The organism is Subdoligranulum sp. DSM 23681 (assembly GCF_057005535.1).
Genome location: NZ_CM168050.1, coordinates 115,343 through 345,551 on the forward strand (window position 1 = coordinate 115,343; position 230,209 = coordinate 345,551).

The window sequence follows — 230,209 nt, forward strand, 5'->3', positions numbered from 1 at the left end:
GCCTTGTGGTACACTAACTTTATATAATAAAACGAATATAAATCTGCGGGGCATTACGATTCCCTGCGTGAAACGAGGAAGTTTATTTTGCAGAAATTCGCTAAAACCCGCGGCGTAAAGGGAGCTGCCTCCTGGTGCGCTCTCGCCGCTGTTGGATATCTGGCCATACGCTCTTTTCTGGAAGCTTTGGTTTCCCTTTTCATGAGCCTGCGTGTACCGGGGGCAACGCTGACCAGCCCCACCGGCTTCTCCCAGACGGAAGCCGGGATTCTTTCTATGGTGGTGGCCATCGGCGGGATTTTGCTGCCCGTGTTTTTACTTTTGCGCCTGACGCGTCTGCGCGCAGACGATCTGCGTATATTGATCCCTGCTCCATGGAGTCCTGCTTTCTGTTTACCGGTATTTTTGGGTGTTGCCAATGCCGCCAATCTGTTTGGCGGCCTGCTGGGTCACCTGCTTGGCACAGAGGGGAGCGCCACTTCCCTGCCCGCGGGCGGCAGTGCTTTGGTTGTTAACTTTCTGGGGCTGTGCGTAATTCCTGCCATTCTGGAAGAGCTGTTTTTCCGCGGTGCCTTGCAGGGACTTATGCGTCCCTGCGGAAGTGCCGCTGCCATCTTTGCCCCGGCGCTGCTTTTTGCTTTGCTGCACATGGATCTGGCACAGGGCATCACAGCTTTCGTGTGCGGTGTCTTTCTGGGCTGGCTGACAGAACGCACCGGCAGCATACTGCCCGGTATGCTGCTGCATTTCGTTAACAATACTCTGGCTTTTGTGGTGGCTTATCTGCAGTTGTACGCAGCCGATTCCACCGCTCTGTGTGCCGAACTGTTTGTTCTCCTCTTCTTCCCTCCGGTGGCTTTGTGGCTGATCTGGCACGCGATGCGGCAGGGCTTCCGCTTTTCCGCCGGACTGCGGCCCGGTGTGGATGCCTGGGACGTGTTTTCCAGTCCGGCCTATACAGTGGCTGTGCTTTTCCTCGCATTTTACAGTGTATATCTGAATCAGGTCGGGTGATGCAACTATGACAGATCAGGAATTGATGCAAGCCGCCCTGGAAGAGGCGCAGCTTGCCTTTGAAGCCGGTGAAGTTCCGGTGGGAGCCGTTATCGCCAAAGACGGTGAGATCGTTGCCAAAGCCCACAATCTGCGGGAAACCGGCAAGAACGCCCTGTATCATGCCGAGCTGATGGCCATCGATCAGGCCTGCCAGGTATTGGGCGGCTGGCGCTTGTGGCAGTGCGAACTGTTCGTCACCCTGGAACCCTGCCCCATGTGCAGCGGCGCCATCATCAACAGCCGCCTGCGCCGCATTGTATATGCAGCATCCGATCCAAAGGCCGGTTGCTGCGGTTCGCTTACCAACCTGTTTTCCCTTCCATTCAACCACCACCCTGTGATTGAACACGGCCTGATGGAAGCCGAATCACAACAATTGCTGCAGCAATTTTTTGCCTCTTTGCGGCAAAAGCGTTTGGCCGCAAAAGCCATGAAAAAACAAAAGGAGCCCATGGATGAAACCCGATCTTAACCAGCAGACCGTCCTGATTACCGGCGGCAGCCGCGGCATTGGCGCCGCGGCCGTACTGGCCTTTGCAAAAGCCGGATACAGAGTCGCTTTTACCTGGCATCAGCACCCGGATGCCGCCCGCCATGTGGTCGACATGGTGCGTGAGGCAGTACCGGATGCTCCGTGTCTTGCCATCATGGCCGACGCCGCTGATTCTCAGGCCGTCCGGAGCGCTGTGGAGCAAACCGCACGGGTCCTTGGCGGGCCTCAGGTCCTTGTGTGCAATGCGGGCATCGCGCAGCAAAAACTTTTTACCGACCTGACCGATGAGGACTGGCGGCGGATGATGAGCGTGGACCTGGACGGCGTCTTCTACGCATGCCGCGCAGTTCTGCCTGGGATGATCCATCAAAAATACGGACGCATCCTGTGCATCAGCAGCATGTGGGGCCAAACCGGCGGCAGCTGTGAAGTCCATTACTCTGCCGCCAAGGCCGGTGTTATCGGTTTGTGCCGCGCGCTGGCCAAAGAAGAAGGGCCTTCCGGCATCACCGTCAACTGCGTGGCCCCCGGTGTCATTGATACCGATATGATGGCTTCTTTTTCCGAGGATGACCGTGCGGCACTGGCTGAAGAAACGCCTGTGGGGCGGCTTGGTACTCCTGAAGAAATTGCCCGCACCCTGGTATTCCTGGCTTCACCGGAAGCAGGCTACATTACCGGACAGGTCATTGGTCAGAACGGCGGCCTTGTCATCTGAAACACCACTCTCCCCTTCCCTGCATATCATAAAGCAGGAAGGGGGATTTTTTATGGAACTCTTTCAAAATGGCATAGATGTATCCCGCTATCAGGGCAGCATAAACTGGAACAGTGTTGCCGCCGCCGGGAAGCAATTTGCCATTGTACGGTTGGGCTCCAGCAACAACAGTGGTTTATATGTAGACCCTTATTTTTTGCAGAACGTAAACGGTGCTCATGCCGCCGGATTACGTGTCGGCGCCTATTACTATACCTACGCTACCAGCCAGAGCGGTGTGATAAACGAGCTGAGTCTTTTTCTGAACGTCCTGGAAGGGTTACAGCTGGAATATCCTGTTTTTGTGGACGTGGAGGACAGCAAACTGGCAGCGCTGGGACGGTCTCAGCTGACGGGGTTGGTTCAATACGCCATGGATATTCTGTACCAGCGCAACTGGTATGCCGGATGGTATAGCTATACCAATTTCATCAACAATTATCTGAATCCTTCTCAGCTGGCCGGATACCCGCTTTGGCTGGCCGATTACCGCAGCCAGCCGGGGTATACCGGCAAGTATAATATGTGGCAGTTTTCCTCCACCGGCAGCGTGGGCGGAATTACCGGCGCCTGCGACCTCAATTACAGTTATACCGATTTTTTGCCTACCCTGAAAGCCGGAAACTACAATGGATATGGAACATCCGGGCCTGATATGGAAACGGTTGACGGCGTGCAGCTGGTTGTATTTGGTGCCCAGACCGAATACTTTTATACGGCGAACTTCAACGATGTAGTGGGATATCTGCCTGTGGGCACCTATCCTGTGGTACAAAAGAGCAAAGAAAAATATGACGGATATGAGTGGGTTATTTTCCGATATAGGGACGGCGAATACTGGACGGCCATTCTCGGAGACCGCAACCGCCTGGAAACCTTGAATTCCTGCGAAGTGCAGCTTTCTGAAGCCAAGGCCAAAATCGATGCGGCCAAAGCTGCTCTGGAATGATTCGTCTTGCTTTTATGGAAAGAAATCTGTATAATAAGTAATATCGTCGGGCCATCCGATAGAGATGGCCCGATCTCTTTGACTCTTCCTCATTTTCCTACCACCTCAAGTTTCAGATTCTGCCCCTCTTAAAATTGAATATTGCTTTATATGCCTCCGTAGTTAAATGGATATAACAAACCCCTCCTAAAAATCGAATCGTTCGAATCCTGGAGCCCTGCAAAATTGAATATTTTCTGTATAAGCCCCCGTAGCTCAGTTGGATAGAGCGGTCGCCTCCTAAGAACCTGCTTATCAGGGGCGAAGCGGCGGTTTTAAATCTGAACTCTGGTTCGAATGCAATCAACATTTTTACGGCTTTCTAACGCCGGAGAGATGCAACGATTTCGAGCACACGCCACAAAATTTACCGAAAAAGTCATTAGAGCAATCACCCGTTTTCTAAGAAATCATTTTTCCAAATCAAGACCGCCACCTTGAGCGAAGCTCAAAAAAGAGCGTCAAATCAGGGAATTTCATATACGTCTCCGTAGCTCAGTTGGATAGAGCGCGAGCCTCCTAAGCCCGAGGCCCCCGGTTCGAGCCCGGGCGGGGACATTACCTTACAATCGCGGAAGATTTTTCATCGAATCTTCCGCGATTTTTCTAAAGATTTTTTGCCCTCATTGACGATTTGTCAAAATAACCGGCATTTTCTCTAACGCTGAAAACCGGCCTCCGGAGGCTAAACCGCTAAAAACGGCGAGTGCACCCTTAATCCCTGGTGTAATTGGGTGTAAATCTGTAATCAGTCGGTCTCCCCCGCCCGGAAATTTTGAATCAGCCGGCTTTCTTCCTGGCCGATGAGAGCAAAAAATTCTAAGTCGCATTAGAACCTCTGGCCCTGATTCTTCAGATTTCCAAAAACAAGCGCCGGGATTAGAGAGGAGTTATCCTAAGATGGAAGATATTGAAAAAGCCCTAATAGAAGCCCGCAAAATCGCAGAACAGTTACTGAAGTCGGCCCCGCTATATTTCCGTGATTTGACACCATCCGATCTGCCGGAAAACACCCCTGGTGTGTATGCGATTTTCGATGAGGATCACAACGAGGTTTTGTATGTGGGTCGCACAAAGAACTTAAGACGACGGCTGTATACCAACCATCTGCATGGTCCTAAGGCAAATGCCCGATTGAAGAAATACCTGGTGGAGGATGAGTTAAAGACATCCATCAAAGATATGGCGGATGCAAAGCAATATCTGAAAGATCATTGTTATGCGAAGTATCTCATAGAAGAGGATACCCTTCGGCGCGGGAGAATTGAGGGCCTTTTGAGTTATTTGCTCAATGTCCGATATATCCACGAAGAGCATTGATTCTCTACGCTCCACTATAACTAAATATCGATATCTTACATAGCCCTGTGGTGATTATCCTTCACCGCAGGGCTTTTTTGTTTCCAGTCTCCACCCGTAACAGATCAACAAAGGAGGATATCGATATGAGCAAGAAATCGAAGCATAAGATCATTCTGATTGGCGGCATCCGGTATTACGCTGACAAGCCGGACTCCTGCCGCAAGTGTTTCTTCTGGAAGAACCGCAAGGTCGGCTGCATCCTTGGCCGGCAGAACTGCTACTACCTGGCTGAACCTGTCATGACGGCGCAGGAGAAAAAGTGCAGCGGCTGTTGCTATGCCAAAGGTCAGCCCTGCGTCAGCGCCGCCTGCTACAAGGATCTGGATGCCTGGCTGCGGATGGTCAGAGCAAGTCGGATGAGAAAGGACGGGTCGGGAAATGCGTAAGCAAGAGGAGCTCTTCCGGCATTACGAAAAGCTTTCCAAGGCGGACAAGCCCGAGAAAGCGAAGAACAAGCCCGGCTGCTGCAAGCGCTGCATCTACTACCGCCCGGACTTCAAATACCGCCGGTGCCAGTTCTCCAGATGCATGTACGGCGACCCAAAGGCTGTCTTTCGCAAGAATCCCCTGAAGCAGGATAAATTCACCTGAAGGCAGGTGGTGACAATGCGTGTTTGACTATTTCTATGGAGCCCAGGCAGAGCAGTTTGCCTTCTACCGGATACCCAAAATTCTTTTCACCGACAGTGAGTTTCGCACGCTCTCTGCGGAGTCGAAAATCCTGTACGGCATCTTATTGGACAGGGTTTCTTTATCTGCAAAAAATGGCTGGATTGACTCGCAGGGCCGTGTATATATCATCTACACCATTGAGGACATCATGGGCGATCTGAACTGCGGGAACAAGAAAGCTATCCAGCTTCTGTCGGAACTGGAAGAAAAAGCCGGGCTCATTGAGAGGAAGCGTCAGGGACTCGGAAAGCCAAACCTGATTTATGTGAAGAACTTCATCTCGGCGGAAAAGGAAGCAGAAAGACATTTCTTGAAATGTCAAAATCACACTTCTGGAAATGGCGAAACCACACATCCGAAAGTGTCAAAAGGACACGCAACTAATACTGAACAGAACGATACTGAGTATAGCGATATCGATTCTTTCCCTTCCGACAAAAATGTCGGGAAAGGAAGCGAAGCGATGCGAATTCGTACGCAGTATGAATCGTATTTCAGAGAATCCCTTGAGATGGATATTCTTTCCCAGGATACTTCCCTGGATCAGGAAGCGCTTTCCGCCATGGTGGATCTCCTAGTCGATGTCTGCTGCTCCAGGAAAAAGACCATCCGCATCAACCGGGAAGACATGCCGCTGGAAGTCGTAAAGAGCCGGTTCATGAAGCTGAAAGCCGAACACATCAAATATGCCCTGGTGACACTGGAGAACAACACAACCCGTGTCCGGGATATGAAGCAGTACATGCTGGCGGTTCTCTATAACGCCCCGACGACCATGAGTGCTTACTATCAGAACTGGGTCCAGCACGATCTGGCCAATGGGTCAATTTAGTTGTTCCCCACTGGGAACGTCCGTGACGGGAGGTGAAATTATCTATGGCAAAAGCCACAACGATGGCTGTTGTAAATCAGAAAGGCGGTACCGGTAAAACCACCACCTGTGAAAACCTGGGGATTGGCCTTGCAAATGAGGGGAAACGAGTATTGCTTGTGGACACCGATCCGCAGGCTTCCCTGACCATCGCCCTTGGCCATCCCCGGCCAGATGAAATTCCGGTTACCCTGACGGATCTGATGGCCAAAGTCATTCAGGATCAACCCTTAGAACCGAAGGAAGGCATCCTGACGCACGAAGAAGGCATCGACCTGATTCCGGCAAACATCACGCTATCCGGCATGGAGGTATCTCTGGTCAATGCCATGAGCCGTGAGACCGTGCTGCGGCAGGTTCTGGAGCCGCTCAAAGACCGGTACGATTATATCCTGCTGGACTGTATGCCGTCCCTCGGCATGCTTACAGTCAATGCCCTGGCCGCTTCTGACCAAGTGCTCATTCCCGTGCAAGCGAACTATCTGTCGGCCAAAGGTTTGGAGCAGCTTTTGCAGACCGTCAACAAGGTGAAACGGCAGATCAATCCAAAGCTCAAGATTGAGGGGATTCTGCTGACCATGGTGGACTTCCGAACCAACTTTGCAAAGGAAATCAGCACCCTGATTCGGGACACCTACGGCAGCAAACTGAAGGTATTCGAAGCAGATATCCCCCGCTCTGTCCGCGCGGCGGAAATCAGTGCCGAAGGCGTGAGTATTTTCAAGCATGATCCCGGTGGCAAGGTCGCTGATGCCTACCGCAGTCTGACAAAGGAGGTGCTGGCAAATGCCGAAAAGAAGCGGAAACATCAGCTTGACCAGCTACGATGACATTTTCGAAACGGATGAAAGCCGTGCCGAGAAGCAGCTGGAACATGTGCAGAAGATCAGCATCAGCGAGCTGGTCCCCTTCAAGAATCATCCTTTCAAAGTGGTTGACGACGAAGCCATGCTGCGAACGACGGAAAGCATCGCACAGTACGGAGTGTTGACTCCCCTGATTGCCCGGCCGTTGGAGGGCGGCGGTTATGAGATCATCTCCGGGCACCGCCGGGCACATGCCGCCGAGCTGGCCGGACTGACGGAAGTCCCAGTTCTGGTCCGTCAGATGGATGATGATGCGGCCACGGTGCTCATGGTGGATTCCAATCTTCAGCGCGAAAATATCCTGCCCAGTGAGAGAGCCTTTGCGTACAAGATGAAGTTGGAAGCGATGAAACACCAAGGAAAACGGACAGATTTAACCTATACGCAAGTTGCGCAGAAGTTGTCTGTAGAGAAAGTCGGGGAGGAGTCAGGCGTTAGCAAAGATACCGTACGAAGATTTATCCGTCTCACCAACCTAATTCCCGAACTTCTGGAAATGGTGGATCAGAAGCAGATTTCTTTCAATCCGGCGGTAGAACTATCCTACCTTGCACCGGAAGAGCAACAAATCTTCATGACCGCTATGGAAGAGATTCAGGCCGCCCCATCCCTGTCCCAGGCCCAGCGCCTGAAAAAGCTGGCACAGGAAGGAAATTTTACCATGGATGCCGCCCGGGAGATCATGAGCGAAATAAAGAAAGGCGACCTGGAGCGGGTAACCTTCCGCAATGAGCAACTTCGAAAATATTTCCCGCGTTCCTACACAACCCAGCAGATGCAGGATACCATTCTCAAGCTTTTGGATCAGTGGCAGAAAAAGAAAGCCCGGAACCAGGAGCGATAAATTTCATACCGAACCGTAAGCACCGCCAAAAGCCTTCGCTTTTGTGGGTGCTTTTTTACTATCCGAACTTTGAAAGGAGCAGGAACTGATGATGGAAAAAGAAATGACGCAGCATCCGAGGCTCCCGGTCAGGAGCATAGAGAATTTTTCCGAAGGAGATCCGGCCGCCAAGCTTGGCGCTTTCCTAGATGAGCTGGCAGATCTGTTCAGCGACGGCGCCGGCATGCTTTCCCAACTTGCCGACTGTCTCCAGGAAGACAGCGATCTCCGGGATGTGGAAGATATCGGGCATATGGATGCGACCGTGCTTTATGCCGTTCCCGGTGTTCCCGCGCAGCTGATGGCCGAGGCGGAAGCCCTGTCGAAGTTTCCCGGCTTTGAGGAGGAGCAGACCTTCAATTGCTTTAAAATTCAGGAGCACCTGTATCTCTACTATATGGAGTGCGCCTGGGAAAGTGAAGAAGAGGTTACCATTACAGCACCGGTGTTTGTCTCCCAGGTCAGTGACGACGAGATGGAAAGCGTGGAGCTGCCCGCCCGTGATTTTATCGCTGCAATCGCCTTCCTGAATGATCACACAACTACACTTGCGGACGAAACCGGCACCGCCGGGTTCGGCTTCTGGCTGCCCAAGGAGGACTGAGCTATGGAATATGAAGAGTTTATGGCGCGGGCCATCGACGAGATGCGTGACCGTTTCCCGGAAGCAGAGATCAGCGTGCAGGAAGTGTCCAAGCTGCAGGGCCTGTCCTACACGGGTATGTCTGTCCGACCGGAAAGCAGTGCGATCGGAGCCACCCTGAACCTGAAAGAATTCTATGAGGCGTTTGATTCCGGACTGCCCATCGAAGAGGTCATGAATCGGATTGAGAGCACTGTTGACATGGCAATCCGGCATATGCCGAATTATGATGCCCGCATGCTGGCCGACTACGACCAGATCAAGGATACCCTCACCATTGAGCTTGTCCCTGTCGACGGAAACGAGGAAAAGCTTTCTCAGATTCCGCACAGGAATATGGCAGACCTGGCCGCTGTCTATCGTTTCAAGTTGGAAAGCAACGCGCAAGGTACTGCCAGCGTTCTCATCACCAACAACATGCTGTCCGGCTATAAGATCACCCCGGATCAGCTTCACGCGGATGCCCTGGAAGCTTCCATGAAAAGTCGTCCGGCCAATCTTCTGAACATGAGCGAAGCCGTGCACGAGATGATCGGCAGTATTGGGGATCCTCTGTTCACGGATGAGTTTCCCTCTCTTTGGGTAGCCACTGCGGGCGACGGACAATATGGCGCCGGGGTGATTCAATATCCCGGTTTTCTAGATCAGGCGGCAGAAATGCTGGGCGGCGATTTCTATGTACTCCCCTCCTCGGTTCATGAAGTTCTGCTCGTTCCCGATAACGGCACCATGGAGCTTGAATACCTGGAAGGGCTGGTGCGAACCGTCAATGCGGAAGATGTTGTCCCTGCAGAGCGGCTGTCTGACAGTGTATACCACTATGACAGCGAGGATCATATCTTCGAAAACGCCAGGACATTCGAAGAACGCCAGGCAGCTAAAGACGCCGCCATTCTCCAGGACGAGCCCTTTGACAAGGCTGCGGATGATGCACCCGCCAAGGACACCATCCGGGTTCTCCTGGTGGAGCCGAATGAGCACCCGAAAGTGGTCGAGATCGGCACAGGGCTGAAGCCCCTTCAGAAAGCCGTCGGCGGCGATATTGAAGTCGTTTATCCCTATGCAGATCCGGTGGGGTTGATCGTCAACGAAGAAGGCAAGATCAACGGGTTGCCGCTGAACCGGGCACTGCGTGACGAAGACAACGAGATCTATGACATTGTGGCCGGGCCTTTCCTGGTCGCCGGGCTTACCGAGGATAGTTTCGGGTCGCTCACCGAGGAACAGATCAGTAAATTCGAAGCGCTTTTTCATCAGCCTGAGGCCTTTGTGAGGATGGGCCACAGCATTCTGGCGATCCCGATCCCTGAAGAGGCGCTTCAGACGCATGATGCCGACAAAGCGAAAGAAGACCACACAGAGAAGCCAAAGCGCAAAACGCCCGACCGTGACAGCCTCTGAGCGCGCACCGTCCATGAACCCGACTGAAGAAGGTGGTAAACCATGCAGGAAGAAGTCGAAAACAGAACCGTCAATTTGGCCATCAGCGTGTCCAAACTCACCGCACGGAGCATTCTCCGGCTTGCGCTGAAGGGGCTTGCGTATCTCAGGCGGAAGTCCAAGGAATCGGCCATGAAAAAGCCGATCGGCAAGCAGACAATCCAGCAGCTTATCGGGCAGGACCAGGGCGTTACCAACATCGACATCTCCAAAACAGACCTGAAAGGATTTGAGAAATACGCCCGGAAATATCGTGTCGACTATGCGATCACCAAGGATAAATCCGTGATCCCTCCCAAGTATCTGGTCTTCTTCAAGGCAAGGGATGCAGATGCCATGACGGCTGCTTTCAATGCCTATTCTGCGGAGATTCTGGCCAAGAACAAGCGCCCCAGTGTTCTCAAGACGCTGCACAAGCTGATCAACGCAGTGCGCGACATCCCGGCCAAGGCGGTCAACCGGGACAAGCAGAGGGAGCAGTCACGATGAAGCTGGATACTCGCAAGCTGAAAAAAGGCTTTATTCTGGCGCTTCCCTATCTCACGGTTGGTCTCATCTGCACCAACCTGGGTGAAGCCTGGCGTATGGCGGAAGGTGCCGATGCATCCGAAAGATTGCTGTCCTTCTTTGCAGCCATCGGCATCGCCTTCGGCACTCCCCTGCCAAGCCTTCACCCCTTTGACTTGTTGGTGGGTCTTGTCTGCGGCGCGGCCTTAAAAGCTGCCGTCTATCTCCGGGGCAAAAACGCCAAACACTATAAGCACAACATCGAGTACGGCAGCGCCCGCTGGAGTGCATAATTTTAAGTGTAAAGGACACCTACATGGACGCACAGGAGGTTATGCACATGACTGATTATAGCAAAATTACCGCCCTTTACTCCCGCCTTTCCGTGGGCGACGAGGACAGGGACGGCGGTGAGAGCAACAGCATACAGAACCAAAAAATCTTTTTGGAGAACTATGCCAGAGGACAGCACTTAACCAATATCCGGCACTACATTGACGATGACGAAAGCGGCAGATTTTTTGACCGTTCTGCCTATTCCCGCATGATGGACGATGTAGAAAACGGAAAAATCGGTGTCTGCATTATGAAAGACCTGACGCGCTGGGGGCGCGACTATCTCCAAGTTGGCAACGCTATGGAGATATTCAGACGGAACAATGTGCGCTTTATCGCGGTCAACAACGGGATAGACAGCGAGAAGCCCGACACATTGGAGTTTGCGCCCTTTATCAACATCATGTCGGAGTGGTACGCAAAGGACATCAGCAAGAAAGTAAAGACCGGCATTAAAACGAAGGGCATGAGCGGAAAGCCGATTGCCACCGAAGCCCCCTACGGCTATATGAAAGACCCGGACAACAAGGATTTTTGGATAATCGACGAGGAAGCCGCCGAGGTTGTGCGCCTTATTTTCCGTCTGTTTATCGGCGGGAAGAACCGCAACCAAATCGCCGTATATCTGACGCAGGAGCAAATCCCTACCCCTACTTTCTACATGAAAGACCGGGGACGGGGAACGTGTAAAAACAAGGCGCTCAATGAGGATAACCGCTACAAGTGGAACAAAGTCACCTTGACCCATATCCTCACGCGGCAGGAGTATTGCGGCGATGTAGTCAACTTCAAGACTACAAAGCATTTCCGGGACAAGCGGAACCACTATGTAGACCGGAGCCAATGGCAGATAACCGAAAATGTGCATGAGCCGATTATTGACCGCGCCGACTTTGAAACCGCACAGCGGATTTTGGAAAACGCGCCCGTCAGACGCCCCAACGGGGACGGGGAAATCCACCCTTTGTCGGGCTTGCTTTTCTGTAAGGATTGCGGCGCAAAAATGCACATCCGCATAGATTACAGGAACGGCGGCAAGCGGCATGTTGCCTATTGCAGCGAGTATCACAAGGGGAAAGCCAAAAACCCCAAGTGCCATTCCCCACACATCATCGACGCGGACTTGCTCATGCAGACCGTCGCGGAAGTGCTGAAGAAAATCGAGGACTACTCTATCAGCAACCGGGCGGAGTTTGAAGCCTTAGTGAAAAAGAACCTTGCCATGCAGCAGACCGACCAGACCAAGAAGCAGCAGAAACGTATCCCGCAAATCACGACACGCCTTGAACAGATTGACAAGGTGCTGAATAAGCTCTATGAGGACAACGCCCTCGGCACTATCCCGCAAGACCGCTATGAGCAAATGTCGCAAAAATATTCGGAAGAATACTACACACTGAAAACGGAGCTTGCCACACTCCAAGAGCAGCTATCCGCTTATGAGAACGCGGGAGGGCGGGCGCAGAAGTTTTTGAAGCTGACGGAACGCTATGCCGCCTTTACTGACCTGACCCCCGCCATTCTCAACGAGTTTATCAGCCGGATTGAAGTGCATGAGCGCGACAAGAAAAGGGCAAAACAGGCTGTTCAGCACATCGGGATATATTTTAACTATATCGGCAGATTTGAGAACGAAGTGACGCAGCTTGCAGAGCCTACGGAGCAGGAAGTCCGGCAAATGCGGGAGGAAATCGAAGAAGCCCAAAAGGAAAAGAGCCGCGCCTACCACCGGCAGTATTCAAGGGAGTACCGGGCGCGAAACCTTGAAAAGCAACGGGAATATGACCGCATGAAAGCGCGGGAATACCGGGCAAGGAGAAAGGCGCAGGCCGCCGCCGCAGCACCCGCACAGTAAAACAGAATACCGACAACTAAGAGGGATTTTCCGGGCTACGGGAAATCCCTTTTTCGCGCCCGGAGAAAGGAGCCGCCTATGGCAGAACAGACCCCCGACAGTATCATCACGACACAGAAGAACGGACAGACCATCGTTGCGGAATTGTTTTTCAATCACAGCGGCACAGAAACATTCCGCGACAAGCTGCTCAAAGTGATACTTGCCGACAGCTTGCAGGACGGTCAAGAGCCGGAAAAATCGGAAATTTTGCGATAACAGCCGCCCCGACGATACATTCCCCGTCCGGGCGGTTTTTATCGTCAAAAACGCCGTTTTCTCCAAGTCAAGAGCCGGAGAAAACACCCGAAAAATGCCCCTATTGCGTAACAGGGGCGCAGAAAGGAGAGTTTATGCGAACAGGGCTTCCCAAGCAAAAAAAGACCACAGACATCTGGTTTGATGAGAAAGACCCGTTGATCCATATCCGTACCCACAATACCGACTTGAAGAAGCGGCTTGCCGCCTATGCCGAGCAGCACCCCGATGTGTGCCGCCAGACCGACGCAGACCCGGAAACGGGCTGCATGGAGTTTGACATTGAGAAAGGCCGCTTCTCTTTCCGTCTGACCGCCCCATACAGCGAGGAACGTCGGGAAGCGGCGCGGCGGTACGCCAGAGAGAGCAACGCCGCCGACAGGCTGAAATAGAGTGGAAATGTTCATAGTTTTGTGCTATACTTTTTCTAAAAGCAGAGTAATACTGCGGAATTGATTGGAGGACAACACAATGGTTACATTTATGAGATTAAGATAAAACCGCGAGTTATGTTGCGGTTATCCGTATTGCATAACTCGCTTATTGAAGCAGAGATGTAATTACAGAGGAAAAACAAATGAATAATAATTTATCACGCTTTGCAGACAGCAAGGTTTATTTTCAATGCCCAATTTGCACAAAATCAATGGATATACAAGGCAATAGCCTAATTTGTAGACATGGACATTGCTTTGATATTTCAAGATATGGGTATGTAAATTTGTTGTTAAAATCATCGCCCAAAACCAACTACAGCAAGCGGTCTTTTGACAACCGGCACCAAATTTTGGAGTATGGCATGTATGATGTTGTGTTGGAGAAAATCATACAGTTTATTTCTGATACGCCATCTATAAGAAACATTTTAGATGTTGGTTGCGGCGAGGGTTTCTATGCAAGGCAGATACAGCAAAGAACAGAACGAAACATCTTTGCCTTTGACTTGTCAAGGGAGGCAATACAGATTGCATCAAAAAAAGACAAGCGCAAAGCAGTGAAGTGGTTTGTTACTGACTTATCAAAAATCCCTTTGAAAGACGGAAGTATGGATTGTATTTTAGACATATTTTCGCCTGCACACTACAAAGAATTTCAGCGATTGCTATCTCCTAACGGATATGTTGTGAAAGTAATTCCTACGAAAAATCATTTGAGGGAAATCAGGACTAAAGTGCAAGCACACTTGAAAAATCCAGATTATTCAAATGAGTCTGTCGTTGAATATTTTGAGAAATATCTTAAAACCATTTCAAGAGAAACGGTTTCAGCCACCGTACAGTTGTCATCAGAACAAAGAATGTCGTTTATTGAAATGACGCCGCTTCTCTTTTGCGTTGAAAAAGATTGCGTTGATTGGCGTACTCTCACACATTTGACAATCGAAGCTGATGTTTTAATAGGAATGTATTAAAGGGCGTATTGATATTTAATATTCCCATTTATTGAGCAGAACGGAGTAAACCAAACACCCTAATCAAAAGGACAGCCGAGGAAATCGACTGTCCTTTTTCTATGCCGACAGGTAGAAAGGAGTGACCACCCATGACGAAACCGAGAGAAAAAAACCGCGAGGAATTGCAAGCCGAGATTGAGGACGGGAAGAAGAAAATCCGGCAGCTTGAAAACCGGGAAAAGGTGTTGCGGCAAAAGTTATCCCAAGAGGAACGCAGGACGCGCAGCCATCGGCTGATCGTCCGGGGTGCGGTCTTTGAGAGCATTGTGCCGGAAGCCAAGACCATGACCGACGAGGAAGCCGCCGCCTTTCTCCGGCTTGCCTTGACGAGCGAGGAAGCGCGGGCTTATCTGAAAAAACGCACCAAGGGCGGGAAAAGCGAATAATCCCTTTGGCACAAAGGGCACAAAGGGCGCACTTATACACCCTTACGGGTGCGTGCGCTCTGCCGAGGGCTTGTCGGCACAGAGAGAAAGCCGCTTGCTTCCCTCTCTGACCGACATTGGCGGCTTTGCCGCAACAAGGGGCTGCACCCCTTGCGCCGCTTACGCGGCTATCCCTGCACACCCACAAAAACAGTACACCCGCCGTTGGCGTCTGTACCATTTTTGCGGGTTTTATTATCCTATCCGGGAGGTGATACCCATAGCCATCTACCATTGTAATATCAGCATTGTCAGCCGGGGCAAGGGCAAATCAGCCGTTGCCGCAGCCGCCTACCGAAGCGGCGAAAAGTTGACAAATGAGTGGGACGGAATGACCCACGACTACACCCGCAAAGGCGGTGTTGTCCATACGGAAATCCTACTGCCGCCCAATGCCCCGCCCTCTTTCTCTGACCGTTCAACCTTGTGGAACAGCGTGGAGCTTTACGAGAAAGCCGGGAACGCCCAGCTTGCCAGAGAGATTGACGCGGCGCTTCCCATAGAGTTATCCAGAGAGGAACAGATCCGGCTTGTCCGGGAATACTGTTCCTCTCAATTTGTTTCCAGAGGAATGTGCGTTGATTACGCCATTCACGACACCGGCAAGGGCAATCCCCATTGTCACATCATGCTTACCATGCGCCCCCTTGACGAGCGCGGCGCATGGGCGGCGAAGTCCAAAAAGGAATATGACCTTGATGAAAACGGCGAGCGTATTCGCTTGCCAAGCGGCAAATACAATAGCCACTGAGAAAGGCGAGCTGAACCGGAATATCCAAAAGGCAAACCGCCTTATCCGGGAAATCCGGGCGCAGATTGGAAAGCTCAAAGAATGGATTGGCGAACTGTTCAAAGCGCGGGAAACCGCCCCGGAGCAGACCCCGCAATCCCCCGGCCTTGCAAATCTGCTGATGAAATATTTAAGCGTTCAGAGAGAAAAGAGCCGGAAGTATTCGCAGAGTTGGCAAAGGCAGCACGCCGCCGATGAATTGAAAACCATAGCGGCGGCGGTCAACTATCTTTCCGAGCATGGTATCTCTAATCTTGACGAGCTGGACGCTTCTCTTTCCTCTGTCAGCGATAAAGCCTATTCAATCCGGGAGGGAATGAAAACCGCCGAGCAGCGCATGAAAGAGCTGCAAAAACTCATGGAGTACGGCAGAAATTATCAAACCTACAAGCCCATACAGGACGAGTATCGGCAAATCCGCTGGAAAGGAAAACAGGAGAAGTTTGCGGAAGCCCGCCGCGCCGAGCTTACCCTATGGGACGCGGCAAACCGCTATCTCCATGCCCATTTGCCGGAGGGCGTGAAAACCCTGCCGATCTCCGCGTGGGAGAAAGAATATACCGCCCTCAAAGCACAGCGGGAAGCGGAATATGAAACGCTGAAAGATACCCGCGCCGAAGTTGCCGAGCTTCAAAAAATCCGCAAATGCGTGGATATTGCACTCCGCGCCGACCAACCGGCACAGACGCAGAGCCGCACCAAGCGGCAGGAACAGGAGCGATAAAGGAAAGGACGGGCAAGCTGTTCGGCTTGTCCGCCCTCTGTACTATTGGATGGATAAAAGGCGACTCATTTCTTTTTGAATTTTGTTACAATCTTATTTACCCATATATCTACAATTATATCACCTATGGTTGCAAGGAAATCAACTATTAAATCAATCATAAGATCACCTCTTAAATCCAACTTGCTAACCCCATTATATTTGAAATCTGTGAACAATTCAACCACAGAAAGAGAGGTATCAACCATGTATTACACCCAAGAACAGATAGACCGGGCGAACCAAGCCGACCTTGTTTCTTTCCTACAATCACAGGGCGAGCAGCTTACCCGCGCCGGAAATGAATACCGCTGGAAACGGCACGACAGCTTGACCGTCCGGGGAAACAAATGGTACAGGCACAGCCAGAGCAAGGGCGGCGGCCCCGTCGATTTTGTCATGGAGTTTTTCGGCAAGAGCTTCACCGAAGCCGTGGAACTTCTCACAGGAGAAAAGGGAGCCGTACCGCCGCCGGACAGACCTTGCCCCGCGTCCCTATCCGACTTCCGGCTACCGCCCCCAAACAGCGACAATCGAACAGCGAGGAACTACCTCACAGCAGCCCGCCGCATTGATGAAGATGTGACGGGCTTTTTCTTTGCCCGCGGCGATATTTACGAGGACGCAGCCCACCACAACGCCGTATTTGTGGGGCGGGACGAGGACGGAATACCGCGTTACGCCCACAGCAAGGGGACGGCGGGAAACTTCCGGCTTGATGTGAAAGGCAGCGACAAAGCCTTTAATTTCTGCTACCGGGGCGAGAGCGACAGGCTTTTTGTCTTTGAAGCCCCCGTTGACCTGCTCTCTTTCCTCTGCCTGTTCAAAAAGGCATGGCAGAAACAGAGCTATTTGTCATTGGGCGGCGTGGGAGAAAAAGCCCTGTTGCGTTTCCTCTCTGACCGCCCAAACATCAAGACCGTTTACCTCTGCCTTGACAGCGACCAAGCGGGAAACGACGCTTGCAGCCGCCTTGCGGAGCTTGTGCCGGAGGGATATACCGTCCACCGCCTTGTGCCGCTGTTTAAGGACTGGAACGAGGTATTGCAGCACCGGGCAGAAATCACAGACGGGAAGTATATCCGGGAAGCGGTTTACGGCTTGAAAGAGCCGCCGCAGGAAGAAACCGTCGAGATTATTCGCATGAGCGAGGTTGACACACAGACCGTTGAATGGCTATGGGAGCCGTATATCCCGTTTGGAAAAGTAACCATTGTGCAAGGCAATCCCGGCGAGGGCAAGACCACCTTTGCCCTACGCCTTGCCGCCGCCTGCACCACCGGGGGAACGCTGCCGGGAATGAAGCCCTTGCCGCCATTCCAAGTGATTTACCAGACCGCCGAGGACGGGCTGGGCGATACCGTCAAGCCCCGCTTGATAGAAGCCGAAGCCGACCTTGACCGCGTGCTTGTGATTGATGAAGCCAAGCGGGAGCTTACTCTCTCCGACGAGCGCATAGAAAAGGCAATCACGCAGAACGAGGCGCGGTTGATTATCCTTGACCCCATACAGGCGTACATGGGCGAGAAAACCGACATGAACAGGGCAAACGAAGTGCGCCCCATGTTCCGCCGCCTTGCCGATGTTGCCGAGCGTACCGGGTGCGCCGTTATCCTTATCGGACACTTGAACAAAGCTGCCGGAGGGCAGAGCGCATACCGGGGCTTAGGTTCTATCGACTTCCGCGCCGCAGCAAGGAGCGTCCTGCTGATCGGGCGCGTGAAGCGGGAGCCGAATGTGCGTGTTATCGTCCATGACAAATCTTCCCTTGCGCCGGAGGGCAAGCCCGTTGCCTTTTGCCTTGACCCGGAAACAGGCTTTTCATGGATAGGCGAATACGACATCACCGCCGACGAGCTGCTATCCGGCGCGGGCGGGAACACCGCCACCAAGACCGAGCAAGCCGAGAAGCTGATACTTGACCTGCTTGCAGACGGGAAAGAGCTTGCCAGCGAGGACATTGTAAAGGCCGCAGCCGAAGCCGGAATATCCGAGAGAACAGTTAAAAATGCCCGCCGCAACCTTGATACCCAGATAGAAGTCATACGCCGGGGAAATCAATGGTACTACCGCAGGAACGAAGCCAAGAGTGCAAAGTAAGAATGCAATCCGCAGATACCTTTGCATTGTTGCATCCTTGCACCCTTACCCGATATGACCGCCTCATGTGCCGACCACATGGGGCTTTATCTTTGAAAGGAGAGCCTATGAACAATGAAACCAGCAAGACCAGCACCCCCGCAGCCGCTTCCCCTCTGACCGCCAAACCCGACCTTGTGAAGAACATCGGCGGCACGACCTTTGACATTCATATCCATTTCAGCGAAACCAGCCGGGAAACCTTTACGGACAAGGTTGTGCGCCTTATCAAGAACGACAGCGGCGATGAAACCGCTTAAAAGCAAGATACTTTTTTCTTGTTCCTTATTGACAAAACCCGAAAGGCACCACGCTCCTTGAGGTCGGTAACGCCTTTGTCCATGCCAAATACCGCATCAAGATTTTCAATACGATCAACTTCCACAAATCCATGCACTACAACCCTTTCGCCTATATCCACAGCGAGAAGGACATTCTGAAGCTGACAACCACACTTATGGCCAACACCAAGGGCGAAGGCAAGGGCGGAGACCCTTTCTGGGACAAGGCCGAGACACTTCTTTACTGTGCCCTCATCGGATATATCCACTATGAAGCACCAAAAGAAGAGCAGAACTTTGCCACACTGATCGAGTTCATCAACGCTATGGAGGTTCGCGAGGACGACGAGGATTTCCAGAACCCGGTCGATCTGATGTTTGAGGAACTCAAGAAGAAAAAGCCGAATCACTTTGCCATCCGGCAGTATGCAAAATTCAAGTTGGCGGCCGGCAAGACTCTGAAAAGCATTCTGGTATCCGCCGGGGCCCGCCTTGCCCCCTTCGACATCCAGGAAGTCCGCGAAATCACCATGTATGATGAGCTGGAACTGGACACTTTAGGCGATGAAAAGACGGCCTTGTTCCTGATGATGTCTGATACCGACGGGAGCTTCAATTTCCTGATCAGCATGATCTACACCCAGCTGTTCAATCTGCTGTGCGAAAGAGCCGATGATGTGTACGGCGGCAGGCTCCCTGTGCATGTGCGATGCCTGATTGATGAGGCGGCCAACATCGGCCAGATTCCAAACCTGGAAAAGCTGGTAGCCACCATCCGTTCCCGTGAGATCAGCGCCTGTCTGGTATTGCAGGCCCGCTCCCAGCTGAAAGTCATCTACAAGGACAATGCTGATACCATCATCGGCAACATGGACTCTCAGGTTTTTTTGGGCGGCTCCGAACCCACCACGCTGAAGGAGCTTGCAGAAGCCTTGGGCAAAGAAACGATCGATACGTTCAATACCTCGGATACACGCGGCAACAGCCCGAGCTATGGAACCAACTATCAGAAGCTGGGCAAGGAACTGATGAGCCGGGATGAACTGGCCGTTCTGGACGGCAGCAAATGCATCCTACAGTTGCGCGGCGTCCGGCCTTTCCTGTCCGACAAATACGACCTGACCCAGCACCCGAACTACAAGTACACAGCCGACTATGATAAAAAACTCACCTTCGACATCGAGAAGTACCTGGATACCAGAGCAAAGCTTCACCCGAAGGATGAGTTTTTTGTTTTTGGAGAGGATCTGTAAGCCGACAGATACGTAGTCCATGAAATCTTCCCTGTCAACGCGCAGGCAGCCTCTGCTGCCTGTTTACATATCCGGAGCCGACCAATCATCAGCCCCGGATATTTTTATGTCTTTCGAACCGGCAGGTGCACATGCCGGTGAAGAAGACAACATCAACCAACCAACTCCGCCGCAACAGGCGGGCAAAACAAGGAGGAAAAACTTATGGCATTCTTTAACAGCGCAATCAGTGTTCTGCAGACCCTCGTCGTGGCTCTCGGTGCCGGTCTTGGCATCTGGGGTGCAATCAACCTGCTGGAAGGCTACGGCAACGACAACCCCGGTGCAAATGCTCATGTGCCATAAAGTAACACATAAGAATTGATAGACAGCAGCCCACTATTCCGCAGCAACAGCGAGTTGCTTGTTAAAACCCCATTTTGAAGTTATAATGAGTAAAAACAACCTTTAGGAGGGACGGGCATGGAAATACAAGGTATTCTTAAAAATTTACGCGAGAAAAACAACCTTACGCAAGAACAACTGGCTGAACGTGTGCAAGTTACCCGACAGGCGGTTAGTCGCTGGGAAACAGGCGAAACGCAGCCAAATACAGATACCTTAAAACTGTTATCACGAGTTTTTGATGTGTCAATCAATACGCTTCTGGGTTCTCCACGGCAACTTGTTTGTCAGTGTTGCGGAATGCCATTGAATGAAGATGGTCTGATTAGCCGAGAACCAGACGGAAGCTATAACGAGGACTATTGTAAATGGTGCTATGCTAATGGGAAATTTGCATATCAATCCAAGGAATCTTTATTGGATTATCTGGTTGCGAATATGCCAAATCCCGATAACGCAGATGAAGAAACCAGACGTAATCAGTTTGATTTGTACCTTTCGCAATTAAAGCACTGGAAATAACTATATTGTCATAGCAAAGCCAGCCGAGCCAGTCAACGGTCAAGATGAACGGCGCGTACCGCGCCGCCGTTGACAGCCCCGCCCGCCTTTGCTGGTAGGCAATCAAGGGGCGACAGCAAGGAGTGCTGCCGCCCCGCACTATTATCAGAGAGGGGGAATTTCCATGACCGAAGATGAAGCCTACAAAGTGCATATCCAGTACACCTTTAACGCCTTTTGCAAGGTTGTCATTCGTCACGCCGCCATAGATATAATTTTGAAGCTGCGCCGGAGGTGGGAACGGGAAGTTTCCCTTGACTATCTGATGAATGAGAAGTTTGTCCAGCTTGCCGAGCCGGAGCAGCTTGAAGAATATCTTTTTACCGCCTGCGGCCAGACCGCCGTTCTGTACCATGCGGAACTCGCCGCCGCCCTTGCCCTTTTGCCAGAGCAGACATAGGAAGAAATTTTCCGTTACTATTTCCTGCGCCAGCCGCAGCGGGTGATCGGCGTACATATCGGACGGACACGCAGCACAGCAGGGCGGCATATCCAGCTTGCCTTGAAGCGGCTCCGGCGGCTCATGGAGGGAAAACGCTATGAGTAAACTTCTCCCCTATGAAACAATCGTCAAGGCGCATGAGGGCGACCCGGACGCAATCGACACCGTTCTTTCCCACTACGTCGGATATATCCGATACTGTTCCAAAGTACACGGGAAAGTCAGCGCCGAGGTTGAGGAACATATAAAACAGAAGCTAATCGCCGCGCTGTTCAAATTTCGCTTTGACCGATAAGCAAAGAACGAACACCGACTGTCATTAGCGATTTTCACCAGCAAGTTTACAATTCATCTATTCCCATAAGTAAGCGGTCATAGTATAATAAAGCCATCGACAAATAGTAATTATATTTTTTGAAAGAATTCTATAGAGTAAAAATATTTTGTCTTCTATGTTTTAGAAAATGTGCAACAGTCGTTCCGTGAGACTGGTATGTGCCCAAAAAAAATGGTCTATGCAAGAAAATAGATACAACAATAGTGAGCAAATGATTCAGGTAAAGATCAGATATATAATATTTTAAAGTAATTGTACATTTTTTAAGAAATTACAATGGTCATTCATCGTGTTTGAAAGAATAGGTTATTGGCGCACTTTACTTATATATCGTTTTACAGGGGCTGTTTTTTATGCAACGTTAGGGCTTACTCGTATATAGTTATGAAAATAAATAGAGAATGAGGTGCGATTAGATGAAAAATCTTGGATATTCACAAAATTTTTTGGTTAATAAAAAGTTGGTAGAACGTTTAATAAGCAAGTCAAATATTGATGTAACAGATTATGTTATTGAAATTGGTCCTGGAAAAGGGATAATAACAGATGTACTTTCTCAGCATGCTGGAGAGGTTGTTGCAGTTGAATATGATCAAGAATTATATAATAATTTAGTAAGATATCACAGTCATGATAATGTTACATATATATTTGGTGATTTTTTAAAATATAAGTTGCCTTTAAATCGCAGATATAAAATATTCTCCAATATTCCTTTTCAGATAACAGCGGATATTATTAGGAAATTAACAGACGATGTAAATCCACCATCAGATATAAATATCATAATTCAAAGAGAGGCAGCTAAAAAGAATTGCGGTATTCCATTACAAAAATATGAAGGTTTTCGTGCTGCTATAATAAAGGCACAATATAAGGTAGAAATTACACATAGTTTTAAAAGGAGCGATTTTTTTCCTTCGCCTAATGTTGATACAGTTATGCTTCATATGCAGTTATGGGATGATAGATTGAGTGGTGATGATCTTCAAAATTATAAAGATTTAGTGGCTTTTTTTTACACTAATATTAAAGGAGAGACTGCTAAAGAGAGACTTTCTATTTTATTTTCTAATGAGCAAATCAAAAGATTGGGAAAAGCCAATAGAATTAGTCTTTCAAATTCATATACGTTAATCACGGCCGAGCAGTGGATGAATATTTATTATTACTCCAAAATTGGATTGACAGATGAAAAGAAAAAAAAGTTTCAAGATGCATATAAAAAACTTCAAAAAATGAATAAAAAATTGAAAAAGCAAAACAGAACATCTTTACGAAAGTCTAGTAGCAATAAGAAATGTAGAACAAGGATTGATACTTCTAATGGTACAAAAAATAGATAGTATTGATAATTTCTATAAAAATGTGCATGGTAGTGCGAAAATCTGAGAAGAGAATTTAATGCTGGATTTTGTTGATAGTAGATTTCAATGAGTTAACCATAAAAGTATATTAGAAAGTAAAAACAACAGGGGTAGTAGAATATATTTGTTAGATACAAGAAGGAGAGATTGAATTTAAGGTCATCTAATACTCGCGGAATAGTGATAATAATGGTAAGCTGTATTGAAAAAAAACAAAATAACTAACATTATGGGATTATTTCGGTATGAATTGATGTTTTATCATCTTACATAGAATCAGAAATTTGAAAAATTAAAAGAGGACTAAGTTTATGAGAACCCTGTTCTTAACTTCAAGTGGCTTAAACGAAAAGACTATGGTATTATTTTGGAAATGTATCGGAAAAGAACCGATTAACACAAAAGCGATTTTGGTTCCATCCGCCGCAGTTGGAAATGATGGTGCGCGAGAAGGAATCATTGTATGTATGGAGCGCCTTATGAATATGGGAATACCTATGAATAATATTCTTATATATAATCTTGCGTTTTTACTTTCCGATGGATATAAAAGAACATATTCAAGTTATATTAGTGACATACCTGTACCGTTTCGCTTAATGAGTGTTCAAGAACTCACTCAATATGACATGATTGCTTTTTGTGGAGGAAATGCCCATACGCTTCTTAGCGAAATAAACAGAACAGGATTTTCGAAGCCCCTAAAGCAAGCAATAGAGAATGGATTGGTGTATCTGGGAATTAGCGCAGGTAGTATGATTGCTGCCGGAAATTTTTCCGATGGATTAGGATATTTAGCAAATCCGTTGATACCACACGCTGAAAAAGAGAGCCCTTTTGGAGATATATCGAAGAACGATTTGATTGAATTGGCTGACGGTCAAACTGTATTGATTAAAGGGAATCGACAGGAAATTATTTAATAAATTGAATACTGTTGTTTTTTTATCTTCGGGGCACCCTGACCCGAACTTTCAAAACTGAATATCAGCCGCCCACCAGCGGCCAGCGAAAGCAGTAAGTCTGAAAAAGATTTGCTGCTTTTTTTGTGTCCATTTGGCAAAATCGAAAATCACCCGTAGTAGGTAGGTGAAGCCAGAAAAAACTGCCTGCTCCGTTTGGCAAATTTCTAAGAGCGGTGGTGTGGGGAGTGAAAGGAAAAATTCTCTGCCCCGCCGGTTGCCAAAATCCTGTTGCCCGGATTACTAAGGCAAAAGAAATTTTGAAAAATCCCCGTCCAGCGGGTAGCTGGCGGCCTTTGAAATGTATCTTTAGCGGAAAGGGAAAAAGCCGCAGCCAGCGGGCAGCAAAGCCCCGTTCCGGCGTCATATTGGCGAAAGGAAAAAAGGCCGCCCACAGCGGGCCGCAAGCCCTGTCCTGTCCGTTCTATGTACGGAAAAACCAGACAGGGGCAGTCTGCGGCAGTCTTAGAGCAAGTTTCTACCACGGTGCCAAAATCCGCAATTCTGCGGTTTTGTCCCTCGCGGGAAACTTGTTGGGGAGTGCCTTCCCCAAACCCTGCTATGGCGGCTTGCGCCGCAAAAAGATTTCCGTTCGGCAGGCCGTTTTTTTGCGAGAACTGCCCCGGAAATACCTAACAGACCAGCCTATTTTTTGTGATAAGTGAAAGGAGGTTTACAGCCCATGCCGAAGCGATACAACACGCCCCACCGCAGCCGCGTTGTGAAAACCCGGCTGTCCGAAGATGAATACGCCGACTTCACAGCGCGGCTTGCGCCCTATGGTATCAGCCAGTCCGAATTTCTCCGGCAGGCGATACGGCGCACCGCCATACGCCCAATTATCCATGTGTCGGCGGTCAATGACGAGCTGCTTTCCGCTGTCGGGAAACTCACAGCCGAGTACGGCAGGATCGGCGGCAACCTCAACCAGATTGCCCGGTATCTGAACGAGTACGGCGTACCCTACAATGCGCTGTCCGGCGAGGTACGCGCCGCCATAGCCGACCTTGCCGCCCTCAAGTATGAAATCTTACAGAAAGTAGGTGACGCGGTTGGCAACACTCAAGCATATCAACTCTAAAAACGCCGACTACGGAGCCGCCGAACAATACCTGCTTTTTGAGCATGACGAGTTTACCATGAAGCCCGTCCTTGATGAAACCGGCAGGCTTATCCCCCGCGAGGACTACCGGCTGTCCACGCTGAACTGCGGCGGGGAGGATTTTGCCGTTGCCTGTATGCGGGCAAATCTCCGCTATGAGAAAAACCAACGGCGGGAAGATGTGAAAAGTCACCACTATATCATCAGCTTTGACCCACGGGACGGCCCGGACAACGGCCTGACCGTAGACCGGGCGCAGGAATTGGGCGAGAAGTTTTGCGCCGAGCATTTCCCCGGCCACCAAGCCCTTGTATGCACCCACCCGGACGGGCATAACCACAGCGGCAATATCCATGTGCATATCGTTATCAATTCGCTGCGGATAGAGGAAGTCCCGTTCCTGCCCTACATGGACAGGCCAGCCGACACGAAAGCCGGGTGCAAGCACCGCTGTACCGACGCGGCCTTGCGCTACTTCAAGTCCGAAGTCATGGAGATGTGCCACCGGGAGGGGCTTTACCAAATCGACCTCTTGAACGGCAGCAAGAACCGCGTCACAGACCGGGAGTATTGGGCGCAGAAAAAGGGACAGGCCGCGCTGGACAAGCAGAACGCCCCCATGATTGCAGGCGGTATCACGCCCCGGCAGACCAAGTTTGAAACGAACAAAGAGAAGCTGCGGCAGACCATACGCGCCGCGCTGTCTGCGGCGGCCTCATTCGAGGATTTTTCCTCTCTGCTGCTGCGGGAGGGCGTGACCGTCAAGGAGAGCCGGGGGCGGCTTAGTTACCTCACGCCGGACAGGACAAAGCCCATTTCCGCCCGCAAGCTGGGCGACGATTTTGACCGCGCCGCTGTCCTTGCCGTTTTGGAGCAGAACGCCGCCAGAGCCGCAGAAAAGGCCGCGGCTATATCCAGCACCCCGCCCTCTATCCAAGACCAACTGCGGGCAGACAGAGCCGCCCGAACCGCCCCGAATGTGCAGCGGCTTGTGGACATTGAGCAGAAGAAAGCCGAGGGGAAAGGCCGGGGCTATGAACGCTGGGCGACCATGCACAACCTCAAACAGATGGCCGCGACGCTGAATGTGTATCAGGAATACGGCTTCACTTCCCCGGAGCAGTTAGAAGCCGCCGTTGATACCGCCTATCAGGAAATGCGCCAGACCAGCGGCGAACTGAAAGCACTGGAAACGAAGCTGCAAGGGAAAAAGGAATTGCAGCGACAGGTGCTGGCCTACGCCAAGACCAAACCCGTCCGCGACGGCCTGAAAGCGCAGAAATCCCCCAAAGCCCGCGAAGCATACCGGCAGGCGCATGAGAGCGATTTTATCATAGCCGACGCAGCCGCCCGGTATTTCAAGGCACATGGCATTACCAGGCTGCCCGCCCGGAAAGCGTTGCAGGACGAGATCGAGCAGCTTGTTTCCAAGAAATCCGGCCTGTATAACACCTATCACGCACAGAAACAGCGGTTTAAGGAGTTGCAGACCGTCAAGCGGAACATCGACCAGATTTTGCGCCGGGAGGAACCCCGCCGCAGAAAGGAGCAGAGCCATGAGCGATAACCTGCCCCGCATGGACTACCGCCAGCACCGGCGGGCGCGGCGGCTGGTGCATGAGTGCTGTAACTACGACGAGGGGAACTGCCTGCTGTTGGACGACGGGGAGCCTTGCGTATGCGTCCAGAGCATTTCCTTTTCCCTCATGTGCCGCTGGTTCCGTGTGGCTGTCCTGCCCCTTGACGGGGAGCTGGCCGCAGCCCTCTTGTACCGGGGGAGCCGGAAACGGTGCGCCGTCTGCGGCGCGGCCTTTGTCCCCAAATCCAACCGGGGAAAATACTGCCCCGGCTGCGCCGGACGCATGAAGAAAATCAAAGCCGCCGAGCGAAAGCAGAAACAAAGGCAGAAATGTCACGCTTTAGAGCCTTTCAAACCCGCATAAATCAAGGCTTTTTTCGTGGGTGTCAAAGGGTACGCGATACATTTATCCTTTTCCCCCGGAAACAGCGTTCTAAATGCGTACAAACCGTCAAAATCAACCCGAACACAGGGAGGTGATCCTATCGCTGATTATATCATGGCAGACACGAAGCTGCCCGCCTATCTGCCCTATCCCCGTTTCCTGCTGAAAATGGAGATTTCCCAGACCGCCAAGCTGCTCTATGCGCTGCTGTTAGACCGCTCCACCCTCTCCCAGAAGAACAAGTGGCAGGACGGCGAGGGCAGGATTTATATTATCTATCCCATCGCGGAGATAGCCGAAATACTGGATAAAGGCAGCACCACCATAAAGGGGGCGCTGAATGAACTGGACATGGCGGGGCTGCTGGAACGGGAACGGGGCGGCTTCTCCGCACCGAACCGACTGTATGTGAAAGTGCCGCGTGTGCCACAGGTACAGTTTTCCGACCAACTGATGGCCGGAAAACCGACCCTCATAGAGCCGGAAAACCGACCAACTGATGGTCAGAAAACCGACCTTATGATGGTCGGAAAACCGTCCCCTAACCAAACTACTATAAACAACCTTACAGAGAACCAAACAAAGGGAGTGAGTGGGGAGCCGCCCGCGCCCTATGGCCGATACCAGAATATTTTTCTGTCACAGACCGAATACGACGAGTTGCAGGCAGAGTACCCCGACAGGCTGGAACGGTTCATCGAGGAAATGAGCCGCTACCTTGCCGCCAGCGGGAAAAGCTACCAGAACTATGCCGCCGCCCTTCGGATATGGGCGGGGAACGACAAAAAGGGCGCCCCGAAAAAGGGCATCCCTGACTACTCATGCAAGGAGGGCGAGAGTTTATGAAGAACGAAATCAACGCTGTTTTGGAGAATATGACGACTGCCACCCCGGAGCCGGAGGACTACACCGGCGAGGACGGTTTACTGTACTGCGGCAGGTGCCGCAAGCCGAAAGAAGCCTATTTTGCGCCGGATAAGGCCGCTATCTTTGGCCGCGACCGCCACCCGGCAGAGTGCGACTGCCAGAGAGCCGCCCGCGAGGAACGGGAGGCCGCCGAGAAGCGGCGCAGGCACTTTGACACCGTGGAGGAACTGAAACGCCGGGGCTTTACCGACCCCACCATGCGGGACTGGACTTTTGAGAACGACAACGGCAGGAACCCGCAGGCCGGGATTGCCCGCCGGTATGTGGAACACTGGGAGGATATGCGAGCCGACAATATCGGCTGCCTGTTCTGGGGCGGCGTGGGAACCGGGAAAAGCTACCTTGCGGGCTGTATCGCAAACGCCCTTATGGAGAAAGAAATCCCCGTCCACATGACGAATTTTGCCCTTATCCTCAACGACCTTGCCGCCAGCTTTGAGAACCGCAACGAGTACATTTCCCGCCTTTGCCGCTATCCGCTGCTTATCATTGACGACTTCGGCATGGAGCGCGGCACCGAGTACGGGCTGGAACAGGTTTTCAATGTGATTGACAGCCGTTACCGCAGCGGCAAGCCGCTGATCGTCACGACCAACCTCACGCTGGACGACCTGCGGAACCCGGAGGACACCGCCCATTCCCGGATTTATGACCGCCTGCTTTCCATGTGCGTCCCGGTACGCTTTACCGGCGACAACTTCCGGCAGGAAGCCGCGCAGCGGAAAATGGAGAGCATGAAGAAACTGATTACCGACTGAAAGGAGTATTGCCTATGACAGATAACAAGCAGCACGACACCCGCACCGCCCGCCGCCCCGACTGCGTGACGGAAATCCGCATGGGCAATTCCGTCCTTGTCGTGTCCGGCTATTTCAAGAAAGACACTACCACCACCGCCGCCGACAAAATGGCGCGGGTACTGGAAGCGGAAGCCGCTGCTACACAAAAACCGGCAATTTGACAAACCATAAAGAAGCAGATTTTACACTTTTGCCGCTATACAGCCCCCGCTATTCCGTGGTACAATAAAGCTACGGAATAGTGGGGCTGGCTGTCGGAAACGGAGGATTTTATGTTAAGACAAGCCACCCAAAACCTCATTACCGCCCTTTATCCGAGATTGTCCCATGAGGACGAATTGCAAGGTGAGAGTAATTCCATATCGAACCAAAAAAGGATACTCGAAGCCTTTGCAAAACAGAATGGCTTTACCAACCTGCGCTGGTACACCGACGACGGCTTTTCCGGCGCGAACTTCCAGCGCCCCGGTTTTCAAGCCATGCTTGCAGACATTGAAGCCGGGAAAGTGGGTACGGTCATCGTCAAGGACATGAGCCGGTTAGGGCGAAACTACTTGCAGGTAGGGTTTTACACGGAAATGCTGTTCCCTCAAAAGGGAGTGCGTTTTATCGCTGTCAACGACAATGTGGACAGCGCAAACGGCGGCATGGACAACGATTTTACCCCTCTGCGAAATCTGTTCAACGAATGGCTGGTGAGAGATACGAGCAAGAAAATCAAAGCAGTAAAACGAGCAAAAGGCATGAGCGGCAAGCCCGTTACCAGCAAGCCGGTCTATGGCTATCTCATGGACGAGGACGAGAACTATCTCGTTGACGAGGAAACCGCGCCGGTTGTCCAGCAGATATACCAGCTTTGCCTTGCCGGGAATGGCCCGACCAAGATTGCCCGTATGCTTACGGAGCAGCAAATCCCTACGCCGGGAACGCTGGAATACCGCAGGACGGGCAGCACCCGCCGCTACCACCCCGGCTATGAGTGCAAATGGGCGACGAACACCGTTGTTCATATCCTCGAAAACCGGGAGTACACCGGCTGTCTGGTAAACTTCAAGACGGAGAAGCCCTCTTACAAGGTCAAGCACAGTGTAGAGAACCCCGTAGAGAAGCAGGCCATTTTTGAGAACCACCATGAGCCTATCATAGACCGGGAAACATGGGAGCGCGTGCAGGAGTTACGCAAGCAGCGCAAACGCCCGAACCGCTATGATGAAGTGGGGCTGTTCTCCGGTATGCTGTTCTGCGCCGACTGCGGTCATGTGATGTACCAGCAGCGGTATCAGAACAAGAACCGCAAGCAGGACTGTTACATCTGCGGCAGCTACAAGAAGCGCACCCGCGACTGTACGGCGCACTTTATCCGCACCGACCTGTTGACCGCCGGTGTCCTCTCCAATCTCCGGCAAGTGACCGAATACGCCGCCAAGCACGAGAGCCGCTTTGTGAAGCTGCTTATCCAGCAGAACGAGATCGGCGGCAAGAGAAAGACCGCCGCAGCCACCAAGCAGCTTGAACAGGCGCAGGAGCGCATTGCCGAAGTGAGCCGCATTATCAAGCGGCTGTATGAGGACAATGTGAACGGCAAAATCAGCGACGAGCGTTTCATGGAACTGTCGGCAGACTATGAGCAGGAACAGCGGGAACTGAAAGACCGCGCCGCCGCTTTGCAGGCCGAACTGGACAAGTCGCAGGCCGCCACCGTCAACGCGGAAAAGTTTATGGGTATCGTCCGAAAGCACCTTGCCTTTGAGGAACTTACCCCCACCCTCTTGCGGGAAATGATTGAGAAAATCGTCGTGCATGAGTGTAGCTATGACGAGAACGGCACCCGCAGGCAGGACATTGAGATTTATTACAGCTTTGTCGGCAAGATTGACTTGCCCGAAGCCTAACGCCCGACCTATCCGACACAATGGCCAAGTGCCGGATAGGAACGGCAAAATTTTTTACACTTCTATTACTTCTTTATCACACATAAGCAAAGAGCCAGGGCATGAAGCAGCTGATGGCCGGCGGCGGTGTGGCCCTGATCGGCATGACCCTGGTGCCTCTGCTGTCCGGTCTTTTCAGCTAAGGAAGGAGTGTTGATCGTTGGACAGCGTACTCGATCAGATTGGAGAATGGTTCAAGGAAATCCTTATTTCCGCCATCATGAACCAGCTGACGGGACTGTTTGATTCGGTAAACACGCAAGTCGGCGATATTGCAACGCAAGTGGGAACGACCCCGGCGAACTTCTCGCCGGGGATCTTCTCCATGATCCGGACTGTTTCCGAATCCGTAATTATCCCGATTGCAGGTCTGATTCTGACATTTATCGCCTGCTATGAGCTGATTCAGATGATCATTGAACACAACAACCTTGCCAACTTCGAAACCTGGATTTTCTTCAAATGGGTCTTCAAGACCTTCGTTGCCGTCGTTCTGATCACCAACACCTTCAACATCGTGATGGCCGTCTTTGACGTGACACAAAACGTGATCAATAATGCAGGCGGGCTTATTACAGGCGACACGGCAATCAATGCCACCGCCCTGGAATCCCTGCAGGACACACTGGACTCCATGGAGATCGGCAACCTCTTGGCCCTCTTCCTGAATTGTCTGGTAGTCCAGCTGACCATCAAGGCTCTTAGCGTCGTGATTTTCGTGATCGTCTACGGCCGCATGATTGAGATCTACCTGATGACCAGTCTGGCGCCGATTCCGTTTTCTACCTTCGGGAACCGTGAGCAGAGCATGATGGGACAAAATTATCTGCGTTCCCTCTTTGCCCTGGGATTTCAGGGTTTCCTCATTATGATCTGCGTCGGCATCTATGCGGTGATGATTCAGAGCGTATCGGTTTCGGATGACATCATTGGATCCATCTGGGGGATTCTCGGGTACACGGTGCTGCTCTGCTTCACCCTGTTCAAGACCGGCACCCTCGCGAAGAGCGTATTTTCGGCTCACTAAGGAAGGAGGGTTCCATCTCAGTGGCAGCTTATATTCCGGTCCCTCGCGATCTTACGAGGGTCAAATCCAAGATCCTGTTCAACCTGACAAAACGTCAGCTTCTCTGCTTTGGGGCGGGTGCACTGATCGGTGTCCCGTCTTTCTTTTTGATCAAAGCCGGGGGCAATACCAGCACGGCTTCCATCTGCATGATCCTCATCATGCTGCCCTTCTTTTTTCTTGGAATGTATGAGCGGGACGGACAGCCGTTGGAAAAGATTGCAAAGCAGTTTATCCAGGCAAAATTTGTGAGGCCGAAGGTCAGGCCCTACCAGACAAACAACTATTACGCCGTCCTGATTCGTCAGGAACAGGCAGAAATGGAGGTAAGAGACATTGTTTTCGGTGAAAAATCTGTTTCGAAAAACAGAGACCCGGAACCTGAAGATGCCGAAGAATCTGACTAAGGCACAGACAAGACAGATTCAAGGAATCATCGACCGTGCAAGGCGGGATGACGGCATCCCGCGCACTGCACAGCAGTCCATCCCCTTTCAGCGGATGTTCCCGGATGGCATCTGCCGGGTCAGCAACAGGTATTACACCAAGACCGTCCAGTACCAGGACATCAACTATCAGCTGGCCCAGCAGGAGGACAAAACCGCCATCTTCGAAGAGTGGTGTTCCTTCCTGAACTTCTTCGACAGCTCGATTCACTTCGAACTGTCCTTCATGAATATGGCAACGGATGCGGAGGTCTTTGAAAAGAACCTCCGCATTCCCTACCGCAACGACCACTTCAACAATGTCCGCAGAGAGTACAGCCAGATGCTGAAAGCGCAGCTTGCCCAGGGCAACAACGGCCTGACGAAGACCAAATATATCACGTTTGGCATTGAGGCCGATTCCATGCGGGAAGCAAAGCCCCGGCTGGAACATGTGCAGACCGACCTTCTGAACAATTTCAAGCGCCTGGGCGTTGTCGCCCGTGTGCTCAACGGCAAGGACCGCCTGCAGCTCATGCACGCCATGTTTCACATGGGGGATACCAATGACCGCTTTTTCTTTGACTGGAACTGGCTAGCAAGCTCCGGCCTTTCCGTGAAGGACTTCATTGCCCCCACATCCTTTTCCTTTCCCGGAAGCAGAACCTTCACCATGGGCAGTCTGTACGGAGCGATGAGTTACCTGCAGATTACGGCATCGGATCTTTCCGACCAGCTGCTGAAGGATTTTCTGGATATGGAGTCCAGCGAGATCATTACCATGCACATTCAGTCAGTGGATCAGACCGCTGCCATCAAGCAGATCAAGCACACCATCACCGAACTGGACAGGAGCAAGATTGAGGAGCAGAAAAAGGCCGTCCGTTCCGGCTACGACATGGACATCATCCCTTCTGACCTGGCCACCTACGGCAAGGACGCCAAGGCACTGCTGAAGGAGCTCCAGTCCCAGAACGAACGGATGTTCCTGGTCACTTTTCTGATCATGAACACCGGCAAGACGCAGCAGGAACTGGAGAACAATGTGTTCCAGGCATCCTCCATTGCCCAGAAGCACAACTGCAACCTGCGGCGGCTGGATTTTCAGCAGGAACAGGGTCTGATGAGTTGCCTGCCCCTTGCCAACAACCTGATTGAGATTCAGCGGGCGCTGACCACCAGTTCCACCGCCATCTTCATCCCGTTTACCACGCAGGAACTCTTTCAGAACGGCGGCGAGGCCCTCTATTACGGCCTGAACGCCTTGTCCAACAACCTGATCATGGTAGACCGGAAGAAGCTGAAAAATCCGAACGGGCTGATTCTCGGCACCCCGGGTTCCGGCAAATCCTTTTCCGCCAAGCGTGAGATCACCAACGCCTTTCTGGTTACGGATGATGACATCATCATCTGCGATCCGGAAGCGGAGTACACGGCACTGGTCAACTGTCTGGAAGGACAGGTCATCAAGATCAGCCCAACCAGCACCGACTATATCAACCCCATGGACATCAACGAGTCCTACTCGGAAGATGATAATCCGCTGGCACTGAAAGCTGACTTTATCCTCTCCCTCTGCGAACTGATTGTCGGCGGCAAGGAGGGCCTGCAGCCCATCGAGAAGACGGTTATCGACCGCTGTGTGCATCAGGTCTACATGGGCTACTTTGAGGACCCGAAGCCGGAAAACATGCCGCTGTTGGAGGACCTCTACAATGCCCTTTTGCAGCAGGAGGAGAAGGAAGCCCGCCGCGTGGCAACAGCCCTTGAAATCTATGTGAAAGGCTCGCTGAACCTGTTCAACCACAGAACCAATGTGGATATCAAGAACCGCCTGGTCTGCTACGACATCAAGGAACTTGGCAAGCAGCTCAAAAAGCTCGGCATGCTGATTGTGCAGGATCAGGTCTGGGGCCGCGTGACAGCAAACCGCAGCGCCGGCAAGACCACCCGCTACTATATGGACGAGTTCCATCTTCTTCTGAAAGAAGAGCAGACCGCCTCCTACTCCGTGGAGATCTGGAAGCGATTCCGCAAATGGGGCGGCATTCCCACTGGGATTACGCAGAACGTAAAAGATCTGTTGTCCAGCCGTGAAGTCGAAAATATCTTCGAGAACTCCGACTTTGTCTATATGCTGAACCAGGCTGCCGGTGATCGTCAGATTCTGGCCCAGCAGCTCAACATCTCCCCTCACCAGCTTTCCTATGTGACGCATTCCGGTGAGGGCGAAGGTCTGCTCTTCTATGGCAATGTGATTCTGCCCTTCGTGGATCACTTCCCGACGGATTTGGAGCTCTACCGTATCATGACCACTAAACTCTCCGAGGTTACAGGCACAAAGGCGGTGTGAGATGGCTAAGAAATCAACACGACTCCATTTCACCGACGATGAGCTGGCCAATTCCAAGATCAAAAAAGCGGCGGACAAGGCTGAGAAAGCTGCAGACAAAGCAGACCGCGCCGCTGCAAAGGTACCCAAGCGGAGAAAGCTCAAGCTGGAAGCCGATAAGACCGCCGAGCGGACGGTACGCCTCACCTTCCAAAAAGAGGAGATTCCTGCAGGCAAACTCACCGGCAAAAAGACCGGCTTTCCGAAGGCGGTCGTTTCCGGTTCCATTCATGGACAGATCTCTGCAAACAACCAGGATGAGAACACAGCGGTGCAGGCTGTCGATGCCTCTGTGGAAGCTGCCGAAACCGGTGCCCACGCTGTTGAACATGCGGTTTACAGCAAGAAGCTGAAATCAAGCCAAAAGGCAGCCCGCCTCCTGTCCAAATCAGACGCCGCCAATGTGAATGCACTTTATCAGCAGCGCATGGCGGAGCATCCGGAAGAATTTACCAACCCGCTTTCCCGCTGGCAGCAGAAAAGGAAGATCCGCAAAGAGTATATGGCGGCAAGACACGCCGAGGCTGCAGCAGCAAATGCAGGAACCGCAGCAAAAAGCGGCGCTACAGGAATAAAAAGCCTTGGACAAAAGCTGGCGGATATCAAAGACAAAGCCTTTGAGTATGCGGCATCTCATCCACATGTGATTCTGATGATTGCGGCATTGGCACTTCTCGTCATGGTCATTTCTTCTGCACTATCCTCCTGTTCCGTTTTTCTGCCGGGAAGCTCCGGTGCTGTAGTGGCAACCACCTTCACCGCCGATGATGACGATATCATTGGGGCGAACGATGACTACAAGGCCCTGGAAGCCGAACTGCAGCGAGAAGTGGATGCCATAGAGACCAACCATCCCGGTTACGATGAGTACAACTATTTTCTGGATGAGATCGGCCACGATCCGTATCAGTTGGCGGCTTACCTGACTGTAAAGTTTGGGGACTATACAAGAAGCGAGGTGCAGACCACGCTGCATACCCTCTTCGACCTTCAGTACGAGCTTCAGCTGGAAGAAGAGGTAGAGACCCGCTACCGGACAGAAACCAGAACAGGTACCACCACTTCCACCGACCCCGAAACCGGTGAACTCATAGAAGAGGAATACGAGTATGAGGTTGAAGTTCCCTATGAGTACCACATCCTCAACATTACCTTGCGCAACAAGAATCTGGGCCATGTGATCACAAAATCCGGCGGCATGGATGAGGACCAGGCCGAACGCTATGCCATCCTGCTTCAGACCAAGGGCAACAAGGACTATCTCTTTGCGGATGACCCTTACGTTGCAACCAGTGATGAATATCTGGATTATCAGGTTCCGGGGGAAGCACTGACCAATGAACGCTTTGCCAATATGATCCGGGAAGCAGAAAAATATCTGGGGTATCCGTATGTTTGGGGCGGGTCCTCCCCTTCCACCAGCTTTGACTGCTCCGGCTTTGTGAGCTACGTCATCAACCACTGCGGGAACGGATGGAATGTAGGACGTCTGACCGCAAACGGCCTGAAAAACTATTGTACGATCATCCGTCCGGAGGAAGCACAACCCGGAGACCTGATTTTCTTCCAGGGTACCTACAACACATCGGGGGCCAGCCATGTAGGCATCTATGTCGGCAACGGCATGATGATCCACTGTGGCAACCCGATATCCTATGCATCTATCAACACGTCCTATTGGCAGCAGCACTTCTACTGCTTCGGACGCATTCCAGGGTAAAGGAGAAAACACCATGACGAAGCTGGAACGAATCGGCGCGGATCTGGAACGCGCCCGTGTCAAACAGGCGGAATGGACCCGCCGGGTCAAAGATCTGGAGGCCCGTTATCAGGAGGAAGAAAACAGCAGAATTCATTCCATGGTGCATGCTGCAAATCTGACCCCGGAGCAGTTGGCCCGGATCATTGAGATGGCCACAAAAGGCACTGTCGGCGTCTATCCCGCGCAGGATGAGGCGCCTGTAAATTCTGATAAGGAGGATGATGGCAATGAAGATTAAGCAACTGGCAGCAGGTTTTCTGGCCGGGTTCCTGATGCTTGGGACCTGTGCTACAACCTGCTTTGCATCTGGTCCGGACGTTGAAACCACAGAAGAGACCCCGCCGGTTCAGGTCGAGGAGGACTCTGCTTCCGACAGCACGCTTCCCCTCACGCCGGACGGCAATCTGACCCTGGTGGATGACATCGGTGCTCCTTCTGAGGCCGGGCAGCAGTTCATCACCCTGGTCACCAAATCCGGCAACTACTTCTACCTGATCATCGACCGCAACGATAAAGGCGAAGAAACCGTTCACTTCCTCAACCAGGTAGATGAGGCCGATCTCTTTGCCCTTATGGACGAAGATCAGACCAACACATTCCTGGAATCCGAAAATGCCGAAAGTGTGGAACCAACTCCGACTCCACCCGCACCTGCGGAGACCGCAGAGCCGGAAACGCAGGAGCCTCTCGAAACCGAGAAGAAGTCCTTGAATATGCTCCCTGTCGCGGCTGTGATTCTGATGTTGCTTGCCGGCGGTGCCGGCTACTTTGTTCTGCAGCTGAAAAAGAAAAAGGCCTCTGAACAGAAGCCTGATCCGGATGCAGATTATGCCGACGATGAGGACGAAGAAGAATGTGTGATTCCCGAGGAGGATGAATCCGAGCCCCTTGAGGATGAAACCGGCTACGACACGGAGTCGGAAGACGGCAAGGAATAAGTGAAAGCGCTTGTTCCAGGGCGGCGTGAGCCGCCCTTTTACATAAAAAGTCATATAGGATTTGAAGTTGCAATGATAAAATAATGCGTAATATAATATTGGTAAATTGAATGTTACCTATCAACGAGAAAGAAGCAAATGATGAATAATAATGATACCAGAGATGGTGAAAGTTCCAATAATGAAATCCACGAAAATTCAAGTTCAAATCTATCTGGTCTATTGCTTTCAAACATTTCAGACGCACTAGTTAGCTTGAGTGAGATGACCAAAGCAATTCTGGACTCCTTCCGACCAATCTTTGCTGCTATGGAAGGCATAAGAAATGTCTTTGCTAACACTATTCCAAAAGAATATTTTCGTGGTCTGGCCGAATTCATTCAGGAACTATACAATAACCCCGACAGTCTTATTAACTACAGGAATTATAATAAGAAGCTGGATAATTTTCACTGGGCTTGGCCATATAATTTTACGGCTAGTGAACTAAAATCGCTCATAGAAACTGTTGAAGATGAAAAGGGATTCGATACCTATATGTACGAGTACTTTGGCGGTGTCGCCAGGATTCTCGTGCCGGACAACTGCCGCACTGCGGTGGATCACAATAAGGGTTGGAACGATCAGCGAATTAATGCTGTCTATCAGGAGATGGCCGAACACTATGGCACTGCGATCATTCCGGCCCGCGTCCGGGCTCCGAAGGACAAACCCAATGCCGAAGGCAGTGTGGGGAATATTTCCACCTGGATCACCGCAGCCCTGCGTAATGAGCAGTTCTTCTCCCTCGGTGAGTTAAACCGGGCAATCCGACAGAAACTGGAAGATTTCAGCCATCGCCCTTTCCAAAAGAAAGAGGGCAGCCGGTATGAGATCTTCCGCGACGAAGAACAGCCACTCCTGGCACCTTTACCTGCCGCCCCATATGAACTGGCGGAATGGAAACAAGCCACCGTTCAGTTCAATTATCACATATCCTTTGCCGGAATGCTATACTCAGTTCCTTATGAATATATAAAACGCAAAGTTGATGTGAGGGTTACCGATAAAACCATTGAGATTTTTTACAACCATAACCGGATTGCATCCCACCGCCGTCTTTATGGCCGCAAGGGACAATACAGTACAGTTACAGAGCATATGCCGGAGTCCCACCAGCAGTATCTGGAATGGAATGGTGACCGTTTCCGCAAATGGGCGGAGCGGATCGGTTCCAGTACCTGTCAGGTAGTAGACGCAATCCTTACCTCCAAGCGTGTAGAACAACAGTCCTACCGCAGTTGTATGGGGCTTTTGAAGCTGGCCGACAAGTATTCCTCCCATCGATTGGAAGCCGCCTGTCGGAAAGCACTCTCCTTTACGGCTACTCCCAGTTATAAGAGTATCAAGAACATCCTTGATACCGGAAACGACCAGATGGAGATGCCAGATAAAAGGAAGGCAACAGGCAGCCATACAGAGCCAACAAAAAACAGCCACGCGCTTACAAGAGGCGCGGATTACTACAGGAGGTAAGGAACCATGACCACACAAAGCACGATAGATAAACTGATTGAAATGCGCCTGACTTCCATGTCAGATGCATTCCGCACCCAGATGGAGGACCCCAGGATGAAAGGGATTCCTTTTGAGGATCGTTTCGGGATGCTGGTGGACATCGAATACAGCAACCGTAAAAGCAACAGCCTGAAACGCCTGATCCGCAATGCCGGGTTTGACCAGCCGGAGGCATACATTGGAGATATCAACTATACTTCCGGGCGCAAGCTGAACCGGTCTTTGATTGAGCGGCTTGCAACCTGTGAATATATCACAGAGCATAGGAATCTCTTTATTACCGGCGCTACCGGAAGCGGGAAAACCTATCTGGCCTGTGCGTTTGGGATGGAAGCCTGCAAGCAGCGCTACAAAACGAAATATGTCCGGCTTCCGGATCTGCTTCTTGAACTGGAGCTGGCACGTAATGACGGTACATACAAAAAAGTTCAGGCGAAATATGCCAACCCAATCCTGCTGATCATTGATGAATGGCTCCTGCTGAAACCCACGGAATCGGAACAGCATGATATACTGGAACTTCTCCACAGGAGACGCAGGAAGTCATCTACCATCTTCTGCTCTCAGTATGATTCCAATGGCTGGTATGATCAGCTGGGTGGTGATGACAGTCCTCTGTCGGAAGCAATCCTGGACCGCATCAAGCATGACGCATATAAGATCAACATCGTTCCAACCGATCCTGCGAATTATCGATCTATGCGGGAGGTATATGGATTAGATCCAGCCTTAAGCGAGTGAACTCGCAGGTAACAATCAATTAAGTGCGGTATCTCTGTTCCGGAACAGCGGTTTCCTGCCGCTGGATTGGCGGTATCCGTTCCTCCGGAACAGCGGTACTCCCGCACAAGAATATCCAAGAAATCGAAATCCACAAAGCAGCCAAGGCCGCTTTTGATGAATTGGGTGTAAGGAAGCTGCCAAAAGTGAAAGAACTCAGCAAAGAATATGCCAAGATTTTTTCGTCCAAGAAACAGACCTACAGAGAATACTACCATCTGAAGAAGGAAGTAAACGAACTGGTGATTGCCCAGCGAAACATCAATTCACTGTACGATGCCGAACGCAAAGAGAAAGAACAAGTTCGGCAGAAAGACGAACAAATCCGCTGAACCACAGAAACAGATACGGCCCGGGTAGCAGTCACTGTACTGCCACCCGGGCCTTGTTTTTTTAGTGTTTCGAAGAAACGCGCAGCCATCACGAAGTGATGATCCGTAAGGGTTTGGGACTATCCCAACAAGCGCGTTGTCCCCTTCCGGGAGAACGCTGTTTTTGCAGGACTTGTCCAAGAAAACATTGCTTGCAGGTTAGTGAGGGAAGTTATTTTTTGGGTCGTTAAGTATGAGTACTCCGTCTTAGTTATTTTGCTTGTGCATCATTTTCTATCAAAAGATTGCTCTTTTTGTCCAATTGAACCGAACAAATCAATTGCATCAAATACTTGTGACGTTCTGGAGCATCTAGCAATTTTCTTGCTTTCACACGTGATTACTACGCCCCTTAATTTTCATATCGTCAGTTTATGTGTAGTTGGATCCGCCGGCTTTTGGTAATTGCAAGAAAAGTCATATTCGCCCAAGTGTACTGGATGTTGACTGCCACACGAAAAAATTTCAACTCCTCCGTGCTCACAGTCAACTGATAAATAATACTTTCTCTGAGCATGTACATAAACATTATATTGCGGGTTTTTTCTGGATATTTCAGGATGTTTTCTGTAATTGTTTCTACTGGCGACTTCGTTTCCATACCTTTTATATAATCCTCTTTTTTCCGGAAGACCTAGCCGCGAAGAAGAAACGTCCCTTAGAAACGCCTGATTGAGTCCTGTACAAGCGAACTGTTGTGGGAACATATCATTTGAATTGGCACATGCTTTAAGGAATTCGACAACAATCCCATTACAGTCGGTCGCCGGATCACTAATGGCCATAATATCAAATGAAGTGTTTTCAGCTTGAAAATGTACTGTTGGTGCGCAGGAAGCATTTCTGGGGGATAATAGAAGCAAACAGTACCCCTTCTGTTGATCACTGAAAGCCAAGAAATAGATATACGCTAAAAATGGAGCTGTTGTTATAGACTCAGAATCGAGAAACAATGAATCGCAAACTGCAATTTCATCGGGAAGCGTCACACATTGACCATCACGTATCATCCTTTGAATATCTTTCCTCAATTCGGGAAACCTATTCTTTACTATTAGAGATTTTGTTATGGGAGGAGCTTGGTATTCAGATAAAGGAGCATAGAAATAGTAATATGGTGCGCCGTTGTATGTGTCAATGCAGACATCAAGATAATTGGCAGCAAAGGTAATAGATCGTCTCAAAATAGAAAAGCACTCTATCTGCTCTTCTCGTGATAGGTTTCCAGGTATTTCAAACAGTCCAGGATCTATAATCAGTTTTTTCATTGTTGAGTACTCCGTTTAGCACGCATATTAAGATAGCCTGCGTCTAAAATTTTTTCCGTTTCAGCTGCATACTGATCAAAAAAGCCCTGGGGAGCCTCATCGATTCCCAAATCCTCATCAATTCGCACTCTCGTTAGTTGTGACTCTCCACTATTGTCTTTTGCGACAAAGTATATTCCTATAATATCTCTTAACTTTTCATTCTCTACGGCACGCCGTACAATTCTGTTAATGATGTGATCGCTATGAGTCTCAATAATCAAATGTTTTCCCTGCTGTGCTAACATGATAAGAAAATCTGCAATATCCATTTGCATTTTTGGATGAAGATGTATCTCAGGCTGTTCCAAAATCAATGTACTTCCTTGATGCATCGTTAATCCTTCAACCAAAATGGGAAGGACTTGACTTATACCAAAACCGACATCAACAATATTCTGATTACCAATCATAATCTGAGTAACATTTACGCCCGGTATGTTGCTAGTGCAGACAGATACTTTTTCTATGCCTAAAAAATCAGCCCACTGAGCTACTGCATCATTCAATTTGACATTTTTGGGATTTTTATTGTCTGGTAAAGGTGTTTTTATTAGCAAATCACCAAACTGACCCAGGTAATTCGCCGTGTTTTCTCCTTTTACACCGATCTCAGAATCAATATTTTGCCAAAAATACTGACGTAGGGGCGTTTCACGTAGCGGTCCAATATATTCTATTTTATCCAATTCGGAAGATACGCAGCGGAAAATCGTATATAGTACTGGCAAAGCACTTGTTGCTTTTTTCGATAAGTTTTCGCTATATAAGCTTACAAGTTGCATCCCTCTAAAATAGCAGATACTATTATTTATCGTGTGATCCATATACACGAAAGGATAGTCTGTTTTCGAATATAATGGCGTAGGGAAATTATTTAATTCAATTGTATAGAGATCCCCACATTTTACCATATGAATTTTGGAATAAATATGATCATTTATGTAATTGGTTGCTTCTTCACTGTAAAAAGACACTACTGTTATAGTAGATTCTTCTATTTCTCCTATTTGCTGAAATTTTGGATTTTCAACAAATTCAAAATCTGCTCGGATTTCAAATCTGTTATAATGCCCCTTCTTTCTGGACATACCTATGCTTTTACATATGTCTTTAAAAAGTGGAGTTTCTTTCTCTAGTGTAAAGGATAGTGAAATGCCAATTTTGGAATCAGCCGCTGATCGATCGCATCGAACATTTGAAAATAGTCCATTGTTGGTGTAGGGCCCATTTATAAGCAAATAGTTATTTCCAGTAGCTTCAAACGATTGCTTCATCATTAAAATACTTTTTATTATTGATGTTTTCCCCGAGCTATTTCCCCCACAAAGTATAGTTATCGGATGAAGCTCAATATTAGAATTACTATATGATTTATAGTTTTTTAAATCTATTTTACTAAGCATAGCGTTCCCTCCTAATTCATGAAAATTCAACCATTTTATTTAAACGTATGTTTTACCATAGCTCCAGGATGAATGAGAGGCCCATTCGTAGCATCCGCCTTCTTTGGGCTTGTGCAAACTTCCACCGCTTTTTCATCAACAACATAACTGATGTATTGTTTCCACCCCGGTGCATCCAGAATGTCTCGCTTTGTTTCGCACTTCAAAATCAGCTCTCGCAAATGCTCCGGTGCAACTTTTTTACTTTCAAACATTGCAACAAAGTATTTCCGAAATTGTTCCAACGTAAATGGGACAATATCTAAACGTTGTTTTATATCACCTTTTGCATACCAAATTCCTTGGCGGAAAGTTTCTGCCGTGTTTGTATCAATTCTAATTGCAATAAACATACCATAAACAGGTTTTTCATATTTTAAAACCGCGTCAGATACATGACGCCTAACCGGCTCGCCCTCCATAGCTTCTTGGCGCGAGGAAGTAGACATTGTTACCTCTGTTAGAATGGTAAAGTCCTTAAATTCACAATACAAATCACCTTTTCCGCCTCCGGCTGTAGAGACAGGCATGAAATCAGAATCCAATTTGAAACCGCGAACTTCATATGGTTTATTTTCCATATGGTCAATCGCCAGTGCGGCTCGCCAAAGCGTCCATTCAAGGTATACTGGCGTTTCATCTTTGGGTACCTCAATCGCATTGTCCTCATCATAAACGTGCTTCCCACCGCCTTGGATAAGGAGAGTCATATAATCAGCAATTTCTTTCCACTGATTGCACTGATCATTTGCATACTGAATCTCGTCGGTCTTAGCAAGAATATCCTCAAGTCTTTGTCTTGCGAGATTAATATCCGAAGTGGTGTTCAGAGGCAGGTCGGATATGTCAAAGGCGACATGACGCGCCTTCATCTGCTTAATCAAATCATTCAATAGAGATCTTGCCACATTAGCATCGTCAGTGGGCAAAGGTGCGCCAGAACAGAGGAGTTTATACTGCTCTAGAAGTGGTTTCTCATTGGAAGTAGTCTTAGCAAGCTTTTCAGCAAGAATATGCTTAGAAGAAACAATAATCAAGCCTCTGCCTTTGCGCTGGAGTACTCCAGAAATTCGCAAATATCGCATATTCATATCACTGTAATCCAGGAAATTGTCTGCTTTTTTATTATAGTGCTTAGCCCGTTCTGCGATTTCCTTCTTATCAAAAGAGCGTTTTGCTGGCGCAGCTGCTCGGCGCTTTCTTAGATCAAGAATATGGTCAACAACGTCAGATAGATTGTAACTGGGATTAGTCGTATGTCCCCAAAGCGCAAATTCTATGCGGCTAAGCTCTGATGTTCCTGTCCGCTTTTCGAGCTCTAGCATAATTGCTAAAATCCACCGTAACGGCGAGAAGTATGTAATACCATCTGGCATTGCGAATTGTTCTACGCTCATTGCTCGCAAATAGCATTCCTGAACAGCAGAATAAGTGTCAGCCTTCAAAAAAGATCGACCAAACGGGGTAATATCATCCACTGGTCCCAGATCCTCTTGTCGGCCGTCTTTTTTCTTGAGTTGCGGGTAGATAAATCCATTTTTGGCAAACATAAGCCTCCACTTTCTGGCGTGACTACCAGATTTATCTTTCCCGTCTTCATTTTGAATAATGCCTTTTTCATTTAGCAAATTCATAAAACCAATTTCATTGTCTGGTCCATGAAGATTGCCAACAAATGGAGAACCAGCAAATAGTTTGAAGCCATCTTGAATTCGATTAGGGTTACGCAACCCCGTATTACCAACCAGCCATATATCTATTTGTTCATTCATAAGATATCCTCCGATCAATATCCAACAAACAAATATTCCTGAACTGAATTTCTATGCGTTTTTGCCTCATTCTGATTTCCAAAAGAGTATTTATAATCAATGGGAATGACTTCTACATGTTCCTTATATTTAGCCATAATTGCTACCATCTCGTCTTGCGTGGGGAGACTATTGGAAGAATAAGAAACAATTAGAATGCTATTTGCAAATTTTTTAAAAAGTCTATCAAAAGCGCCCGAAGCGCCTTTACGTGTAGAGAACGGCGTAGGATATGATTTAAACTTTTTGGTCTGTGTATGCTCTTGAATTTCAACGCCCTTCCAATCGCGAGCCAATCCCTCTACAAAATGATATCTCCGTACATACTCATTGTCTGATAGAGGAGAATAATATGGCGGATCTATATAAATCAAATCAGCATGTTCAACTCGCAAATCCATTGCATCGCCACACTTAGAAAGATTTTCTTGGCCGTTATCAAATACCGCGTTATTTACTGCTTCTACTGCCTCTAAAAATTGCTCTGCCAAGGATTTTTGCAAGTCCTTACGTCCATCATCATAGCGATGTCCGGTATAGGTAAAAATTCCCCTCGGACGTTTCTTTGTGCAAGCACGAATAAGTGCAGTCATGGCAATTGCATGTTTATAGGGATCGTGAATTGCAGCAATATTGGTGCGCAACGTATCAATCAGAGCATTCTCTTCGTCCGTATAATATAATCCCTTAAACTCGGTAGAGACAAAATGATCGGATTCTTTACATTCAACAAGTAGCTGTTTGGCTTCTAATATAGGCAAGGTCACTGTATTATTTTCAACCATGGCCTTTGTAAATGTTGCGGACATAGCCATATAATCATTACTAATGACAGATTTTCCTTGTGCCTTAAACATATATCCTACGATTCCGGAACCTGAAAATAAATCCACGACGGTCTTCACATTGAATTGGGATGCGACAGACCAAATTTGAGTGAGCAGCTTGCTCTTCGACCCCATAAACCTAGTCGGAGGATATGCTGATACCTGATTAGACAATGGTTTTGGCACCAATTTGATAGTTTCGCGTTGCTTTGGTGGAATTGTAACTATAACGTCTTCTCCCTTACGCGTTTTACTTTTGCAAGAAATATATCTTTTGGTCTGGATTACGTCGATGGTAAATGGTGAATACAATTCGTGCACAAGCGGATGATTGGAATTTGTCAATACAATATAGCAACCACGTTCATGCAAATCCATAACCATTTTAGCTAGTTCCACATGATCTTCTTCGTAGAATTGTTCTTTTGTATACCTTTTAAAGTCCGAATATTCAGAAATGGGTAAATAAGGTGGGTCAAGGAAAACAAAATCACCTGGTTGTGCATAGTGTTCCAGAACAAGAAGATAATCTCCACATATAATTTCCGCTTTCTTCAAAGCATTAGATGCGGCTTTTAGGCCTTCTTCATCACAAATTTTAGGATTTTTATATTTTCCAAAAGGAACATTAAATTGCCCTTTTTTGTTAACTCGATACAAACCATTATAACATGTTTTATTTAAGAAAATTGTTCGCGCTGCTGCTTCAGATTGAGGTAAGGTCGTCCAATCTTGCCCTCGAACTTCATAAAACATTTCTGGAGTATTTTCATATTTTTTTAAATAGCCTATAACGTCCTCTACATTGGAAGAGACTTGCCGATACAAGTTTATGAGCTCCGGATTACTGTCTGCAATAACTGCCTGTTCAGGTTGAAGTGCAAAAAACATTGCACCTCCTCCGAAAAATGGCTCTATATATTTTCCATAGGAGGAAGGAACCTTGGGAAGTAAATCTCCCAACATCTGTGTTTTTCCTCCGGCCCATTTCAAAATAGGCTTTATCGGAACTTTTACGCGCTCTTTCTGCGTTTGTTCAACCAATCCTCGCACCCTCCTTTATTTTGTATTATCTGGCACTAATTCCATGATATCTCCAATATCGCAGTTAAGGGCCGTACATATTTTTACCAGCACATCTGTCGTTACATTTTCATTTTTTCCCAATTTTGCCATAGAAGCATGACTTACACCAGCTGCGGCACATAGATCTTTTTTCTTCATATCTCGATCAATTAATATTTTCCATAATTTTTTATAGCTGACAGCCATTTTTTACACCTCGGCTATTAGACCCGATTTAAGCCAACAATTCTGCATTTGATGATGTAGGATCAGCGAACGCTGAATTAATTTTAGTATATCATACCTAGTTGCTTTTCTCAAGTTGAAACAATAATACATCGTCTACGCCAGCACTATTGCATTCCGGCTTAGGTCTTTTTGGGCTTCTTAATCATATACAAAAACGAGAGCCCCCTACTTGTCACTACTAGGAATGCTCTCGTTTTCTTTTCTTATGAACTTAATCATCTTCCAGCAATTTAGCAGGAGGAATGTTTAGAACCTGGGCAATCTTAAAAAGTGTTTCAAGAGATACACCGCGAACTGTGCCGATGCCTTCTACTTGGCTGACAAAGTTTACGCTTTTGCCAATCTGCTCCGCGAGAACCTCTTAGGAAAATCCTTCTTTCCTCATTGTAGTATGAAACTCACTTACCGAAATATAGTTTTGCTGGTTTTACCAGCCAATAAATGTAAAACAATACCATATTGATAGGCAATCGGCTTGAAAGATCTTCAGCGTTTATGCACCTCAAGTTGCTTAATCTTAATTAATCATTGCGATTGAAAATAACTGTGCCAATAAATGTGCGTCTTTTTTTGAATTTTTAATTTCAAAGTGTTCAAGAATGGCTTTCTCTGTCTCCGGACTCCAATATATTTTCAGCTTATTCTTTGCGCGGGTTATCGCTGTATAAAATATATTATGTGTGATTCGCTCTTCTACCTCGCGTGTAAGGACTATTTTTACTGAGTCATATTCCAAACCTTGCGCTTTGTGGATAGAAATTGCATACGCAATTTGGAATGGTACAATTGTCGAATTACTATTATCATCATCTTCATCGGTGCTTCGAAATTTATTGACGCTAAATGAAATAATAGAATTCCCCACTTTAGATTGTCCAATTAGTTTAAAGTCATACCCAGATGCATCTATTTCATTTATTGATTCCTCAAGCTCAATATCGAATCGGATTTGCCGATCTTCTGGGGATATTCCGACAATTCTTCCCTTGGTGTTATTATGGATCAATGGAGAAAAGACGTTTGATTCGTTGAAAAGAATTGGATCTCCGATCTTATAGGTGGTAATTCCCCATACGACGCTTTTATTGGGATTGCTATTCTGTAAAAAGCGATTGATATTGTTAATTCCATAGAGTCCATCATAATTCAGACAGAGAACTATTTCATCTTCGGTGGTGTGTTGGAAAATCGTCTCATCAAGCCTTGCAACATATTCGTTTTTCACTAATGGTTCCAAAATTGCATCATCAAGTTTTCGCACACGATCCCAAACGGTTAGTAAGTCCTGGTTTGTGGTTCTGTATGGATACGTTAATTCAAACACAGAAGTTTGAGGTAAAAACTTTTGCGCAATACTGAACCAATTTCCAAAGTAAATGGACTCTATCTGATACACATCACCTACCAAAACCAAAAGCTTAAAGTTTGCCTTTTCTAGTATATGTCGCATGTCATTATTGCTTACGGTACTACACTCATCGATAAATAGTACATCGCACTCGGTATGAAGATTTCTGCTCGATAAGAACTTTGCAATAGTATTATATTCACTATTCCTTGCAGTTACTTTTCTGCGCATATTATCTACTGCAGGATGAGTGTTTGCCAAAAATATCTTGTTCTGGCCTCCCCAAAAATTTGCTATATGGTTAATTAGGGTAGATTTGCCTGTGCCTGCAGAACCATATACCAATGCAACATGTGACTTTTGAAACATTTTGCGAAGGGCATCTTTTTTACTTTTGTCATCAATAATATAAGAGTTTCGAGCAAGCCATGAATCAACAGACGCAGTATATTGTGTGACGCCAGTAGAAGAAAGTTGCTGGAGCTTTTTAATAATTATAGCGCTATCTTCAGCATATTCCCTAATGTAAATATGACCTTTAAATTCTTCTAGCCTACGGCCTTTATGCTTATAATATAGCGAAGCGTTATACTTCTGAATTAACTCATCAATTTTCTCACTGCCCTTAATGTCGGCTCTGGGGGTGAAAAGTTTTCCTTCAATCTCCGTATTATTCTTAATATATCTAGCAAATAATTCATGCTCATGACCTGAGACGGAAATTGAGTTTAACAGATCATATATTTTCGGATTATGTTGTCGAAGAGAGGTGCAATACGGCATACAGTCAAAAGGTATACAGCCATAATTTAAATAAAGATTTGATAAATTACCGCATTGCTCTCTTCCTAGCTGCCATTTGATAACGCGATTGTTCATCTTATACAACAAATAGCGCAATACATTTGAGCCAGCAAAATCACCTAAAATTACCATCCTGCATTGATCCAGGAGATTATATATTGGAGTGGACTTAGCTTGTGACGTGATTTGGGCTTTTATATACTCATAATAATTTTGATCACTACTTACAAGCTCTGTTAAAGGCATTTTTACGGTTGAAAGAAATCGCATTAGCTCCCTATATTCAATAGAGGACGCACTATGTTCCACCCGCGGCCCAAAAATTTTGGAAAAGTTATCCCATTCGCAGGGGCGAATCGATACTTCATACGCATCGATTACTAAGATAGACATACTTTTATTTAGAATACTAATTACATCGCTATGAATGGAAAACTTTACAGCATAGTTGTCCATAATTTCATAACGAGTGAAGGCAATGACTCTATCAAATTTACTTGCGTTAGATATCGCGGCAGTAAATGTAACTTCGTAGTATATCTTTTGATTTATAAAGAAAGGTTTTATCTTCTGAACATAATAACGATCATTGTACGTGACAGCTCTACTCGATTTACTTGGCGCCTCAATTCTCTGCGCGATCTTTTTGTAATAATCAGATAACTCAGTATCAGTGTCTAGAGGGAAATCTGCAATATTAGTTAGCGTGTCCAAATTGTATATCTGTTTAAGATAGAGTTTTATTTTTAGCAAATACTCATAATATTTAAGCATGAGACGCTCAGAACCATCTTTGTCTACTGTATAGTGTGACACAGATTTTTGGAGTAGCTCGTGAAATCTATATAGAAAACGCAAATTTCCATGTCTCTGCATATCTTTTAGCGCAGCAACATTGAGTTTATAGTCATTCGGACTGACATCAGCGCCATTCGAGTAGGCTTTGATAGCTATGTATTCCACAAAATTTCGAAGCTGTGCTAGTATGTTTTGGCTTAAAAGTCCACGTTCTGTTGAGCCAAACCGTGCAATATTACTACAAATCACATCATTTGTATCTAGAATTGCTTTGTCAATCCTTAACAATATTATCATCTCCTAAGCCATATTTTAGCTATTATTCTATACTTCTATATTGGAATCGTAAATGCCAAAAATCTGAGAACCATTGTCAGGAGAAAACGTCAACGACAATTAAAAAGATCTGACGCGGCATTTCATTGCGAAATGGTGCGCCGGTCACGGTCTGTTAAGTTAGTATCTTTCTAGCCTTTTCTGGTTCTTAGCAACTAAGTGGCTGATTTTTGTGGTATGCAATTCAATCATCCTCCAGCAATTTAGCGGGAGGAATGTTTAGAACCTGGGCAATCTTAAAAAGTGTTTCAAGAGATACTCCACGAACTGTACCGGTACCTTCCACCTGGCCGACAAAGTTTACACTCTTACCGATTCGTTCTGCGAGGGCTTCCTGTGTTAATCCTGCTTTCTTTCGGTAGTATGCAATCTTCAAGCCCAAAGTGATATAGCGCTCTGTAAACTCTGTCTGCATAATATCTCCTCCTGGATATTATGCTACCAATAAACCTTGAGAATTATAATTGAGTACAATTATATAATTATTTACTTTAAGTAAATAAACATATATAATGAGAAAAAGATTATTTACTTTTAATGGACTCTTGAGGTTTGGCTGGAAGATGCATATCTATACTGTAAGTTTTTTTGGCCATCGCGTTATACAGGATTATTCTAATGCGGAAATACAAGCTGAATTATTGATTCACCATTTGCTTCTGCAAAAAGAGTACATTGAATTTTTGGTGGGTCGTGACGGAGATTTTGACCAGATGATATCATCTATAGTCAGACGGCTCAAACGACTTGTTCGGGACGATAATAGTTCTCTGACATGGATACCGCCATACTCTACAGCAGAGCTCCGTGACAATCTGAAAAACTTCGAGGAATACTACGATGCAATAGAGGTCTGTGATTCAGCCGCCAAAAGTCATCCCAAAAGAGCTTTTCAGGTCCGGAATCGTTGGATTGTCGATCGTAGTGATATGGTTGTCTTTTATGTGAATCACAAAGGCGGCGGAGCATACCAAACATTGCGTTACGCCCAAAAGAAGGACAAGTTCTATATAAACCTGGAATCCCATGTAGATCTCTAAGGGAATTTTGTTTCCTGTCGGCATCATCACTTTCTCGGCTCACAAAACACGAACACAAGATTACAGTTATCTCGGCTTTTCAAACGTGAATAGCATAGATAGTATGGTTTGGAACAGGTATTTGTGATATACTGTCCCATAAAAGCAAACCATCAGAAGCTATAGAGGATACTATTATGGATAAAGTAGTTGTTTATATACATGGAAAAGGTGGCAATGCCGAAGAAGCAGAGCATTACAAGCCACTTTTCCGTAACTGTGATGTAGTAGGATTGGATTATACCGCACGATTCCCATGGGAAGCAAAAGAGGAATTTCCGTTGCTGTTTGACCAGATTTGCAAAGGCCACCAATCCGTTCAAATCATTGCCAACAGCATCGGCGCCTATTTTGCCATGAGCTCCTTATCGGATTTTCAAATAGAAAAAGCGTATTTTATTTCTCCTGTGGTAAACATGGAGAAATTGATTACCGATATGATGACCTGGGCAAGCATTACAGAGGCTGAGCTCCAAGACAAGAAAGAAATACAAACACCTTTTGGCGAAACGCTTTCCTGGAAGTATCTCTGTTACACGAGGGAGAATCCTATCGTCTGGAACATTCCAACAAACATTTTATATGGGGAGAATGACAATCTCACTTCCTATACAACGATAACCGAATTTGCAAAGCAATGGAACGCAACACTCACTGTGATGAAAAATGGAGAGCATTGGTTCCACACGGAAGAACAGATGAAGTTGCTGGATGATTGGATTAAACGCTTTTCGGCAATGTAATCATTAGAATTCAAAAAGGACGACAGAATATCGCCCGTGCCTTCAAGCCTAGGCAATGTCTATTCCGTGGAGAATAGTGGAACGTTTCCAAATAGAGAATTGCCGCCTTTTCACCTTTTCATGAACCAAACTAAAAAGGCCACCATCGGATTTATGTCCGATAGTGGCCTTTTCTCATAGCTTTACGAAATATCTATCTGGGGAAAAATTGGGCTTTCCATCTTCAAAATATCATCCACGGGGATTATGGTTCCATCCTGAAGCAAAATCTCCCGCTCATAGAGTTTGATTTTTCTGACAACGCCAGACACGGTCAGATAGGCGCCGCCCGCTTTCCGCTCATCCGGCTTAAAATAGGTAAACCGCACTTCCGGCTGCTCACACAAATGTTCCTGCAGGATTTGAAATCGTTCATCCAGTTTTTCCAGAGTTTCCTCGTCCAGCTCAATCTTCTGTTCGGTCAGGCGGCCAGTCTCCTGGATTGCATCATCATATCCAGTGAGAGCCGCAAAAGGCGAAAACTGTGCCGCACGGTCTGACATTGACATCTGAGGCCGCTTGGATGACACGTGGTGCGGCAGATATATGATGTCCTCATACTCCCCTGTCATGCCTTATGTCCTCCGATCTGCGAATTCCGATCCCGTGCGGTAGCGCCTTCTTCCAGGTTCATGCCCCGGAGGATTGCATTTTTTCCAAACTTCTTCTTGATGGCCAGCACCGCTTCCTGTCGCTTGCGCTCCCGGGCAAGCGCGGTATCTTCTTTTTCTTGCTTTGCCTGCTCGGCCGCATAATCCGTGAAAAGATCCAGCTGTTCAAAGCCCGGCTCTTTCTTCGGTGCCTCGCTCTCCGGAATCACATGAGTCGCTACAATATTCAGTCGGCGAACCAGAAGATTTTTGTCTGCGATGCGATCAAACAGCTCTGTTGCTGCGCCGACAATCAGTTTTGTCGAGGAGGTGTACCGTTCCAGGTTCTGTGTCCCATGGGAATGCTTGGGAATCTCACGACCATAGTAGTCTTTTGTCACTTCCCCATGATAGTGCTTTTTCTGATCCGGCGTTGACAGGTTCTCCTTGTCATACCCGATTGTCACTACCAGCTGATTAGTTACAAGCCTCTTGCTCACCAGATCCAGGGAAAGCAAGTCTGCCATCTCACGCAGCACAAGACGTGCCTTTTCCGCCGTATACGGTTGATGGAGCACCTGCCCGGAGCCAAGGCTGTTATTCTCGGGCCGATAGGCTTTTACCGCTGCAACCGTGCACGGTTCCCATCCCCATGCATGGTCGATCAGCAATTCCGCGTTTTTCCCAAACAACTTATATAGTAAATCTTCATTATAGACGGAGCACCGGGCTACATCCCCCATCGTGAACATCCCGTTGGCTTCGAGCTTCTTCGCATAGCCTCTGCCCACACGCCAGAAATCCGTCAGCGGCTGGTGTGACCACAGCTTGCGACGAAATCCCATCTCATCCAGCTCTGCAATCCGCACACCGTTTTTATCGGTCGGAATATGCTTGGCCACAATGTCCATAGCCACCTTGCAGAGAAAAAGGTTCGTACCGATTCCAGCCGTAGCCGTGATACCCGTTGTATTCAGGACATCCTGGATCATCTTCCTGGCCAGATCCTTCGCCGAGAGCTTGTATGTATTGAGATAATCCGTCACATCCATGAACACTTCATCGATGGAATATACGATGATGTCTTCGGGCGCAATGTACTTGAGGTAAATGTCATAAATGCGCGTACTGTATTGCATGTAGTACGCCATCCGAGGCGGCGCAATAAGGTAATCAATCGCCAAAGCCGGGTTTGACTTAAGCTCTGACAGGAAGCAGGATTGCCCAACCAACTTATGTCCTGGTGCGCTGTACATTCGTCCCACATTGGCTTCTTTGACCTGTTGGACAACCTCAAACAGACGCGGACGGCCCGGAATGCCGTAGCTCTTCAGGGATGGGCTTACTGCCAGGCAGATGGTCTTATCTGTACGGCTCTCATCCGCAACCACAAGGTTTGTATCCAGAGGATTCAGGCCACGCTCCCGGCACTCTACCGACGCATAAAAGCTTTTGAGATCAATCGCCACATATATGCGCTGTTTCACCGTGTGCCTGCCTCCTCCCCTTCTGTATTGCGCGCTTTTCGGCTTTCGGGCTTTACATCTTTGAAAAAGTCCGCATGAGGTATGTAAGGCAACCGGTAATTACGCCCCATACGGTTCATTTCATTCAGTTTGATCAACATCAGGTTGATATTGGTATTCATAGCCGATGCCAGTTGGGCCACATCATATCCTTGCTGCAAATACGAGTTCAGTTCATCATCATCGATCAGCAGATGCGCAGCAAATGCGTTTGCCTCATACTCCATCGCGGTGCGCATGTCAAAGAGAACAAACTCCGACAAAACGCTTTTCCCTTTTGCCTGTTCTCTGTGCAGCGCATCATGCCCTATTTCGTGCGCACAGACCATCTGCATCAGGATATCATCCATGTTGGCGTTCAACAGAATATGTCGTTCCTTCTGCTGGTAGGTGTACATCCCCAACAGGTCCTTGAAATCATCAATGAAATGCAGATAAATACCCAAATCCTGGGCAATCTGCAAAGAATCTCGGGTTCCGCAGCGATGAAGGATCTTTTTAGCCTTTTGATAAATTTCTTCTGAATGAATCGTCATCCGTTCTCTCCCCTTCCTGCCGCAGATTCACGGCTGCATGCCTATTTTCACGCAGGCAGGTTCATTGTTCGGAAGAATCCGGCTTCTCTTGCTTGGACTTCGCTGCATATTTTTTGGCATTGCGTGCTTTGGACTCCCAGTAGATGTCCTGCAAAGCCTTCATGACCGCATCCTTGTCCTGCTCGGACAGAGTTCCGCCGGCAAACAGTCCGGACATGCCGTCAATCAGCTCCTGTGCTTGCTTCATGCCTCTTTTGCCATATTGTTCGGATGCATGAAGGACAAAGGAATCATCTTCTGTGAGCAGATAATTGACATCCACTCCAAAAAAATCAGCGATCTTACGATACGCCTCACGGGTTCTCGGATAAGAAACACCATTTTCATAGCGCGTGATCATGCGGGCATTGAGTTCCAGGGCCGCTGCCACATCTTTCTGTGTCAGCCCCTTTTCTTCTCTCAGTGCTTTGAATTTCTCGCTGAACGTCATATCAAATCATCACTCCTGTTTTGCAAGAAGTAGACACCAAATTGCTATTTTATGGTTGACAATAGCAATTCATTTGCGTACAATGTAGGTGGACATTTAACTGCTATCATTCTACCTTGAATTACCATTTATGTCAAGCTGCAGGATTGCTTGCTGCGCAAAGGAGCGTGATTTTCTATGGCGGAGCAATGTCGGAAAGCATATGTTTCGGTGAATCTGGACGTGGATGAGGACGGCGTCATCTATCCCCGCTGCATTCGCTGGTCGAATGGTCGTCTTTTCCAAATAGATCAGCTCTTGTACAAATGCCGGGCTGCCTCTTCGAAAGTATCTGGCGGAGGAATTCGCTACACAGTTCTGGTTCAGGGACGTCAGACTTACCTGTACCACGAAGGAAACAAGTGGTTTGTGGAAGCAAGGATGTGACGGCACCATTTAGTAAAACAGCCGATTATCCAAGCGTGTGGTCAAATATGTAATTATGGTATTGTAAAACAGTTCACATCGGAGGTGACAAAGGGTTATGAATACATATGATGTTGTTTGCCCGATATGCGGCACAGTGAATTACAACCTATTTCTGGAAGAAACAGATGGCTTGATGGAATGCGAAAGCTGTGGGAACTTGATACAATCTCATTGGATGGAGCAGAATCAAAAGCCAATCCCAGTATTTGTGACCCCAAAATTTCAGGTACAGAACGTACCTGCCGAGTGAGATATGCGTTTGGAGAGGGGGCTATATCATGCAACCCAAACAGCAGGCTTCATGGCACTCGAAGCATTTTTACTGCCCCAACTGCCGCCACTTAATAGATGGCTTTGAAGGCAAAGATGGTGTAACACGGATGATCTGCGATAATTGCAGGTCCGTTATAATTTGCAAAGCGATGGGCCGCAGACATGACCGCATTGACGTCTATGCACCACGTGATCAAGAAAAAGCACCTAACAATTGAATATAGTTGGCATACCGACGGATTGGTCGAGATGAAACAGGCTATGTAAGTCCATTTCCAGGTCATATGCTACAAGTATCGGTCAGTTAAACCAGACATACATGAGAGGCTGCCGACAAGACGAGATTACCCATAGATATGGGTTTTCTGCCTTGCCGGCAGTCTTTTTTTATTCCGGCAAGGCTTTCGAAAAACAAAATATCGAAAGCCTGACATGCATTAAGGGCTAAGGATACATATATTGCTAGCTTTCTGATTTTCAGAAAAGGCAGTATCGGTACCCTTCCTTTAGTGCTCCCATTTTGGGAAGATCAGGTCCAGGAACGTACTGCGGAGCAATGGTATCCTTTGCTCTTCCGCTGCAGGCGGAAAGGAAAACAGTATGTCCTATTTTGATACAGCCGAATTTGCTGCGCGTTTAAGTGCTCTTCGCAAGGCCCGGGGAATGACCCAGGAGGAAATGGCCGAAGCCTTGAACATCAGTCTGGAGCATCTCAGCAAAATGGAGCGCGGTAAGAGAAATCCATCCATCGATTTGCTCGTTGCTATAGCCTGCTACTTTCATGTGAGCACAGATTACCTGCTCATGGGAAAGAGCCATGACATGGCTAATTGCAGGGCCAAGATTCTGGATGTGGTAACACAGTTGACGGAGATTGCGAAAAGTATGTAAGTATGAACTTGTATCTCCAGAAACGAATCGTCAAGGATTTTTTAATCAAAAAATAAGCAACAGTATTATCTGTTGCACCATGCTTGTTGTGTATGTCATTTGGCTGTATAATTAATAATATAAATTTTACTGACGGGGTCGGAGGTCATTGCAAGTGGATGATACCGTTTTATTTTTAAGCGCATATAATTCGACACAGTATAAAGTGACAAACTGGTTTTTACGAAAACTCCGTAATGTTGTCCCGCACAAAAAGAAGCAGATGCAATCCTTACTGGAAAAGCATCATCTTTCTTTCGTGGCAACAGATGAGATTATCGCTTCTGTTGATGGGAAAATGGAGGTAAAGGCCCAATATGATTATGTACATCAAGCGACCACATTTTCCTTTAAACCAAAAGATTCAGCTGAAAAAGAAAACGATGCAAGTGACTCTTTGAAAGATTCCGGTTTCTATATCAATCTTAGACACGCACAATCTGTCTTAGTTGATGAACGATATTTCAAAATCAAATTTACTTTCTGGATAGAGCCATTTTTAGTTTGGATAAATGGCCAGATGTATCAAATTGATGCCGGTGCCTTTATGATGAACAGTGTTTTGTTTGTCGTTTTTGAAGTCATTAATTATAAAACCGGAGAACCACTTACCAAGGATGAGGTTGAGGGCAAAGCGGGAAACTATAACCTGCTGCCTGTGGAGAAATATCAATTTTTTAATGAAGAGAAACCCGTCGAGGCAGGAATCAAAATTTCCGAAATAATATATGAAAATATTTCCGAGTTTTTCCGGGAATTAACAAATAAGAGTTATCGTTCGCAAGAATCTTCATTTGTCCATGACACATTAGTCTTTTCAAATAATATCGAGAGCATTGCTGATTACTTCTGCAAACTTATTAGCACGAAAGCACCCGTTGAACCAATTAAAGACATTAGTACAGTGGAAATATACAAATATTATCCACAAGCTGGTTGTAGTGTAATCTGTGACTTTGATTATAATAATTTCAATACGGTGCTATATCCAGCCATTATTTTGGAAGCGCTAAAACTCTATATTCATGTTTTTCAAAACTCCAATCTTGAACATGAAACAGATCTTCGGCGGTCGGTACGAAATGATATTTACTTGCAGAATCTTTTTTGCTCTCCTAATCTTCCAATCGAAACTCATAATTTATTGAACTATATTAAGGAAAGCGAGCCTTACAAAAAACACGCAGAAGCTCTTCACCTAAAAATATCCTATTTGACTGCACAAAATGAACTAAAGAAAAGCAGAAACTCTACGATTTTGAATGTTCTGCTATACATTATTTCTTTACTCAGTGCTATCGGAACTCTTGATGTCATAGAAGAACATTTTGGCGTACCATTCAAATACAGTTTTATTATTGTGGTCGCGCTGTTTATTCTCGGACTGTTTTGGGGAATAATAGAGTATCGAAACCATAGAAAGCTCTAAAATTCGTGACAAAGTGCCAGAAGCATTTTATTGCTTCTGGCATTTTTGCATGTGAATTATTTGCGTCCACTTAGTAAATCGTCGCAGATATACGCATATGCCGGCAGTTGGTCGATATAGAGTTTCCAGCGCCGCTTAATCTCGGCCAGTTCCAGCGGATCGGCGTCCTCAATGTCGTGATCGTTTCCTGTCATCTCCATAACATCCATCGCAACATCATTCAGGCATTCCCAGCAGAGATCTGCCGCAGACTCTATCCTGTTGCCGGTGTCAACATAGAACGGGTCAAGGGAAATAGCCAGCCAAACATAGCCAACTTTGTCTGACCAAACCAAATCATAAGCGGTCATTTGTCGGATGTGTTCCTTAAACACCTCACTGATGCGTTCAATCTCGTTTTTGAGCATACGCTTGATCTTGTCGCTCATAGTTTCGGTGCCGGTCTGGCTGAAATGGACGCGCACCTTGTAGGTGGTATTGCCGATTTTCTTGACCAGCGCGGGAGCGTCCTCCGGCGCTCTGGCCGAAGTGGTGTCTGCGGTCTGCATGGTACGGGTTTTTTCGTTCATGGCGCTCATTTCTCCGGGCGGGGCTGCGCCGTCCGGCAAAAAATTACTCGTGCTTACGGTTCGCAAGGTCTTTCGCCGCCAGTCTTGGCATCACTCCTTCCAGGACAAAAACAAAAGCTGCCTGGTTCTTTGTGACAAGGCAGCTTTTGTTAGTTGTTCTTGAAGTAGTCGCGGGAGAGTCTAGTGCGGAGCACTCATGTACCACAAAGTCAAACGCATGAATCTGAAAGGCAGCTGTCCGCTGTTACAAAATGCACAAAAGACAAACGATTATAGAAGAAATTTATGGGCACTATTTCTGATTGGTGATATAATCCAAGAAAAGAGAGAGCTTCCGATAAATGCTTGAAAAGAGCACTTAACTATGATAATAACCTGTTTTTCGCTTTAACAGCAGGAGGTCTTTATAATGAAAAGATCCCGAAAAATTTGGGGCGTTGTTTTATCCCTTATGCTTTTATTAAGTGCTTGTTCGGATAGTTCTCAATCTGATCATTCTCAAGCGGATAGTTCTCAAACTGTTAGTTCTCAATCGGATAGCTCTCAAACAGATAGCTCTTCAGAGAAGGTAGACTCTAAGATTGGTTCTGCTGAAGAACGAAGTGAAAAATTTATTGAAAACTTTAATGGAGTGATTAAAAAGCTATTCTGTCTCAACACAGGCAAGCGTCGGTGTACAAGGGGTACAAACGAGATAAAATAGAAATGAGGGGCGATAGAGCGGAAATGTCAGATTTTCCACTCTATCTGAACACGGTCGCTGGTGGCCTTGATTGTAGAAATCAAGCCATCGGCGGCTTTTCTTTTGTCGTCAAAATCTATGCTCTCCCAGTTGTCGAGATAATAGGACAGTTTCTTTATCTGCTGGGGCGATATGGTTTCGACGCTCAAATCGGCTATTGCTTTTGAAATGGTCTGACGGCGGGTGTCCAGTTCTTCGATTTTCTTGTTGGCGTAAGCAAGCAAGGTCGCATTGGCTCCGGTCAGCGTGTCCAGCAGTTTTTCAATTTCTACCTCCACCTGTGCCAGCTCTACTTGATAGGCTGTCAGCTTCGGATTGACCTTTTCATCTTTGCCGTGGAGTATCTGAAAATCCTTGAACTTCTCCTGCATGGCCGAGAAAATGAATTGCTCAAATTCTTCTTTGCGGATTTTCCCGCAGCCCGGACAACCTTTGTTTTCCGTCCGTTTGGTACAGCGAAAATAGCCTGTGCTGTTTGGTACATGAGTGGCTTTCAGCGCATACCCACAATGCCCGCATTTGATTTTCCCGGCCAGCCAAGTGTTTTTCGGTTTTCGCCCCTGCTGGAAGGTGGTGTTTGCCATGAGCTTTTTCCGGCATTTCAGCCATGTGTCAGAGGGGATCAATGCTTCATGGGGAGCAATAACAAGTATCTGGTCTTTTAGGCACCTGTCCTTGTCCTCCTTCACATCCCGCCCCTGATAGAGATAACAGCCGTTTGTTCCGGCAAAATCGGAAGCGTCATTGACAATCGCCGCGCCCTGGCTCTTGAAAAACTCGTACAGTTCCAAGTCGGCCTGTGCGTAAACAGGGTTCCGTAAAAGCTGGGAAAGGAAACTCCGAACCATTGACTTTTCGTAAATCTTGATACCCTGTTCCTCAAAATAGCGGGTAATGTCTCCGAAAGAAATTTCCGGCTCGGCGTACATCTCAAACATCAGCCGTACATGGTCGGCGGCTACGGGGTCGGCAACCATCTTTTTTGTACGGATACCCTCTACCACGGTGGGCTCCAACTGATAGCCGTATGGAGCCTGCCCGCTCATGTGAAAGCCTTTCAGGCACCGGGAATAGTAGGCGTCCGTGACGCGCTTCTGGATTGTTTCACGTTCAAGCTGGGCGAATACAATGCAGATATTCAGCATAGCCCGTCCCATCGGGGTCGAGGTATCAAACTTTTCTGTGGATGATACAAACTCTACATCGTACTCTTGAAACAGCTCCATCATATTTGCGAAGTCCAGTATAGAGCGGCTTATCCGGTCCAGCTTGTACACGATGACCCGCCGAACCTTTCCCTTGCGGATCTCGCCCAGCAGCTTTTGAAACTCCGGCCTGTCGGTATTTTTGCCGGAATAGCCTTTGTCCTTAAATACCCGGCAGCTCCCACCTTTCAATTCATACTTGCAGAAGTCAATCTGACTTTCAATGCTGATACTGTCCTTGCGGTCTACTGACTGTCTCGCATAGATGCAATCTTCTCTGATAAATTCCATATTGGGCTCCTTTCCTTGTTGGAATGGAGCTACCAACCTTACAACTATATTATACTATCAGCAGCCCCGGACAACAATGTTGCGAATGGTTAGTGAAATCTGTCCCCGTACTTACTGAACACATCGTAAAGACGGCGTTCAATTTCTTTTTTGCGCTGTTCCTTCTCCTTCGGGGAAAGTACCGGCGTGAGGCTTTCCAGCACAATAGTTTTCCCTTGAAAGGGTACAGACTTTGTTTCTCGTTGATATGTGACGGCCTGTGTCATTGAAAACCTCCTTTTCAGAATGGGTGTACTTGCCAGCGTTTCCCTCTTGTCCTGTGGGGAAATGTCAAAAGGCGGCACCCGCTGGTGCCGCCCTTTGAGCTTTCTCCACTTCGGGCCGATGTGGCCCGAGGTCAGTACGGACTGGAGTGGAACTTCTGTTTGGCGTCCTCCACGCTGTTGAGATCAAAGACTTCATAAAGCTGTCCCACAACACGACGAATATCCTTCTTTGAAAAGCCGCAGTCCTCCATTGCCATGATGACATAGCCGCGGCAGGCATCGTTGCTCCATTCATCCGGCTCAAAACCGGGAAACATCCCAAACGCATTTTCCATAAGAAACTCCTTTGAGAAAAAAGATGGGGAGCCCCGCCGGATTGGTTGGCCTATCATCAGACAGCATTGCCGGAGGGCTCCCCACAGGTTTTTACTACATTACAGACACACCGGACGGGCATAGGCTTTCTGCCCCATAGTATTTCAACTCTCCCCATTCTGATGGCAAGGCGTTCTCATTGCCTGCGACGGCTCACGGCTTGCAAGGCCGCTTCAACGCTCGGACTGTGACTAAACGCAAGTATCCGGGTTATGTACCTGTTCCGGTGGAGCCAGCCTTGCCCCACCTATGGCATGAGCCTGATCGCTCGCCCTGTTTTATAGAGACTGTATTCTCCAAAAGCAGAGGTCGTGGCGGGCCTGTCACACAGCGCATTTCCCTTCGTATCCGGGTGCCTTTTTATTCAGTTTTCGATTTGCATGAGGGCTTGTCCGAACCTCGGGCCACCTTGACCCGAAGTGTTTTGCCTCTCATAAGCCATTTCATTTTTTGGCCTAAATCGGTACACCTCACAAAGATTTTTTCAAAATTTTTTCCAAGTGCCGCAGCCCTCGCTCGATTGCCACACGGACTACTTTCTCATTGACACCTTCTGCCCGGGCAATATCCTGTTTCGTCATGCCAAGAATGAAGTGGGCGTAAATCCGTTTTGCCTGTTTGTCCGGCAGGCTGGCAATAGCAGCGTGAAGCTCTTGCATGGTGACTTTCCGCTCGTACAGCTCATGGGGCGAAAGTGCGACAAAGACAGCCTCATGCTCCAGCCCATCATCCCGATCAAGGGAATAGTAGGCTTTATGGCGGTATGTACGCAGCCGGTAAGCAGCCTCCTTGCGGTCAAATTCTTTGAACATTTCAGCAACTTCGTCCGATACTTCCATGAAGCAATCCGATGTATAAAACGGGTAATAGTCCCGCAGATTGATAATAGCCATATTGGCCTCCGTTTCGGTTGGTGGTTGACGAGTGACCGAAACGAAGGCGGCGGGGAGCGGCACCGGGGAATGACTTCGGGCCAACATGGCCCGAAGCAGTCCCATAAGAACGCAAAAGCGCCCGGGCGGCACAAGGCCACTCGGACGCATGAAATGACATAACAGTTAAGGTTCCAAAAAATTTCACACACATAGCCGGAATGACCCGGAGGCGGGGCTATGCTTTTTTTAGCTGGATTAGGTCAACTGACCCGCAAAAGAATAAAATAGACATGGCGGCTCCCTCCCAGGGCCGCCAATCTTACACACTCCTTTAGATAAAATAAGAGCGGCGGCCTTGAGTGTTCAAAGTCGCCGCTGGGATATGTAGAATGAGCGCACAATATCAGCCTGCCCCGCAGCGTTTTTTTCTTTCCCCGTTGGGCGGGGCAGGCTTTTTGATATATCAATATATGAAATAAAGAAAGCCGACAACAGACAAGGCTACTTTGTCTGTTATCGGCTCTGCGTCTGTGCGTCTGGCTCTTTGATAACTGTTATGTTCATGTGATATGCAGTAATAAGTGTTTCTTGCTTACATTTGGGGCAATACAGGGGGAAATTTATTAGCACCGTATCCCCGCGGATCTTTAGCCGTGTTTTATTATGGCACATAGGGCATAGTACCCATTGAATTTCATGCAATGTATCACCATCTTATCTACTTTTTCTTATTATTCTTCCATGCTCTGTATATTGCATTTGCGATAGGAAGCAAAATACATATTGCTACAAACCAGCCCGGAAAATGTGGCATAGTTACTCCCTCCTCCTTACATAAAATTAGACATTGCCAACGCAGCACAGACAACAGCAATTAAAAATGACACAACTATCCTTGACACGGAAAAGCTGTACAATTTTTCTGGATGATTGATGTCATAACGAACAGAAATTGTAGTTCCAACTTGTGATGCCATAGGTACTTGTATTCTGTTTTGCGATTGATAGGTTTTTCCTTTTACCTTGTATGAAAAAGTTGCCCATTTTGAATTGCGGAATTTTGAGTTCTGAGGGTTTGGTGTTTTAATTGAAATAATTGTTCCAACTACCCGCGCTGTTTGGTTCCTTTTCAGCAAATACTGAATGAAATTTATAAAACCAAAGACAAATGCCAAAATAGCAATGATATAGAGAAAAATAGTATCTCTCATAGTCCCACCTTTCTTTATGCTAAATCAGTTTCGTTGTAGATTTTTATAGACAACATAGACGACAGCACCAAAATTATAAAGCCACCCACTAAAACGCCGCTATAAACAAAATAAGCGGGGATTGAAGCAAGAAAATCCAAGTTGGCGGTATCCATTCGCATAAGCATAGGGAGAATGAACGGTGAAGCAACAATAATAACGGCAAATGCAAATTTTGTTTTCTCGTACCCCAGCTTATATTGAATTGGCAAGTAAATCCCAATGAAAACAGATGTTACAAAGAACATAAGGATAAACAATGCTATGCCAGATGTACCCAGCCCCGGAATAAGAAGTGTTTCAATTCCAAAAATGATGCAGCACGCAACATATATTGCAATACAGAAAATGTATTTTGATAATACCATCATGCTCCTTGAGAACGGCGTGGCACATAGTAATGTTGTAGCTTTAGGAAATTGATACTCTTTCAGAGATACATATTGAAGCAGCATAAAAACCGAAAAAATCACGGAAAGGATAAAACCAAAAGTTCCAGCAAACTCTGGTGTCCGCCAGCGCATGACCGGCGGAATAAGAATAGCAGCTACCAACACAATCAGAACATACTTCTTAACAATCAAAAAATCTTTTTTTATCAAATGAAATAACATTATTCTTTTCCTCCTTCAATATTGCCGAGCATAATATCCTCGATTGTCGGACGCTCAATAATAATGTCTGGAATATACTGCTGAACCTCAGACACCCTTTGGGTAATTCCAGTAAACCCATAAGCTGTTTCAGAAATTCGTAAGAAGAGCTTGCGGATATTTTCGTCCATCTTACGCATATCACCTTTAACGATACGGTAACTATCCAGCAAGGTATCTTTTTCCTCTTGAAACACAATGCGTCCATTGTCAATCAGAATAAGCATATCGGCAATCTTATCCAGATCGGATGTAATATGCGTTGAGAAAAAAACACCTTTTCCGCCATTGCTCATGTAGTCTGTCAGTATGGTTAAAAGTTGTCCGCGGATAAGCGGATCAAGGCCACTGGTCGGCTCGTCCATAATCAGCAATTCGGCATTATGTGAAAGCGCCAGTGCAAGAGCATATTTCATTTTCATGCCTTTAGAAAGTGTATTGATTTTCTGCTTTGGACTGAGTTCAAACCGCTCCATATATTCCTTGAAATCCCGTTCACTCCACGCAGAGTATGCCGAGGCAATTACATCTTTCATTTCAGCTAATGATAATTCGTCATAAAAGCAGCCATCATCCAAGACAACGCCAATACGATCTTTGATTTTACGAGCATCTTTTTCAATGTCCATACCAAAAAAATTGATATGACCAGAAATGCGACTGGTAAGCCCTAATATAGATCGTAGAGTAGTTGTTTTGCCTGCGCCGTTAACGCCAATAAATCCCGTGATACATCCTTCCGGCAGGGTAAAGGAAACATCCTTCAAACTGAAATTGTCATACGATTTATTTAGGCCAGTTACTTTCAAAATATCGTCCATTTCAATCCTCCTCGTACAGAATATCCATCATAGCATTTAATTCATCTTTGGTAATTCCCATTGTTTTCGCCGTCTGTATCATATCTTGCATTTTCTGTTCCACAAGGCGGCGCTTAGAATCTCGCAATAGTTCAATATTGCTGGTTGATACAAAAGTACCCTTTCCTACTTGACTTGTGACAAAACCTTCTTTTTCCAGTTCCTCATAAACCCGCCGTATGGTTAAGACGCTAACAGACAAATCGTTTGCGAAGGCTCGAATAGATGGAAGTGGATCACCCTCGACTAATTCCTCTTTTAAGATAGCATCTTTAATTTGGTCTTTGATTTGCTGGTATAGAGGATTTTCCGAAGTATTAGAAATCAATATCTTCACAAAGTATTTTCCTCCTGTGTTTTAATGTGATGTTCCTACATACACACTATACACTACAAACACAATAAAGTCAAGAATAGCTTACCTGAGCAACTTAAGAAGCAGGAGGCGAAATAAAATAGCCTTTTATATAAAATTTCATTACATTCTCATAATCAAACCCGAAATGTACAATGATATAGGGTGATATGAGAATGAACCAAGATGAAAGAAGGTTTGACTTTCACGGGCTCGGGCTCGCTTTGAAACAAGCCAGAGAGGAAAAGGGCTGGACGCAAGCCTATGTGGCGGAGCTGGTCGGCAAGACTGACCGCACCATTATGAACATTGAGAACAAAGGCCAGCACCCCAGCTTCAACCTGTTTTTCAAACTCGTCACTCTGTTCGACATTTCCGTAGATCAGTTTTTCTATACAGAAGGTCAGCGTGGAGAGAACAGTTGCAGAAAGCATATTGATGTGCTTTTAAGCTCGATGAATGAGAAAGAGCTTGTTGTCATGGAGGCCACAGCCGAAGGGCTCAAGAAAGCCAGAGAAACGGAGGTTCAGGAGTAAGAGCCTCCGTTTTTTCATGCCATTTTGGGGGCTGCCGCTAAGTGGCAAGCAATGCCTCCGTGGCCACAAAGGCTCGGACGCTGCTTGTTGGGGCTCGCCCCAAACCCGTATCTTCGGGCCAACATGGCCCGAAGTATTTGCGTCGCTTTGCTCCTTGTTTTCATAACCTCAACGCTCCTTTTCCTGCTTTCTGCCCGGCTCGGTGTAGCCCAGCAGAGTATCAATATTTGCCTTGATGGTGACGATCTCCTGCATATCCCGGCGCGCTTTCTGATACTCTCCATAAAGGCGCTTTTTCTTTGCCGTGAGCTTACGGCCTTCCTCCTTCAGCACATCCATTTTCGGGAGCTTCGCTCCGCCCAGCAGACGGCGCATTTCCGCCTGTGCCGCCCGGTACAGCTCAATATCCGCCTCATGCTCCGCAAGGAATTTCCGGCTGTACTTCGTAGCCTTGTACTGCTCAAAGACCGGGCGCGTTTTGGCATACTGAACCGTTGCGGCTTTTAGTCCGGCATTGGTTTTCATGGCCTGCTCCGTCTGCTTGATCTGCTCGGAAAGTACATGGAAATGGTCGGTTGCCTCGGTGGCTTTCTGCACCAACTGCTCATAATCAGTCAGGCCGTTGTCCTGTATATAGGCGAGGGCAGCGGCCATCTGCTTGATGTTGAACACCTTCGCCCACCGCTCGTAGCCCGGCCCCTTACCGGCAGCCAGCTTTGCTTGAATATCCACCGCCAGACTGATTTTTTGCTCCGGGCGTCCGGGGCGTTTTTCTTTGCTCTCAATGGCGGCAAGAATATCTTTCAGATCGTAGCCGTCCCCCAGCGTAGAGGCCCGCAGACGGGTAAAGCGTTCCTGTCCCTGGCCGGTCAGCCGGAAGCTGATACCACCGCCCCGAACCTTCTTGACTTCATATCCGGCTCGCTTCATCAGGCCGAGAAATTCGCCCAGATCGGCGGGGCGCTCCGCCAGCGCGGTATCAATGGCAAGGCGCAGCCGGTCCTGATACGAAAGCGGGGCTTTCCGTTCTTTCTGCCACTCCCCATAGTTCCGATACTTGCCCTTGCTCCGGGGCTTCGGGTTCTCCACGATGGACAGCCCGTTTTCAAGGCACAGCCGGTCAGAGAGCCGCCGGAGGGCGAAGCTGGAGCCCCAGAAGTTTCGGAATTTCCGGGTGCAGTCAAGGGTGGTGGAGTTGTAATAGATGTGACAATGGATGTGCTGGCGGTCTGTGTGCGTGGTAACGATAAAAGCGTGCCGCCCCTTCGTCCAGCGCATAGCCAGCTCATAGCCGATACGGTTCGCCTCCTTCGGTGTGATCTCCCCCGGATAGAAGGACTGTCGTATCTGATAGCACAGCACATCATTGGCCTTTTTCTGTTCCCGGCCCGTCATGGCGGCATAGCTGGCCTTTGCCAAAAGAAACTCGTCCGCCACGGTAGCGGGGTCGCACTCATAAGCGGAGATATACTTTCCGCTTTCTGTTTTCTCTGGGTTTTTGCCATAGTCCAGACAATCCCGGATGGCCTCGGCAATCGTTTCGCCTTCGCCCGCATGGCGCTGCAACAAAGTTGTGGTAGCCAGAAATCATCCCTCCCTTCGATGAAAAGAGGCGGCCCGTCCAGACCGCCCCGACTTCGGGCCATTATGGCCCGAGGCTGTTCAACTTGCCAGAAACCGATACAGAGCGGACTTGCCTCCGTCCAGAGCCCAAAGCAGAGAGCCAGCCGCCGCTTGCAGCCCATACGGCGAAAGGAGGAAGGCGAGGAACAGAAATACAATCCCGCCGATGGGTGTCGGCGTGAAAAAAAGGGCGATACCCAGCACCGCTAGGATCACTGAGGCAATCGTCAGCAGGAAGGCGCAAATATCAAACAAAAACACCAGCAGAGCCGCCAGAAGGGACAGCACCAGAGCGAAGGGCGCAACTAATATTTTTAGCAGTATCTTCATCATCAAAACCTCCTTTAGTCTTTCTATCTCTATTTTATCATGCCTGCCCGGGGACATAAATGTTGCGAAAGATTAGAGAATCCTGTCCTAAATCTATTTTCAAATAAAAACGGATGGTCTAATGAAACCATCCGTTTTTAAACATATTCTATTTGTCCGGCTTGATAGTTTGTTTAACCAGTTCGGCTTTTTGTTTCTCAATGAGATTTGAGTAGACTGCATAAGCAACATTTTGAAAATAATCGATATACAAACTCTGGTCACTTGCAGGCAAGGGGGCCAAACGTTCTATACCGTCATCTTCAAGCTGGTATGTTTTTACAATATTGATTTTCAAGTCGGTTTGCTTAAAATTCACATCGATTACTATTGTTATCGGGAGTGTCTTGTGCGAGAACTTGTAACTCATACTTGAAAAAATAAAACCTTGAGACATACATTCCTTTACAAAATCATTATTTCTTAACCCGTCACCTTTTAAAATCGCACTACTAATTCCCGAAAGGCGTCCGCTGGGTTCAGAAGCATCAATTTCGCCTGATGTAGTCTCGTCATTTTCATCATCAATGCTTTTTTCATCTTTGTTTACAGTAACATTAATAATGTCTGTTAGTTTCCATTCTTTGTGAGTGTACGCGCCAAAATCATCAAAGAAATCTACCTTGTGTGCCTTTAAAAGACTTGCTAAAGTTATTCTTTTAAGACCAAATACAGCCTGTTCACTATCTTCTTGAATCATTTCATCCAGAAGTGTGACAAACTGTTTTGATTCCGACATTCCTTCGTGCCGTATGCTAACTTTAAACTTCTGCGAATCATCTTCTAACGGGGAAATGGTAACATCTAAAGTCACTGTTCGCGTTTCAGCAATTTTAATACGGCCTCTTTGGGGTTTTTTATATATGTACTGCAATGTTACGCTGGTTTGATTTCTTGCAATGTTTTTTAATGTATACTTAGTATTCGAACTACGACCTTTATTGACAAATTCATCTGCTATACTCGTCAGAAAATCTTCTTGGGACTGTTCGCTTTTAGGAGAGATTATGACAACAGTAGACTTCAAGTTGTTTTGCTCAAAATTCATAACCTCTTGCATCTGAGTCATAGTTGCAGAGCCAAAAAAATGATGGTGTATCAAGTCAGAAAGAGCCTCTGAATTAGTACATACGGGAAGGATACCTTTTTGCCGTAAAACATATTTGACACTTTGAGCGTTAATTAGTTTATCGTCTATTAATTTTTTAAGGTCATCCCCCTTAACAAAGGATTGAACTGCCATTATTCTCGCCTCCCTTATGACTCATAATAGATTCTTGATAAACGACGATTGTCCATCAGATAATATTTAAAAGTATCTTTTTCTGCGAACATTTTTGAAAAAGATTCTTTAATGTGATCTATGTCTTTTTCTGTTTCAGGATAAAAATAGAAATGAACTTCTTGATAACGATCACTTCTCGATTCTAATTGTAATTCATTAATCATATCCTGCAAATACTTTAAAGAATCATCTGTAACGTGCTCAAAACAAAACAGGGCCTTTATATCAACCTTTGTTGTAACGCCTTGGTTGGTTGCACTTTTAATATAGGATGCCAAGATGTAGTCGGAAAATAAATATGTTGGCGTGACTACAGGTGAACGATCCCAGGTAGAACCACCAATGGATGGATATATAATGCCAAAGCTATTTTCAATACTGTTTTGCTTAATTTTCGCAATTTCAGCATTAAAAGAATACCATTTTTCAAGCCTACTATTATCTGCAAGATAAATCATTAGAGGATGGCGACGTCTTGGAACCTTAATTTGGGAAATGCTTTTTAACGCACGTTCCATCTCGTATATGTTATCACTTGAATTATATAATAAAATCCCACCGATTAAAGTATATTCTTCTAAATATGTAGTTAAGGCAGGAGATGTTGAAGCACACTCAATAGTATTACACAATTCCTCAACCCATAATGACAAATTACTCGGAATAAAGTTAGACCATTCGCGATGTTTGCATTCTATAATAAAGGCCTCTTGGCGTTTAGTGAAAGGATTATAATACCCTGCTAATATATCTACACCATGCGTTTTTTTGTCAGAAGATTTTGCGTTTTTATGTGCAGCTCTTATGCAGTCAATTTGAACATCTTGAGCTAAAATCTTCCATTCCAAATGCTCAAAAATAGAATTTCCATAGTGCTCTAATTTTTTCCCAATTTTTTGACTAAGTTCGCCCATCAATGTTCACCTCCATTCAGCAAAATTTGATGGAGAAACAATATTTCTTCATCGTCCATCGAGGAACGAGACTTATAAACGGTAACTCGCCCCTTTGCAGTAATTCGGAGTTTAATTGAGCTATTATCACAGTAAAGAATAATAGTCATGCTTGAAATTTTATCATTATATTTCTGTAGGATAGAAAAAGCATCTCCATACGATGAGAGATCCACAGTAAAGTTGCCAACAATATCCTCCGTAAAGAGAAAATCTTGAAAGCACACTTTAGAGACTTTTAACTTATAACCTTTCAATTTTTCTAATAGAGTGTCAATCGTAACTTCGATACTATTAATGGAAATAGGCGCTAACAAATTCGATAGCTCAAATACTAATTTGTTTGCCGAAGTTTTGTTTCCCCAAATTTCCAAAAAACCATCCGTAATGCTGAAAGAAATAACATTTGCTTTAGGAACAATACGATATTCAAAAACTCTCTGCTCAGGGTTATAATAAGATTCTTGAGCATTTTGGACAATGACATATTCGCCCAGTAGTTCATTGGCGCTAATCATTTCCAAATTAAAATAGGTATTTTCATCTTCTGGATAACCTTTCAAGCGTGAATATATTGATTCTACATTGATTTCTACTGGTGAACGCAATTCATATATAAAAATACTGCTGGAAGCCATCGAGTTACCTCCTTTAAAAATGTTGTCAGAATCTACAATTAATACAATTATACGACTATATAGAAAAGTTATCAATGTCATGGCAGGCAAAAGTTATCATCAAAATAAAAAAGGAAGGGCGACAGGAAAAACCTGCCGCCCTCATCTTATTTTGCCACCAGCTCGGAGAGCTCCCGCAGCACCTTTGACACCTCGCTCCACAGCTTTTCATAGTCCCGCTTCAATCCGTCGATTTCCTCCGGGTACACGCCGTAGGTGTGCGCGTGTACGGTGACCTGATTGAGATTGTTGGAACAGCGCCTTTGCAGAGAGATCAATTCTTTTATGGGCGCAAGGTCAACATGCAGGATATACCCGTTCAGAGCCATCTTCCGCACATAAGCCCCGGCATTGGAAATGCCCGCTTCGGCCATCCGCTCATGGATGGCCGCCAGCTCGTCAGGCGTCACCATGACGTGCAGATGGACATTCCGCTTTCGGTTCTCCATCAGCGTTCCAGCTCCCGGCCCTTTCTGCGCTCTTTGGGCTCCTTCACTTTGTCCAGCGGCTTTGCGTCCAGCTCCGGGGGCGCAGGCGGGATGGGCGTGTTATTGGGTACGCCGTCGATCATGTTGCGGTTCTGCTCCGTGGAGAGCTCGGCGGTTTTCAGATAGTTGTCTTTTTCGTGCATAGCGATCCTCCTTCTGTTCTGAACCTCGGGTCAACATGGCCCGAAGTGAGGTATGTTACGAAATAAGGGAGCAAACCGGGGCGGGATGGGTTGCAGTATTCCCGCCCCGGAAACGCCCTCAAAAAAGCCCGGAATATCAAGCCTTTCGGGGCGGTAAATCGTAACCGCCGCCCGGCCTTTTCTCCCGCATTTTCCTCATGCGTTCCCGGCTTTTCCAGCGGTTCCCTTCGGCTTTGCAGGCGTCGGAACAGTAGGCTTGACGGCCTTCGGGTAAAAATGCCCGCCCGCAGACCGCACAGGCCCGAAGCTCCGGGGAGCTGCCTTCCACGGTCAGCGCCGCAAGAAGCTCCGGGTCAAGGGGCAGGACGGCCTCCCGGAAATAGCGGCAGTACGCCCCTGTCCAGCATTTGTGCAGCATATAGCAGCCACAGTCCAGCGGCAGGCACAGGCCCGTTTCCCGGTCATAGTTGGCGCACATTCCCGTGACAAGGGAACGGATTTTTTTCTTCTCGTCACGGGTCAGCTCCCGGGCGTCCATTCAGGACTTCGGGCCACGATGGCCCGAAGGGCGGGGCTCCACGATCAGCGCCCGGAATTTCTTCCGACACTGTTTTTTCCTGCCTTTGCACTCCTTGTAGTAGCGGCATCCGGTACAAGGGTCATCGCTGCCCCGGCCCGGCCACGGCACTTCCTTCATCATTCGTTCAAAGGGGCTGTTGGTAAAATTCACTGGCGGGCCTCCTGTTCTTCCGTGTCCTCGTCCCACGGAGGGGTATCCTCGTCCTCGGGTTCCTCTGCGATTTCCTCCGGCCCTTCGTCCTCATATTCGCAGTAGTCGTCCTCCAAGTCCGGCGCTTCGTGCTTCGGCTTGTAAATCTTGAAGTAATAACCGGCACCGCCGCCGATCAGCACCACCGCCCCGATCAGGAGCAGCGAAAGAAGTGGGCTGTCTGTTTTTTCGGCCTCGGGTTCGGGTTCCGGCTCGGTCACTTCCTCCACGGGTTCGGTGGGCTCCGGCTCCGGTTCGGGGGCCACTTCCTCGGCTGGTTCCTCGCCCTGTTCGGCAAGAGGCAGAAGGTCATCCACGGTTACAGCGTTGAGGAAATAGACGTTTTCGCTGGTTTTCTGCTTGTCGATCACCAGATAGAAAACACTCTCGTCTGCGGTGGTAATGGTGTAGAACTCTTTGCCGTCCTCGTCGGTGGCGTTGTCCACCACCGTTCCCGTTCCATCCGGGGTAAAGGGGTTCTGGGTTTCCGGCTCCGCCTCGGTTTCCACCGGGGCGGGAGTGGCCTCAGGCTGCGGCTCATTGCTCTGGGCGTAAGCCGGGACCGTAAAGATCAGGCAACACAAAAGGCTGGCAGTCATCACCGCCAGCCTGCGAAATTTAGTTTTCTTCATGGGCCGTGTCCTCCTTTTCGGGTGCCTCCGGCTTCGGGCCATTATGGCCCGAAGCGGCAAGGCTGTTTTTGGGGTCGTTCAGAAATGCCATCAGCTCGGCGGGGGTCAGTTTGAGAGAGCGCACCGCCTGCACGATCTGGCTGTTTTCTTCCTCCTGTTTCTGCTTTTCCAGTTCCCGGATTTTGGCCTGCCACTCGGCGGCCTTCTCCCGGGCCTTTTCCAGCTCCTTATCGAGCTTGTCGATCTTGTTCATGCAAGGGCTCCTTTCTTCTGGCTCACAATCGCCCGAAGGCGTAGAAATGTGTCTGCCAGTAGCTTGAATTGATATTTGCGTATTGGATGGGAGAACCACAATGGAGCATCATCCCGTCGCCCACATAAATCCCCACATGGGACACAGGGCCGGGGCTGTCATAGGTTCCCGTGAAAAAGATAATGTCGCCCGGCTTTGCCTCGGAGGGGGAAATGATGGCACACTGGTTGTAAATGCCCTGCGCCGTGGTACGGGGCAGGTTGTGGACGCCGCTGGCCGTGTACACCCAGCAGACAAAGCCCGAACAGTCAAAGGAGGTGGACGGGCTGGAGCCGCCCCACACATAAGGCCAGCCGATGTACTTTGTCGCCTCTGCCATGAGCGCCGCAAAAGCCGGGTCATCCAGCGCCTCGCCGGGTATCTCATAGCTGGGGCCGGTGTCCTCGCCGCCGGTATAAATTCCTTCCCACAAATAGGGCTTGTTGCCTTTGAGCTGCTGCATAACGGTGTAGATTTCCCGCTGCTGTTCATCCAGCCTCGGCAGGATCACGGCAGGCAGCGTTTTGTTTGTGAGGGTCACATTGAGGATGTAATACTCATAGGGGACTTCCTCGGTGGTGGTTTCTCCGGTTTCCGGGTCGGTGCTGGTTTCGGTGCGGTAGCGTATCTCGATTTCCTCCGTCAAGGTCAGCTCATACTGCGCCTCGAAGATCTCCCGCAGCTCGTCCTGCACCTGCTCCCGGAAATAAACATGGTACTTTGCCGAGAGATAGGACGCCAACTCATAGGGGTTGTGGCCGATCTCGTCCACGGAATAGCGGTACTCGTCATAGCCGGGATGGGTGCTTTCGATGTTCGCTACCGTCTGCGCCAGTTCATTTTCCAGCGCCGTGTAGTCCTCATCCACGCCAAGCAGGTCGGCGTCCTCCGAAGCATAGGAAGTGCCGGACACCGCATTGGCAAGGCCGCTGCCAAGCGTGGGAAAGATGGAGCTTACCGCCGACAGGATATAGCAGACCAGCAGCAACAGCACCAAAACCAAAACCGCCACAGGATGACGGGTCACAAACTGCGCCGCCCGCCGGGTCACATTCCCCGAAGCGGCAGCGGCTTTCTTTGCGGCCTTTGCGCTCTGTTTTGCCGCCGTCTTTGCCTCTTTGGAATACCGGCGTTTCAGTTTCCACTTCTGCTGTATCCGGGACAGCGGATTGCTTGCAAGCTCCGGGTGTTCGGCGGCCATCTTCTGAAACTCCACATTGGCCCGGGCTTTTATGTCCTTCCGTTCCCACTTTGCTACCTTCCGGGCCGGGTGTTCCCGCCAGCGCCGTTTGGCATACCGGGTCAGTTTCCGGGTCCCGGCCTCGGCGGTCAGCTCGGATTTATGCGCTCCTTCCACGCCCACATTTTCATGCTCGACTTCGTGGATTTTGTTGTGGAGATAAAACCATGCCTCGGTGCGGGCTCCCCGGACGGCTTTCTTTGCAAGCCCCGGCGGCTTCTGCGCCGCCCCTTTCGCCTCGACCTTATCCAGCTTCTCCCGGGCCTTTCCCAGCTTTTCCCCGGCGCGCTCCGCTTTGGCCTGCGCCTTCTGGTACTTGTCCTTTTTACTCCCGGCTTTCTCGGCGGAGCCCTCCGGCTCCTGCGCCTTGCCGGTATCCTGCGGACCGCCTCTGTCATCCTCCTGCCTCATGCGGTCAGAAAGGCGGGCTTTCCGGCTGTCCTCTTGAAACTTGCCGCTTTTGGACTTCGGGCCATCATGGCCCAAAGCGCCGGTCTGCCCGGTATCCTCGTCCTCAAACCACAGGCGTCGGGACGGTGCGGGGGAAGGCCCTTCCCGGTCAGCCGGTCCGGGGCGAGTGCTCCCGGTATCCTCCGGCGGCCCCGGCCTTTGAAAATTCCGTTTATCCGGTTTCTTTCCGATGGCGTATCCCTCCTTTCCGAACCTCGGGCCATCATGGCCCGAAGTGTGTTACGCCCGCTTCATTTCCTGTTTCTTGTCTTCCGGGCGGGTGGTCATAATGGCGTACAGCTCGGTATTCTGCGGGAAGCGGTCAACAAACGGGATGGTGGTGTTCCCGAAGAACAACAGTCCTTCGCCGGAATTGGTGTGGGTTACATAGGAAAGCTGGTGGGGGCTGATACCGAGCTGTTTGGCTAAAATCTGCCTGTCGCCCTGCGCCTGCGAGAGCAGCACAAGGAAGTCCGAGTTTTCAAAGATGTTCTCGATCTCCGGGCTGGCAAGGAAGTCCTTCACATTCTGCGTTAAGGCGCTGGGTACGCAGCCCTTCTTACGGAGCATTTTCCAGATCGCCACACAGTAGCTTGCCGTCAGCCGGTCACGAAGCAGCACATGGAACTCGTCGAAGTAGCACCATGTAGCGATACCGCGCAGAAAATTCATGGACACCTGCGAATTGACAAGGTCCTGCATAATGAGCATGGCAATCGTCCGAAGCCCGGCCCCCAGCTTTTTCAGGTCGAGGCACACAAGGCGGCGGTTCAGGTCCACATTGGTTTCATGGTTGAACACGTTGAGAGAGCCCGACACATAGATTTCAAGGGCCGTCGCCAGCCGTACCGCCTCGCCCTCGGGCTGGGAACAGAGCAGGTCATACAGAGTTTGGAGGGTCGGCATTTTCGTCGTCTCCGGGTTCTGCAAATGCTCCCGGTACATCTGGCGCACACAGCGGTCAATGACGGTCCGTTCTACCGGTTGCAAGCCGTCCTTGCCGCCGACGATCAGCTCCATCAGCGACAGGATAAAATCGGCTTTCAGCGCCATCGGGTTTTCCTCGTCGAAGCTCAAATCAATGTCCATCGGGTTAATGTGGTGCGGGCTGTCCGGGGCGATCTCGATGACCTGTCCGCCCAGCCGCTTGATAAGGGGCGAATATTCACCCATCGGGTCCACCACGATAATCCGGTCACGGGTAGCAAGGAACACGTTCACAAGCTCCCGCTTTGCGGCAAAGGATTTGCCGGAGCCCGGCACGCCGAGGAACAGGCCATTGGGGTTTTTGAGCTTCTTCCGGTTTGCCATGATAACGTTATGGGAAAGAGCGTTGAGCCCGTAATAGACGGCCTCGCCGTCCATGCGGAGCTCCTGCGTCATAAAGGGAACGAAAATAGCCGTGGAGCTGGTGGTCATGCCGCGCTTGATCTCAATGCCGTTATGGCCCAGCGGCAGGCTGGAAAGAAAACCGTCCTCCTGCTGGAAGTCCAGCCGCTTCAAGGTGCAGTTGTATTTCTGAACGATACCCGACACCGTGAACAGGTCGTTGTCCAGCTCCCGACGGGTCGGAGCCATGTTCACCACAAGGAAGGTCAGCAGGAACATTCGCTCGTTCCGGCTCTGCAAATCTTCCAAGAGGGTCTTTGCGTCGTTGCTGTACGTCACAAGGTCGGGCGGGAGTATGTCCATGTCATATCCGGCCCGGGCGGCTTTCTTCTGTTCCTCCACCTTCATCTTGTCAATGTCGGAGACTTTGGCCTTGATGGATTTCACGGCGGCAGCCTGATCGACGGTCTGGATATGGAGCGTGATCGTCATTTCTGCGTCCATTTCCAAAAGCTCCGCCAGCAGCTTGTCCGAGAGTTCCGAGGCCAAAATCTGCAAATAGGAGGCCGCGCCCCAGGTCGTCCCTACCCGGAACAGGCGGCTGAAACGGAAGTCGAAGCTGTCCGGTGCGATAAAGTCCTTTGTGGAAAGGCCGGTCTGGGGTATCATATCCCACGAAAACCGGAAGGGGTCGGTGCCGCCGGGGTGGAGCTGCCCGTGAAGGAGTTCCAACCGTTCCAGCCCCGAGAGGGAGCGGCACTTGACGCCCAGCTTTTTGAAGTTGCCGCAAATGTCCGCCTCCACACGTTCCAGCCTCGCCCTTGCGGTGGAGAGGTCGTCCACATTCACACCGAAGGTCAGGAGCTTTGTGCGGACAATGCCGTTGTTGCTTTTTGCAATCTGGTTTTCCAGCATTTCCACATACTCACGCCGGACGCTGTTGTAGTCGTCCTCCTGCATGGGGATGTTGACGCTGTACCGGCTGCCCGGGCGGCTCCGGTGGTTGAGAAAAGAAAGCTGAAACGGCAAGGAGCTGTCAAAGTAGTTCAGACAGGCGCTCCACCCGTCAAAGATGGCCGCCTGATCTTCGGTCTGGGCGAGCTGGTAGTTGATGTCCTCGTATTCAATGGTTTTGGTGTAATAGCGGTCCTCCACCCGGCACACCCCATCCCGGTACATTTCCCGGTAAGGGAGTGTCTGCTGGGCGGTGGTGGGAATGTCCTTTCCCTTTGTGAACAGGCCGAGAAGGCCCGTCTTGTCAGGCTTTTTGCCTGCGGGCTTTCCGGCCCTTCTGTTGTTTTGCAATCGGCTGCGCCTCCTTTCTGGCGCCAAGCAGCGCATAGAAGTTTTCGGTTTTGTAAGGCCGCACCCGGGGATAGAGGAACCGGGTGCGGATGATGTTTTTCAGCACCTTTTCCAGCGGCAGGCCGTCCCGCTCATACATGGCGAAAAAGAAGAACGGGAGCATGAGGCCGATCATCAGGAACATGGCGGCGCTGTTTCCGATACTGCCACGGGAAAACAGGTAGGCCGGAAGGCCCACCGCCGCCGCGCCGGAAAAACAAATAAGCTGGCGCTTCGTGAGATTGAAGGCCAGCTTTGTCTTGATTTTGGACAGGTCTTTGGGTACTGGCACATAGGCCATTTCGTTACACCTCCTTTGCCGCTTCGGGCCAACATGGCCCGAAGCTACCTTGCGGCCTCTTTGGCCGGGGCTGTGCTGCGGGCGGCTTCGGCGGCCTCCCGTCCGCTCTGCCTTGCCCGCCAGTATTCGGGATTGTATTGCCGGATGGACTGATTGAGGTTTTCTTCAAACCGCTCTTTGTCCTTGATGCGGTCGGGGATCTTCCAGAGCTTTTTGTCCAGCAGCTCCCGGAGCACCACGCTCTCCTGTGCGTCCTCCTCATAGCAGATATAGCCCTTATCCTTGAAGCCGCATTTTTTCGCCGCCGGAGAGAGGACGGCGGCCACCTCGTTTGCTACCATCGTTCCGCCGTGGCTGGCGGTGGATACCAAAAACACACCCGGACAAAGAACTTCACAGCTCTGCACCTCTCCCCATGGGGAGCTCCGGGGAGCATGGAACATCCCGCCCGTCCGGTTTCGGTCCGCCTGCATGAGCGCCGCCTTTTCCAAGATGGCCTTCAGCTCCGGGGAAAAGTAGGCGTATTCCCGCAGGACACGGGCGGCGTCCCCGCCGCAGGCGTTCATCAACAGGGTATAGGCGTCGCTGTCCGCTTTGGTACAGCGGCCCAGCAGCTTGCCGTCATAGTAGCAGGCCGCGTCATAGCCCGTCCGTTTGCGTGGCATGGGTTTCGCCTCCTTTCCGCTTCGGGCCAGCATGGCCCGAGGTCAACGCTCCGCACCACGGCTGGGCTTTTCCTTCGGGGACCGTTCCGCTTTTGCCTGTTCGGCAGCCGCTTTCCCGGCCTTGAGCTGTTCACTGATGGACGCACGCCCGGCAGAGCCGCGCTCCGCCATCTGTTCCAGCTTTACTTCATAGGCTTGCAGAACAGCAGTGTTGAGCTGTTCCCGGAACTCCTTCGTGACAGGATAGGCCATATCCCGGTAGCCGCCCTTGCCGTCCGGCTGGCTGGGCATCCCCACGAAAAGGCCCTTGCTGCCCTGCACGATTTTCAGATTTTCCACCACAAAGCAGTCGTTGAATTTCACGCTGGCAAAGCCCATCAGGTTTTTCACAGGTTCGATGACCCGCACGCTTACATCCAGCTTCAACGGTGCGGCGGGGGTGGCGTCCGCAACCTTTTCCTGCATGGTTTCCTCCTTTCCGGCGGGAACAAGATTCCCGTCCTTGTAGTCATAGCCTTCCGCCCGGAGTGCCGCCAGCGTGTCCGCCGATACGCACCCGGACAGTTTCAGATCGGTTTCCACCATAAAGCGCATGGTGTCTGTTTTAGAAAATTCCTCGGGGAGCTTTCCGTAGAAAGCCGGGTGCGGCTGTCCGTCCGCGCCCTGTTTGTAACGCCGGGGCATACCGCCTCCTTTCCGCTTCGGGTCAGCATGGCCCGAAGTCTCTTAATGGCAGCCGAAGATGGATTTTGCAAGGCTGCCCGTTTTGAACAGGGTAAAACACAGCAGCACCGTATAGCCCACACAGCCCCAGATCGCCCCGATGGGGTCGCCGTCGGTGGCGATACTCTGGATAAGCACCGCGTAGATGGCGACACAGACCAAAATGAGCAAGCCTTGAAAGCCCACCGCAAAGAGGGAGCGGAAATAGTTCTGCCCCATGTGTCCGGTTTCCCGGTTGGGGACGGTGGCAAACGGGATGGGTGCCAAACTTGTGAGTAAGTAAATTTCAATCATACGGCCATATACGATAACGAAGATCACGATGTTTAAGGCAATCATGGTAAGCTGGATCAGGAATGACTGGAGCCAGAGGCCAAACAGGGGGCCTAACTCCATTGCCTCCAGCTCGGTCCGCAGACTGTCCATTACATCCGTTGTGATCTCTGTCCCGTTCTGGATAATGCCCGCCGATTGCTGGATGACGTGCTGGCTCACGTCAAAGACGGCCAGCACGATATTGAAGGTATTCGTCAGGATCATTACCGCCACAAAGGTTTTGAACACCCACTTGAAAAACATCCATGTGTCAACATCATGGAGGTTGTTGCGGTCAATGAGCATTTGTATCAGCTCATAGGTCATTACAAAAGTGAGGATGACCCCGGCGATTGGCAGGATGGCGGTTTCAGAGATTTGCCGTATCATGGAAAAGACCCCGGCGTTCCAGTCCGCCGGGGTCGTGCCTACCTGTGTGGCGATCTCGCCAACGCTCTGATTGACGTTATTGAAAAGGCCATCCAGATTTCCCATGATACCATCGACAAGCAAACCTTTGAGCCATTCAACGATTGCGTCGATGATAAAGTCCATACATCAGCTCCTTTTCTGGAAAAAGGGACAACGGGTAAGGGTTAGCTGAACAGGCCGGACAGCAGAGGGATAAGCTGCATACCGATCAGGACGACACCGCCGCCCGCCATGAGCTGCTTAATGCCCTGGCTCTTTGCCGCGGGGTTGTCGGACCCGTAACCTTCCAGCAGATTGATGACGCCCCACACCGCCAGACCAGCGCCCAGAGCCATGACCAGAATCTTGAGAATGTCGATAGCAGAGTTGAAAAATTCCATATACGTTCCTCCATTTTGTTTGTTGGTTTTGGGTACAAAAAAAGCCGCCCACATTGGCGGCGCTTCGGGCCATCATGGCCCGAAGTTACACAAACTCGTCGCTGTCCAGATCGTCGAAATTCAACAGGTCAGCTTCTTCGTCTGTGTCGGAGCCGTCCACCTCGTACACCGTGTATTCGTCATCCGGCTTTAGTCTCAATGGCCGGTGGCGGAACAGGCTTTCCAAGTGGAAGGCGTTTTTCTTTTTGTCAAACTCGGCTGTGTACTTGTAATTGGGGTGCTTTTTCAAATCATATTTGGGAGAAAAGAAGGGCGGAAGCCCTCGAAGCTGCAAGATACACTTGTCTCCCGGCATGGTGGTGATCTCGCTGGTCGTCATCAGCTCCCGGCCAAGCCGCTGCATATTCTGGCTGTAACTCTCGGACTGACCCCGGCTGCGGCCTTCGGTCTGCATGGAGATAGTGGCCTTGCCCAGCCAGTTTTCCGAAATATCCTTTAGGGTAGAAGCCTCCCGGCCTCCGAGGAACACGATACTGTCCATGTTTCCCATGATGGTTTCGGAATGGTCCTTGTACAGCGCCTTGCATTGGCTCATGGCCTGATAAAAGAGCGTCAGGCTGATCTCCCGGGAACGGATAACGGCAACGATTTTTTCCAGCCCCGGCACCTGTCCCGTGTTGGCCGCCTCGTCCCACAGCACCCGTACATGATGGGGCAGGCGTCCGCCGTAGGTGTTGTCGGCCCGTTCACACAGAAGGTTGAACATCTGCGAGAAAGCGAGTGCCACAAGAAAGTTATAGGTAGTGTCCGTATCGCTGATAAGGAAAAACAGCGCCGATTTTTCATCCCCCAGCCGGTCAAGCTCCAGCTCGTCATAGGACATGATCTCCCGAAGCTGGGGAATGTCAAAGGGAGCGAGGCGGGCTCCGCAGCTAATCAGTATGCTCTTAGCTGTCTTGCCGCTTGCCAGTTTGTACTTCTTATACTGCCTCACGGCAAAGTGCTGGGGACTCCGGCGCTCCAGCCCGTCAAACATATAGTCCACCGCATTTTTGAAGGTTTCGTCATCCTCCCGGACTTCCATGCTGTTTATCATTTCCACCAGCGTATTCATGTTGCGTTCTTCCTCCGGCCCCTCAAACACGATGTAGGCCACAAGGGCGCAGTACAAAAGGGTTTCGGCTTTGGTCCAGAACTCGTCGCCCTCCTTGCCGTCGCCTTTGGTGTTGGCGATCAGGGCGGTGACGAATTTCAGCACGTCGCTTTCCGTTTTGATGTAGGCCAGCGGATTGTAGTGCATGGATTTGGAGAAGTCAATACTATTGAACACCCGCACCTTATATTTCTCCCGTTGCAGGAACCGCCCACACTGGTCGAGGGTGCCGCCCTTCGGGTCCACCACCACATACGAGGAATGGGCTTGAAGGAGCTGCGGGGTCAGCCAGAACCTTGTCTTACCCGAGCCGGACGAGCCGATGACGCAGGCGTTCAGGTTGCGGGCGTTGGCGGGTATCTTCGGGCGGGTATTTATGGTAAGGAACTCCGTCCCGGTCAGAATAACATTGTTCTGAAATTTGGGATCTACAAACGGCTTTATATCCTCCTTTGTTCCCCAGCGGGCGGTGCCGTACTCCGCATCCCGCCGGAATTTCTTTGCCTGCTTGATTTTGGACTGTATCAGCAGATACACCCCAGCCGCACCGGCGAGGCCCACCAGCAGGTCAATGCCACCCAGCCCCGGCCAGTAAGTTTCAAATGCTTTGGGGAAGGTGTCGAGCATCCCCATGAGCTTTGTCCCGAAGTCTGCGCCGGGGGCGATACGGTAGGCCGTCCCGATTTTGGAGAAAAACCAGAACACAAAGAGGTACGGCAGGTTGGGGAGCACATATTTTCTGATCTTGTCACTCAACGCCCGTCCTTCACCGCCTCTCTGGTCCGCTGCTTCTCCTTCGGCTTTGTCCTGATCTGCTCCGTGAGCTTGCGGAGCTGGCCGAGGATAGAAGTCTTGTCCTGGTCTTTGTTCAGCACCTTCGTACTGTATTTCTGGAAGGCCGCCGTGATGGCGTCCGCCTGATTGGCTTTGAAGAACAGCAGGTAATGGCCGGGGCTCACTTTATGGAAAGCGTAGTCCACATGGAACTCCTTCGCTATCCGGTCAAAATCCTTCGGCGCACCCACATACTGCATGGCGTTTTTGCCGCCGTAGTGGTTCATCAGCTTTTTCACGCTCTGGCGGCCCTGCGGGGTCAGCGCCTTCCGGTGGTGCTTTTGCAGCGCCCGAACCACCTTGCCAAGAGCGGCGGCCAGCACTTTTCCCGTCAGCTTTGCCGTCTTGATCGAAAGGGCAACTGTTTTTTGGTTTACTTCTTCCTGCATAAAACCTCCTTTCCGTCAGGGCTCCCGGTAAACGGGAGGCCCCCGTACACTCCGGGGCGACAGAAAACCTCGGGCCAATGTGGCCCGAGGCTTACCGCTCGGCATCCCTGCCGGACGGAGCTTTCTTTTCCGGCTCCGCCTGGACTTTTTCGCCCTGTTCCCGCATGGTCTGCAAGATAGAGGGCTTCTTTTGAAGCTGGGACGGCTTTTCGCCGGACAGCGGCTTGATACATTCCAGACGGTCAGCTGCCCGGATGGCATTGTCTGTGAGCTGTCGCTGCCATGCGCCCACACTGGGAGCCCAGCGAAAGCCGTTGCTTTTCAGCTCGGCCCGGGTGTCTGCGTCAGGCTTTCCGTCAAAGAACACCTGCAAGCGGTTGTCCTCCCGGTTCATTTCCACACGGCCCCCGTCAAACTCCCAGCCGGAAAACTCCCGCTGCGCCTGTTTGGAAAGCTGTTCGATACGGGCCTTTACCCGGCGGATCTCCGCGTTGTTGTTGGTAAGCTGGTAGCTTTCAAAGGGTCTCGGGTCGCTCCGCCAGCTTGATGCCATGCTGGCTTTCAGCTTTTCGATCTGGTCAGGCGACAGCAGCGCACAGCCGTCCAGCTTGCCATGCTTGCGGTAATAGGCGTTGACCTCCTTCATAATGAGCTGGGAGCGTTCCAGCCCGTCCAGCTTTTTCTGGAGCTTTTCAATGGCCGCCGGGTCATCGGCGCTGATACCGCCCATGCCGGTGCTGCGTATCTTATCCAGCAGCCCTTGAATATGTCGCCATTCCTCTATGTTGCTGTCCCGCGCCCGGTTCTGTTTTTCTTTCTTTCCCACCGGAAAATTGGAAGGTCCGGCGATCAGCACAGAGGGAACTCTTGCGTCAATGGCAAAGCCCTGGTTCATGTTTTCGGCCAGCTTGCGGGCGTAGGTGTCTAACAGATGGTCGATCTTCTCATGGTACATGGGGTCCACCCGGGATTTTTGCTGTTCGGCTATGGCTGCGGCCTTGTCCACCATTGCCCGGTATTCCGCCGTTGCGCTCCCTTCCTTATAGTCGGAAAAGCTGTTCATTTCCTTTGCCCGGCGGGCGGCCCCTTCATTGATGGGGTAATAGTTGATGGTATGCACCTCCTTCATGCTTCGGGCCAACATGGCCCGAAGTCTTACCGTTCCTCATGGGAAGGCCCCGCCTTGTCCTTTTGCGGAGCGGGCGGGGCCTCTTGAAACCGTTTGAGCGCGCCGAGAATGGAATGGACAGGCTCGGCCTTTTCGGGATAGGCAAATACCCGGTGTTCCGGCGGTATGTCCTGCGTCCCGTGGTAATGCTCCTTGAAGCCCACCGGGTCCGCCGCCACATATCCGCCGGGAGCGAATACGCCGCCCTCGTTGATACGCATATCCCGCCCGTATGCCTCATAATCGAAGTAGCCTTGAATGTGCTCCGGTATGTCGATGGTCCCCAGCTCGTCGGCGTACAGATGGCCCAGCCCTTCATCATCGGAAATATCCGGGTAAAAGCGGTAGAGGTCAAGGTTCTGCGTCAGGTTGATTAGGTCCTTCACGCTGCCCGTGTGTTTTCCCAAGACAAGAGCGGCCTCAAAGGTTTCCAATCCGCCCTTGTCCCGTACTTCCAGCAGGGCATGGCCCAGCTCGTTCAGCTCGTCGATGTTCTCGTACTCGTCCAGATAGTCATACAGCCCCAGCACATCGCTGTCAAAGCTGGTAATAAACACTTCGCTGTACCGCTTTCCGTCTATCCCGATTTTGGCAAGGGCGGCCTGTACCTCCTGTGTGGTCGTGGGAAAATGCACCGTCGTTCCCACTTCAATCCCCATCATGGGGTACAGGGCCGTGTTGGTTATATAGGCTTCAAACATGGGTTCAATCCTCCTTTCCGGCCCTGTCTGCCAGCACTTCATAAATCCCGGCCATGATGTAATCGGCGCAAGGGAGGGCAATCGCATTTCCCAGCGCCTTGTAGCGTTGCAGGGGCCGGATTTCCTCGCCGTCCGCCCCGTACTTTGTCCAGCCCTCCGGCAGCCCCATCAGCCGCTCGCTTTCCGTTTCCGTCAAGAAGCGGATACAGCCGCCGTCCGGGTCGCCCTCATACCAAAAGGCGAAGGGCGTCACGTCGCTGGCTAAAAGAGTGGGAAAAGGGTCAGTTGGTAATCCGAAGCTGTTTCGGAAGGCGGTTTCTTCCTGCCTTTTTGCCGCTCCCCGCATACGGAAGCACTGAAAGGGGTGGATGACTGGTATTTGCCGCCCTGTTTCAAAAGAAGATGTTCGATCTCCTTCGGCGGCGGTCCGCCCGCCCTCTCGGCAAGGCGGAGGAAGTGGGAGCATTGGACGGGGCTTAAATAGTATGTCGGCGGCACGTCTGCCTCTAAAATCCGCCACGATGAAAATTCGCTGCCTTCGTGCCAGCCTTCGGGAGCCTGCCCAATACTGGGCGTCCATGAGCCGCCAGCACACATCAGGCGTTCCCCCTCGCACCATTCCGGCGTTTCCCCATCTTCCAGAAGGAGGCATTGGAACTTCGGTGTCCGAGAAGGCGGATAGGACGGCTCTAAAATCCATCCGGTCATTTGTAGAAAACGCTCCCATGACGTTTTCCCAAACAGCGATAGCTGGATATAGGTTATCAGTGGCATCCCTCATTTCCTGTATGATACGAAACGCCTGATAAAACAGGCTGGACTTTGCCCCGGCAAGGCCGGAGCGGTTGCCGATTAGAGAAAGGTTCTGACAGGGAGAGCCGAAGGTTATCACATGGACAGGCGGGATTTTCCCGCCGTCCACCTTCGTAATGTCCCCCAAGTGCGCCATATCGGGAAAGTGCCTTTTGGTTATGGAGATCGGCGCTTTTTCAATCTCGCTGGCCCACACCGGACGGATACCGCAGCGGGAGGCCGCCAGAGGGAAAACGCCTATCCCGTCAAAAAGGCTCCCCAGCTTAATGTCCGGCATGGCCCGGGCCGCCGTGTCCCTTCACGGCAAGAACCCCGTCCAGCGTAGTAGCCGCGATACCCAGCCGCCCGGCAACCGCAATGTCGTTTTTCACATCCTCGTCCACCGCACCGCCGCAGACGATCAGGGTATGGGAGCGCCGCAGCATATCCCGGCGCATATCAATCCCGGCCTTATGTTCCTCGGGAACGCTGTCATTCAAGAACAGCGGAAGATACAAAAGCGGGCAGATGGGGGAAAAGCCCGCCTCATAGGCAAGGCGGCAGTAGTGGGCCGCCAGCTCCATATCAACATCCGGCTCACCGCTCCATGCGGCGGTCAGATAGGCCAAAGGTCGTTTCATTGGTTCAACCTCCATTTCTTTCTGATTTGCGGGAAGCAAGGTTTCGCCCAACCCCTCCGCCCCTTCCCCCCGGGAAGGGGGAGGGCTCTGGAGAATTTATATCCCCGTCGCTTGTCCGGGAAAAAGCATAACCGGGAGAAATCCGTCAAGGGTGCCTCTGGCACCGCCTGCGGCGGCGTTGCCCTTGACTGATTTTCCCGGCTATGCTATGGAATAACTGGCGACGGGGAATAATTTATATCTCCAGAGCTGCGGGGCGCGGGGCAGCGCCCCGCAATCCTCGGGCCATCTTGACCCGAAGTTTCGGCTTACTTTTCCGGCTCGGCTTTCTTCTCCGGCTTTTCGTGTTCCTTTTGCTGGCCCTTCCAGTCGTCCAGCAGCTTGATGATCTGGTCCTTCATTTCCCTTGGCGTGGTTTCCTTGCCGAAGTATTTGCTCAGTTCCGCACCCGTCAGAATCACTTTGTCTACCTCCTTTTTGTCCTCCATCATAATGCCGTCGATCACATCCCCGTTGAGCAGCTTCTTTTCGTCCAGCTCCCGCATACGCTTTGCCTGCGCCTGCGAAGGCGAGGACTGCTGGCTGTCGATGGCGACGGCGATATAGTTCTGGTTCTTCTTGCCGATGTAGGAAAGCTCCACCGCCGTAGTGAAGCCCAGCTTTTTCTCGTCCATCAGCTTCATCAGGTCGGGGACCAGCTCATTCAGCCGGATATACCGCTGCACCTGCTTGACGGCCATCTTGTTCCGCTCGGCCACGATCTCGTTGGAGCGTTTGCCTGCGTCCTTCGGGTCAATCTGGCCCGAAGTTCGGGAGCCCTGGTGCTTGATGGCCTCAAGCTGCATTTTCAGAGCTTTGGCCCGCTCGCTGGGGAGGATTTCTTCACGCTGGTTCAGATTGTCCTCCACCATCTGCGTGATGGCTTCATCGTCCGTCAGGTTACGGACGATACAGGGCATATCCGCATATCCGGCAAGCTCGCTGGCCTTCTGGCGGCGGTGGCCGGACACGATTTCATAGCCGCCATCCTCACGGGGACGGACGATAGCAGGCTGGGTAACGCCCTTGTCCTTGACGCTGGACACCATAGCCCGCATTTCTTCATCGTCCCGGACCTCAAAGGGATGGTTCTTGAAGGCGTGGAGCTCGTTCAGCTTGATATATACGATCTGTTCCTCGCCACGGCGGGGAGCCTCCTTCGGCCCCTCGGGTTCCTTCGGAGCGGGAGCGGCCTGCACCGTGGGAGCCGCTTTTTTCTCCGGTTTCTCTTTGGGTGCCTTTTCCTGCTTTTTCTGTGCAGGGGCTTTGGGCTTCGGAGCGGTGGCCTTGTCCTTATCCTCTTTCGGAGGACGGCCCCGGCGCTTCGGCTGCTCGGGCTCTTTGGGCTTTTCCTGTTTTCCCTCGGCCTTTTTCGGAGCCTCCGGCTGCTTTTCCGGTTTCTCCGTTTTTGCCGGGGCAGGCTTTTCCCCGCCCGAAGCTGCCGCCCGTTCCTCGGCTTTCTTTCCTTTCATAATTTCAGCGAAGTCATAGACGGACACCTGCGGGCTCTTTGCCTGCTGTTCCGTCTTTTTTTCGGCCTCCGAGGGAGTAGGCGTTTTCTCCGGCTCGGGCGGAGTTTCCTTGCCCGGCCCGGTATCTGTTACCGGCTGCTCCGGCATTTTCGTGGTTTTATCATCTGCCATAAGCATTTACCTCCTGTTTTTGGGCGTAAAAAAAGGGGCTCAACTTTTCAGTCAAGCCCCGTGGGAAGTTCCTCCTTTCTCCGCCAAGATACAAAAATACCGCCCGTAGTCTCGTTTGGGCGGTACTTTGTGTAAGATTGGCAGTCCATTATTAAGTTTTTTATTATGTTCCCTTTGTACACCGTTGCAATCATCTTTTCAATATATTTGCGTTCAATTGTTCTTCCAAGAAGTTCTTTGACCGCTTCTTCCGCGTCTGCCTTGGAGCCAACGAAAGATTCATTTTGAGCGCTTTCTTCCCATTTGGTAACAGTCACATAGAGCATTGATACCCAATGAGGATTCATGTATTCATAAGTAGAATATGCTGTTATGCTCATGCTCTCCAACAACCTACTAAAATTTTTACTATAGGTTTGACCGTTTAATCTACATTCCGCTTTAAGATATTTTGTATTTACTGGTTGAAGAGCCTGCATAACTTGTAAAATGTGTGATTCGTAATAATTATATGTTTTCTTTCCTCTTATACTTTTGAGCCAAAAGTATAATTGTCTAGACATATAAACCGTACGTTTCATGAACACTTTTGAGTAAAAGATTTCTTTTCGATCTATTAACTCCATTACTGCATTCAGCGAGATTCCCATGTCTGAAATAGAATTAATATATCGACAGCTGTTGCATCCAACCATTCCAAACTGATTTATATACGCCAATAATGTGCTCGACTCGTTATTCATTGGACATAGGCCCTTTCTCACCGGAAGGTATGATTCTTTTCTAGTTTTCCATCATGATATGGATTGGTTATTCCAACAATAAAACTATGGTTTTGGGTTATTTATTGAGGTTGGGCCGAATCTGACTATTTGCTACTACGCAGCCGCCTTGAAAGGAATAAAACGATAAGAAGCACTAATGCGATAATCCCGAGAAGAATATAGTTTTCACTCGCTTTCAGCCCCAAAACGCTGAAAACAAACAGCAACACAGAGCCAAACAGGTTGGTAACAAGGGAAATAACAGAAAACACGGTATCGCGAGACTCATCTGCCTGAATCCGTGTATTCACCAAAAAGGCAAACATAGGAGATGTGATGCCCCATACCAAGCGATAACCACAAACAAACAATACAATTCCAAGAGCATTCGACACAAAAGCCAAGCCAAAGAAGCATACTGCAAGCAATGTCATACAAATCGTAGATAATGTAAGCTTCGACTTTGTCACCACCTGAATGCGGTCAAAGAAGAAAGAACCACAACTTGCTACCAGGGCAGCAACAAAATACAGCAACCCATTGTATTGCATTTGAAATTGGGATTCCACAAGATAGTTCTGTAGAATCTGGTAACCGCAAATAAGAAGCATCGTTACCAATGCATCCAATACGCACGCTTTTCCCAATTCTCGGTTCTTAGCAATATCTTGTATGGATTTTCCAAGAATCAAAATCGGATGAGTATCGCTATTCTTTCCCTCAACTTTTGGAATCGTAAACGAAACCAAAAACGTGAAAATATTAAATACTAGGGTCGCATAAAAAGGCGCCGCAACACCACCAATATTAGAAAACAAGAAACACCCTAAAAATGAAAAGCATAGAGCAATCCATTGTAGCGAGTATACTTTGGAAATGATCTTACTGTAGTAATCAGCATCACCTGAAGCCATACAACTTTTGTATACCAAAGCTTCAAATGGACCGGAAAAGAAGGTACTTCCAATAGCGAAAATAATTTCTCCAATATATAAAAGAAGCGTGTTACCAACGATAAAGAAGAATGTAGAAACCGCCGTCAACCCCGCTCCTATTCTTAAAGCAGCCCGTTCTCCGATTTTGTCTCCTATCAATCCAGTCGGGATTTCGAAGAAAAATGTTGCAAATGAAGAACATGCAAAAAGTAATGTTATCTGGGAACTTGTTAACTGGTGAACCGCCTTGAAAAAAGACGCAAAAACCGGTGTATAAAAATTGACAGAAAGTAAAAATGAAAAAAGAAAAAGACTGCCTTTTTTTGCTGTATTCATCAGATTTCCCTTTTCCCCCCATGGTCGTGGTCTTTTTGATCCATCGAATGATAGCCAAAAAAACACTATGCCTTTTATTATAGGGGCAGGGACAGGAGTTTTCATTCAAAATGTCACAAACAATCTATAAAATGAAATAAAAAGCCTATTTCTGATTACAATATGTTAGAGCTGTAAATTGAAACCATCCTTGCTTAGATGTCACCGTATAATCAGCGTGATACTTTTGCAAAATGGAGACTATGTTTTTGAGCCCAAATCCATGTTCAATATTTGATTTTGTGCTAACCGGAATCACATTATTCAGAATAGTCGCATTATGATTGGTTTTGTTTCGAACAGAAATCACAAAATCACAATTGCTAAGCTGCAGTTTAATTTGGACACACGGGTTGTCTGTTTTTTCGGATGCCTCTATTGCATTATCTATAAGATTTCCAAGTAACACAAGTAAGTCGGTAGAAGAAATCGGGCACCCCTTCAAATTGCAGAGTGAGAAGATGATCGGGATGGATTTCTTTTTTGCTTCGTTATATTTCTGGCTAAGAAGTGTATCAATCATCGGCCATCCAGTATTTACAACAAGTGTATTTTCGTGGATGATCGAAGAACTGCTGTGAATCAGCTCTAAGGCAGACTGCGTATTGCCATGTTCAAGCAACCCAGCAATTGTGTTCAATTGATTTGTGAAATCGTGGGTCAAGCGACGTTGCTGCATATAGACATCATAAAGAGCAGTTGCCTTCTCGCTTTCCAACTGAATTTGCTGGTGAAGCAGTTTGTCTTGTTCCATCTTGGAGTTGTATTCGTTGAGTAAATCAATCAGGACGAAGTGCATAACCATAGCCAGCAAAAGGCCGACCGCATCAATGATTAAAAGAATATGATTTCTCGTATCCCATACAGGAATCGAAAATAGCGATATCATCACAAGGCAAGCAACGCAGGGATACAACGTTAATACGAACCATTGTAACGGAGAAATTTTCAGCTTTTCCCAACTGGCAGAATAAAAGTAACGAAAAATCATAGCAATGGTGACTAGGAGCGAGACGTTCGGCGTAACAAACAGAACAGAATCTATGGTCAGGTAGGTCCCTTGATTTGTACGCACAAGGTCAACCAACCAATATACAATAGAAGATGCCAGTGCATTGATGGTCAAGTCCGTACATAGAGCAAACAGCCTTTTCCAAACGGAGCTGTTCCACGCCATTGAAAATGCAAAAAACAAACATAGAGTCAAGAAATACCGAAGGTAAGTGGGAACGATGAAAATGTTGATAAAAATACAATACAAAGCAGTGAGGATGCCAATTAGACTATAGGCGATGTACTTTTTTACGCGTGGCTGCCCCAGGAACGCGCAATACACATTGACCAGCAAAAATGTTTCTGCAAAGCTCTGAATGAAGGCTGAAATCCAATTCCAGATATCTATATTTGTCACACCGTTCCCCTCCATTCAATATAACGGTTTTTGATGACAGTGTAATCCTTTCTGGCCGCATTCATAAGTACGCCGTTCGATAGATATACATGGTAACTGGCAATGCGTTTGATATAGACCATATTTACCATCGTGCTTTTGTTAATCTGCAGGAAGCCTTGATCTGAAAGTGTATTCACATAATCGGAGAGCTTGCCATAAAAAGAAGTAATTGGCATCAAGGAATTGATCCCAAACACATTCAGCTTCCGCAAATCGCTCTGAATATAAACAATATCGTGACATGGGATTTGGAAGGTTTCCCCGTGCTGTTTATAAGATAGAACAGCATGACCCAATGCAAGTTGTTGCAATATATCTGAAAGGCATAGAGGCAATGTGTTTTGGATATCCTGTTTTAGAACATAACGAAACGCATCGATGGTGTATCCCTTTGGTGCGAATTCCAGATAGGCCGATACAAACACAATAATGATTTCCGGTTTTTGTTTCTTTAGGGCACGTCCAACTTCAATCCCGTCCATTGGCTTCATGTCAGCGTCCAGAAACGCAATATCAAAACTGGATAAATCACACCGCTGCAAAAGAATCTTAGGGTTTGTTACAACAATGGTATCCAGGGGCATTCCCATCTTTCGATAATATTGTATTACTGATTGCTCAAGCTTTTTGGCAAAGCGGCCATCATCATCACAAATTATTGCGCGCATCCGAACATCCTTTCCTGTAAGGTGGGTCTTTGCTTTTTTTTTGAAAGAATAGTCATAGAATTGCTCTATCGACAATAAGAAGATTCGCTTTTCTATTCGTTATTCCGTATTTTTTGATACATCAGATTATATATTCTCATTTTGCGAGATGTCAAGGGCGTAAAATGCCCCTATAGGTAAAGGCAGTGACGAAAGATTTGGGCGCGACTCTGATAGTATTGCGAACAACACACATGTGGTCGCAAAAGGAATTAGCCAAATGAATCAATCGCTCTGCAAACACAATTTGGCGTTATGAGAATAATTTGCAGGAAGCTATGCTCGGCACTCTGCGTTCTTCTTCGGCAATCTTTGGGGGTCCGTTATCCTTTTGAGAAAACAATGGAGACGATCACTCGCTGACAGACAGCCAAAGAGAGCTTTTTATGCTGTTGAAGGACAACCTTCTCCACCTACAGGAACTTAATGATGAACAGAAGGCTATCTGCTTTATGGAATTACAGAAACGGTTCTTGAAAGAGTTTGCGGGTGGTTTGTAACCACGTGCAGCTCATTTGGAAGTTGTAAAGATATCCTACAAAATCAGGAAAAATGTGTGCCCAGGCTTTCAAAGCCGAGGGCATTTTTTATCTGTAGAACGATCTGTAATCGAACACTTTCCGTCGGGCTCACTATCAACAGTTGGTATGGTGGTATTAATTGTCAGTCTTTAGAATCCTGACAAGCACATTCCATTGAAGGAGGGAAAGACAAATAGGCACTTTCATACATTGCATATGCAATATATGACAACATCATTGACATGATTGCTGCATGAGCATATCTCTATATTAAGTAAATATACTTTCTTCTGCTTTCTTCAATAATTCCGTTTTAATTGGGCCAAAAGGAGAGAAAAGTATGAAGGCATCACATTATACAAGTGTGTACGCACTGGAAAGCAGGGACAAGGAAAAGCTGATTTTTAACGCCCGCACATTAGCTTTGGCGCTCATCGAAAATGATAAGCTTGACTCATATAACGCTTTCTGCACGAACGGAACTCCTATACAGGACGAAAAACTTCTTTCCGATCTCAAGACAGGCGGTTTACTTTTGGAGGACGATGTTGATGAGGAAGCCATTATTCGACATGAACAGCTAAGTGCCAGGTATAACACGAATCAGCTCTCTCTAGTTCTTGCACCTACATCAAATTGTAATTTCCGGTGCGTCTATTGTTATGAACGCCCTGTTCTTCGTTCCTCTAAAATGAATGAAGAAACGCAAGAAGCCATCGTAAATTATGTGAAGTCGGTGGCTACGCATTTGGATCAATTATTTATTACTTGGTATGGTGGCGAGCCGTTACTGGCACTTGACGTTATTGAAGCATTATCCAAACAATTTATTGATATCTGCGAAGAGCACCATATTAACTATGGCGCCTCTATCGTCACAAACGGCTACTTGCTCAACCGGGACGTGGTCAAAAAATTGAATGAACTGCGGGTTCATCGGTATCAGATTACGCTGGATGGAAAGAAGGAAATTCATGACGTTAACCGGCCTCTTGCAAACGGAGGTGGGACGTTCGATGTTATTACAAAGAATCTCATTGATGTCAAGGACATCATTCCGAGCGTATCTCTGCGAATTAACACAGGAAAGCATAACGTCAATGATGTTCAAGATATTTATAAGTGGGTTTCGGAAAATGGATTGGAGGAAAAGGTTTCTCCGTACTTAGGGAAAATCACCAGCTCTGGTGACGATGATCCCACCACTTCGATGTGTCTCACGACTGATGAATTTGTTTTGGCAAGGATAAATCTTATTAAACAAGGAATTGATACGGCGGCGGGTACGTTTACTTTTTATCCCAATCCGGTCCGTTGCTATTGCGGAGCAGATAATAATAGTGTCTATGTCATTGATTCCGATGGCTCTCTTTACAAATGCTGGGATGATATCGGCCACAAAGATCTCGCAGTAGGCAACATCAAGGAAGGGTTAAACTATAGCCCGACATTCTTTGCTTACATGCAATATAGTGCTTTGGATGATGATGATTGCAAAAATTGTCCTGCTTTGCCGCTATGTATGGGTGGTTGCCCTCATCGCAGACTGTTCAAGCTTCCGGATCGGTGCAGTGAATTCAAAGATCATCTGAAAGACTTCTTGCTGATTACTGCCGAAAGAATCCTTGAGCAAAGACGCTAACAGAAACATGATGTAGCTCAATAAAGGATTCAGCTTATGTTTTCGCAGTGTAAAAAGTATTTTACCAAGCATAGAGGTGCGATTATTATCATTTTGCTTGCATCGCTTGTTAATGCTGCGTTGGGAACCGTTTCACCGTATATAACCGGCTCTATTATTACCCGAATAAGCAACCGCTACCCACCACGAACCATTTTCGTGGGTTGTGGCGTGCTGTTGGCAATCTATCTGGTATCACAACTCATCAGTTTTGTTGTGGGGCTTATCCGTATCAAAGCAGAAATTTGCATGGGAGAAGAATTCAACAGCGACGTAATATTCTATGTTCAAGACCTCCCTTATGCGTTCATCCAAAAACAAAATATGACTGTCTTGAATCAGGCGATCAATCAAGATACGAATACGGTTATCGCATATTGTTTGGATACACTTTTAAGTGTTTTGACTCGATTGGTTTCACTTTTCGTATTGCTTGCATTATGCTTCTATATCAGTCCAAGCATGACTTTTGTCATCGCCTTGTCTGCGTTAGCATATGTCGCAATATTTCTGAAAATGAAACGACCTATTTTTAACGCTCGCAAAGAGTTCAGAGCCAGCGAAAGCATATTCTTTTCAAAACTTTTCGAACAGTTAGAGCACATTTACTTCATAAAAACAAACGCAATAGAAACGAATTTTAGAAAAAGGCTTGCCAGTTCATTTGATAACTACTTAAAAATAAGAATGAAGGACAATATGATCCAAGCCGCTCTATCTGGGTGGCAAGGTATCACTTCTATTATCTTTCAAGTTATCATGCTTTTGATTGGAGCTACCTTGGTTTATAAGGGAAAACTCGAAGTCGGCTTTTTGTTGACTTTTTCTAGCTATTTTTCCCAATTACAAGGAAGTGTACAATACTTTTTATCATTGGGAGCCTCCTATCAAAACGCCAAAGTATCTCAGAAACGCATCAATGATATTTTGTCAAATCCTTTAGAAACAACTGGAAAGAAAAGGGTTGATACCATATTCTCAATCGAGGCCAACAATTTGTCCTTTTTGTTCTCTGATCAAAACCAAATGTTATACAGCAGCCTTTCTTTCGCTATGCGAAGAGGCAAGATATATTGTCTTGTAGGCGATAACGGAAAAGGAAAGACTACACTGATTAATATACTGTTAGGGTTGTATAACGATCAAATCCCCTTGGGTACCATTAAAATCAACAATACCGATATCAAAGAAGTTGATATGAAATGGTTGAGAAAAAGGCGAATTGCGTACCTTTCGCAGGAAAATGTAATCTTACAGGATACCTATTCTGATAATATGTCTTTGGTATCTGGTACAAACATCAGTTTGGATCAGAAAGTCTTTTTTGATTTGTGCCATCTTTTGAACGCTAAAAACATCAACGAACACGATATAATTTCACTTGATACATTATCAGGAGGTGAAGCACGAAAAGTTTGTATCCTACGCACATTGTTAAAGAACTGTGACCTTCTCATTCTGGATGAGCCTGACAGTTCTCTTGACGAGAAGAGCGTCACAGCTTTAATGGATTATGTCGCAGATACCAAAAAGGATAAGATTACAGTTGTCGTTTCGCACAACATAAATGTTATGAAGCGGTGTGATGAGGTTATTCAATTGTAAAAGGGAACAATGGTGCATTACCTGTACGCAAACTCGTCGCCTAAAATTTATTATATTGAAAGGTAGGTAATATTATGGAGTTCTTAGCTTTATTTGGAGACCTCTTTAACGATACTGGCAGTAAATCGAACGACTCGTCTGATTGTAACTGTCAATGTTTTAATGGCGAAGTCCGAAACTGTGATCATAGTTCTTCCTGTTATGTGTATGGCGAATGCAAAACTGTTATAGGCGAAGTGTGGTGCCCATGCAAAAGACCTAGAACTTGTAGAGGCATTGCCAAACGAGACCATTTATAAACGAAATTGACAAATCGAAGGATAGTTTATTTTCTTTACCACTATAAGTACTATATTTGAAAGGTAAAGTGATATGCTTGTGATCTGGCGCTTAATACAAAATGATACACATATGAGATGGTGCATCGCTAACAATCTCATTCCAGTTTTATTAGGAATAATATTCTGGAATCGTCTCCCAAATGAAATGATTGCGTACCAAACCACAAGTGCGTCTTTTACTGGCACGCAAGAGAAGCTTTCTGCCGTCTTTGCTGTTCCTTGCCTCTACGCTGTAATCCTGTATGTAATTATAAAACTTGTGTTACGCTTGGCAAAAGGTCGACCATTGGGAATTATTTACCCGCTGATTTTTATGGCGCTTTCCATTTATTTTCTCTATATAGAAATTGTCCCTCTAATAACCGAACTACGGTGGATGATCATCGTACCAGCCATTGTTTTCTTTTTGCTCAATATCTTTGCTGAAGTACACCGCATCAAATCAAATAAATAGCCGACCATTTTCCCAGTTTTGTGGTTGAACCCGACATTTTATGAAAGCCGTTCTACGGCATCCTCGCCCCCTGATGATGTTCTCATCAGGGGACTTTGCTTTCCAAAAGATGATACCATACGCCAGCCTGGGTATCGAAGTAATTAAACAAATCAGCCGTATGATAGCACAAGGAAACCAGAAAAGGTGTATAAAGAGTATTGATGAATGAAAACATTTATTATATCCCACATGATTTTCAATAAGGGGCGTGGGCATGCCGGAGCATTTTGCAAATGCAAGAAATATTTATATAGATCTTGCTTAAATAGATGCTTAAACTCGCTTTTAATAGATTCCTTCGCAGATTTCATAATTTTGGCTATTATAATGAGGGCTCGAGACACCAAGGCATTATATCTTAGACAATAACAGGGCGGACAAGCTAAGTAGCATGTCCACCCTGTTTCATTTGATTCTGAGTAAAGTGGCTGATCTTTTTTCTATGGTAACAGCCCGGAAAGAATGATCAAGCATTACGAGTTTTTGGAACAACAACCTATGATGGGTTCTTCCATCCAATGATTAGTCAGCAGGTTAACATAGGAACGACAATGGATTGTATGGAGTTTGACATTGAGAAATGCTGGCTTTCTACTATTTTCCTCATACATCAAGTAACCGCTGGTGATCCATCAGCGAAGCAGAGAATCTACTGAGTGCGACTCTAAAATAATTATGATATTTTTTCTTTTGCGTAAATCATTTTGGGGAGATTCCTCGTTATCATAAGTGAAGCACATTTTACAAGGGGGGGGGATGCATATGCGGGACGCGCAGTTGATACGTCGCATTCAGGCCGGAGACCTCACGGCGGCGGATACCTTGATTGAGCGATATTATGCGGCAATTCTGCGATATTGCACCCGCCATACCCCTTGTACACAGACGGCGGAGGACCTGACCCAAGAAGTCTTTTTGCACCTGTTCCGCACCATAGGAAGCTACCGGGAACAAGGGCAGTTCCGCGCCTATCTGTATCGCATCGCCTATTGTCTGTGTGTGGATGCCGCCAGACAAAGAAAAACGGAACCGTTGCCGGAGGACATGGCAGACACATCGACGCCTTTCGAAGCTGTCGAAAACCGTGATGTGGCAGAGCGGCTGTTGGCAAGTATGCCCCCGGAACAGCGGGAAGCCGTATTGCTCCGGTATGGGGAAGGATTGAAATACCGCGAGATTGCAGCCGTGACGGGCCAGCCATTACGCACCGTACAGAGCCGTGTACGGAAAGCATTGAAAACTTTAAGGGAGGGAAAACTGTGAATTCTTCTGAGTTGCATCGCCTGCTGTGCCAGGGGCCCCAGCCCTCTCGCATGGCGGAAACCAAACAAAAGTGCGCCGCGCTCTTACAAGAAAATCAGGTGCGGCAGCGTACTGGGTTCTGGACCCTCCTTTCACAGGTATGGCGCTTTACCGGGGTGCCCATGTGGGCGGCTCAGGGGGCCGCTTCTGTGCTGTTTTTCCTGGCAACGGCCGGACAAAAAGACCTTGTGTCCTGGCTGCCGCTGCTGGGGCCGCTGCTGGTGGCGGTGTGTCTGCCGGTCCTGTTTGCCGGTCAGCGCTACGACATGGACGAGCTGGAAGCTTCCACCTGTGTGTCCCGTGCAGAACTGGCACTTGCCAAGCTGATTCTGGCCGCGGCCGCAGACCTTGTGATTCTGACGTCGGCACTGGTGTTGGGAAGGTCACAGACGGGAAAAGCCTTGCTGCCGTTATTTTTCTATCTGCTGGTTCCTTTTTTGTTTTGTGCGATGGTTGCCTTGACCGTACTTCGACGCTGCCCGCGGAGCAATGGGACGATCTGTATCGCGGTATGTTCCGTCACGGCGGCGGGACTGCTGATGATCCATCTTGCGGCGCCCCAACTGTATGAAACATCTGCATTGGGCGGCTGGATTCTTGCATTCCTGGTATTCGGCGGATTTTTTGTCAGAGAACTGATTTCTCTGTTCCAACAACGAAAGGAGGGTATCATCGGTGGAATTGCAGCTTGAAAATCTTTCCAAGGAGTTCGGAGGAAACACGGCGGTGGCAGGGGTCACGGCTGTGTTGGAATCCGGTATTTATGGTCTGTTGGGTGCCAACGGGGCAGGAAAAACAACCCTTTTGCGGATGATCTGCGGCGTCTTGAAGCCCACTGCCGGACAGGTACGCCTGGATGGGATTCCCATTGACGCACTGGGGGCGGCATACCGGGATAAACTGGGCTATCTGCCCCAGGATTTTGTCGGATATCCGCAGTACAACGCCCGTGATTTCCTTCTGTATATGGCTGTGCTGAAAGGGATGACCCGCTCCCAGGCTATGCCGAAGATTCAGGAACTGCTGCATATGGTCCGTCTGCAGGAGGCTGGGAATAAAAAGATCCGGACCTTTTCCGGCGGAATGCGCCGCCGGTTGGGCATCGCCCAGGCATTGCTCAATGACCCGGATATTCTGATTCTGGACGAGCCCACCGCCGGGTTGGACCCCAAGGAGCGTGTTCACTTCCGCAACATTCTGGAAGGGTACGCGCAGCAAAAAATTGTGCTGCTTTCCACCCACATTGTTTCTGACCTGGAAGCAATTGCACACAAGGTGTTCCTGATGAAAGACGGACGCTTTCAAACCCAGGGCACCGTCTCCGAACTGCTGCAGCAGGCAAACGGGCGCGTGTGGGAATTGACTGTACCATCCAGGGAGGCCGAGATCTGGCAAGCGCGGATGACTGTGGCCAATCTGCGCTATGACGGGAACAGCGTGACGCTGCGGATTCTGGCGGATGCAAAGCCTGCCCCGGCTGCAAGACCCTGTATCCCCACGTTGGAAGATCTGTATCTGTTGTACTTCCCGGAGGAGGAAGGAGGCTACAATCCATGAGTCTGTTCTGGCAGGAGCATAAGAAACTGTGGCGCTCCGGGCTGACCAGACTGGCAGTCTTTGGAATGCTGGTGCTGACGCTGGGGCTGCAGGTATGGGCCATGCAGAGTATCAATTTCGGCACCATGCGGTCAGACGGAAGTCACCAGATCGATGGGTATAGGAACATCCGCAAGAGTCAGCAATATTCCGCCCGGTGGCAAACGCTCACCGATGAGACAGCACAGGATATGGTGCGTACCTATCAGCAAATCCTGGCGGAAAACCCGGAGTTTGACGGTGCCTTGGCGGATTTCAGCTTTCTGCAGGGAACATTGGTGTCGTTTCTGTGGCCGGAGGTGGAGGATCAGACCCAGCCCTATCCCACACTTACCATCTACTATGTGGACCCTGCTCGCTTGACCGGTCTGTATGAGCGTCGGGAGGAAAAACTCGAATATTACCTGGAAAACCAGTTTTCAGACCCGGCGGATCGGCAGTTCTTTCTGGATATGGACAGCCAGGTGGACAAGCCAATGGCATACGGCTGGGCTGCAGGCTGGTCTGTCATTTTGGGCAACGGAATCGGGGGCTTTGGGCAGATGGTCTTGCCCGTGGTTCTGGCTCTGGCCCTGACGTCTGTGTTTGCCGGGGAAAGACGGCGGGGCATGGATACGCTGCAGGTGACATCCCTGTATGGAAAAGCAGGACTGGCCGGGGCCAAACTCCTGTCGGGCTTGGCATTTGCGGCGGAAATCTTTGCGATGTTTGCGGCGGTTATGGTAGCGGTTCAGGTTATCTGGCTGGGATTTGAGGGCTGGAATCTGCCCATCCAGTTGATCAAGATGCTGACCACCGCACCGATGAATATGCTCCAGGCGGAATGCTATGAGCTGGCGTATCTGTTCTGCTCTGTGCTGGGCTTTGCCGGGATTGCCTTGCTGATGTCGGCGCTTCTACCCGGAACCACGGCAGCATTGATCGCCGCATTGCTGATCACCTGGGGACCGCAGATCCTCAACCAGTATCTGCCCTGGTCAGTGCAGCAGTATCTGCGGCTGCTGCCCTTTGTGGGCGGGGCAGAGGATATCTTCCGGCAGAACCTGTATCATTGGTTCGGTTTCCGGATCTGGTCACCCGGACCTTTGCTTGTATTTCCACTTTTTATAGGAGTAGTTTGTGTGCCGTTAGCTATAACAGCATGGTGCCAAAAGAGAAAGCGCTAATAGACGGCCGCAGTCAAAAGGAGCTGCTATAGAAGAATTTTCTTACAAAATAATGCGCATAAATCGTTCCGCCAAAGAGATTGTTGTAGAATCTTCGCCTTCCTCAATCAGATCAAATAACATCAAAAAGTCCCAGGAAACATAACCTGTTTCCTGGGACTTTTTTGATTTGTGAACACTGAAGATACCCCATAAACCCGTACAACCAGGGCGGGTAATCCGTACTGCTTGTACCTAAAGATATTCGGCTATCTGAGATAAACTTGAACATGTAAGGAGCCAAGAAATTCCTTCGCATGAACCTTGAAAAGAGCATATCATTCTTCAGGCACAAACCTGTGATGAGGAGCCACATCAGCGGCAAGTGCGGCAAGTGCATAACCGGCCTGTAAGTACTGGATTGCTTCCGGTATACAGCTACGATCCATCACAGCATAATGATACTTCTGTACGCAGCTCGGTGAGTACCACGGAGGGGTTAGAGTCCCATGGATCTGGTAGCAGCCAGACGCCTGAATGTATTCCCGGCAGGCCGGAGCGTCTGCCAGTCCCCAGGGGTGTCGAGGACAAATGTGGGGATAACATACAACTGAGATTTAGCCCTTAGCGGCTTTATTGGGCGGGAAGCGATATCCCGCCCCTTTACATACAACTACCTGTAAGGAGGCGAACTACATGCTTAGAAACGATTGGAGTTACAGGCGCGGGGATATTTACTTGGCAGATCTCGGAGAGCATCGCGGCCACATTCAGGGCGGCATCCGTCCGGTAATCAATATTCAGAACAACAGCGGCAGCTTCTTTGGCCCGACGCTGATTGTCGTGCCGCTGACGACGGAACTGAAAAAGCTGAAACAGCCGACGCACTACGTCCTGAACAAGCAGCACGGACTGAACGAACCGTCCATGAGCGAGGCCGAACAGATCGTTACCATCAACAAAGCGCAGATCATCAAATACCTGGGGCGGACAAGCCAACGACACATGCAGCGCATCGACGACTGCATCCGTGCCAGCCTGCATCTGGATCCGGAGGATTCCCTTCCCATCTCGGAATGTGCAGAGTTTCCCTGATGGGCCATACAGGCCACCCTATCCCATACAGAAAGCGAGGAAATACATATGGAAAACACCGTAATCTATGAGAATCCCATTCCCGTTGAGGAACCGGTCGTGACCAAAATGTGCTATTCGATTGCGGAGATCGAACTGATTCTCGGCATCAGCCGCCCTTCTGTCATCAAGCTGCTGAAGCGGAATGAGTTCAAATGGTTCAAGGTTGGAACGGTATACCGGATCTCCAAGCCGAGCTTCGATGCATGGTTGCAGAAAACCGTTTGACCTTCCAGGATGTCGGCTTCCACGAAACGGCCGGATCGACATCCTAACGTTATGAAACAGAATCAGGTATTCTTTAACCAGGTCCAAGGACCTGGTTAAAATTTTATAAGGAGGATGCAGAGATGGCAAAAGAGAAGACGACCATGTCGGTTTCGGAAATGCAGCACATGCTGGGTCTGAAAAAGACGGACTCCTATTGGCTGGTGCACAAGAACCTATTCAAGACCATCATCATTGCAAAGCAAATGCGGATTGACATTGCCAGCTTTGAAAAATGGTATGCCAATCAGGTCAAGCGTTCCAAAATCAATGGTCCCCCTCCCGGTGCCGAACTGAGGGCCTATTCCCTATCGGTCAAGGAGATGGCGGAACTTCTGGGGATTTCCACCGACACCGCTTACACCATCATCAAGCGGGACAAGCTAGAGACCTTTGAGGTGGATCACTGGACACGGATTCGCAAGGATGTTTTCGAGAAATGGTACCAAGGCCAGACCAAGTACCGCACCTCTGAAAACCGGGAGCGGGACAAGGCATTGGAAGAAACCGGCTATACCATGCCGGAAATCGCCAGAATGCTGATGGTATCCAGAAATGAAGTCTATACCCTTCTGGCCAGCCCGAAAAACCAGGGTATTTTCGAAACCTTCGTCGTGGCCGAAAAGAAACGGGTCACAAAGCAGAGTTTCGAAGCCTGGTACCAGGGTCAGCACAGATACATAAAGCTGGAGGACCGCTCTGCAGAGGAACAACAGGAAATTTCCCTGATAAAGAAGCAGAAAGAACGGCCCCGGCTTATGGTTGATTCGAACAAACAGTCTTACAGTATCAAAGAGACGGCGATCCTTCTGGACGTCACGGAAACCGAGGTCCGGAAAATGATTCAAGCCGGAGAACTGGAAGCGAAAAAATACGGGACCCGCTATCTGATCTTGAAAGCCGAAATTGAATGGTGGCTTCTGCAGCAGCAGATGGACAAGAATACGTAAGGAGGCAGATTATTATGGCATCCATCGTACAACGAGGAAACCGATATCACGTCGTCTACATGTATGATGCAGAGGACGGGAAACGCAAGCAGAAATGGGAAACCTACAAAACACTGGCGGATGCAAAGCGCCGGAAATCGGAAGTCGAGTACCGCCAGCAGATGGGAACCATGGTCATTCCCACCTGCAGAACGGTCGAGGAACTGATGCATGAATATGTTGCCATCTATGGCAAGAGCACCTGGTCCCTCTCCATGTATTCCGGAACCAATGCTCTGGTGAATCATTACATACTTCCTCTCATCGGTTCCATGAAACTGTCGGATATAACTTCCCGCGTGCTGGAGAAATACTATATGCAGCTTCTTCAGACGCCGGCAGTCAAAAAGATCACCGATAAGAAGTATGCAAAAAAGAAAACCGAGTACGTCACTGCTGCCACTGTAAAGAAGGTGCACAACGTTCTTCGCAGCGCCTTTCACCAGGCGGTCAAATGGGAGTTGATGGAGAAGAACCCTGCCATCTACGCGACGGTTCCCAAACCGGAAGTTCACAAGCGGGAGATCTGGGATGCACCGACACTGTTCCACGCCCTGGAGCTGTGCGAGGATGAACGGCTGAAACTGGCCATCAATCTATCTTTCGCCTGCTCCATGCGCATCGGAGAGGTTCTTGGTCTCACTTGGGATTGCGTGGATATCACGCCGGAGAGCATTCGCGCCGGCAAGGCTTACGTCCATATCAACAAGGAATTGCAGCGCGTTTCCAAAGAGGCGTTGGCCGTCCTGGAGCAGAAGGATGTGCTCCGCATCTTTCCAGATACCAGCGGGGTAAACAAAACCGTTCTGGTTCTGAAAAAGCCGAAAACGGCCACCAGCACCAGAAAGGTATTCCTGCCGAAGACCGTTGCCGAGATGCTCGTGCAATGGAAGTTCTCGCAGGACTTCACGAAGGAGTCTGTGGGCAAGGAATACAGCGATTATAATCTTGTTGTTGCCAATGCCTTGGGCACACCGATCGAACAATCCCGCATCACCGCCATGTTCCGGGAACTGATTGAAGCCAACGACCTTCCCAAGGTCGTATTTCACAGTCTTCGTCACTCCAGCATTACATACAAGCTGAAGCTGAACGGCGGCGACATCAAAGCCGTTCAGGGTGACTCCGGGCACGCAGTGGCAACTATGGTTACCGATCAGTACTCACACATCCTGGACGATGACAGAAAGGCCAACGCAAAGCTCATTGAAGATGCATTCTACAGCGGAAAGAATCTGAATCCGGATGAAAAGAAACCCGCACCGGAAAAGGCCACCACAGACGAACAAAAGCCTGCGGTGGACCCGGAACTGCTGGCCAAGGTTCTGGCCAATCCGGAGATGGCCGCCCTTCTGAACGCCCTGGCCAAAAGCCTGAATTAAAAAAAGCAGCCTGATTCGGACTGCCATCAAAAAACAAAAACGTACATAGGGGGAAGGCAGACATCCGCCATTTTGACGAGTGACTGTCTTCTCCCCTTTTATTTTCCAAAATTCTGAACCTGAGTTCGAATCCAACTTGCCTTTCAGCGGATTTTTCTACCGAATTTATCTAACAAAAGGGAGTGCCAAAAAACGATAGCGGTCTCTTTCTTAGAAAATTCTAAAAATCGGCTAATTTTTACCCCTTCCAATCTAAGATAACGGAGTAAAACAAATTACCACGGAATAAAACGGAACGCGGTTTATGTACGATGCAGAATGAAAACGCTTCGAACAGAATACCAAGGAAGTAAATTGCCCGATGGTACTCCTAAGGGTTAGTTGTGAGTTCGATTCTCGCCGGGGGTGCCAAAAAATAACACCGCAAGCTGCTGCTCTGAACTGCACCCCATTTGTTAGACAGTATGGTATACTGGATAACAAGTGGGGTGCTTTATTATGCCGAAAGGAATACCAAACAAACGCTACACACCGGAATTTAAGCAACTGGTAGTGGAGACAATGCGAGAAGAACATTTAAGTGTTCGGGAAGTAATGCGAAGGTTTAAAATCAATGATCATGGCATTATTGAACGCTGGGAACGAATCTATCTTGAAGAAGGGCCGGAAGGATTGGCGATAGAACGTCGAGGGCGCAAAAGAAGAAGCCGGCTTGCGAAGCTGTCTAAAACAGTTGAAGAAGACCTTATTGCCGAGAACCAGCGACTGCGCGCGGAGAACGAATACCTAAAAAATTTGCAAGCCTTGGTTTTGGAGGAAGAGCGACGCCGGCACAGAAAATGCAGGTAGTCCAAACACTAAGGCCGAAATATCCTTTGTCCCAGCTGCTCGAAATCGCTCAACTGCCTCGTGCCACTTTCTACTACCATCTGAAGCGGATGCAAAAGGAAGATAAATACGAAGAAGCAAAAGCGGAGATTTCCTCCATTTACCACGAAAACAAAGGGCGGTATGGATACCGGCGCATTACCGCAGCACTACACAAGAACGGTATACATTTGAACCACAAGACGGTGCAGCGACTCATGAAAGATCTGGGATTGGTTTGCCGTGTCAGACCCAAGAAGTATCGCTCTTACAAAGGAGAAGTGGGCAAGATCGCCCCTAATCTGCTGAACAGAGACTTCCATGCGGAAATGCCAAACCAGAAGTGGGTTACTGACGTGACAGAGTTCAGCCTGTTCGGCCAGAAGCTCTATCTTTCTCCAATCTTGGACCTGCACAATGGGTATTTGGTAAGCTACGCTATCTCTGACCGTCCGGTTTTAAGCATGGTAACGAAGATGCTTGCCAAAGCCTTTGAAACCATACCGGATGGAACCAGACTGATTCTTCACTCCGACCAGGGCTGGCAATACCAGCACAAGCAGTACCGGAGGATGCTTAAAGCAAAGGGCATCCGGCAAAGCATGAGCCGCAAGGGAAACTGTTTGGACAATGCAGTGGCGGAAAACTTCTTCGGTCTGCTCAAGAGCGAATTGCTCTATCTACAAAAGTTCCAGTCCATGCGGCACTTCAAACAAGAACTCATTGACTATCTGGATTACTACAATAACCGACGTATTAAGACAAAGCTAAAGGGCCTGCCGCCTGCAATTCACAGACAACAAGCCCTTTCGGTTGCTTGAACAGTTTTTATTTGAAAATATTGTCTAACTTTTGGGGGTCATTTCACTCCGTAGCTTGCGGTGTTATTTTTGTTCTTCTGCTTTTGGGTGTCCAATTTTACAGGCTCAGTTTTCGGGAGCCCCTGAGGTCAGAAGCGTAGCCAGTATGTTAGACGGTTCCGATGCTCTTTGCGTGGTTCTGACCAGAACCGCGCAAAAAGTGTAAGAGCAAGGATCCTTGATCATCTTGTTTCAATTTCCATGTTCAAAAGTCCTTTTCAACCCGCTTTCCTCTTAGGTCAAAGGACTTACGCAATACCGCACTCTTCTTCCTCATAATCCATTGTTTCGCCCTCATAGTTTGGAGCGCAACAGCGGTAACGAGGAGAAAGTGAAAAGCAAAACAGCCTATTCACTTCCATCCCCGACGTTCAGGATCAAGTGTATCCAACGCAGTGTACAGAAGCGCGTTGCAGATAGCCGCTGCCACGTTGCTTCCGCCTTTTCGTCCCATTGCGATAATGGCCGGGACCCCAGCGGCTTTGCATACCTGCATCAGCCGCTGTTTGCTCTCCACCACGTTTACAAATCCCACCGGTACGCCCACTACCAAGGCCGGACGAAATCCTTTTTCAATAAGATCGGCAATTTCCAGCAAAGCGGTAGGTGCATTTCCCACCGCCAGCAGTGCCCCCGGCAGAACCGTAGCTGCATGGTGCATGGCCGCCACAGCCCGGGTAGTTCCCTCTTCCCTGGCCTGTTCAGCCACCTTTTCATCCGCCATAAAGCAATATACCTGTAATCCTAATTTGGCAAGGCTCGGTTTGCTGATACCGGCTTTTGCCATATTGGTATCCGTCACGACCGGAACGCCCCGGCGCAGTGCTGCCACGCCGAGGGACACCGCATCCGGCGTGAATTGCAAGGTATGGGCATAGTCAAAATCAGCCGTGGTATGGATGACACGTTTGATGACTGCTTCTGTATGCGGCAAAAGTGTGATGTTTTGTGCCTTGAGTTCCGACTCAATAATAGCCATACTGGTCCGCTCGATGTCAGCAGGCAGATGGTGCTCAGGTACCATACTCAATACTCTACTCCCCTTCTGGCAATAATGCCTTGCTGATAGGGATGCTTATGGCAGCACATCTCGGTGGAATAGTCTGCCGCTTCCTGCATCCAGTCGGCCGGTTCCCGTCCGGTCAGCACGATTTCCTGCCCAAGCGGACGATCCAAAACAGAATGCCGCAGCAATTGTTCATCTACCATTTTCAAGCGACAGGCAGCACAGGCTTCATCCAGAATCAGCAAATCGCAGGCTTCCGACACCGCCTGCCGCAGCAGTTCATCGTGGCGTGCACGCACCCGCTGCCGTTCTTCCGGACTCATCTGAGAAAAGAATCCGGTTCCCGGCTGTCCTGAATATATTTTAGCCCCCAAACGGCGCAGCGGTTCCAATTCACTGCTTTGGCCATCTTTAAGAAACTGTACCACAGTAACGCTGCCCCCGCTGCCCAACATACGCAATGCCAGTCCAAAGGCGGCTGTGGTCTTTCCTTTTCCTTCGCCCCAATACAGATGTACCAGTCCCTTATCCATGGCTGTATTCCTCCATCGCACGGTAGATTGCCGGCATGTCCAGCGCCGCACGTACACTGGCTGCCAATTGATCATATTGTTCCTCTTTATAGGCGGTTCGATCCATACTGGGGGCCCAGGTTACCGGCAGCCCCTTCCGCTGCAGCAGCCACTTTGCCAGATGGTCGGTCATATCTGCCGTATCAAACAAACCATGGAGATACGTTCCGAATACCAGTCCCTGTACCGCACCATCCTCCGCGCCTGTATGCAGTCTGCTGAACGGGGCTCCGCCTGTACGGCTGGTACATCCCATATGGATTTCATATCCATCCGCTCTGGCCCCGGCAAAGGGTGCGGCCAAAACATCCGCCTGCATACGGGTACGGGTCTTGTGCGGTGCAAATACCGTATGGCAAGGCAAAAGACCAAGGCCGGACAGCGTTCCTTTTTTCTCTACACCATCCGGATCGCTGATCGAAACGCCCAGCATCTGATACCCGCCGCAGATTCCAAGAACCGGTATGCCTTTTGCTGCCAGTTTCTGGATAGCTGCCTCCAGACCGCAGCTCCGCAGCCAGAGAAGATCTTGCATGGTACTTTTGGTTCCGGGGAGAATCACAAGATCCGGGCTTCCCAGCTGCTGGCTGCTTGCCACATAGCGAACCCCCAGGGCAGGATGACTTTCCAGGGGTGCAAAATCTGTAAAATTGGAGATGCGCGGCAGCCGGATTACCGCAATATCCACAGGACGCTCCGCCCGGGTCTGGTTCAGCCTGGGCGCCAGACTGTCCTCATCATCAATGTCCCACTGTCCGTACGGCACAACCCCTAGCACCGGTATGCCCGTCTTTTCACGCAGCATCTGCAGGCCAGGTTCAAGCAAACTCACATCACCACGGAACTTATTGATGATCATCCCAACAATGCGGGCACGTTCCTCCTCTTCCAGAAGAGAGACCGTCCCGTACAGCTGGGCAAACACGCCGCCGCGATCAATATCACCAACCAGCAGAACCGGTGCGTCCACCAATTTTGCCAGCCCCATATTGACAATATCATCGGCTTTCAGGTTGATTTCTGCCGGACTGCCCGCACCCTCAATGACGATCACATCATTTTCTTCCATCAAGCTCCGGTAAGCACGTTCAATGTCGGGGACCAGGGTCTTTTTCATGGCAAAGTAATCCCGCGCCGCATACTGTCCCCGCACCCGGCCATTGACAATCAGCTGACTGCCGGTATCACTGGAAGGCTTGAGCAGAATCGGGTTCATGCGCACGTCCGGTTCCCGACCGGCGGCCTCTGCCTGCGCCACCTGAGCCCGTCCCATTTCCAATCCATCCCGGGTTATATAGCTGTTAAGCGCCATATTCTGGCTTTTGAAGGGCGCCACTTTCAGCCCATCCTGGCGAAAGATTCGGCACAGTGCGGTGACAAGCAGACTTTTGCCCGCACCGGACATGGTCCCCTGTACCATAATACATCTGCTCACTCAAAGTACCTCCTGCATGGCCCGCAAAAAAGTTTGATTTTCAGTTGGGCTTCGCACAGCACAACGGTACCAGCCCTGTTCCAAACCGGTGTAGTTGGAGCAATCCCGAATCAGAACACCTTTACGGCGCAATGCTCCGACCAGGTCATGGGCTGGATGGTAGAATAACAGATAATTGGCTTCTCCCGGAACCACCCGGCATCCTAGTGAAGTCAGTCCGGCGGCCATCAGAGGGCGCTGCGCTGCAATCAGCGCATGAAGGGCACGGCTGTATTCCTTTTCCTTCAGTGCAGCTATGCCCGCTGCCTGTGCCAATCCGGACACGGCCCACGGCTGTCCCGCTCTGCGCAGCCGTTCCAGCCGATCCGGACTGCTTCCCAGAAGATATCCCAGGCGTACTCCTGCCATGGCGTACCACTTGGTAAAGGCCTTGAGAATCAGCAGCTGCGGATTTTGAGACAGGCAGCTTTCCAGCGTATGCGCAGCCGAATCATCCAAAAACTCATTAAAGCATTCATCCACCACCAGCAAGGTATTGTTTTTTCGGCAGCTTTCCAGAATATCTTGCAGCAGTGTCCTATCCGTAGTGCGTCCGGTGGGATTGTTGGGCTCGCACAACAGGACGATATCGGTTTCCGGCGTTATCAGATCCAGGAAATCCCTGCCGATGGCAAAGTCATCCCTGGCATCCAGAACGTATTCCTGCACCTCGCACCCGATACTCTGCAGTGCGGAAGCATATTCCGCAAAGGTAGGTGCCACCAGCAGAGCATGGCGCGGCTTTTCAGCTATAGCCAAGCGCCAGATCAGATCCGCCGCCCCATTTCCGCAAAGGACCCAAGTTTCAGGCAAGCCCCGGCTTTCGGCAATCGCTGCACACAAAGAGCGACATAAAGGGTCGGGATAACGGTCCTGTTGGGCTGCCGAAGATGCAATGGCATCACGGACTCCTTCCGGCAGCCCCAGCGGGCTGATATTGGCGGAAAAGTCCAAGGGAAGTCTGCCGTATTCGGCCGCAAATCCGGCCCAGTCTCCCCCATGTATCAATGTTGGCATAAAGGCTCCTTTTCCGTTCTTGTTTTCATGACAAAAGCCAGATGTACGCACGCACCGTCTCCCCCACTGCCAGGGCCAGCACGCTGGCCGTATACAGCATACGGTTGGCGCGCAGGATGTCCTGCGGCTCGATCGGCCGCAGCGGGTCCCCGATGGTGGGCTTTTCATACAGCTTTCCAAAATAGAAGGCCGGACCAGCCAGCTGTACGCCCAACGCGCCGGCACAAGCGGATTCGGTCTGCGCACTGTTGGGGCTGGCATGGCAGCGTCTGTCCCGCCGCCAGATTTTCCAGGCGCCCTGCGCACTATGTCCGGTCAGCGCCGCTGCGGCGATCCAGAACAGGGCCGCCATCCGGGCAGGCAGGTATCCGGCGATATCATCCATGTGTGCCGCAGCTCTGCCAAAATAAAGATATCGTTCATTCTTATAGCCCACCATACTGTCCATGGTGTTGACTGCCTTATAGCACAGAGCTAGAGGTGCCCCGCCAATGAACATATACAGCAAAGGTGCCATGACTCCATCTGAGAAATTTTCTGCCACCGTTTCCACCGCCGCTTTGGTCACGCCTTCTGCCGTCAGATTCTGTGTATCCCGCCCCACGATGCGCGCCACGGCCTGTCTGGCCCGGGGCAATGTCTCCCGGGTAAGACTGAAAAATACACGACGGCTTTCTTTGGCAAGGCCCCGGACCGCCAGTGCCTGCCAGCACCAGAAGGTCTGCACGGCAAAGCCGGCCACCGGATGCAGGGCTGCCGCCCAGAAACAGATGGTGCCGGTCAGAAGTAGCGTTCCCAAGGGCAGAACGGCGGCCAGCACCGCGCCGGCTGCCAGCTGACCACGGGGCGTATCGCCAAACAAGCGGCGAAGACGAGGTTCCAGAAAGGTGATGGCTTTTCCCATGAATACCACCGGATGCGGCATCCAGACAGGATCCGCCAGAATCAGGTCCAGCAAAAATCCGCATAGAATCGCGGCGCACAGAATCATACGGTCTCCTCTTTCGTGTATTGCACCGTCTTGATCACATGCAGAATGTGTTTCTGCTGCCAATCACAGGCGTCCAGCAGGTATCCGCCTGCATTGGGTGCACACCACTGATAATAGTCTTTATGCGGCACAGCATACCGCTCCATAACAGACATCTGGGTCCCGCCGTGCGCCACAATGACCATGACTTGCCGCCCCTGGGCAATGCACTCATCCACCAGCTTGGAAAAAGCCGCACAGGTCCGGTTGCAGAAATCGGTTTTGCGTTCGCCGTCCGGACAGGTCGTTTCGCAGTTGGCCTGGACCCAGGCCAGATAATCGGGATCGTGCTCCATTTCCTTGTAGTTGCGGCCTTCAAAGCTGCCGAAGCACATTTCCTGCAGGTCCTTTACCTGGACCTGCTTTGCAGTTGGAAACAGCACCGACGCCGTCTGACGGGCACGGGTCAGCGGACTGACGTAAACCAGGTCGGTGTCAAAATCAGCTTTGCGCAGCATGGCAAGGCCTTCCGCAGACAGCGGAATATCCCGCTGTCCCTGGTAGCGCTTCTGGGCGTTATAGATGGTCAGGCCATGCCGCAAAAGATAAATATTCATTCAGGAAGTTCTCCTTTCAGCACAAGCGACAATCCGCAGAAAACCCGCACGACCGTATCGGCGCGGGATGCCAGCATACAGCTCAGCCGTCCTGCGTTTTCCCGTGCAGCACGCTGGACAGGATTGGTGGGCACCACCCCGCCCCCCACTTCCGTGACGGTGATGATGGAATATTGTCGGGACAGGCGCTCCGCCAGAGCCGACAGGTCCCGGCAGTTCTGTGCCAGATTCTGGGCATCGATGCACACCTTATCCGGAAATGTCTCCGGGTCCGGCCAGAGTGTACGGGCAAACTCCGTCTTGCCGGCAAACAGCGGTCCGGTTATCAAGATCATATCGTCCACCCCCAAAGCCATTGTCCGGCCGTCAGGGCAGCCAGCATCCAGAACTCCGCCCGCTGCACAAACCAGCCGGCCAGATCCCCGCTGATGCCGCCAAACTGTTTTTTTGCGGTATGGTCATACTGCCAAAAAACCAGCAGGGCAGCCGCAGCCGCCAGTCCGCCTCCTGCCGCCAGCAGCACCGCACACAGAATGATGCACAGAACCGTCAGCACCAGCCGCACGCGGTCTCGGTCGGCCGTTGTGGCAAAGGTATGGGCAAGGCCCGTATTTTTGGCCAGCGGGAAACTGGTCACGGCCAGACCGGACAGGGCTCGCTCCAGAGTAAAGCATACTCCCATGCAGAATGCGGCCGCAGGCGTAGGGGTGATGGCTGCACACAGGCCCAGCGTAGCAACAAAATAACTGCACAGCCGTATGACCGCAAAAGCACCGCAATGCGGATCCGACAGGATCGCCTGTTTGCGGGACGGTTCGGCACAGCTGGCCAGTGCATCACAGGTGTCGGCATAGCCGTCCAGATGGATTCCGCCCGTAACCAGGACCGGAGCCAGACACAGTCCTGCTGCCCGCAGAAGCACCGGCAGGCCCAGATACGCACAGCCCCATGCCCAGGCAGCCCACACGCCGCCGCAGACCACCCCCACCAGGGGGAACGCACACATGGCATACCGCATATTTTTTTCGTTCCAGGATGGCTGGGGCAATGGCAGTGCGCTGAACATGCCAAAGGCCACAGCGATCGTTTCAAACAGGACCATAGAAAGGTTCCTTTCCCTTATAATACCAGGGACAACCGGACACAACTTCACAGACATGATCGGCCCGGGCCGCCAGCCGGCGATGCAGTTTTGCCAAAAGACGGAGATACTCCACCGTCTCTTTGCTGTAGTCGGCACCGCCGCAGAACAGTTCATTTCCCACCACAATCAGATTGGTGCTCTGCCCGTACAATTTTTCAAGGCCTGCCCACACAGCTTCCAGCGTACCAAGACCGGCACCATCCGGCGCATATCGTTCGTTGGCAACCAGATTGGTAAGGTCTTCCAGCAGAACAGAGCCGGTGGCCGGCAGGTCCAGCCCGACAAGATTCAGCGGACATTCCAGGGTATGGAATCCACGTCCCGCCCGCATGGCCTTATGCCGTTCCACCCGACGGCGGCATTCCTCATCCCAGATCTGCATCGTTGCCAGATAATACCGGGGTGCCGGACAATCTGCCAGCAATTTCTCGGCGTACGCACTCTTGCCGCTGCCTGCCCCGCCCACCACAAAGGTCAGCATGAGGAGCCTCCCTGAGGCGTATAGGCCTGCATTCCGTAATCGGCAAAAGTGGAGCCCCCGTAAACCGCCAGCGCCATATCCAGCAGCGGGATGGCTGCCAGGGCACCGGTTCCCTCCCCCAGATGCAGGCCTGCCGTAATCAGCGGCTTTTTGTGCAGCGCATCCAGCAATCGTTTGCCGCAGGGTTCGGCAGAACAGTGACTGGCAAAAATGGCCTTGTCCGATGCAGGACAAAGGTTTGCCGCACACAACGCGGCGGCCGCCGTAATAACGCCATCCATGAGAACCGGCACCCCGTACAGCGCCCCGCCCAAAAACAGGCCGCACAGTCCGGCAATATCCAGTCCACCCACTTTGCACAAAACATCCAACGGGTCGGCGGCATCAGGTGCATTGACGGCCAGCGCCTGCCGGATAGCCTGTATTTTTCGTTGCAGGCCGGCATCGGACAGGCCTGCGCCCCTTCCGGTCACATCCGCCGGATCCAGTCCCAGCAAAGCGCAGGTCACCGCAGTGGCTGTGGTGGTATTGCCGATTCCCATCTCCCCGGCCGCCAGCATCTGTACGCCTGCCTTTTTCTGGAGACGGACCAGTTCCATCCCGTTCCATACAACCTCGGCGGCCTGTTCCCGGGTCATGGCCGGTCCCCGGGCAATATTTCCCGTTCCGTTGGCCACGCGCGCATTCAGCACCCCGGGCAGCGGCGGAGGATTCAGAATTCCCATATCCACCGCAACCACTTTGCAGTCAGCAATCGCTGCCATGCGGCAGGCAGTGCTCTGTCCGGCCCCCAGCTGACGCGCCACCACTGCAGTGACCTCACTGCCTGTCTGGCTGACTCCTTCAGCCACCACACCGTTGTCGGCACAAAGTACCAGGAGCGTCCGCTTTTCCAGGTGTACATCCGCTGTGCCCGTCAGCGCTGCCATATCTTCGATCATGGTCTCCAGCAGTCCCAGACCACCCAAAGGCTTTGCGCAGGAAGCCCAGCGCTCATGAGCCGCGCAGCGCGCGTTTTCGTCTGCCGGCGTGATCGATCCCATCATTTCGCGCAGGACTTGTTCTTTTTTGCTCATTCTTCCGACTTTCCTTCCTGGCCGGTACGACTGCGAATGGCTGCGGCAAACCGTCGGGTCATCTGGGCATTTCCGGCAAAATACAGATGAGAAAACGCCGCATACAGGGTGGGCGTAGTAAAGCCGCAAAGCCACTTGCGGCCGGACACAGGCTTTACTGCCTCAAAGGCTTCCCCGTTTTCCGTGCTGTCCCAATAGTGGAATTCATGCACGGGGGTGCTTTCCCCCTGACGGAAAAGCAGGCCTCCCTGCCGTGCAGTCAGTTCGGCATAGCCAAACCGGACAAGCTTGTCGGTGCGCAGACCGTGTCCCGGTAAAATGCCCACCATGGGGAAGGTCTGGCCGTCCTGATCCTGCAGGGACTGTTCCAGATACAAAAAGCCGCCGCACTCCGCCACCGTGGGCAAGCCCCCCTGCACAGCATCATATACGGCCTGTCTCATCTTTTCATTGCGGGAAAGCATTTCGGCGTGGAGTTCCGGGTACCCTCCCGGCAGGTACAGTCCCCCCACATCCGGCGGGAGCGCCGCATCGTGGAGCGGGCTGAAAAATACCGGTTCCAGCCCCGCACGGCAGAAGGCCTCCACCGTTTCGGCGTAGGTGAAGCAAAAGGCTTCGTCCCGGGCAATGGCCACCCTGGCCACAGGCTGGGGAAAGGGCCGGCGCACGGCGGTGCGGTCCGGGACGGCAAAAAGAGTTTCAAACCGGTTCCAGTCCACCGTCTGCAGAACCACTGCGGCCACAGCGTTGATGCGGGCCCGCAGATCCACAATCTCCATGGCTGTATAAAGGCCCAGATGGCGGCTTTCAAACTGAGCTTCCGGCATGGAAGGAAGATATCCGATGACCGGCAGCCCCGTCTTTTCTTCCAGCACCGGAGCCAGTGTGTGATACAATCCTTCGCTGCAGTCATTGAGGAAGATTCCCGCCACATGACTTTGGGCAACAAACTCTGCCAGACCGCAGATCTCAGCAGCCAGCGTCAGACTGGTCCCTTTGGGGCGCAGCACCAGCAGGACCGGCATTCCCAGTGTGTGTGCCAGATGCCATGCCGAAGCACGGCTGGTGGTCCCGCCCACTCCGTCGTAGAATCCCATGACCCCCTCACAGACCGCGGCACCATGTCCGGCACAGGCGTCGGAATATAGGCTCCTCACCGTGGCTTCGGAGGACAGGTAAAGGTCCAGATTATGGCTTTCCACCCCCAAAATGGCGCGGTGGAACATAGGGTCAATATAATCCGGTCCACATTTGAAAGCGCATGGATCATGTCTGCGCCGTTTGAGCGCCGCCAGCAAGGCGCAGGTCACCACCGTTTTGCCGCTGCCCGATGCCGGGGCGGTCACCATACATTCAATCATCGCAGTTCCCCGTAATTATAAAAATCGGATTTTGCGCCGTGAGCATGTGTACATGTCCGGCTGCTTTTGTCTGACTGACCGCCACCTGGGTTATGTCCGGTTTGATGCCGCAGGACTGCAGCACCTCCATGGCGGAAGAAAGGCTTTCCAGAGCGATGGCCGTGATGCAAAGGCGCACAGCAGGATTTTTGGAAAGCGCCGTCCGGACGATTTCCGCCATACTGCCGCGTGTCCCGCCGATGAACACCGCGTCCGGCCTGGGAAGGTCCTGCAATGCCTCCGGCGCCCTGCCGCACACCACCCGCAGGTTCCAGGCCGCAAATTTGCGGCGGTTGGCCTCGATCAGGTCACAGGCATCCTCCCTGCACTCCACCGCAAACACTTTGCCCCTGTTTGCCATTGCCGCCAGTTCCACACTGACGCTGCCGGTTCCGGCCCCTACATCCCAAACAATGGCATCAGAAGCCGGTGCCAAACAGGCCAGAACAGCAGCCCGGACCATCCGTTTTGTCATGGGGACCTGTCCCCGGACAAACCATTCATCCGGCCACCCGGGCCCACGCCGGGGTCCCACAGGTGCCGCCTCCGCCAGCAGCACCGACAAAGCCGAAAACTGGCTTCCGGCACCTTCCGCCGCAGTGGTCACTGTAATTTTTTCAGCGGATGTACCCAGATCTTCCCCGACCGTCACAGACAAATTGCCTAATCCGGCCTCCGTCAGTTGGGCGCAAAGTGCCGCAGGGCCCAGCGTCCCCCCAGTAAGGAAAAACGCCGGATGCCCCTGCATGACTGCAGATACAGCATCACAATCCACGCCATGTGCACTGACCAGGACCCAATCCTGCCAGGGCCGCCCCAGAGCCGCTGCCAGCAGCTGTACGCTGGAAAGTCCCGGCAGCACTGTCACCTGTGTACCGCGCAGCAACGGCAGCAAACTGCGGCAGCCGGAATAGAATCCGCTGTCCCCGCTGTATGCCACCACACAATCCAGATTCTGGTTTTCCTCCAGCACCTGAAGGATGGCTTCAGGCTTGGTGGCAGCGACCCGGTTGTCCGTACAGCCATCCGGCAGCTGCATCAGAAGGCGCTTGGCGCCAATGATACAGCCGGCACGCAAAAGGGCCTGCTCCGCTTCCAGCGTCAGTGTTCTGGCGTCACCGCTCCCTATTCCCAACAGTGTAATGCTCATGAAATCAGTCCTTTGCAAAAGGCGAGAATTTGTTCTTCGGTTTCACCGGAATCCGCCGGCCGACGGATCACCACCAGCGTTGCACCCGTCTCCTGTGCGGCTTCTGCTTTTTGGGCAAATCCCCCTTGGGAGCCGCCGTCCTTGGTGACCAGATACCGAACAGAAAACTGGCGCAGCAGTGCAATGTTCATCTCGGTGGTAAAAGGCCCCTGCATGGCGATAATATTACGGTGCGGGATGCCTGCTGCCTCACAGGCTTGCAGGCTTTCGGTCAGCGGCAGCACACGCGGATACAGTCTTTGCGGATCCAGCCCGGAAAAGGCAGACAATTCCTTGGCACCGGTGGTCAGCAAAATATTGCCCGCTGTCTTTTGCAAAAGCGCGGCGGCACCGGCGGCATCCTGTGCAGCCAGACTGTCCCGGGGCAGCGGACTGGGCGGACGCAGCAGCCGTTTGCAGACGACGCCCGCCGCGGCTGCTGCCTGCCGGATGTTTCCGGTGGCCACCTCCGCATAAGGATGGGTCGCATCGATGCACAAATCGGCCTGCCGCAGCAAGGCCACCATATCAGCCGGTTCCAGACGTCCGACATGCACCCTTACGCCGGCACACTGCCCCTGCTCTTCTGCGCCGTAGGGAGTGGCTACGCATACCGTCACTTCCGCTCCCATGGCTGCCAGGGTACGGGATAAGCGGCGGCCTTCGGTGGTGCCGGAAAAAAGGACAACTTTCACTGGCGATACCCCCGAGGTGTGACCAGCTGATTTTCCAGGATCCGGGTGGTGGAGGAACCGATAAAAACCGTGGTGAACATGTCCATGGGGGCAGATTCCAGTTCGGCCAGGGTCAGGGTCCGCGTCTGCTGCCCTTCACGTCCGATATTGCGTACATATCCGCAACAGGTATCCGGTGCTTTGCCGGCCCGCATAAGAATTTGTACCGCCTTCTGCAGATAATCCGCCCGTTTTTTCGAGCCGGGATTGTACAGACAAAGTGCGAAATCGCCTTTTGCCGCACATTCCAGTCGCGTCTCGATGACCGGCCAGGGCGTAAGCAGGTCGGACAGAGAGATCACACAGAAATCATGGCCCAGCGGAGCGCCCAGCACGGCTGCCCCGGACAGTGCCGCTGTAATACCGGCCACAACTTCGATTTCCACATCGGGGTAATCCCCCGCCAGTTCCAGTATGGGAGACGCCATCCCATACACACCGGCATCCCCACTGCAGACCATGGCGGTGGTAATTCCCCGCTGCGCTGAATCCAGGGCATACCGGCAGCGGTCTATTTCCTGTTTCATGGGGGTCGTGAAGTATTCTTTTTGGGGATATAAAGGCCGGATCAGATCAATGTATACCGAGTACCCGCAAATCAAATCCGCCCTTTCCAGAGCTTCTCTGGCCTGTTCGGTCAGATACTTGGCCTCTCCCGGGCCAAGGCCCACCACAAACAGCTTATTCATCCTGCCATCTCCAATCCGGGGCATAAGGCTGCAATGCCAGGGCCATCGTGACCCCATTGCCCGCATTTTTTTTGCTGTAAAGCGTCCCGCCGGATTCCAGAACGGCAGAGCGTTCACAAACGTTGTCCACCCCTGTGACTTGCTGTACAAAGGCGCTGGTGCTGAACCTTCCCTGCACCGCTGCCAGCTCCTTTGCGGAATAGGTCCGCAAGGGCCAGCCGTGGGACGCGCAGAAGCGAAGCAGGCCCGATTCCTCCTTTTTCAGATCAATGCTTGCCGCAGCCACAATCGCCTGTTCGCAGATGCCCGCCCGGGCCAGCATCTGCGCCAGGGCTGTTTCCAGTGCTTCCGGTGTGATCCCTTTGCGGCAGCCGATCCCCAGCACCCCAATGCGGGGAACCAATTGCAGCACATCCCGGTCCTGTCTGCGAATACTCAACCGCAGGTCACAGGTTTGGTCATCCGCGACACGCACGCAGCGGGGCGGTTTCCCGGAAACGGGAAAGTCACTGTTTACTCCTACCGTTCTGCCGGCCAGCACGGCAGCCGACACTTCTTTGATCTTGTGCGGCTGCAGGACCACGCAGTTCTGTCTTTTTGCCCATTCATCCACAGCAAAAGCGCCCCGAATGTCCGTAGCGGTGGTAATGACTGCGGCAGCTCCGCAGATACCCGCTATACGGCGGGCCAGATCATTGGCCCCGCCCAGATGCCCCGAAAGGAGGGGGATTGCCCAACGGCCGCTCTCATCCACCACCACGACCGCCGGATCGCTGACCTTGCTCTTCACGTACGGTGCAATGGCCCGCACCGCAATGCCCACTGCTCCCACATAGACCAGTGCCCCTGCGCGGGAAAAATGTTCCGCTGTCCATTGGGACAAAGACAGCGGCCTGCCGCAGCGGGCAGCTTGGCCATGCAAAGCGTCGGCCAGCGTTTCGGCCAAACACTGTCCCCGGTCAGTGAATGCCAGCAGGACGACCGGTCCGACACTCATGATTCGGCCCCTTTTCTGTATCCGGTGGTAAAGGACGGATCATACAGTCGGCTGCGGTCATAGCGATTTCCCAGGAAGTCCCCCACCAGGACCAGCGCCGTACGGGAAATCCCGTTTTGCCGGCCGCAGTCGGCCAGGGTTCCCACTGTGCAGCGCACCACTTTTTCTTCCGGCCAGGTGGCCTTATAAACCAGCGCCGCGGGGGTATCCGGCGTGTATGCGCCTTCCAGCAACGCTGCCTGCACCTGAGGCAGCATTCCGGCAGAAAGAAAAATCACCATGGTGGCGCCATGGGCCGCCAGGGCTGCCAGATTTTCTGATTCCGGCACCGGGGTCCGGCCGGCCATCCGCGTGATGATCACGCTTTGACTGACACCGGGCAATGTATACTCCGCATCCAGAGCCGCAGCAGCTCCGCAGAAGCTGGATACACCGGGGGTGCTTTCGTATGAAAGGCCGGCCGCATCCAGAGCATCCATCTGTTCCCGGACCGCCCCATACAGGCAGGGATCTCCGGTGTGCAGGCGCACGGTCATGTGGTCCTGTGCCTCCTGGGCCTTCATAAGATCCAGTACCTGCTCCAGAGTCAGCTCCGCACTGTTATAAATGGCGCAGTCCGGCTTGGTCAGACCCAACAGTGCCGGATTGACCAGACTGCCTGCATAGATCACACAGTCCGCCTTGGCAAGAAGGTCTGCCCCCCGCAAGGTAATCAGATCCGGTGCACCCGGTCCCGCTCCCACAAAATGGATCACCGTATTCTCCCCCTTTTCTTTTTATTTGACCAGGATCGTAGCAAAATAACCGGCGTTGCCTTCCGGCCGGTCATGGGCAAGGTCATCCCAGACCTGCTCTTCCGGCAGACCACAATTACACACTAAGGCGCTTTTCTCCAGAAGACCGGCGTCTGACAGAGTGTCCAGCACACGGGGAAGCTGCCGACCACTTTTCATAAGCACCTTGGCGCCGGGGGTCGAAAGAAGGTCTTCCAGAGGGATGCTTCCGGGAGCAATGGTCAACGGTGTATCCATGCCGCCGGTCAGTGACCGGTTCAGCCTTGCTGCCACAGCGCAGAAACTGGGGACCCCCGCCACCATGGCTGTGTGATATCCCTGTTCTTCCAGAATGGTCTGCAGATAACCAAATGTGGCATATACCGAAACATCTCCCAGGTTCAGCATAGCCACATCCTGTCCCGCATCCAGATATCCCCGCAGCGTTTCTGCAGCAGCTTCATGGGCCCGACGGCGTTCCCCTTCATCATGGCTCATGGTAAAATGCAGCGGCACAATGGCTTTACGGCTCAGGTCCACGGCCTGCCTTGCAATTTCCAGTGCCAGCATTTCGCCGCTTTTTGTCTGAGGTGCCGCGATCACCTGACATTGATGCATAACACGCATTGCTTTGAATGTGAGCAGTTCCGGGTCGCCCGGTCCTACGCTGACCCCATACAGAGTCCCTTTTATGGTTTCCACTGTGCAAGAATCTCCTTTGCGGTATCGGTCAGGCCCAAAAGGCCATATTGGTTGGAAAAAAGCAGCGCTCCGGCCTGACACAAATCTCCGGCCCGCTGCTGCAGATGGGAAGAAATCGCTGCCAGGAGCCGCCCTATCACAGCATCCCGCAGTCCGCCCTGTTCCAGCAGTTCCAGGCAGGCATCGGTCGTCGGCGCAGCCAGCAGGGCGGCACACAGTTCAGGACCGGCGCCGCTGACAGCGGCATGCGCGCAGATCAGTTCGGTACGGCAATCCGCATAGCGGGAATGGGTATTCATCACACCGCCGGCCAGCTTGACCAGTTTTCCCATATGCCCCACCAAAAGCAGTTGTTCGATCCCTTCAGCAGCGGCCATATCCAGCGCATCGCCAATAAAATTGGAACACTTGACCACCGGAATTCCCAGGGCGTCCAGGCCATTTGTATGGAGAAAGTCCGCGCCATAGTTGCCCGGGGTGAGGATCAGGCGTCGGCTTTGGGCGGCGGCCTGACGGATTTCCAGCGCCAGAGTGTCCACCAGCGCCTGCTCGCTCATGGGTTCCACCACACCGGAGGTTCCCAGCACGGACAGTCCGCCTTCCACCCCCAATTTGGGATTGAAAGTCTTCTGCGCCGCTTCGGCCCCGCCGGGAATGCTGATTTCTACCAGCAATCCGCCGGAATACGCCTGTTGGGCGCAGACCTGCCTGACCTGTTCTTCAATCATACGGCGGGGCACTGTATTGATGGCTGCCGCCCCCACCGGCTGATCCAGCCCCGGTCTGGTCACCCGGCCTACGCCCGTCCCGCCATCAATGGTGATCCCCGGCAAGTCGGTCCGGAAAACCGACGCCACGATGGTCATCCCGTCGGTAACGTCACAGTCATCTCCTGCATCTTTCCGGATACCGCAGACCGCTTTTCCTGATTCCATACGGCAAAATTGCGGCAGCACCTGCACCGGCCACCCTTTGGGCGTAACCAGGCAGACCGTACGGGGAACAGCACCGGAAAGCAGCAGCCGGGATGCCCCCTGAGCGGCCAGCGCAGCGCAGGTGCCGGTGGTGTAACCGCAGCGCAGAAGTCGTTGTCCGCTGCGGATGTAGTGTTCAAAGTTCATGCTCTTTCCCCAGCAATTCGCGAAGATGGGCGGCATACATGGCCTGCACTGCCGGCAGCATGCCAAGCCCCTGCAGGGTACAGCGGACACGGATTCCCTTGGCCTGCAGACGGGATTTCCAGCTTTCCGGTCCTTCTCCAGCCATATCATTGCGGGCATGGTCACCCGCCACCAGCATCAGCGACAGCAGATGTGCCTTTTCATACCCGCCGCGCAGAAGCTGCGGAAGCACGTCTTCCAGTTCCGGCCAGCCTTCCGCCGTAGCCACATATACATCCGTGCGTCCCATCATATGGAGAACCGCCTGCAATGCCGGATAGACAATACCGGCAAAGTGAACCGTTCCATGCCCCATCAGCAGCAGTGCTTCCCCCGGGACCGGGGGATACGCTTCATCCAGTGCGGCCGCCAGAGCACGCAGGTCCTCCGGACCCGCCAGCAAGGGCTTACCCAGCACGATCCGGGCAAACTGTTCCCGCCGCGCCTCTACCAGACTGCGGATATGATCGTATTCCTGCCCATACAGTAAATGCGTCGGCTGTACGGCCACCTCCTGACCGGCCAGTGCATCCAGCGCCTGGGGAAGACTCTGTACGGTCTCCCCTCTCGCCTGCAGGATGCGGCGGATCGTGGGACTTGTAAAGGCCCGTACAAAAGGCAATTCCGGCGCCGTATGCTGTAAGGCGGATTCCACCGCTGTAATGCTTTGCCGTGCCTCGGGCACGCTGGTACCGAAACTGACACACAACAAGGTTTTTGGCATGGTTCATCTTCTCCTGCTCAGCCCGCCATACAAGCAAGGCTATTTTGATATTGTACCACATTCGGGGCGGAAAAGGATATAGGGTACCCCATTTTCATCCGCCAGGACCCGGGCCTGAACGCCGTATACCTGCCGGATGAGAGCGGGCGTCAGAATCTCTTGCGGTGTTCCGGAAGCCACAATGCAGCCCGCCTGCATGACTACCAGGGTATCGCAGTACATGGCCGCAATATTGAGATCGTGCACAGCCGTAATCACGGTACGCCCCAACCCCCGTACCAGTTCCATCAGCTGCAGCTGATACCGGATGTCCAGATGGTTGGTGGGCTCATCCAGCAGCAGGCAGGGTGTCTGCTGTGCCAGTGCCCGGGCCAGGATCACACGCTGCCGTTCCCCGCCGGAAAGGCTGGAGAAGCTGCGGTGCTGAAAGCCATCCATCCCCACTTGCGCCAAACTCTGGGAAACGATGTGGTAATCCTGGGTGTCGTCCCGTTCAAAGGCACGCTTGTGCGGACTGCGCCCCATAAGGACAATGTCCTGTACCGTGAAATCAAAATTGTAGGTGTTGTGCTGGGCCACCGTGGCCATCCTTCTGGCCGTTTGCCGAGGCGAGTATTCCCGCAGGGAACGGCCATCCAGGAGCACTGCCCCGCCGTCGGGCTGCAGCACGCGGCAGATACAGCGCAGCAATGTAGATTTTCCGCTTCCGTTTGGACCAATGATGCCCAACACCTTGTGTTCGGGGATCACCAGGTCTATTTTTCGCAGGACAGGCTGCCCATCCAGCTGTTTTTCCAGGTTTTTTATGGTAATATTCATGCGCCGCCTCCGAATCCGTAGCGGTGCCGCACCATCAGGTAAAGAAAAACCGGTGCTCCCAGCAAGGAAGTCAGGATGCCCACCGGGATCTCATTTCCGGGCAGGATCGTACGGCACAGAACATCAGCCCAAAGAAGAAACAACGCTCCGGACAGGGCACACAGCGGAACAAGGCGACGGTGGTCGGTGCCAAACAGCAGACGTACCACATGGGGGACCACCAGGCCCACGAAACCGATGGCACCGGCAGCATATACGGCGAATCCCACCATCAGGGAACTTACCACCAGATAGAGAATACGATACCGGTGCAGGTCTGTACCAAGCGTCACGGCGGTCTCGTCCCCCAAAAGCATCAGGTTCAAGGTCCGGCATTGGGTAAAAAAGAAAGCCGTGCCGCCGCCTGCCACCAAAAGCATCACAACATTGTTGGGCCAATCGGCGGCCGAAAGGCTGCCCATTGTCCAGCGCATGATCTCGGAGTCGGCATGGTCGGCGCTGCGAAGATACAACAGGAACTGGGTGCCCGCCCCGCACACCGCAGCCAGTGCACTGCCTGCCAGCAGCAATTTGACAGAGTTTGCACGGCCGCCCACATTGGCCAGTGCCACCACTGCGCAGGAGATTCCCAGTGCACCAGCAAAAGCCATCAGGCCTACATAATTGCTGCCCAGTGCGGTCCCTACCCCCAGCAGAACGGCCAGGGTCACGCCCAGACCAGCTCCGGAAGAGACACCCAAAATGTACGGGTCCGCCAGGGGGTTCTGGACAATAGCCTGCATGGCCACACCGCACAGCGACAGGCTGGTCCCCACTGCAGCCGCCAAAACCAGGCGAGGCAGACGGATAAGCCAGACCACATCATGGACCGCCGTTCCCGGTGCCCATTTTTCCGGAATGGGCTGCCCGCACACCAGGTGGAGCAGTTCGTACCGGATCACCGTGTATACCTGCCCCACAGGCAGGCGGGTGGTTCCCATAGTCACCGCAACAATCAGCGAGACCATCAGCCCTGCGGCCAAAAGCAGAATGGCCGCTGTGGTGCCCGCCCGACTTTGCAAACACCGCGTCCTTCGCGTTTTTTCCCGCTTCATGCGACTGCCTCGGCGGCAGATGTCTGCCCTTCCGGATACATGCCGGCCGCTATAGTACGGATTCCGTCCACTGTGCGCGGTCCGGCTGCATAGATATCCCCCAGCATAATCGGCACAACACGTCCGTTTTGCACGGCGGACAGGCTTGCAAAAGCGGGATCTTCGGTAATGGCTGCCAGCTGCTGGGCGACGACCGTTTCGGGGTCATCTCCGGAATACGCCATGTAGACCACAAAGATCACATCCGGTTCCCCTTGAACCAGGTCTTCTTTTCCCATTTCGCCGCCATCCGGTTTGACCAATGTGCCGCCCAGCTGGGTCACCATATCTCCGGCAAGGGAATCCGCACCATAGTTGCTGATTCCGCTCCCCATCGGCTCCACCACCGCCACTGTCTGTGCAGGGTTCTGTTCGGCCGCTTCCAGTGTATCCGCCACGCAGGTACGCATCTCCGCCACCAGGGCTTCCGCCTTATCCTCCACATCAAAAATGCGGCCCAGATTCAGTATATCCGTATACTCGTTTTCCAGCGTCCGGGGACGTCCGCCGCCCCGCGTGTTGGAATTGATATAGGTGGCTACCCCCTTCTGGTTCCAGCTGCTCACGTCTCCCAGATTTTTTTCACTGAAAAGAGAGCCCCAGGAGAGAATCATATCCGGTTCCAGAAGGGTCATCGTCTCTTTATCCGGTGCGAAAACGTCGTCCTTATAGTTCATTCTGGAGAAGCCGGACTGCCATTCCTCTTTCACCTCATTGTCCAGACCGTAGGACGCAATGACCCGGTCTTCCAGTCCCAAGGCGATCATGGTCTCGATGGAACCCTGGTATACCGCCACCACCCGCTCGGGGGCCTTTTCGTAAGTATAGCTGACTTCATCTCCGGCATAATTGTAGTTCGTGATGGTGACCGGATCATAGCCACCGGATGTCTGCGGCGAGGCCGCCGGCATTTCTTCCTGTGCCGCCGGGGCGCACCCGAAGGTCAGAAGCGCCAGCCCCAGAGCCAGCGCCGTCAGGCGGATGGGATGTTTCGTTTTCATAGAAAATACTCCTTGTCCGAACCGACCGTGACCACCGCAAAAAAAGAGGGCCTTCCTGCCATAACGGCAGAGAAGGCCCGTACCAAAACAAAGCACGCCAAAACACGGTGTACCATAGTTTTACCGCGCAAACGTTTCGTCCGTCCGCTGCACGGGCCCTGCCCCGCACCGTCAGCGGTTCATTCCAACGGTTCAGGCAGTATTCAAACAGCAGGGCAGGTCTTCCGGCTCTGGCGTCAATGTGCGGCCCTGTCTTCCCATACGCATCGGTACAGTGACATCAATGGGCCGAACTCAGCCATTACGGCGGCGGTCCCGCGCAGGTCTTTCACCTGCTTCCCTATTCTCCCGGCCAGCGAAAGCCCCGGGCACCCTGTGTTGCTTTGTGGTTACTACGGTACCATAAATCCGGCTTTTTGGCAAGCAAAGCGCTCAGAAAAGGCGGGGCTGCCGCACACGCCATCCGGCTCCCCGCCCTTTTCTGTTATTTTCTGCCTTTATTCGCTCCGGCCCCGCCGGGTTCCCGCAGGAACACATATGTGCTTTCGTCCGAGCGTTCGGGGCAGAAGTGAAAGTGCTGACGGTCAAACGATTGTATCTCCACCGGATCCGTGATTCCGCGTTCCGCCATAAAGCGTACCATTTCTCCCCGGGCCATCTTGCACATGGTGGCTTTTTCAAGGATCCTGCCGTCTTTTTCTTCCCCAAACACACAGGTGATAAACCGCACCGACGGCGGCAGATACCGGGACACGCAGACGCTGTATTCCCGGGAGGCCAGATTGATAATACAGTTTGTCTCGGAAAACAGCTGCGCCGCAAGGGTATCCCCCCAGAAGGCATAGACATCCCGGGTACCGTTGACTGACAGGCGTGCCTGCATTTCCAGCCGGTAGGGGGTCACACCATCAAAAGGGCGAAGCAGGCCATAGAAGCCGGAAAGGATCCGCAGGTGTTCCTGGATATACGAAAATTCCCAGGTGGTAAAAACACCGGGAGCCATATACTGGTACTGGATTCCTTCATAACTGAGAATGGCCGGCGTCAGATGGCGTCGCAAATCCATGTTCCGGACCCGCTGGACATTTAGTTCCGCCAGCTGGTCGTTGCATTTCCACAACTTTTTCAGTTCTTCGTAAGACATCCCTTTCAGGCTGTCCAGCAGCTGTTCGGTACGGTCCAGGAATGCCGGCAAGTCCTGCCAGTCCAGGCTGTCCGTGTCCACATTCATCTTTTTGGCGGGAGACAAAATGATACGCATTACATTCCCCTTTTACTGTACTCCATCCAGATAGGCCAGAATGTCAGCGGCATTGGTGTCCGGTTTGACCTTCGGCATCACCTTTTCAATGTTGCCCTGCGGGTCGATCACATAGGTGGTGCGCACAACGCCCATGCTGACCTTGCCGTACAGCTTCTTTTCCTGCCAGACGTCATAGGCCTGAATGGCCTGCAGTTCCGGGTCAGAGAGCAGAATAAACGGAAGATCATATTTCTGGGCAAATTTCAGGTGAGAAGCCACCGAATCCTTGCTGATCCCGATGACCACCACATCGCGGGAGCGAAAACCATCAAAATTCTGCGCAAAAGCGCAGGCCTGCCGGGTGCAGCCCGGCGTATTGTCACGGGGATAAAAATACACGACCACCCGCTTTCCCGCAAAGTCGGACAGGCTGACCGTGTTTCCGTCCTGGTCCTTGAGGGTAAAGGCAGGCGCTTGAGTCCCGATTTCCAGCATAATGGGTTCATCCTTTCTTTTCTGCTTTTTATTCGTTGGTTATTGCCGGGTCCATTCCGGCCTTGCTTTCCGTTGAAAGTATACCCGGCCGCACCATTTTATGTCCGTTGCCTGGGGCACATACAAAACATGATGGCAACATTCCGAATCCTCATGCGGGCATGCCCTTACATAAAATCATCCAGCGAAAGCTGGCCGTCCTCACAGCTGCGTTCCAAGGGCGGCGGAACCGATGTCAGCAATTCCAAAGCCGCCTGCGGATCAGTGAGCCAGGGTCGCACCTGTTCATGGCTCAGAATCAGGGGCATCCGATCATGGATATCCCGGACCGTCTCGTTGGGTGCCGTGGTAAGCACCACAAACCGGTCCTGCCCATCCACACAATCATAAACTCCCGCCAGATACAGCGGTTTGTCCGGAAGACGGAAAAAGTATTTATGCTTTTTGGCATCCCACTCATAATAGCCGCTGGCCGGAATCACACACCTGCGTCCCACCACACTGCGCCGGAACATCGGTTTTTCGCAGACAGTCTCCGCCCGGGCATTGATGACAAGTCCGCCGCGCCATCCGGGGATCCCCCAGCGCTGAAACACCGCCACCACCTTGTTGGCACTGGCAACCAGGACCGGAGCTTCTCCGGTGGGGACAACATCTCCCGTGACAGGGACATCCGATTTTTCTGCAGGACGTCCGCTGCGGCGTCTGGCATCCTGCACGATCTGCTGAAATTCTCTGTATTTTTCTGTGGAGAACTGATACCGCCCGCACATAGCGCTTACACCGTCCATTTCCTTTGGGCATTCAGACAGGATCAAGGTTCATTCCTGAATCACAAAAACCAGATCTCCGTCATAACAAATTTCCAGCAGGCATTCCTGGATTTCCTTTCCAACCTGGAAAAATCCGCTGTATTTGGCCTGATGATACCCGTATGTTTCATCCAGAATCATATAGTCCGGCGTTGGGAACCGACGCAGAAACTCCTTCAAGAACATCTTTTCTCCCTGGAAAGTTCCTGTATTGCCTGCCAGTCCATCATACCGGAGCAGATAGGCATAACTGAAGTCCCAGTTCACCCGGAAAAATTCCACATGGCCGTCCTGCTGGCCGCAGGGCGGCACCGTTCTGACAAGGCCGGTGGAGGTGCACAGGATCATCCGATCTTTCTCAATTCGGAAATCATTTACCTGCATGTCATGCAGCGAACAGACCGGCGTACCGGCCTTCCATATGATTTTTTCCATATGGGCACCTCTCAAACAGAGTACCACTCCCGGATCCGGTCCCGCAAAAAGGCCCGAAGATCTTCTTCTGTGCCACTGACCAGATCCTTTTTCTGCAGCAGCGTCACCCGGTCTCCATGTGACAGAAGAATGGCGTCAGCAGTTTCTACCACAGACTCAAAATCATGCCATGGAACCACTGTCCTGTCCTTCTCCTCTTTGGCGGAGATTGTCATTCCTTCCGGTGCAAACGACAAACAAAGATGTTCCTGCGGCAATGCGCTCAGACCAGACAAAAGTCTGGCCGCCGGTTGATCAAACGGATTTTCTTTTCGCCGGAAGCTTCTCCAGAGGCCGGCGCCTCCCGCACAAACAGCCAGCGCCCCCATAACCAAAGGAAGCAATAATTCCCGCGGTTCCATGATCCCAGGCACAAGCAGAAAGATCCCGAGAACCAGAAAGACAACACTTCTGGCTCTGGTCCGCCGGGGGCTTCGCCCTTTTGCAAGGGCATTGAGACGGTCTGTCTGTTTCCAGATACCGGGGCAGGCTTTTCGGGACGCCATCTCTGTGCGCTTTTCCAGAGCCTTGCTCACCTGCGGCAGCAAAAGCTGCGTATCATAGGGGCTGATTTGAAAAATAAAATCGGCGCTATGCATGGTTTCTCCTTATCAGAAAAAGGGTCCGGCTTACCGACTGCCGGATACAGCCGGAAAGCCGGACCTTGCTATGTAGATTTCAGAATCGCTCCACGCCCTGCGGTGTGACGCGTGCATAGATCAGCGGCGGTTCCTGAGGCTTTTCCGCCCCGATGGTCAGGCTGCGGCAGAATGTTTCTTCCGCTGCCGTAAACAGCGCCGGGTCGTCGGCATACAGGGTGGCAATGGTCTGTCCGCTGTGTACTGCATCCCCCAGCTTTTTATGCAGCGTGATGCCGGCTGCAAAATCAATGCTGTCTTCCTTTGTCTGCCGACCGGCCCCCAGCAGCACACTGGCAATGCCGATATCTTCCACATTGTGGGCGGTGATGTAGCCGTCCGCCCGGGCGGAGATGGCCCGGGAATAGCGGGCTTTCTTGAATCTGGCGGCATCCTGCAGCACGGTGGTATCCCCTCCCTGGGCCTCAAACATCTGGCAGCATTTGGTGAAAGCGATGCCGTCATTCAGCACAGACTCCGCCATAGCGCGGCAGATCTTGAAATCCCCCTTGCCGGCCAGCAGCAGCATGTTGGTGGCCAGCTGCAGGCAAACTTCCGTCAAATCCGCAGGGCCCTTGCCCTGCAGCACTGCCATGCTTTCCTGCACTTCCAGTGAATTGCCGATGTTATGCCCCAAGGGGCGGTCCATGTCGGTGATGAGGGCGGCCATCTTGCGGCCATGGGCCGTACCGATGGAGACCATCAGACGGGCCAGCTCGATGGCATCTTCCAGATTCTGCATGAAAGCACCGGTTCCCATGGTCACATCCAACAAGATGGCATCCGATCCGGCGGCCAGCTTTTTGGACATGATGGAAGAGGCGATCAGCGGGATACAGCCCACGGTGGCAGTGACATCCCGCAGGGCGTACAGTTTTTTATCCGCCACCGCGATTTCCCCGCTCTGGCCGATGACCGACAGGCCGATCCGCCGCACCTGCGCGAAAAACTCTTCTTCGGAGAGAGAGGTCCTTGTCCCGGGCACAGCTTCCATCTTGTCGATGGTGCCGCCGGTATGGCCCAGGCCGCGGCCGCTCATCTTGGCCACCGGCACACCGCAGGCCGCCACAATGGGAGCCACCACCAGGGTGGTCTTGTCCCCCACGCCGCCGGTGGAATGCTTATCCACTTTGATGCCGGGGATAGGAGAAAGATCCACCATATCTCCGGACCTGGCCATGACCTCGGTGAGTGTGGCGGTCTCGGCATCAGTCATGCCTTTCAGGTAGATGGCCATGAGCAGAGCGCTCATCTGATAATCGGGAATGGAGCCCGCCACATAGCCGTTGACGGCAAAAGCGATCTCCTCGTCAGTCAAGATCCGGCCATCCCGCTTTTTGGCAATAATGTCGTACATGCGCATGTTGTGGTCCCCCTTTCGGACGGATTGGCCGCTGCGCAGCGGCACAAACAGAGAAATGCCGCCCGCAGACGGCATTTCATGGGTTCAGGTTCAATCAGCGGCTGCCCTTGTCATAGGGAATGCCTTCGGCCTTGGGCGCCATGCTGTTCTTGCTGGTAAAGGCAAGGATGACCATGGAGGCAATGAAAGGCATCATATTGTAGATGTTGGAAGACCAGCCCAGCTGGGACAGGATGGTGGCATCCGCAATATTGGCCAGGCTCTTGAACACGGCAAAGAACATGGCCGCGCCGAAGATGTGCACAGGCTTCCACTGGCCGAAGATCATAACGGCCAGTGCCAGGAAGCCGGTACCGGCCACACCCACCTCAAAATTCCAGGTCTGCACACTGGGGATGATATAAGCAAGACCGCCGATACCGCCCAGCAGACCGGAAATCAGCACGCCGCTGTACCGCATCTTATAGACGTTGATGCCCACCGAATCGGCCGCCTGAGGATGTTCACCGCAGGCACGCAGGCGCAGGCCAAACCGGGTTTTGTACATGACGATATAGCTGATGATGAGCAGAACAATGCCCAGCGGCACAAAGATGCTGAGTTCCAGCCCGCCGATCTTGAACAGGAATGCGTTGTTGGTGTAGTCGATCTTGGCGGAAGTGGAACCGTTGAAGTTCTTGGCCAGGATGATGGCAATGGCGGTGGCCAGCATGTTTAGTGCCGTACCGCCTATGGTCTGATCGGCTTTCAGGTGTATGGAGGCAAAGGCCAGCAAAAGGGAGAACACCATACCGGACAAAGCCGCCACCAATACGGACACGGTAACGATCACAAATGCCGGCAAGGTATTGGGCAGCATAGCCACCGCCAGAACACCGCCCAGGCCGCCAATAACCATGATGCCTTCCAGGGCGATATTGATGATGCCTGAATGTTCGCTGAACATACCGCCCAGGGCAACCAGCATCAGGACAATGCCATACAACAAGGTATACTTGATCAGCAGCAGCATGTCATTTGCCCTCCTTCTTTGTCTGTGCGGCGGGTTCCGCGTTGGCGTCCGGGGTATCGGCACCCGCGTGGAGCTTCTTTTCAATCACGCCGCGGAACAACATGGCAAAGGCGCACAGATAGATGATGATGCCGGAAATCAGGTCGGCAATCTCGGTGGGGAAATACCGGGTGGGCAGGAAGCTGCCGCCCACCGTGATATGGGAGATGAACAGAGAGGAGAAGATGGTGCCGATGGGATTGGACGCCGCCAGCAAAGCGGTGGCAATGCCGTTGAAGCCCATGGCCGGCAGGCTGGTGGTATTCAGGGGATTCCACTCCGCGCCGGCAGACAGGTACAGCAGACCTGCGCCGAAACCGGCCAGCGCGCCGGCAATGGTCATGGAGAGGATGATGTTCTTTTTCTCGTTGATACCGGCATACCGGGCCGCGTTTTTGTTCAGGCCCACTGCCTTGAGCTCGTAGCCGAAGGTGGTCTTTTCCAGAATGACCCAGACCAGAATGGCCGCCGCAATGGCCAGGAAAATGGCAATGGTAGTGCTAGGCGTATGGAAGATATCCGACATACCGCAGGACGGAATAAGCGACCCGGGCGAACGTTCTGCCAGCTTCCAGGTACGGGTGTTGTTGGCATCATACATGGCACCGGTGCCCCGGGCATAGATGATCTCATTGACCATATACAGCCCGATCCAGTTGAACATGATGGAGGTAATGACCTCGTTGATGTTCAGATACGCCTTGAAGATGCCGGGGATGGCGCCCCATACCGCTCCGAAAAGCGCGGAAGCCAGCAGGCAGACATACCAGGGCAGGTTGAGGATCAGGGCGCAGTACAGACCGCCGAAGGCGCCCAGGGTATACTGGCCGGCAGCACCGATGTTGAACAGGCCGGTCTTGAAGGCAAAAGCCACCGAAAGGCCGGTCATGATCAGCGGTGCGGAGTTGGTCAGGGTCTTGCCCACACCGTAGGGGAAGTCATAGAAACCGCCCTGGATGATGCGCAAAAAGCCCTGGTCCCAGGCATGTTCCGCATTGATGATGAACAGTGCCACCAAACCGACCAGCAGGCCGATCAGGATGCACAGAAGCGCAGCCAGCACACTGCTGCTTTTTTGCCGCAGGGCCATGCCCAGATTGTTTTTGTTACGGCTCATGATTTACTGCGCCCCCTTTCCCTGCTTTTTGGCGCCGGCCATATACAGGCCCAGTTCCTGGACAGTAGTGGTCTTGGGATCAAATTCGCCCACGATCTCCCCTTCGTACATGACGAGGATGCGGTCGGACAGGTTCATGACCTCGTCCAGTTCCAGGCTGACCAGCAATACGGCTTTGCCGCGGTCCCGTTCGGCCACGATCTGTTTGTGGATATATTCAATGGCACCCACATCCAGGCCGCGGGTAGGCTGCACTGCCACCAGCAGCTTGGGGTCCTTATCGATTTCCCGGGCAATGATGGCTTTCTGCTGGTTGCCGCCGGACATGCTGCGGGCAATGGTCACGCTGCCCTGACCGCTGCGCACGTCATACTGTTTGATCAGGCGGTCAGAATATTCCCGCACAGCCGCCTTGTTGATGAAGCCGGCTTTCTGGAACTGCGGTTCCCAGTACCGCTGCAGAACCATGTTGTTTTCCAGGGAATAGTCCAGCACCAGACCGTATTTGTGGCGATCTTCCGGAATATGGCTCATACCGTCCTTGGAGCGCTGGCGGATACTGGCATGGGTAATGTCCTTGCCGTCCAGGGTCAGGGTGCCGTGGGTAATCTTTTCCAGACCTGTCAGGCCGTACACCAGTTCGGTCTGACCGTTGCCTTCAATGCCGGCCAGACAGACGATCTCCCCGCCGCGCACATCGAAGGAGACGCCGCGGACAGCGTCCTTCTTGTGCGCATGACCGGGCACCGTCATGTCCCGCACCGACAACACCACATCCCCCACCTTGGCGGGCGCCTTGTCCACCGCGAACTGCACGTCACGGCCGACCATCATGCGGGACAGCTCTTCCTTGGTGGTGTCGGCAATATCCACAGTGCCGATGCACTTGCCTTTGCGCAGCACGGTGCACCGGTCCGACACCGCCATGATCTCATTGAGTTTGTGGGTGATGAACAGAATGCTCTTGCCTTCCTTTTTGAAGCCGCGCATGATGTCCATCAGTTCATCGATTTCCTGAGGCGTCAGAACAGCGGTGGGTTCATCAAAAATCAAGATCTCGTTGTCACGGTAAAGCATCTTCAGAATTTCCACACGCTGCTGCATGCCCACCGAAATATCACTGATGAGGGCGTCCGGGTCAACCCGCAGGCCGTATTTTTCGGAAAGTTCCACAACCTTTTTGCGGGCGATCTCCTTTTGCAGAAAACCGGCCTTGCAGGGTTCCACGCCCAGCATGATATTGTCCAGTACGCTGAAGCATTCCACCAGCTTGAAGTGCTGATGCACCATGCCGATCCCCAGGTCGTTGGCCACATTGGGGTCCTTGATGTTGACCTCTTTGCCGTTCTTTTTGATGATGCCCTTTTCGGGCTGGTACAGACCGAACAATACGCTCATCAGCGTGGATTTACCTGCACCGTTCTCGCCCAGGAGGGCGTGCACTTCGCCCCGGCGCAGCTGCAGAGTCACATCATCGTTGGCTTTTATGCCGGGAAATTCCTTGGTGATGTGAAGCATCTCAATAACGAAATCCTCTGCCAATCTGCTCACGCTCCTTTCAAAAACTGTTTCTTGTGCTCATTATACAATTATTTGTAAATCTTCACAAGTTATTTGAGCTACTTTTTTGCAAAAAATCGCCGATTTCTGCTTTACGAAAGAAAGCGGCGAACGCCGTGATCTGGCGTCCGCCGCTTACGCATTTTTCAGGCAATCGATCTCAGGAATCAGACCTGATAGTCAACCGTGACATACTCGCTGGTGGTGGGCTTGGTGGCATCGTCGGAGTTGTTGTCGACGGTGATCTCGCCATTGCGGATCTTTTCCACTTCGGCCTCATACTCTTCCACGGTGAAGGTGCTGAAATTCCAGCTGTCTTCCGCGGTGGGCAGACCGACATAATCGCCCTCCTGCAGGCCATAGATGAAGTTGGTGCCGGCGATAGTATCCCAGGTACCGGCAGCCACATGCTCCAGAGCGTCGGTAACGCCTGCGCTCAGGCCCTTCATGGCGGAGGTCACAAACGGGTTGTAGCTGTACTTGCCGTCGGCAACACCCTGTTCGCCGATGTAGTTCTGGTCAACGTCAACGCCGATGACCTTACCGTCATGCTTGACAGCCGCTTCCACAGCGCTGGTGTAGATACCGCCGCCGCAAGCAAAGACAACCTGGGTGCCGGCAGAGTACCAGCTCTCCATCTTGGCGGTGATGTTGGCATCGCCGGAGAAGGCGCCGCCGTACCAATACTTGATGTTGACGTTGGTGCCCAGCTCCTGCGCAGCGGCGTCAGCGCCCTGCACATAGCCGTAGCCGAAGCGGATAACAGCGGGAACCGCCATGCCGCCCAGGAAGCCCAGCTCGGTGAAGCCGTCCTTGACAGCGGCGTAGCCGGCCAGATAACCAGCCTGCTCTTCCTTATAGGTGATGCAGTAGACGTTGGCGGGGATGGCCTCGGTGCCGATGTCAGCCACGGTCACGTCCACAGCAATGAAATGGACATCCGGGTATTCGGTGGCAGCCCAGGCCAGAGAGGGACCATACAGGTAGCCGACGCAGACAACGGTGTTGGCGCCATCGTTGACAGCATTGCGGATCAGGGTCTGGCGGTCCTCATCGTTGGCATCTTCGCTCGGCGGCAGATAATAATCAACGTTGATACCATTGGCCTCGCCGTAGGCTTCCACGGCAGTCCAGCAGCCCTGGTTGAAGCTTTCGTCATCGATGGTACCCACGTCGCAGACCTGGGCGATACCGGTGATCTCGGCGGAAGCGGCACCTTCGGCGGTGGCGTTGGTGGCGGTGCTGCCGGAAGCGGCGGTGTCACCGCTGCCGCCGCAGGCGGCCAGAGACAGCGCCATGACGGCGGCCATGCTCAGGGAAAGAAACTTTTTCATCTCGTACTCTCCTTTTTCGTTGGGAAAAGGTAAAAATAAAGTGCGGGCGCATGCGTGCATAACACTCCACAGCGCCCGCCTGTCAGGTTCAGTATACTGGATTTATTCGTTTTTTTCAATGGAAAAAACAACGAAATCACATTACAAAAACATAACAAAACGCCAATTATCCCAAAACATCCACGGCCACGTTGGGTGTTTCTGGCAAGGAAGAAACATCCGAGAGGCGTTCCACCTTGGTGACGCTGTCGTGCAGGTTCTTGTAAATCTTTTCATATTCCCGCTGGGTAAAGTCTGTCATGCGCCAGTTGACCTGCGGCAGTCCAACTGCATTTTCGGAAGCTCCCACGCGAACGGTGCTACCTCCATTGCTGCCCCAGCCGCCGGTCTTGAAATACTCATACAGGGCATGCTGCACCTCGCTGGAATAATTCTTCATGGCGCTGGTCAGCACCACACTGTCAGAGTCTGTACAGTCCCAGTCCGTGCCGATGACCACGGCGCCGGTGCCCTGGGCTGCGTCAATGCACTCCTGCAGGGTTCCTTCTCCGGCAGCCATGACCGCCTGCACGCCGCTGCCATACCATTCGCCCATACGCTGGGTCACAACGTCACCGGCATTCTCACTGCCTACATACCAGACTTCCACGCTGGCCTGTACACCCTGGCTCTGGGCGGCAGCATCCACGCCCTGCAGAAAACCTGTGCAGTAGCGCACCGTATCCGGCATGGCTTCGGCTCCCACAAACCCCAGCTTGGTCCGGCCTTCAATGACCACCGCATACCCGGCCAGATACCCGGCCTGTTCTTCACTGAACATCACACAGCTGGTATTGGAGGCCGTCTGATAGGCGGTATAGTCCTCGGTATGCGGTTCCGCATCAAACAGAAGGAAAGATACCGACGGGTCGTCATTCTGTACACTGTACAGCGCTGTCGCCATCTCATCACCGCGGCAGACCACCATGGCGGCACCACTCTGTGCCGCCGTGCGCAGCGCGCTTTCCCTGGCAGCCAGAGAATCCTCCTCTGCCTGATAAAGCTGCGCGGTATATCCGAAGGTATCGGCAAACGCCTGCACGCCGCGCCACAGGGCCGCATCCGGACCAGTCTCCGTGCCGGCGGTATCCGCCACAAAGGCCACGGTGCTCCCCTGCCTGCTCAGCGTAACCTCTTCTTCCACATTATAAACGTACAGGCTGTCATCCACCAGCGGAGATTCTTCCACGGCCTGCGCCCCTGAAGAAGAGGAAGAAGAAGCGGCCGAACAGGCACACAGGGAAACGGCCAGCAGGCTGCAAAGCGCCGCTGTCATTCCATGCCGGATTTTACGAAAACGAGGGTACTGACACATAAATACAGAAAACTCCTTTTAGACGGGGTCCATCTCCAGATTCTGCGGGCCAAAACCGTAAGGCAGCAGTTCGCCGAGCGTTGTCTCGACATAATCCTCCTCACTCTTGGCCATGATCACAATGAGGGACGGACCACCGAATTCATACAGTGCCTGACGGCAGACGCCGCAGGGACCGGTGACCAACGTGTTGGTCTTGCCTTCCAGGCTTCCCACAATGGCAATGGCCGAAAAGCGGGTCACGCCCTCACTGACCGCCTTGAACAGAGCCGTGCGCTCTGCGCAGTTGGTGGGGGTGTAGCCGGCATTTTCGATGTTGCAGCCGGTGAAGACCCGACCGTCCTGTGCCAGCAGAGCCGCCCCCACCCGAAAGTGAGAATACGGCACATAGGCAAATTTCCGGGCCGCAAAGGCCGCCCGAATCAATTCGGTGCGAGTCTCGGCCGAAAGGACGGCGCTCACAGGTCGGCCCCCAGCGCCACCTTCATCATGGCCGTGAAGCTGGTCTGACGCTGTTCGGCGGTGGTGATCTCCGGCGAAACAAAGCTGTCCGAAATCGTCAGCAGGCAGGCCGCGTGTTTGCCCAGGACCTTGGCATTGTGGAACAGGGCAAAACTCTCCATTTCCACGGCCAGACAACCTTTCTCGTCCCGCAGGCGTTCCCAGTACGCCGGTTTTTCATCACTGGGCTCCCGGTAGAAAACGTCGGCAGAATGGATGACGCCCTCAATGAGGGGAATATTCTGGGCGGCGGCGCTGCGGCGCAGAGCTTCATTCAGGGCCTCACTGGGGCGCTGGATCTCGTCGGTGTCACCGGACTGGGTCACGGCATAATTGCTTTCGGAATAAGCGCCGGTAGACAGAAGCACATCAAACAGTTTGGCTTTAGGGGTATAGGAACCAGCAGAACCGATACGGATGATGTTGTCCACCCCGTACTGGGTGTACAGCTCATAGGAATAGATACCGATGGAGGGCATGCCCATACCGCTGCCCATGACGCTGACAGGCCGGCCCTGATAGGTCCCGGTATAGCCCAGCATGCCACGGACATCGGTGACAAGGCGAGGGGATTCGAGGAAGGTCTCGGCAATGAATTTGGCGCGCAGGGGGTCACCGGGCATCAGGACGGTGCGGGCGAAGTCACCTTTTTCGGCGCGATTATGAGGGGTAGACATAGCGGATCTCCTTTTTTCGTTTGTATGCGGTTTTTTCTCTGTCATCGGGAACTCTACCGCTTGGTTTCTATTAGTATACCACATTTTGGCGTTTTGTGCTAAACTGTTTATCAAAAGACCAGCTTTTTCACAAAGGAGATTCTGTCCATGCCCGTTTTACCAACCTGTTGCCATCTGTGTCCCCGGGCCTGCGGTGCCGACCGTGCGGCCGGCAAAACCGGCGTGTGCGGTGCCGGCGGCATCCTGCGGGTAGCCCGTGCCGCCCTGCACCACTGGGAAGAACCCTGCCTGAGCGGCGATCCCAACGCCCCCACCGGCAGCGGCACTGTGTTTTTTACCGGCTGCGCACTGGGGTGCTGCTATTGCCAGAATTACGCCATCAGTCAGCAGGGATTGGGTAAGGATATTGACGAAAACCGTCTGTGCGAAATTTTTCTGGAACTGCAGGAAAAAGGCGCGCAGAACATCAATCTTGTCACAGCCACCCAATGGCTGCCCTGGGTGACGGCTGCCCTGGAGAAAGCCCGCCGCCGGGGTCTGCACCTGCCGGTGGTCTACAATACCGGCGGCTATGAGACCATAGAGACTGTACAGGCACTGAAGTCCTATGTGGATATCTGGCTCACCGATTACAAATATGCCTCCCCTGCCCTTGCAGCGGAATTGTCCCGGGCGGCAGACTACCCCGCCGCTGCGGATGCGGCTCTGTGCGAGATGCTGCGCCAGACCGGGGCGCCGGTTTTCGGAGAAGACGGATATCTGCGGCGCGGGGTGATCGTGCGGCATCTGGCCCTGCCCGGGCATGTGGAGGACAGTCTGGCGGTTCTGCGGCGTCTGGCCGAGATCCGGCAGGAGGTGGGGGTACCGTTCCTGACCAGTCTGATGAGTCAGTTCACCCCCTTCTATCACGCGGATGAACATAAGCTGGGACGGCGCATCACCACCTACGAATACCGCAAGGTGGTGGATGCCGCCATTGCTCTTGGTCTGACCGACGGATATATGCAGGAAAAAAGCAGCGCACGGGAGGAGTATACGCCTCCCTTTGACCTGGAGGGTGTATGATGATCGGTGCTTTGCTGAGTTGCGCCTACTTGGTCCTGTTTCTGCTGGCCGGATTTCTGGCCGCCCGCCGGACCTTGCCGGGAGCCGGCGTCGGAACTGTCGTCGGACTGGGCTGTGCCTTCGGCGTCAGCTTTCTGGCCATACTGCCCGCCCTTTTTGCCCTGTTTCTGGGATTCGCCCTGCCCGCCCTTCTCTGTGCGGGTGGGGTCGGTTTTGTCATGATTGCATGGCTGCTGCTGCGGGGCGGCCCGCTTCCCTCCCTCCATGCAGGGCAGGGTGCCGCTGCCATGTGGGCTTGCGTTCTGCCCATGCTGGTGCTGACTGTTTATCTGCTGCACACCCATGTGCTGCACCTGGTTGACGGAGCCTACCACACCGGACAAAGCTGCTACGGCGACATGGCCATGCATCTGGGATTCATTAAAAATATTGCGGTCACCGGACAGTTCCCGCCGCTGTATCCCCTGCTGGCCGGGGAAAACCGATTTGGCTACCCATTTTTATGCGAATGCGTTTCCAGCGTTTTTCTGGTGCTGGGCAGCGACCTGCGTCTTGCCTACATTCTGCCCATGCTGCCGGCTTTTGTGGCGGTGTATCTGATGTTCTGGCAGCTGGCAAACCGGGTCCTGGAGTCCTCCGCCAAAGCCAGTCTGGCCTTCTGGCTGTTCTTTCTGGGCAGCGGGTTTGGGTTTGTCTATTTTCTGCGAGATAAAGAGACCTTTCTTTCCATCTTCACCGGATTCTACACCACCCCCACCAATGACACCGCCCACAATGTGATCTGGGTGAATCCTCTGGCCGATCTGCTGCTTCCCCAGAGAGCCACCCTGTTCGGATGGTCCCTGCTGTTCCCGGCACTCTATCTTTTGTGGCGGTTCTGCATGGAAAGCCGTCCCCGCCTTTGGCTGCCCCTGGCGGTGCTGGTCCTTCCCCTGCCGTTGATGCAGACACATTCCGCCCTGGCGCTGGTTCTGTGCTGTCTGGCCTGTGGGATCTACACTCTGGCGCATCGGCCGCGGGTGCGCACAGTGCTTCTGCCCTGGTTCTGGCTGGCCCTGGTATGCGGTGTGGTCTGGTTCGCCCAGATGTGGGCCACCGTGTTTGCCCAGTCGGTAAGCGGAGAGAACATGCTGCGCCTCCATTTCAATTGGGTAAACAACGACGGCTCCGGGCTCAAGGACAACTATTTCTGGTTCTACATCAAAAACATCGGTCTTGTATATCTGCTGCTGATTCCCGCCTTTTTCCACGCCAATCGCCGGCAGCGGTGGTTTTATGGCGGCGGGGTTGTGATCTGGGCTCTGGCCGAGTGTGTGGTGTTCCAGCCCAACAATTATGACAACAACAAGCTTCTGTTCATCTGGCATGCTTTGGGCTGTATGCTGGTGGCTTCTCTCCTGTGCGACCTGTGGGGAAGGATGCATTCCCGCACCCTGGGGGTTCTGGGCATGGCGCTGTGCTGCTTTGTGGGCATGTTCGGAAGTGTGCTGACCTTGGGGCGGGAAGCGGTGAGCGATTATCAGCAATGGAGCGCCACCGACATTCAGATGGCAGCCTATGTGGATGCGAATGCCGAGCCGGATGCTTTGTTCCTGACCAGCGACGATCACCTGACGCCGGTATTTTCCCTGGCAGGGCGGCAGATCGTGTGCGGTTCCGGGAGCTTTGTGTATTACCATGGTATGGACTATGCCGACGAATACCACGCCATGGTCAGCTTGTATGAAACGCCGGATGCGGCTGTTTTGCAGGCCTGGGGTGTGGACTATGTGCTGTTTGACAGCGCGGTGTATACCAGGTTCCAGGCCGATGAAGACTGGTACCGGCAGCGGTACACACTGTGGTACAGCGACGACGACCATCGGATTTACAAAATAGACTGACACAATAAGGAAAGCGGGCATCTGCTTTGACGGCAGGTGCCCGCTTTGGTTGGTTCAGTTCATCATGGTCCAGCCGCCCACCTCGGAAAATCCGATACGGTGATAGATGCGTCCGGCGGCCGGGTTATCGTAAAACAAGCAGAGGAATGCCCGCCCCTGGGCAAAGCTGCGGCGGCAGAGTTCCGCCACCACCGCACTGGCATATCCGCAGCCCCGCGCCTCCGGGCGGGTGGCTACTCCCACCACCATGGCGCTGCGGCTGCTGGCAGCGGTGGTCTGGGCCGTGGAGACGAGTTGCCCTGCCCGGAAAGCGCCCATCATCATGCCGCCGCATTTCCAGCACTGAGCCAGTTCTTCCCGCTCCCGGGCATCTCCATGGTAGGAATCGGCAAATTCTTCAATACCGCGCAGCAGGTCCAGCGTCTGGTCCAGATCCTCCGGGCCCAGTTCCCGCACCGTAATACCGACAGGAGTTTGTCCCGCATAAGCAGGGTCCACAGCGTTGCAGCGGCTCATATAGGTGAGTTTGCAGCTTTTCCCGGGGAAATACGGGGCCAGACGGTCCAGCAGCTCCTGCTTGCCGCTGATTCCCCGCACCTTGCGGTCCCGCAGAAATGCGGCTGCGGCCGCCGCGTTGTAATCAGGATTCCGGCTGTACAGGATGTAGCTGTCAAAATATTGCAGGATCAGGAAATCCCAGCCCTGGGGCCCCGGTTCCACCCATACCCGCACGGGAGGCTTGTCCACCCCCACCGTTTCCACATCGCCATAAATGAAAAGGTTGATTTCCGGTTCAGCCGCAATATAATCCAGTACGGCTTGCCGGTCCGCTTCGGTACAGCGCTGCATCAGGCAAATCTCCTTTCGGCACCGCCGGTACGGGCGGTTTACTTTTTGTGCGTTGCCCGCTTTTTGGAGGTCTGGCGGGAAGGTGTTTTGCGAGGCGGATTCTTCTTGCTGGCCGGTTTTGGCTGGGGACGGATGCGTACAAACTGGATGGGGTTGCCATTGGCCAGGATCCGCTCTTCCACTTCCAGTTCCGGGAAAGAGGCCAGAAAACGGTTGAGGCTCTTGGAACCAAAGTTACGCACGTCAAAGTCCGGATACCGCTTGATAAGCTGGTCCCCCACCCGGGAGGTGCGCACCCAACCGGTTCCGTCATCCATCTCATCGATCATACCGCGCACCAGCTTGTACACCGAATCCCGGTTGATGGCGGTATCGTCCCCGGCCGCGGCCATGGCAGCCGCCTCGGCGGCGTCGGTCACATCACGGGCGCCGGCGGTGTCCGGCTCATTGTGATCGCTGTGGTCCAGAATCAAGTCCAGATATTTGAACTGGTCGCAAGCCTTGACAAAGGGCCCCAGGGTCTTGCTCTCCCCCATACCGATGACCAGTTTGCCGGCCTCCCGCAAGCGGGCGGCCAGACGGGTGAAGTCACTGTCCGAAGAGACGATGCAGAACCCATCCAGGTTGCCGGAATAGAGCAGGTCCATGGCGTCGATGATCATAGCCGAATCCGTGGCGTTTTTGCCGGTGGTATAGCTGTACTGCTGCATGGGGATGATGGAGTTGTTGAGCAGCGCATCTTTCCAGCTTTTCAGCCGGGGATCGCTCCAGTCGCCGTAAATTCGTTTGGCCGCCGCCACACCGAAGGAGGCGGCCTCATCCAGAATGACCTTGACGTATTTGGGGGAGATGTTGTCGGCGTCGATGAGAACGGCCAGTTTCAGATCTTCCATCGGGGGCCCTCCTTACTTTTTACGGTCGAAATACATATACACCTGACACGGAATCATGCCGTTGTAAATTTTGCGGCGCTTGGTGGCTTTGCCGCCGAAGTGCTTCTCAAAATCGGCATCGGCGGTGATGGCATACAGACCGGCACCGGGATGGGCGTGCCACGCCTTGCCCAGCACAGCTGCCAGCGCGGCAGCTTCCGCAGCGTCTCCCAGCCGTTCGCCGTAAGGCGGGTTGGTCAGCACAGTAGCGCCATCCCGGGGCACGAAGTCCTTCACATCCGCCACCTCAAAGTGGCAGCGATCCCCCACCCCGGCCAGCTTGGCATTGGCAGTGGCCAGCGCCACGGCAGCGGGGTCAATATCATACCCGAAACCTTCAAAGGCTGCGTCCGGCTTGGCCTGTTCGATGGCTTTGGCCCGCTCGGCCCGCCAGACCTCCGCAGGGACAAAATCAAACTGTTCGGCGGCGAAACGACGGCGCAGGCCGGGGGCAATGTTCAGCGCCTTCTGGGCGGCCTCGATAACCAGCGTGCCGGACCCGCAGAAGGGGTCCTGCACCAAGGTATCCCGACGTACCCGGCCCAGGTCCGCAATGGCAGCCGCCAGAGTCTCCTTGATGGGTGCCAGGGTGGCGTTGCGGCGGTAGCCCCGCTTGTGCAGGCCATCGCCGGAAGTGTCCAGCATCATTTCCACCGTGTTTTTGCGCAGGGCAAACCGCAGCTTGTACAGTTTGCCCGTCTCGGGCAAGGTATTGGTGTGATGGCTGGCCATCAGCCGCTTGACCACTGCCTTTTTCACAATGCTCTGGCAGGCGGGCACGCTGGACAGCTGGCTGGACAGGCTGGACCCCTTGACCGGGAACTGGGCATCTGCGGGGATGATCTCCTCCCAGGGGATGGAGTAAACGCCGTCAAACAGTTCGTCAAAGGTGGTGGCCTGCCAGGTCTTGAGCAGCAGCAGGACCCGTTCGGCGGTGCGCAGATTCAGGTTGGCGGCAGCGATGACGGAAGCATCGCCCTCAAAAATCACACGGCCATCGGTGACTTGCACGTTCTGGGCACCGATGCGGCGCACTTCAAAGGCCAGGGTGGACTCGGTGCCAAAAAAACAGGGAGCGACGAGGGTGTAGGTAGTGGGCATGAGACATCCTTTCGTTGTATGAGGAAACAACCATAGCACGGGCCATCCCGCGCCATGCAAAAAAGGCAGGCCGCACCGCCCGGCCGGTTGGACCAGGCTGTACAGGGCCTGCCGCTGTGTGCGGTTAAGGTTTTGGGAATCAGCGCCGACGAGAATAGCCGCCGCGGCGGTTTTCGGTCACACGCTTGAGGTCCGCGATCTTTTCCTCGCTCTGGGACTTGTAGCGCGCCATCATATCCTCGAAGCTGAGATTCCCCTGCGGCTGCGTGGGTTTGGGCTGCCACACGCGGGGCGGGGCTTCGCGCTTGGCACGCGGAGCCGAACCCTGCTGCCGCTGCTGGTGGGCACCGCCCTGCCGTGCACCGCGTTCGGGTGCGGGCTGCGTGCGTTTGATGGACAGCGCGATCTTGCCGTCCGGCGCAATGGACAGAATTTTGACCTTGACAGTCTGACCATCACTCAGCACGGCAGACAGATCCTGCACGTACTCGTACGAGACCTCGGAAATGTGGACAAGGCCGTTCTTGCCTTCCGGCAAAGAGACGAAAGCGCCAAACGGCTTGATGCCGGTGACTTTGCCTTCGACGATATCCCCAACCTGAAATGCCAAACTATGATACCCCTTTTTCCGGCGAACCCCATGGGGTCCCGCCTGTTTTTATTTCAGAAAAGAGCCAAAGCCCTTTGCTGTTCGGATTATTTGCCGCTGATGTCTCTCCAGATGCGCTCGTTCGGCTTGGAGTAACCCTCATCGCGGGCGATGCGCTCAATGATGGCGTCTTCCCCATCATTCAGCGTGCGCTGCAGTTCCTCGTTCTGGGCCAGCTGGACGTCCAGCTGCGCCTGTACGCCGACCAGTTCCTGCTGCTTTGCGTTGATGGCGATCTGGCAGCGAACCAGACTGTAAACCAACGAGGCACACAGGATCAGGATAAACAGCGGGAGCAAACGCCGCAAGAGTCCGTTTTTTCGGGTCATGTCTGCTCCGCCTCCTTTGCAATGTCGGATATAGCAGATTCATGCAGAATCAATTATATAATATTTTCCTCTGTTTTTGCAACTGTTTTTTCCGCTTTGTTACTTTTTGTGTGCTTTTTTTCGCTTTCAGGGCGATTTTTGTCTGTTTTTTTGTCACATACAGCCGCCGAAGATGCACAAAAGGTGCCGCAGCTGCGTCCTGCACACGTTGGGCCGCAGTCAGAACAGCCCGTCCCATACGGTTCGCCAGCGCGTGCAGGGTCCCGGACACAGCTCCGTGCCATGCCAGTGCGCCTGCCCCCAGGCCAACAGCCATATACCAGCGTGTTCCGCCGCCGGCCGAGGCTGAGGCCGCAAACCCGCACAGCAGGACCGCCGCACAGGCGAAGGCCAGCACATCCCATACAAAGCACAAGAAGCGCCCGTTGCCCAGAAAGATCCCGGCCACATCCCGTGCTGCGGCCAAAAGCAGCCCCAGTCCCAGGCACCACAGCACGTCCCGCCCAACAGCCCAGAGAGCCGGAGCCGCCGCCATCAGCGCAGAAGGCGGGCCAGCAATCCCCCGCTGCTTTCCCGGTTTTCGGCATACTGCAGGAATTCGATCTTTCCGGTAATGTGCACCTGCCCGGTGCGCACCGAAAGTTCTCCGATCTGGATGCCCTGTCCGCCGATGGTCAGGTCCCCTTGGGCCGTTTTGAGTAGGGCTCCGTTTTCATCACAGCTGACAATACGGGTCACCCCGGTGACAGTCAGGCGGGCGCGGTCTTCCAGCTGGAGGGTGTGGGATTTGAACGCCGGGGTTTCCGGCGCCGGCAGAATAGCGGTCTGGCTGGTTTGTTCTGGCATAGAAAAAGCCCCCTTGGTGCGGTATGGTAAAACATATGCACCAGGGAGCCGGGTTATGCCCCTTTTATGGGGCAGGCCGAAAAGTTTTTTCAGCCTTCCAGCACTTCGTACAGTTCACGGGCAACGTCCTTGCCCTTGGGTTCGTCCACCGAAAGCACACGCACCTTGACCGGGCGGTTGCCGAAGGTGATTTCGATCACATCGCCCACCTTGACCGCGTAACTGGCCTTGGCAGGCTTGCCGCCCACCAGGATACGGCCGGCATCAGCCACTTCGTTGGCCAGAGTGCGGCGCTTGATCAGGCGACTGACTTTGAGATATTTATCCAAACGCATGGGTGGGGTTCCTTTCCGCAGAAATGATAAAAAAGACGCCTGCCGGGCCAGACAGGCCGGCGGCAGGCGATGCGCTGAAGCGCTTGATTACTTGACGGCGTCCTTCAGGGCCTTGCCGGCGCTGAAAGCGGGCAGTTTGGAAGCGGGGATGGTCATGGGCTCACGGGTCTGGGGGTTACGGCCCTGGCGTTCCTTGCGCTCGCGCACTTCAAAGGTGCCGAAGCCGACCAGCGACACTTTCTCGCCATTCTTCAGAGCATCGGTGATCACATCCAGCGTGGCGCTGACAGCCTTCTCGGCGTCCTTCTTGGTCAGGCCGGCATTGGTAGCGACGGCGGCGATCAGTTCAACTTTGGTCATTGTTTATACCTCCAAGTGATTTATATGCCAAAAGCGGGTCCTCGAATAGTCACAGTTCCGCCTTTAGACGGTTTGGTTCGGGGTGTTTTGCTCAAACGAATCGTTGTACCGGGACAAGGCCTGCTCCGGATCGATCCCGGCTGCCCGGGCCAGAGCCACTGCCTCAAACAGCAGCTGTCCCACAGCCTGCTCGGCATCCGGACCTTCCCGCGCAGCGGTCTGCGCCAGACGGGCCAAAGCTTCAGGTTCAGGGGCCGGCATCTTTGCGCCATGCTTGGCAGCACGTTTCTGCAATTTGGCGGCACGCATCAATGCAGGCAGCGCACGGGGCACACTGGCCAGATCCGCTGCCAGGGTGGTCCGGCCCTTTTCCATATTCTTGAGCGTATCCCAGTCGTTTATGCCTTCGGAGCCGGTTTGCGGGCCAAAAATATGCGGATGGCGCCAGATCAGTTTCCGGCATACACCGTCACAAATCTGTGTCCAGCCACCATGGCCCTGTTCTTCCTCCATACGGGCATGAAACACCACCTGCATCAGCACATCGCCCAGTTCTTCACACAGAAGTTCGGGGTCCTGCAGGTCGATGGCATCCACCGCCTCGTAGGCTTCTTCCAGAAAGTTCATCCGGATGGATTCATGGGTCTGTACCCGGTCCCACGGACAGCCGTTTTCGGGATCACGGAGAATGGCAATGATGGCCACCAGATCATCGGCCGTATATGGGGATTTTTTCGGATATTCGATCATGTTCTTTCCTGAGGCGGCGAAAAGCGCCGGATTTCTATTGTACAACAGAATTTGAATTCGTCAAGCAAATTTTACAGCTGTGCACCGCAATGGTTGCAGAACAGCGCATCCACATCCACCTTGGCGTTGCAGACGGGGCAAACCTTGGTGAGGTGGCTCTGGGTCTCCTCTTCCTCATCCTCATAGGATTCGCCGGCTTCGTCGGCAGCCTTGGCGGTATCGGCCATATCGGTGGCCTGGGCCGCAGCTTCCTCTGCCTGAGCAGCCTCATCGGCGGTCATGCGGCCTTTGATCTCCTCAATGGCTGCTTCGATGGAAGCGATATGCTCAATATACTTATCCACCAAGGGCTGGTTTTCCTCGCCGGACTTATGCAGGGTATACACCAGAGCGCCGAGCTGACGCTGGGCCTTGGAAAGCTGGGTCTGCTGATTGATCAGGTCCAGCTGGTTTTTGCCCTTATCGGCCAGGTCCAGCGCGGTCTTTTTGGCGATATCAACAAACTGCATGCTCTGTTCTTTGATCTTGTCAAAATCGAGTTCAAACGTCATGGGAAACGCACCTCACATTCGTATGATACTGGGGCGGGCCATGCCCTGCACGACCCGTTGCTATCTGCATTATAGCCGATTGCGCCGCGCTTTGCAATCTGAAAACCGGCGAAAATGTTACGTTTTCGTTAATATTTGCCAGTATCAGCACACTCTACTGTTTACTGTCCAATAAACTCACGCAGCATACTGTCCGCCGGGACTGCCGTACCGGGCAGGGAATCGAATGCGGCAAAGCGGCGGCACAGCTCCTGCAGCCGGTCTGTATATTCCACCGCCGTCATCTCACGGGTATAGTGTCCCCACAGGCAGACTTCATAGCTGAAAGAAGTATCCAGAACCAGATCCGCCCGACTCTTGAATGCTTTGATATAGCGGTCCTCCGACCGGCAGACGTGGGGCCACAGCCGCAGGGTAAAATCCGCATCATGTCCGCGAAACAAAAAGTCCCGTGTCAGGCGGCGGGCCAGACGGATATCCCGGGTGGCCAGGACCCGGGACCCATCCGGTGCAGCGTACTCTTCCCGCAGGCCGGCATAGATATGGATGGCCGCTCCCTTAGGCAGACTGTCCACATCCAGCGCCGGATTGAAGGCATGCAATCCCTCAATCACCACCACGCCGCCCCGGCCGTCAATGTGGCGGGTAGTGCCGGTGGGCTTCTGGGTCAGGAAATCAAAAATCGGGGTATCACAGACACCAGTATCGGCCAGATCCCGCAGGCAGCGGCGCAGGACCGGAAGGTCCAGCGCTTCCACGCACTCATAATCATCGCTGCCGTCCGCCTGCTTGGGATAGCGTCCTTCTCCCACAAAGAAATCATCCAGACTGATGACCGCACTGCGGCGTCCCGACGCGGCAATGCGCTGGGACAGTTTGCGGGCGGTGGTGGTTTTGCCGGCAGCAGAAGGACCCGTGAGCATGATGATCTGTGCACCGCTGTTCAGTGCCGCATGGGCAGCGGCTTCCAGACGGTCGTGATAGCGCTGCTCGCACACCTGCACAAAGCGTGCCTGATCGGCACCGGCCAGATTGATGAGCTCACATCCCACCAGGCGTTTGGGTGGTGTTTGTTTGGAGACAAGCGTCATAGAAGCGTTTCACTCCCTTCTTCCGGTCCAGGACCGTGTCGAAGCGATCAATGTATTCCGTCGGGTATTTGAAATTGAAGATGCGCTCGATCTTGCCGCGGCGCTGCCCCGGCATGACCAGCTTGGTGGAGCCGCCCGCACCGGCAGACAGGATGGTGTGGACCTCCTCCATGATATAAATGTTATACAGGCATTCCCGGCCCGGTTTGCTCCATCCGATGTTTTCCAGATTCTGCAGGGTACCTTTCTGACGATAGAGATAGTACGGGCGGTAGCCGGCCTGATACAGCAGGTCGCAGCTCTGCAGCATGGCCGCCACATCAGCATATGCGGCAGCCCGGTGTTCCATCACCAGGTTGGATGCCCGTTTCAGGGTCAGGGTGTGTACGGTGATGTTCTCCGGGTCCAGAGAGATGGCCGTTTCCAGGCTGCGGCGGAAGCCTTCCACCGTGTCCCCGGGCAGACCGGCGATCAGATCCATATTGATGTTGTCGTGTCCCACGGCCCGGGCAGTGCGGTAACAGTCCAGGATGTCCTGGGCGGTATGCCGCCGGCCAATGTTGCGCAGCACCTCATCCGAGAAGGTCTGCGGGTTGATGGAGATACGGGTGGCCCCGTATTCCTTCAGGATGCGCAGCTTCTCCTCATCGGTACAGTCGGGGCGTCCGGCCTCCACCGTGTACTCCTCCAATTGGGACAAAGGGAAGCTTTCGGCCATCTGTGCCATGAGCTTGCGCAGCTGGGGCGCCGTCAAGCTGGTGGGCGTGCCGCCGCCGATGTACAGAGTACGAACCCGCAGGCCGCATTCATCCACCACCCGACGGGTGGCGGTGAGTTCCCGGCAAAGACAATCCACATAGGGTTCCACCAGGGCCCGGGTGGACTTGTCCCCCACCGTGCGGGAGACAAAGCTGCAGTAACTGCACCGGGTGGGGCAGAACGGAATGCCCGCATACACACTGCAGTCCATAGGCGCGGAGCCTTCCAGCACCGGGCGCTGCAGGTCTGCAATGGACAGAGCCATCTCATAACGCTTGGGGGTGCAGTCGTATTCCTCCAGAAAGCGCTGTCTGATCTGTTCCTCAGTGGCGCCGGCATCCCTCATATCATGGATGATGCGCACCGGGCGAACCCCGGTCATCATCCCCCAGGGCGGGCGGATACCGGTGTGCTCGCAGGCAAGGGTGTACAGCAACCGGCACAGGGCATATTCCCGCTGTTTGGGAGGCATGTCCCGGTCCACCGTGGCGATCTTCCAGTACAGATCCCCGTTCTGGCGCAAATAAACGATCTGGGCCACTGCATGGTCCACAGCAGCAATCAGATCCAGACTGGGGTCATCCAGGGCGCAGTCGGCACCGGCCAGTACCCCATCCGGGAAAAACATACGGGCCACATGTTCGGCCTCGTAACCGGCCGACGGGCCGCGCAAAACAATTTGCATGGGGAGGACCTCCTGCATCAATACCATTCGCCCAGCAGATAGGGATTGCTGCGGCGTTCCTGGCCCAGAGTGGAGAAGCTTTCATGCCCGGGCAGGACCTTTGTCTCGTCCGGCAGAGGCAGATTGGCCACCAGCGAAAGGCTGCGGCGCATCTGTTCCGGGCTGCCGCCGGGAAGATCTACACGGCCGCAGGAAGAGGCAAACAGAGTGTCGCCGCTGAACAGGCATCCGCCGCAGGCCAGACAGACACTGCCCGGGCTGTGGCCCGGGGTATGCCACAGCTGGAAGGTCAGTTCATCCACTGTGACGGTGCCGCTTTCAGGCCAGGGTTCGTCGATGATATCCGGGGTCAGCGGGAACATCTGGCTGCCCTGGGCATCGGCCGGGTCCATCAACACTCTGGCACCGGTCTGTTCCTTCAGGGCGGCCACGGTCCCCACATGGTCATAGTGGCCGTGAGTCAGGAAGATATGGGTCAGGGTGGCACCGGCTTCCTTCAGCGGATCCAGATACCGCGCTGCATCGGCTGCCGGGTCGATGGCAATACCATGACCGGATTCGGTGATGATCAGAAAGGTGTTGGTGCACAGCGGCCAAGGGCCGGAAATATGCAGAAGTTTCATGGAGTACCTCACTTTTTCCATTCGTCGGTATCGATCATGATGGTCACAGGGCCATCATTGGTCAGGGATACCTGCATGTCGGCGCCGAACTCGCCATGCTGCAGTTCCTTCAAAGGCTGTTTGCCCAGTTCGGCAAGAAAAGCTTTGTACAGATTTTCGGCGGCTTCACCCTTGGCGGCCCGGATAAAACTGGGGCGGTTGCCGCGGGAGGTATCGCCGTACAGGGTGAAATTGGACACCACCAGGGCGGACAGACCCAGCTCCGCCGCACTGCGGTTGAGCTTGCCCTGGTCGTCGGTAAAAATACGCAGGTTGGCGCATTTGGCGGCCAGCTTGGGAACGATGGCTGCGTCCTCACCATCGCAGACACCCAGCAGAATGACCAGACCGGGACCGATGGTGCGGGGCTCGCCGCCGTTGACGACCACCGATGCCACGGATACACGTTGAATCACGGCGCGCATGAAGATGTTCTCCTTTTCAATTGACAATCACGGCTCCAGACAGAGCATGAAGTAGCAGGAATCCGCCACAAAGAAGGTCGGCTTGGAATCGTTGGCAAAAATCTGCTGCCACTGGTTCCACACCGACTCATCGGTGGTGACGTAGACCGCAGTGGGGTCGTACCGGCCGCTGAGCAGCAGGGCCGCGGTATCGGCACGGCTCCGAGCAGCCGCCTCATGAGCGCCGGACACCGCGATATCCAGGTTGGTGGGCAAACCTTCCTTGCCGGCCAGGATGGCCAGCAGCCGCAGACGGTCTTCTCGCACTTCCCCAGCCGCCAGCAGCGCACTGCGGCCGGTACCGATGCCCGCCGTCATGGGATGGCAGGCAACGTTTTCCGTGGGCTGTGCCGCAGCATCTGTAAAGTAGTTGTGCTTTTCAGCGGCCACCGCAGACAGATCCCACACCTGCACGGCCAGCAATACCGCCAGCAGCAAAGCAGGGAAAAACGACGATCCGGACAGGCGGCGGCAGGCTGCCCGCAGGGTATATACGCCCCACACCACCAGGCAGGCAGCGGGCAGATAAAACATCCGGCCACTGGCCCGGAAAATGCCGCACAGATCCAGCAGCCATCCGGGCAGAGGAATGGTGAAACTGCTATTTCCCCAGCTGACCCGGTTGCTTACCGCAAACAGGGTCAGAAGTCCGCAGCCCACCGCCGCTGGCCAGTTGCGCTTCCACCAGGTTTTGACCTCCTGGGGAAGGCGGAAGGCAGCGGCGACGGACAGAACCAGGGCCAAGGCCAACAGAGCCAGCACACCCAGCCCCAGATAATTGAACCCGTCATACTGATTGGTCTGCTGGGGCAATACCGGCAGCAGCCGGGACCAGGTATACTGTCCCCGGGAGTAGGGGTTGATGAGGGCATTCAGGTTCATGGAAAACTCCCCGTAGCCCTCCCGGCTCAAGGAGCTTTCGGTTCCGATGGCTCCGCAGAGCACGCCGCCCGCCAGAGCAGCAGCCAGAGCAGCCGCAAAGTCCGTCACGGCGCCGACCCGGCCACCGCCCAGCCGCACGCGGTCCACGCACCAGAGAAGTGCACAGACCATGACCGGCGGCAGGAAATAGGGGTGGATCCCCACGGCGGAAAAGGCCAGCACCACAAGCCACCACCGCCGTTTGGGGGCATGGCCGGTGCGGCGCAGGGCATCCCTGCTTTCCAGATACACATACAGTGCAAACAGGAACAGCCACTGGGATGCCAGCGCCGTATGGCGGAAGGACCGCTCCCACAGAGTAGGCAGGCAGGCAAACAGGCCGCCTCCCAGCAGACCGGTGACCGCCGCCTCTCCCCTGCCGGTCAGGCCGCGGGCGCACAGAAGACCGCCCGCCGCCCCCTGCAGCGCAAAACACCCCAGCACATACAGCCCGAACCACTGGAAAGTGGCAGGCAGGAATCCCCGCAGCAGTTTGAGAAAGATACTGACCCAGGGAAGGCTGTCGGTGTAGGAAATGGCAGTACCGTCCGGCATGGCCACGGTGTCAGCCATCCCCAGCGGAAAGGTCCAATGGGAATTGCGGAACAGCAGCCATCCTGCATAATGCTGCTGGACATCCAGTTCATCGTATCCGCGCAGGATCCAGTTGTCCCAGCTCACATGCAGGGGGGCGGTACCATACACCCACAGGAACACCGCCACGCCGGCCGCCGCCCCCAGCAAAGCAGGGAGCAGCCGACGAAAAGCAGAAGATTTTTCAAGTTGATTTGTCATGTCTTTCAGATACGGGTCACCGACATCACATCCCGGACCTTCTGCAGGCGCAGGACCACATTGTTCAGATGTTCGGTATTATTGATGCCGATGGTCAGAGACATGCGGGCACGCCCCTGGTCCGCGGCGCGGGCATCCATGGAATAGATGGGCACACGCATATCGCCCAGCGCCAGCGCCACATCCGAAACCAGATTGGCACGGTCCATGCAGACCAGTTCCAGGGTAGCTTTGTAATCTTCCCGGACATTGTCTGCCCAATAGGCGCGCACCCAGCGGCCGGCATTTTCGGGGGATTTCATGCTCTCACGCACATTGCCACAGTCTTTTTTATGGATGGACACGCCGAAGCCACGGGTAACAAAACCGATGATTTCGTCACCGGGCAGGGGCGAACAGCACTTGGCAAACTTGATGGGGCAGTTGTCGATACCTTCCACCACCACCCCGGCAGTGGAGTGGACCTTTTTGACATCCACCGTAATGGGTTTGGGCTCGGAGGCTTTCAGACGGTTGTACTCGTCTTTCAGCTTGGGCAGCACACGGGCCATCTGCAGCCCGCCGTACCCGATGGTGGCGTACATCTCCTCCACCGTATTGCAGTGGTTGCGCTTGGCCAGCGATGCCATAAAGTCGTCGTACTGTTCCGCCGGGACGGTCATCAGGTTGCGGCGCATCTCCCGTTCCAGGGCTTCCTTGCCTTCGGCAATATTCTCTTCCCGGCGTTCTTTCTTGAACCAGTTCCGGATCTTGTTCTTGGCCTCGCTGGTCTTGACAATATTGAGCCAGTCGCGGGAAGGTCCGCGATTTTCCGGCCCGGTGATGATCTCGATGATCTCACCGGTGGCAACCTTATGGTCAATGGGCACAATGCGGTTGTTGACCTTGGCCCCGATCATCCGGTTTCCTACCGCCGAATGAATGGCGTAGGCAAAGTCGATGACGGTGGCTCCGGCAGGCAGATTGATCACATCTCCGCGAGGGGTAAAAGCAAAGACTTCTTCCGGCAGCAGGTCGGACTTGATATCACTGAGCAGATCGGTGGCATCTACGCTGGAGCGCTGGCTTTCCAGCAGACGGCGCACCCAGGCCAGACGTTCTTCCAGCTTTTCGTTGCTGGTGGAAATGCCCGCTTTGTACTTCCAGTGGGCGGCAATGCCGTACTCCGCCATGCGGTCCATGTCCCAGGTACGGATCTGCACCTCAAAGGGAATGGCTTCGTGACCGATCACGGTGGTGTGCAGACTCTGGTATCCGTTGGGTTTGGGCGTGGAGATGTAATCCTTGAACCGGTTGGGCAGCGGATGATACATATCATGGATCAGGCCCAGCGCCGTGTAGCATTCCGCCACCGTGTTGATGATGATACGCACCGCGTATACATCATAAATTTCCTCAAAGTCCTTATTCTGCATATACATCTTGCGGTAAATGCCGTAGATGCTCTTAACCCGGTGGCGGATGGTGGCGTTCTCTATTCCGTTATCCTCCAGGTGTTCCCGGATGGTCTGGCAGACATCCTCCAGAAAGGCGTCGCCGTGCTTGTTCAAAAGAGACCGGATGGTTTCATAACCAATAGGGTCCAGATAATGCAGGCTGCGGTCTTCCAGCTCTTCCTTGATGTTGGAAATTCCCAGACGGTGTGCAATGGGAGCGTACACCTCCATGGTTTCCAGCGCTTTGTCCCGGCGCTTCTGCTCCGGCCAGGCATCCCCGGTGCGCATATTGTGCAGGCGGTCACACAGCTTGATGATCATGACCCGCACGTCCTGACTCATGGCCAGCAGCATCTTGCGCAGGTTCTCTGCCTGACGGTCCTCCACATTGGAGAACTTGATCTGCGTCAGTTTGGTAACACCGTCCACCAGAAGCGCCACTTCATTGCCGAACTTGGAGCGGATCTCATCAATCCCCACGGCCGTATCCTCGGCCACATCGTGCATCAGGGCGGCGGCGATGCTCTCACTGTCCATCCCCAGTTCCACCAGGATCCGGGCCACCGAGAGCGGATGGCAGATATAGGGTTCTCCGCTGCGGCGCCGCTGTCCGCTGTGGGCCGAATTTGCCAGTTCATAGGCACGGTCAATCATCGCAAAGTCATATGGCCGTCCGCTTTCGGTCATATCCTGTTTGAGCTGCTCATAGGTAATGGGCATTTTGACTTCGTTTTCCATTTCGGTTCCTCCCCCTGGTTTTGGTTTATCGCTTGCGTGCTGCCGTCGGCAGGGTCACGTTCCCTCCGGCCCTGCCGCCATAGCCCGCAGCTTTTGCAGGATAGGCGCATCATCCAGATTCTTTTTACCGGTGACAGCCGCCGGCATCCAGCGCCCGTTTTGCAGTTCCACCAGTCCGAGTTCATACAAGGCGGTCAGACTGGCCAGCGTTTTGCCGGTGTTCTGCGGCCCGGATGCCGCAAATACGGGCTGCAGGTCATCCGCCGGTACGCCTCCCGCCCGAATGCGACGGTACAGCGTGGCTGTATCATTGCGGTCCGGCAAAAACGCTGCGGCACGATCAGGCGGCAGCGAAGTGCCGCCGCAGACCGCATCAAAGGCCGCAGCCTGACGGGCCGGTTCGTTACCCAGCCCCGCCGGACGCATGGCCTTGCAGTGTGCCGACACCATCGGACCGTTTCTGCCCTGAAAGACGCTGACTTCAATGGCGGCATCCACCACCGCCCCCGGCTGATAGACCAGCTCCTGCGGCGCGGTGCCGAAGACCGAGACAAAGCAGGCTGAATCGCCCTGACGCAGGCGCACCCGGGTGTGCCTGCCTTCACTGCCCAAAGGCCACAAGCCGTCCACCACAGCATTTTCCACCAGCAGAAGCGGCACCGGGTTTCCGCTTCCGAAGGGAGCCAGACGGGACAGTTCCCGCACCGAGGTCAGGTCCAGTTCTGCCAGACTCACGGCTGCGTCCAGTTTGAGAGAGCTGGGTTCCGGCACCGGATATTTCTTAGCGGCCCAGGCATTGACGGCCGCACGGAAAACACTGATTTTTTCTTCTTCCACCAGCAGACCGGCTGCCGCCGCATGGCCCCCGCTGCGGATAAGGCAGGCGGAGCAGGCTGCCAGCGCGGCATGAAGGTTAAAGCCCGCCGGTGCACGGCCGCTGCCGCGGCCTTCCCCGTTTTCGGTGGAGATGACGATAGCCGGACGGCCATACCGTTCCATCAGACGGCTGGCCACAATGCCGATAACGCCGGGATGCCAGCCCTCCCCCGATACCACCAGAACCCGGTCATGGGTGCGGGCAGGATCGGCCTGGATGGTTTCCAGCGCCGCTGCCAGGATCTGCTGTTCCGTCTGCTGGCGTTCTGCGTTGATTTCACTCAGGCGTGCCGCAATACCGGCCGCCTGTTCCTCATTCTCACACAGGAGCAACTTGAGTGCCACTGCGGCCGTATCCATCCGGCCGGCAGCATTCAGCCGCGGGGCAAGGCCGTAACTGACCGTTTCCGCGGTGACAGGCTTGCCGGCATAGCCGGCATTTTCCAGCAGCGCCTGCAGACCGGGCCGCATGGTCTCCTGCAGGACGGCCAGCCCTTCCCGCACCAGCGTGCGGTTTTCTCCGATCAGGGGCATTACATCCGCAATGGTCCCCAGGGCCGCCAGTTCCCCGAACATGTCCAACAATTCGGTGGGGTCGCAGCCTTCCAGAGCGGCACAAAGTTTGAATGCGACCCCGGCACCGCACAGGAATTTGAAGGGACTTTCGTCATCGGCCCGGTTGGGGTCCACCACGGCCACAGCCTCCGGCAGTTCCTCCCCCGGCAGATGGTGGTCGGTGATGACCAGATCTATGCCCAGCTCCTTTGCGCAGCGGGCTTCCTCCACAGCGGCAATGCCGTTGTCCACCGTCACCACCAGCGTGTATCCCTTTTCTGCCAATCGCTTGAGTATATCGGCATTCAGGCCATATCCCCCGCCTTCCCGGCTGGGCAGTTTACAGCGAACCTGCGCCCCCTGGTTGGACAGACACTCAAACAGGATGGCCGTTGCCGAGACGCCGTCCACATCGTAGTCGCCAAAAATGACGATGGGCTCGCCTTCTTCCACCGCACGCTGGATGCGTTCCACCGCCTTGTCCATGTCCTTGAGCAAAAAGGGATCGGTCAGTTCATCCCGACCATCCAGAAGGTGATGCGCGGCTTCGGCCGTATGGACCCCGCGTGCCGCCAGCACACGGCTGAGCAGCACGCCGAAGCCTTCGGCGTGCAGGGCTTCGGCGTCCTGATCGGCAGCTTGATTCAACTGCCAGGCACGGTAGTTCATAGCGGTTCTCTCCTTATAAATTCACAATCATACGGTCTTGGTCCCGGTGCCGAAATCCTGCCCGAAATCATGTGTCAGGCCGTCCTGGCGCAGCATGGTTTCCAGGGTATCGATCTCGGTGGAAACATCCAGGCTCACATCCTGCAACAGCGTTTCGTACAGCTTGGTGTAGGCCAGATTCAGGGTGTGCAGGATGCCGGTGATCTCGCCGCGGATCTTGTCAGCGGCAGCCGCATCCGTATCCCCCAGGCCCAGGGCTGTGTCCAGCAGCTTCCGGGTGGTGGGCAGATAGTATTCCCGGAACCGCCGCAGCCGGGGCTGCTGGTCCGGATGGTTATGGGCAAAGCCCAGAATGGCACCGCAGGTTTTCTGCATGGCGATGATCTCTTCATCGGCGGTCTCTCCCAGACGCCTCCGGCAGGCCCGCAGGTAGTTGAGAAAGTCCACACCCTCCCGGCGCAGGCTGTCCGCCGGAACCGGTTCCGGCTTGTCCTGCAGCACCGGTTCCGGCTGGGGTGCCGGCGGAGTGTACAGGGCATCGTTCAGGTAAAGGGTCTTCCCGTCCGAAGAGACCAGCGCACCGGGAATTTTTCCGTCTGCGATGGCTTTTTGCAGTTCCTCCCGGACCCGGTCCTGTGGCTGCATGGTATCCCGGGCTATGGCAGAAATGTCCCAGGTCCAGTCCCGGACAGCCCGCAGATAGCCCCGCAGCCGATTGTACCGGCCCCACAGCCGGACACCGAAGACCCCCATAACGCTGAACCCGACCGCCATCGGGGCAAAGCAGGCCGCCAGCACGGGAAAAACCACATGTTCTTCGGGCAGCATGCCCATAGCCTGGGGGCCTACCATGGCCAGAATGAACATGACCAGCGCCGCGATGCCGAAGCCTCCGGCGAAGATCCAGCCTGCCACCGCCATACCCAGATAGCCGTCCTGATCGCTGTTTTTCAATTTGCGGTCCATCCGCTGGCGCCAGGTTTCAAAAGGGACATTCTTGTTTTCCACGCCACGGCTGCGGATGGCATCTCCCACCGACTGGACCACGCCGGCCAGACCGTCCAACATGCCGGACCCGATCTGGGTGCCGGCCTGCACGATCTCACTGACCGCATCGTCCAGATCCGGAATACTTGTATAATATCCCCGGGGTGAGGTATTTTCTTGCTCTTGGGCAGGGCCGTCCGGGTCCTGATAGGGATTTCTGGGAGGCATATCGTTTGATTCCTTTCCTTTTTTGCGGGTACGTTTTTTCAGCCGCGGGGCGGCGCGCTGCGTTCCATCAGGGCAGCGGCGCAGCGCAGGCCGTCCACGGCGGCGGTCATGATGCCGCCCGCATAGCCGGCGCCCTCACCGCAGGGGTATAATCCCGGCAGGGAGAGACACTGGAAATCCTGCCCCCGCACCAGCCGCAGCGGGCTTGAGGTACGGGTCTCCAGGCCGGTGAGCACCGCGTCGGGGGCACGGTAAGCGGCCATCTTGCGGCCGAAAGCGGTCAGCCCCTGGCGCAGGGCGGCGGATAGTTCGTCGGGCAGAAGGCTGCCCAGATCACAGGGCACCACGCCCCGCGGGTAGGTGGGCTGCACGGCGCCCAGGTCCAGGCGGCCTTTTCCCTGCAGGAAGCTGCCCACCGTCTCGGCGGGCGCAGCGTAGCTGCCGCCTCCTGCCCTGAAAGCGGCCTGTTCCAGCTGCCGCTGGAAAGCCACCGCCTTGGCGGGGTCGTTGTCAAAGTCCCGGCCGTCCACACTGACCACCACCGCCGCGTTGGCGTTGCGGCCATCCCGGGCATGCAGGCTCATGCCGTTGGTGACGACCCCGTCTTCCTCGCTGGCCGCGGCGCAGACGGTGCCTCCGGGGCACATGCAGAAGGTATATACGCAGCGGCCGCCATCCACATGCTGGCTGAGCTGATACTCGCCCCGGGGCAGCGCCGGATGTCCGGCTGCCCCATGATAGAGACTGCGCTCGATTTCGGTTTGCAGATGTTCCGCCCGGAAACCCACCGAAAACGGCTTGCATTCCAGGGGCAGACCCATCCGGTCCAGCATGGTGAAGGTATCCCGGGCACTGTGCCCCACAGCCAGGATCAGCTGTTCACAGGCAAACTCTCCAGCCGTGGTCATCACCCCGCAGACAGAGCCGCCGCGGGTCTCGATCCCGGTGAGTTTGGTGTTGAAGAGGACCGTGCCGCCCAGGGATTCGATCTCCGACCGGATGGCCGCAATAACGCCCCGAAGCAGGTCAGTACCCACATGAGGCTTCTGCCGCCAAGCAATGTCTTGCGGCGCACCGTGTTTGAGGAAGGTCTCGGTGACATAGGCACACAGGGCATCGCCGGTGCGGGTGGTGAGTTTTCCGTCCGAAAAGGTACCGGCACCGCCTTCCCCGAACTGAATGTTGGCCTCCGGGTCCAGACGGCCGCCTGCTTCAAAGGCGCGCACCGCCTGCACCCGCTGTTCCAGGGCAGGGCCCCGTTCCAGCACCAGGGGGCGGTATCCGTGGCGTGCCAGCAGCAAGGCTGCGAACAGCCCCGCCGGTCCCAGGCCCACCACCACCGGACGGTGAGCCAGCGGATTTTTCCCTACCGGAAAATGAAATTCCGGCTTGCGTGTGAAACAGACACAGGGCGAGGCCCCGGCCAAAGCCGATTCCTCACCCTCGTCGTTGAGCGTGATGGCGACGGTGTAGACCAGAACGGGGGTTCCGTGTCGGGCATCCACCGAGAGTTTTGCGATGCCGCCGCCTGCTGCGTTTCCGGCAGGCAGACGGAGGATCCTGCGTGCCCGCCGCACGGCCTCTGCCTCCGGATCGGAGCAGGTCAGCGGCAGGCGGATATTGCGTACCAAGAGCACTTTCGGGTATTTTCTCCTTCTTTTTTACTGTGTGGTGATGGCACACTGCACCGTGTAGCTGCCCACCGCAAAAATACGGCTGGACGAGGGGATCTGGATGTTCACGGGCAGTGTCTGCTGACCGGCAGTGACCGAGATGCTCTGGCAGTCCACCTGTGCCATCACATTGTCCGCCGAAAGCTCGGCGATCTCATCCGCCGGACCATACAGGGTCACATTGCTGATACGGCTGGTCAGCACATCCACCTGGGCGTCGCTGGGCACATTGATGACCCGGATGTTGGAGACATTCAGGGTGGTGCTGGTCATATTGGTGGTGTCAAAGGTCAGCGTAACGGTGGTGATGCCATCCTGGGATACGATGCCGTCCGGCAGTTCCACCGCCAGCTGGTAATCCCGGTCAAAGGCAAAGCTCTGGCTCAGGTCCAGACTGGCCACGCTGAGCTCATTCAGTTTGCTGATCGTCCGGGCCGGTCCCGCCACCCGCAGGGTACTGCGGTCCAAAGAATATTTCAGGCTGGATACATCAAACCCGCTGGGCAGGCCGATGAAATCCACGGTCAGCGGCAGTTCCCGCACCTGCAGTACATTCAGGGTGACGGCGGCAGAATCACTGTCCATGGTGGTATATTGCGGTGCCACCGCATTGCCGTTGGCATCCCGCATTTCCAGTCCGGCATCCAGGGTGATGGAATCATCCAGCTTTTCATCCGAAGCCACGGTGGCCACCACGGAATCGATCTGTTCCAGTTCGGTGGTGGGACCGGTCAGGGTGACTTCCGCAGGGACACAAGAGGCGCTGTTCAGAATAAATCCATCCGCAATGGCGATCTGGGAAGTGTCCGCGGTGACCCGTACCGTCTTTTCGCTCACATTGTCAAATACGACCGTGACGGTGGTCGGATTCTCCACCGTCAACTCAATGCCAAGGTTGTCATAATCCGAGGTGATGAACCGTGCTCCCAGTTCCAGGGTCACGGTTCCGGCACCGCGCACGGTGGAGTACTTGGGATAAACCATGATATCGCTTTCCCGGATGCCGCCGATAATGGTGCCGCTGCCTTTGATGCGTACGGTCACATTGGAGACGTCCGGAGTTTCCACGATATCCAGCCCCAGGCTGGTATAGGTGCTGGACTGGTAGGTATAGGTGATGGAATTGATGGTAACAGTCTTATCGCTTTCCTGGTCAAAATACATGGTGACAATCAGCCAGGCCAGCACGGCACAGGCCAACGCCGCGCACCACAGAACCACCGGGTAATCCCAGATGGTGCGTTTTTCCCGCGCCTTGGGCGCCACAGCGGGCTGTTCAGTTTTCTTTTTGTTGAACGGCATGCTTCACGGCACCTCCTTTGCCAAACAGCCGGGACCACACAGGGGTCTTCTGTTCTTCCTCCGATTCGGGCGGAATGATCTCCTCCTGCAGCAGATTGAACAGGTTCTGGCGGTCCAGGCGACGGATCAGAACGCCGTTTTTGGCCAACGAGATGATTCCCGTCTCCTCACTGACCACGATGACCACCGCGTCGGAGTTTTCACTCATGCCCAGACCGGCGCGATGTCGGGTACCCATGTCCTTGCCCATTTCCAGGTTGTTGGAAAGGGGCAGCACACAGCCGGCCGCCACGATGCGCCCGTCCCGGATGACCACGGCACCGTCATGCAGCGGAGTTCCTTCATAAAAGATCGTGCCCAGCATCTCCGGAATAACATTGGCCGAGAGCGGCGTCCCGGTCCGGATGATCTCATCCAGGTTGTTGTTGCGTTCCAGCACCATCAAAGCGCCGGTGCGGGTATCGGACAGCTGTTCGGCGGCGTCGCAGATGGCCACCACCGCGCTCTGCCACACCGCCCGCAGGGAAGGGTCGGTGCGGCGGATGCTGAACAGGCGGCCTGTCCAGTTGGCGCTCTGGCCCAGGCGTTCCAGCGTGCGGCGCAGTTCCGGCTGAAACAGTACCACGGCGGCAATAAAGCCGACCTGCAGGAAATTGTTCAGCAGCCAGCGCACGGTCCGCAGCTCAAAGAGATAGGCCAGCGCAAAGCAGACCAGCGCCAGCATCAGACCGCGCACCAGCTGGCCCGCACGGGACTTGCGCGCGAAGAGGAACAATTCATAAAAGGCGAAGGATATGACCAGAATATCAACCAGGTCACGCACGCCGAACGTACGCAGGTTGCTGATCACACCGCTGAAAAAATCGTAAATGCCGAGCATGCCGGTCACAGCCTCCTTACAGCCGCCGGGCAAAGGGCGGAAGCGGTTTTCTTTTCTTCAAGTATCAATGCAACGGAAAAATGCGGCAGAATTCTGCCCGGGCACGGGATCATGCTTCCAGCAGCGTAACGGCATGGGCCGCAATACCCTGCCCCTGGCCGGTAAATCCCAGATGTTCCTCGGTGGTGGCCTTCACACTGACCTTGTCCAAAGCAAGATTCAGTGCGCCGGCGATGTTGGCACGCATGGCGGGAATATGCGGCGCCAGCTTGGGGGCCTGACACAGGATGGTGGCATCAATATTGCTCACCACGTAGCCGGCCTGGTTCACCAGCTTTCCCACCTCCTGCAAAAGCTGCAGGGAATCTGCCCCTTCATACCGGGGGTCCGTATCTGGGAAATGCTTGCCGATGTCTCCCAGCGCAGCCGCACCCAGTAGCGCATCCGAGATGGCATGCAGCAGCACATCTGCGTCGGAATGGCCCAGCAGGCCCTTTTCATACGGGATGTCCACCCCGCCCAAAATCAGGCGGCGGCCCTCGACCAGCCGGTGCACGTCATACCCATGTCCGATACGCATGGTGGTTTCCCCTTTCAGATCTTCTTTGGTGGTAATTTTCAGGTTGGCATAGTCTCCCGGTGTCAGAATCACCGGCAGCCCCGCCAGCTCAAACAGGCTGCAGTCATCGGTCACGAGATCCGCCTTTTCACCTGCTACTGCGGCCAACGCCTGAAAATACAATTCCCGGCGAAAGCACTGAGGCGTCTGCACCGCAAACAGCGTGCTGCGGTCAGGGGTGATCTGCACCCGGCCGTTTTCATCGGCCACCTTGACGGTATCCTTCACCGGGACAGCCGGGGCGGCAGCACCGCTCTTTTCGGCAGCTTCGATGGCAGCCGTGATGACATCCGGACTGACAAAGGGGCGCGCCGCATCATGGATGGCCACGATCTCTCCGGACGCAGCCGCCAAACCGGCACGGACACTCTCAGCCCGTGTGGCGCCTCCCTGTACCGCCCTGCATGGCTTTGCGCAGGCCGCAGCCAATTCCCGGCAGGTTTCCATATTGGCCCCCGCCACCAGCACAATATCCTGCACCCGCGGATGAAGTTCAAAAGCCCGCAGGCTTGTCTGCAGCACCGTCAGCCCGTTCGGAAGCCGATGGCTGAGTTTGTCAAATCCCATACGCCGGGATGACCCTGCCGCCACCAGAATGGCAGTCACGGTTTGCGCCATATCCGGCGCCCCCTTTCCGTAGTAAACCTTGCACCGGGGCGGGACAGCGTACACACACCCCAGTTTGACCATGCTACCATTATACAAGTATCCAACGGAAAAATCTACCGCTTTGAGACAGATTGAAAAAGTTTTGAAATAAAAAAGCCTCCCGCCGGGGCGGGAGGTCATAATGGCAGGTATACTTTTGACAAATCAGGCACGGCGGCGCTTGTCCAGACGGATCTTGTCCGCGATCATGGCAATGAATTCGGAGTTGGTCGGTTTGCCGCGCAGGCTGTGTATGGTGTAACCGAAATACCCATTGAGGGTATCCACATCCCCTCGGTCCCAGGCCACCTCGATGGCGTGACGGATGGCACGCTCCACACGGGATGCCGTGGTGCCGTTGCGTTTGGCGATTTCCGGATACAGCCGTTTGGTCACGGCATTGATGTATTCATGATCCTCCACCGCCAGCAGGATCGCATCCCGCAGGAACTGATATCCCTTGATATGGGCCGGAACGCCTACCTGGTGCAGAATTTCGGTAACGGTGAGCTCGTCGCTGTCCTGGGAAAATGCCTGCGGACGCGCGGGTGTTCCCGCGGCCTTCAGCACCCGGCTGACCAGTACGGTCTCATCAAAGGGTTTGACAAAAAAGAACGAAAAACCATTATCCAGCAGATCCTGTTCGATCTCTTCGCTCTGAAAGGCGCCTGTCACAAAAAAGGTGGTGTGGGTGCCGGTGGTATCCTGGGCTTCATACCGCTGCTTTACCGTGATGGCATCCAGATCGGGCATAAATGCATCCAGCAGCACCGCCTGCGGGTGGGTGTCCAGCAGCGCTTTCAGGGCCTTGCTGCCGTTTTTCTCACATACCGTCACCGCAACGCCCTTGTCCTCCAGCGCCTGGCGGCACAGCGCCGTGGTCTGCGCGCCGGTATCGGTCATCAAAAACTTGATTTTGTCCATTGTGATACACTCCTCATTCATCAGCGGCCAGCCGCCCAGCCGCGCAGGTTTTTCTCGACAATGGAAATATTACCATATTTTACCAATTCTGGCAATAGGAAGTTTTCGGGGCATTGTGACACTCTTCCCCACAATTCGACACCAAGTCCCCTTATCCGGCAGTTTTTTACCGGCTTTTTGCCGGTTTTGCCCTCTGGCAGCCCCTTTTCTCCCCACCCGGATCGCACCGGCTCTGGAAAAAGCTGGATTAGGCTCCCGCTGCATCCGCCCGTTCCAGCATGGTGGCAGCAAAGATACCATAGCCGCGGGTCGGGTCATTGACCAGGACATGGGTTACAGCCCCCACCAGGGTACCGTTTTGCACCACCGGGCTGCCGGACATGCCCTGGACGATTCCTCCGGTAACGGACAGCAGCCGGTCATCCGTCACACGGATCAAAAGGTTGCGGTTGGGATCTCCTGCTGTCATATTGACCCGCTCTATGGTCACGTCATACCACTGGGGCGCTGTGCCGTCGATTGTGGTGAGGATTTGCGCCGGACCGGGAGCGACCTGCTGGATCTCGGCCACCGGCATGACCTGACCGGTCACGGCAGCCGCCGGATTCTGCAGTGTGCCGTACACGCCGGTTGCATCATTGGCACTGACCGTGCCCAGCGCGGCCGCACCGGAAAACTCCCCTTGCAGTTCTCCCGGTGCACCGGCAGCTCCCTTTTGCACACCTATGATGGTCACAGGTACGATCTCACCGGAAAGCAGAGGAAAATCGGCACCGGTATCGCTGTCGCTGACCGCGTGCCCCAGCCCTGCAAAAGTCCCGTACTCCGTGTCCACAAAAGTCAGGGTCCCGATCCCCGCCGAGGAATCCCGTACCCACACTCCGGCCCGCCAGACGCCGCTGTCCCGGTCCCGCACAGGGGTAAGGGTACAGGTATGCTGCACCCCATCACGGGAAAAGACAACTTCAATGGGGTCCCCTTCTGCCGACGTAATGGCCATAGAGAGTTCCTCATTTCCATGAATGGCCTGCCCTGCCGCTGAGACGATCACATCTCCCAAACGCAGTCCCGCTTCCTTGGCCGGGTTCTCGGTGCCCAGGGCGGTGAGCTGATCGGAAAAAGCCACCACCAGCGCCCCGTCAGCAAACATCTTGACCCCGAAAGGAGCCCCGGATACAGTGACCGTGCGGGTAGCGGAAGCCACGGTCCGCACCGTCTTGACCGGCAGCATCCCGAACAGGCGCAGCGTCTGGTTGGCACTGCCGGTTTCGCTGCTGCCGCTGACGGCTGCCGTACTGCCCCTGGACGGTTCTCCTGCCCGCAGAAAGGGCATGGCCGCCAGGGTCAGGGTACCGCCCGGTTCTATATAAAACGTATCCGGCAGAGCTGCGCGCAGTCCCAGCAGAGCCGTTGCAAGCAGAGCACCGGTCAGTGCCAGTACTCCCAACATGCGGCGCACAAAGCGCCGCGCGGCATGTTCGGGCATGGGGGTCCCCTCCTTTTCCATACCTCAGTATGTGCAGGAAGGGTCGAAATATTGCAAGCAAAAACCGCCGCATGGGAAAAAGCCCATACGGTGGTTTCGCTCAGAAAAAAAGGTTACAGCAGCATCATAAGAGTCCCCACCACATTCAGGAGCAGACCAAATGCCGCCTTGCGGCTGAGCTTTTCACCAAATACCACGGCCGAAAATGCCACGGTGACCAGGATACTCAGCTTGTCCACCGGCGCCACCACACTGGCAGGACCATCCTGCAAAGCACGGTAATAACACAGCCAGGAAGCACCGGTGGCCAGCCCGGACAGGCACAGGAATCCCAGTTCCCTGCGAGGCACCAGAACCACCTGCCGCTGTTTGCCTTCCAGAAAGACCATTCCCCAGGCCATGACCAGCACCACAGTGGTGCGGATGGCGGTTCCCAGGTTGGAACCGATATCACTGACACCGATCTTGCCCAGGATGGAGGTCAGACTGGCAAAAAATGCCGATCCGGCCGCATACCACAACCAGCCATGGCCGGCAGCAGAAGGCGCCGTGCTCTGCTTCTTTTCGATCATCAGCCATGTGCCCGCCATGATCAGAACCATGGCCGCCGTCTTGATGGGAGTAACACCCTCCCCCAGAAAAATCAGCGCCAGCAAAATGGTGAGGACCGTGCTGGTCTTGTCCACCGGGACCACCCGGTTGACATCCCCGATCTGCAGAGCCCGGAAGTAGCACAGCCAGGACGCGCCGGTACACAGGCCGGACAGCACCAGAAACAACATGGATTTGCCGGTGACATCCTGGATGCCGGCCCATTGCCCGGACACAGGTACCATGACCCAGGCCATGACCAGTACCACGCAGGTGCGCAGCGCGGTGGCAACGGTGGAATCAGTCTGCCGGATACCGCACTTGGCAAGGATGGCGGTGATACCGGCAAAAAACGCGGACGCGGCAGCAAACAGCAGCCACATGAAAGGGTCCCTCTTTTCCGCTCAAACGGAGATTTTCAGAATTCAGGCCGGCAGCTCATTCGGTCTTCCAGAATGCACAGGAATAAGGCGCCAGATCACTGCCGCCGCCAAAGTCGTGGGGCTTGCCGGTGATCAGGTCCACGGCGCAGCCCGCCTCGGCGTTGAAGTCGGCGTGGTAGGGCTGGCTGTCGGCATTGATGGCCACCAGGACCCGGTCCTCCCCGCTGCGGCGTTCAAAGATCAGCTGCTTGGGCTGCACCAGGATATTGCGGTAGCTGCCGTGGCACAAAGCCGGACTGGCGGCACGGGCTCCGGCCAGAGCGGCGATCCAGTCGGTCAGTTCGTTGTGTTCCGGCTTTTCGATGGCCGGACGCAGGGCGGGGTCTCCATCCTTCTTCTCCCCGGTAACACCCCACTCGCTGCCGTAGTAGACGGCGGGCGTACCGGGCATGCCGAACAGCAGACCGTACAGGGGTTCCAATTCTTTCTTGTCGGTGAGAATGCTGGCCACACGGGTAACGTCATGGTTGTCCGCAAAGCTGAGCAACTGACGGCCGGTGTACAGGCACCAGGGCTCGGAACCGAACTGGCGGTTCAGGCTGTAGGCGATCTCGTGCATATTGCCGGTATTGAAGCTGGAATACAGCCCCTTGTAGCATTCGTAATTGGTGACCGAGTGGCAGGCATGGTCGTTCATCCACCGGTTGTAGTCCCCGTGCAGGGTCTCCCCCACCAGCACGAAATCTTCCTTGAGGGAGGAGGTAAACTGGCGCAGCGCCCCCAGAAAATCCAGGTCCAGACAATAGGCCACATCCAGGCGCAGCCCGTCGATCCCGTAATCCCGCACCCAGGAGGAGATGGCGTCAAACAGATGTTCCCGCACAGCAGGATTGTGCAGGTTCAGCTTGACCAGCTCGTTGCAGCCCTCCCAGCTTTCATACCAGAAGCCGTCATTATAATTGGTGTTGCCGTCAAAATGAATGTTGAACCAGTCCTTGTACGGGCTGTCCCACCGCTTTTCCTGCACATCCCGGAATGCCCAGAACCCACGGCCCACATGATTGAAGACGCCGTCAAACATGACCTTGAGTCCGGCTGCATGCAAAGCCTGACAGACCCGGCGCAGGTCCTCATTGGTGCCAAGGCGCACATCCACCTTTTGGTAGTCCCGGGTGTCGTACCCGTGGGCATCGCTCTCAAACAGAGGGTTGAACAGTACACAGGTCGCCCCCAGGTCCCGGATATGGTCAACCCAGTCCAGTACCCGCAGCAGACGATGTTCGGGCACGCCGTCATTCTGCAAGGGTGCCCCGCACATTCCCAGCGGATAGATCTGGTAGACGACAGCATTTTGATACCACATGGTCGATCTTCCTTTCCTGAGCTTGTACGCCAAGCTCAAAAGCGTTTTTTCCAGTATCGGCGCAGACGCAGGCGGTAAACCAGGGTCAAAGCGGTCACGGCACGATCGCACAGAAGAAAAGCCACATTGCACAAGACCACCAGCACCACGGCCAGAGCGGCGGTGGCAGGCATGGTTTCCATGATATCCGGCAAAAATACCACCCGAAGCAGTGCATACATAACCACGGTGGCAAGATTGAACACCGCCAGTTTCGCGCCCCAGCGCACCGGTGCCAGACGCAGGCGGTCCAGCAGCGTTTTAAGCACTGGATAAGGTCCCAGTACCAGCGCATAGAACAGCGACAGCTCCGGGTCCGGCACAAGGAGAAGCCCCAGCACAGCCGCAGCCCCATACTGGGTCAGGGCAGCGCGGGGGCCATATTCCACCAGAGTCGGGATGAGCAGAAATGAGGCCAGCATGGGCGCAGCATAGGTACCGATGCCCAGCGCAGTTCCCACCAGCAGGATCACAACCGTGAGCGCAGCCAGCACACCGCACAGCGCTATGCGCCGGCTTTGGGTATTTTTCATGTGCAAACTTCCTAGAATCCGGGCGTTATGCGCCTTTGATTTGTCCTTATTATACATGGTGTTCAGCGTCTTTGCAATTCCCTTTTGTAACTTACTCTTCCTTTGTCATGGTATACATTTGCTCAACTGTACAAAACTGATATCCCTGCTCAGAGAACCAGGTCAGTATATCCGGCAGCGCCTGCACGGTCTGTCCGGCGGCAGCGGTATCGTGCATCAAAACCACACACACCCGTTTTCCCATCGCATCCTGCTGTATATTCTGCAGAATGGCAGCCGCGTTTGGATGCGCAGAAGTGGCATCTTCGGCACAGACGTTCCAGTCGATCCAGTGATACCCCTTTTCCTCTGCCTCCTCCACCAGTTTTTTCATGATATCCTTTCCGCCGTACCGGTGGCTGACCGTATTGGTGCTGCCGCCGGGAAAGCGCAGCCAATGAATCTGTTCCACATCCACCCAGGCGGACAGCGTCTGACGCAGTTGCTTGATGTCCAGCCAGAAATCCGTGGGGCTTTTGTAGATATCCGCATATCGATGGCTGGCACTGTGCAGGGCAATCTGATGTCCGCCTGCCTGGATCAGGGGCAGTTGATCAAAGTATGGTTCATTGATGGGCTGGGCTGTCACAAAAAAGGTGGCCGGAGCCTGATACCGGGCCAGAGCGTCCAGAATGGCAGCTGTATTTTCCGAAGGGCCGTCGTCAAACGTCAGGCAGACATACCGTCCATCCAGCGCGGCAGCCGCCTGCACCGCCAGCCGGTCATCGGGAACGGCGGTTTCTTCCTGCGCGGGATGCGGCATATAGTCCGCCAGAAAGAACGCAGCAAGGCATAACAGAAGCAGCGCCGCCAGACACCAGCGGACGGTTTTGACAGAAACACCCATGGGACCTCTCCCCCTCTTCGGCATGGTTCTGACTCATATGTATGCCGGCTTTCCCGGCTGCATACAAAAAAGCCCGGACCACACAGCCGGTCCGGGCTTTTGACATCATCAGAAACGCAGGGCCACCTTGCCGCGGCGGCGGCGACGGCGCCAGGTGGACGGCGCAAACAGCGCCAGCATGGGGAACAGTTCCAGCCGGCCGGCCAGCATGTTGAAGCTGAGCAGCCATTTGCACCAGGGAGAAAAATCTGCAAAGGACCCCATGGGCCCCACAATCTCCAGACCGGGTCCCACATTGTTGATGCAGGTGGCCACGGCGGTGAAGCTGGTGATCAGATCAAAACCATCCAGCGAAATAAGCAGGATGGAACCCACAAAGAGGGACAGATACACACTCAGGTACACGCTGGCGCCGCGGACGGTCTTGTCATCCAGGGGACGGCCTTCAAAGCGGATGGTGGTCACCGCATGGGGATGCAGCATGTGCTGGACTTCCCGCACGCTGGACTTGGCCAGAATAATCACACGGGAAACCTTCAGGCCGCCGGCGGTGGAGCCGGCACAAGCGCCCAGGAACATCAGCATAACCAACACCGTCCGGCTGAAAGAAGGCCACATATTGAAATCGGTGGTGGCATAGCCGGTGGTGGTAATGATGGACGACACCTGGAAAAAGGACAGACGCAGCGCCTCGGCAAAATTCTGGCACATATGGCTCAGATTGACCGCAATGGCCAGGGTGGACGCAGCCACCACACCCAGGTAGGTCAGCAGCTCTTCAGACAGGAATGCCTGCCGGAAATGCCGCAGCAATATGTAATAGTACAGATTGAAGTTGATGCCGAAGAGCAGCATAAAGACGGCAATGACCATCTCGATATACACGCTGTTGTACGCCCCCACACTGAGGGCCTTGCAGCTGAAACCACCGGTGCCGGCTGTCCCGAAGGAGTGGATGAGCGCATCATACAGCGGCATGCCCCCCGCCAGAAGCAGCACAACTTCCACGGCCGTCATCACCAGGTAGATGCGGTAAAGAATTTTGGCCGTATCCTGCAGTTTGCTGGACAGCTTGCCCACGGTGGGGCCGGGGACCTCCGCCCGCATCAGGTGCATGGCGCGGCCGTCGGTCATGGGAACCACCGCCATGACAAAGACCAGAACGCCCATGCCGCCCACCCAGTGGGACAGGCTGCGCCAGAAAAGACAGCCTCGGCTCATAGCCTCCACATCCTTGAGGATGCTGGAGCCGGTGGTGGTAAAGCCGGACACCATCTCAAAGAAAGCATCGGTATAATCCGGGATATCCCCCGAAAGCAGAAAAGGCAGCGCGCCGAAAGCGCTCATGAGAACCCAGGCCAGAGCGACGACCACCAGACCGTCTCTGGCATAGATGACCGTATCTTTGGGCTTGCGCAAGCCGAACAGGCACCCGAGCGCCATCAGCAGCAGGATGGGAATGAGAAATGCAAAAATGGTGTTTTCCCCATAAATCAGTGCACAGGCCATGGGCAGGACAAGCAAAGCAGCCTCCGCCATGAAAATGCGGCCGAGAACAAAAGCAATCATTCGATAATTCATTGGCTCGCCTCTTACTCCACGACCTCACGAAGGTCGGTAATGGGCGTACCGGTGGTCACGATGACCACGTCGTCCCCGCGGCGCAGGCTGTCGGAACCGGACGGGATCAGGGTCTGGCCGTTGGCACGCACGATGCCTGCAATCAGCATCCCCTTTTTCAGCGTCAGGTCTTTCAGCGGTGTGCCCACAAAAGGAATGTCCGGCCCCACATTGAATTCCAGGATCTCCACACGACCACTCACTGCACGGTGCAGGGTCCGGATGTTGGACCCGAAGGAGTTCTGCATCCCGCGCACATACTGCAGAATGGTCTCGGCGGTGACATCGCCGGTGGACACCACACTGTCCACCATCCCGTTTGCGGTGGCCAGATCCGCAAAGGAGCTGCGGTTGATCTTGGCTACCACCTTGCAGGAATTGAGCTGGGCCGCATACATGGAAAGGATGATGTTCGTCTCATCCAGGCCGGTCAGAGCCACAAAGGCATCCATCTCCGCCAGACCTTCCTCATTGAGCAGTTCACTGTCCGCAGCGTCCCCCTGAATGACCAGGACTCCGGGCAGGCGTTCGCTCATGTCACGGCAGCGGGCCGGGTCGTTGTCAATGAGGGTGATGTGCATGTGCATATCCCGCAGCTCCTTGAGCAGGTAATACGCCATGCGGCTGGCCCCCACCACCATGACGTTGGACGCACGGCCCTTGAACAGCCCCAAACGGCGGAAAAAGTTCTCCAGTTCCTGGGGAGAGGCAGTCAGATAAACCTTGTCCCCTTCTTCCAGCACGAAATTGCCGTCGGGGATGGTGATATCTTTTCCATGGGCCACGGCACACACCAACAGCTTGACATGCATATTGCTGTACAGGTCAGACAGCTGCAGGCCGCACAGAGGGTTGCCGGGATTGATGCGGTATTCAATCAGTTCAAACCGGCCCCGGCAGAACTGTTCCAGCTTGATGGCATTGGGAAAACGCAGCACCCGGGAAATCTCACGGGCTGTGGCCTTTTCCGGATTGACAAACATGGAAAGCCCCAGCTCCTGGCGCATGAACCGCAGCTGTTTTTCGTATTCCGGGTTGCGGATACGGGCAATGGTATGGCGGGTCCCGATCTTCTTGGCAACCAGACAAGCCAGAATGTTGATCTCGTCGCTGGAAGTGGTGGCCACCAGCAGGTCGGCACCGTTTTCAAAGGCTTCGCTCTGAATTTCATAGCACCCGCCATTGCCCGGTACGCCGCGCACGTCAAAGACATTGACGATGCTCTCCACGCGGTCAGGGTTGATATCGATACCGACGATATCATGCCCTTCGGCAGTCAGCTGCTCGGTCAAAGCACGGCCGACCTTGCCCAAACCGACGATCACGATTTTCATACTGCACCTCTGTACACGAAATAAACGCGCAAAGCCTTTCGGATTTGCGCAAAATTTCCATTCTATTCTTGGCTATTATACGAGAGCCCGCGACAAAATTCAACTGTTTCTTTGCTGTATCTTAATCATGTGTTCCTTTTCTTAGCTGATTCTTTGCCTGTCAAGGTTGATTTTTCCCAACGCCCCGTCCCGCAGCGGCCCCCTGAAAAAAAGGCTTGCATTTTACTGGTAGGTATGATAGAATACCCATTGCAGCGCTGGTGGTTGATCCGGTGGTGCAATATGCGGAAGTGCTGGAATCGGCAGACAGGCACGTTTGAGGTGCGTGTGTCCATGACGTGTGGGTTCAAGTCCCATCTTCCGCACCAACCCAGCGGGTTTGGCCCCGCCCAAAAGCCCCGGCTCTGTGCCGGGGCTTTTGGTTTGTCCGGATTTTTATGCAAAGAAAGACCTCACCGCAGGGCATTCGTTCGCCCGAGGAGTCCATTTATGGCTATCAAACACGATACCGCCCTGACCACCGGGCCCATCACCAAAAGTCTGATCCTGTTTGCGCTGCCCATGATGGCCGGCAATCTGCTGCAGCAGCTGTACAATGTGGCGGACACCATCATCGTAGGCCGCTTTCTGGGAGCCGATACCCTCGCGGCGGTCGGCTCCGCTTACACCCTGATGACCTTTCTGACTTCCATCCTGCTGGGGTTGTGCATGGGCAGCGGCGCACTGTTTTCCATCCGTTGGGGAGAGGGCGACCGCAGCGGACTGAAAAGCGGGATCTTCCACGCCTTTGTATTTATCGCGTCGGTGACCATAGTTCTGAACATAGCCGTCTTTCTGCTGTTGGATCCCATCCTGGTCCTGCTTCAGGTCCCCCACGGCATCATTCCCCTCATGCACACCTATCTGTGGTGTATCTTCTGGGGCATCCCCGCTGTGTTCCTGTACAATTACTTTGCTGCCCTGCTGCGGGCAGTGGGCAACTCGGTAGTGCCCTTGGTGTTTCTGGGAATATCGGCCATTCTGAACATTGCGCTGGACCTGACTTTTGTGCTGATCTGCGGCTGGGGTGTGGCCGGTGCGGCCATTGCCACCGTCATCGCCCAGTATGTATCCGGCATCGGCATTGCGGTGTATACCTTGATCCGCCTGCCCATGCTGGTACCCGCAAAAGAGGATTGCCGTTGGAGCCGGAGTGTATTGGGTGAGATCGTTTCCTTTTCCCTGCTGACCTGTGTACAGCAGAGCATCATGAACTTTGGCATCCTGATGGTGCAGGGGCTGGTGAACAGCTTCGGGGAAGTGGTCATGGCAGCCTTTGCCGCCGCCGTCAAGATTGATTCCTTTGCCTACATGCCGGTACAGGATTTCGGCAACGCCTTTTCCACTTTCATTGCCCAGAACTACGGCGCCCGCAGCCAGGAACGCATCCGCAAAGGGACCCGCAGTGCGGTAATCTGTGCCGCCGTTTTCTGTGTGGCGGTGAGTGCGGTCGTATGTCTGTTTGCCGCACCGCTTATGGGCATTTTTGTGGATCCCACCGATCCGGCCGTGGCCCAGATCACCGCCGTGGGTGTTCAGTATCTTTGGATCGAAGGTGCCTGCTACTGCGGCATCGGCATCCTGTTCTTGCTGTATGGATTCTACCGGGCAGTGCGCCGTCCAGCCATGTCGGTGGTGCTGACTGTCTTCTCCCTGGGCACCCGGGTGGCCCTGGCCTACGCTCTGGCGCCGCAGGTGGGCGTGTGGGGCATCTGGATCTCGGTCCCCATCGGCTGGGCACTGGCCGACCTGGTGGGGGCGGTGTACTATTTCCGCCGCCGTGCCGCTCTGCTGCCGGAATCATCTTCTTTTTGAAAATATGCATGAAAAAAGCCCCGGCTGGTAAAACAGCCGGGGCTTTTTGGTGCGGATAACAGGAATCGAACCTGCACGTCATGGACACTGGACCCTAAAACCAGCGCGTCTGCCAGTTCCGCCATATCCGCTCAACACACACCAGTGTACCAAGCGGCGGACATTTTGTCAATCGGCAGACAGGCTGTTCAGGTAGGCTGCAGGGCCGCTTTCGTACAGATCTCCCCCATGAGCGTCCAGCAGAACGGTCAGCGGCATCTTCTCCACCGTGAGGCGGCGCACCGCCTCGCAGCCCAGATCCGGCCAGGCGATGACCTCACAGCTGCGGATGCTGGCAGCCATCAGGGCACCGGCTCCGCCCAAAGCGGCCAGATAGACCGCCCCGTTGCTGACCACGGAAGCCTTGACGGCGGCATCCCGTTTGCCCTTGCCGATCATGCAGGCAAGCCCCAGGTCCAGAAGACGGGGGGTGAACTTGTCCATACGGCCGGCGGTGGTGGGTCCGGCAGCGCCAATGACCTGGCCGGGACGTTCCGGGGTGGGGCCCACATAATAAACAGCGGCACCGCGGATATTAAAGGGCAGCGGTTTGCCGGCATCCAGCAGCTCCATCATCCGGCCATGGGCCGCATCCCGGGCGGTATAGACCGTGCCGGACAGAAGCACGGTATCCCCCGCTCTGAGCTGTGCAAGGGCTTCCTTTGTCAAAGGCGTGTGAAGCTCATACTGCATACCTGTTTACCTCCCCTGCCGCGCACGGCGGTGCAGTTCCTTTACCTCCTCATGGTGACGGTTGACCATATCTTCCAGCTTGGGGTCGGCAATGCCGCCGGAAGCACGGGAGGAGGAGAGCGGAATATCAATGTCAGAAGTACGCGGAGCACGGCGCCCCACGCCTTCCAGCGGGATATCAATATTGGGTTGACGTTTGGCTGGCATAACTCTTTCTCACTTCCTGACAGGTTTGTGGTTACAATTCAGCAGTGGCACGGCGGGTTACATGGCAGCCGATATTGACGGCCACCGGCAGGCACGCCACATGGGTGGGAGCCTGTTCGATGGCAACGCCCAGGCAGGTGGTGGCACCGCCAAAGCCCTGCGGCCCGATGCCCATGGCATTGATAGCCTCACACAATTCCTTTTCCAGAGCCGCATAATAGGGATCCGGGTTGGGGCAGTCCAGCGGCCGCAGCAGAGCATGCTTGGCCAGCAGAGCACATTTGTCGAAACTGCCGCCCACGCCTACGCCCAGAATAATGGGCGGGCAGGGATTGGAACCGGCCAGCCGGACCGTTTCCAGCACGAAATCTTTCACGCCCTGTACGCCGTCGGCGGGCTTGAGCATGGCCAGACGGCTCATGTTCTCGCTGCCGGCCCCCTTGGGTGTCACCGTAATGCGGCAGCCGTCCCCGGGGACCAGCTCCACCGTGAGGAAAGCAGGGGTGTTGTCCTCGGTATTCTGGCGTTTCAGCGGGTCGCCGGTGATACTTTTGCGCAGGTAGCCTTTGGTATAACCACGGCGCACGCCTTCATCCACCGCATCCCGCAGAGTGCCGCCGGTGATATGAGCGTCCTGCCCCAGCTCCACAAAGACACAGGCCATGCCGGTATCCTGGCAGATGGGCAGTTCCTTCTCCGCTGCGGCGTCCAGGTTGGAGCGCAGCAGTTCCAGGGTGGTCCGGGCCAGCGGCCAGGGTTCAGCCGCGATGGCCCTTTCTTCCGCGGTGCGGATATCCTCCGGCAAAAATCGGTTTGCCTGGATGCACAGCTGTTCTACCGCGTCGGTGATGGCAGCGGCCTGAATTTCCCGAATGCTCATGCGCGGGCCACACCGCTTTCCCGCGCAGCTTGCGCCACAGCGTCGGCCACGGCCGGAGCCACACGGGGGTCAAAGGCCTTGGGCAGGATATTCTCTTCGTTGAGTTCCTCATCAGGGATCAGGGAGGCGATGGCGCGGGCAGCGGCCAGCTTCATGGAAGCATTGATGTCCCGGGCACGCACGGACAAGGCGCCCTTGAAGATGCCGGGGAAGGCCAGGACGTTGTTGACCTGGTTGGGGAAGTCGCTGCGTCCGGTACCGATGATGCGCACACCGGCTGCCTTGGCGGCGTCGGGCATGATCTCCGGGGTGGGATTGGCCATGGCAAAAACAATGGCATCCGGGGCCATGGTGGCAGCCATCTCCGGGGTCAGTGCTCCGGCCACAGAAGTGCCGATGAACAGGTCGGCGCCGCGGATGGCATCTGCCAGACCGCCGGTGACCCGGCGGGGGTTGGTGGATTCAGCCAGAGCCGCCTTGTGGCCCACAAAGCCGGCGGGACGGCCGGGTACCAGGATGCCGTGTTCATCCACAGCGATGATGTCCTTGGCACCAGCGGTCTGCAGCATCTTGATGATGGCGGTGCCAGCAGCGCCGGGGCCGTTCTGGACAATGCGGATATCCTCGATGCGTTTGCCCACCACTTTCAGGGCGTTGAGCACGCCTGCCAGCACGATGATGGCGGTGCCATGCTGGTCATCGTGGAAAACAGGGATATCCAGATCCCGCTCCAGTTCGGCTTCGATGTCAAAGCATTCGGGGCTGCGGATATCTTCCAGGTTGATGCCGCCGAAGGTGGGCGCGATGGCTTTGACCGCCGCCACGACCTCCTCTTTGGTCTTGGCGTTCAGGCAGATGGGGAAGGCGTCCACCCCGCCGAACTCCTTGAACAGGACACATTTGCCCTCCATGACCGGCAGACCCGCTTCGGGACCGATATTGCCCAGGCCCAGCACGGCGGTGCCGTTGGTGACCACGGCCACCGTGCGGCCCTTGAGGGTGTAGGTGTAGACATCATCCGGGTTTTCCTTGATTTTGCGGCAGGGCTCGGCCACACCGGGGGTGTAGGCGGTGGAAAGAGCATCCTTGTCCCGCACTTCCACCAGGCTGTTGACGGTCAGTTTGCCATGGTGGGCTTTGTGCATGGCAAGAGCGGCGGCATTGTAATCCATGGGTCGACTTCCTTTCTGAGACGGTTCTTTCCCCGCCGGCAAAGCGGGAAACGGGTCAATGTTTGTGATCGGGTTCCAGCTGGGCGGCGCCGTAGTTGGATTCCAGACGGATAACACAGAAATGGTCGGGCCAGCGTTCCTTCACCGCATCCCGCAGGGCGGTCGTCAGCTTGGTTCCGCGATGGTCCCGGGCGGTAAGATATTCCGGCGGCACAGCACAGTCAAACACCACATTGGTATGGCTGTTGCCGGGTACAATGCGCAGATCATGGATGGCAGCGGCAGGTTCCAGTTCGGCCGCCTTGCTGCGGACAAATTCCCGCAGTTCCCGGGCATGGGGATCATCCACCACCACCGGATCATAGTGGATGGTGGCAGTAAGGCCATCATCCCGGGCCAGATCCCGTTCGATATTGTCGATGACGTCATGGCTGGCCAGCACATCGGCCGCCGCGGACATCTCCACATGGAAGCTGACCAGACGATTGCCGGGGCCGTAGTCGTGAAGCATCAGGTCATGAATGCCCAGCACGCCGGGATAGGTCATGACCTTTTCCTCAATATGGCGGATCAGGGCCGGGTCGGGAGCAGCGCCCAGAATAGGGTCCAGGGTATCCCGGACCAGGCCGAAGCCGCTGTACAGGATAAAGGCCGCCACCGCCAGACCGGCCAGACCATCCAGACGGTTGATGCCGGTAATGGACGCTGCCAGACTGGCCACCAGGACTGCGGAGGTGGACACCACGTCGTTGCGGGCATCGGCTGCGGTGGCGATCAGGGTTTCGGACCCGATGAGGGTACCGATCCTGCGATTGAAGGCGGAGATCCACACCTTGATCAGGATGGATGCCACCAGGACCGCGCCGGTGAGCAGGCCGAATTCCACCACCGAAGGATGAATCAGCTTGGCCACGCTCTCCTTGAGCAGCTCAATGCCAATGACCAGGATCATCACCGATACAGCCAGACCGGCCAGATACTCGTATCGGGCATGGCCGAAGGGATGTTTGTCGTCCGCCGGACGGGCCCCCAGGCGGAAGCCCACCAGACTGACCACACTGGAACCGGCATCGGACAGGTTGTTCACGCCATCGGCAGCGATGGCCACGCTGCCGAACAGGGTGCCGACGGTGAATTTGCCGGCAAACAGAAGCAGATTGCAGAAAATACCGGCCACGCAGGCCAGATTGCCGTACGCAGCACGCACGGAAGGTTTTGAAGTGTCTTCGCTGTCTTTGATGAAAAGACGGATGAGCCAACGGGTCACGCCCTGGTCTCCCCTTTCTTGTTGGACGGATACATATGGTATCCCGGCTGAAAAAGCAGCGGAGCCGCGCAAAGGCGAGTCCGCTGTGTAAAGTGTTTTCGGTTTATGCCCCGCTTGCCAAACAGCAGGGCAGGTTCAGAGGCAATCAGTCCCGCACGATGCAGGCATCGCGCTCGGGGCCGACGGAGATATACTTGATACGGCAGCCCACAGCCTGTTCCAGGTATTCCACATAAGCGCGGGCCTCAGCAGGCAGATCCTCATACTTGCGGACACCGGTGATGTCGCAGTGCCAGCCCTTCATCTCCTTGATGACCGGCTGGGCGTCGTCCAGAGTTTTGCCGGTGGGGAAACGGCCGGTCACGGTGCCGTCGGACAGACGGTAGGATTCCACCACGGGGATGGTTTCCATATAATCCAGCACGTCCAGCAGGGTGAGGGCCAGTTCATCACAGCCCTGGCACTGCACGCCGTAACGGCTGGCAACCACGTCGAAGGGACCCACACGGCGGGGACGGCCGGTGGCAGCACCATATTCATGGCCGTGTTCACGCAGCACGTCCTTGTCGGCTTCGCTCATGGCCAGTTCGGCGGTGAAGGGGCCTTCGCCCACGCAGGAGGAATAGGCCTTCATGATGCCCACGGACAGGGTCAGCTTGCGGCCCGGAATGCCGGCGCCGATGGGTGCGTAGGCACTGATGGTGTTGGAGCTGGAAGTATAGGGATAGATACCGTAGTCGATATCACGCAGAGCGCCCAGCTGGGCCTCAAACATGATCTTCTTGCCGGCGTCATCCGCCTGGGCCAGATATTCGCCCACATCGCAGATATAATCCTTGAAGGCAGCAGAGTAATGTTCGCACCAGGCCCACATCTCATCCACACTGACGGGCTTCTGGTCATAGATGTTGACCATGGTCAGGTTCTTGGATTCCACAATGGTTTCCAGGCGCTTGCGCACACCGGCGTCCATATGGACCAGATCCCCCATGCGCAGGGTCTTCTTCATGAACTTGTCGCCATAGGTATAGGCGATGCCGCGCTTGGTGGAGCCGAACTGTGCACCTGTCTTGGACAGACGGGCCTCTTCCAGGCCGTCCTGATCCACATGGAAAGGCATGGTGATGGTAGCACGGTCAGAAATCTTCAGGTTGGCGGGGCTGATCTCAACGCCCTGCTCCCGCAAGGCCGCGATCTCCTTTTCCAGATGGACAGGGTCAATGACCATGCCGCCGCCCATGACGCAGACCACGTCAGGACGCAGGATGCCGGAGGGGATCAGGTTCAGCACGAACTTGCCGCGCTCGTTCTTGACGGTATGGCCGGCGTTGTCACCACCCTGGTACCGTGCGACGATGTCGTAATCCTGGCTGAGAAGGTCGACCATACGGCCTTTTCCTTCGTCGCCCCAGTTGATGCCGGTAATTGCAGTAAGCATGTTTTGCAACCTCTCTTTTGGTTCAATGTACAGCCTTTTCCGCCCGACCCCACAAGGGGCCGATTTGTTCAAACCGGGATACGCCGCCGGGTATGATTATACCAGAGATTATCCAAAAATACAAGGCGCGCCCCGCAGGTTCGAACAAAACTTGCGGAGCGCAGCAAAGATTTTTACTGGGCGGCACGGGCCTGCGCCACCGCGTCGATGAGCGGCTGGGCTTCCGGTGCCGTCAGGATATGGAATCCGTGATCGTCCTCGTACACCACATCCACCAGATCCCGGTAAGGCAGTTCGTCAACGCGCACACTGGGATCCGCGATCAGGAACACCTCCCCTTCCGGCGGATTGATATGGGACTTTGTCTGCAGCCATCCGTGCAGATCCATCCGGCTCAGGTCCGTAACATCCCACATTTCCAGGGTTCCGTCGGAAAGCTCGGTCATCACATTGGCAAACCAGAAGGTGGCGTACCCCTGGGTGTATCCGTTGTCCACCAGCCAGTCGCAGATGGTTTCCAGGTGCGGCTCACCCCGGGGCGGCACTTCCACAAACCGAAGGGTGGTCGAGGTGCTGACTCCCAGAAACGCCACCGCAAAGGCAACGGCCAGTCCCCGCCGGGGCAGGCCCCGGCGCAGCGGGAAGGTCTCCCCTTCGATTCCCAGAACCGCAAACGCCAGCGGTACCACCGGCAGCCAGTAGCTTCCGTTGATGCCGATCATTTCATTCATAAAGGCAAAGGCGATGCTGTCCACCAGCAGGCAGGACAGGAAGACGGTCAGCACCGCCATCCGGACAAAGGACAGCTCCCGGCGGCGCATGAGCAGATGCACCACCGAAGCGATCAGCACACCGGCAATCACAAGCCCCAGTGCCCCCAGCAACCCCTGCAGACTGAACAGAGGGATGGGATCCCCGAAGCTCAGGGTGCCGCTGTCGCCGGGATATCCGAAGAGGGTCAGGAAATCGGCCCACACCCTTGTCAGATATTCAAAACTCAGGGCCGTCCAGCTTCGCTGTCCCTGGTCCGAAAAGGTATGGTTGGCGGCCAGGACTTTGGCGTTCACAACATAGCCTGCCAGCGAAACCACCGCCGCCCCCCATGCCGCTGCGGCAAACCGGACCTGGGGCACCGTCCGGGGGCGTTCCAGCGGTGCCTGGTTCCAGCGCCAGCCCAACAGTACCAGGGCTGCCGCGGCAAGGGGCACATACAGGTTCATCAGGATGCGGATCCCGTTAAGTCCCGCCGCAAAGGCCAGTCCGGCCAGCAGCACAGCGCGGACCGCCGTACGGCGGGCAGAGTCCATTGCGGTGGTAATGCGCAGCACAAGGCCCATGCTGAGCATGACAAAAATCATATGTACATAATAAAATCCGCCGAAAACGCAGTGGAACATCTGCCAGAATCCAAAAGGACACAGCAAAGCTCCCACCAGCCAGGGTGCACTTTTACGCAGCGACGCGCCATACAGAAAATACAACCCGGACACTGCCACCAGCGCAGACAGGATTGCCTGGGCCAGGGTGCGGGCTGCGTGCCAGTTCTGCGGAAAGACCGCCAGCCCCAGTTTGAAGAGGAGCTGTTCGCAGAACACCCGCAGTTCGGTGGAATAATACCAGGCGGTGGAAAGGACCCCGCCTTCTTTATTCAGCTGAGCGGCCAGGACCATCTCCGAGGCCATGTCGCTGTCCAGCAGGGAACGCCCGTACACCACCATGAAGATCACGCCGAACAGCCAGGCTCCGAACAGCCACAGCCACGGCACCACGGCCCACAGCGTCTCAGCAGCCGTCTTTTTTGTCTTAACTGCGGGCACCGCGCACACCCTCCTTTTTCAGCAGCGGGTGACGGGTACCGTCCGGTTCCTGCACGATGGTATGTTCCAGCTGTTCCTGCACCGCAGCGCGAATGTCCGCAAGATAGCGACGGCGCAGGTCGGCACGCTCGGCGATTTCGGCCTCGGTCAGGCCCACCGTCTTCGCTTTGTGTGCCAATTCATTGATACGGTCAATTTCGTGTCTTTTCATGGTTTCCCCCTGTAAAATTCCGGCCGAACCGGAAACATTTCTGTTCAGTATACCACGTTCCAAAGCAAATTGGAATGTTGTGCTGTACATTTTCGAAAAATGATGTATAATGATGAGGTATCACTTCACAAAAGACAGGAGAAGCCCATGAAACTGATGAACATGACCCGCCCGGTGGCTGTGCTGACCGCCGCCGCGCTGACTCTGGGGCTGGCCGCCTGCGGCAAGCAGGAATCCGAAGCCGCCAGTTCCCCCGAAACCGCCACGCCGGAGACCTCCACCGAGGAAAGCGCCGCCGATCCCTATGCGTATCTGGCAGATTTCGATTACAGCTCGGTTTTTGACGAGAATGGCTATGTGACCGGCGTGACCGCCTCCGATTACATCACCCTTCCCGATGACCTGGGGCTGAGCCTTTCGGACGAGGCCAACACGGTGACCGATGAGGACGTTGCCAACTACATCAATGACAACATCCTGGTCAACTACACCACCACCAATCAGGTGACCGACCGCGCTGCAGCCGACGGAGACACCGTGAACATCGACTTTGTCGGCTCCGTGGACGGCGAGGAATTTGACGGCGGCTCTGCCGAAGGGTACGACCTGACCCTGGGCAGCGGTTCCTTCATTGACGATTTTGAGGACCAGATCGTGGGTCACATGCCCGGTGAGACCTTTGATGTGAACGTCACCTTCCCCGACGACTACCAGGCCACCGATCTGGCCGGCAAGGACGCGGTGTTCTCCACCACCCTGAACTACATTTCCGAGACTGTGACCCCCGAACTGACCGACGATTTCGTGAAGGAAAACCTGAGCGAGAATCTGGGCCTGAACGACGTGGCCACCCTGAACAGCTACATCTCCGATATGCTGCTGTTCAGCCAGCAGACCAACGAGCTGTATTCCCAGCTGAGCAGCACCCTGAGCGTGCAGGGAGATGCCCCCGCCGCCCTGACCAAGTACTTTGAGGACTACTATCTGGAAAGCCCGTATCTGTACGCCCAGATGTATGGCATGTCCCTGGACGAGTTCCTGCAGGCCAACGGCTATGACAGTGCTGCCGCCTACCTGGAAACCTCCCGCCAGTATATTGACGGTGCCATCCAGCAGACCCTGATCATGCAGGCTCTGGCCGAAAAGTACGGCATCACCTGCCCCACCGAGACCCTGGAAAGCCAGTTCCAGGAGTACTTCGGCAGCAGTGACACCAGCAGCTATGTGAACTACTATGGCGAAAACTACCTGAAGATGAGCATCCTGAATGACCTGGTGATGGAACACCTGGTGGATGAGGTCAACGCCTGATCTTTCTGGTTTTCATAGCATTTTCGACCGCCCCGGAACATGCTTCCGGGGCGGTTTTTTCGTTGCATTTTATTGCTTGACAGCCTCCGGACCGCATGCTATACTGTGGCCAAATCGAGTATTTAGATGTTTTTCTAAATATCTCATATCATAGGGAGGTGCCGCAGATGGGTGATGCATTCAAAGCTTTGGCCGACCCGACCAGGCGGAAAATTCTGGAACTGCTTGCCGGCGGGGAGATGACCGCCGGGGAAATTGCCGCTCATTTTTCCATGGCCAAACCATCGGTCAGTCATCATCTGAACATTCTGAAATCCGCCGGTCTGGTAACCGATGAACGCCGGGGACAGAACATCGTATACTGCCTGAACCTGACGGTATTTCAGGAACTCATGAAGTGGTTCTATGATTTTGGGTTCATGAAGGAGGATACCGATCATGAAGAATAACAAACTGTACTGGATCCTGGGAGCCGTGTGCATGGTAAACCTGCTGGGTCACGCCCTGTGCCTGCCCACGATGCCGGAGCAGGTGCCCGTCCACTGGAACTGGGCCGGCGTGGCCGATGGGTTCGGCCCCAAATGGAGTGCTCTGGCCACCGGTCTGCTGCCGCTGGGACTGCTGCTGTTGTTCCGGGTTCTGCCCTCCATTGACCCCAAGGGCGAAAACTTTGCCAAGTTCCGGCCCATCTGGAACGGAATGGTTCTGGGCACGGTCCTGTTCGGCTGCGCCGTCAGCTGGCTGAGCGAACTGGCCGTGTTCGGCATCCTGAAGGACGGAAGCGGTGCCACCGGACTGCTGGTGGGTGGCGGCATCGGCCTTCTGTTCATTCTGCTGGGCAACTACATGCCACGCATCAAACAAAATTACACCTTCGGCTGCCGCACTCCCTGGGCGCTGGCAGACGAACACAACTGGAACCGCACCCAGCGCATGGGTGGGTTTGTCTTTATCCTCATCGGAGCCTCTACCCTGCTTTCCGGCGTGTTCGCGGGAGCCCTTGGTTTTTCCGGCACTCTGATTGTGCTGCTGGGAACCACCCTGCTGGGCTGCGTGTGGATTTACCTGTATTCCTTCCTTATATTCAAGGGATGGATGAAGTGAGGAACGGATCATGCTGACCATCGAACATCTGACCAAGATTTACCCGGGCGGCAAGACCGCCGTGCAGGACCTGAATCTGCATGTGGCCCCCGGGGACATATACGGTTTCATCGGTCACAACGGTGCCGGTAAAACCACCACCATCAAGGCGGCTGTAGGACTTCTGCCATTCGAACAGGGCGACATCCGTATTGATGGGGTTTCCATCCGCCAGGACCCGCTTGCCTGCAAGCGGACCTTTGCCTATCTGTCGGACGAGCCCCTGCTGTACCCGTATCTTACCGGACAGCAGTACCTGAACTTTGTCGCAGATGTATTTGAAGTTTCCCGCGCTGACCGTATCCGGCGCACGGAAGAACTGGCATCCACCTTCGGGATTTCCGATGTGCTGGGGGAACTGACCTCCGCTTATTCCCACGGAATGAAACAGAAGCTGGCCATTCTTGGCGCCCTGATCCACGAACCGCGGTTCCTGATTCTGGACGAGCCTTTTGTGGGGTTGGACCCGGAAGCGGTGGTGACGCTAAAAGGCCTTATGCACACCTTGTGCAGACAGGGCGGCGCCGTCTTCTTTTCCACCCATGTGCTGGATGTGGCGGAACGGCTGTGCAACAAGGTAGCCATCATCCGGCAGGGACATCTGGTGGCTGCCGGAGAGACCGCCGTTCTCACCGGCGGCAAGACTCTGGAAGAAACCTTTATGGAGGTGGTACGCCATGGCGAAACCGACACTGCGGGGTCTGGCCCTGCTGCTGAAGCTTGATCTGTACCGCCTGGGCGGCTGGAATGAGTTTGCGCACACCCGGGATCCCAAAGAAAAGCGCCGTTGGCTGATCAACGCTTTTGTATGGGGGCTGTTGGCCATAATGGCCGTGGGGTATCTGCTCTTCCTGGCCTGGGGAATGCTCCTTCTTGGGTTCGGGGAAGCCCTTCCCGGCTTTCTGTACACCATGGCCTCCGCCCTGACGCTGCTGCTGGGAGTTCTGAACATCGGCAACTTCTTGTTCAGCCACACTTTTCATGACCAGATCTCCACCCTTCCCATCCCGCACAGAGCATTGCCGCTGAGCCGGCTGCTGGCACTGTATCTGGTATATCTGGCGCTGTGCGCTCTTTGTCTGGTTCCGGGAATGGTGGTATACGCCATGGCCGTACAGCCGGATATCCTTTTCTGGGCTGCTTTTCTGTGGGGGCTCCTGCTGGCACCGCTCCCCTGCCTGACAGTTGCCTGTATTCCCAGTGTTTTATCCGCCCTCTTTGTGCGGCGCCTGCGATACAAACCGCTCATAGCCACCCTGATCCTGGTGTTGTATCTGGTGGTGGCCATGAATTTGTCCTTCCAATTCGACAGCACATCAATGGACCCCAACGATCCCTCAGCACTGCTCCTGGCTATGAAACCACTTCTCACGGCATCCGCCTCCCGTTATCCGCCTGCTGCCTGGTTCAGTCAGATCCTCTCCGGCGGTTCCGGCTCCGGTTCCGCCCTGCTGCGGCTGAGTTTGACCGCCCTGCTGCCCGCCGGGCTGGCTGCCGCCATCATCGTCCGGCGATATGACACCCTTTGCAACGCCCTGAACGCCGTTGCCGGCAGGCGGCGCGCAAACCGGAGGACCACGGTTCATACACCTCTCACTGCCCTGTATCTGCGGGAAGTACGCCGCTACACCACCTGTATGACCTGGTTTTCCAACACGGCCATCGGGTACTGCCTGATGGCAGCCATTCCCCTGATGCTTCTGTTGAGCGGTGACCGATTCTGCCGTACCATGGGACTGACCTCCGCCGTCATCATCCGGTATCTTCCCCTTGTGCTGGGACTGCTGGCCATTTTAATGCCGGTGACATCCTGTGCCATCTCCCTGGAAGGAGCGCAATGGCCGCTGATCCGCACGTTGCCGGTGCGTACCCGGGACCTTCTGCTTGCCAAAGTCCTGCTGAATCTGACCGTGGCGTTTCCCTGCTGGCTTATTGCAGTTATCGGCGGGACGCTGGCCCTGCATCCGCAAGGCCCCGATCTGCTCTGGCTGGCTCTTGTCCCCGCCGTCTACTGCGTATACGGTGCCGTGGCAGCCCTGCGAATTGACCTGGCTTTCCCGAAACTGCAGGCAAAAAACGAGACCGAGGTCGTCAAGCAGAGCACCGCCACCTTGCTGTCCCTGCTGAACGGGCTGATCTCCGCCGGCATCCCCTGGTTATTGCTGGTGATATTTCCCCATTCTGTCGTCTATGCCGGTTTATGCCTGCTTGCGGCATTGCTCACCCTGTTTCTGTGGCGTCAATGCCTGCATACAGACCTGCAAAAGATCCAATGAAAAAGCCCCCGGCTTGCCATCAATCGGCAAGCCGGGGGCTTGTGTTTATGATTCAGCTGTCAGGCGTCAAAAGGGGGGGCGATCAGCGCAGTACCAGGTTGCCGTTTTCGGCATCCACGGTGAGGGTATCGCCGGCCTGATTGGCACCGCCGATGATCTGTTTGGCCAGCATGGTCTCCACATGGGACTGGATATACCGCTTCAGGGGACGGGCGCCGTAGATCGGGTCGTAGCCGCCGTCGATGATGGCATCCTTGGCCGCATCGGTGACCTTCAGGTTCAGCTGCTTGTCGGCCAGACGCTTGCGCAGGTCGTTGAGCATCAGGTCCACGATGCCGCCGATTTCCTGCTTGGTCAGGCTCTTGTAGATGACCGTGTCGTCCAGACGGTTGAGGAACTCGGGACGGAACTGCCGCTTGAGCAAAGCGTCAATCTTCTCCCGAGCTTCGGCGGAAATTTCGTTGCGGCCCTGGGCACGACCCTCTTCCAGGTCTTCCAGGATGATATCGGAGCCCAGGTTGGAGGTCAGGATCAGGATGGTGTTCTTGAAGTCCACGGTGCGGCCCTGGCTGTCGGTGATACGGCCGTCATCCAGCACCTGCAGCAGGATGTTGAACACATCCGGGTGGGCCTTTTCCACCTCATCAAACAGCACCACGCTGTAGGGATGGCGGCGGACGGCCTCGGTCAGCTGACCGCCTTCTTCATAGCCCACATATCCCGGAGGAGCACCGATCAGACGGGACACGCTGAACTTCTCCATATATTCGGTCATGTCGATGCGGATGAGGTTCTTCTCATCATCGAACAGGGCCTGTGCCAGCGCCTTGGCCAGCTCGGTCTTGCCCACGCCCGTGGGGCCCAGGAAGAGGAAGCTGCCGATGGGACGGCCCGGGTTGGCAATGCCGGCACGGGAACGCAGGATAGCATCCGAAACCTTCTGCACCGCCTCGTCCTGGCCGATGACCCGCTGATGGAGCACTTCGGGCAGACGCAGCAGCTTCTCCCGCTCGCCTTCCACCAGCTTTTCTACCGGGATACCGGTCCAGCGGGCCACGATGCGGGCGATCTCCTCGTCGGTGACACGATCCCGCAGCAGGCTCTGTTCCTTCTTCTCGGCGGCGATCTTCTCTTCGCTTTCCAGGTCACGCTGCAGCTGTGGCAGTTTGCCGTACTGCAGCTCACCGGCTTTGGCGTAGTCACCCTGACGGGTAGCCTTCTCGATGTCGGCCTTCACAGACTCCACCTCGGCACGCAGACTCTGCACCTTGTTGATGGCGTTCTTCTCGTTCTCCCACTGGGCTTTCTTGGAGTTGAAGCTGTCACGCAGTTCGGCCAGTTCCTTTTCCAGGGCATCCAGACGCTGGTGGGACAGTTCGTCGGTCTCCTTCTTCAGGCTGGCCTCCTCGATCTGCAGCTGGGTGATGTGGTGCTGCAGGTCGTCCAGTTCCGCCGGCATGGAATCCAGCTCGGTCTTGACCATGGCACAGGCTTCATCCACCAGGTCGATGGCCTTATCGGGCAGGAAACGGTCGCTGATGTAACGGTCGGACAGGGTGGCGGCCGCGATGAGGGCAGTGTCCTGGATCTTGACGCCGTGGTACACCTCATACCGTTCCTTCAGGCCACGCAGGATGGAGATGGTATCCTCCACGGAGGGTTCTTCCACCATGACAGGCTGGAAACGGCGTTCCAGGGCGGGGTCCTTCTCGATATATTCCCGGTATTCATCCAGGGTCGTGGCACCGATGCAGTGCAGCTCGCCCCGGGCCAGCATGGGCTTGAGCAGGTTGCCCGCGTCCATGGCACCGTCGGTCTTGCCGGCACCCACAATGGTGTGCAGCTCATCAATGAACAGGATGATCTTGCCTTCGGACTTCTTGACCTCGTTCAGAACGCTCTTCAGACGTTCCTCAAACTCGCCGCGGTACTTGGCACCGGCCACCAGCGCCCCCATATCCAGGCTGAAGATGGTGCGGTCTTTCAGGTTTTCGGGCACATCGCCGCGCACGATCCGTTGGGCCAGACCTTCAGCGATAGCGGTCTTGCCGACGCCGGCTTCACCGATCAGCACAGGGTTGTTCTTGCGCTTACGGGACAGAATCCGGATCACGTTGCGGATCTCGGTATCACGGCCGATGACCGGGTCCAGCTTGTTCTTGCGGGCCATGTCCACCAGGTCCTGACCGTACTTCTGCAGGGCGTTGTAGGTAGCTTCGGGATCATCGCTGGTGACCCGCTGGTTGCCACGGACGGTGGACAGCTGGGTCATGAACTTCTCCTGGGTGATGCCGAACTGCCGGAACAGTTCCGACGCGGCACGGCCCGGACGCTGGAGGATACCCAGGAAGATATGCTCCACGCTGATGTATTCATCCTTCATCTGTTTGGCCTGGTCTTCCGCCGCGTTGAAGGCGCGGTCCAGGTCATTGGAAATATATACCTTTTCGGGGTCACGGCCGCTGCCGGTCACATGGGGCAGGGCGGCGACCTTCTCGGTGGCGGCAGCCAGGAAATTGCCCGGTTCCACCCCCATCTTGGTCAGAAGCTGAGGGATCAGGCCGTCATCCTGCTGGCACAAAGCGGCAAGCAGATGCTCCTGCTCGATGGCCTGGTTCTGATATTCCACCGCCAGACGCTGTGCGGCCTGGATGGCCTGAATGGTCTTTTGGGTACATTGATTCATATTCATACGGCAAACCTCCTTCACAGCTTGCTTGTATCTATATTAGCAAACGACAGTTCTGAGTGCTGTCCGTTCCGACCCGACAGGGCTGCGGTTGCTTTTTCGCCATACTTTCCCCGGTGGAATCCACCCGTCAGGTCAGCGTCAGCTTTTTATTAGCACTCTTAGCCATCGACTGCTAATATTGTAGCACATCCTGTTGGATTGTCAACGGGGTAAATTGAAAATTATTTGTGAACACCTCTTTTTGTCGATTTGGTCCCAAACCTTGCAAAACAAGGCACAACACGGTACAATAAAAAACAAAGAATTTGTACAGCGCCACAAAGCGCCGGCATAGAGGGAGGCTACCTTATTATGGAAAAGGAAAAACGTTCCATCAATACCATCTGTGTGCAGGGCGGTTACACACCGGGAAACGGTGAACCCCGCCAGATCCCCATCATCCAGAGCACTACCTTTAAATACGACACCTCGGACGAGATGGGCAAGCTGTTCGACCTGGAGGCCAGCGGCTACTTCTATTCCCGTCTGCAGAACCCCACCTGCGACCATGTGGCCGCCAAGATCGCCGAACTGGAAGGCGGCACCGCTGCCATGCTGACCAGCTCCGGTCAGGCCGCCAACTTCTTTGCGCTGTTCAACATCTGCAACGCCGGAGATCACATCGTGGCTTCCAGCTCCATCTACGGCGGCACCTTCAACCTGATCTCGGTCACCATGGCCAAGATGGGCATTGAAGCCACCTTCGTGGATCCGGACTGCACCGACGAGGAACTGGAAGCAGCCTTCCGCCCCAACACCAAGGCCGTCTTCGGCGAGACCATCGCCAACCCTGCCCTGACTGTGCTGGACATTGAGCGCTTTGCCAAGGCGGCCCACGCCCACGGCGTGCCCCTGATCGTGGACAACACCTTCCCCACCCCCGTCAACTGCCGTCCCATCGAGTGGGGCGCCGACATCGTCACCCACTCCACCACCAAGTACATGGACGGTCACGGCGGCTGCGTGGGCGGTACCGTGGTGGATAGCGGCAACTTCGACTGGATGTCCCACGCCGACAAGTTCCCCGGCCTGACCACCCCCGACGAGAGCTATCACGGCATCACCTATGCCGAGCGCTTCGGCAAGGAAGGTGCCTTCATCACCAAGGCCACTGCCCAGCTCATGCGTGACTTCGGCTGTGTGCAGAGCCCCATCAACGCCTACATGCTCAACCTGGGCCTGGAGAGCCTGCACGTGCGCATGGCCCGCCATTGCGAGAACGGTCAGGCTGTGGCCGAGTTCCTGGCCAGCCATCCGAAGGTGGCCTATGTGGATTACTGCGGCCTGCCCGGAAACAAATACTACGAGCGTGCCCAGAAATACCTGCCCAACGGTTCCTGCGGCGTGGTCAGCTTCGGCATCAAGGGCGGCCGCGACGCTGCCGCCGCCTTCATGGGCCATCTGAAGATTGCTGCCATCGAGACCCATGTGGCTGACGCCCGCACCTGCTGCCTGCATCCCGCGAGCACCACCCACCGCCAGATGAACGACGAACAGCTGGCCGCCGCCGGCGTGCGCCCCGACCTGGTGCGTATGAGCTGCGGCCTGGAGGACAAGGCCGATCTGATTGCCGACATTGCCCAGGCGCTGGATAAAATCTGATTGTTAAAGGGAGTTTGGCCCCATGCCGCTTATCATTCCCCGTGACCTGCCCGCCTACACGGAACTTTCCCGGGAGAACGTCTTTGTGATGCACAAGGAACGGGCCCGCGGGCAGGACATCCGTCCTCTGCGCATCCTGATCCTGAATCTGATGCCTACCAAGATCGTCACCGAGACCCAGCTGGCCCGCCTGCTGGCCAACAGCCCCCTGCAGGTCCAGCTGACCTTTTTGCAGACGGCCACCCACAATCCCACCCACACCCCGCAGGAGCACATGCAGGCCTTTTACAAGACCTTTGATGAGATCCGGGACCAGCGCTTTGACGGACTGATCATCACCGGTGCCCCTTTGGAGGATATGGACTATACCCAGGTGGACTACTGGGACGAGCTGTGCCGGATCATGGATTACAGCAAGGAAAACGTCTTTTCCACCATCCATCTGTGCTGGGGTGCTCTGGCCGGGTTGTATTATCATTTCGGGGTGCGTAAGGTGCATCTGCCCGAAAAGATGTTTGGTGTGTTCGAACACCATGTGACCCGGCCTTCCAACCCGCTGGTGCGCGGCTTTGACGAGGTGTTCTATGCCCCTCACAGCCGCTGGGCCGGACTGAACCGGGCAGACATTGACGCCTGCCCCGACCTGCGCATCCTGGCCGAGAGCGACGTGGCCGGACCTATGCTGCTTTCCACCGAGTCGGGACGGCAGATCTTTGTGATCGGCCATCCGGAATACGACAAGTACACCCTGGACGCCGAGTATCGCCGGGATGTGGCCGCCGGACGGGATATCCATGTGCCGGTGAACTACTATCCGGACGACGATCCCAGCCGGGACCCCATCTTCCGCTGGCGGGCCCACGGATACCTTTTGTACACCAACTGGCTGAACTACTATGTGTACCAGAACACCCCCTATGATCTGGGCAACCTGGAGGCGCTGGGTGACCACCGGGCGGACCACCCATGAGCGGGCCGAAGATCAGCGCCTGCATTGTGGCGTATTGTGATTATGAAGAAGTCTGCGCCGCTGTGCGCAGCGTTCTGGCCCACACCGCTTCCCCGGATTTCCGGCTGTTTGTGGTGGATAACGCCAGTCCTGACGGCTGCGGCGGGAAACTGGCCGAGGAGGATTTCGGGGATGAACGGGTGACCGTGCGCTGCCTGCCGAAAAATGTGGGGTTCGGCCGGGGGCACAATTCGGTGATGGAGGAGCTGGACAGCGAGGTCCACTTCATCCTGAACCCGGACGTACTCTTGCAGGACGATGTTCTCACCGGCATGGCCGTCTGGCTGCTGGACCACCCCGGAGTGGTCATGGCAACGCCTCAGCTGTATTTTCCCGACGGGCGCATCCAGAACCTGCCCCGGCGCAAACCCACCCCCTGGCTGCTGCTGGCCCGCCAGCTGGCCGACCGGATGCCCGACAGTGTTTTCGCCAAAGCCAACGAACATTACACCATGCAGGATGAGGACCTGAGTGTGGCCCGCCCCATTGAATTCTGCACCGGCAGTTTTGCCGCCCTGCGCACCGATATATTCAAAAAAATCGGCGGGTTTGACCCGGAGTACTTCATGTATGTGGAGGACGCCGACCTGACCCAGAAAGCCCTGCAGTGCGGACAGGTCTATCTGCTGCCCCAGTTCAAAGCGGTGCACGCCTGGCATCGGGCCCCCATGCGGGATGCCGGCAAGTTCAAGATGCAGCTGGTGAGCATGGGCCGGTATTTCCGCAAATGGGGCTGCAGACACGGCAAGGTGTGAAAAGATTTTTCTTTTGCCCTGCGGCAGCCCAAAAAGCGCTTGCCAAGACTGGCGCTGTATGGTATAATTACTACCGTTACCGCGGTTCGGTTCCGGGTGTATGCCCCAGATTGGGGACGCCTTGTTGCCCGCTGCTGTGCCGACGGCCAATTATTGAAAGAGAGGTATTTTCCCATGAGCCAGAAGTCTGCCATTGAAAAGCAGCCCATCATCGCCAAAGCCGCCATCCACGAGGGTGACACCGGTTCTCCGGAAGTCCAGGTCGCGCTGCTGACTGCGCGCATCAACCACCTGACTGAGCACCTGAAGACCAACAAGAACGACAACCATAGCCGTCGTGGTCTGTTCAAGATGGTCGGCCGCCGCCGTAACCTGCTGGCCTATCTGCAGAAGAAGGACATCAACCGTTACCGCGCCCTGATCGCTGAACTGGGCCTGCGCAAGTAATTCTTGGCAAAACGGGCAGGGCGCACGAACATGCGCCTTGCCTTTTTTTATTATTTTTTACTCCTATCCCCTTTTCGTTTCCCCCAGGACTTTGGCACACCGTGGTTTGTGCAGTAAATCGAACGCCGCGCCCCCGGCGGAGCGGCACTGGATTTATTGCTCAAAGCACAGGCGCCTTGGAAATATATCCATGAAGGAGAAAACACTATGGCACTGGAATTTTCTTCCCGCAAAGAAACCTTCCCCAACTACCGCAAGTTCGAGACCACCTTTGCGGGGCGTCCGTTCGTGGTCGAGACCGGCAAGCTGTGCGGTCTGGCCAACGGCAGCGCAATGATCCGCTACGGTGAGACCTGCGTGCTGTGCAACGTCACCATGAGCGAAAAGCCCCGGGATGGCATCGACTTCTTCCCCCTGAGCGTGGAATTTGAAGAGAAGCTGTACGCCGCCGGCCGCATTCCCGGCAGCTTCATGCGCCGCGAGGGCCGCCCCGGTGAACACGCCATTCTGTCCAGCCGTGTGGTGGACCGTCCCATCCGCCCTCTCTTCCCCAAAGAGATGCGCAACGATGTCTGCGTGACCATGACCGTCATGAGCCTGGATCCGGACAACTCCGCCGAGATCGCCGGCATGAACGGCGCCTCTCTGGCCATCGCCATGTCCGACATTCCCTGGAAGGGCCCCATCGCCGGTGTGGCCGTGGGTCTGGTGGACGGCGAAATCGTGCTGAACCCCACCAAGGCCCAGCGTGAAGTCAGCGACCTGTCCCTGACCCTGGCCGCCAGCATGGACAAGATCGTCATGATCGAGGCCGGCGCCAACGAGGTGGACGAAGCCACCATGATGGAAGCCATCAAGACCGGCCATGCCGAGATTAAGAAGATGCTGACCTTCATCAACAGCATCGTGGCCGAGATCGGCAAGCCGAAGATCGAATTCACCCCCGTGGAGCTGGACTACGATCTGCTGAAGGAGATCAGCGCCGCTCATCTGGACGAGTTCAAGGCCGCCATGGACACCGACGACAAGAACGTCCGCGACGCCGCCCTGCTGCCCATCATGGACAAGATTGCCGAGGAACATCCCGATCTGGATGCTTCCGCCCTGGACCTTATCAGCTACAAGATGCAGAAGTATGTGGTCCGCCGCTGGCTGCTGGATGAAGGCAAGCGTGTGGATGGCCGCGGCATTAACGAGATCCGCCCCCTGGCTGCCGAAGTGGGCATCCTGCCCCGCGTGCATGGCTCCGGCCTGTTCACCCGCGGCCAGACCCAGAGCCTGACCATCTGCACCCTGGGCTCCACCCGGGATGCCCAGACCATGGACGACCTGGGCGACACCCCCACCAAGCGCTACATCCATCACTACAACATGCCGCCGTACTCCACCGGTGAGGCCCGCGCTCCCCGCAGCCCCGGCCGCCGTGAGATCGGCCACGGCGCTCTGGCAGAACGGGCTCTGATTCCGGTTCTGCCCTCCATGGAGGAGTTCCCCTACACCATCCGCTGCGTGTCCGAGATCATGTCCTCCAACGGTTCTACCTCTCAGGCTTCCATCTGTGGTTCCACTCTGGCCCTGATGGATGCCGGTGTGCCCATCAAGGCCCCCGTGGCCGGCATCTCCTGCGGCCTGATCACCGAGGGCGACCGCTGGATGACCATGCTGGACATCCAGGGCGTGGAAGACTTCCACGGCGACATGGACTTCAAGGTGGGCGGCACCCGCCGGGGCATCACCGCCATCCAGATGGACATCAAGATCGACGGCCTGACCTATGAGATCGTGGAGGAAGCGCTGGAGAAGTGCCGCAAGGGCCGTCTGTACATCCTGGACGAGATCATCAAGCCCTGCATTGCCGAGCCCCGCAAGGAACTGTCCAAGTATGCTCCCAAGATGTTCAGCATGCAGATCCCCGTGGACAAGATCAAGGACGTCATTGGCAAGGGCGGCAAGGTCATTCAGGAAATGTGCGCCAACTTCAACTGCAAGATCGACATTGAGGAGGACGGCCACGTCTTCATCTCCGCTGTGGATCTGGACGACGCCAAGCGCGCCATTGCCACCATCAAGACCATTGTGGAAGACCCCGAGGTGGGTGCCATCTACAAGGGCCGTGTGACCCGCCTGATGAACTTCGGCGCTTTCGTGGAGATTGCTCCGGGCAAGGAAGGCCTGGTCCACATCTCCAAGCTGGACGATCACCGCGTGGAGCATGTAGAGGATGTTGTGGCCGTGGGCGATCCCATCTATGTCATGGTCACCGACATTGACCAGCAGGGCCGCATCAACCTGTCCCGCAAGGACGCTGTGGCTGCCATCGCCAAGAAGCGTGCCGAACAGCAGAAGCAGCAGTAATGTGGCCAAAAACCGCCACTGAATAAAGAAAAGCCACCCCCGACAGCATCCTGGCTGTTCGGGGGTGGTTTCTTTTATAGAGGTCTATGAAGGGTCATTGTTCAGAAGTAGCTGCCCACGGCGGTGATCTGGTCCGGCAGGTCGGCCCGGTAATTGGGCGCCTCCGGATACAGGCTGTTGATGGTCACACCATTGTCCCCTGCCCGACCAGTGGAGTGGATGTATTCCCCGCCGCCCAGGTACATGGCCACATGGCCCGGGAAGTAAAGCAGGTCCCCGGCACGGATCTCCGAAAGCGGGATCTCATGGATGGGATAGCCTTCCTTGATCTGGGCATCCCGCCAGATGACGATGCCGCACAGCAGATACGCCATGCTGCAAAGCCCCGAGCAGTCAATGCCCAAGGGGCTTTTGCCGCCCCAGCGGTACTGGGTTCCAGCATACAGGCGGGCAGCGGCAGTCAGGGCTTTGCGCAGTTCCCGGTGGGTATCGGCGCAGGGGCTCTGCCACAGGGTATCCAGCGCACTGGCACACACATACCCCTGGCGGCCGTCGGGCAACTGGACCTTCTGCCAGCCGTCCTCCGGCTCTCCGCACAGGGCCAGCCGTCCCCCGCGGGGAATGCCGGTCATCACATAACCACCCTGCACCTTGGGCTGGGAAAGAACGTCCACAAAATTCTTGTGCAGCACGATCTTCTGCGGCAGCGCCAGGAACGCCTCGGCAGCCTGCCCCCGGGTCAGCGCATCCGCATCCACCCGTCCGGTGTATCCGTAGAAGGTCTTGATGGGCAGACGGCCCAAATCGTCTGCCTCCCCGGTGATTTCCACCGGCATCCCCAGCAGGGCTTCGTCGGTGACACAGGCTTCCTGCGGGGCAGCGGCACAGGTGTCTGCCTCTTCATACAGAGGGCAGAGGGCACGGTTGATAATGGCTTTCATAGCACGCTCCTTGTCTGAAAAGGTCAGTGGGCCTTGGCCAGGGATTCCCGGTAGCCGTCCAGTTCCTTCTGGTTGCCCAACACAAAATGGCCGGGTTCGATCTCATACCAGACCGGCTTGTCCTGGGTGTAGTCATGGCAGGCAGGATCATACACCAGCAATTTTTTGCTGCGTTCCGCAATGGGGTCCGGCTGGGGAATGGCCGACAGCAGGGCCCGTGTGTAAGGATGCAGCGGATGGGCAAAGAGCTGCTCACTCTCGGCCAGTTCCACAATATCGCCTTTGTGGATAACAGCAATGCGGTCGCAGATGAACCGCACCACCGACAAATCATGGGCGATGAACAGATAGGTCAGGCCGCGCTCCTTCTGCAAGGCAGACAGCAGGTTGAGCACCTGGGCCCGGATGGACACGTCCAGGGCAGAGATGGGCTCATCGGCCACAATGAACCGGGGTTCCATGATGAGAGCCCGGGCAATACCGATGCGCTGGCGCTGGCCGCCGGAGAATTCGTGGGGGAACCGGGAGGCAAACTCCGGCAGCAAGCCCACGTCCGAAAGGGCCTTGGCCACCTTCTCCCGGCGCTGGTCCTCGGTGAGGTGATGGCCGGGAGCATACAGGCCTTCGGCCACGATATACCCCACCTTGGCTCTCTCGTTCAAGGAGCTCATGGGGTCCTGGAAGATCATCTGGATATCCCGGGTGACCTGGCGATCCTCCTGGGCCGACAGTTTGCCGGAGATACGGTGTCCGTCAAAGCGGATCTCCCCGGCTGCCACCGGATTGGCCCGGATGATGGCCCGACCGATGGTGGTCTTGCCGGAACCGGACTCCCCTACCAGGCCGAAGGTCTCGCCCTGGTAGATGTCAAAGGAAACATCCTTCACCGCCACAAAAGGACGGCGCTTTTTGCCGAACTGGACCCGTACATGGTCCAGTTCCAGCAGTTTTTTCCGTGTATCAGGCATTGGCGGTCCCCTCCCCGGTGAGTTTCAGTGCACGGCCCTTTTCCCGCAGGACCCGGATGTGCTCCGGCGGCTCCACCTTGGGAGCCCGGGGGTCCAGCAGCCAGGTGCGGGCCGAATGGATGGGACTGACCGCAAACATGGGCGGACGCTTGACGAAGTCGATCTTCAGGGCCTGGGGGTTGCGGGGGGCAAAGGCATCGCCGCGGACCTCGTGGAAGAGGTTGGGCGGGGTGCCCTCGATGGAATAGAGAGGTTCGCCCTTCACACCCAGCTGGGGCAGGCTGGAGAGCAAGGCCCAGGTGTAGGGATGGCGGGGATCGTAAAAGACTTCGGCGCAGCTGCCCACTTCCACAATGTCACCGGCATACATAACCGCAATACGGTCGGCCACATTGGCCACCACACCCAAGTCATGGGTGATGTAGATGGTGGTCAGGTCATACTTCTTCTGCATCTGCTTGATGAGCCCCAGAATCTGGGCCTGAATGGTCACATCCAGGGCAGTGGTGGGCTCATCGCAGATGAGGATCTTGGGACGGCAGGCCATGGCGATGGCGATGACCACCCGCTGACGCATGCCGCCGGAAAATTCATGGGGGTATTGTTTGGCCCGACGCTGCGGGTCAGGGATACCCACTTCCGCCAGCAGTTCACATACCGCCGCATCTGCTGCGGCGCCGTGCAGGTTCTGGTGCAGTTCCAGGGCTTCCTTGATCTGCCAGCCGATGGTTTTCAGCGGGTTCAGGCTGGTCATGGGGTCCTGCAGGACCATGGCGATCTCCCGGCCGCGGATGGCCTGCCACTGTTTGTCGGTGGTGAAGGTTGCCAGGTCCTGACCGTTGTACAGGATCTTGCCGCTCTCGATGTAGCCGTTCTGGTCGTTCAGCCCCATAAGGGTCTTGACCAGCACGCTCTTGCCGGAGCCGGACTCCCCTACAATGGCCAGACTTTCCCCCTTGTACACATCCAGGGAGATGCCCCGGATGGCGTGAAGCACCTGCCCGCGCAGGGTGAACTTGAAGTTGAGGTCCTGGATGGAAAGAAGGACCGAATCATTTTTTTCCATGCTCGCGTCCTCCTTACACATGGTTTTTGGGATCGGCGGCGTCCGCAAAGGCGTTGCCCACCACATACAGGCTGATGGTGATGATGGCCAGTACCGCCGTGGGGAACAGAAGCTGATACCGCAGACTGGGCTGGCTCATGAGCAGACGGCCCGCCTGGACCAGGTTGCCCAGAGAAGGGATATCGGTGGGCAGGCCGATGCCGATGTAGGTGACAAAGACCTCATTGCCGATGGCCGAAGGGATGGCCAGAGACATGCGCAGGGCAATGACCGATACCAGGTACGGCAGCAGGTTCTTGGTGACAATGCGGCCGGTGGTGGTGCCCAGGCACCGGGAAGCCAAGTTGTAGTCCCGGTCACGGATGATGACGATCTGGTTGCGGATGAACCGGGCCATGTCCAGCCAGCCGGTCAGGCACAGCGCAAAGATGATGGTGCCCACGCCGGGGTTCATGATGTAAGAAACCAGGATCAGCACCAGGGTCTGGGGGATGTTGTCGAAGATATTATAGAGTTCCGTAAAGAAGGTATCCAGCTTGCGCACATACCCCCACAGAACACCAATGAGGGTGCCGAAAAGCGCCTCAAAACAGGCGACGGCCAGCCCGATGCCCAGAGAGGTGCGGGTGCCGGCCCAGGTACGGGCCCACAGGTCCTGCCCGATGGAGTTGGTGCCGAACCAGAACTCCGAATCCGGGGCGCGGTTGATGATCTGCACGCCGGTGAGAGGGTCGTTGTTGATGGTTTTGGGATCGTGCTGGTTGGGCAGCAGCGGCTGGATAAAAGTGAACAGCAGCACCACCGCAATAACACAGAGGAAAAATACGGCCACCTTGTTCTTGAAGAAGGAACGCAGGGTGGCGCCCCAGTAGGAGTAGTTGGAGTAACCGCCGCGTTCGGCGCGGGAATGATCGAAATCGGCGGGGGTGAAGAGTTCGTCTTCCGGCATATCCGCGTAGGCGGCGGTGGGGTCGGTCTGCTTTGCCAGATCCTTGTTCAGCGCTGTTTCCAGCTGTTCGGCTTTCATTCTGCGGAATGTCATCAGCGTGCCCCCTCCTTTCCGGTGAAACTGATCCGAGGATCAACCAGGGCCATTAAGATATCACCGAAGAGCAGGCCCAGCACCGACACGGCGGCGTAGATCAGGACCAGCGCCTGCACCATGGTGTTGTCCTGCAGCTTGATGACCTGCACCAGCAGACCGCCCATGCCCGGAATGGAGTACAGGCTTTCTACATACAGGGAGCCCATAAGGGTGAACAGGATGGAGTTGGGGATGTACTGCACCAGCGGCACTACCGCATTGCGGAAAACATGATTGCGGCTGATGCGGGCCGCCGGTACACCCTTGGCCCGGGCCAGACGGATATAGTCCTTGTTGGATTCATCCACCATATACCGGCGCAGCCACATGGCGTAATAGGCAATGTTGCCGATGGAAAGGGAGAAGATGGGCAGGATCCAGGTTTCCAGATTGCGGGTGTTGAACAGCATGGAAACGCCCAGCATTTCACTGCCGTACAGCTGAATGAGCAGGTGGTAGACCGCCGAGGGCACCGCCTGCACAACCACGATGAGCACGGTACCGATCTTGTCCCACACCTTGAAGCGGGTACGGGTGGACCGGGCCATGAGAATACCCAACGGCATGCCCACCACCAGCGAGACCACAAAGCTGATCAGGCCGATCTCAATGGAGATGGGGGCTTTCTGGGCAATGATCTTGGCGATGGAGTAGCCTTCCCGGTATTTGTTGGAGATTCCCAGATTGCCCTGCAGGATCTGCACAAAATAATTCAGCACCTGCTTGGGCAGCGGCTGGGTCAGCCCCAGCTGCTGCAGTCCGGCTTTGATCTGGGCGTCGCTGAGTTTGTCGAAATTGTTGAAGTAGCCCTCAATCGGCATCTGGCGCAGCAGCACAAAGACGATGACGATGACAATACACAAAGTCACCAGCGCGTGCAGCACACGCTTGAGCATGTACTTGGCCAATGGGTCCTTCCCCTTTCCCTTTGTAAATTATCCTTATACCCGGCGTTTTACGGCCTTGCGGCGGGGTCCGTGCCGGAACACGGGCCCCGCCGCAAAACCGCACGCGCCGCGCCGGCACAAACTGCACCGGCGCGGCGGGTATGGCGGTTTTGAAATCTTTTGGGTACTGCCTGCTTATTCTTCCGAGGTGGCAATGGCCTGGGCGCGGGCTTCTTCCCACTCTTTGTAAGCGGTCTCGAACTCGTCCATGCTCATGGAAGTGTCATACAGGTGCTGGTACTTGTAGCGCTGCAGGGCCACACCGTAGGGAGCGTACTCCCCTTCCATGGGGTTCAGGTCGCAGATGACGTACCCGTCGCCGGAAGAAACGCTGAAGGGAATGGCGATGGCATGGTCGATCAGCATGGCCTCGGCTTCGGCAAAGGCGGTGTAGCGGGCGGCATCGTCATCATAGATGGCCTCGGCCTCTTCCACCTTGGCACTGTATGCGGCAAACAGAGCCTGGGTCTCGGGGTCTTCGCTCAGATCCCAGAAGCCGTAGCTGTTGTCGGCCACAAAGGGCTCGGTCCAGGTCTGGGGATCGGCGTAGTCGGCGCCCCAGTTGCACTTCATCAGGGCGTAGTCGCCGCCGCGGCGCACTGCGGACAGGAACCCGGTCTCGGGGCCGGCCTGCACGATGATGTCAATGAAGTCGGACCCCAGAACGCCTTCAATCTGCTGCTCCACGACCTGGCATTCCTTGTCCCAGTTGGTGGTGCTGGGGTTGTAGGGCATGAGGACCTTGATGGGGAAGGTGGCGCCTTCGGCGGTCAGCTCCGCCTTGGCGGCGTCACGGTATTCAATAGCCTTGGCTTCGTCGAAGCTGTCACCCTGGGTGTAAGACAGCAGCGCATCATACTGGGTGAAATCCTTACCGCCGCCCACAGCAAAGTTGGCGGGGGTGATGGTGTTGTTCAGCAGGTCGGAGGGGTTGTAGGGCTCGCTGACGGTCAGGGCCTTGACACGGTCCAGCGCCGCCATGACGGCCTTGCGGAAGTTTTCGTTGTTGACGGCCAGCTTCCAGTTTTCGGGCTCATACTGTTCGTCGAACTGCGGGTCAAAGTTGAAGCTGTAGAAGTAGCTGAAGGAAACGTCCGGACGGGAGCCATGGACCAGGTTGGCGGTGCTCTCATCAGCCAGCATGGCGTCCAGCAGATCGGAAGGCACGGCAGCGTAGTCGCTCTCATCCGCCTGGTACATGGACACGCTGACATTGATGGCTTCGGCGTTGTAGGTTTGGCGGATCTCGTCAATGAAGACATTGTCCTTGTCCCAGTAAGACTGGTTCTTGGTCAGCACGCGCTCCTGCTGGGGCAGGTAGCTGGACAGGATGTAGGCACCGTTGTACAGCAGGTTTTCGTTGTCCAGGCCGAACTGGTCGCCGCACTCTTCCAGGAAGGGTCCGTACACCGGCATGTAGGAGGTGTAGGACAGGACGCTGAGGAAGAAGGGGCAGGGCAGGTCCAGCGTGTAAACCAGGGTGTAGTCATCCACAGCCTTGACACCGATGCTGTCGGCCTCCACCGGGTCCACCACTTCGATGGGATCGCCGGCATCGTCCACGGCATTTTCGCCGGTGGCCAGCCCCAGGGTCTCCAGGGTCAGCAGGTAGGCGGTGTAGTCGTAGTAAGCCTGGGCGTTGTGCACCACCGCACCGGTGGAGTACATGTACTGGTTATCAGCGGCGTTGCGGGCATCGTTGACATACTGTGCGGTGGATACCCAGTCGTTGGCGGTCACATCGGCCACCTCGTTGCCGTCCTTGTCCACCCACTTGACGCCCTGCCGGATGTGGAAGGTCCACTCGGTCATATCGTCGTTGCTCTCCCAGCTTTCGGCCAGAGAGGGAATGATGTTGCCGTAGGAGTCATACTCCACCAGGCAGTCCACCACGTTGGCGCCGATGGCGTACTCATTGGTCAGGCTGGTGGTCAGGTAATTCAGGGTGGTCACTTCGCTGGAGTACAGCTCCCGGTAAACGGCCGCCCCCTCAGCGGTGGTGCTGGTGCCGTTGCCGCCGCAGGCTGCCAGCGACACGCACATGGCACCAGACAGCGCCAGACTGATCAGCTTCTTCGTCGTGTTCATAGGGCTCACTCACTTTCCTTCTCTCAGTCCTTTCGGGCCGTAATGACGGGCAGACAGGGTATTCCGCCCGATTTTCCCCAAATAAGACAAAAAGCAAACAAGCCCACACCAATGTGGACACTGTTTGCCCTTGAAAAACGCCTCGGGCCCGTCGATCCTCGGCGCGTCTTTGCGGAAAATTGATTGGCCCTAGTATAACAAAAAGGTAGATGAATGTCAAGATTTCGGCCCCTGCCGTAATGTTTATTTTGCATAAAAATACAGAATATTGCTGCTGTTTTGCCGGTTTTTTCCATGCAGGTCCTCCAGATACAAAAAAGCACCCGGAAACAGACGAAGTGTTTCCGGGCGTATTCACTGATTGGCCCAGCGGGTCATTCGGCGTCCGTCTGGGCAGGATAGATCATGTCAATGCCGGTCTGCAGGGTCTCCCGATTGATGGCCCCCACCGCCCGGGCCACCACATTGCCCTCCGCGTCAATGAGGTAGGTGGAGGGCAGCGAGTAGACCGAATAGGTCAGGGCGGCATCCTGGTCGGTGTCAAAGTACACCGGGAAGGTATAGCCTTTTTCGGCCACAAAGTCTCCGGCGGTGCTTACCGTTTCCCGGGAGCCGTCGGTCATGTTGACCATGAGGAACTGCACGTCCTCTCCCAGCTCATCGTATGCCTGCTGGAAGTCGTCCATCTCACTCTGGCAGGGGCCGCACCAGCTGGCCCAGAAGTTGACCACCACCGGCTTGCCTGCAAAGTCAGAAAGCTTTACAGCGTTGCCTTCCGCATCATAGACGGTGAAGTCCGGAGCCGCCTGGGAGGCCGCCTCTTCCCCGTCTTCAGTATCGGAAGCTGCCTGTTCTGAGGTTGCTTCCGGGTTTTCCGCCGGGACCGGAGTCGCCTGACTGACCAGAAGATCATCCGGGGTCCGGCCATTGCTCAGATCCTTATATAACAGAGAGGCCCCCGTGATCAGCAAAGCAAAGGCGGCAACTCCCACCAGCAGAATGATTTTTTTGTTCATCTGTTCTCCCCTTTCAGCTCAGAAGCGCCAGCATGCGGCCCAGCAGTCCGGTGGCCATGAGCAGGCCCACCAGCACCAGGAACCCGCCGCTGATGCGGTTGATGACGGTATAGTGACGCTTGATCCAGTCAAAGGCAGATTTGAGTTCGTCAATGAGAAGGGCGCTGGCCACAAAGGGCACGCCCAGCCCCAGGGAGTAGGTCAGCAGCAGCAAAACGCCTGTCCAGACGCTCCCCTGCTGGGAAGCCAGCAGCAGGGCCGAGCCCAGGAAAGCCCCCACGCAGGGCGTCCATCCCAGAGAGAAGATCAGCCCAAAGAGCACCGAGGAGAAAAAGCCCGGGGTGCGCACGGCGGTACCGCCGGCCATCCCGCCCCGGAACAGCTGCACCCGCAGCACCCCCAGGAAATTCAGACCGAAGAGGATGACCACCACACCGGAGACCAGATTGACGGCGGTCTGGTGGGACTTGAGGAAGCCGCCCACCGTGCCGGCCAGGGCCCCCATGGCCACAAAGACCAGGGTGAAGCCCAGCACAAAGCCAAGGGCGCCGGTGAGAGTCTTGCGCATGCTGCGCTGACCCCCGGCAAAGTAGGATACATAGATGGGAAGCATGGGCAGAAGGCAGGGAGAAACAAAGGTGATGATGCCTTCCAGGAAAGAGATGAGGTATTGCATCGGAAAGGTTCCTTTCTGTGCAGAAATGAGATTTGACGGGGCTGTGGTTTTTGGCTATACTGGCAGGTAGTAAGGAGGTGACGGCATTGCCGTTTGAAACCTTGTTCCCGGTATGGGACCAGCTGACCCCTGCCCAGCAGCAGACCCTGCGCGGGGCTGCCGTGCTGCGCAAAGCCCCCCAGGGCACCATCGTGCACGACGGCGCGGCGGACTGTCTGGGATATCTGGTGGTGCGCAGCGGCCAGCTGCGGGCGTACTATCTTTCGGAAGAAGGGCGGGAGATCACTCTCTACCGCCTGTTTGAGCGGGATGCCTGCCTGCTGGCGGCTTCCTGCATGATGCCCAGTATCCAGTTTGATGTGACCATCGAGGCGGAAAAGGACAGCGAGATGTACATCATTCCCCCCGACGTGTATAAATCGGTAATGAAGGAATCGGCCGCCGTGGCCAACTACACCAACGAGATCATGAGCACCCGGCTTTCGGATGTGATGTGGCTGATGGAGCAGGTGATGTTCCGCAGCTTCGACCGGCGGCTGGCCGGATTCCTGCTGGAGGAAAGCGAACTGGACGGCACCACCGCGCTGAAGCTCACCCACGAGAAGATCGCCAATCACCTGGGCACCGCCCGGGAGGTGGTCACCCGGATGCTGCGGTATTTCCAGAGCGAAGGCATGGTGAAACTGTCCCGCGGGACGGTGGAACTGACCGACACGGACAAGTTGCGGGCGCTGCGGGGGGACGACTGAAAACACAGAAAGCACGCCCCGCCGAAGCGGAACGTGCTTTTGCGGGCTCGATTACAGCAGAGCGAGGATGCGGGCCTTGGGCATGGCGCCCACGGACCGGTTGACCTCCTGGCCGTTCTTGACAACAACCAGGGTGGGGATGCTCATGACGCCGAACTGCGCGGCCAGAGCCGGCTGTTCGTCCACGTTGATCTTGCAGACCTTGATGTCGCTGCGCTCGGCGGCGATCTCATCCAGGATGGGGCCCACCATACGGCAGGGACCGCACCAGCTGGCCCAGAAGTCCAGCAGGACGGGCTTGTCGCTGTGCAGCACTTCGTTTTCAAAAGTAGCGGTCGTGATATGAAGAACAGACATGGTCAATAACCTCCGTTTTTTGTGTGGTGTTTGGGTTTCCCCTTTCAGTATGGTACTATCATACCCTCATTTTTTCAATTCTTCCGTAACTATGTCACCAAAGAAAAAAGTCATACCTTGGCATTTGTATCCCCGGCATATTCCACAACTTTTTATTCGGGGCGTCCAAAAAGATTTTTGCCGCAAAATTTTGTATTTTGTCCACAGATGTGGTACAATCGAGGGTAAGCATAGACCCGCCCGTCACCGGGCCCCGGGCACGGCGGCGGGACCGAAAGTATATTGGTTTTTGTGAACTGTTAAGGAGAGTGTTTATGGCGTACTATTTTTCTGAACCGTCCCGCACGTTTGGTGAATATCTGCTGGTGCCGGGGTATTCCTCTTCCGAATGTGTGCCCAATGCGGTGAGCCTGCGCACCCCGCTGGTCAAGTACCGCAAAGGCGAGGAAGAATGCCCGCTGGAAATGAACATCCCGATGGTTTCCGCCATCATGCAGTCCGTCTCCGGGGAAAAGCTGGCCATCGCGCTGGCCAAGCAGGGCGGTGTTTCCTTCATCTACGGTTCCCAGACCATCCAGGAGGAAGCCGATATGGTGCGCCGGGTCAAGGCCTACAAGAAGGGCTTTGTGACCAGCGACTCCAACCTGCCTCCCGAAGCCACCCTGGCCGACGTGCTGGACCTGAAGACCCGCACCGGCCATTCCACCGTGGCCATCACCGCCGACGGCACCCCGCACGGCAAGCTGCTGGGCATCGTGGCCTCCCGCGACTATCGTCTGTCCCGCATGTCCACCGACCTGAAGGTCACCGAGTTCATGACCCCGCTGGAAAAGCTGGTCACCGCTCCCGCCACCACCAGCCTGCATGACTGCAACGACATCATCTGGGACAACAAGATCAACTCCCTGCCCCTGGTGGATGAGGAAGGCAACCTGCAGTACATGGTCTTCCGCAAGGACTACGACAGCCACAAGGAAAACGTCAACGAGCTGCTGGACAAGAACAAGAGCTACGTTGTGGGCGCCGGCATCAACACCCGCGACTACGCCGAGCGTGTTCCCGCTCTGGTAGACGCCGGTGTGGATGTGCTGTGCATCGACTCTTCCGAGGGCTTCAGTGAATGGCAGTCCCGCACCATCACCTGGATCCGCGAACATTACGGCGACAGCGTCAAGGTTGGCGCCGGCAACGTGGTGGACCGCGATGGCTTCCTGTTCCTGGCCAAGGCCGGCGCCGACTTCGTCAAGATCGGCATCGGCGGCGGTTCCATCTGCATCACCCGCGAGACCAAGGGCATCGGCCGCGGTCAGGCGACCGCCGTCATCGAGGTTGCCAAGGCCCGGGACGAGTACTACGAACAGACCGGCATCTATGTGCCCATCTGCTCCGACGGCGGCATCGTGCACGACTATCACATCACCCTGGCTCTGGCCATGGGTGCCGACTTCGTCATGCTGGGCCGTTACTTTGCCCGCTTTGACGAGAGCCCGACGAACCGTCTGCGCATCAACGGCAACTACGTCAAGGAATACTGGGGCGAAGGTTCCAACCGCGCCCGCAACTGGCAGCGCTACGACCTGGGCGGCGCCCAGAAGCTGAGCTTTGAGGAAGGCGTGGACAGCTATGTTCCCTACGCCGGCCCTCTGGCAGACGGCGTGCAGACCACCCTGTACAAGGTGCGGTCCACCATGTGCAACTGCGGCGCGCTGAACATCCACGAGCTGCAGCAGAAAGCCCGCCTGACCGTTGTGTCCTCCACCTCCATTGTGGAAGGCGGCAGCCACGACGTGATCCTGAAGAACAGCCCCAACAACTGATCTTCCCCACTCTGACAAAAGCGGGAGCCCCGCTCCGGTCGTTGACCGGAGCGGGGCTCCTTTTTTCTGTTGCTGTCTGTTTCAGCCGGAAAAGCCCAGGGTGATGGTGCCGGACTGGCACTCCGCTTCGATGGATGCGGAGCCGCTGCCCTGACGCCGCACTTCTCCGGTAAGGGACTCTCCGTTCACATTCAGGGTGCCGCCCTTGTTCTCGGCTTCCAGCCGGAAAGCATCCGCACGGCCTTGCAGGGTGGCCGCCACATTGCCGCCCTCCGCTTCCACATCCAGCTGACGGTTGACATTGACCTGCGCCACCGTCACAGTGCCGCGCTTGGCATCCAGAGAGACTTCATCTGCTATGAGGGTTTGAGCCGACACATTGCCGTTCCCCTCTTCCTGCAAGTCCACCTTGCGGGCGGTGATCCGGCCCACCGTGACAGCGGCCCCCACAGAATCCACTTCCAGCTCATCCAGGGTCAGGTCCGGCAGGGTGGCGCTGCCGCCAGTAAGTTTGAATTCCAGGCGCCGCGGCATATTGTTGGCAGGCAGAACCAGGGTCAGGCTGGCGGTGCTGCCCTGGTCTGCGGACAGACGCGCATCCAGCTTGTTTTCTCGGTCCGTCTCCTGCTGGTCCACCCGCAGGGCACTGTCGGCCACGCCGGTTCCCCGCAGGGTAACGGCAGAGACGGTATCGTCCACCGTAACGACCAGATTCATCTGGGACAGTTCCAGGTCCACCTCCGTGATAGCGGCGGGATAGGTTGTCTCCCAGTCAGAGGGTGCCTGGGTATCGGCCGAAACATTGGCCGAAGCCGGAGCCGAAGCATCAGCGGTCGGGGCCGGGGTAGCGGTATCCTGGGCCGCGGGAGCCGGAGTGGAGTCAGCCAGTGCGGCAGGTGTATCGGACACGACCTGTTCGCTGGCCGTCACGGTGATTTCCTTGTCGCGGCCGAATCCCCGGAACCCGGTGGCGGCGGCAGACAAGGCCAGCGCCAGTGCCACCAACAGCAAAATCACTACGAACAGAACCAGCAGCCCCGGCCCCTGCAGTCCGGTGCGGGTCACCGGACCGTCAGCGGGGTTCCCGCCGTCCGTTGCATCGGAGGTCGGCTGTGCGGCGCCCGATGCCGAATCTCCATCAGCATTCCCGGACAAGCCCGCGCCTTCCAGGATCTTGGCAGCCACCGTTTCGGGATCGCCTAGTTTCTCGGCGGTCTCGGCCTCGTGGTCGGGGCCGGCGGCGTCAAAGTATTCCACGTAATATTCCAGCGCATCCCGGCGCTCCTGCGGCGGCATGTGGGCCAGCAGCTTTTCCAGTTTTGCAATATACTCGTACTTGGTCATGGCATTTCCCCCCAAAACAATGTGTCGATTTTTTGTGTGTAGGCCTTCCATTCGTCCTGATACCCCTGCAGGCGGACCAGGCCCAGTTCTGTGATGCGGTAATAGCGGCGGTTGCGGCCATTGGCTGTCTCATCGTGCACGGTGAGGCACTGGTCTTTCTGCAGACGGCGCAGTACCGGGTACAGCGAGGATTCCGAAACATCCAGCACTTCTTTGATCTGCTGGGTGATGCGGTACCCGTAAGAGCCTTCCGCCTGCTGGGAGACCACGGCCAGCACAACGGCATCCAGCAAAGCCGCATTGGATACAAAGGTCATGGCATGCTCCCTTCTTATATGTCTTTATATATTATATATCATATAATATAGTGTAATGCAATAGGGTATTCCCTGTTTTTTGCAAAAAAATAACCGCGGAATGAATCCGCGGCCCACAAAAAGGAAACCCCCGCCTGAGGGAAAGGCGGGGGTCCAAAAGAAAGGAGGAGAAGAACACATGAAAAAGTTTGTTTTAGCTTTGCTTGCAAGTAAATTGTAACCTTTTTGCAACCATTTGTCAATGGCTATTTGTTAAAGTTTTGTAACTATTTTCATTCTTTTGTTACCATTTGAATTGCTTCTCCTCCGGAGTCCTGCGTTCAGCTGCGCGGCGTCAGCGTTATGGTGGCTTCAAAGCTGGATTTGCCGTCCGGCAGGATACCGGCAAAATACCACTCCCCGCTTTCCAGCTGATGACGGTACAGGGTGAAAGAACCGCCGCGAGGCACTTCCTTGTGGTAGTAGATGATCACATCTTGCACAAAGTTGGTTTCCAACAAGTCCATGGGCAGCGCATCGCAGATCACATCCACATACCGGGCGTTGTTCATGTGGCCGTTCATATCGCACTGGCTGTAGGCGGCGGTGTGGGTGCCCACCGCTTCACAGTCGGCCAGCGGCGCCTTGTGCATCTTCATGGGCAGTTCTTCCGGCACCTCCACGGCCCAGTGGGCGGTGGTAAATTCCTCCGGATGCTTGCGCAGGATCATCCGGCGGTCGGTATCAATGACCACCCAGCGGCTGTCCACCAGCGCCACCTGGCTGCCGTCGGTATCCAGCACCTGGGTGATGCGCTTGTTCACCGCCCGCTTCATAGCTTCCGGTTTGGTGATGAGGGTCAGGTGCTCATCCACATGGGGAACCCGGTCAAAATGCAGCGCCTGCTTGGCCAGCACATAGGCCGTGTGGGTCTTGGCATAGACTTCATCGGTCAGGCCCAGGGCGATGGCGTGCTCCCCTGCAATCTGCTGGGCGTAGCGCAGCACCGATGCCGGCTGCACATACCCGAAACAATCCCCATCGTGGCGGTACACCTGAAAAGGCTCCGTATATTCTGTCATGTCCTGCGACATGGGCGACATCTCCTTTTTTTGATTGGTCAGTTTATTATAGCACGGTGGCAGGCGCGGTGCCAGCGGCGGCGGGACAAAAAGGCCGCATTGCCCAAAAAGCGCCCCTTCCGGAAGCCGGAAAGGGCGTTTCGCAATCAGTAATTGTCCCGCATCTTCTTGCGCAGCTTGCGCCAGATATTGAAGCCGGACAGCGCCACAGCGCCCAGCAGGAAGATCACCACCATCCAGCTGCCGCCGCTTTCATCGTAGCTCTTCATCTGGCTCCACTGGCTGTCCATCTCGGCATTGACATCATCGGGCAGGGTGACAAAGACCTCCGCCTTGGACATCACATCCTCCCCGGGATAGGCAATGGGGCTGTACTTCAGATCATCGTCCAGCAGCTCCCACACGGCGGTGATGGGGGTGGAATACCCGATGTAATCGCAGTTGGCATACCCCACCGAGGTTTCGCACATATAATTGATGAACATCTCGGCCGCTTCCTTGTTCTTGCTGGTAGCCGGAATGCACATGCTGTCCACGAAGAAGTTGACGCCCTCCTCCGGATGGACAAAGGCCAGATCCGGGTTATCCTCGATCATGGTCAGGGCATCGCCCGCATAGTACGGGGCCATGGCAGCTTCCCCGCCCTCCATCTTGTCGAAGATCTCATCCATGACATAGGCCTGTACGATGGATTTCTGGTCCTGCAGGTCCTTCATGACCTGGTCCACCTCCTCCACCGAGGAGGGATTCAGCGAAAGTCCCGCACGCTTGGCCGCAATGGCGTAGGCATCCCGGGAGTTATTGAACATGAGGACGTTGCCCGCATACTGCACATCCCACAGCGCCGACCAGCTGGTGGGGGCCTCATCCACCATGGTGGTGTTGTAGATCAGGCCGGTGGTGCCCCACATGTAAGGCACGCTGTAGGCGTTGTCCGGGTCGAAGTCCCAGCCCAGATATTCCTCTCCGATGGCGGAGATGTTGGGGATGTTGTCATAGTCCAGAGGCGCCAGCATCCCTTCCTGAATGAGCTTGCCCACCATATAGTCGGAGGGGAAGATCACGTCATAGCTGGCACCGCCGGATTTCATCTTGGCGTACAGGCTCTCGTTGGAGTCGAAGGTGGTGTAGTTGACCTTAATGCCGGTGAGCTCCTCAAAGGCAGAAACCACGTCCACGCTGTCGTCCGAACCGTCGGAGATATACAAACCCCAGTTGTACACGTTCAGGGTGATGTTGTCATTGGCAAATCGGGTCCAGTCATAGTCCCCGGACACCGAAATATCCTCGTTGACCACGATCTCCTCCGCCGCAAAGGCGGGCATGGCGCAGACAGGCAGCAGCAGGAAGGCAGCCCCCAGGGCGCAAACACGTTTCAGTTTCATGGTTCCCCTCCCTTACGCTTCGGCCGCGCCTTTGCGGATGGCCACCTGATTGCGGCGATAGGCACGGGAATCCATATGGTTGGAGATGAGGATGATGGCCAGGATCACCAGGAAGATGATGGCCGACAGCGCGTTGATCTCGGGGCTTACCTTCTTGCGGGTCATGCTGTAAATGGCGATGGGCAGAGTCTGCATGGTGCCGCAGTTGAAGTAAGAGATCATGAAGTCGTCAATGGAGTAGGTCAGGCAGATCAGGAACGCCGACAGGATAGCCGGGGTCAGCTGGGGCAGGATCACCTTGAAGAAGGCCTGCCGCGGGGTGCAGCCCAGGTCCAGGGCCGCGTTGTACAGGCTGGGGTCCAGCTGGCGCAGCTTGGGGCCCACATTGAAGATCACATAGGGTACATTGAAGGTGATGTGGGCAATAAGCAGGGTGAACCAGCCGAAGATACCGCCCTCGCCGCCGATGCCCGCCTTCTGCAGCAGCACAAAGAGCAGCATCAGGGAGACACCGGTGATGATTTCCGGGTTGACCACCGGCACATAGCTGATGTTGTTGACAATCAGCTGGGTGCGGCGGGACATGGAATTGATGCCGATGGTGGCAAGGGTACCCAGCACGGTGGCCAGCACCGAGGAAACCAGGGCCAGCACCAGGGACAGCCCCAGAGCCGAGAGGATCATCTCATTGTGGAAAAGGCTGCGGTACCAGTCCAGGGTGAAGCCGGAAAAAACGGTACGGCTCTTGTTTTCATTGAAGCTGTAGGCGATCAGCACCGCAATGGGCAGGTACATGAAGCCGAAGATCAGCACGATATACGCGCGCTGGAGCAGGCGTTTGTTTTGTGTTTTCATTACATGACCCCCTCCATTTCCTCTTCGTCAAAGCTGGAAGTAAAGCTCATGCACAGCAGCACGATGACCATCAGGGCCAGACTCATGGCAGAGCCCAGGTTCAGGTTATAGGAGTTGCCCAGGAACTGCAGTTCGATCAAGTCGCCGATGAGCAGGTTGGAGCCGCCGCCCAGCATGCGGCTGATGATAAAGGTGGAAACCGCCGGCACAAACACCATGGTGATCCCGGTGGCAATGCCCGGTTTGGACAGCGGGATCAGTACCCGGAGCAGGGTCTGGAAGGTGCTGCAGCCCAGGTCCTGTGCCGCCTCGATGATGGAATTGTCGATCTTGGTCATGGCGGTGTACAGGGGCAGGATCATATAGGGCAGATAGTTGTACACCATGCCCAGCACCACGGCGCCGGAGGTGTTGATCATGTTCAGAGGTCCCAGGCCAACCAGTCCCAGCAGCTTGTTGATCAGACCGTTTTTCTCCAGCAGGGTCATCCAGGCATAGGTGCGCAAAAGGAAGTTCATCCACATGGGCAGCATGACCAGCATGAGCATAATATGCTGCTTATTGGCCCGCAGGCGGGACAGAAAATACCCCACCGGAAAGGCCAGAATCAGGCAGATGATGGTGGCTTCGGCTGCCAGCAGCAGGCTGCGGGCAAAGACCGAAGAGTAGCGGCCGATCTCGGCCAGATTCTGCAGGGTGAAGGCGCCCTCCGAATTGGTCAGGGCGTACCAGATCACGATGAACAGCGGCACCACAATAAAGATGGCCATCCATACCAGGTACGGCGCCGCCACCCAGCGGGAAGCTTTGGAACGAAGCATGCGGCGTCACACCCCTTCCCGCGCCATGATGTGGATCTCGTCCGGGCCGATGTTCATGCCGATGATCTCCCCGGGCTGGCTGGCCTGGGTGGAATGAATCAGCCATTCCTTTCCTTCCACGTCCACATGCATCTCAAAGTGCACACCCTTGAAGATGACTTCCTTCACCAGACCGGTCAGCATGCCGGTGGACGGCGGCACAATGGCCACGTCCTCGGGACGGACCACCACCTGGACCGGCTCGTTGATGCCGAAGCCCCGGTCCACGCAGGAGAAGTCATGGCCGCAGAAGCTGACCAGGAAGTCCTTGAGCATGATGCCTTCCACAATGTTGGAATCACCGATGAAGTTGGCGATGAAAGCGTTCTGGGGTTCGTTGTAGATATCCTGGGGACTGCCGATCTGCTGGATGTTGCCCTTGTTCATGACCACCACGGTATCGGACATGGTCAGGGCTTCCTCCTGGTCGTGGGTGACGTACACGAAGGTGATGTTCAGTTCCCGCTGCAGGCGCTTGAGTTCCAGCTGCATCTCCTTGCGCAGCTTCAGGTCCAACGCGCCCAGGGGCTCGTCCAGCAGCAGGACCCGGGGCTGGTTGACCAGGCTGCGGGCAATGGCCACGCGCTGCTGCTGACCGCCGGACAGCTGATGGATGCTGCGGCGTTCAAAGCCTTTCAGGCCCACGATCTCCAGCATTTCCAGCACCTTGGGACGCAGCTGTTCTTCCGGCATCTTTTTCAGACGCAGGCCGAAAGCCACATTCTCAAACACATTGAGGTGCGGGAACAGGGCATATTTCTGGAACACGGTGTTCACCTGGCGCTTGTACGGCGGCAGGTTGGTGATGTCCTTGCCATCAAAAAGAACATTGCCGGACTGCGGGGTGATGAACCCGGCGATCACGCGCAGAGTGGTCGTTTTGCCGCAGCCGGAAGGGCCGAGGAAGGTGACGAACTCTTTGTCGTGGATGTCGAGCGAAAGGCCGTTCAGGACCTTTTCCCCATCAAAGTCAACAACAATGTTCTTGAGCGATACGATCAGCGAATCATTCATTTATACTGCATCCCCCTTTGCGGAATCTGTGCCGGCGGCCCCGGCTCCATGCGGGTACCTGACGGTCAGCGCCCATGATGCCACCCCGCAAAAGGTTTGTTACACCGTCGGTTCGGTTGGGTTCGGACCGCGGCTGCAGTGGCACATACAACGCTAGTTTTGTGTTCAATAGATGCAAAACACAAGTTTCATTATACCGTGTTCCCGGGGGCTGTCAATCAATTTTTGTATAAATATAGGGAAAAAGCGTGCAAAGTGACAGATTGAGGCAAAATGTTCAGTGCCGCACCATACCCAAAAGCAGCCCGCGCCGGGTCGGCGCGGGCTGCTTTTACCCTTTGGTTCTGGCAGGCGGCAGATGCAGACGGATGCGCAGGGTCTGCCCTTCCAGCTCCGCTTCCACCCGGCCGCCCATGACTTCGGTGAGCTGACGTACAATGGAAAGCCCCAGTCCCGCCCCACCATGACCGCTGCGGCGGGCGGTGTCCGCCCGCCAGAACCGGTCAAAGAGATGCTCCGGGGCGATGGAGTCCGGATCTGCCACCGGATTGGAAAAAACAAGGCCATCCGGCGTCTGGGTGATGGTCAAGGTGCCGACGGCATGGTGAATGCCGTTGGTCACCAGATTGCGCAGCACCCGCCCCAGTGCTTCCTGGTCTGCCAGGACAGCGGCCGTTTTGTCGGCAAAGTCCAGCTGTGGTTCCAGGCCAGCCTCTTCCAGCTGCGGGACCAGGGCAGCCAGCGCTTCGCACACTGCCGGCCACAAGCCTACCGGGTGCAGGTCCATGGGCATAGTTTCCCCCGCCTGCAAACGGGTATACAGAAACATCTCATCCAGCAGGCCTTCCAGATCCCGCAGACGGTGTGCCACCGTATCCAGCCGCCGGTCTCGTTCGGTCGGGTCGGCCCCGGTGCGCAGAAGTTCCAGATGGCCGCAGGCCGCAGCCAAGGGGGTCCGGATATCATGGCTGAGCGCCGCCATAGTGTTCTGCAGTTCCCGGCCCGTTTTTTGGGCCTCCAGCGCCTGCTGTCGGGCCCCGTCCAGCCGGCTGTTGATGGCCCGGGCCGCCTGCAGCACCGGAGCCAGCCGTACCGAAACCGGCAGCCGGGTGTTGGAATCCGGCGGGGTGGTTTCCAGCCAGTCTGCCCAGGAGGAAAACTGGTGCAAAAGGCGCAGGAACAGCACCGCCAGCACCACAACAGCGCAGGCAAGCACAAGCACAGCAACAAGCATAGGAGCACCTCTTCCCTATCAAAAGTCTTTGTCAGGCCTGGTCCCTCCTGGTCAGGGACAGATGGGTGAGAAGGCCATACATCACCACCCAAAACAGACATACTACCGCGATATGCAGGTACTGCACCGGCCGGAAGTCCAGGGTAATCATCTGACTGCATCCAAAGATGGTGAACCGGCTCAGGTCCGGCAGGTGCAGCAGGCGGCAGACCGCCCCCAGGGACACCGCAGGCAGCCCCATGCCCACAAGCAAGGCAAACAGGACCATCCAGCCTTCCCGGCGGAGCAGCGTGGACAGGAAAAAGGCACACATAGAAATGGCCCAGCCCACCAAGCAGGCCGCCAGATACATCTGCAGCCAGTCCAGCCAGCTGCCTCCCACCGCAGAGAAAACCAATACCGGGCTCAGAGCCAGCGGCACCAGCAGATAGGCCGCCATGAGCAGCCCGTTATAGACCAGCAGGCAGAGGGATCTTCCAACCACGTAGGGCCAGCGGCATCCCAGCACGGAAAAGATATTCTTGACGGCACTGCCCGTATAGTCTTCTGCACAATAAACGCCCGTGAATACAGCCATCAGAGAAACCCAGAATCCGCCTGCAAACAGCATCTGGTGCATGTACTGCTGCAGAGTATATCCTGCCAGCGCCGCACCATCGGCTATATCCTCGGCCGTGATCTCGGCCCCCTGGGCCTGCATGGCATTGACGGTTTCCGGGTCCGAAAGCAGAGTAGCAAACGCATAGGCCAAAGCGATCATTCCCAGCCCCAAAAGCAGCCCGGTCAGCAGGTATTTCTGCCGCCGCAGCCGGTACCAGTCCATCCGCAGCACTTCAAACATGATCATCCACCCCCATTTTCTCCAAAAAGTAGTCTTCCAGTTCCTGGCGGTGGACACCGATGGACTGCACCGCCACCCCGCCTTTTAACAAGGCAGCATTCACGCGGGCGGGATCAGCCGCATCATACAGGCGCAGTTCCCCTTCCGGGTAGACGGTGTAGTCGTGCAGGTGCAGCTTTTCTTCCAGCAAAGCCGCCGCCCGATGCGGGTCGGCAGTCTGCACGGCGATGTAATCCCTACACCGGGCAGACAGCTCCGATGCGGTGATCTGCTCGACCATGCGGCCCTCCCGGATGATCCCGTAGCAGGTGGCGAACTTTTCCAGTTCCCCCAGAATATGGCTGCTGACCAGGATGGTCACCCCCTGTTCGGTCTGCAGCTGCTGCAGCAGCTGCCGCACATCCCGGATGCCCTCCGGGTCCAGACCATTGGTGGGTTCATCCAACAGCAGCAGGTCCGGGCTGCCCAGCAAGGCCAGCGCCAGTCCCAGGCGGCGGCGCTGGCCCATGGAAAAACGCTTGGCCGCCTTTTTGCCCATCTTGTCCAGATCGGTCTGGCGCAGCACCCGTTCCACAGCCTTGTTTTCCTCGTCCAGGCCCAGAAGCTTGGCTCTCAGAAGGCAGTTATCCCGGGCAGATAACGACCCGTACAGGCCTGCATCCTCCACAAGGACCCCCATCCGGCGGGCAACCGTTCCGGCTGCGGGCGACTGCCCGAAAAGTTCGATCTGTCCGGCAGTGGGCTGCGCCAGTCCGGCCAGCAATTTGAAGGTGGTGGATTTTCCGGCGCCGTTGGCACCGATAAAGCCATAGATTTCTCCTTTGGGCACCTGCATGTCCAGATGGTCCACGGCAGCTTTGCCGCGGTACTGTTTGCACAGGCCCAACGTTCGCACAGCGATTTGCATGGGATCCTCTCCTTTGATTGGTATGGCTTTATTCTATCTGTCAAAGGCCAAACAATCGCAAAGGAATTATAAAGAAAGTATAAAGTTGATCCTACTCCAGCCGGAATCCGATGCCCCACACCGTCTTGATGTAGGTATCGGTACCGGTGGGACGCAGCTTGGCCCGGATGTTGGAAATGTGTACGTTGATGGTCTTGTCCTCCACAAAAGCCTGCTCCTGCCAGACAGCCTCATAGATTTCCTGCCGGGTAAAGACCTTTTTGGGGCGGGCAGCCAGCAAGGTCACGATCTCGTATTCGTGCAGGGTCAGCGGCACAGGGATCCCATGCACGGTCAGCGTGCGGGTATCCGGATCGATGTGCCAGTCTTTATAATCCAGGGCGGATGTTCCCACAGCCGACGCCCCCGCGTGACGCAGCTGCACCCCCACCCGCAGCCACAGCTCCTGCAAGGAGAAGGGCTTGGTCAGATAATCATCAGCCCCCAGTTCCAGCAGTTCCACCTTGTCCTGCAGTGCGGTGCGGGCAGACAGCACAATCACCGGGACACTGCTGTGGGCATTGCCCCGGATTTCCGCCAGCAGCTGCTGCCCGGTCAGCCCCGGGAGCATCAGGTCGGCAATGATCAGATCCACCCCGCCCTGCTGCCAGTAGAGCCGCCCCTCGGTTCCGGAAAAGGCCTGGGTACAGCGGCAGCCCCGGGCGGTGAGATAATCCGCTACGGCGTTGTTGATATCGGTGTCGTCCTCTACGATCAGGATGTGCGGCACGGTGTATTCCCCCTTGTATGCGGCAGTTCTGCTGCTATCATACCGCAAAAAATCTTTTCTGCATAGAGGGGTTGACAAACGCTGCGGACAGTGTATTATTGTATTAGATGGTTAACACAATAATACAAGGGAGGTGCCGCCATGGATTGGAACATCGAGGCCGGACGGCCGGTGTACCTGCAGCTGATTGAACAGCTGGAACTGGCCATTGTGACCGGTGTGATGCCCGCCGGGTCCAAAGTTCCCCCTGTGCGGGAGCTGGCCGCCCAGGCCGGGGTCAATCCCAACACCATGCAGCGGGCTTTGCAGGAACTGGAAAACCGCGGGCTGATGAAAAGTCAACGCACCGCCGGACGCACCGTATGCGCCGGTACCGAACAACTGGACGGGCTGCGCCGTCAGCGTGCCGAAGCCCTGGCCGAGGAGTTCTGGAAACAGATGCAGGCACTGGGCATCAGTGCCGAAGAAACCGCCGCACTGCTGCGTGCGGCCGCCGAAAAGGAGAATGTGTGATGCAAGCGATTTATCAGGCCAAAGGGCTGACCAAACGGTACGGCCATAAAACAGCGCTGGACAACCTCAGCTTTGAAGTGCTGCCGGGACGTCTGGTAGGAATGCTGGGGCCCAACGGCAGCGGCAAGACCACTCTGCTGAAGCTTTCCGCCGGCCTGCTGAGACCTTCCGCCGGACAGGTGTTCATCGGCGGCCGGGAACCGGGAGTTGCCACCAAGACCATCACCTCCTACCTGCCCGACCACATGGCACTGCCGGTGGAGATGCGGGTGGATGATTTGGTGAACCTGTTTGCGGATTTCTACGAGGATTTTGACATGGTGAAGGCTTCCCGGATGCTGGCAGACCTGAAGCTGGACCCACGGCAGCGCATCGGTACCATGAGCAAGGGCACCCAGGAAAAGATGGAGTTGTGTCTGGCCATGAGTCGGGCCGCCAAACTGTACCTGCTGGACGAGCCCTTGGGCGGCGTGGACCCGGCGGCCCGGGAGTACATCCTGAACACCATCCTGCGCAACTACAACGAAGATGCGGCCGTGGTCATTTCCACCCATCTGGTGGAGGATGTGGAGCGGATGCTGGATGAAGTCCTGATCCTGAAGGAAGGGCAGCTGCTGGCCCACCGTGCCGTGGATGAACTGCGGGAGGAAAGCGGCATGAGTCTGGACGAGTATTTCCGTCATGTATTCCGGGTCTGACCCCATCACAAGAAAAGAGGTGCATCTGCTATGATGAACAAACTTTTGAAATATGAATGTCTGGCCGTGGGGCGGATTCTGGTGCCCATCTGGGCGGGAACAGCGGTGTTTTCCCTGCTGACTGCACTGGTGACCCGGCTGAACGGCACCTTTGCCAATATGGCGGGAACGCCCCTCATCTCCGTACTGGAATCCTTTTTTCAGCTCGCGACTGCCCTGCTCATCTTTGCCACTATGGCCGCCTGCGTCATACTGAACATCCAGCGGTTCTATAAATTGCTGGGGGAACAGGGATATCTGATGTTCAGTCTGCCCGCTGCTCCCTGGCAGCATATGGCCGCCAAGCTGCTGTGCGCCTGCGGGTCCACCATCGCCTCCCTCCTGGTTTCCATAGGCTGTGTGTGGATGGCAAATTCCGACGGCGAAGAAGAGGCAGCCCAGGCATTCTCGGACGCTTTTTCCCTTTCCAACACCATGGGCACAGTGTTTCTGGTACTGCTGCTCGTATTGTCCCTGGTCTCCGCTTATCTGTACCTGTATCTGTGCATGGCCATCGGTTCCCGCTGGCCTCAGCAGCGGATGCTGGCCAGCATCGCCACCTATTTCGTGCTGGGCTTCATCATCCAGATGGTATCGATTTTCCTGTTCGTGGCAGGCGCCATCGTCATGGCAAACCTGCCACGGTCGGTGCTGGACGGTATGGCTCCCTTCTTCATAGAGATAAGCCGAAACCAGACGGCTGTCACTTGGGGCCTTGCCGGTTTTGTTCTCTTGCTTTTTGCCGCCGCAGATGCTATCCTGTGGGCAGTGACACAGTATCTGATCAGCAAAAAGCTGAATCTTCCCTGACGACCAAGGAGGTATGAAATGGAAAAGCAACAATACGTCTGCCCGAAATGCGGCTGCCGGCAGTATGTGGCCGACCGTCTGCAGGCCACCGGCGGCAACTTTGCCAAGCTGCTCGACATCCAGAACAAAAAGTTTACCACCATCAGCTGCTCCGACTGCGGTTATACCGAGCTGTACCGGGAAGTTGGCGGCGACGGCTGGGATGTGCTGGACTTCCTGATCGGCGGCTGAGCCGGCAGATACAAAAGAACATGGCAAAAGGGACGGTCCCCGGGAGGGGGCCGTCCCTTTTTTGCTGCGTGGCCTGTACAGGCACCGCTTATTTGCGTTTGTAGAGGATGGGCACATCGTACCCGAACGTGCGCTTGCCGTTCATCTCCATCTGCTCGGTCACTTCCAGACAATCGGGAGAAAAGCGCTCGAACAGGGTGAATTTGAGCACCGGGGTGAACATGCTGACGCTGCCGCCTTCCCACACGCCGTCCTTGCAGGTGTACAGCGCGGGAGTAAATTTCCGGGACGGCTGCAGGGACGCAAACTCCACATCGTGCAGCTGGGCTGCGGTGAAGCTGTTCTTGTCGTAGCCTTCCGGCGTGTCATAGGAAGTCAGGCGGACAGCGTCCCCCTCCTGGGTGAAGAGGAACAGATGGGGCGATGCATGGGTGCGTCCGGCCACCGTGTAGTAACTTTCTTCCACCAGGAACACCCCATCAAATCCGGCGGGCAGGCCGCGGATCTTATCGTTGCAGGGGGTGTTGCGGTGTTCGGCAAAGGGAAAATCTGCCTGCCCCGCCGCCGTCAGTTCGGCGTGCTGGGCTGCGTTGTCAAACTCGCCCGAAAGGAGCGAAACAAATTCCTGAAGTTTGGACATGTCCGGTACCACCTTTTTCAGTCACGATGGCGGCCCAGGATGCGCAGCACATACAGGAAGATATTGATATAATCCAGGTACAGGCTGAGCGCACCGATGATGGAAGACTTGTGCAGCATGGCTGCGTCGCCGCCAAAGTAGGAGTAATAATATTTCAGTTTCTGAACGTCGTAGGCAGTGAAGGCCATGAAGACCACCAGGCTGACGGCGCACAGCAGCAGATCAAAGGTGCTGATCAGGCCGGGGACAAAGAACATCAGCAGGCTGCCCAGCAGCCCCACCACAATGAGGGTGATCAGCGCACCGGAGAGCATGGGCCCCCAGGAGCTCAGATCTTTCTGGGTGCGAGAGCCGTACAGAGCCATGATACCAAAGTACAGAGCCCCCACCAGGAAAGCCAGGACCAGCGTGCTGAAAGCATAAGCGGCAAAGATCACGCTGAGGTTCAGACCATTGAGCACCGCATACCCGAAGAACAGGCTGGTGGCCGTGGACGGGCGCAGCTTGTCAATGCGGGCGGAGAGCACCACAACCATGACCAGCTCCGCGATGCAGAGCAGCAGGTACAGACCACTGTTGAACAAAATCCTGACCAGCGGGCTGTACAGAGTGCCGACGCCCACCGCAAAGGTGACAAGTAGACCGGCGAACATCCAGACAAAGGTGCGGGTCATATATTGATTGAGGGTGCCGAAGGGACTTTCGGCATACGAAATGGTATAATATTTTTCGTCCATAGTTCACTAGGACCCCTTTCTTTTTATGTACCCCTATTATATACTCTATCTGTCTGAAAATGTGTAAACGATATATGAATCATTGACCATTTTTTTGTTAAGAGGTGAAAAAACTTGCCCCAGGACCGTTTCGGGATCTATCTGCACATCCCTTTCTGCCGCGCGAAATGCCGGTATTGTGATTTTTATTCTGCCCCCGGCAGCCGGGAGGTGCCCCAGCCCTTTGTAGATGCTCTGCTGCGGGAACTGCGCCAGAACCACCGGCGGCCGGACACCCTGTATTTCGGCGGCGGGACCCCGGCCCTGCTCTCCCCTGCCCAGGTACGGGCACTGATTGAGGCGGCCGCGCCCCTGCCCGGGGCGGAGATCACATTGGAAGCCAATCCGGACGTAGTGACACCGGAGTCTCTGTCCGGGTTCCGGGAAGCCGGGGTGAATCGGCTGAGTTTCGGGGTGCAGAGTGCCTCGGATACCCAGCTGCGCACCCTGGGCCGCACCCACACCGCCGCCGGAGCTGCCCGGGTCCTGGACTGGGCGCGACAGGCAGGGTTTGACGACCTGTGCGGAGATATCATGCTGGCCCTGCCCAACTACACCTACGGCGAATTTGACGCCACCCTGGACCTGCTGCAGTCCGGCGGATGCACCCACATTTCGGCTTACCTGCTCAAGATCGAACCGGGCACCGCCTTTGCCCGACACCGCCCGGAGAATCTGCCGGATCCGGACGCCGCCGCGGATTTTTACCTGTATGCAGTGCAGCAGCTGGAAACAGCCGGGTACCGCCAGTATGAGATCAGCAATTTCGCCCGTCCCGGGCACGAGGGCCGCCACAATCTTTTGTACTGGAACTGCCGGGATTACTGGGGGGTAGGGCCTGCTGCCCACAGCTGCATCAACAACGTGCGGCGGTTCTGGCCGGACGATACCGACGCTTTTGTGGCCGGGACTCTGACCGAGCAGGAGGAAGGCACCTGTGATGCCGAGGATTTTCTGCTCATGCAGCTGCGGCTGACCGCCGGACTGGACTGGGAAGAATATGTGCGCCGGGGCGGCGCCCCGCTGGATGCCCGACGCAAAGCCTTCCTGCGCCAATGTGTGGGCCACGGATACGCGGAATTTGACGGCCGTCTTCTCCGCCTGACCCCTGCCGGGATGGTGGTACAGAACGCCATTCTGGAAGAACTGATGTGACAGGAGAAAAGCCCGCCCCGGGAAATAGCCGGGACGGGCTTTTTGCAGCGGAAAAGGCTTCATTGACGGCGCCAGACACGCAGGGTCCGCCACAGCAGCCAGCCGGACAGCCAGATGCCGCTGCGGACAAAGGCACCGATCCACAATGGCAGAAGTACGGAGAGGCTGCCCCCGATCTGCCACACAGAATAGAAAAGCCAGACGATCTGAACCAGAACCGAACCCCCGCACAGGATCATGGGCACCAGCAGCCGCTTGCGGGAACCGCGGCGCGCCGGACCAAGCAGACAATAACCGCCCAGCAGAGTCACCGGCCAGGAGATCGTATGCAAGACCTCGAGCATTGTATATGGGACGCTGACAAGAATGGAGGTAGGGCCGTCCGCCCCGCCGATGATCCCAATGCTGACAGCGTTGTTCCTGGCCGTCATCCCGCTGACAGCAAAAACCAACGCCAGAAAGATGGCCAGTGCCAGAAACGCCCAGCGCCAGGGGCTTGCGTTGTCCTGATGGTCGGCAAATTCCCGGTTCAGGGTATAGGCCAGGGTTCGGGCATCTCCCAGGTCCGCCTGAATTTCCTCCAGAGTCTCCCCCGCGTCCAGGCGGCTTTGCAGGTCACTGGCCAGATCGTTCATCACCCGCAGCCGGGTGGTGCGGTCCAGCCGCAGATGCCGTTCCACCGTGTTCACATATCGCTTGACCTCATTCATGGGGTTTCCTCCTTGCAGAATTCTTCCACACAGGCCGCAAAAGCGTGCCAGATTTCCATTTGCCGGACCAGCACCCGCTGTCCCAGCGGAGTGACGGTATATACCTTGCGGGGGGCCGGACGCTGCTTGCCCGACTCTGTGTTCTGCCATGCGGAGGTGATGCAGCCGTCATCCTCCAGCCGGTACAGGATGGGATACAGCGTCCCCTCCTTCAGATCCAGCATGCCGCCGCTGCCCCGCCGCAGCCGCTGGATCAGCTCATATCCGTGGGAAGGCTGCTCCGCCAGCAGGCGAAGCACCACCATTTCCAGCACACCTTTTTTCAATTGTCGGGCAAACCGCTCGGTATCCGGAACTGATTGCTCTGACATAAGCATCCCTTTCCATTTACATATATTTAGTTTTGCTAAGTATATGCTATCACAAGGTATTTTCTTTGTCAATCGTTTTTTCCTGTTTCGGAGAGTCAAGACCCCCGGCTAAGCCGGGGGCTTGTGTAAGCCCTAGAAGGGCATCGTACCGGCAAGCCTCTCAAGAGGCACTGAAAAATCTGCCACTCGCATCACTTGCCCCACAGCCCGTAAGCGGGCGCTCTTTATCTAAGATCAACTTCCTGACAATAGTTAAGTTGTTGATTTTTTCTCGCTTCGCTCGACGCTTGAAGCTAAAGCTTTTTTACTCTCCCCAGCAGAGCTGGGGGTTCTCATTTCGCTAAAGCATACAAAAAGAAAATGGCAAGGCTCCGTGAAAAAAGGAGCCTTGCCATTGGGTTCGCATCAAGACTGATAAGGGTGAAGCTGTACCACCGGCCACCCCAGCAACGCGGCAGCCGCCGCATCATGGGTGACCAGAACCGTGTCCCGCTCTGCCGTCAGGCGGCAGATGGCCGCGGCAGCCTGTGCCACCAGTTCGGCATCCATACCGGTGAACGGTTCGTCCAGCAGAAGCGTCTGCGCCTGTGGGCACAGAAGCGCCCGCAGCAGTGCCGCACGGCGCTTTTGCCCCCCGGAAAGCCGGATACTGGGCAGAGCCAGATCTTTATCCCCAAAGCCGAGGGCGCACAGTTCCCGCTCCGCCGTCCCGGAATCGCCGCCGGTCAGGACAATGTTGCCAACAGCGGTCAGCTGCGGGCAGAGACGGTTTTCCTGAAAAACAGCACCGATGGTCCCCACGCCGGTGACGGTGCCGCCGTCGGCGTCTTCCAGACCCATGAGGATGCGCAGCAGGGTGGTTTTTCCGCAGCCGGAGGGGCCCATCAAAACCAGAGGGCCATCTACCTGCAGGTTCAGGTCCTTGAGTACGGTACGGGTGCCGAAGCGCTTTTCCAGATGCGCTATGATGATGCTCACGCCGCTTTCACCTCCCCGCAAAGCCGGACTTTAAGCCAGCGCAGACCGCGGGCCGCCACTGCCGAGAGCAGGGCCGACAACAGCACAATAACCAGCGTCCAGGCAAAGACATCCGGGGTAGACAGGGTGATCTTGGCGCGGTAAAGGGCATCCCCCACGCTATGGTCGGGAAGGCCGATGACTTCGGCAGAAACACCACTCTTCCAGCACATTCCCATGGCCGCGATGCAGCTCTCGCACAGAGAGGGGAAAATACCGGGCAGCCAGATATACCGCAGCCGTTTGGACAGCGGCAGCCGGTAGACCCGGGCCATTTCCAGCAGCTGGGGGTCGGTATCGGCAATGCCGCCCATAACGCCCGCGTAAATCACCGGCAGCACATGGGTAAAACTTACCACTACCGAAAGGTTGGCGCTGCTGACCCACAACAGGGCCAGAATCACAAAGCTGGCCACCGGCATGGCCCGGATCAGCTGCATGGGTGGTCCCAGCAGTACCCGAACCAGACGCCAGCGGGCACCTGCCGCTCCCAGCACCAGGCCGCCCGCCAGAGCCAGCAAAAAGCCTGTCAGGATACGCAGGGCGCTGAACGCGATGCGGTGCCAGAATTCAGACGTGGGCAGCTGCACAACCAGTGCCTGCAGAGTCTGCAGCGGGGTGGACAGGAACAATCCGCCGTGCCCCAGGGCCATAGCCACCAGCTGCCAAACCGCCACCCAGAATACCACGGCAGCGGCCGTATGCCAGCGGGGCAGTGAACCGGACCGGCCGGAATCAGACGCCATAGTAGAAAGCATCGTCCGGCAGCTGGCCGCCTACGCTGGTGGGATCGGCATCATACAGAACCTGGAAGTAGGTTTCCAGAGCAGTACGCATCTCGTCGCCGGTGATGAACACGATGTTGCACTCGGGCAGAGCCTTCTGCGCCAGAGCAGCCTTGGCCACGATACCGTAGCTTTCGCACAAAGCCGCCGTGCCTTCCAGGTCGGAGTTGGCGGCCTCAGTGCTGGCCTTATAGGCAGTCAGGAAGGCGTCAAAGGCCGCAGGGTCAGCCTCCACAGCCTCTTTGCGGGCCACCAGAACACCGGTGACCAGCTGGGAACCGGCTACCTTCTCCCACTCTTCGCTCATATCAAACTTGACGCTCAGGCCTTCCACCTGAGACAGCGCGCTGGTAACGAAAGGCTGCGGCAGCATGGCGATGGTGCCCTCTCCCCGGGCGGTCATCTGGGCCACGACCTCGGTGGATTCGCTGAAGTATTCGATGGTCACATCCTTGTCGGGATCCAGACCGTTCTGGCTGAGCACATAACGCAGGACATACTCAGGGGTGGTGCCTTTGCCGGTGGTCAGGATGGTCTTGCCCTTCAGATCGGCAATGCCGGTATACTGAGCATCGGAGTTCTCCACAATGTACAGAACGCCCAGGGTGTTGATGGCAGCCACTTCCACGGCGCCATTGGTTTTCTGGTACAGAGTGGCTGCCAGGTTGGCCGGAATGGCCGCAGCGTCCAGGTCACCCTTGACCAGCAGGGGCACGATCTCATCGGCCGCACCGTACATGGTAAAGTCAATGTCCAGGTCACTTTCGCCCTTGTCCACATCGTCAATCAGATTGACCAGGCCCATGGTGGTGGGACCTTTCAGGCCAGCCACGCGGAAACCGGCAGCTTCGGCGGTTTCCGGAGATGCGGTTTCCTCCGCCGGAGCGGTCTCCTGGGTTGCCGGGGCCGGGGTGGCTTCAGCGGTAGACTGGGACGCCGCGCCGCAGGCTGCCAGAGATACAGCCAGGGTCAGCGCCGTAAAGGCGGCCAGAATACGTTTCAATTTCACAGTGAACTCCTCCCAATGCCGCAAATGCGGTTTGAATTCCATTTGCTTTTGCCGCATTACTATACTATAATAAAACGAGAATGTCGATTGCCGGTGCAACAATTTTGCCCCGGCAACATTTCGTGGTGTTTTCGGGTCCAGCCCGGGCACCGCTACTCTTGGCATGAAAGGACCTTTGCGATGAATCTGCGGCCGTATTATCCTGTTTTGCGCGGCACTTCCCTGCTGCGCGGTATGCGTGATGACGAGCTGGACAAAATGCTGGACTGCTTTGCCCCGCGGGTGCGTCGGTATCAGAAGGGAGAATTTCTGATGCTGGCCGGATACGAGACCCGGGAGGTCGGTATCCTGCTGGAAGGCTCCATCACCGCTCTGAAAAACACACCGGACGGCAGCAGCGTGGCCATCACCGAGATGAGTACCGGCGGTCTGTTCGGAGATGTACTGTCCGGTTCCAGTACCAAGAGCCCCGTCAGCGTCATGGCGCAGACCGATTGTCTGGCCGTGTATCTGCCCTACGAAAAAATCATCCATCCCTGCGCCCATCTGCACGAGAGCCATCTGCAGCTGCTGCAGAATTTGGTGCTGACCATCTCCAACAAATACTTCGCCCTGGATCGCCGGGTGGAGCTGCTGATCTGCAAAAGCCTGCGGGTGCGCATCAGCTTGTGGCTGCTGGAACAGGCCGACGAAGCCGGACAGGACACCTTTGCGGTGCCGCTGACCCGGGCCGGTCTTGCCGAGTACCTGAACTGCGACCGAAGCGCCCTGAGCCGGGAGCTGGGCCGCATGCAGCGGGAAGGGCTGATTGAAACCTTCCGGGGAAGTTTCAAAATTCTGGATAAAGAACGCCTGCGCAGCCAGTGCCAGGAATGAGGTAACACAATGAATCACCGTCAAATGCCTGTTTTGTACATTGTCATCCCCTGCTACAACGAGCAGGAGGTACTGCCTATTACAGCGCCGCTGTTTCTGCAGAAAATCACCGATCTTTCCGCGGCCGGCAAAATCAGTCCGGACAGCCGGGTGCTGTTCGTCAATGATGGGTCCAAGGATGATACCTGGAAGATCATCTGCGATCTGGCAGCGCGTGACCCCCATTATCTGGGCATCTGCCAGAGCCGAAACCGGGGACATCAGAATGCAGTCCTTGCCGGCCTGATGGAAGCAAAAGACCGCTGCGACATCACCATCTCCATCGACTGCGACGGTCAGGACGACATCAACGCCATGGACGCCATGGTGGACGCCTATCGGGATGGCTGCGAAGTGGTGTACGGAGTGCGGTCCAAACGGGACACCGACACCTTTTTCAAGCGCTTTACTGCGGAAAGCTTTTACAAGCTTCTCAACGCCATGGGCGCGGAGGTGGTGTTCAACCACGCAGACTACCGCCTGATGAGCGCCCGGGTCCTGAAAGAATTTGCCAATTTCAAGGAAGTCAATCTGTTTTTGCGGGGCATGGTGCCTCTGGTGGGGTTCAAAAGCACCGCTGTGACCTACGAACGGCACGAGCGTATTGCCGGGGAAAGCCACTATCCCCTTTCCAAAATGCTGGGGCTGGCCTTTGACGGCATCACCAGCCTTTCGGTCAAGCCCATCCGGTTCATCACCGGATTCGGCGTGGTGGTTGCCCTGGTTTCCTTCATCGGGGTGATCTGGGCTTTGGTGGAGGCGGCGCTGGGCGCCACGGTATCCGGCTGGGCCTCCACCACCTGCATCATCTGCTTTGTATCCGGTGTACAGCTGATCTGCCTGGGCGTAATCGGCGAATACATCGGCAAGATCTATATGGAGACCAAGGCACGGCCCCGCTACATCATCAGCGAGCGTACCTGGGATAAGAAGGAGGACGCATGAGCAAACAGGTCTGGAAAGGTTCCACTCTGCTGAATCCGGAACCGCCGGTGCTGGTCAGCTGCGGCAGCCCCGAAAAGCCCAACCTGATCACAGTGGGTTGGTGCGGCACCATCTGCACCCAGCCGTCCATGCTGTCCATCAGTGTGCGCCCGGAACGCTACAGTTATGACCTCATCAAGGAAAGCGGCGAGTTTGTGGTAAATCTTCCCACAGAACAGCTGACCCGCGCTGTAGACTGGTGCGGCGTCAAGAGCGGCCGCGAAGTGGACAAGTTTGCGGCCATGGGCCTGCATGCGGCCCCCGCTGCCCGGGTGGGGACCGTCCTGCTGGAAGAGAGTCCCCTGAATCTGGAATGCAAAGTCACCCAGCGCATCCCTCTGGGCAGCCATGACCTGTTCCTGGCTGAAGTGGTGGCCGTGGATGTGGATGAGCGCCTGCTGGACGAAAACGGCAAACTCTGTCTGGACAAGGCAAAACTCATCGTCTACTCCCATGGGGAATATCTGGCCCTAGGGCGTCGGCTGGGAACTTTCGGATACA

The 230,209-nt window shown here is 54.2% G+C and carries 240 protein-coding genes, 3 tRNA genes, 5 pseudogenes and 1 riboswitch (1 of these 249 only partly in view); of the genes and pseudogenes, 93 read left to right on the forward strand and 155 right to left on the reverse strand.

What is annotated here, in order from left to right:
• Positions 1-87 precede the first annotated feature (87 nt).
• From AC127K_RS00495 to AC127K_RS00735, 49 genes and pseudogenes are all read left to right on the forward strand, one after another.
• Entirely contained in the window at positions 88-1,014 is a 927-nt protein-coding gene (locus AC127K_RS00495; protein ID WP_483721177.1) for a lysostaphin resistance A-like protein, read from the forward strand.
• 7 nt (positions 1,015-1,021) lie between these two features.
• On the forward strand, positions 1,022-1,528 hold the full coding sequence (locus AC127K_RS00500) for a nucleoside deaminase (protein WP_483721178.1): 507 nt from the start codon (positions 1,022-1,024) through the stop codon (positions 1,526-1,528).
• Positions 1,512-2,267 (forward strand): elongation factor P 5-aminopentanone reductase, encoded by a 756-nt coding sequence (gene ymfI, locus AC127K_RS00505; protein WP_483721179.1) that lies wholly within the window; start codon positions 1,512-1,514, stop codon positions 2,265-2,267. Before AC127K_RS00500 ends, ymfI begins: the two co-directional genes overlap by 17 nt.
• Before the next feature lie 52 nt (positions 2,268-2,319).
• Positions 2,320-3,255, forward strand: a complete 936-nt coding sequence (locus tag AC127K_RS00510) for a glycoside hydrolase family 25 protein (protein ID WP_483721180.1) — start codon at positions 2,320-2,322, stop codon at positions 3,253-3,255.
• Positions 3,256-3,778: 523 nt separating this feature from the next.
• Positions 3,779-3,852: transfer RNA gene (locus AC127K_RS00515), tRNA-Arg, on the forward strand.
• A gap of 342 nt (positions 3,853-4,194) precedes the next feature.
• The gene (locus tag AC127K_RS00520) at positions 4,195-4,614 is read left to right on the forward strand and encodes a GIY-YIG nuclease family protein (RefSeq protein WP_483721181.1); all 420 of its coding nucleotides are present in this window, start codon (positions 4,195-4,197) and stop codon (positions 4,612-4,614) included.
• A gap of 125 nt (positions 4,615-4,739) precedes the next feature.
• Entirely contained in the window at positions 4,740-5,042 is a 303-nt protein-coding gene (locus AC127K_RS00525; RefSeq protein ID WP_483721182.1) for a hypothetical protein, read from the forward strand.
• Positions 5,035-5,247, forward strand: a complete 213-nt coding sequence (locus AC127K_RS00530; RefSeq protein ID WP_483721183.1) for a hypothetical protein — start codon at positions 5,035-5,037, stop codon at positions 5,245-5,247. Before AC127K_RS00525 ends, AC127K_RS00530 begins: the two co-directional genes overlap by 8 nt.
• A 19-nt stretch (positions 5,248-5,266) precedes the next feature.
• Positions 5,267-6,160 (forward strand): DUF6017 domain-containing protein, encoded by an 894-nt coding sequence (locus tag AC127K_RS00535; RefSeq protein ID WP_483721184.1) that lies wholly within the window; start codon positions 5,267-5,269, stop codon positions 6,158-6,160.
• A 44-nt stretch (positions 6,161-6,204) separates the two neighbouring features.
• Positions 6,205-7,029: a ParA family protein gene (locus AC127K_RS00540; protein WP_483721185.1), complete on the forward strand. Its 825-nt coding sequence runs from the start codon at positions 6,205-6,207 to the stop codon at positions 7,027-7,029.
• Positions 6,986-7,909 carry a ParB/RepB/Spo0J family partition protein gene (locus AC127K_RS00545; RefSeq protein WP_483721186.1) on the forward strand — a complete coding sequence of 308 codons (924 nt, stop codon included), beginning with the start codon at positions 6,986-6,988 and terminating at the stop codon, positions 7,907-7,909. Before AC127K_RS00540 ends, AC127K_RS00545 begins: the two co-directional genes overlap by 44 nt.
• Before the next feature lie 88 nt (positions 7,910-7,997).
• A complete protein-coding gene (locus AC127K_RS00550) occupies positions 7,998-8,552 on the forward strand; it encodes a hypothetical protein (protein WP_483721187.1) in 555 nt (184 codons plus the stop codon).
• A 3-nt stretch (positions 8,553-8,555) separates the two neighbouring features.
• The gene (locus AC127K_RS00555; protein ID WP_483721188.1) at positions 8,556-9,992 is read left to right on the forward strand and encodes a DUF5688 family protein; all 1,437 of its coding nucleotides are present in this window, start codon (positions 8,556-8,558) and stop codon (positions 9,990-9,992) included.
• Positions 9,993-10,034: 42 nt separating this feature from the next.
• A complete protein-coding gene (locus tag AC127K_RS00560; RefSeq protein WP_483721189.1) occupies positions 10,035-10,520 on the forward strand; it encodes a PcfB family protein in 486 nt (161 codons plus the stop codon).
• Positions 10,517-10,822: pseudogene (locus AC127K_RS00565) on the forward strand (VirD4-like conjugal transfer protein, CD1115 family); the annotation flags it as partial. The gene AC127K_RS00560 and the pseudogene AC127K_RS00565, both read left to right, overlap by 4 nt.
• 32 nt (positions 10,823-10,854) lie before the next feature.
• Positions 10,855-12,729: a recombinase family protein gene (locus AC127K_RS00570; RefSeq protein WP_005930681.1), complete on the forward strand. Its 1,875-nt coding sequence runs from the start codon at positions 10,855-10,857 to the stop codon at positions 12,727-12,729.
• 78 nt (positions 12,730-12,807) lie between these two features.
• Complete coding sequence (locus tag AC127K_RS00575) at positions 12,808-12,987, forward strand: transposon-encoded TnpW family protein (RefSeq protein ID WP_005930684.1); 180 nt, start codon at positions 12,808-12,810, stop codon at positions 12,985-12,987.
• A 134-nt stretch (positions 12,988-13,121) separates the two neighbouring features.
• Positions 13,122-13,418, forward strand: coding sequence for a P-loop NTPase family protein (locus tag AC127K_RS00580; protein WP_005930687.1), 297 nt, complete (start codon positions 13,122-13,124; stop codon positions 13,416-13,418).
• A 185-nt stretch (positions 13,419-13,603) separates the two neighbouring features.
• Positions 13,604-14,437, forward strand: coding sequence for a methyltransferase domain-containing protein (locus AC127K_RS00585; RefSeq protein ID WP_002584969.1), 834 nt, complete (start codon positions 13,604-13,606; stop codon positions 14,435-14,437).
• Positions 14,438-14,568: 131 nt separating this feature from the next.
• Positions 14,569-14,865 carry a DUF3847 domain-containing protein gene (locus AC127K_RS00590; RefSeq protein ID WP_016147288.1) on the forward strand — a complete coding sequence of 99 codons (297 nt, stop codon included), beginning with the start codon at positions 14,569-14,571 and terminating at the stop codon, positions 14,863-14,865.
• Between the two features lie 94 nt (positions 14,866-14,959).
• Positions 14,960-15,655, forward strand: a complete 696-nt coding sequence (mobQ, locus tag AC127K_RS00595) for a MobQ family relaxase (protein WP_483721190.1) — start codon at positions 14,960-14,962, stop codon at positions 15,653-15,655.
• A complete protein-coding gene (locus AC127K_RS00600) occupies positions 15,603-16,418 on the forward strand; it encodes a hypothetical protein (RefSeq protein ID WP_483721191.1) in 816 nt (271 codons plus the stop codon). Before mobQ ends, AC127K_RS00600 begins: the two co-directional genes overlap by 53 nt.
• Before the next feature lie 246 nt (positions 16,419-16,664).
• The gene (locus AC127K_RS00605; protein ID WP_369948995.1) at positions 16,665-18,557 is read left to right on the forward strand and encodes an AAA family ATPase; all 1,893 of its coding nucleotides are present in this window, start codon (positions 16,665-16,667) and stop codon (positions 18,555-18,557) included.
• A gap of 107 nt (positions 18,558-18,664) precedes the next feature.
• Complete coding sequence (locus AC127K_RS00610) at positions 18,665-18,856, forward strand: transposon-encoded TnpW family protein (RefSeq protein ID WP_087235179.1); 192 nt, start codon at positions 18,665-18,667, stop codon at positions 18,854-18,856.
• Between the two features lie 89 nt (positions 18,857-18,945).
• A pseudogene (locus tag AC127K_RS00615) lies at positions 18,946-20,130 on the forward strand (VirD4-like conjugal transfer protein, CD1115 family); the annotation flags it as partial.
• A 204-nt stretch (positions 20,131-20,334) separates the two neighbouring features.
• Positions 20,335-20,463 (forward strand): annotated as a pseudogene (locus tag AC127K_RS00620) (Maff2 family mobile element protein); the annotation flags it as partial.
• Positions 20,464-20,592: 129 nt separating this feature from the next.
• Positions 20,593-21,036, forward strand: coding sequence for a zinc ribbon domain-containing protein (locus AC127K_RS00625; protein WP_002571021.1), 444 nt, complete (start codon positions 20,593-20,595; stop codon positions 21,034-21,036).
• 163 nt (positions 21,037-21,199) lie between these two features.
• Positions 21,200-21,475: a hypothetical protein gene (locus tag AC127K_RS00630; RefSeq protein ID WP_483721192.1), complete on the forward strand. Its 276-nt coding sequence runs from the start codon at positions 21,200-21,202 to the stop codon at positions 21,473-21,475.
• Positions 21,476-21,614: 139 nt separating this feature from the next.
• Entirely contained in the window at positions 21,615-21,812 is a 198-nt protein-coding gene (locus AC127K_RS00635) for a helix-turn-helix domain-containing protein (RefSeq protein ID WP_002571019.1), read from the forward strand.
• 458 nt (positions 21,813-22,270) lie between these two features.
• Entirely contained in the window at positions 22,271-23,200 is a 930-nt protein-coding gene (gene erm(52), locus AC127K_RS00640) for a 23S rRNA (adenine(2058)-N(6))-methyltransferase Erm(52) (RefSeq protein ID WP_002571018.1), read from the forward strand.
• A gap of 332 nt (positions 23,201-23,532) precedes the next feature.
• Complete coding sequence (locus AC127K_RS00645) at positions 23,533-24,144, forward strand: Type 1 glutamine amidotransferase-like domain-containing protein (RefSeq protein ID WP_002571017.1); 612 nt, start codon at positions 23,533-23,535, stop codon at positions 24,142-24,144.
• A 227-nt stretch (positions 24,145-24,371) separates the two neighbouring features.
• The gene (locus tag AC127K_RS00650; protein WP_040013272.1) at positions 24,372-24,848 is read left to right on the forward strand and encodes a hypothetical protein; all 477 of its coding nucleotides are present in this window, start codon (positions 24,372-24,374) and stop codon (positions 24,846-24,848) included.
• 17 nt (positions 24,849-24,865) lie between these two features.
• Complete coding sequence (locus tag AC127K_RS00655) at positions 24,866-25,264, forward strand: plasmid mobilization protein (protein WP_002578912.1); 399 nt, start codon at positions 24,866-24,868, stop codon at positions 25,262-25,264.
• Positions 25,236-26,852, forward strand: coding sequence for a relaxase/mobilization nuclease domain-containing protein (locus AC127K_RS00660; RefSeq protein ID WP_002571015.1), 1,617 nt, complete (start codon positions 25,236-25,238; stop codon positions 26,850-26,852). Before AC127K_RS00655 ends, AC127K_RS00660 begins: the two co-directional genes overlap by 29 nt.
• Positions 26,842-27,228: a cysteine-rich VLP domain-containing protein gene (locus AC127K_RS00665; protein WP_002571014.1), complete on the forward strand. Its 387-nt coding sequence runs from the start codon at positions 26,842-26,844 to the stop codon at positions 27,226-27,228. Before AC127K_RS00660 ends, AC127K_RS00665 begins: the two co-directional genes overlap by 11 nt.
• Before the next feature lie 15 nt (positions 27,229-27,243).
• A complete protein-coding gene (locus tag AC127K_RS00670; RefSeq protein WP_002571013.1) occupies positions 27,244-28,095 on the forward strand; it encodes a replication initiator protein A in 852 nt (283 codons plus the stop codon).
• Complete coding sequence (locus tag AC127K_RS00675) at positions 28,092-28,934, forward strand: ATP-binding protein (RefSeq protein WP_002571012.1); 843 nt, start codon at positions 28,092-28,094, stop codon at positions 28,932-28,934. Before AC127K_RS00670 ends, AC127K_RS00675 begins: the two co-directional genes overlap by 4 nt.
• A gap of 14 nt (positions 28,935-28,948) precedes the next feature.
• Positions 28,949-29,137, forward strand: a complete 189-nt coding sequence (locus AC127K_RS00680) for a transposon-encoded TnpW family protein (RefSeq protein WP_002571011.1) — start codon at positions 28,949-28,951, stop codon at positions 29,135-29,137.
• 111 nt (positions 29,138-29,248) lie between these two features.
• A complete protein-coding gene (locus tag AC127K_RS00685; RefSeq protein ID WP_002571010.1) occupies positions 29,249-30,868 on the forward strand; it encodes a recombinase family protein in 1,620 nt (539 codons plus the stop codon).
• A gap of 86 nt (positions 30,869-30,954) precedes the next feature.
• A pseudogene (locus AC127K_RS00690) lies at positions 30,955-31,050 on the forward strand (Maff2 family mobile element protein); the annotation flags it as partial.
• A 17-nt stretch (positions 31,051-31,067) separates the two neighbouring features.
• A complete protein-coding gene (locus tag AC127K_RS00695) occupies positions 31,068-31,934 on the forward strand; it encodes a VirB6/TrbL-like conjugal transfer protein, CD1112 family (RefSeq protein ID WP_483721193.1) in 867 nt (288 codons plus the stop codon).
• A gap of 20 nt (positions 31,935-31,954) precedes the next feature.
• Entirely contained in the window at positions 31,955-32,380 is a 426-nt protein-coding gene (locus tag AC127K_RS00700; RefSeq protein ID WP_483721194.1) for a PrgI family protein, read from the forward strand.
• Positions 32,361-34,751: a VirB4-like conjugal transfer ATPase, CD1110 family gene (locus tag AC127K_RS00705; protein WP_483721195.1), complete on the forward strand. Its 2,391-nt coding sequence runs from the start codon at positions 32,361-32,363 to the stop codon at positions 34,749-34,751. The genes AC127K_RS00700 and AC127K_RS00705 overlap by 20 nt, the downstream gene beginning before the upstream one ends.
• Before the next feature lies 1 nt (position 34,752).
• Positions 34,753-36,510: a C40 family peptidase gene (locus AC127K_RS00710; RefSeq protein ID WP_483721196.1), complete on the forward strand. Its 1,758-nt coding sequence runs from the start codon at positions 34,753-34,755 to the stop codon at positions 36,508-36,510.
• Positions 36,511-36,523: 13 nt separating this feature from the next.
• A complete protein-coding gene (locus AC127K_RS00715; RefSeq protein ID WP_483721197.1) occupies positions 36,524-36,790 on the forward strand; it encodes a DUF4315 family protein in 267 nt (88 codons plus the stop codon).
• The gene (locus tag AC127K_RS00720; protein ID WP_483721198.1) at positions 36,780-37,490 is read left to right on the forward strand and encodes a DUF4366 domain-containing protein; all 711 of its coding nucleotides are present in this window, start codon (positions 36,780-36,782) and stop codon (positions 37,488-37,490) included. Before AC127K_RS00715 ends, AC127K_RS00720 begins: the two co-directional genes overlap by 11 nt.
• A gap of 138 nt (positions 37,491-37,628) precedes the next feature.
• On the forward strand, positions 37,629-39,005 hold the full coding sequence (locus AC127K_RS00725) for a Mu transposase domain-containing protein (protein ID WP_483721199.1): 1,377 nt from the start codon (positions 37,629-37,631) through the stop codon (positions 39,003-39,005).
• Positions 39,006-39,011: 6 nt separating this feature from the next.
• Entirely contained in the window at positions 39,012-39,788 is a 777-nt protein-coding gene (locus AC127K_RS00730) for an ATP-binding protein (protein ID WP_302380986.1), read from the forward strand.
• A gap of 23 nt (positions 39,789-39,811) precedes the next feature.
• The gene (locus AC127K_RS00735) at positions 39,812-40,159 is read left to right on the forward strand and encodes a hypothetical protein (protein WP_483721200.1); all 348 of its coding nucleotides are present in this window, start codon (positions 39,812-39,814) and stop codon (positions 40,157-40,159) included.
• Positions 40,160-40,557: 398 nt separating this feature from the next.
• Here AC127K_RS00735 and AC127K_RS00740 read toward each other — a convergent pair whose 3' ends face one another.
• From AC127K_RS00740 to AC127K_RS00775, 8 genes are all read right to left on the reverse strand, one after another.
• On the reverse strand, positions 40,558-41,466 hold the full coding sequence (locus AC127K_RS00740; protein ID WP_483721201.1) for a hypothetical protein: 909 nt from the start codon (positions 41,464-41,466) through the stop codon (positions 40,558-40,560).
• On the reverse strand, positions 41,463-42,911 hold the full coding sequence (locus tag AC127K_RS00745) for an AAA family ATPase (protein ID WP_483721202.1): 1,449 nt from the start codon (positions 42,909-42,911) through the stop codon (positions 41,463-41,465). The genes AC127K_RS00740 and AC127K_RS00745 overlap by 4 nt, the downstream gene beginning before the upstream one ends.
• Before the next feature lie 35 nt (positions 42,912-42,946).
• Positions 42,947-44,722: an AlwI family type II restriction endonuclease gene (locus AC127K_RS00750; RefSeq protein ID WP_483721203.1), complete on the reverse strand. Its 1,776-nt coding sequence runs from the start codon at positions 44,720-44,722 to the stop codon at positions 42,947-42,949.
• Positions 44,723-44,736: 14 nt separating this feature from the next.
• Positions 44,737-46,632 carry a Dam family site-specific DNA-(adenine-N6)-methyltransferase gene (locus AC127K_RS00755; protein WP_483721204.1) on the reverse strand — a complete coding sequence of 632 codons (1,896 nt, stop codon included), beginning with the start codon at positions 46,630-46,632 and terminating at the stop codon, positions 44,737-44,739.
• A gap of 15 nt (positions 46,633-46,647) precedes the next feature.
• Complete coding sequence (locus AC127K_RS00760; RefSeq protein WP_483721205.1) at positions 46,648-46,860, reverse strand: helix-turn-helix domain-containing protein; 213 nt, start codon at positions 46,858-46,860, stop codon at positions 46,648-46,650.
• A gap of 253 nt (positions 46,861-47,113) precedes the next feature.
• Positions 47,114-47,245 carry a helix-turn-helix domain-containing protein gene (locus tag AC127K_RS00765; protein ID WP_483722157.1) on the reverse strand — a complete coding sequence of 44 codons (132 nt, stop codon included), beginning with the start codon at positions 47,243-47,245 and terminating at the stop codon, positions 47,114-47,116.
• A gap of 174 nt (positions 47,246-47,419) precedes the next feature.
• Positions 47,420-50,140: an ATP-dependent DNA helicase gene (locus AC127K_RS00770; protein ID WP_483721206.1), complete on the reverse strand. Its 2,721-nt coding sequence runs from the start codon at positions 50,138-50,140 to the stop codon at positions 47,420-47,422.
• A gap of 232 nt (positions 50,141-50,372) precedes the next feature.
• Entirely contained in the window at positions 50,373-50,603 is a 231-nt protein-coding gene (locus AC127K_RS00775; RefSeq protein WP_483721207.1) for a helix-turn-helix domain-containing protein, read from the reverse strand.
• A 148-nt stretch (positions 50,604-50,751) separates the two neighbouring features.
• Here AC127K_RS00775 and AC127K_RS00780 point away from each other — a divergent pair, with 148 nt between their 5' ends.
• Both AC127K_RS00780 and AC127K_RS00785 read left to right on the forward strand, forming a co-directional pair.
• A complete protein-coding gene (locus AC127K_RS00780) occupies positions 50,752-51,228 on the forward strand; it encodes a hypothetical protein (protein WP_483721208.1) in 477 nt (158 codons plus the stop codon).
• Positions 51,229-51,404: 176 nt separating this feature from the next.
• Entirely contained in the window at positions 51,405-52,010 is a 606-nt protein-coding gene (locus tag AC127K_RS00785; RefSeq protein WP_483721209.1) for an alpha/beta hydrolase, read from the forward strand.
• A gap of 182 nt (positions 52,011-52,192) precedes the next feature.
• Here AC127K_RS00785 and AC127K_RS00790 read toward each other — a convergent pair whose 3' ends face one another.
• The 4 genes from AC127K_RS00790 to AC127K_RS00805 form a co-directional block, all read right to left on the reverse strand.
• Positions 52,193-52,621, reverse strand: coding sequence for a YolD-like family protein (locus tag AC127K_RS00790; protein ID WP_483721210.1), 429 nt, complete (start codon positions 52,619-52,621; stop codon positions 52,193-52,195).
• Complete coding sequence (locus AC127K_RS00795; RefSeq protein ID WP_483721211.1) at positions 52,618-54,126, reverse strand: Y-family DNA polymerase; 1,509 nt, start codon at positions 54,124-54,126, stop codon at positions 52,618-52,620. Before AC127K_RS00795 ends, AC127K_RS00790 begins: the two co-directional genes overlap by 4 nt.
• A complete protein-coding gene (locus AC127K_RS00800) occupies positions 54,123-54,701 on the reverse strand; it encodes an ImmA/IrrE family metallo-endopeptidase (protein WP_483721212.1) in 579 nt (192 codons plus the stop codon). The genes AC127K_RS00795 and AC127K_RS00800 overlap by 4 nt, the downstream gene beginning before the upstream one ends.
• A 61-nt stretch (positions 54,702-54,762) precedes the next feature.
• Positions 54,763-55,191, reverse strand: a complete 429-nt coding sequence (locus AC127K_RS00805; RefSeq protein WP_483721213.1) for a helix-turn-helix domain-containing protein — start codon at positions 55,189-55,191, stop codon at positions 54,763-54,765.
• A gap of 746 nt (positions 55,192-55,937) precedes the next feature.
• On the opposite strand from AC127K_RS00805, the gene AC127K_RS00810 reads away from it, so the two are divergent.
• From AC127K_RS00810 to AC127K_RS00820, 3 genes are all read left to right on the forward strand, one after another.
• Positions 55,938-56,150: a hypothetical protein gene (locus tag AC127K_RS00810; RefSeq protein ID WP_483721214.1), complete on the forward strand. Its 213-nt coding sequence runs from the start codon at positions 55,938-55,940 to the stop codon at positions 56,148-56,150.
• Positions 56,151-56,532: 382 nt separating this feature from the next.
• Positions 56,533-56,823: a helix-turn-helix domain-containing protein gene (locus AC127K_RS00815; protein WP_483721215.1), complete on the forward strand. Its 291-nt coding sequence runs from the start codon at positions 56,533-56,535 to the stop codon at positions 56,821-56,823.
• Between the two features lie 154 nt (positions 56,824-56,977).
• Complete coding sequence (locus AC127K_RS00820; protein ID WP_483721216.1) at positions 56,978-58,291, forward strand: hypothetical protein; 1,314 nt, start codon at positions 56,978-56,980, stop codon at positions 58,289-58,291.
• Positions 58,292-58,347: 56 nt separating this feature from the next.
• Here AC127K_RS00820 and AC127K_RS00825 read toward each other — a convergent pair whose 3' ends face one another.
• A complete protein-coding gene (locus AC127K_RS00825) occupies positions 58,348-58,860 on the reverse strand; it encodes a transposon-encoded TnpW family protein (protein ID WP_483721217.1) in 513 nt (170 codons plus the stop codon).
• Between the two features lie 409 nt (positions 58,861-59,269).
• On the opposite strand from AC127K_RS00825, the gene AC127K_RS00830 reads away from it, so the two are divergent.
• Positions 59,270-59,563 (forward strand): hypothetical protein, encoded by a 294-nt coding sequence (locus AC127K_RS00830; protein ID WP_483721218.1) that lies wholly within the window; start codon positions 59,270-59,272, stop codon positions 59,561-59,563.
• Positions 59,564-59,589: 26 nt separating this feature from the next.
• On the opposite strand, the gene AC127K_RS00835 is transcribed toward AC127K_RS00830, so the two are convergent.
• From AC127K_RS00835 to AC127K_RS00875, 9 genes are all read right to left on the reverse strand, one after another.
• Positions 59,590-61,098, reverse strand: coding sequence for a recombinase family protein (locus tag AC127K_RS00835; protein ID WP_483721219.1), 1,509 nt, complete (start codon positions 61,096-61,098; stop codon positions 59,590-59,592).
• A gap of 89 nt (positions 61,099-61,187) precedes the next feature.
• A complete protein-coding gene (locus AC127K_RS00840; protein ID WP_166435075.1) occupies positions 61,188-61,364 on the reverse strand; it encodes a hypothetical protein in 177 nt (58 codons plus the stop codon).
• 131 nt (positions 61,365-61,495) lie between these two features.
• Positions 61,496-61,699: a hypothetical protein gene (locus AC127K_RS00845; protein ID WP_021419835.1), complete on the reverse strand. Its 204-nt coding sequence runs from the start codon at positions 61,697-61,699 to the stop codon at positions 61,496-61,498.
• A 510-nt stretch (positions 61,700-62,209) separates the two neighbouring features.
• On the reverse strand, positions 62,210-62,632 hold the full coding sequence (locus AC127K_RS00850) for an RNA polymerase sigma factor (RefSeq protein ID WP_087396779.1): 423 nt from the start codon (positions 62,630-62,632) through the stop codon (positions 62,210-62,212).
• Positions 62,633-63,127: 495 nt separating this feature from the next.
• Positions 63,128-63,286: a cysteine-rich KTR domain-containing protein gene (locus AC127K_RS00855; RefSeq protein ID WP_483722158.1), complete on the reverse strand. Its 159-nt coding sequence runs from the start codon at positions 63,284-63,286 to the stop codon at positions 63,128-63,130.
• Positions 63,287-63,444: 158 nt separating this feature from the next.
• Positions 63,445-63,825, reverse strand: a complete 381-nt coding sequence (locus AC127K_RS00860; protein WP_099322290.1) for a DUF3592 domain-containing protein — start codon at positions 63,823-63,825, stop codon at positions 63,445-63,447.
• Positions 63,826-63,839: 14 nt separating this feature from the next.
• On the reverse strand, positions 63,840-64,478 hold the full coding sequence (locus AC127K_RS00865) for an ABC-2 transporter permease (protein ID WP_321199468.1): 639 nt from the start codon (positions 64,476-64,478) through the stop codon (positions 63,840-63,842).
• Positions 64,478-65,338 (reverse strand): ABC transporter ATP-binding protein, encoded by an 861-nt coding sequence (locus AC127K_RS00870; protein ID WP_483721220.1) that lies wholly within the window; start codon positions 65,336-65,338, stop codon positions 64,478-64,480. The genes AC127K_RS00865 and AC127K_RS00870 overlap by 1 nt, the downstream gene beginning before the upstream one ends.
• 1 nt (position 65,339) lies before the next feature.
• Positions 65,340-65,714 (reverse strand): GntR family transcriptional regulator, encoded by a 375-nt coding sequence (locus AC127K_RS00875; RefSeq protein WP_087231096.1) that lies wholly within the window; start codon positions 65,712-65,714, stop codon positions 65,340-65,342.
• Positions 65,715-65,902: 188 nt separating this feature from the next.
• Here AC127K_RS00875 and AC127K_RS00880 point away from each other — a divergent pair, with 188 nt between their 5' ends.
• The gene (locus AC127K_RS00880) at positions 65,903-66,268 is read left to right on the forward strand and encodes a helix-turn-helix domain-containing protein (protein WP_180963101.1); all 366 of its coding nucleotides are present in this window, start codon (positions 65,903-65,905) and stop codon (positions 66,266-66,268) included.
• A 168-nt stretch (positions 66,269-66,436) separates the two neighbouring features.
• Here AC127K_RS00880 and AC127K_RS00885 read toward each other — a convergent pair whose 3' ends face one another.
• From AC127K_RS00885 to AC127K_RS01025, 29 genes are all read right to left on the reverse strand, one after another.
• A complete protein-coding gene (locus AC127K_RS00885; protein WP_483721221.1) occupies positions 66,437-67,837 on the reverse strand; it encodes a relaxase/mobilization nuclease domain-containing protein in 1,401 nt (466 codons plus the stop codon).
• A 93-nt stretch (positions 67,838-67,930) separates the two neighbouring features.
• Positions 67,931-68,224 carry a CD1845 family protein gene (locus AC127K_RS00890; RefSeq protein WP_483721222.1) on the reverse strand — a complete coding sequence of 98 codons (294 nt, stop codon included), beginning with the start codon at positions 68,222-68,224 and terminating at the stop codon, positions 67,931-67,933.
• Between the two features lie 145 nt (positions 68,225-68,369).
• On the reverse strand, positions 68,370-69,503 hold the full coding sequence (locus AC127K_RS00895; RefSeq protein ID WP_483721223.1) for a hypothetical protein: 1,134 nt from the start codon (positions 69,501-69,503) through the stop codon (positions 68,370-68,372).
• 14 nt (positions 69,504-69,517) lie between these two features.
• On the reverse strand, positions 69,518-70,459 hold the full coding sequence (locus AC127K_RS00900) for a PD-(D/E)XK nuclease domain-containing protein (protein ID WP_483721224.1): 942 nt from the start codon (positions 70,457-70,459) through the stop codon (positions 69,518-69,520).
• Entirely contained in the window at positions 70,459-71,136 is a 678-nt protein-coding gene (locus tag AC127K_RS00905) for a hypothetical protein (RefSeq protein ID WP_483721225.1), read from the reverse strand. The genes AC127K_RS00900 and AC127K_RS00905 overlap by 1 nt, the downstream gene beginning before the upstream one ends.
• Before the next feature lie 146 nt (positions 71,137-71,282).
• On the reverse strand, positions 71,283-71,624 hold the full coding sequence (locus AC127K_RS00910; RefSeq protein ID WP_483721226.1) for a plasmid mobilization protein: 342 nt from the start codon (positions 71,622-71,624) through the stop codon (positions 71,283-71,285).
• On the reverse strand, positions 71,624-71,806 hold the full coding sequence (locus AC127K_RS00915; RefSeq protein ID WP_483721227.1) for a DUF4316 domain-containing protein: 183 nt from the start codon (positions 71,804-71,806) through the stop codon (positions 71,624-71,626). The genes AC127K_RS00910 and AC127K_RS00915 overlap by 1 nt, the downstream gene beginning before the upstream one ends.
• Before the next feature lie 136 nt (positions 71,807-71,942).
• The gene (locus AC127K_RS00920) at positions 71,943-72,344 is read right to left on the reverse strand and encodes a cysteine-rich VLP domain-containing protein (RefSeq protein WP_483721228.1); all 402 of its coding nucleotides are present in this window, start codon (positions 72,342-72,344) and stop codon (positions 71,943-71,945) included.
• The gene (locus AC127K_RS00925; RefSeq protein ID WP_036744833.1) at positions 72,345-72,536 is read right to left on the reverse strand and encodes a hypothetical protein; all 192 of its coding nucleotides are present in this window, start codon (positions 72,534-72,536) and stop codon (positions 72,345-72,347) included.
• Positions 72,533-73,207 (reverse strand): DUF4366 domain-containing protein, encoded by a 675-nt coding sequence (locus AC127K_RS00930; RefSeq protein ID WP_483721229.1) that lies wholly within the window; start codon positions 73,205-73,207, stop codon positions 72,533-72,535. Before AC127K_RS00930 ends, AC127K_RS00925 begins: the two co-directional genes overlap by 4 nt.
• Entirely contained in the window at positions 73,194-73,460 is a 267-nt protein-coding gene (locus AC127K_RS00935) for a DUF4315 family protein (protein ID WP_006574806.1), read from the reverse strand. Before AC127K_RS00935 ends, AC127K_RS00930 begins: the two co-directional genes overlap by 14 nt.
• Before the next feature lie 22 nt (positions 73,461-73,482).
• Entirely contained in the window at positions 73,483-75,150 is a 1,668-nt protein-coding gene (locus AC127K_RS00940) for a C40 family peptidase (protein WP_483722159.1), read from the reverse strand.
• 279 nt (positions 75,151-75,429) lie between these two features.
• On the reverse strand, positions 75,430-77,859 hold the full coding sequence (locus AC127K_RS00945) for a VirB4-like conjugal transfer ATPase, CD1110 family (protein ID WP_483721230.1): 2,430 nt from the start codon (positions 77,857-77,859) through the stop codon (positions 75,430-75,432).
• A complete protein-coding gene (locus AC127K_RS00950; RefSeq protein ID WP_021419855.1) occupies positions 77,777-78,163 on the reverse strand; it encodes a PrgI family protein in 387 nt (128 codons plus the stop codon). The genes AC127K_RS00945 and AC127K_RS00950 overlap by 83 nt, the downstream gene beginning before the upstream one ends.
• 44 nt (positions 78,164-78,207) lie before the next feature.
• Positions 78,208-78,828 carry a DUF7007 domain-containing protein gene (locus AC127K_RS00955; protein ID WP_330391433.1) on the reverse strand — a complete coding sequence of 207 codons (621 nt, stop codon included), beginning with the start codon at positions 78,826-78,828 and terminating at the stop codon, positions 78,208-78,210.
• Between the two features lie 42 nt (positions 78,829-78,870).
• A complete protein-coding gene (locus AC127K_RS00960) occupies positions 78,871-79,512 on the reverse strand; it encodes a septation protein SpoVG family protein (RefSeq protein ID WP_483721231.1) in 642 nt (213 codons plus the stop codon).
• Positions 79,513-79,554: 42 nt separating this feature from the next.
• Entirely contained in the window at positions 79,555-80,421 is an 867-nt protein-coding gene (locus AC127K_RS00965; protein ID WP_087216255.1) for a VirB6/TrbL-like conjugal transfer protein, CD1112 family, read from the reverse strand.
• A gap of 41 nt (positions 80,422-80,462) precedes the next feature.
• The gene (locus tag AC127K_RS00970; protein WP_021419859.1) at positions 80,463-80,678 is read right to left on the reverse strand and encodes a Maff2 family mobile element protein; all 216 of its coding nucleotides are present in this window, start codon (positions 80,676-80,678) and stop codon (positions 80,463-80,465) included.
• 85 nt (positions 80,679-80,763) lie between these two features.
• Positions 80,764-82,587, reverse strand: a complete 1,824-nt coding sequence (locus AC127K_RS00975) for a VirD4-like conjugal transfer protein, CD1115 family (protein WP_483721232.1) — start codon at positions 82,585-82,587, stop codon at positions 80,764-80,766.
• Complete coding sequence (locus tag AC127K_RS00980) at positions 82,584-83,054, reverse strand: PcfB family protein (RefSeq protein ID WP_021419861.1); 471 nt, start codon at positions 83,052-83,054, stop codon at positions 82,584-82,586. The genes AC127K_RS00975 and AC127K_RS00980 overlap by 4 nt, the downstream gene beginning before the upstream one ends.
• Positions 83,055-83,145: 91 nt before the next feature.
• Positions 83,146-84,198 carry a hypothetical protein gene (locus AC127K_RS00985; RefSeq protein ID WP_483721233.1) on the reverse strand — a complete coding sequence of 351 codons (1,053 nt, stop codon included), beginning with the start codon at positions 84,196-84,198 and terminating at the stop codon, positions 83,146-83,148.
• 11 nt (positions 84,199-84,209) lie between these two features.
• Positions 84,210-84,923: an antirestriction protein ArdA gene (locus AC127K_RS00990; RefSeq protein ID WP_271824479.1), complete on the reverse strand. Its 714-nt coding sequence runs from the start codon at positions 84,921-84,923 to the stop codon at positions 84,210-84,212.
• Between the two features lie 4 nt (positions 84,924-84,927).
• The gene (locus AC127K_RS00995) at positions 84,928-86,013 is read right to left on the reverse strand and encodes a DNA cytosine methyltransferase (RefSeq protein ID WP_118645503.1); all 1,086 of its coding nucleotides are present in this window, start codon (positions 86,011-86,013) and stop codon (positions 84,928-84,930) included.
• Complete coding sequence (locus tag AC127K_RS01000) at positions 86,000-86,356, reverse strand: DUF7768 domain-containing protein (protein ID WP_483721234.1); 357 nt, start codon at positions 86,354-86,356, stop codon at positions 86,000-86,002. Before AC127K_RS01000 ends, AC127K_RS00995 begins: the two co-directional genes overlap by 14 nt.
• A 308-nt stretch (positions 86,357-86,664) precedes the next feature.
• Positions 86,665-88,044 carry a ParB/RepB/Spo0J family partition protein gene (locus AC127K_RS01005; protein WP_483721236.1) on the reverse strand — a complete coding sequence of 460 codons (1,380 nt, stop codon included), beginning with the start codon at positions 88,042-88,044 and terminating at the stop codon, positions 86,665-86,667.
• Positions 88,045-88,085: 41 nt separating this feature from the next.
• On the reverse strand, positions 88,086-88,781 hold the full coding sequence (locus AC127K_RS01010; RefSeq protein WP_483721237.1) for an AlkZ-related protein: 696 nt from the start codon (positions 88,779-88,781) through the stop codon (positions 88,086-88,088).
• A gap of 125 nt (positions 88,782-88,906) precedes the next feature.
• Entirely contained in the window at positions 88,907-90,073 is a 1,167-nt protein-coding gene (locus AC127K_RS01015) for an MFS transporter (protein ID WP_483721238.1), read from the reverse strand.
• Between the two features lie 145 nt (positions 90,074-90,218).
• On the reverse strand, positions 90,219-91,523 hold the full coding sequence (locus tag AC127K_RS01020; RefSeq protein ID WP_483721239.1) for a sensor histidine kinase: 1,305 nt from the start codon (positions 91,521-91,523) through the stop codon (positions 90,219-90,221).
• Positions 91,520-92,233 carry a LytR/AlgR family response regulator transcription factor gene (locus tag AC127K_RS01025; RefSeq protein WP_483721240.1) on the reverse strand — a complete coding sequence of 238 codons (714 nt, stop codon included), beginning with the start codon at positions 92,231-92,233 and terminating at the stop codon, positions 91,520-91,522. Before AC127K_RS01025 ends, AC127K_RS01020 begins: the two co-directional genes overlap by 4 nt.
• A 900-nt stretch (positions 92,234-93,133) precedes the next feature.
• Here AC127K_RS01025 and AC127K_RS01030 point away from each other — a divergent pair.
• The 13 genes from AC127K_RS01030 to AC127K_RS01090 all read left to right on the forward strand — a co-directional run bounded on the left by AC127K_RS01030 (position 93,134) and on the right by AC127K_RS01090 (position 106,419).
• The gene (locus AC127K_RS01030; protein WP_483721241.1) at positions 93,134-94,435 is read left to right on the forward strand and encodes a radical SAM protein; all 1,302 of its coding nucleotides are present in this window, start codon (positions 93,134-93,136) and stop codon (positions 94,433-94,435) included.
• Positions 94,436-94,471: 36 nt separating this feature from the next.
• Positions 94,472-96,079, forward strand: coding sequence for an ATP-binding cassette domain-containing protein (locus AC127K_RS01035; RefSeq protein WP_483721242.1), 1,608 nt, complete (start codon positions 94,472-94,474; stop codon positions 96,077-96,079).
• 372 nt (positions 96,080-96,451) lie between these two features.
• Complete coding sequence (locus AC127K_RS01040) at positions 96,452-96,874, forward strand: hypothetical protein (RefSeq protein WP_483721243.1); 423 nt, start codon at positions 96,452-96,454, stop codon at positions 96,872-96,874.
• A gap of 819 nt (positions 96,875-97,693) precedes the next feature.
• Positions 97,694-98,179: an RNA polymerase sigma factor gene (locus tag AC127K_RS01045; RefSeq protein WP_483721244.1), complete on the forward strand. Its 486-nt coding sequence runs from the start codon at positions 97,694-97,696 to the stop codon at positions 98,177-98,179.
• Positions 98,176-98,910, forward strand: coding sequence for a hypothetical protein (locus AC127K_RS01050; protein ID WP_483721245.1), 735 nt, complete (start codon positions 98,176-98,178; stop codon positions 98,908-98,910). Before AC127K_RS01045 ends, AC127K_RS01050 begins: the two co-directional genes overlap by 4 nt.
• Positions 98,894-99,775 (forward strand): ABC transporter ATP-binding protein, encoded by an 882-nt coding sequence (locus AC127K_RS01055; RefSeq protein ID WP_483721246.1) that lies wholly within the window; start codon positions 98,894-98,896, stop codon positions 99,773-99,775. The genes AC127K_RS01050 and AC127K_RS01055 overlap by 17 nt, the downstream gene beginning before the upstream one ends.
• Positions 99,772-100,980 (forward strand): hypothetical protein, encoded by a 1,209-nt coding sequence (locus tag AC127K_RS01060; protein ID WP_483721247.1) that lies wholly within the window; start codon positions 99,772-99,774, stop codon positions 100,978-100,980. The genes AC127K_RS01055 and AC127K_RS01060 overlap by 4 nt, the downstream gene beginning before the upstream one ends.
• Positions 100,981-101,655: 675 nt before the next feature.
• Positions 101,656-102,054, forward strand: coding sequence for a type II toxin-antitoxin system PemK/MazF family toxin (locus AC127K_RS01065; RefSeq protein WP_483721248.1), 399 nt, complete (start codon positions 101,656-101,658; stop codon positions 102,052-102,054).
• A 48-nt stretch (positions 102,055-102,102) separates the two neighbouring features.
• Entirely contained in the window at positions 102,103-102,321 is a 219-nt protein-coding gene (locus tag AC127K_RS01070; protein WP_483721249.1) for a helix-turn-helix domain-containing protein, read from the forward strand.
• 122 nt (positions 102,322-102,443) lie between these two features.
• Positions 102,444-103,310, forward strand: a complete 867-nt coding sequence (locus AC127K_RS01075) for a helix-turn-helix domain-containing protein (RefSeq protein WP_483721250.1) — start codon at positions 102,444-102,446, stop codon at positions 103,308-103,310.
• Positions 103,311-103,516: 206 nt separating this feature from the next.
• On the forward strand, positions 103,517-104,731 hold the full coding sequence (locus AC127K_RS01080) for a tyrosine-type recombinase/integrase (RefSeq protein ID WP_483722160.1): 1,215 nt from the start codon (positions 103,517-103,519) through the stop codon (positions 104,729-104,731).
• Positions 104,732-105,229: 498 nt separating this feature from the next.
• On the forward strand, positions 105,230-105,580 hold the full coding sequence (locus AC127K_RS01085) for a transposase (RefSeq protein ID WP_483720450.1): 351 nt from the start codon (positions 105,230-105,232) through the stop codon (positions 105,578-105,580).
• The gene (locus tag AC127K_RS01090) at positions 105,571-106,419 is read left to right on the forward strand and encodes an IS3 family transposase (RefSeq protein WP_483720451.1); all 849 of its coding nucleotides are present in this window, start codon (positions 105,571-105,573) and stop codon (positions 106,417-106,419) included. The genes AC127K_RS01085 and AC127K_RS01090 overlap by 10 nt, the downstream gene beginning before the upstream one ends.
• 391 nt (positions 106,420-106,810) lie before the next feature.
• Here AC127K_RS01090 and AC127K_RS01095 read toward each other — a convergent pair whose 3' ends face one another.
• The 35 genes from AC127K_RS01095 to deoD form a co-directional block, all read right to left on the reverse strand.
• Complete coding sequence (locus AC127K_RS01095) at positions 106,811-107,482, reverse strand: precorrin-8X methylmutase (RefSeq protein ID WP_483721251.1); 672 nt, start codon at positions 107,480-107,482, stop codon at positions 106,811-106,813.
• A gap of 2 nt (positions 107,483-107,484) precedes the next feature.
• Positions 107,485-107,997, reverse strand: coding sequence for a cob(I)yrinic acid a,c-diamide adenosyltransferase (locus AC127K_RS01100; RefSeq protein ID WP_483721252.1), 513 nt, complete (start codon positions 107,995-107,997; stop codon positions 107,485-107,487).
• Positions 107,990-109,456, reverse strand: coding sequence for a cobyric acid synthase (locus AC127K_RS01105; RefSeq protein ID WP_483722161.1), 1,467 nt, complete (start codon positions 109,454-109,456; stop codon positions 107,990-107,992). The genes AC127K_RS01100 and AC127K_RS01105 overlap by 8 nt, the downstream gene beginning before the upstream one ends.
• A 15-nt stretch (positions 109,457-109,471) precedes the next feature.
• A complete protein-coding gene (locus tag AC127K_RS01110) occupies positions 109,472-110,527 on the reverse strand; it encodes a pyridoxal phosphate-dependent aminotransferase (RefSeq protein WP_483721253.1) in 1,056 nt (351 codons plus the stop codon).
• Between the two features lie 25 nt (positions 110,528-110,552).
• Positions 110,553-111,518, reverse strand: a complete 966-nt coding sequence (cbiB, locus tag AC127K_RS01115) for an adenosylcobinamide-phosphate synthase CbiB (protein WP_483721254.1) — start codon at positions 111,516-111,518, stop codon at positions 110,553-110,555.
• Positions 111,515-112,114, reverse strand: coding sequence for a histidine phosphatase family protein (locus tag AC127K_RS01120; protein WP_294540339.1), 600 nt, complete (start codon positions 112,112-112,114; stop codon positions 111,515-111,517). The genes cbiB and AC127K_RS01120 overlap by 4 nt, the downstream gene beginning before the upstream one ends.
• Positions 112,111-112,449 (reverse strand): bifunctional adenosylcobinamide kinase/adenosylcobinamide-phosphate guanylyltransferase, encoded by a 339-nt coding sequence (locus AC127K_RS01125; RefSeq protein ID WP_483721255.1) that lies wholly within the window; start codon positions 112,447-112,449, stop codon positions 112,111-112,113. Before AC127K_RS01125 ends, AC127K_RS01120 begins: the two co-directional genes overlap by 4 nt.
• Positions 112,446-113,216 (reverse strand): adenosylcobinamide-GDP ribazoletransferase, encoded by a 771-nt coding sequence (locus tag AC127K_RS01130; RefSeq protein WP_483721256.1) that lies wholly within the window; start codon positions 113,214-113,216, stop codon positions 112,446-112,448. The genes AC127K_RS01125 and AC127K_RS01130 overlap by 4 nt, the downstream gene beginning before the upstream one ends.
• Positions 113,203-113,739 (reverse strand): bifunctional adenosylcobinamide kinase/adenosylcobinamide-phosphate guanylyltransferase, encoded by a 537-nt coding sequence (locus tag AC127K_RS01135; RefSeq protein WP_483721257.1) that lies wholly within the window; start codon positions 113,737-113,739, stop codon positions 113,203-113,205. The genes AC127K_RS01130 and AC127K_RS01135 overlap by 14 nt, the downstream gene beginning before the upstream one ends.
• A complete protein-coding gene (gene cobT, locus AC127K_RS01140) occupies positions 113,733-114,815 on the reverse strand; it encodes a nicotinate-nucleotide--dimethylbenzimidazole phosphoribosyltransferase (RefSeq protein ID WP_483721258.1) in 1,083 nt (360 codons plus the stop codon). Before cobT ends, AC127K_RS01135 begins: the two co-directional genes overlap by 7 nt.
• The gene (locus AC127K_RS01145) at positions 114,812-116,176 is read right to left on the reverse strand and encodes a cobyrinic acid a,c-diamide synthase CobB (RefSeq protein ID WP_483721259.1); all 1,365 of its coding nucleotides are present in this window, start codon (positions 116,174-116,176) and stop codon (positions 114,812-114,814) included. The genes cobT and AC127K_RS01145 overlap by 4 nt, the downstream gene beginning before the upstream one ends.
• Positions 116,169-117,365, reverse strand: a complete 1,197-nt coding sequence (cbiE, locus tag AC127K_RS01150) for a precorrin-6y C5,15-methyltransferase (decarboxylating) subunit CbiE (RefSeq protein WP_483721260.1) — start codon at positions 117,363-117,365, stop codon at positions 116,169-116,171. The genes AC127K_RS01145 and cbiE overlap by 8 nt, the downstream gene beginning before the upstream one ends.
• On the reverse strand, positions 117,362-118,099 hold the full coding sequence (cobK, locus tag AC127K_RS01155; RefSeq protein WP_483721261.1) for a precorrin-6A reductase: 738 nt from the start codon (positions 118,097-118,099) through the stop codon (positions 117,362-117,364). Before cobK ends, cbiE begins: the two co-directional genes overlap by 4 nt.
• Complete coding sequence (gene cobJ, locus AC127K_RS01160) at positions 118,096-118,827, reverse strand: precorrin-3B C(17)-methyltransferase (RefSeq protein WP_483721262.1); 732 nt, start codon at positions 118,825-118,827, stop codon at positions 118,096-118,098. The genes cobK and cobJ overlap by 4 nt, the downstream gene beginning before the upstream one ends.
• Complete coding sequence (locus AC127K_RS01165; protein WP_294540323.1) at positions 118,820-119,824, reverse strand: cobalt-precorrin 5A hydrolase; 1,005 nt, start codon at positions 119,822-119,824, stop codon at positions 118,820-118,822. The genes cobJ and AC127K_RS01165 overlap by 8 nt, the downstream gene beginning before the upstream one ends.
• The gene (cobM, locus tag AC127K_RS01170) at positions 119,821-120,579 is read right to left on the reverse strand and encodes a precorrin-4 C(11)-methyltransferase (protein WP_294540321.1); all 759 of its coding nucleotides are present in this window, start codon (positions 120,577-120,579) and stop codon (positions 119,821-119,823) included. The genes AC127K_RS01165 and cobM overlap by 4 nt, the downstream gene beginning before the upstream one ends.
• Positions 120,580-120,600: 21 nt before the next feature.
• Complete coding sequence (gene cobI / locus AC127K_RS01175) at positions 120,601-121,299, reverse strand: precorrin-2 C(20)-methyltransferase (protein WP_294540319.1); 699 nt, start codon at positions 121,297-121,299, stop codon at positions 120,601-120,603.
• On the reverse strand, positions 121,287-122,420 hold the full coding sequence (gene cbiD, locus AC127K_RS01180; protein WP_294540317.1) for a cobalt-precorrin-5B (C(1))-methyltransferase CbiD: 1,134 nt from the start codon (positions 122,418-122,420) through the stop codon (positions 121,287-121,289). Before cbiD ends, cobI begins: the two co-directional genes overlap by 13 nt.
• A complete protein-coding gene (locus AC127K_RS01185) occupies positions 122,410-123,183 on the reverse strand; it encodes a sirohydrochlorin cobaltochelatase (protein WP_483721263.1) in 774 nt (257 codons plus the stop codon). The genes cbiD and AC127K_RS01185 overlap by 11 nt, the downstream gene beginning before the upstream one ends.
• Before the next feature lie 39 nt (positions 123,184-123,222).
• The gene (locus tag AC127K_RS01190; protein WP_483721264.1) at positions 123,223-124,002 is read right to left on the reverse strand and encodes an ABC transporter ATP-binding protein; all 780 of its coding nucleotides are present in this window, start codon (positions 124,000-124,002) and stop codon (positions 123,223-123,225) included.
• The gene (locus AC127K_RS01195; protein WP_483721265.1) at positions 123,999-125,063 is read right to left on the reverse strand and encodes a FecCD family ABC transporter permease; all 1,065 of its coding nucleotides are present in this window, start codon (positions 125,061-125,063) and stop codon (positions 123,999-124,001) included. Before AC127K_RS01195 ends, AC127K_RS01190 begins: the two co-directional genes overlap by 4 nt.
• 29 nt (positions 125,064-125,092) lie before the next feature.
• A complete protein-coding gene (locus AC127K_RS01200) occupies positions 125,093-126,136 on the reverse strand; it encodes an ABC transporter substrate-binding protein (RefSeq protein WP_483721266.1) in 1,044 nt (347 codons plus the stop codon).
• Between the two features lie 197 nt (positions 126,137-126,333).
• A riboswitch (cobalamin riboswitch) is annotated at positions 126,334-126,527 on the reverse strand.
• Positions 126,528-126,620: 93 nt separating this feature from the next.
• Complete coding sequence (yaaA, locus tag AC127K_RS01205) at positions 126,621-127,397, reverse strand: peroxide stress protein YaaA (RefSeq protein ID WP_483721267.1); 777 nt, start codon at positions 127,395-127,397, stop codon at positions 126,621-126,623.
• Positions 127,398-127,409: 12 nt separating this feature from the next.
• Positions 127,410-127,874, reverse strand: a complete 465-nt coding sequence (bcp, locus tag AC127K_RS01210; protein ID WP_483721268.1) for a thioredoxin-dependent thiol peroxidase — start codon at positions 127,872-127,874, stop codon at positions 127,410-127,412.
• A gap of 167 nt (positions 127,875-128,041) precedes the next feature.
• Positions 128,042-128,665, reverse strand: a complete 624-nt coding sequence (locus AC127K_RS01215; protein ID WP_483721269.1) for an SOS response-associated peptidase — start codon at positions 128,663-128,665, stop codon at positions 128,042-128,044.
• 30 nt (positions 128,666-128,695) lie between these two features.
• Positions 128,696-129,121, reverse strand: a complete 426-nt coding sequence (locus tag AC127K_RS01220) for a hypothetical protein (protein WP_294540303.1) — start codon at positions 129,119-129,121, stop codon at positions 128,696-128,698.
• 11 nt (positions 129,122-129,132) lie between these two features.
• Positions 129,133-129,759, reverse strand: coding sequence for a YcxB family protein (locus AC127K_RS01225; protein ID WP_483721270.1), 627 nt, complete (start codon positions 129,757-129,759; stop codon positions 129,133-129,135).
• A 79-nt stretch (positions 129,760-129,838) separates the two neighbouring features.
• Positions 129,839-131,161, reverse strand: coding sequence for a pyrimidine-nucleoside phosphorylase (locus tag AC127K_RS01230; protein ID WP_483721271.1), 1,323 nt, complete (start codon positions 131,159-131,161; stop codon positions 129,839-129,841).
• A gap of 94 nt (positions 131,162-131,255) precedes the next feature.
• A complete protein-coding gene (locus AC127K_RS01235; RefSeq protein ID WP_294540298.1) occupies positions 131,256-132,173 on the reverse strand; it encodes an ABC transporter permease in 918 nt (305 codons plus the stop codon).
• 1 nt (position 132,174) lies between these two features.
• Positions 132,175-133,329 (reverse strand): ABC transporter permease, encoded by a 1,155-nt coding sequence (locus AC127K_RS01240; RefSeq protein WP_483721272.1) that lies wholly within the window; start codon positions 133,327-133,329, stop codon positions 132,175-132,177.
• 3 nt (positions 133,330-133,332) lie between these two features.
• Positions 133,333-134,847 (reverse strand): ABC transporter ATP-binding protein, encoded by a 1,515-nt coding sequence (locus tag AC127K_RS01245; protein ID WP_483722162.1) that lies wholly within the window; start codon positions 134,845-134,847, stop codon positions 133,333-133,335.
• Between the two features lie 209 nt (positions 134,848-135,056).
• Positions 135,057-136,223, reverse strand: coding sequence for a BMP family lipoprotein (locus tag AC127K_RS01250; protein WP_483721273.1), 1,167 nt, complete (start codon positions 136,221-136,223; stop codon positions 135,057-135,059).
• 166 nt (positions 136,224-136,389) lie between these two features.
• Positions 136,390-137,451 (reverse strand): BMP family lipoprotein, encoded by a 1,062-nt coding sequence (locus AC127K_RS01255; RefSeq protein WP_483721274.1) that lies wholly within the window; start codon positions 137,449-137,451, stop codon positions 136,390-136,392.
• 144 nt (positions 137,452-137,595) lie between these two features.
• Positions 137,596-138,039, reverse strand: a complete 444-nt coding sequence (locus AC127K_RS01260) for a cytidine deaminase (protein ID WP_483721275.1) — start codon at positions 138,037-138,039, stop codon at positions 137,596-137,598.
• Complete coding sequence (gene deoD, locus AC127K_RS01265; protein WP_294542620.1) at positions 138,036-138,755, reverse strand: purine-nucleoside phosphorylase; 720 nt, start codon at positions 138,753-138,755, stop codon at positions 138,036-138,038. The genes AC127K_RS01260 and deoD overlap by 4 nt, the downstream gene beginning before the upstream one ends.
• Positions 138,756-138,902: 147 nt before the next feature.
• Here deoD and AC127K_RS01270 point away from each other — a divergent pair, with 147 nt between their 5' ends.
• Together AC127K_RS01270 and AC127K_RS01275 are read left to right on the forward strand one after the other, a co-directional pair.
• Positions 138,903-139,820 (forward strand): radical SAM protein, encoded by a 918-nt coding sequence (locus tag AC127K_RS01270; protein WP_483721276.1) that lies wholly within the window; start codon positions 138,903-138,905, stop codon positions 139,818-139,820.
• Positions 139,817-141,703, forward strand: coding sequence for a hypothetical protein (locus AC127K_RS01275; protein ID WP_483721277.1), 1,887 nt, complete (start codon positions 139,817-139,819; stop codon positions 141,701-141,703). The genes AC127K_RS01270 and AC127K_RS01275 overlap by 4 nt, the downstream gene beginning before the upstream one ends.
• Before the next feature lie 54 nt (positions 141,704-141,757).
• On the opposite strand, the gene AC127K_RS01280 is transcribed toward AC127K_RS01275, so the two are convergent.
• The 32 genes and pseudogenes from AC127K_RS01280 to trkA form a co-directional block, all read right to left on the reverse strand.
• A complete protein-coding gene (locus tag AC127K_RS01280; RefSeq protein ID WP_483721278.1) occupies positions 141,758-142,552 on the reverse strand; it encodes a GNAT family N-acetyltransferase in 795 nt (264 codons plus the stop codon).
• A 38-nt stretch (positions 142,553-142,590) separates the two neighbouring features.
• Positions 142,591-143,445 (reverse strand): NYN domain-containing protein, encoded by an 855-nt coding sequence (locus AC127K_RS01285; protein ID WP_294538420.1) that lies wholly within the window; start codon positions 143,443-143,445, stop codon positions 142,591-142,593.
• A 12-nt stretch (positions 143,446-143,457) separates the two neighbouring features.
• Positions 143,458-144,585, reverse strand: coding sequence for a THUMP domain-containing class I SAM-dependent RNA methyltransferase (locus tag AC127K_RS01290; RefSeq protein WP_483721279.1), 1,128 nt, complete (start codon positions 144,583-144,585; stop codon positions 143,458-143,460).
• Positions 144,586-144,724: 139 nt separating this feature from the next.
• On the reverse strand, positions 144,725-145,195 hold the full coding sequence (locus AC127K_RS01295; RefSeq protein ID WP_294538416.1) for a S1 RNA-binding domain-containing protein: 471 nt from the start codon (positions 145,193-145,195) through the stop codon (positions 144,725-144,727).
• An 86-nt stretch (positions 145,196-145,281) separates the two neighbouring features.
• Positions 145,282-145,563 (reverse strand): FtsB family cell division protein, encoded by a 282-nt coding sequence (locus AC127K_RS01300; protein WP_294538414.1) that lies wholly within the window; start codon positions 145,561-145,563, stop codon positions 145,282-145,284.
• A gap of 49 nt (positions 145,564-145,612) precedes the next feature.
• The gene (locus tag AC127K_RS01305) at positions 145,613-145,879 is read right to left on the reverse strand and encodes a hypothetical protein (RefSeq protein ID WP_483721280.1); all 267 of its coding nucleotides are present in this window, start codon (positions 145,877-145,879) and stop codon (positions 145,613-145,615) included.
• A 218-nt stretch (positions 145,880-146,097) separates the two neighbouring features.
• Positions 146,098-146,409, reverse strand: a complete 312-nt coding sequence (locus AC127K_RS01310; protein WP_483721281.1) for a YabP/YqfC family sporulation protein — start codon at positions 146,407-146,409, stop codon at positions 146,098-146,100.
• 89 nt (positions 146,410-146,498) lie between these two features.
• Complete coding sequence (locus tag AC127K_RS01315; RefSeq protein ID WP_294538405.1) at positions 146,499-146,744, reverse strand: RNA-binding S4 domain-containing protein; 246 nt, start codon at positions 146,742-146,744, stop codon at positions 146,499-146,501.
• A gap of 87 nt (positions 146,745-146,831) precedes the next feature.
• Positions 146,832-147,104 carry an HU family DNA-binding protein gene (locus AC127K_RS01320; protein ID WP_294538402.1) on the reverse strand — a complete coding sequence of 91 codons (273 nt, stop codon included), beginning with the start codon at positions 147,102-147,104 and terminating at the stop codon, positions 146,832-146,834.
• Between the two features lie 63 nt (positions 147,105-147,167).
• A complete protein-coding gene (mazG, locus tag AC127K_RS01325) occupies positions 147,168-147,854 on the reverse strand; it encodes a nucleoside triphosphate pyrophosphohydrolase (RefSeq protein ID WP_483721282.1) in 687 nt (228 codons plus the stop codon).
• 71 nt (positions 147,855-147,925) lie between these two features.
• Complete coding sequence (locus AC127K_RS01330) at positions 147,926-148,405, reverse strand: zinc-ribbon domain-containing protein (RefSeq protein ID WP_483721283.1); 480 nt, start codon at positions 148,403-148,405, stop codon at positions 147,926-147,928.
• Positions 148,406-148,566: 161 nt separating this feature from the next.
• A complete protein-coding gene (locus AC127K_RS01335; protein WP_483721284.1) occupies positions 148,567-149,496 on the reverse strand; it encodes a uridine kinase family protein in 930 nt (309 codons plus the stop codon).
• The gene (gene hemZ / locus AC127K_RS01340; RefSeq protein ID WP_483721285.1) at positions 149,447-150,940 is read right to left on the reverse strand and encodes a coproporphyrinogen dehydrogenase HemZ; all 1,494 of its coding nucleotides are present in this window, start codon (positions 150,938-150,940) and stop codon (positions 149,447-149,449) included. Before hemZ ends, AC127K_RS01335 begins: the two co-directional genes overlap by 50 nt.
• A 17-nt stretch (positions 150,941-150,957) precedes the next feature.
• The gene (locus tag AC127K_RS01345) at positions 150,958-151,563 is read right to left on the reverse strand and encodes an MBL fold metallo-hydrolase (protein WP_483721286.1); all 606 of its coding nucleotides are present in this window, start codon (positions 151,561-151,563) and stop codon (positions 150,958-150,960) included.
• Positions 151,564-151,571: 8 nt separating this feature from the next.
• Positions 151,572-152,027, reverse strand: coding sequence for a D-aminoacyl-tRNA deacylase (gene dtd / locus AC127K_RS01350; RefSeq protein WP_483721287.1), 456 nt, complete (start codon positions 152,025-152,027; stop codon positions 151,572-151,574).
• A gap of 27 nt (positions 152,028-152,054) precedes the next feature.
• A complete protein-coding gene (locus AC127K_RS01355) occupies positions 152,055-153,782 on the reverse strand; it encodes a DUF6311 domain-containing protein (RefSeq protein ID WP_483721288.1) in 1,728 nt (575 codons plus the stop codon).
• 5 nt (positions 153,783-153,787) lie between these two features.
• Positions 153,788-155,956: a RelA/SpoT family protein gene (locus tag AC127K_RS01360; protein WP_294538379.1), complete on the reverse strand. Its 2,169-nt coding sequence runs from the start codon at positions 155,954-155,956 to the stop codon at positions 153,788-153,790.
• A 54-nt stretch (positions 155,957-156,010) separates the two neighbouring features.
• On the reverse strand, positions 156,011-158,056 hold the full coding sequence (recJ, locus tag AC127K_RS01365; protein ID WP_483721289.1) for a single-stranded-DNA-specific exonuclease RecJ: 2,046 nt from the start codon (positions 158,054-158,056) through the stop codon (positions 156,011-156,013).
• A gap of 27 nt (positions 158,057-158,083) precedes the next feature.
• Complete coding sequence (locus tag AC127K_RS01370; RefSeq protein ID WP_483721290.1) at positions 158,084-159,271, reverse strand: hypothetical protein; 1,188 nt, start codon at positions 159,269-159,271, stop codon at positions 158,084-158,086.
• A 38-nt stretch (positions 159,272-159,309) separates the two neighbouring features.
• Positions 159,310-160,908, reverse strand: coding sequence for an NAD(P)/FAD-dependent oxidoreductase (locus tag AC127K_RS01375; protein WP_483721291.1), 1,599 nt, complete (start codon positions 160,906-160,908; stop codon positions 159,310-159,312).
• 24 nt (positions 160,909-160,932) lie between these two features.
• Entirely contained in the window at positions 160,933-162,246 is a 1,314-nt protein-coding gene (locus AC127K_RS01380) for a CdaR family protein (protein WP_294538366.1), read from the reverse strand.
• A complete protein-coding gene (gene cdaA, locus AC127K_RS01385) occupies positions 162,221-163,126 on the reverse strand; it encodes a diadenylate cyclase CdaA (RefSeq protein WP_294538364.1) in 906 nt (301 codons plus the stop codon). The genes AC127K_RS01380 and cdaA overlap by 26 nt, the downstream gene beginning before the upstream one ends.
• A 109-nt stretch (positions 163,127-163,235) precedes the next feature.
• A complete protein-coding gene (ispF, locus tag AC127K_RS01390) occupies positions 163,236-163,706 on the reverse strand; it encodes a 2-C-methyl-D-erythritol 2,4-cyclodiphosphate synthase (protein ID WP_483722163.1) in 471 nt (156 codons plus the stop codon).
• 24 nt (positions 163,707-163,730) lie between these two features.
• Positions 163,731-164,534, reverse strand: a pseudogene (gene ispD, locus AC127K_RS01395) (2-C-methyl-D-erythritol 4-phosphate cytidylyltransferase); the annotation flags it as partial.
• Between the two features lie 24 nt (positions 164,535-164,558).
• Positions 164,559-165,317: a sporulation transcription factor Spo0A gene (spo0A, locus tag AC127K_RS01400; RefSeq protein ID WP_294538358.1), complete on the reverse strand. Its 759-nt coding sequence runs from the start codon at positions 165,315-165,317 to the stop codon at positions 164,559-164,561.
• A 247-nt stretch (positions 165,318-165,564) separates the two neighbouring features.
• Complete coding sequence (gene spoIVB, locus AC127K_RS01405) at positions 165,565-166,803, reverse strand: SpoIVB peptidase (RefSeq protein WP_483721292.1); 1,239 nt, start codon at positions 166,801-166,803, stop codon at positions 165,565-165,567.
• A 113-nt stretch (positions 166,804-166,916) separates the two neighbouring features.
• Complete coding sequence (locus AC127K_RS01410) at positions 166,917-167,777, reverse strand: EamA family transporter (protein WP_483721293.1); 861 nt, start codon at positions 167,775-167,777, stop codon at positions 166,917-166,919.
• 55 nt (positions 167,778-167,832) lie between these two features.
• Complete coding sequence (locus tag AC127K_RS01415; RefSeq protein ID WP_294538349.1) at positions 167,833-169,140, reverse strand: alpha-amylase family glycosyl hydrolase; 1,308 nt, start codon at positions 169,138-169,140, stop codon at positions 167,833-167,835.
• A gap of 35 nt (positions 169,141-169,175) precedes the next feature.
• Positions 169,176-169,712 (reverse strand): hypothetical protein, encoded by a 537-nt coding sequence (locus AC127K_RS01420; protein WP_483721294.1) that lies wholly within the window; start codon positions 169,710-169,712, stop codon positions 169,176-169,178.
• 91 nt (positions 169,713-169,803) lie between these two features.
• Positions 169,804-170,598: a polysaccharide deacetylase family protein gene (locus AC127K_RS01425; RefSeq protein WP_483721295.1), complete on the reverse strand. Its 795-nt coding sequence runs from the start codon at positions 170,596-170,598 to the stop codon at positions 169,804-169,806.
• 108 nt (positions 170,599-170,706) lie between these two features.
• Entirely contained in the window at positions 170,707-172,179 is a 1,473-nt protein-coding gene (locus AC127K_RS01430) for a TrkH family potassium uptake protein (RefSeq protein WP_294538340.1), read from the reverse strand.
• 11 nt (positions 172,180-172,190) lie between these two features.
• Complete coding sequence (gene trkA, locus AC127K_RS01435; protein WP_483721296.1) at positions 172,191-173,552, reverse strand: Trk system potassium transporter TrkA; 1,362 nt, start codon at positions 173,550-173,552, stop codon at positions 172,191-172,193.
• Between the two features lie 284 nt (positions 173,553-173,836).
• On the opposite strand from trkA, the gene AC127K_RS01440 reads away from it, so the two are divergent.
• Positions 173,837-173,920: transfer RNA gene (locus tag AC127K_RS01440), tRNA-Leu, on the forward strand.
• 121 nt (positions 173,921-174,041) lie between these two features.
• Entirely contained in the window at positions 174,042-175,406 is a 1,365-nt protein-coding gene (locus AC127K_RS01445) for an MATE family efflux transporter (protein WP_483721297.1), read from the forward strand.
• A 47-nt stretch (positions 175,407-175,453) separates the two neighbouring features.
• Here the strand turns inward: AC127K_RS01445 and AC127K_RS01450 are convergent.
• The 9 genes from AC127K_RS01450 to AC127K_RS01490 all read right to left on the reverse strand — a co-directional run bounded on the left by AC127K_RS01450 (position 175,454) and on the right by AC127K_RS01490 (position 183,130).
• Positions 175,454-175,537 (reverse strand) — tRNA-Leu (locus tag AC127K_RS01450).
• A 37-nt stretch (positions 175,538-175,574) separates the two neighbouring features.
• Positions 175,575-176,138 (reverse strand): Fe-S-containing hydro-lyase, encoded by a 564-nt coding sequence (locus AC127K_RS01455; RefSeq protein ID WP_483721298.1) that lies wholly within the window; start codon positions 176,136-176,138, stop codon positions 175,575-175,577.
• Positions 176,139-176,144: 6 nt separating this feature from the next.
• Positions 176,145-176,345 (reverse strand): hypothetical protein, encoded by a 201-nt coding sequence (locus AC127K_RS01460; protein ID WP_294538329.1) that lies wholly within the window; start codon positions 176,343-176,345, stop codon positions 176,145-176,147.
• Between the two features lie 31 nt (positions 176,346-176,376).
• Positions 176,377-177,219, reverse strand: a complete 843-nt coding sequence (locus AC127K_RS01465) for a fumarate hydratase (protein WP_483722164.1) — start codon at positions 177,217-177,219, stop codon at positions 176,377-176,379.
• Between the two features lie 2 nt (positions 177,220-177,221).
• Complete coding sequence (locus AC127K_RS01470; RefSeq protein ID WP_483721299.1) at positions 177,222-178,397, reverse strand: NAD(P)-dependent malic enzyme; 1,176 nt, start codon at positions 178,395-178,397, stop codon at positions 177,222-177,224.
• A 55-nt stretch (positions 178,398-178,452) separates the two neighbouring features.
• Positions 178,453-179,664: a cation diffusion facilitator family transporter gene (locus AC127K_RS01475; RefSeq protein WP_483721300.1), complete on the reverse strand. Its 1,212-nt coding sequence runs from the start codon at positions 179,662-179,664 to the stop codon at positions 178,453-178,455.
• Positions 179,665-179,809: 145 nt separating this feature from the next.
• Positions 179,810-181,102, reverse strand: coding sequence for an adenylosuccinate synthase (locus tag AC127K_RS01480; protein WP_294538320.1), 1,293 nt, complete (start codon positions 181,100-181,102; stop codon positions 179,810-179,812).
• 173 nt (positions 181,103-181,275) lie between these two features.
• Positions 181,276-182,919 carry a hypothetical protein gene (locus AC127K_RS01485; RefSeq protein WP_483721301.1) on the reverse strand — a complete coding sequence of 548 codons (1,644 nt, stop codon included), beginning with the start codon at positions 182,917-182,919 and terminating at the stop codon, positions 181,276-181,278.
• The gene (locus AC127K_RS01490) at positions 182,906-183,130 is read right to left on the reverse strand and encodes a DUF896 domain-containing protein (RefSeq protein WP_294538314.1); all 225 of its coding nucleotides are present in this window, start codon (positions 183,128-183,130) and stop codon (positions 182,906-182,908) included. The genes AC127K_RS01485 and AC127K_RS01490 overlap by 14 nt, the downstream gene beginning before the upstream one ends.
• A gap of 147 nt (positions 183,131-183,277) precedes the next feature.
• Between AC127K_RS01490 and tig the strand changes: the two genes are divergently transcribed.
• From tig to AC127K_RS01515, 5 genes are all read left to right on the forward strand, one after another.
• Positions 183,278-184,441 carry a trigger factor gene (gene tig, locus AC127K_RS01495; RefSeq protein ID WP_483721302.1) on the forward strand — a complete coding sequence of 388 codons (1,164 nt, stop codon included), beginning with the start codon at positions 183,278-183,280 and terminating at the stop codon, positions 184,439-184,441.
• A gap of 167 nt (positions 184,442-184,608) precedes the next feature.
• Positions 184,609-184,890, forward strand: coding sequence for an autorepressor SdpR family transcription factor (locus AC127K_RS01500; protein ID WP_483721303.1), 282 nt, complete (start codon positions 184,609-184,611; stop codon positions 184,888-184,890).
• Positions 184,880-185,545, forward strand: coding sequence for an SdpI family protein (locus tag AC127K_RS01505; protein WP_483721304.1), 666 nt, complete (start codon positions 184,880-184,882; stop codon positions 185,543-185,545). The genes AC127K_RS01500 and AC127K_RS01505 overlap by 11 nt, the downstream gene beginning before the upstream one ends.
• Positions 185,546-185,555: 10 nt before the next feature.
• Positions 185,556-186,308 carry an ABC transporter ATP-binding protein gene (locus AC127K_RS01510; RefSeq protein WP_483721305.1) on the forward strand — a complete coding sequence of 251 codons (753 nt, stop codon included), beginning with the start codon at positions 185,556-185,558 and terminating at the stop codon, positions 186,306-186,308.
• Positions 186,262-187,860, forward strand: coding sequence for a hypothetical protein (locus AC127K_RS01515; protein ID WP_483721306.1), 1,599 nt, complete (start codon positions 186,262-186,264; stop codon positions 187,858-187,860). Before AC127K_RS01510 ends, AC127K_RS01515 begins: the two co-directional genes overlap by 47 nt.
• Positions 187,861-187,942: 82 nt before the next feature.
• Here AC127K_RS01515 and clpB read toward each other — a convergent pair whose 3' ends face one another.
• The gene (gene clpB, locus AC127K_RS01520) at positions 187,943-190,552 is read right to left on the reverse strand and encodes an ATP-dependent chaperone ClpB (protein WP_483721307.1); all 2,610 of its coding nucleotides are present in this window, start codon (positions 190,550-190,552) and stop codon (positions 187,943-187,945) included.
• A gap of 351 nt (positions 190,553-190,903) precedes the next feature.
• On the opposite strand from clpB, the gene AC127K_RS01525 reads away from it, so the two are divergent.
• The 5 genes from AC127K_RS01525 (at position 190,904) to AC127K_RS01545 (ending at position 196,759) form a co-directional block, all read left to right on the forward strand.
• Entirely contained in the window at positions 190,904-192,193 is a 1,290-nt protein-coding gene (locus AC127K_RS01525) for an O-acetylhomoserine aminocarboxypropyltransferase/cysteine synthase family protein (RefSeq protein ID WP_483721308.1), read from the forward strand.
• Positions 192,194-192,215: 22 nt separating this feature from the next.
• Positions 192,216-193,163: a homoserine O-acetyltransferase MetA gene (gene metA, locus AC127K_RS01530; RefSeq protein ID WP_483721309.1), complete on the forward strand. Its 948-nt coding sequence runs from the start codon at positions 192,216-192,218 to the stop codon at positions 193,161-193,163.
• Positions 193,160-193,957 (forward strand): glycosyltransferase, encoded by a 798-nt coding sequence (locus AC127K_RS01535; protein ID WP_483721310.1) that lies wholly within the window; start codon positions 193,160-193,162, stop codon positions 193,955-193,957. Before metA ends, AC127K_RS01535 begins: the two co-directional genes overlap by 4 nt.
• 174 nt (positions 193,958-194,131) lie before the next feature.
• Positions 194,132-194,404 carry a 30S ribosomal protein S15 gene (gene rpsO / locus AC127K_RS01540; protein WP_113998887.1) on the forward strand — a complete coding sequence of 91 codons (273 nt, stop codon included), beginning with the start codon at positions 194,132-194,134 and terminating at the stop codon, positions 194,402-194,404.
• A 207-nt stretch (positions 194,405-194,611) separates the two neighbouring features.
• A complete protein-coding gene (locus AC127K_RS01545) occupies positions 194,612-196,759 on the forward strand; it encodes a polyribonucleotide nucleotidyltransferase (protein WP_483721311.1) in 2,148 nt (715 codons plus the stop codon).
• Positions 196,760-196,860: 101 nt separating this feature from the next.
• Here AC127K_RS01545 and AC127K_RS01550 read toward each other — a convergent pair whose 3' ends face one another.
• From AC127K_RS01550 to AC127K_RS01585, 8 genes are all read right to left on the reverse strand, one after another.
• Entirely contained in the window at positions 196,861-197,700 is an 840-nt protein-coding gene (locus tag AC127K_RS01550) for an SH3 domain-containing C40 family peptidase (RefSeq protein ID WP_483721312.1), read from the reverse strand.
• Positions 197,701-197,723: 23 nt separating this feature from the next.
• Positions 197,724-198,668 (reverse strand): ATP-binding cassette domain-containing protein, encoded by a 945-nt coding sequence (locus AC127K_RS01555; RefSeq protein WP_483721313.1) that lies wholly within the window; start codon positions 198,666-198,668, stop codon positions 197,724-197,726.
• Complete coding sequence (locus AC127K_RS01560; protein WP_483721314.1) at positions 198,661-199,734, reverse strand: ABC transporter ATP-binding protein; 1,074 nt, start codon at positions 199,732-199,734, stop codon at positions 198,661-198,663. The genes AC127K_RS01555 and AC127K_RS01560 overlap by 8 nt, the downstream gene beginning before the upstream one ends.
• Positions 199,735-199,747: 13 nt before the next feature.
• Positions 199,748-200,776, reverse strand: a complete 1,029-nt coding sequence (locus AC127K_RS01565; RefSeq protein ID WP_483721315.1) for an ABC transporter permease — start codon at positions 200,774-200,776, stop codon at positions 199,748-199,750.
• The gene (locus AC127K_RS01570; protein ID WP_294538279.1) at positions 200,776-201,726 is read right to left on the reverse strand and encodes an ABC transporter permease; all 951 of its coding nucleotides are present in this window, start codon (positions 201,724-201,726) and stop codon (positions 200,776-200,778) included. Before AC127K_RS01570 ends, AC127K_RS01565 begins: the two co-directional genes overlap by 1 nt.
• Positions 201,727-201,900: 174 nt before the next feature.
• Positions 201,901-203,853 (reverse strand): peptide ABC transporter substrate-binding protein, encoded by a 1,953-nt coding sequence (locus AC127K_RS01575; protein WP_483721316.1) that lies wholly within the window; start codon positions 203,851-203,853, stop codon positions 201,901-201,903.
• Between the two features lie 374 nt (positions 203,854-204,227).
• The gene (locus AC127K_RS01580; RefSeq protein ID WP_483721317.1) at positions 204,228-204,869 is read right to left on the reverse strand and encodes a TlpA family protein disulfide reductase; all 642 of its coding nucleotides are present in this window, start codon (positions 204,867-204,869) and stop codon (positions 204,228-204,230) included.
• Between the two features lie 13 nt (positions 204,870-204,882).
• A complete protein-coding gene (locus tag AC127K_RS01585; RefSeq protein WP_483721318.1) occupies positions 204,883-205,545 on the reverse strand; it encodes a cytochrome c biogenesis CcdA family protein in 663 nt (220 codons plus the stop codon).
• Between the two features lie 86 nt (positions 205,546-205,631).
• Between AC127K_RS01585 and AC127K_RS01590 the strand changes: the two genes are divergently transcribed.
• Positions 205,632-206,294: a Crp/Fnr family transcriptional regulator gene (locus tag AC127K_RS01590; RefSeq protein ID WP_294538266.1), complete on the forward strand. Its 663-nt coding sequence runs from the start codon at positions 205,632-205,634 to the stop codon at positions 206,292-206,294.
• A gap of 51 nt (positions 206,295-206,345) precedes the next feature.
• Here the strand turns inward: AC127K_RS01590 and trxA are convergent, their stop codons facing one another.
• Positions 206,346-206,657: a thioredoxin gene (trxA, locus tag AC127K_RS01595; protein ID WP_483721319.1), complete on the reverse strand. Its 312-nt coding sequence runs from the start codon at positions 206,655-206,657 to the stop codon at positions 206,346-206,348.
• Positions 206,658-206,965: 308 nt separating this feature from the next.
• Here trxA and AC127K_RS01600 point away from each other — a divergent pair, with 308 nt between their 5' ends.
• On the forward strand, positions 206,966-208,468 hold the full coding sequence (locus AC127K_RS01600; protein WP_483721320.1) for an IMP dehydrogenase: 1,503 nt from the start codon (positions 206,966-206,968) through the stop codon (positions 208,466-208,468).
• A gap of 81 nt (positions 208,469-208,549) precedes the next feature.
• On the opposite strand, the gene AC127K_RS01605 is transcribed toward AC127K_RS01600, so the two are convergent.
• The 11 genes from AC127K_RS01605 to AC127K_RS01655 all read right to left on the reverse strand — a co-directional run bounded on the left by AC127K_RS01605 (position 208,550) and on the right by AC127K_RS01655 (position 219,055).
• Entirely contained in the window at positions 208,550-209,812 is a 1,263-nt protein-coding gene (locus AC127K_RS01605; protein ID WP_483721321.1) for an HAAS signaling domain-containing protein, read from the reverse strand.
• Entirely contained in the window at positions 209,809-210,129 is a 321-nt protein-coding gene (locus AC127K_RS01610; protein ID WP_294542300.1) for a PadR family transcriptional regulator, read from the reverse strand. Before AC127K_RS01610 ends, AC127K_RS01605 begins: the two co-directional genes overlap by 4 nt.
• Positions 210,130-210,449: 320 nt before the next feature.
• Entirely contained in the window at positions 210,450-211,202 is a 753-nt protein-coding gene (locus tag AC127K_RS01615) for an acyl-[acyl-carrier-protein] thioesterase (protein WP_483721322.1), read from the reverse strand.
• A gap of 134 nt (positions 211,203-211,336) precedes the next feature.
• The gene (locus AC127K_RS01620) at positions 211,337-212,569 is read right to left on the reverse strand and encodes an ABC transporter substrate-binding protein (RefSeq protein ID WP_483722165.1); all 1,233 of its coding nucleotides are present in this window, start codon (positions 212,567-212,569) and stop codon (positions 211,337-211,339) included.
• A gap of 18 nt (positions 212,570-212,587) precedes the next feature.
• Positions 212,588-213,430: an ABC transporter permease gene (locus AC127K_RS01625; protein WP_294542295.1), complete on the reverse strand. Its 843-nt coding sequence runs from the start codon at positions 213,428-213,430 to the stop codon at positions 212,588-212,590.
• A complete protein-coding gene (locus AC127K_RS01630) occupies positions 213,430-214,251 on the reverse strand; it encodes an ABC transporter permease (protein ID WP_294542293.1) in 822 nt (273 codons plus the stop codon). Before AC127K_RS01630 ends, AC127K_RS01625 begins: the two co-directional genes overlap by 1 nt.
• Before the next feature lie 6 nt (positions 214,252-214,257).
• Positions 214,258-215,304: a spermidine/putrescine ABC transporter ATP-binding protein gene (potA, locus tag AC127K_RS01635; RefSeq protein WP_294542291.1), complete on the reverse strand. Its 1,047-nt coding sequence runs from the start codon at positions 215,302-215,304 to the stop codon at positions 214,258-214,260.
• 331 nt (positions 215,305-215,635) lie between these two features.
• Complete coding sequence (locus AC127K_RS01640) at positions 215,636-216,538, reverse strand: sensor histidine kinase (protein ID WP_483721323.1); 903 nt, start codon at positions 216,536-216,538, stop codon at positions 215,636-215,638.
• 31 nt (positions 216,539-216,569) lie between these two features.
• Complete coding sequence (locus tag AC127K_RS01645; protein ID WP_483721324.1) at positions 216,570-217,379, reverse strand: hypothetical protein; 810 nt, start codon at positions 217,377-217,379, stop codon at positions 216,570-216,572.
• Positions 217,372-218,286 (reverse strand): ABC transporter ATP-binding protein, encoded by a 915-nt coding sequence (locus tag AC127K_RS01650; RefSeq protein ID WP_483721325.1) that lies wholly within the window; start codon positions 218,284-218,286, stop codon positions 217,372-217,374. The genes AC127K_RS01645 and AC127K_RS01650 overlap by 8 nt, the downstream gene beginning before the upstream one ends.
• 91 nt (positions 218,287-218,377) lie before the next feature.
• On the reverse strand, positions 218,378-219,055 hold the full coding sequence (locus AC127K_RS01655) for a response regulator transcription factor (protein WP_483721326.1): 678 nt from the start codon (positions 219,053-219,055) through the stop codon (positions 218,378-218,380).
• Positions 219,056-219,196: 141 nt separating this feature from the next.
• On the opposite strand from AC127K_RS01655, the gene AC127K_RS01660 reads away from it, so the two are divergent.
• Genes AC127K_RS01660 through AC127K_RS01675 form a run of 4 tightly spaced genes read left to right on the forward strand, consistent with a single transcriptional unit; the run spans position 219,197 to position 221,346 of the window.
• Positions 219,197-219,568 carry a GntR family transcriptional regulator gene (locus AC127K_RS01660; protein ID WP_483721327.1) on the forward strand — a complete coding sequence of 124 codons (372 nt, stop codon included), beginning with the start codon at positions 219,197-219,199 and terminating at the stop codon, positions 219,566-219,568.
• Positions 219,568-220,266, forward strand: a complete 699-nt coding sequence (locus AC127K_RS01665) for an ABC transporter ATP-binding protein (protein ID WP_483721328.1) — start codon at positions 219,568-219,570, stop codon at positions 220,264-220,266. Before AC127K_RS01660 ends, AC127K_RS01665 begins: the two co-directional genes overlap by 1 nt.
• Before the next feature lie 30 nt (positions 220,267-220,296).
• Positions 220,297-221,115, forward strand: a complete 819-nt coding sequence (locus AC127K_RS01670) for a hypothetical protein (protein ID WP_483721329.1) — start codon at positions 220,297-220,299, stop codon at positions 221,113-221,115.
• Between the two features lie 18 nt (positions 221,116-221,133).
• The gene (locus AC127K_RS01675) at positions 221,134-221,346 is read left to right on the forward strand and encodes a zinc ribbon domain-containing protein (RefSeq protein WP_294542721.1); all 213 of its coding nucleotides are present in this window, start codon (positions 221,134-221,136) and stop codon (positions 221,344-221,346) included.
• A gap of 88 nt (positions 221,347-221,434) precedes the next feature.
• On the opposite strand, the gene AC127K_RS01680 is transcribed toward AC127K_RS01675, so the two are convergent.
• The gene (locus tag AC127K_RS01680; protein WP_483721330.1) at positions 221,435-221,986 is read right to left on the reverse strand and encodes a hypothetical protein; all 552 of its coding nucleotides are present in this window, start codon (positions 221,984-221,986) and stop codon (positions 221,435-221,437) included.
• A gap of 17 nt (positions 221,987-222,003) precedes the next feature.
• Complete coding sequence (locus tag AC127K_RS01685; RefSeq protein WP_294542719.1) at positions 222,004-222,723, reverse strand: Bax inhibitor-1/YccA family protein; 720 nt, start codon at positions 222,721-222,723, stop codon at positions 222,004-222,006.
• Positions 222,724-222,837: 114 nt separating this feature from the next.
• Between AC127K_RS01685 and hemW the strand changes: the two genes are divergently transcribed.
• Entirely contained in the window at positions 222,838-223,917 is a 1,080-nt protein-coding gene (gene hemW / locus AC127K_RS01690; protein ID WP_483721331.1) for a radical SAM family heme chaperone HemW, read from the forward strand.
• Between the two features lie 59 nt (positions 223,918-223,976).
• On the opposite strand, the gene AC127K_RS01695 is transcribed toward hemW, so the two are convergent.
• From AC127K_RS01695 to AC127K_RS01715, 5 genes are all read right to left on the reverse strand, one after another.
• Positions 223,977-224,627 carry an HAAS signaling domain-containing protein gene (locus AC127K_RS01695; protein WP_483721332.1) on the reverse strand — a complete coding sequence of 217 codons (651 nt, stop codon included), beginning with the start codon at positions 224,625-224,627 and terminating at the stop codon, positions 223,977-223,979.
• Complete coding sequence (locus AC127K_RS01700; protein ID WP_483721333.1) at positions 224,624-224,998, reverse strand: PadR family transcriptional regulator; 375 nt, start codon at positions 224,996-224,998, stop codon at positions 224,624-224,626. The genes AC127K_RS01695 and AC127K_RS01700 overlap by 4 nt, the downstream gene beginning before the upstream one ends.
• Positions 224,999-225,403: 405 nt before the next feature.
• The gene (locus tag AC127K_RS01705; RefSeq protein WP_483721334.1) at positions 225,404-225,976 is read right to left on the reverse strand and encodes an ATP-binding cassette domain-containing protein; all 573 of its coding nucleotides are present in this window, start codon (positions 225,974-225,976) and stop codon (positions 225,404-225,406) included.
• A complete protein-coding gene (locus AC127K_RS01710) occupies positions 225,973-226,761 on the reverse strand; it encodes an ABC transporter permease (protein ID WP_483721335.1) in 789 nt (262 codons plus the stop codon). Before AC127K_RS01710 ends, AC127K_RS01705 begins: the two co-directional genes overlap by 4 nt.
• Complete coding sequence (locus tag AC127K_RS01715) at positions 226,751-227,809, reverse strand: ABC transporter substrate-binding protein (protein WP_483721336.1); 1,059 nt, start codon at positions 227,807-227,809, stop codon at positions 226,751-226,753. The genes AC127K_RS01710 and AC127K_RS01715 overlap by 11 nt, the downstream gene beginning before the upstream one ends.
• 180 nt (positions 227,810-227,989) lie before the next feature.
• On the opposite strand from AC127K_RS01715, the gene AC127K_RS01720 reads away from it, so the two are divergent.
• The 3 genes in view from AC127K_RS01720 to AC127K_RS01730 are tightly spaced (at most 9 nt apart) and all read left to right on the forward strand, a layout consistent with a single transcriptional unit that may run on beyond the window.
• Positions 227,990-228,685 (forward strand): Crp/Fnr family transcriptional regulator, encoded by a 696-nt coding sequence (locus tag AC127K_RS01720; protein ID WP_483721337.1) that lies wholly within the window; start codon positions 227,990-227,992, stop codon positions 228,683-228,685.
• Between the two features lie 9 nt (positions 228,686-228,694).
• Positions 228,695-229,669, forward strand: a complete 975-nt coding sequence (locus tag AC127K_RS01725) for a glycosyltransferase family 2 protein (protein WP_483721338.1) — start codon at positions 228,695-228,697, stop codon at positions 229,667-229,669.
• Positions 229,666-230,209: the 5' portion of a flavin reductase family protein gene (locus tag AC127K_RS01730; RefSeq protein ID WP_483721339.1), read on the forward strand. Its footprint extends 35 nt past the window's final position; 544 of the gene's 579 nt are visible here — the first part of the coding sequence; its start codon is at positions 229,666-229,668; its stop codon lies beyond the right edge, outside the window. The genes AC127K_RS01725 and AC127K_RS01730 overlap by 4 nt, the downstream gene beginning before the upstream one ends.

Coding starts and splice junctions, on each gene's coding strand:
- AC127K_RS01080 (WP_483722160.1), top strand. CDS start 103,517: ATGCATGAATATGTTGCCATCTATGGCAAGAGCACCTGGTCCCTCTCC.
- AC127K_RS00550 (WP_483721187.1), top strand. CDS start 7,998: ATGATGGAAAAAGAAATGACGCAGCATCCGAGGCTCCCGGTCAGGAGC.
- AC127K_RS00525 (WP_483721182.1), top strand. CDS start 4,740: ATGAGCAAGAAATCGAAGCATAAGATCATTCTGATTGGCGGCATCCGG.
- AC127K_RS01410 (WP_483721293.1), bottom strand. CDS start 167,777: ATGTGGCTGCTGTTTGCTGCCGCGTCCGCGTTTTTTGCCGGTATCACC.
- AC127K_RS01370 (WP_483721290.1), bottom strand. CDS start 159,271: ATGCCTCCCAGAAATCCCTATCAGGACCCGGACGGCCCTGCCCAAGAG.
- AC127K_RS00785 (WP_483721209.1), top strand. CDS start 51,405: ATGGATAAAGTAGTTGTTTATATACATGGAAAAGGTGGCAATGCCGAA.
- AC127K_RS01230 (WP_483721271.1), bottom strand. CDS start 131,161: ATGCGCATGTACGACATTATTGCCAAAAAGCGGGATGGCCGGATCTTG.
- AC127K_RS00575 (WP_005930684.1), top strand. CDS start 12,808: ATGGCAGAACAGACCCCCGACAGTATCATCACGACACAGAAGAACGGA.
- AC127K_RS00855 (WP_483722158.1), bottom strand. CDS start 63,286: ATGTGCCATAATAAAACACGGCTAAAGATCCGCGGGGATACGGTGCTA.
- AC127K_RS00715 (WP_483721197.1), top strand. CDS start 36,524: ATGACGAAGCTGGAACGAATCGGCGCGGATCTGGAACGCGCCCGTGTC.
- AC127K_RS00625 (WP_002571021.1), top strand. CDS start 20,593: ATGGAAATACAAGGTATTCTTAAAAATTTACGCGAGAAAAACAACCTT.
- AC127K_RS01235 (WP_294540298.1), bottom strand. CDS start 132,173: ATGCTGCTGCTGATCAAGTATACCTTGTTGTATGGCATTGTCCTGATG.
- AC127K_RS01710 (WP_483721335.1), bottom strand. CDS start 226,761: ATGGCGTCTGATTCCGGCCGGTCCGGTTCACTGCCCCGCTGGCATACG.
- AC127K_RS01100 (WP_483721252.1), bottom strand. CDS start 107,997: ATGGATAAGGGACTGGTACATCTGTATTGGGGCGAAGGAAAAGGAAAG.
- AC127K_RS00860 (WP_099322290.1), bottom strand. CDS start 63,825: ATGAGAGATACTATTTTTCTCTATATCATTGCTATTTTGGCATTTGTC.
- AC127K_RS00605 (WP_369948995.1), top strand. CDS start 16,665: ATGTATTACACCCAAGAACAGATAGACCGGGCGAACCAAGCCGACCTT.
- AC127K_RS00510 (WP_483721180.1), top strand. CDS start 2,320: ATGGAACTCTTTCAAAATGGCATAGATGTATCCCGCTATCAGGGCAGC.
- potA (WP_294542291.1), bottom strand. CDS start 215,304: ATGAATGATTCGCTGATCGTATCGCTCAAGAACATTGTTGTTGACTTT.
- AC127K_RS01275 (WP_483721277.1), top strand. CDS start 139,817: ATGATGATCGGTGCTTTGCTGAGTTGCGCCTACTTGGTCCTGTTTCTG.
- AC127K_RS00665 (WP_002571014.1), top strand. CDS start 26,842: ATGAGCGATAACCTGCCCCGCATGGACTACCGCCAGCACCGGCGGGCG.
- AC127K_RS01070 (WP_483721249.1), top strand. CDS start 102,103: ATGGAAAACACCGTAATCTATGAGAATCCCATTCCCGTTGAGGAACCG.
- AC127K_RS00760 (WP_483721205.1), bottom strand. CDS start 46,860: ATGGCTGTCAGCTATAAAAAATTATGGAAAATATTAATTGATCGAGAT.
- AC127K_RS00980 (WP_021419861.1), bottom strand. CDS start 83,054: ATGCAGGAAGAAGTAAACCAAAAAACAGTTGCCCTTTCGATCAAGACG.
- AC127K_RS00955 (WP_330391433.1), bottom strand. CDS start 78,828: ATGCCACGCAAACGGACGGGCTATGACGCGGCCTGCTACTATGACGGC.
- rpsO (WP_113998887.1), top strand. CDS start 194,132: ATGAGCCAGAAGTCTGCCATTGAAAAGCAGCCCATCATCGCCAAAGCC.
- AC127K_RS01575 (WP_483721316.1), bottom strand. CDS start 203,853: ATGAACACGACGAAGAAGCTGATCAGTCTGGCGCTGTCTGGTGCCATG.
- spoIVB (WP_483721292.1), bottom strand. CDS start 166,803: ATGCCCGAACATGCCGCGCGGCGCTTTGTGCGCCGCATGTTGGGAGTA.
- AC127K_RS00560 (WP_483721189.1), top strand. CDS start 10,035: ATGCAGGAAGAAGTCGAAAACAGAACCGTCAATTTGGCCATCAGCGTG.
- AC127K_RS01270 (WP_483721276.1), top strand. CDS start 138,903: ATGCCCGTTTTACCAACCTGTTGCCATCTGTGTCCCCGGGCCTGCGGT.
- AC127K_RS00985 (WP_483721233.1), bottom strand. CDS start 84,198: ATGTTGGCCCGAAGCATGAAGGAGGTGCATACCATCAACTATTACCCC.
- AC127K_RS00780 (WP_483721208.1), top strand. CDS start 50,752: ATGCATATCTATACTGTAAGTTTTTTTGGCCATCGCGTTATACAGGAT.
- AC127K_RS00540 (WP_483721185.1), top strand. CDS start 6,205: ATGGCAAAAGCCACAACGATGGCTGTTGTAAATCAGAAAGGCGGTACC.
- AC127K_RS01125 (WP_483721255.1), bottom strand. CDS start 112,449: ATGATCTTGATAACCGGACCGCTGTTTGCCGGCAAGACGGAGTTTGCC.
- AC127K_RS01035 (WP_483721242.1), top strand. CDS start 94,472: ATGTTTTCGCAGTGTAAAAAGTATTTTACCAAGCATAGAGGTGCGATT.
- AC127K_RS01240 (WP_483721272.1), bottom strand. CDS start 133,329: ATGAGCCGTAACAAAAACAATCTGGGCATGGCCCTGCGGCAAAAAAGC.
- AC127K_RS00930 (WP_483721229.1), bottom strand. CDS start 73,207: ATGAAGAAAACTAAATTTCGCAGGCTGGCGGTGATGACTGCCAGCCTT.
- AC127K_RS01130 (WP_483721256.1), bottom strand. CDS start 113,216: ATGGTCCTGTTTGAAACGATCGCTGTGGCCTTTGGCATGTTCAGCGCA.
- AC127K_RS01015 (WP_483721238.1), bottom strand. CDS start 90,073: ATGAATACAGCAAAAAAAGGCAGTCTTTTTCTTTTTTCATTTTTACTT.
- AC127K_RS00890 (WP_483721222.1), bottom strand. CDS start 68,224: ATGATGAAGATACTGCTAAAAATATTAGTTGCGCCCTTCGCTCTGGTG.
- AC127K_RS01425 (WP_483721295.1), bottom strand. CDS start 170,598: ATGGGTGTTTCTGTCAAAACCGTCCGCTGGTGTCTGGCGGCGCTGCTT.
- AC127K_RS01185 (WP_483721263.1), bottom strand. CDS start 123,183: ATGCCAAAAACCTTGTTGTGTGTCAGTTTCGGTACCAGCGTGCCCGAG.
- AC127K_RS00970 (WP_021419859.1), bottom strand. CDS start 80,678: ATGGAATTTTTCAACTCTGCTATCGACATTCTCAAGATTCTGGTCATG.
- AC127K_RS00555 (WP_483721188.1), top strand. CDS start 8,556: ATGGAATATGAAGAGTTTATGGCGCGGGCCATCGACGAGATGCGTGAC.
- AC127K_RS01110 (WP_483721253.1), bottom strand. CDS start 110,527: ATGCCAACATTGATACATGGGGGAGACTGGGCCGGATTTGCGGCCGAA.
- AC127K_RS01085 (WP_483720450.1), top strand. CDS start 105,230: ATGCCGAAAGGAATACCAAACAAACGCTACACACCGGAATTTAAGCAA.
- AC127K_RS01680 (WP_483721330.1), bottom strand. CDS start 221,986: ATGTCCAAACTTCAGGAATTTGTTTCGCTCCTTTCGGGCGAGTTTGAC.
- AC127K_RS00530 (WP_483721183.1), top strand. CDS start 5,035: ATGCGTAAGCAAGAGGAGCTCTTCCGGCATTACGAAAAGCTTTCCAAG.
- AC127K_RS00730 (WP_302380986.1), top strand. CDS start 39,012: ATGACCACACAAAGCACGATAGATAAACTGATTGAAATGCGCCTGACT.
- AC127K_RS01670 (WP_483721329.1), top strand. CDS start 220,297: ATGATGAACAAACTTTTGAAATATGAATGTCTGGCCGTGGGGCGGATT.
- AC127K_RS00725 (WP_483721199.1), top strand. CDS start 37,629: ATGATGAATAATAATGATACCAGAGATGGTGAAAGTTCCAATAATGAA.
- AC127K_RS01640 (WP_483721323.1), bottom strand. CDS start 216,538: ATGCTTGTTGCTGTGCTTGTGCTTGCCTGCGCTGTTGTGGTGCTGGCG.
- mazG (WP_483721282.1), bottom strand. CDS start 147,854: ATGATCGAATATCCGAAAAAATCCCCATATACGGCCGATGATCTGGTG.
- AC127K_RS00935 (WP_006574806.1), bottom strand. CDS start 73,460: ATGAACAAGATCGACAAGCTCGATAAGGAGCTGGAAAAGGCCCGGGAG.
- AC127K_RS01685 (WP_294542719.1), bottom strand. CDS start 222,723: ATGGACGAAAAATATTATACCATTTCGTATGCCGAAAGTCCCTTCGGC.
- AC127K_RS01695 (WP_483721332.1), bottom strand. CDS start 224,627: ATGAATGAGGTCAAGCGATATGTGAACACGGTGGAACGGCATCTGCGG.
- clpB (WP_483721307.1), bottom strand. CDS start 190,552: ATGAATATGAATCAATGTACCCAAAAGACCATTCAGGCCATCCAGGCC.
- AC127K_RS01535 (WP_483721310.1), top strand. CDS start 193,160: ATGAGCGGGCCGAAGATCAGCGCCTGCATTGTGGCGTATTGTGATTAT.
- cobJ (WP_483721262.1), bottom strand. CDS start 118,827: ATGAATAAGCTGTTTGTGGTGGGCCTTGGCCCGGGAGAGGCCAAGTAT.
- AC127K_RS01355 (WP_483721288.1), bottom strand. CDS start 153,782: ATGACAAATCAACTTGAAAAATCTTCTGCTTTTCGTCGGCTGCTCCCT.
- AC127K_RS01725 (WP_483721338.1), top strand. CDS start 228,695: ATGAATCACCGTCAAATGCCTGTTTTGTACATTGTCATCCCCTGCTAC.
- AC127K_RS00580 (WP_005930687.1), top strand. CDS start 13,122: ATGCGAACAGGGCTTCCCAAGCAAAAAAAGACCACAGACATCTGGTTT.
- AC127K_RS01190 (WP_483721264.1), bottom strand. CDS start 124,002: ATGAATATTACCATAAAAAACCTGGAAAAACAGCTGGATGGGCAGCCT.
- AC127K_RS01305 (WP_483721280.1), bottom strand. CDS start 145,879: ATGGCTGTTGGCCTGGGGGCAGGCGCACTGGCATGGCACGGAGCTGTG.
- AC127K_RS00745 (WP_483721202.1), bottom strand. CDS start 42,911: ATGCTTAGTAAAATAGATTTAAAAAACTATAAATCATATAGTAATTCT.
- AC127K_RS01220 (WP_294540303.1), bottom strand. CDS start 129,121: ATGGAAAAAATCATATGGAAGGCCGGTACGCCGGTCTGTTCGCTGCAT.
- AC127K_RS00740 (WP_483721201.1), bottom strand. CDS start 41,466: ATGAAAAAACTGATTATAGATCCTGGACTGTTTGAAATACCTGGAAAC.
- AC127K_RS01700 (WP_483721333.1), bottom strand. CDS start 224,998: ATGTCAGAGCAATCAGTTCCGGATACCGAGCGGTTTGCCCGACAATTG.
- AC127K_RS00960 (WP_483721231.1), bottom strand. CDS start 79,512: ATGCCCCGGCGTTACAAACAGGGCGCGGACGGACAGCCGCACCCGGCT.
- AC127K_RS00680 (WP_002571011.1), top strand. CDS start 28,949: ATGACAGATAACAAGCAGCACGACACCCGCACCGCCCGCCGCCCCGAC.
- AC127K_RS00805 (WP_483721213.1), bottom strand. CDS start 55,191: ATGACGTTCAGCGAGAAATTCAAAGCACTGAGAGAAGAAAAGGGGCTG.
- AC127K_RS00990 (WP_271824479.1), bottom strand. CDS start 84,923: ATGTTTGAAGCCTATATAACCAACACGGCCCTGTACCCCATGATGGGG.
- AC127K_RS01215 (WP_483721269.1), bottom strand. CDS start 128,665: ATGGACGGTGTAAGCGCTATGTGCGGGCGGTATCAGTTCTCCACAGAA.
- AC127K_RS00895 (WP_483721223.1), bottom strand. CDS start 69,503: ATGGCAGTTCAATCCTTTGTTAAGGGGGATGACCTTAAAAAATTAATA.
- AC127K_RS01250 (WP_483721273.1), bottom strand. CDS start 136,223: ATGAAAAAGTTTCTTTCCCTGAGCATGGCCGCCGTCATGGCGCTGTCT.
- tig (WP_483721302.1), top strand. CDS start 183,278: ATGAAACTGATGAACATGACCCGCCCGGTGGCTGTGCTGACCGCCGCC.
- AC127K_RS01285 (WP_294538420.1), bottom strand. CDS start 143,445: ATGGAAGATCTGAAACTGGCCGTTCTCATCGACGCCGACAACATCTCC.
- AC127K_RS00590 (WP_016147288.1), top strand. CDS start 14,569: ATGACGAAACCGAGAGAAAAAAACCGCGAGGAATTGCAAGCCGAGATT.
- AC127K_RS01280 (WP_483721278.1), bottom strand. CDS start 142,552: ATGCAGCGCTGTACCGAAGCGGACCGGCAAGCCGTACTGGATTATATT.
- AC127K_RS00825 (WP_483721217.1), bottom strand. CDS start 58,860: ATGAACGAAAAAACCCGTACCATGCAGACCGCAGACACCACTTCGGCC.
- spo0A (WP_294538358.1), bottom strand. CDS start 165,317: ATGGACAAAATCAAGTTTTTGATGACCGATACCGGCGCGCAGACCACG.
- AC127K_RS00675 (WP_002571012.1), top strand. CDS start 28,092: ATGAAGAACGAAATCAACGCTGTTTTGGAGAATATGACGACTGCCACC.
- AC127K_RS00840 (WP_166435075.1), bottom strand. CDS start 61,364: ATGACACAGGCCGTCACATATCAACGAGAAACAAAGTCTGTACCCTTT.
- AC127K_RS01510 (WP_483721305.1), top strand. CDS start 185,556: ATGCTGACCATCGAACATCTGACCAAGATTTACCCGGGCGGCAAGACC.
- AC127K_RS01225 (WP_483721270.1), bottom strand. CDS start 129,759: ATGCATAGCGCCGATTTTATTTTTCAAATCAGCCCCTATGATACGCAG.
- ispF (WP_483722163.1), bottom strand. CDS start 163,706: ATGCGTATCGGACATGGGTATGACGTGCACCGGCTGGTCGAGGGCCGC.
- AC127K_RS01515 (WP_483721306.1), top strand. CDS start 186,262: ATGGCGAAACCGACACTGCGGGGTCTGGCCCTGCTGCTGAAGCTTGAT.
- AC127K_RS00835 (WP_483721219.1), bottom strand. CDS start 61,098: ATGGAATTTATCAGAGAAGATTGCATCTATGCGAGACAGTCAGTAGAC.
- AC127K_RS00965 (WP_087216255.1), bottom strand. CDS start 80,421: ATGGACTTTATCATCGACGCAATCGTTGAATGGCTCAAAGGTTTGCTT.
- AC127K_RS00845 (WP_021419835.1), bottom strand. CDS start 61,699: ATGGAAAATGCGTTTGGGATGTTTCCCGGTTTTGAGCCGGATGAATGG.
- AC127K_RS01090 (WP_483720451.1), top strand. CDS start 105,571: ATGCAGGTAGTCCAAACACTAAGGCCGAAATATCCTTTGTCCCAGCTG.
- AC127K_RS00635 (WP_002571019.1), top strand. CDS start 21,615: ATGAGTAAACTTCTCCCCTATGAAACAATCGTCAAGGCGCATGAGGGC.
- AC127K_RS01095 (WP_483721251.1), bottom strand. CDS start 107,482: ATGGTACCTGAGCACCATCTGCCTGCTGACATCGAGCGGACCAGTATG.
- AC127K_RS01245 (WP_483722162.1), bottom strand. CDS start 134,847: ATGCTTCACATCACCAAGGAATTTCCCGGCATAAAAGCCAACGATGAT.
- AC127K_RS00655 (WP_002578912.1), top strand. CDS start 24,866: ATGCCGAAGCGATACAACACGCCCCACCGCAGCCGCGTTGTGAAAACC.
- AC127K_RS01335 (WP_483721284.1), bottom strand. CDS start 149,496: ATGACGCTTGTCTCCAAACAAACACCACCCAAACGCCTGGTGGGATGT.
- cbiB (WP_483721254.1), bottom strand. CDS start 111,518: ATGATTCTGTGCGCCGCGATTCTATGCGGATTTTTGCTGGACCTGATT.
- AC127K_RS00500 (WP_483721178.1), top strand. CDS start 1,022: ATGACAGATCAGGAATTGATGCAAGCCGCCCTGGAAGAGGCGCAGCTT.
- cdaA (WP_294538364.1), bottom strand. CDS start 163,126: ATGCTCGGCATTTACGATTTTTTCAGCGGTGTGATCAGCAACCTGCGT.
- AC127K_RS00880 (WP_180963101.1), top strand. CDS start 65,903: ATGAGAATGAACCAAGATGAAAGAAGGTTTGACTTTCACGGGCTCGGG.
- AC127K_RS01605 (WP_483721321.1), bottom strand. CDS start 209,812: ATGACCAAGTACGAGTATATTGCAAAACTGGAAAAGCTGCTGGCCCAC.
- AC127K_RS00545 (WP_483721186.1), top strand. CDS start 6,986: ATGCCGAAAAGAAGCGGAAACATCAGCTTGACCAGCTACGATGACATT.
- AC127K_RS01445 (WP_483721297.1), top strand. CDS start 174,042: ATGGCTATCAAACACGATACCGCCCTGACCACCGGGCCCATCACCAAA.
- AC127K_RS01675 (WP_294542721.1), top strand. CDS start 221,134: ATGGAAAAGCAACAATACGTCTGCCCGAAATGCGGCTGCCGGCAGTAT.
- AC127K_RS00995 (WP_118645503.1), bottom strand. CDS start 86,013: ATGCCGGACATTAAGCTGGGGAGCCTTTTTGACGGGATAGGCGTTTTC.
- AC127K_RS00610 (WP_087235179.1), top strand. CDS start 18,665: ATGAACAATGAAACCAGCAAGACCAGCACCCCCGCAGCCGCTTCCCCT.
- AC127K_RS00900 (WP_483721224.1), bottom strand. CDS start 70,459: ATGGGCGAACTTAGTCAAAAAATTGGGAAAAAATTAGAGCACTATGGA.
- AC127K_RS01290 (WP_483721279.1), bottom strand. CDS start 144,585: ATGCCCACTACCTACACCCTCGTCGCTCCCTGTTTTTTTGGCACCGAG.
- AC127K_RS01500 (WP_483721303.1), top strand. CDS start 184,609: ATGGGTGATGCATTCAAAGCTTTGGCCGACCCGACCAGGCGGAAAATT.
- AC127K_RS01585 (WP_483721318.1), bottom strand. CDS start 205,545: ATGCAATACCTCATCTCTTTCCTGGAAGGCATCATCACCTTTGTTTCT.
- AC127K_RS01455 (WP_483721298.1), bottom strand. CDS start 176,138: ATGCAGTATGAGCTTCACACGCCTTTGACAAAGGAAGCCCTTGCACAG.
- AC127K_RS00520 (WP_483721181.1), top strand. CDS start 4,195: ATGGAAGATATTGAAAAAGCCCTAATAGAAGCCCGCAAAATCGCAGAA.
- AC127K_RS01720 (WP_483721337.1), top strand. CDS start 227,990: ATGAATCTGCGGCCGTATTATCCTGTTTTGCGCGGCACTTCCCTGCTG.
- AC127K_RS00720 (WP_483721198.1), top strand. CDS start 36,780: ATGAAGATTAAGCAACTGGCAGCAGGTTTTCTGGCCGGGTTCCTGATG.
- AC127K_RS01345 (WP_483721286.1), bottom strand. CDS start 151,563: ATGAAACTTCTGCATATTTCCGGCCCTTGGCCGCTGTGCACCAACACC.
- AC127K_RS01065 (WP_483721248.1), top strand. CDS start 101,656: ATGCTTAGAAACGATTGGAGTTACAGGCGCGGGGATATTTACTTGGCA.
- AC127K_RS01135 (WP_483721257.1), bottom strand. CDS start 113,739: ATGCTGACCTTTGTGGTGGGCGGGGCAGGCAGCGGCAAGAGTGCGTAC.
- deoD (WP_294542620.1), bottom strand. CDS start 138,755: ATGTCTACCCCTCATAATCGCGCCGAAAAAGGTGACTTCGCCCGCACC.
- AC127K_RS00915 (WP_483721227.1), bottom strand. CDS start 71,806: ATGCACGAAAAAGACAACTATCTGAAAACCGCCGAGCTCTCCACGGAG.
- AC127K_RS00815 (WP_483721215.1), top strand. CDS start 56,533: ATGTCCTATTTTGATACAGCCGAATTTGCTGCGCGTTTAAGTGCTCTT.
- AC127K_RS01525 (WP_483721308.1), top strand. CDS start 190,904: ATGGAAAAGGAAAAACGTTCCATCAATACCATCTGTGTGCAGGGCGGT.
- AC127K_RS01005 (WP_483721236.1), bottom strand. CDS start 88,044: ATGCTTATGGCAGATGATAAAACCACGAAAATGCCGGAGCAGCCGGTA.
- AC127K_RS00830 (WP_483721218.1), top strand. CDS start 59,270: ATGAAAAGATCCCGAAAAATTTGGGGCGTTGTTTTATCCCTTATGCTT.
- AC127K_RS00645 (WP_002571017.1), top strand. CDS start 23,533: ATGAGAACCCTGTTCTTAACTTCAAGTGGCTTAAACGAAAAGACTATG.
- AC127K_RS01610 (WP_294542300.1), bottom strand. CDS start 210,129: ATGACCTTTGTATCCAATGCGGCTTTGCTGGATGCCGTTGTGCTGGCC.
- AC127K_RS00570 (WP_005930681.1), top strand. CDS start 10,855: ATGGACGCACAGGAGGTTATGCACATGACTGATTATAGCAAAATTACC.
- AC127K_RS00950 (WP_021419855.1), bottom strand. CDS start 78,163: ATGGCCTATGTGCCAGTACCCAAAGACCTGTCCAAAATCAAGACAAAG.
- trkA (WP_483721296.1), bottom strand. CDS start 173,552: ATGAAAATCGTGATCGTCGGTTTGGGCAAGGTCGGCCGTGCTTTGACC.
- AC127K_RS01060 (WP_483721247.1), top strand. CDS start 99,772: ATGAGTCTGTTCTGGCAGGAGCATAAGAAACTGTGGCGCTCCGGGCTG.
- AC127K_RS01360 (WP_294538379.1), bottom strand. CDS start 155,956: ATGGAAAACGAAGTCAAAATGCCCATTACCTATGAGCAGCTCAAACAG.
- AC127K_RS01665 (WP_483721328.1), top strand. CDS start 219,568: ATGCAAGCGATTTATCAGGCCAAAGGGCTGACCAAACGGTACGGCCAT.
- AC127K_RS00870 (WP_483721220.1), bottom strand. CDS start 65,338: ATGGACGATATTTTGAAAGTAACTGGCCTAAATAAATCGTATGACAAT.
- AC127K_RS00865 (WP_321199468.1), bottom strand. CDS start 64,478: ATGTTATTTCATTTGATAAAAAAAGATTTTTTGATTGTTAAGAAGTAT.
- AC127K_RS01025 (WP_483721240.1), bottom strand. CDS start 92,233: ATGCGCGCAATAATTTGTGATGATGATGGCCGCTTTGCCAAAAAGCTT.
- AC127K_RS01415 (WP_294538349.1), bottom strand. CDS start 169,140: ATGTGGTATCAAAATGCTGTCGTCTACCAGATCTATCCGCTGGGAATG.
- AC127K_RS00685 (WP_002571010.1), top strand. CDS start 29,249: ATGTTAAGACAAGCCACCCAAAACCTCATTACCGCCCTTTATCCGAGA.
- AC127K_RS01145 (WP_483721259.1), bottom strand. CDS start 116,176: ATGATTGAATGTATGGTGACCGCCCCGGCATCGGGCAGCGGCAAAACG.
- AC127K_RS01000 (WP_483721234.1), bottom strand. CDS start 86,356: ATGAAACGACCTTTGGCCTATCTGACCGCCGCATGGAGCGGTGAGCCG.
- hemZ (WP_483721285.1), bottom strand. CDS start 150,940: ATGCAAATTGTTTTGCGCGGCCCGTCGGCCGGTTACGAGGCCGAACAT.
- AC127K_RS01650 (WP_483721325.1), bottom strand. CDS start 218,286: ATGCAAATCGCTGTGCGAACGTTGGGCCTGTGCAAACAGTACCGCGGC.
- AC127K_RS01490 (WP_294538314.1), bottom strand. CDS start 183,130: ATGAAAAGACACGAAATTGACCGTATCAATGAATTGGCACACAAAGCG.
- AC127K_RS01165 (WP_294540323.1), bottom strand. CDS start 119,824: ATGAGTGTCGGACCGGTCGTCCTGCTGGCATTCACTGACCGGGGACAG.
- AC127K_RS01565 (WP_483721315.1), bottom strand. CDS start 200,776: ATGACATTCCGCAGAATGAAAGCCGAACAGCTGGAAACAGCGCTGAAC.
- AC127K_RS01075 (WP_483721250.1), top strand. CDS start 102,444: ATGGCAAAAGAGAAGACGACCATGTCGGTTTCGGAAATGCAGCACATG.
- AC127K_RS01380 (WP_294538366.1), bottom strand. CDS start 162,246: ATGCCGTTCAACAAAAAGAAAACTGAACAGCCCGCTGTGGCGCCCAAG.
- yaaA (WP_483721267.1), bottom strand. CDS start 127,397: ATGCGTATCATTTTGTCTCCCGCCAAAAAGATGAATGTGGACACGGAC.
- recJ (WP_483721289.1), bottom strand. CDS start 158,056: ATGAACTACCGTGCCTGGCAGTTGAATCAAGCTGCCGATCAGGACGCC.
- AC127K_RS00945 (WP_483721230.1), bottom strand. CDS start 77,859: ATGCGCTGCTTGGCGCCAGAAAGGAGGCGCAGCCGATTGCAAAACAAC.
- AC127K_RS00790 (WP_483721210.1), bottom strand. CDS start 52,621: ATGACAGGGGAGTATGAGGACATCATATATCTGCCGCACCACGTGTCA.
- AC127K_RS01030 (WP_483721241.1), top strand. CDS start 93,134: ATGAAGGCATCACATTATACAAGTGTGTACGCACTGGAAAGCAGGGAC.
- AC127K_RS01010 (WP_483721237.1), bottom strand. CDS start 88,781: ATGAATAACGAGTCGAGCACATTATTGGCGTATATAAATCAGTTTGGA.
- AC127K_RS00705 (WP_483721195.1), top strand. CDS start 32,361: ATGCCGAAGAATCTGACTAAGGCACAGACAAGACAGATTCAAGGAATC.
- AC127K_RS01480 (WP_294538320.1), bottom strand. CDS start 181,102: ATGCTTACTGCAATTACCGGCATCAACTGGGGCGACGAAGGAAAAGGC.
- AC127K_RS00905 (WP_483721225.1), bottom strand. CDS start 71,136: ATGGCTTCCAGCAGTATTTTTATATATGAATTGCGTTCACCAGTAGAA.
- AC127K_RS01460 (WP_294538329.1), bottom strand. CDS start 176,345: ATGCCAGCCAAACGTCAACCCAATATTGATATCCCGCTGGAAGGCGTG.
- AC127K_RS01310 (WP_483721281.1), bottom strand. CDS start 146,409: ATGCCAGAACAAACCAGCCAGACCGCTATTCTGCCGGCGCCGGAAACC.
- AC127K_RS01550 (WP_483721312.1), bottom strand. CDS start 197,700: ATGAAAGCCATTATCAACCGTGCCCTCTGCCCTCTGTATGAAGAGGCA.
- AC127K_RS01120 (WP_294540339.1), bottom strand. CDS start 112,114: ATGAATATTTATCTTTTGCGGCATGGCCTGACCATCTATAACGCCCAG.
- AC127K_RS01625 (WP_294542295.1), bottom strand. CDS start 213,430: ATGAAAACACAAAACAAACGCCTGCTCCAGCGCGCGTATATCGTGCTG.
- AC127K_RS01580 (WP_483721317.1), bottom strand. CDS start 204,869: ATGAACAAAAAAATCATTCTGCTGGTGGGAGTTGCCGCCTTTGCTTTG.
- AC127K_RS01330 (WP_483721283.1), bottom strand. CDS start 148,405: ATGACGTTTGAACTCGATTTTGACAAGATCAAAGAACAGAGCATGCAG.
- AC127K_RS01420 (WP_483721294.1), bottom strand. CDS start 169,712: ATGAAAAATACCCAAAGCCGGCGCATAGCGCTGTGCGGTGTGCTGGCT.
- AC127K_RS01470 (WP_483721299.1), bottom strand. CDS start 178,397: ATGGATTACAATGCCGCCGCTCTTGCCATGCACAAAGCCCACCATGGC.
- AC127K_RS00810 (WP_483721214.1), top strand. CDS start 55,938: ATGCAACCCAAACAGCAGGCTTCATGGCACTCGAAGCATTTTTACTGC.
- AC127K_RS01430 (WP_294538340.1), bottom strand. CDS start 172,179: ATGAATTATCGAATGATTGCTTTTGTTCTCGGCCGCATTTTCATGGCG.
- dtd (WP_483721287.1), bottom strand. CDS start 152,027: ATGCGCGCCGTGATTCAACGTGTATCCGTGGCATCGGTGGTCGTCAAC.
- metA (WP_483721309.1), top strand. CDS start 192,216: ATGCCGCTTATCATTCCCCGTGACCTGCCCGCCTACACGGAACTTTCC.
- AC127K_RS01615 (WP_483721322.1), bottom strand. CDS start 211,202: ATGTCGCAGGACATGACAGAATATACGGAGCCTTTTCAGGTGTACCGC.
- AC127K_RS01545 (WP_483721311.1), top strand. CDS start 194,612: ATGGCACTGGAATTTTCTTCCCGCAAAGAAACCTTCCCCAACTACCGC.
- cbiD (WP_294540317.1), bottom strand. CDS start 122,420: ATGAACTTTGAACACTACATCCGCAGCGGACAACGACTTCTGCGCTGC.
- AC127K_RS00800 (WP_483721212.1), bottom strand. CDS start 54,701: ATGACGATTCATTCAGAAGAAATTTATCAAAAGGCTAAAAAGATCCTT.
- AC127K_RS00750 (WP_483721203.1), bottom strand. CDS start 44,722: ATGAATGAACAAATAGATATATGGCTGGTTGGTAATACGGGGTTGCGT.
- AC127K_RS01105 (WP_483722161.1), bottom strand. CDS start 109,456: ATGGTACAGGGGACCATGTCCGGTGCGGGCAAAAGTCTGCTTGTCACC.
- ymfI (WP_483721179.1), top strand. CDS start 1,512: ATGAAACCCGATCTTAACCAGCAGACCGTCCTGATTACCGGCGGCAGC.
- AC127K_RS01315 (WP_294538405.1), bottom strand. CDS start 146,744: ATGCGTTTGGATAAATATCTCAAAGTCAGTCGCCTGATCAAGCGCCGC.
- AC127K_RS00710 (WP_483721196.1), top strand. CDS start 34,753: ATGGCTAAGAAATCAACACGACTCCATTTCACCGACGATGAGCTGGCC.
- cobT (WP_483721258.1), bottom strand. CDS start 114,815: ATGAGCAAAAAAGAACAAGTCCTGCGCGAAATGATGGGATCGATCACG.
- AC127K_RS01660 (WP_483721327.1), top strand. CDS start 219,197: ATGGATTGGAACATCGAGGCCGGACGGCCGGTGTACCTGCAGCTGATT.
- AC127K_RS00600 (WP_483721191.1), top strand. CDS start 15,603: ATGAAAACGGCGAGCGTATTCGCTTGCCAAGCGGCAAATACAATAGCC.
- AC127K_RS01560 (WP_483721314.1), bottom strand. CDS start 199,734: ATGGAAAAAAATGATTCGGTCCTTCTTTCCATCCAGGACCTCAACTTC.
- AC127K_RS01040 (WP_483721243.1), top strand. CDS start 96,452: ATGCTTGTGATCTGGCGCTTAATACAAAATGATACACATATGAGATGG.
- AC127K_RS00630 (WP_483721192.1), top strand. CDS start 21,200: ATGACCGAAGATGAAGCCTACAAAGTGCATATCCAGTACACCTTTAAC.
- AC127K_RS00940 (WP_483722159.1), bottom strand. CDS start 75,150: ATGAGGCAGGAGGATGACAGAGGCGGTCCGCAGGATACCGGCAAGGCG.
- cbiE (WP_483721260.1), bottom strand. CDS start 117,365: ATGAGCATTACACTGTTGGGAATAGGGAGCGGTGACGCCAGAACACTG.
- AC127K_RS00585 (WP_002584969.1), top strand. CDS start 13,604: ATGAATAATAATTTATCACGCTTTGCAGACAGCAAGGTTTATTTTCAA.
- bcp (WP_483721268.1), bottom strand. CDS start 127,874: ATGCTGGAAATCGGGACTCAAGCGCCTGCCTTTACCCTCAAGGACCAG.
- AC127K_RS00910 (WP_483721226.1), bottom strand. CDS start 71,624: ATGGAGAACCGAAAGCGGAATGTCCATCTGCACGTCATGGTGACGCCT.
- AC127K_RS01320 (WP_294538402.1), bottom strand. CDS start 147,104: ATGACCAAAGTTGAACTGATCGCCGCCGTCGCTACCAATGCCGGCCTG.
- AC127K_RS01300 (WP_294538414.1), bottom strand. CDS start 145,563: ATGACCCGAAAAAACGGACTCTTGCGGCGTTTGCTCCCGCTGTTTATC.
- AC127K_RS01645 (WP_483721324.1), bottom strand. CDS start 217,379: ATGTTTGAAGTGCTGCGGATGGACTGGTACCGGCTGCGGCGGCAGAAA.
- AC127K_RS01630 (WP_294542293.1), bottom strand. CDS start 214,251: ATGCTTCGTTCCAAAGCTTCCCGCTGGGTGGCGGCGCCGTACCTGGTA.
- AC127K_RS00920 (WP_483721228.1), bottom strand. CDS start 72,344: ATGGACGCCCGGGAGCTGACCCGTGACGAGAAGAAAAAAATCCGTTCC.
- AC127K_RS00775 (WP_483721207.1), bottom strand. CDS start 50,603: ATGCAGACAGAGTTTACAGAGCGCTATATCACTTTGGGCTTGAAGATT.
- AC127K_RS01505 (WP_483721304.1), top strand. CDS start 184,880: ATGAAGAATAACAAACTGTACTGGATCCTGGGAGCCGTGTGCATGGTA.
- AC127K_RS00850 (WP_087396779.1), bottom strand. CDS start 62,632: ATGGCTATTATCAATCTGCGGGACTATTACCCGTTTTATACATCGGAT.
- AC127K_RS01200 (WP_483721266.1), bottom strand. CDS start 126,136: ATGAAAACGAAACATCCCATCCGCCTGACGGCGCTGGCTCTGGGGCTG.
- AC127K_RS01600 (WP_483721320.1), top strand. CDS start 206,966: ATGGCGTACTATTTTTCTGAACCGTCCCGCACGTTTGGTGAATATCTG.
- AC127K_RS01555 (WP_483721313.1), bottom strand. CDS start 198,668: ATGCCTGATACACGGAAAAAACTGCTGGAACTGGACCATGTACGGGTC.